We start from the raw sequence: 227,505 nt of genomic DNA, 5'->3' as shown, positions 1-227,505 counted from the left end.
CAGGGCCGCCTCGTCGAGGTCCTGGGCGGCGTACCGGGCGGCCTGTTCGGCGATGTCCATGGCGCGCTCGCGCTGCGAGATCGCCAGGCCGCCGTCCACGACGAACGCGGCGAGCCCGAGGACGACGAGCGCGAAGAACACCACGGCGATCGCTCCCGAGCCGCGGTCCGCCGCGGCCCCCCGCAGCCGGGCTCGCCAGCGGGCACGCGGCCGGGCGGTGCGCCTGGCGGTTGTCATCCCGACCTCCGGTACGGATCGATCGGCGAACTCGACTCGCCGCTCATCGTCGTTGTCAGGCCGAAGCCCATCAGGTCCAGCCCGCGCACCTGGCAGGACACCTCGACGCTGAAGAGCGTGCCCGGGGCGTGCCCGCCGCCGCTGGTGCGGCGCACGCTGACCGTGCCGTCGACGCACACGTTGCGCAGCTGGTCGTCGACGACCGCCCTGGCCTCGCGCATCGCGGCCGCGGTCGAGCGCTCCAGCGACCCGGCGCGCGCGGCGTCGCGGGCGGCGCCGTAGACCGCACTGCGGCCCGACACGTGCTGGCCGAACGACACCAGCACCAGGATGAACAGCAGGATCAGCGGCGCGATGATCACGATCTCCACCGTGGACAGGCCGCGGTCCCCGCGCCAGCGCTCCCGTCGGAACACCCCGCCGGTCACCCCCCGTCGTCGGGCACGAAACGTTCCACCGGGCCCTCGGAGGACGCCCGCACCGTCAGATCGAGCCACGGCAGGATCGACGGAACCCGGGCGGTGACCTCCACGCGCACGGTGTTGTCTCCCAGCCGCGCCGAGTCGACGTCCGGACGCGTCTCGAACAGCCCGCGCCCCAGCTGGTCGATGTAGTCGTACGCCTTCTGCTCCGCGGCGCCGCTCCAGCCCGCCGGGTCGGCGTCCGCCTGGGCCCGGGCGGTCCGCGCCCCGGCCTGGGCAGCCGCCTTGGCGACGCTCTCGCCGAAGGAGTACATCGCGAACTGCACCGCGCCGAAGATCATGAGGAACAGCAGCGGGGTGAGGAAGACGAACTCGATGGCGCTGGCGCCCCGGTCGCTCCCGCCCGCGCGCAGCACGGCCCCGCCCCGGTCAGCCCCCTGGCTGAGCCGGCGGCGCAGGAACCCGGCCACTGTCCGCGTCACGGGTTGCAGTCCGACCCGCCGTCGATGCCCGAGATGCAGTCACCGACCGAGTCCGCCCGGTCCTCCAGCGCCTGCGAGATCACGACGGCCACGGCGGCCACGATGCCGACGACGACCGCCGCGATGACGACCCACTCGATGGCCGAGGCGCCCCGGTCCGTGCCGGCGGAACGGGCCCGCTCCACGCGGGCCTTGAGGAAGGTGACCAGGAAGTCCGTCGCGGGATGGCGGAGTCTGGGCGGCGCCGCCTTCCGGAACGTGTGGAACATGTTGTTTCCTCTCCCGTTTGTGGTGCCAGCCGTCAGCCGCCTTCAAAGACACGCATGCCGGCCGGATAGATCAAGAAGATGAGGAATCCCACGCACAGCAGCAGCTGCGCGATGAGCATGGACTGGGACTTCTCCCCCGCGCTTCCCTCGATCTCCGCGAGTTCACGGTGGCGCATCGTCTCCGCCCGCGCCGAGAGCGAGGCACGCACTTTGGCTCCGTCGTCGGCGACCAGCGCCAGCGAGGTGGACAGGTCGCGGAGCTCCTCCACGCCGACCTCATCGCCGAGCCTGCCGAGCGCCTGCCACTGCGTGAGACCCGTGATCCGGGCGTCCGCCAGCGCCGTCCTGATGCGGCGCAGCGCCCAGCCGTCGCTGACCTCGGCGGCGGCCTTCAGCGCCTCGGGCAGCCCCCGGCCGCCCGCCAGGCTCATGGCCACCAGGTCCAGGTAGGCGCCCACCACGCGGCGGAAATCCCGCCGCTTCGCCTTGGCGTCCCGCCGCACCTCCACGTCCGGCAGGAAGAAGAACAGCGCCGCGCACGCCAGCGCCAGCCACACCGGGATCACCGGGCTGGTGCTGAAACCCGCGGCCCACGCGGCGGCGAACAGGAACGGGCCGAAGAACACCCCCACCCCGGCCAGCACCACCTTCGTCGCCAGGAAGCTCTCCCAGCTGCGGTCCAGCAGCGCCAGGTCGGCGCGGAGCGAGCGCTGCTCCCAGCCGCGTTGCAGGTAGATCTCCGCCAGCCGCTCGCCGATGCGGGTTTGCAGCTCGCGCAGCGCGCCGCTCTTCCCGCCGCTCTCGCTGGCGCGCAGCGGGTGGGTGCCGAACGCCGGCCCCGGGCCGCCGCCCCGCGCGCGCAGCGCGTCGATGCGGGCAACCGTGGACACAGGGCTGCGGCGGGACGGCAGCAGCGCGCGGATCAGCGCGTACACCCCGAGTCCGCAGACCGCCCCGGCGAGCACCGCCAGAGTGAGTTCGCTGTCCCTCACCGGGACCCCCTTTCCTGGCCGGGCAGCGTGCCCAGGCGCAGCGGCCGCTGCGCCCCGGCCGCCTCCTCGCGCGGGCGCAGCGCCGTCTCCGGCTCACCCCGCGTCATGAAGCGCTCGGGCACCTCGATCTTCGCCAGGCGCCGCATCCACCAGAACCCCAGGCCGAACAGGCCGCAGACGATGGCCAGCACGGCCTGCCCCAGCGGGTCGCCGAACGGCTCGACGAAACCCGGGTTGAAGATGGCCAGGCCCAGCGGGAACGCGACGCTGACGCCGACGACGATCTGCACGCTGCGGCGGGTGGAGGCGCGCTGCGCGAACACCCGCTGCCGCATGTCCACTTCCTCGCGCGCCGACTTCGCCAGCGCGCCCAGCACCTCGCGCAGCCCCGGGCCGCGCAGCCGCGCGTTCAGGATGAGCGCGGCGATGATCATGTCGGCCGAGGAGTCGTTCAGCTCGTCGGCGAACTCCTCCAGCGCGTCGGGCAGCGGCGTGCGCGCCCGGAGCCGGTCCACCAGGTTGGCGAGCGGCTCGCGCAGCGCCGGGGCGGCGGCGCGGGCCGAGGCCGGGATGGCCTGTTCCAGCCCGACGGCGCCGGCGATGGTGTCGCGCAGCGACTCCGTCCAGCTCGCGAGCGCCTCGACGCGGCGGATGCTGGCCCGCTCCTCGGCCGCCCCGCCGAACAGCTGGTTCCAGGCGAACGCCAGCAGCGCCGCCGCCAGAGCCGCCACCGGCCAGCGGGTCAGCAGCAGCACGGCCAGCGCGGCGAGCGAGGCGTAGGTGGTGCGCCGCCCGAGGAATGACGCCAGCTCCGCGGTGCGGCGCTGCGCCCTGGCCCGCTCCTCGCTGGTCCGGGACGGGAAGCCACGGACCGCGGCGATGAACAGGGCCAGGCCGCCGCCGACCGCCACGCCGCACAGCAGCGCGGCGGCGGTCGTCAGCGAGAACAGCCCGGAGCCGGTCAGGCCGGTCATCAGGTCACCTCCCAGGAGCCCCGGTAGCCGTAGGCCGCGAGCTCCCGGGCGCAGCTGATGGCGGCGCTGGGGCGGACCTGGCCGTCGGGGCCCTCGGCGAACACCTCGCTGGACAGGACGCGGCCGTCCACGCCGTTGACCTCGCGGATGGAGCTGACGAAGCGCCGCAGGCCGCCGCCCTGGGCGTAGGTGTTGCGCCGCTCGATGAAGACGACGAAGTTCAGGGCGCCCGCGATGAGCATCTGGCTGGCCTCGATGGGCAGCCGCTCGGCGGCCTGGAGCGCGTAGGTGGAGATGCGGTTGAACACCTCCTGGGAGCTGTTGGCGTGGATCGTCGACAGCGAGCCGTCGTTGCCCTGGGTCATGGCGTTGAGCATGGTGACGATCTCGTCGCCGAGCACCTCCCCGACGATGACGCGGGAGGGGTTCATGCGCAGCGAGCGGCGGACCAGTTCGGCCATGCTGATGGCGCCCTGGCCTTCGGAGTTGGGCAGCCGCTCCTCGAAGGCCACGACGTTCGGGTGGAGGTCGGGGAACTGGTCCAGACCCAGTTCGAGGGCGCGCTCGACGGTGATGAGGCGTTCCTCGGGCGGGATCTCGTTGGCCAGGGCGCGCAGCAGCGTCGTCTTCCCGGCGTTGGTGGCCCCGGCGATCATGATGTTCTTGCGGGCGCGGACGGCGGCGGCCAGGAAGCTGCCTATCTCCGGGGTGAGGGTGCCGTTGCCGACGAGGTCGGCGAGGAACACCTTGCCGAGCCGGGCGCGGCGGATCGACAGCGCGGGCCGCTTGGTGACGTCCATGACGGCCGACAGCCGGGAGCCGTCGGGCAGCCGCAGGTCCAGCTGCGGGTTGGCGGTGTCGAACGGCCGGGACGACAGGCCGGAGTAGGCGCCGAGGACCTGGATGAGCTCGATCAGCTCCTCGTCGGTGTCGGCGACTGGCTCGCCGCGCACCTCGCGGCCGTCGGCGTAGCCGATGAACACCTGGTCGCAGCCGTTGATGTCGATGTTCTCGATCTCGGGGTCGTCCAGCAGCGGCTGGAGGCGGCCGACGCCGAACAGCGCGGCGTGCACCGCCGCGGCGTACGCCTCCTCGGACTGGGCGTCCAGCGGGGCGCGGCCCTCGGTGATCTCGGCGCGGGCGTACTCCTCCAGCACCTGCGCGATGACGGCGCGGGCGTACTGCCGCTCGTCCTCGGGGGTCATCGGGCGCACGCCGCTGGCCTGGTCGATGCGGCGCTGCTCGGCGATACGGTCGCCCGCCTCCTGGCGGAAACGCTTGACGAGCTGGTGGTTGACCTCGGTCACGGCGTCGCTCCCGGGGGTCCGGCGCCCGGCTGCCAGCCCTGGGGACCGGGCGCGTGGGGCTGCGCGTGCTGCTGCGGCGATGACTGCGGTGCCGGCTGCGGTGCCGACTGGGGTGCCGGCTGGGGTGCCGGCTGTGCCTGCGGCTGCGGCGGCCCGCCCGGCTGGCCGTACCCGCCCGGCCCGTAGGCGGGCTGGTCGTACCCGCCCTGCCCGTAGCCCGGTGCGGGCGGCGGCGCGGGCGCCGGCTGGCCCGGCGCGGCCTGCGGCTGCGGGGCGGGCGGGCGTCCGCCCTCGGCGTGGCCGCCGCCGGAGCCGCTCAGCTCGCCGCGGTAGGTCTGGTGCACATCGGCGACGACCTGCCGGGCGGAGCGGATCAGCAGCGACTTGTCGAGCCTGCCGCGGCGCCGCCCGGCCAGCTGCTCGGCCCCGGCGGGATCATCGGCGATCAGACCGACGACGCGAGCACCGGTGCGGGCGGCGATGAGCATCTCGTTGATCTGCGCGGCGATCCGCGAGCCGCGCTGCGGATCGGCCACCAGCACGACCCCCAGCTGCGGCTGCGCCAGCGTGGCGGCGCCGCGCTGCTGGCCGTGCAGCCGGGCGTGCAGGGCGGCGGCACGGTCGCGGACGTGCGCGATGTTCTCGGGCTGGGTGCGGGTCACCAGCAGCAGCAGCGCGGCGTGCGGCAGCAGGGCGAGCGCCGGCGACTGGGCCTCAAGCCGGCCGAGGTCGGCGATGACGTCCGCCGCCGCCTCCTGGTGGGGCGACTGCGCCAGCTCCGCGAACGCCTTGCCCAGCGCGCCCCACTGGCCCGACAGGCCGGCCGCCTGCTCGGACGTGGCCAGGCCCACGAGGACGTCCAGGCCCCCCGACAGGCGCTGGGCGTGGTCCCACAGCTGCTCGGCGGCGATGCCGCGGCGGGCCGTCGCGGCGAGCGAGAGTATCCCGGTGGCGGGGTCCAGCGGGCGGCCGTCGGCGCCCGTGGCGCGGTAGACGAGGTCGCCGCCGGCCGGATCGGCCTCGGCGAGCAGTGCGCGGCGCGGCCACAGCGCGGCCAGGGCGACGGCGGTGGTGGTGACACCGGGCGCCCCCTTGTCCGCGGCCAGTGCGATCAGCGCCATGACAAGTCTGCCCCTTAGGGATCGTCGAGGGATCGGAAGAGATCGTCAGTCGGAAGCGGGCACGATGACGACGGCCACCTCGCCGTCGGACGCCGGGCGGGCGAGCGCCACCGCGTCGTCGGCGTCCACCCGCAGCCGCAGCGACAGGGCGCTGGTGCCGTCGGCCTCGCCGTTGATCTCGGCGACGCGGGCGTTGTCCGCGATCAGTTCCTCGGGCGTGCTCCCCTCCGGTGCGTCACCGGAGGAGGCGTTGCCGACCCAGTAGGCATCGACGGTGTCGCCGGCCTGGAGGCCGGGCGGGTACTGGCCGGGCTGGAGCGCGAGGCCGACGATGACCTGGTCCTGGCCGAGACCGTCGTCCTCGGAGAGCATCGGCCCGACGAGGACGGTGCCCTCGACGAGGTCGGTGGAGGCCACCAGTCCCTGCCGCTCCATGATGTCGCGCTGGCTCCACAGCACGTAGTCCACGCCCGGCTCCTCGGCGACCATGACCGTCCGCATGGCGTCCTCGGGGATGGGCTGTCCCGCCGGCACACGCTCGGTGAGCTGGATCGCCTCGACCCGGTCGCCCGCCCGCAACACGAGCATGGCCGCACCGAGCGCCCCCGCCAGCACGAGGAGGGCGGCGAGCGCGGCGAGCGCCGGCTTGCGCTCGCGGGGAGGGGAGGGAAGGCGGTCTCCTGCCATGGGCCCGACCGCGGCCGGCTTCTTCGCAGCCGCAGATACCCGGTCCTCTGTCCTCATGCCACCAACCCCGCTATCACCGAGTTCCCCGCTGGGACTTCGCCAGTGAGCGCGCACGCTTCGCGCAAAGAAGCGATCTGATTACTTAGCCAAGTCGCTGGAACGGTATCAGCCGCGTCAGCAGCCCTACAACGGCCAGGTCATCACGCCTGTGCAAACCTCAAAGGCCCCCGGGAACGCCTTCCTGGTCCTCGTCCTGGTCATCTTCCGCCACCCGCGCCCGGGCTTCCTTGCGCAGTTCCGCGACGCTGGCGCGGGCCGACTCGTCACTGGGCCGCCGCGGCGCCGGCACCACGGTCACGCCCGCCGCGCGGGCCGTAGCGACCAGGGACCGGGTGACGTCCGGCCGCATCGCGAGGAAGGCCGTGGTGTACATGCACGTGTGCAGGGTCTTTTCCTTGCCGAAACGGCCGCGGCAGACAATCTCCGAGGCGATCTCCAGGCCGGTGCCCGTGCCGGCGTCCGTGCCGTCCGGGGACGCCCCGGAGGTCTCCCACGGCAGCCGCTCGGCATGCTCCGCCACGTGTTCCAGGGCCGCCTTCAGCCCCGAAGCCGCTTTGCGCACCACCCATTTCCTTCCCGGAAGCGGCGGCAGCGCCTTGCGAATCCGCTCGAATTCCGCGTCGATGGACTGGCCGGCGAGCGTGGTGAGACCGTGGTGCAGCTGGACGCGCACGACCTTTTCCCAGGGCACGTCGTCGCCGTCGAAACCGGCTCCCTCAGGGCTCACGCGCACGCAGCCGAGCCCGTCGAGCGCGGCCAGCGGCCCGGCGAGCGCGGAGGGCACGCGCGGATGGGAGGCGATGAGCAGACCGAGGGAGAACTCCCAGGGCTCGGTGGCGGGCGCGTCCGGCCCCGGCATGGTGCGGAGCGTCTCCGCGACCCAGTCCCGCGAGGCGGCCGCGCCCGAGCGGCCCGCGTCGGCGCCGCGCTGCGCCAGCGCCCGGGCCGAGGTGCCGATCCCCCGCAGCCGTCTGCCGATCTCCATCCGGTCCTCCTGGTACTCGCCGCACACGCGTGGTGCGCATCCAACTTAGCCGCAGCCGCGTCCCCCCTTCCGAGTCAGGGACTATCGTCCAAGGCGAACCAAACGCGTCGATATCACTGCGGCCACACACCAGGAAGTTGAGTGCGATGCCCTCCTATGACCTCTCACGCGAACGATTCCGCCTTTCCCACGCGCACCTGAGCGTGCTCGGTGCGCTGTACGACGGCGAGCCGGTCAGCGAGGACCTCGCGCCCGCCCGCGAGGAACTCACCAGCATCGGCCTGGTGAGCGAGCAGGGCGAGATCTCACCGGTGCTCGCGGACCTCGCCAACACCCTGTCCGCGCCCGTCATCCAGATCCTCATCGAGGCGACCGGGCCGCAGGGCATCCAGACCCACGGCGTCATCGTCAGCGACAACGCGGCGTTCTCCCACGAGGAGTGGCCGGGCACCGGCGAGTCGGAGTACGCGCGGATCGAGCCGGCGACCGTCGTGTTCGAGCTGGCGCGCCTGGTGAGCCTGCGGCAGCGGGCGGTCGCCGAGGCGCGGCCCGAGGTGCTGGCGGTGACCAGCACGATGGGGGCGCTCGACGCCGTGCTCGCCGCGCTGGGCGAGCTGCCGGCCGAGGAGCAGCAGAAGCCGGACGCCGCGCGGGAGACGGCGCGCCGGGTGCTGGCCGAGTCCGCCCCGGCGATGGACCCGGCGCAGCGCGCGGTCTTCGCCGACCTGGTCGGCAACCTACGGGCCAACTGGCGGATGACGGCGGCGTGGCCCACCCAGCTCGACGGCAAGCCGGGCCGGGGGGTCAACAGCTTCGCGGTGTGGGACTGCGGCCGGCTCGGCTACTGGGAGCGCAAGTCGCCCGCGGAGCCGATCGTGGAGGGGCAGATCACACCCGAGACCAAGCTGGAGCTGGTGCAGGTCCCCGTGAAGCGGGTCTGGAAGATGATCGGCGAGCTGTTGCCGAATCGCGACGAGATCCGTGACCGGGCCGCCTGACACTATCCCGTTTGTCCGCTCTGCCCGCCGGAGTTGCACAGCACTGTCACAGCGGGGTACCGGCGGTTCCATGACGGATATGCCGTGCGGTAGCGTGCAGGAGCGGATGGCGAAAGGCCCATCTGAGCACGTCGATATGGGGAGGAAAAACCGTGGACCGCGGTGCAGATCTTCAGAGGCTACGGGACCTTGCCACCACTTTCGGTGAGAAGGCCGACAACCTCCAGGAGCAGATCATCGACGCTCTGTCGACGCTGTGCGACGAGAGCACCGACTTCTGGAAGGGTCCCAAGGCCGATCAGTTCCGCTCGGAGTTCCAGGAGGTCAAGCCGACCTTCCAGTCGTTCGTCGACGCGCTCCGCCAGGCCAAGGAAAGCGCCAACACGAACGCCGACAACATCGAGCAGGCCACCTGATTCCCGGTTCTCGGGGGATCGGGAAACATCAGGCGAAGGGCCCTGGCCGCGTTATCGCGCCAGGGCCCTTCGCCGTTGTCGTAATCGCCGTCCGGTGACGGCAATTGGCGAGCCCCGGTTCCGCCTGACTTGCCGGCGGAACCGGGGCACATGGCGCGCGGCTAATCGAGCATGGCGGACTGAATGGGCGTCAGTGTGCCGCCGGTGATAAGGACCCCGCTGCCGACCGGGCCGCTGCCGGTGTTGGCGGGCAGCCGCACGCCGAAGAGCTCACCCTCGCCCGGGGACCGCGGCCGCAGCACCAGGCCGTTGCGGGACTTGCGGGCCGTGGCCACGAACCCGCGGTACTGGGACGCCAGCGAGTCCAGCGTCCCGGCGGCGATCAGGGCGTGCTCGCCGTCCATGCCGGTCTTGATGATCTCTTCCAGCGGCTTGTCGAGCGGCCCGTCGTAGAGCAGTTCCGCGTCGTCCACGAGCACCGCGTACTGGCGGTCCTTGACCGGCTCGAGCGTCTCCAGCAGCTGGTTCTTGCTGGTGTCGGAGCCCAGCACGGCGAGCACGCCGTCCAGTTCGCCCATCTTCCGCAGCGGCGAGCGGCGCGGCGTGATCAGGACGATCGGCACGCCGGCGCGGAGCAGGCCGTGCGCCACGCCGCCGAGCGTGGTGGAGCGGCCGGACTTGGGCGGGCCGGCGATGACGAAGCCGGGGCCCATCTCCTCCAGGTCCACCCCGATCGGGTGCAGCTCGTCACCGCCGACGCCCAGCATCGCCCACAGCGGGGACGGCGGCTGGAAGCCGGGGTCGAGCGCCCACGCCTCCTGGAGCGTGATGCGGGTGGGCAGCGCGTCGACGCGCATCGGGCGCTGCGCGCCGCGCGGCTCCGGCCAGGTCTCGCGGGCGCGGCGGCCGATCTCCTGGAGCGCGGCGACCTGCGCCTGCCCGGAGCCGTCCTCGGCGAGCAGCGCGAGCTGGCTTTCGCGGACGCCCTCGTTGGCGAGCTGGAGCGCGCGCCCGGGCGGCATGTCGCTGGGCACGTCGCGCGGCCGGAAGCCGGCGGCGGAGTAGTCGTTGGGGTCGGCCAGGCGCAGGATCAGCTTGTCGGGGAACGTCGAGGACATCGAGCCGGTCATGCCCCGGCGGTCCGAGGAGACCACCGCCTTGAGCCCGACGGCCGAGCCCTCGCGGAAGATCTGCTGGATGCTGTCGAGCAGCTGCCCGTAGTTGTACTTCTCGAACGCGGAGACGTAGCCCTCCCAGGCGTCGAGCAGCAGCACCATCCACGGCAGCCGCTCCTCGGGCGGCGCGGTGGCCCGCTGCTCGGCCGCGCTGGCGGCGCCGCGCTCGGCCAGCAGCTGCTGGCGGCGGGATATCTCGGCGCGCAGCCGGTCGATGAGCCGGCGCACCCGGTCCGGCTGCTCGCGGGTGACGACGGCGCCGGTGTGGGGCAGTCCGACCAGCGGCAGCATCGCATTGGAGCCGCAGTCGATGGCGTACAGGTGCACATCGGACGGCGAGGTGCTGCTGGCGATGGCGCCCGCGAGCGTGCGCAGGGCGGTGGACCGCCCGGCGCGCGGGCCGCCGACGATCATCATGTGGTCGCCGCGCACCAGGTCGAGGGAGAGCGGCACCCGGGCCTGCTCCGACGGCATGTCGGTGACGCCGAACGCCAGCGGCGGCACGTCGCCGGCCGAGCCCGCGTCCGGCGGCGGCGGGGGCAGCTCGCTGAGCTGGACCTTGTCCGGCAGCGGCGGCAGCCACGGGCTGTGCGGCTCGCCGAAGCCCATGCGGGCGGCGCCGTCGCGGATGGCCTCGACGAGCACGGCGAGGTCGGTGACCATCGTGCCGTCGTCCTCGGCCTCCTGGCGGCGCGGCAGCGGGCGGGCGTAGGAGCTCCAGGTGAGCGGGATCAGCTCGATGGTGGGCCCGCTGTTGTCCTGCCGCGGGCGGCGGCCGCCGATGCGGGCGGACTGCACGCCCACCAGTGACTGGGCGCCGGAGCGGACGAAGCAGCGGCCGGGCGTGGACTTGGCGATGGCGCCGGAGTCGGGGGCGTCGATGACGTCCATCGACTCGCTGGCGTCGGTGACGCGCAGCGCGATGCGGAGGTTGGTGTTGGCGCGGATGTCGGCGCTGACCACGCCCGCGGGGCGCTGGGTGGCGAGGATGAGGTGCACGCCGAGGGAGCGGCCCCGGCGGGCGATGTCGACCAGTCCGGCGATGAAGTCGGGGAGTTCGGCCACGAGGGAGGCGAACTCGTCGATGACGATCATCAGCCGGGGCATGGGCTCCAGCTCGGGCCGGAGCTTGCGGGTGTCGTTGTAGTCCTCGATGTCCTTGTTGCCGGTGCGGAACAGGATCTCCTCGCGGCGGTGCAGCTCGGCGGCGAGCGAGGCGAGGGCCCGTTCCGTCAGGTGGGCGTCGAGGTCGCTGACCATGCCGACGGTGTGCGGCAGGTTGGCGCAGTCCTGGAAGGCGCTGCCGCCCTTGTAGTCGATGAGGACGAAGTTGAGGGCGTCCGGGTGGTTGGCGACCGCCAGCGAGGCGATGATCGTTTGCAGCAGCTCGGACTTGCCGGCGCCGGTGGTGCCCGCGACCAGGGCGTGCGGGCCGTCGCGCTTGATGTCCAGGACGAACGTGCCCTCGGCGGTGACGCCGATGGGGGCGGCCGTGGTCTGGCCGCCCGCGCGCCAGATCCGTTCGATGTCCGCGCCGGTGGGGTTCGGCATGGACAGCAGGTTCAGCAGCCGGGCGGAGGTGGGGATCGCCGCGTCGGCGTCGTCCCGGCTGACGTCGCGGACCGGCGCCAGGGAGCGGGCTATCCGCTCGCACCACGACTGGGCGACCTGGTCGGCGAGCACCTCGCCGATCGTCTCCAGGCCGGAGCCGCGCAGCATCACGCGGCTGTCGGAATGCGGCGACCAGGACACGACGGCCTTGCACTCCTCGGGCAGCAGCCGCTCGTCCTCATCGATGCACAGCGCCAGGATGCCGTGGGCCGGGCCTTCCTGGAGCAGCTGCGGCACGCCGGGCATGCGGCGCAGCAGCCGGGCACCGTCGAGGATGACGAGGATGAACGGCTCAGGCCGCAGCGCGGGGGCGTTGAAGCCGGGCTTGGCCAGTTCCTTGCGGCGGTTGAGCTCGTTGAGCAGCTCGTTGACGCGGCGGCCGATGGGCTCGGGCTCGGAGGCCACCAGGGAGATGCACGGCTGGCCCTGCTGCGGGGTGGTGTGCGGCAGCCAGTGCGCCCAGCCCCAGGTGGAGGGCGCGTCCTGCACGGAGGAGAGGACGACGAGCGACAGGTCGCGGGGGCTGTGGAGTGTGGCGGCCTGGACGGTGAGCCAGCGGGCGGTGGCCAGGGCGCGCTCGCGCTGGCCGGCCACGCCGACGACGCCGATCTCCGGGAATGCCAGCGGCACCGGCAGGTTGGGCGCGTGCGGCGGCTCGGGCGGCTCGTAACGGGCCTTGCCCTGTGCCGCCACGGTGACGATCTCGATGTCGGCGCGCTGCGGGGCCACGCCGACGCGCAGGTGCATCACGTCGGGGTCGGTCAGCCGCCGCTCCCACAGGCGCCGCCGGGGGCCGGTGGCGAACAGCAGGATCTCGGCCGGGTCGGGGGACGCCTCGCGGCGGATGCGCTGGTCCTCACGGACGTACGCGTTCAGCGCCTGGCCGTACTGGATCAGCTCCTCGCGGTACTGCTTCGCCGACTTCTTGTACTTCTTGCCCCGGTAGCGGGTCTCGTTGAGGTAGCTGGCCAGCATCATCAGCGGGCTCATCAGGCAGAACAGCAGCATGTAGACGCTGTCCATGACGAAGTACATCGTCAGCCCGAAGGCCATCGGGACGAGCGACGTGATGATGTTGAGCCGGGCGGAGTCGGCGCGGGTGGGCTCCGACGGCAGGAACAGCCGGGGCCGCTGGTGGACGGGCAGCAGCCGCGGCGGCCGGTTGTAGGCCAGGCCGCCCTCGCCGGTGGGTGCGAGGTGCGCGTCGGGCTCGGTGGGCCGGTCGAGCACCAGCAGGGACTCGCCGATGGCCATCATGGCGCCCAGCGGCCAGACCTGACGCTCGGTCACGGGTTCGTCGTTGAGGTACGCCGGCAGGCCCGGCGCGGGCGTGACCTTGGCGGTGCCCTGCACGTCGATGCCGATGCGCAGCGCCACGTCCGGCAGGGTGGTGTCGGCGGCCAGCGGTACGGAGCAGGTGGCGCCCGAGCCGACGGTCGCGGCGCCCACCGACAGGCGGGCCACGCGGCCGGCCGCCGGGCCGCCGACGACGCGCAGTTCGAGCTGCCCGGTCGGCTCGGCGCTGCGCAGCAGCGGGCCGAGTTCATCGTCGGTGGACACGCGCATGCCGTCACGGAGCAGCGGCGCGACGGGCGCGGCGGGGTCGGCGCGCCAGCCGTCGAGCCACAGCGAGGGCGCGGGAGCCTGGGGGGCGTAGGGGCTCTGCACGACCGCCGGCTGCCCCTGGGGCTGCCAGGCTTTGGCGAGCGCGGGAGCCAGCTGGCCCTGGGCCACGGGAGGCCCGAAGCCGCCGCCCTGGGCGGCCGGTACGTGCGGGCCGCCAAGCTCCCGGGCGAGGTCGGCGACCGTGGTGTTCTCTTCGACGGTGACCACGACATCCTGCGGTTCCTGTCCCTTGCGGACCACCGTGAGCAGGACCTGCATGGTCGATTTCCTCCCCGTGTACCAACGTGCACCAGCGAGCCTACCGGCGGGTTGTCACCACCGTCATCCAGCCTGGACGTCCCTGTTACCAGCTTGGTTTCGGGCTGGAACGCGCTGGTGGCGGGGAACGCGGCGGTCCGGGCAGAAGGCCGCGCCTCCCCGGGCCGGCCCCGGGGAGGCGCGGGCGCGCCGGCCGGCGTTACCGGACGACGGCGCAGGTCTGGCCGTTGAGGGCGAAGCGGCCCGGCGGCGCCGGGTCGCCGGAGTGCTCGGCGAGGTAGCCGAGCGTCACGCTGGCCCCGGGCGCGATCGTGGCGTTGCCGTCACTGCTGGCGGCGGTGACGATGTCGCCGACCTGGGTCAGGTCGGTGTCCCAGTCGGAGATGATCTGCTGCCCGAACGGCAGCGGGAAGACGAGCGACCAGCCGTCGATGGGCTCGGTGCCGGTGTTGGTGACCGTCAGGTCCACGGTCAAGCCGTCGCCCCAGCTCTCGGTCTGGTAGGCGACCTGGCAGACCGGCTCGGCGGGCTCGAACGTGACCCGGTGCAGGCCGCCGGGCAGGTCGTTGACGACGTAGAACTCGCCCTGGGCGGTCTCCCCGAACGCGGTGACCTGCGTGGGCATCTCGCCGATCTCGGCCGTCAGGTAGCCGCCCTCGCCGTCCTCGCGCAGCGCCCAGACGGTGGAGGAGCAGTAGTCGGTGGCGATGTAGGTGCCGCCGACCAGGCCGGCGAACACCTCGCCGCGGTAGACGCGCCCGCCGATGACGGAGCAGCCGCCGGTGTACGGGGAGTACGTGAAGTCCGGCTGGGTGTACTGCTCGCCGGACGAGCACTGGTCCTCGTTGAGGACGGCGAGCCCTTCGTAGCACGACCAGCCGAGGTTGGCGCCGGGCTGCTCGGCGGGGCTGAGGTGGTTGATCTCCTCCCAGGCGCCCTGTCCGACGTCGCCGATCCAGATCGAGCCGTCGGCCTCGTCGAAGGAGAAGCGCCAGGGGTTGCGCAGCCCGTACATCCAGATCTCGCCGCGGGCGTCCTCGGCGCCGGCGAACGGGTTGTCCTCGGGGATGCAGTACGGCAGGTCGCCGCAGCTGCGGCTGACGTCGATCCGCAGGATCTTGCCCAGCAGGGTGTCCAGGCGCTGCCCGCTGCCGAACGGGTCGCCGGAGCCGCCGCCGTCGCCGATGCTCCAGTACAGGTAGCCGTCGGGCCCGAAGGCGAGCTGGCCGCCGTTGTGGTTGCTGTACTCGGCGTGTTCCTGGTCCAGCAGGACCTCGTTGCTGCCGTCGCCGAGGTCGTAGCGGGAGAGGGTGACCGCGCCGTCGGGCAGCGCGGTGTAGGCCAGGTACAGCTCCTGGCTCTCGGCGAAGTCGGGGGCGAGCGCGAGGCCGAGGAGGCCGCGTTCGTTGCCCGACTCGTCGACGATGCCGGTGAGGTCGGCGAGCGGGTCCTCGGCGAGGCCGGTGTCGGGGTGGTAGACCCGGATCCAGCCCGGCTTCTCGGTGATGAACAGCCGGCCGGTGCCGTCGTCGGGCGCGGCGATGGCCGTGGGCCGCCGCAGCCCGGAGGCGACCTGGGTGGTGGTGGCGGTGACCTCTTCCAGCGGCACGGCGGCGGTGGCGGCGCGCGGCGCGCCGGAGGCGTCCGAAGCATGGGAGGCGCTGGGGGTGCTGGTGGCTCCCGAGGCGGCCAGGGGGGTGAGCAGGGGCAGGGACAAGGCGAGCAGCAGCGGGGCGGCCCAGCGTCGTCGTGGCATGTCGGCTCCCTAAGGGCGAGGGGGCATTCCTCGGTGCGCGGCGCGCACCGGTCACCTCGACCCACCGGATCCGGTCACAACTGCTCCACCAACGACAAGACTTCGGGACGGAATCGGTCAGGTTCCGTGCCGCTGCGCGCCGTCGGGACCGTACCGGCTCCCGGGCCCTCCCGCTAGATCGCGTTCATGACATGTTTGCTGACGCTGCATCAGATACTTCGGGCGTCACGCCGGGGAGAGCCGGGAGCCGGCACCCGCGGGGCCGCGCCCGTCAGCGGGCGCGGCCCGTGCCGCGCGGCAGCTGGTGCCGGCCGGGATCAGCCGACCGACCAGACCACCTCGGAGTCGTCCGCGGCGGTGTAGACCACCCGCCCGGGGTCGGTGTTCTCGGGGAGGAGCCAGGTACGGCAGAACGTCGCCTGGTCGCCTTCGGCGATGTCCACCGAGTCGCCCGAGCCCTCGGGGCAGCCGCCGGGCAGGCCCTCCAGCGAGCCGCCGCCGATGATGAACGTGCCCGGCAGGCCCTCCGCGTCGAAGAGGTCCGCCTCCAGTGAGGGGTCGGTGAACTCCAGCAGGTCGCCCCCGGTGTGCTCGACGGTGAGCGTGACGAACGCGGGCCGCTTGCCCTCGATGTCCTCGGCGGACAGGCCGGTGCCCTCCAGGTCGGCGTGGTTGCCGACCTCCACGCTGTCCAGCGTGACCGCCAGGTTGGCGGTGGCGTCGCCGTCCTCGTAGGGGAGGGGCTCGCTGGTCTCGCCCAGCGCCAGCTCCTGGGAACCGCCCGGCTCCGTGTCGCCGGCCGGGTCCTCGTCCTGCCCGCTGTCCTGCTCGTCCTGCTCGTCCTGCCCGGTCTGCCCCTCGGTCTGCGCGGCGCCGGTGTCCTCGTCCGAGGAGTCGTCCGAGTTGCAGCCCGTCAGCGCCATGGCCACAACCGCCGCGGGCACAACAGCGCGCAGCCAGCCGGTCTTGCGATGGAACATCTTTTCCCCCTTGCGAAAAAACCCTGTGAAGTCGTGAGGCGTGAGCCTATGCGCACGGACGCGGGCTCCCCGGCGAAAAGCTGCCGCTGCCGGGAAACCTGGCGTAAATACGCAAGCGTGTCCGGCGGTGACGCGGGCGAGATGAGCAGCCGATGAGCAGGCAACGAGCAGCCGATGAGCAGGCGATGAGCAGGCAATGAGCAGCGTCGCCCCGGCACTCCTCCGCTGCCGTGACCCGCCCCCGCTGCTGCGCTGGGGCCGTTCCGTCCGCCAAGCTGTCCATGGACGCCGGCAGCTGCCCGCGGCCGTGCGCACCGCGGGCCGCCGCTGACCGGAGCCCGCGCCTGTCACGACGAGCCCCGCACGATGAGGAGGCCGATGCGTTCCACACGCGTCTTCCACGCGGTGGAGAGCCACACCGAGGGCATGCCGACCCGCGTCATCACCGGGGGCGTCGGCACCATCCCCGGCGCGACGATGGCCGAGCGGCGGCAGTGGTTCGCGGCGCACCGCGACGACATCCGCACCCTGCTGATGTACGAGCCGCGCGGGCACTCCGCCATGAGCGGCGCCATCGGGGTCGCCACCGTCCTGGTGGAGACCGGCATGGTCGAGGTGACCGAGCCGGTCACCACCCTCCGGCTGGACGTGCCGGCCGGGCTCGTCACCGCCGAGGTGGCCGTTCAGGACGGGGCCGCCCGCTCGGTGACCATCCGCAACGTGCCGTCGTTCACCACCGCGCTGGACGAGCGGGTCGAGGTGCCGGGCTTCGGCGAGGTCACCTACGACATGGCCTTCGGCGGCAACTTCTACGCCATCGTCCCGCTGGAGCGCCTCGGCCTGCCCTTCAACCGGGCCGCGGCGAACGAGCTGCTCGCCGCCGGGCTGGCGGTGATGCGGGCCATCAACGAGCAGCGGCCGCCGCGCCATCCCGAGCGGCCGGACATCACCGGCTGCCACCACGTCTACCTGGAGGCGCCCGGCTCCACGGCCGCCCACTCGCGGCACGCCATGGTCATCCACCCCGGCTGGTTCGACCGCTCGCCGTGCGGCACCGGCACCTCCGCCCGCATGGCGCAGCTGCACGCCCGCGGCCTGCTGCCGCTCCAGCGGGAATTCGTGAACGAGTCGTTCATCGGCAGCCGCTTCACCGGCCGGCTGCTCGGCGAGACGGCCGTCGGCGGCGTGCCGGCCGTGCTGCCGGCGATCACCGGGCGGGCCTGGGTGACGGGCACCGCGCAGTACCACCTCGACCCCACCGATCCCTTCCCGGCAGGATTCCTGCTGTGACCACCACCGAGACGCCCAGCCATGGGGAGTGCGCGGGCGCGGCGGCGGGGCGCGGATGACACCGGCGGCCGGCTACCCCGATCTCGCCGTCGTCGGCGCGGGCATCGTCGGCGCGGCCGCCGCGTACTTCGCGGCGCGCGCCGGGCTGCGCGTGACCGTGCTGGACCGCGGCCCGGTCGCGGGCGGCACGTCCGGCCGCGGCGAGGGAAACCTGCTGGTCTCCGACAAAGAGCCCGGCCCCGAGCTTCAGCTGGCGCTGCTGTCCCAGCGGGTGTGGCGCGAGGACCTCGGCACGCACGCTGAGCGGTGGGAGTACGAGCCGGAGGGCGGCCTGACCGTCGCGGCCAGCGCCGCCAGCGCCGCCCGGCTCGCCGCCCTGGCGCGGCGGCAGCGCGCCTGCGGCGTCGAGGCCGTCGACGTGCCCGGTGAGGACCTGCGCAGCTGCGAGCCGCACCTGGCGCCCGGGCTGGCGGCGGGGTGTACTACCCGCAGGACGCGCAGGTGCAGCCGGTGCTGGCCACCGCCCACCTGCTGCGGCTGGCCCGCCGGGCGGGCGCGCGGGTCGAGACGGGCACCGAGGTCACCGGCGTGCTGCGCGACGGCGCCCGCGTGACGGGGGTGCGCACGACCCGCGGCCGGGTGCCGGCGGGCGCGGTGCTGAACGCCGCGGGCCCGTGGGCCGGCGAGGTGGCGGCGCGGGCCGGGGTGCGGCTGCCGGTGGCGCCGCGCCGCGGCTTCGTGCTGGTCACCGAGCCGCTGCCCGCCGGGACGGTGCGGCACAAGGTGTACGCCGCCGAGTACGTCGGGGACGTGGCCAGCGACAGCGCCGCGCTCGCGTCCTCGCCCGTGGAGTCCACCCGGGCGGGCACCGTGCTGATCGGCTCCACGCGGGAGCGGGTCGGTTTCGACGCCACGCTGTCGGTGCCCGCGCTGCGGGCGCTCACGCGGGGCGCGGTGGCGCTGTTCCCGGCGCTGGAACGTGTGCGCGCGCTGCGCGCCTACTGCGGCTTCCGTCCCTACTGCCCCGACCACCTGCCGGTGATCGGGCCCGGCCCCAGGGCGCCGGGCCTGCGGCACGCGGCCGGCCACGAGGGCGCGGGCATCGGGCTGGCGGCGGGCACGGGCCTGCTGCTCGCCCAGGCGCTCACCGGCGCCGCGCCGGAGCTGGACCTGGCGCCGTTCACCCCCGCCCGCTTCGGCGACGGCCACCCCGCCGCCGGCCCCGGACCGTTGTGACCGACCCCAGCGAGGAGCGCGTGATGACCTTCCCTGACGGCGCATACGGCGCCGGTGCGGTACCTCCCGGAGCACCGCACGGGGCGCCGCCCGGGCCGAGCTTCGAGATGAGCTTCGACGGCGCGCCCGTGCCGGCCCGCCCCGGGCAGAGCGTGGGGGCGGTGCTGGTGGCGCACGGCATCACGTCCTGGCGCACCACCCGCCGCGGCGGCCGCCCGCGCGGCCTGTTCTGCGGTATCGGTGTCTGCTACGACTGCCTGATCATGGTGGACGGCCGCCCCGGTGAGCGCGCCTGCGTGGTGCCCGCCCGCGCGGGCATGGAGCTGCGCAGCGAGCCGCCCCCGCTGTCATGAGCGCCGCCTCCGGCAGGTATGACGCCGCCGTCGTCGGGGCGGGCCCCGCCGGCCTGGCCGCCGCCGTCACCGCGGCGGACGCCGGACTGCGGGTGGCGCTGGTGGACGCGGCGGAACGGCCCGGCGGCCAGTTCTGGCGGCACGCCGCGGGAAGCGACGGCACCGGCCACCCCGGCTGGCGGACCTTCACCCGCCTCCGCGACCGGCTCCAGGCACAGGTGGCCGCCGGGCGCACCACGTACCTGCCCGGCGCGCAGGTGTGGACGGCTGGGCACGGCGGCGGCCAGGCGCCGTTCACGCTCCGGCTGACGCCCGCGCACGGCGGCGGCCCGGGGCGGGCGCTGGCGGCGCGGGCCGTGGTGCTCTGCCCCGGCGGTTACGACCGGCAGCTGCCGGTGCCCGGCTGGACCCTGCCCGGCGTGATGGCGGCCGGCGGGGCGCAGGCGCTGCTGAAGGGCCACGGCACGCTCGCCGGCCAGCGCGCGGTGGTCGCCGGCACCGGGCCGTTCCTGCTGGCGGTGGCGGCCGGGCTGGCCGCGGCCGGCGCCCGGGTCGCCGCGGTCTGCGAGGCGGGGGCCCGGCCGGGTGGCTGCGCCGGCCGCTCGGCGCCCTGGCCCTGCCCGGCAAGACCGCCGAGGCCGCCGGGTACGCCGCCGCGCTGCTGCGCCACCGCGTGCCGTATCTGACCCGCACGGTCGTGGCCCGGGTGCACGGCACGCAGGCGGCGCGGGCCGTCACGCTGGCCCGGGTCGATGGCGCGGGCCGCGTCGTGCCCGGTTCCGGCCGGCGCGTGGCGGCCGGTCTGGTCGCCCTGGGCTGGGGGTTCACGCCCTCGGTCGAGCTGGTGCTGGCGCTCGGCGCCGCCACTCGCCTCGGCGCGGACGGCTCGCTCGTGGCGGCCGTCGACCGGGTGGGCCGCGCCAGCGTGCCCGGCGTGTACGTGGCGGGGGAGGCGGCCGGCGTCGGCGGCGCGGCCAAGGCGGTCGCCGAGGGTGAGCTGGCCGGGCTCGCGGTGGCCGCCGACCAGGGGCTGCCGGTGCCGCGGCGGCGCGTCCGGCGGCTCGGCGCCCGGCTGGCCCGCGCCCGGGCGTTCGCGGCGGCCATGCACCGGGCACACCCGGTGCCGCCCGCGTGGCCGCGGTGGCTGACGCCCGGCACCGTGCTGTGCCGCTGCGAGGAGGTGACGGCCGGCGAGGTCACCGCGGCGTGTCAGGAGCTGGGCGCCGGCGACGCCGACCGTCAAGACACTGGTGCGGCCCGGCATGGGCTGGTGCCAGGGCCGGATCTGCGGCTACGCCACCGCCGCGCTGCTGGCGCGGCACGCCGGCCGGGGCGTCACCGCCGGTGACCTGCGGGATCTGGCGAAACGGCCGCTGGCCGCGCCGGTGACGCTGGGCGAGCTGGCGGCTGACGACGAGCCGGGCCAGCCAGATCAGCCGGATCGGGCGCGGGAAGAGTGACGCGGCGCACGGCCGCGGCGGCGTCCCGCGGCAGGGGCCCGGGTGGGCGTTCCGCTGCCGCGTTCCTGCCGTGAGCAGCGCGGACGGGCGCGAGCGGATCTGACGAGCGGACAGGTGAGAGGCGCGTCCGGTCGGGGTACGGTGTCAGAGCGGCGCGCAGACGTGAAGGATGCGCGCCGTGGTGCGCCGGGAAGTCTGGTCGGCAGGACAGGAGCCCCTATGGGCTCACCGCTCGCTGACGAAAGGCCGCCCGTGACGACGCCCTCCGCCGTGCCGCCCCGCGCCGACCGCGACCCGAACGCCGACGCGGCGCGCGACCGCCGGTCCGTCGCCGACTTCCTGCGCCTGGAGGTCTCCGGCGGGCTGATGCTGCTGGTCGCGGCGATGATCGCCCTGATCTGGGTGAACTCACCGCTCGGTGACGCCTACACCTCGCTGCGCGACCACCACCTGGACATCCCGGCGCTCGGCCTGGAGCTGTCGGTGGGGCACTGGGCCTCGGACGGGCTGCTCGCCGTCTTCTTCTTCATCGCGGGCATCGAACTCAAGCGTGAGCTGGTCGTCGGCGAGCTGCGCCGCCCCGCCGCCGCGCTGCTGCCGGTGGTGGCGGCGGTCGGCGGCATGGTTACCCCGGCGCTGGTGTACACGGCGGTCGCCGGCTTCAGCGGCGGCTCGCTGGACGGCTGGGCGGTGCCGATGGCCACGGACATCGCCTTCGCCCTCGGCGTCCTGGCGGTCGCCGGGCGGCACATGCCGTCGGCGCTGCGGACGTTCCTGCTGACGCTGGCCATCGTCGACGACCTGATCGCGATCATCGTCATCGCGGTCTTCTTCACCTCCACGCTCAACCTGTGGGCCCTGGCGGGCGCGCTGGCCGGGCTGCTGCTCTTCTACCTGCTGCACCGGCGGAACGTGCACGGCTGGTACCTCTACATGCCGCTGTCCGTGGCGATCTGGGTGCTGATGTACAACAGCGGCATCCACGCCACGATCGCGGGCGTCGCCATCGGCATGCTGCTGCGCTCGGTTCCCGGCCCGTACGAGAAGGAGTCGCCGGCCGAGCGGATCGAACACCTGGTGCACCCGTACTCGGCGGGGATCGCGGTGCCGGTCTTCGCGCTGTTCGCGGCCGGGGTCGAGGTCTCGGGCGGCACCTTCGCGGACATGGCCGGCGAACCGGAGGCGCTGGGCGTAGCGCTCGGCCTCTTCGCCGGGAAGCTGATCGGCGTCTTCGGCGCCACGTGGCTGGCGGCCCGCTTCACCCGGGCCGAGCTGAGCCCGTCGCTCGGCTGGCCCGACCTGGCGGCGGGCGCCATGCTGGCCGGGATCGGCTTCACCGTGTCGCTGCTGATCACGGAGCTGTCGTTCGCCGACTGGCCCGCCATGGAGGAGCACGTGAAGGTCGCCGTGCTCACCGGCTCCCTGCTGTCGGCCGTGTGCGGCAGCGCCCTGCTCGCTCTCCGGGGCCGCCACCACCGCCGCCGGAACGCCGCCCCGGCGGCCGGGGACGGCGAACGGGCCGGGGACGACGGGGCGCCGGCACCGTGACGTGAGGCCCGCGCGCCACCGCGTCACGGTCACGCCGTCCATGCCGCCGGTGCCGTCGGTGCCGTTGGTGCTGTCCAAGCCGTCAGCCACGGCGACGACGGCGACCATGGCGACCGGAACTCACTGTCAGGGGCCGCCGTCATGACGGCCGACCCAGCCGTACCTGACGACGGCAGCGACGGCACGGCGTCGTGGCGGTGGGACGACGAGCGGTACCCCGGAGCGGCCGGCTAGCGGCGGGCTACGGGCGGACGAGCAGGCGCATGTCGAAGGTGTAGCGGGAGGCGCGGTAGACGTGGGTGCCGTACTCGACGGCGGCGCCGGTGTCGTCGAAGGCGGTGCGCTCCATCGTCAGCAGCGGCGCGCCGGGCGGCTCGTCGAGCAGCCGCGCCTCCTCGTCGCTGGCGGCGCGGGCGCCGAGTGACTGGCGGGCGCTGTGCAGCGTGACGCCCGCCGCGCGCAGCAGCTGGTACAGGCCGCCCTTCTCCAGGTCCTCCCAGCCGGGGTCGAGCAGCGCGGCCGGCAGGTAGTTGCGCATGTGGGCGAGCGGCTCGCCGTGGGTGAGGCGCAGCCGTTCGAGGTAGCGGACCTCGGCGCCCTCGGGGACGCCGAGCGCGGCGGCGGCCTCGGCCGGGGCGGGCACCAGCCCGATGCCCAGCACCCGGGTGGCGGGGCGCTGCCCGGCCGCCTGGAGGTCCTCGTAGAGGCTGCTGAGGCCGAGCGGGCGCCGCACCTGGGTGTGCACGACCTGCGTGCCCACGCCCCGGCGGCGCACCAGCAGGCCCTTGTCGACCAGCGCCTGGATCGCCTGCCGGACGGTGGGCCGCGACAGGCCGAGGCGGGCGGCGAGGTCGATCTCGTTGCCCAGGAGCGTGCCGGGTTCCAGGTCGCCGCGCTCGATGGCGGCCTGGAGCTGCTGGGAGAGCTGGAAGTACAGCGGTACCGGGCTCGTCCGGTCGATGCGGAACTCGACGTCCACGGCGCGCTCCCGGGTCAGTTTCAGGCGTAGAAGGCGGGGCGGGGCATCATCGCGACCGCAGTGCGCTGGCCGGTGCGCTGCGCGGTGACGCCCGCCTGGCAGGCGACGGCCGCCGCGTATCCGTCCCAGGCGGAGGGGCCGGTGGCGCCGCCGCGCCGGGCCGCCCGCACCCAGGCCCGCAGCTCGCGGTCGTAGGCGTCGCGGAAGCGGGTGAGGTAGTCGCGGGCGATCGGGCCGCCCCAGCCGGCGGCGGTGTTGGTCATCAGGCCGTGTGCCTCGCCGATGCGCGCGGTACCGCGTTCGCACACCGCCTCGGTCTGCACCTGGTAGCCGAAGCCGGAGGTGGCGAAGATCTCGACGGTCGCCACGGCGCCGCCCGTGGTCTCCAGCAGGACGAGCTGCGGGTCGCTGAGCCCTTCGGGTGCCAGGGATGTCGGCGCCGGGCGGACGACGGTGACGGCGGCGATCTCCTGGCCGAGCAGCCAGCGGGTGGCGTCGATCTCGTGGGAGACCGAGTCCGTGATGAGCATGTCGTCCGTGAAGTACGGGTGGACGGACAGGTTGCGGTGGCGGCAGTGCAGCAGCAGCGGGCGGCCGAGCGAACCGCCGTCGAGGAGGTCCTTCAGCTCGGTGTACTCGGCGTCGAAGCGGCGCATGTAGCCGACCTGGATCAGGCGCGCGCCGGAGCGCTCCTCGGCCGCCATGACGCGGGCCGCCGACTCCGGGTCGGGGGTGAGCGGCTTCTCGCAGAAGACGGGCAGGCGGCGCTCGAGCGCGGCGAGCAGCGTGGCCTCGTGGGCGGGGCCGGGCGAGGCGATCAGCACGGCCTCGACGCCGGGGGCGTCGAGGGCTGCCTCGGCGTCGGCGTGGACGGTGCAGCCGTCGATGTGCTCGGTGAGGGCCGCCGCCCGGTCCGTGTCCGGGTCGGCGACCGCGGCGACGCGTGCCCCGCTGATGACCTCATCGAGGCGGCGGACGTGGTCGGCGCCCATGGTTCCGGTGCCGATGACGGCGACGCCGAGCGGGGACGATACCGGGGACGATACCGGGGACGATGCCGGTGACGGTGTCTGCGTCATGGTGTTCTCGCTTGACGGAGGGCTGGCCGGGCAATGTCGGGGAAGGTGCCGGTGGGGGGCGCGGCGGCGCCGGGACGCGGGCTACGCCCCCAGGGAGGCGAGGTAGCCGCGGGTTCTTCGGGCAATGGGCAGCGGTCGCTCCGGAGGACAGGGGTACATGTCCTGCTCGACGATGGCAAAGAGTTCGGTGTCCAGCCGGCGCGCCGCGTCCAGGACGGGCGGCAGGCCAGGCAGGCCGTGCGGCGGTTCGCACATCACGCCGCGCCGCACGGCCGGGCCGAACGGCAGCCCCGCGGCGGTGACCTCGGCGAGCACGGCGGGATCGACCTGCTTGAGGTGGAGGTAGCCGAGGCGCTCGCCGTAGGTCTCGATGAGACGGACGCTGTCGCCTCCGCAGTAGGCGAAGTGCCCGGTGTCCAGGCACAGGCCCACCGCGGAGGCGTCCGTGGCGTCGAGGAAGCGGGTGGTGTTCTCCTCGGTGTCGATGTGGGTGTCGGCGTGCGGGTGGATCTCGGCGCGCAGGCCGAACTCCTCGCGCACCTGGCGGCCGAGCCGTTCCATGCCGCGCGCCAGGTCGGTGAACTCCCGCGCGGTCAGCCGCGGCTCGTCGGTCCGCACGCCGGTGACCGGGTCCCGCCAGAACTCGGGGATGACGACCAGGTGCGAGGCGCCGACGTCGCGGGCGAGGGCGGCGACGCGGCTGACGTGGCGCCAGGTCTCCTCCCACACGGCGGGCCCCCGGTGCAGGGCGGTGAAGACGGTGCCGGCCGAGACCCGCAGGTCGCGGGCGGCCAGCTCGTCGGCGAGGCGGGCCGGGTCGGTCGGCAGATAGCCGTAGGGGCCCAGCTCGATCCACGCGTACCCGGCCTCGGCGACCTCGTCGAGAAACTGCCGCCAGTGCGCCTGGCCGGGGTCGTCAGGAAACCACACGCCCCAGGAGTCGGGGGCCGAGCCGATGCGGAGGGTCCCGGTCATGTCGCTCTCCTCTACGGTCCGCCGTCACCGCCGCTGCCGCTGTTCTTGCCGCTCTCCTTGCCGCCGTCCTTGCCGTTGGCTGTGCCGCCGTTCCCGTTGCCGGGCAGACGCGCGACGTCGACGCCGCTGACCTCGGCCAGCTCGTGGCGGAGCGCGGCCAGTTCCGCGCCGCCGGCCATGTGGTGGGTCAGCTCCTCCAGGCTGGTCTCGTCGCGCGCGGCGCTCAGTTCGACCGAGCCGAGCCGCAGCACGGTGAAGTGGTCGCCCACCATGGCGGCGTGGTGGGGGTTGTGCGTGATGAATACCACGCTGAGCCCGCGCTCCCGCGCCGCCGCGATGTACTTCAGGACGACGCCCGACTGCTTCACGCCCAGCGCGGCCGTCGGCTCGTCAAGGATCAGCACGCGGGCGCCGAAGTAGACGGCGCGCGCGATGGCCACGGACTGCCGCTGCCCGCCGGAGAGCGAGCCGATGGGCTGGTCGAGGTCGTTGAGCTCGATGCCCATGCTGCGCAGCTCCTCGTCGGCGAGGCGCTTCATGCGCGGGATGTCCAGGCGCTGGAACGGCCAGCGGCCCCGGGTGAGTTCGGCACCGAGGAAGAAGTTCCGCCAGACCGGCATCAGCGTGACGGTGGCCAGGTCCTGGTAGACGGTGGCGATGCCGCGCGCGAGGGCGTCGCGCGGGCCCGACAGGCGCACCGGGCGCCCGTCGACGAGGATCTCGCCCTCGCTGGGCTGGTGCAGCCCCGAAATGATCTTGATGAGCGTGGACTTGCCCGCTCCGTTGTCGCCCAGGACGCAGCTGACGCGCCCGGGGTACAGGGACAGGCTGACGCCGGACAGGGCGCGGATGGTGCCGTAGGTCTTGCCCACGTCGCGCAGTTCGACCAGCGGGGTGTCCGGGGCCGCGGGCGCCGTGGTGTCCGTGCCGGTGGTCATCGTGCCTCCCTCGGTGCGGTCGCGCGCCGCCGCACCGGTGTGCCCAGGGCTGCGCGCCTGCGGACCAGCAGGTTGAGCAGGGTGGCGAGCAGCAGCATGGCGCCGAGGAAGAAGAGGAACCAGTCGGGGTCCCAGTTGGCGTAGACGATGCCCTGCGAGACCATGCCGAACAGGTAGGCGCCGATGACGGTTCCGCCGATGGAGCCGTAGCCGCCGGTCAGCAGGCAGCCGCCGAGGACGGCGGCGGCGATGTACAGCAGCTCGTTGCCGACGCCCGCGTTGGACTGCACGGTGTCGAAGGCGAACAGCTGGTGCATGCCGGTGAACCAGGCGGCGAAGCCGACGGTCATGAACAGGCTGATCTTGACGAACGTGACGGGCACGCCCATGGCCCGCGCGCTGTCCTGGCCGCCGCCGACGGCGAAGACCCAGTTGCCGTAGCGGGTGCGCAGCAGCACCCAGCTGGCCAGGCAGGCGAAGCCCAGCCACCACAGCACGGTGACGCGCACGCTGGTCCCGGCGATGTCGATGCGGGAGGCGAACACGGCGCGGGCCTGGTCGAAGCCCTCCATGTCGCCGATGGCGTCGGTGGTGACGTTGCCGGTGATGGCCTTGGTGAGGGCGAGGTTGAGGCCCTGGAGCATCAGGAACGTGCCGAGCGTGATGAGGAAGCTCGGCAGCCGCGTCTTCACCAGCATCGCGCCGTTGAACGCGCCGATGGCCAGGGAGAGCACGAGCGCGGCCAGCACCCCGGACCACACGTTCAGCGTGAACTGGAACGCGGTCATGCTGGCGGTGAGCGCCGAGGCGGTCACGGCGACACCGGAGGACAGGTCGAACTCGCCGCCGATCATCAGCAGGGCCACGGCCAGCGCCATGATGCCCAGCGTCGACGACTGGTACAGCACGGTGGCCTGCGAGTCGAGCTGGCGGAACGGCGGCGCGACGGCGTAGAACAGCGCGAAGACGGCGGCCGCGCCCAGCAAGGCGCCGGCCTCCGGGCGGGCAAGCAGCCGCAGCGGCAGGGAACGCCGCTCCACGGTGCCGGTAGCGGTCTGGCTCACAGGCGTCACCGGGTCCCGTTCTCGGCGTACTCGGCGATCTCCTCGATGTTCTCCTGGTCGACGAACGCCGGTCCCGTCAGCACCGGTTCGGTGCCGCCGCCGCTGGTGTTGCCGTTGTTCACGTACAGCCACAGCGCGTCCACCGCCAGGTACCCCTGGAGATAGGGCTGCTGGTCGACGGCGAAGGTCACGTCGCCGCGCTCGATGGCGCGGGTCAGCTCCGCGTCGAGGTCGAACGTGGCGACCTGGGCGTCGCTGCCCGCGTCCTCGACCGATGTCACGGCGGTCAGCGCGAACGGCGCGCCCAGCGTGACGACGTAGTCGATCGAGGAGTCCTCGCGCAGCCTGGCTTCGATAGTGGAGCGGACCGAGGGCCGGTCGGCGCCGTCCACGTACAGGTTCTCTATCTCGCCCTCGAAGGTGTCGGCGACGCCCGCGCAGCGTTCCTCGAGGCCGATGTTGCCCTGTTCGTGGATGACGCAGACGGCGTTCTCGGCGCCCTCCTCGTTGAGCCGCTCGCCGAACGCCTCGCCCGCGATGCGCTCGTCCTGCCCGAAGAACGACAGCAGGCCGAGGTCCTCCCAGGCGGTCATGCCGGAGTTGAGGCCGACGACGGGGATGCCCGCGGCCTCGGCGTCGGCCAGCGCGCCGGCGAGCCCTTCCGGGTTGGCGAGGGTCACCGCGATGCCGTCGACGTCCTGGTCGATGGCGTTCTGGATCAGGTTGGCCTGCTCGCTGGTCTCCGGGTCACTGGAGTAGATCAGGTTGACGTTGTCCTTGGACGCGGCCATCTCGGCGCCCTTGCGGACGATGTCCCAGAAGGTGTCACCGGGCGCGGAGTGGGTGATCAGCGCGACGGTCATGCGGGGGGTGTCGGCCTGACCGGCCGCTATCTCGTCTGCCCGTTCCCTGGCCGCGCGGCCGCCGGTGGAACTGGAGCAGCCGGCGAGCAGCAGCACCGCGCAGGCCGCCGCGATGACGGCACGGGTGGGGGTGCGGTTCATGGTTCCGGTTACCTCGACTTCTCTGAGCCTGCCCGGAGCAAACTCCGGACAGCGCAGTGATGTCAATAGGTTGTCATGACATGCCTAGGTTACGACGGGCCGGACGTCCTTATGTCCGGACATAGCATTGACAGGCGGGACGGACGGCAGGACTCTGGACGGACAGCCGGGCAACGGAGCCGCGAGCAAGGGGCGTCGGCATGGCCGTGGAGCAACGGGCGCGCGAGGACGGCGCCTTTGACGTGGTCACGATGGGACGCATCGGCGTGGACCTGTACCCGCTCCAGACCGGAGTGGGGCTGGCCGACGTGAAGACGTTCGGCAAGTTCCTCGGCGGCTCGGCGGCGAACGTGGCGGTGGCCGCCGCGCGCCTGGGCCGCTCCGCCGCCGTCATCACCCGCACCGGCGAGGACCCCTTCGGCGCGTACTGCCGCCGCGAGCTGCGCGGTTACGGCGTGGACGACCGGTGGGCGGGGCCGGTCGCGGGACCGCCCACGCCCGTGACGTTCTGCGAGCTGTTCCCGCCCGACCGGTTCCCGCTGTACTTCTACCGGCGGCCGACCGCCCCCGATCTCCTCATCCGGCCCGGGGATCTGGACCTGGCGGCGGTCCGCGCGGCCCGCGTGTTCTGGATGACGGGCACCGGGCTGTGCCAGGAGCCCAGCCGGGCGGCGACGCTCGCCGCGCTGGCGGCGCGGTCGGCGGACGGCGGCGCGCCGGGCCAGGTCGCCACGGTCTTCGACCTGGACTGGCGGCCGGGGTTCTGGCCCGGCGGCGCGGCCGAGGCGCGCAGCCCGTACCGCGAGGCGCTGGCGCACGCCACGGTCGCGGTGGGGAACGTGGCGGAGTGCGAGGTCGCCACGGGCGCGCGCGGGGCGCACGCCTGCGCCCAGGCGCTGGTGGCGGCGGGCGTGACGCTCGCCGTGGTCAAGCGCGGCCCGGACGGGGTACTGGCCGCGCACCGCGACGGGCGCACGGCCGAGGTGGCGCCGCACCGGGTGCGGGTGGTCAACGGCCTCGGCGCGGGCGACGCGTTCGGCGGCGCGCTCTGCCACGGGCTGCTGGCGGGCTGGGACCCGTACCGGACGGCGCGGTACGCCAACGCGGCGGGCGCGCTGGTCGCCTCCCGGCTGGCGTGCTCCCCCGCCATGCCGTTCCCGCACGAGGTGGAGGCGCTGCTGCGCGGCGAACGGGCCGGCCCGGGCGGGCCGGGCGGAGCGGAGCGGGTCCCGCACGCGGCGGGGCGGAGGGAGGACGGCCCGTGAGTGTCGACGTGTCCGCCCTGGCGTCGGTGCGCGCCCGGCGGCCCGAGGCCGTCGCGGCGGCCGCGGCCCGGCGCGCGCGCCGCCCGCTGCTGGGCGAGCGCGGCCGGCTGCTGATCATCGCCGCCGACCACCCGGCGCGCGGCGCGCTCGCGGCGGGCGGCCGGGAGCTGGCGATGGCCGACCGCCGCGACCTGCTGGAGCGGCTGCTGCTGGCGCTGTCGCGGCCCGGCGTGGACGGCGTGCTCGGCACGGCGGACGTGCTGGAGGACCTGCTGCTGCTCGGCGCGCTGGAGAACCGCGTGGCTCTGGGCTCGATGAACCGCGGCGGCCTGGCGGGCTCCGTGTTCGAGCTGGACGACCGGTTCACGGGCCACCGCCCGGAGGACATCGAGCGGCTGCGGTTCGACGGCGGCAAGCTGATGCTCCGCATGGACCTGTCGGACCCCGGCTCGCTGTCGACGCTGACGGGCACCGCCCGCGTGATCGACGAGATGGCGCGGCGCCGCCTGCCGGTGTTCGTCGAGCCGTTCCTGGCGCGCCGCGAGGGCGGCCGGGTCGTCAGCGACCTGTCCCCGGCGGGCGTGGCCAGGGCGGTGGCGGTGGCGTCGGGCCTGGGCGGCACGTCGGCGTACACGTGGCTGAAGGTGCCGGTGCCGCGCGACCCGCGGCGGATCGAGGACGGGCTGGCGGCGTCGACGCTGCCGGCGGTGCTGCTCGGCGGGGACGCGCGCGGCGACAAGCGGGACCAGGAGGCGGTCTACGAGCGCTGGCGGGCGGCCCTGCGGCTGCCCACGGTGCAGGGGCTGGTGGCGGGCCGGGCGCTGCTGTACCCGGCGGACGACGACGTGGCGGCGGCCGTCGACACGGCGGCGGCGCTCGTCGCGGGGTGAGCGGGGTGCGCAGGAGCCACAGGAGACGACAGGCGAGGAGGCGGCGTTGGCGGCTGGAGGCAGGACACCAGGAGAGCGCCGCCACATTCCGGCCGGCGGCGGGGCGGCGGGACCGTACGCGCTGGACCTGTCGCCGGGTGCGGCGGGGCTGCGGCACTGCTCGCTGCGGGTGCTGCCGCTGGCCGCAGGCGGGCGGCACCGCTTCTCCGCGGGGGACAGCGAGTGGATCGTGCTGCCGCTGTCCGGCGGCTGCCAGGTGACGGCTAACGGGCGGGAGTTCACGCTGCACGGGCGGCCGGACGTCTTCACCGCCGTCAGCGACTTCGCGTACGTGCCGCGGGGCGCCAGCGTCACGGTGTCCTCCCGCGGCGGCGGGCTGTTCGCGCTGGCGGGGGCGCGCTGCGAGCGGCGGCTGCCGGCCCGGTACGGCCCGGCGTGGGGCGTGCCGGTGGAGCTGCGCGGCGCGGGCACGTGTGCGCGGCAGGTCAACAACGTCGCCGCCGCGGACGTCTTCGAGGCCGACCGGCTCATCGCCGTCGAGGTCCTCACGCCCGGCGGCAACTGGTCGTCGTACCCGCCGCACAAGCACGACCGGCACGTGCCCGGCGAGGAGTCCGAGCTGGAGGAGATCTACTACTTCTCGCTCGCCCGCGCCGCCGCCGGCGCGGAGGGCGTGGCCTACCAGCGGGTGGCGGCCTCGCGGCCCGGCGGCACGGACCTGCTCGCCGAGGTCCGCAGCGGCGACGCCGTGGTCATCCCCGACGGCTGGCACGGCCCGTCGATCGCGGCGCCCGGCCACGACATGTACTACCTGAACGTGATGGCCGGCCCGCACCCCGAGCGCCGCTGGCTGATCCGCGACCACCCGGACTTCGCCTGGCTGAGGGACACCTGGCACACCCAGGCCACCGACCCGCGGCTGCCGCTGTACGAGGCGCCCCGGGCACCCGGTGGCCCGACGGAGAGGGAGGCGCACCCGTGACGGCGGCGACGCGGCTGACCACCGCCCAGGCGTTAGTGCGGTTCCTGGCGCGGCAGTACACGGAACGGGACGGGCGGCGGCAGCGGCTGATCGACTCCTGCTGGGGCGTCTTCGGCCACGGCAACGTGGCCGGGCTGGGCCAGGCGCTCGTCGAGAGCGGCCAGGGCCCCGGCGCGCCGCTGCCGTTCCGGCAGGGGCGCAACGAGCAGGCCATGGTGCACGCGGCCGTCGGGTTCGCCCGGCACCGCGACCGGCTGTCGGCGCAGGCCGTCACCACCTCGATCGGCCCGGGCGCCACGAATCTGGTGACGGGCGCGGCGCTGGCGACGGTCAACCGCCTGCCGGTGCTGCTGCTGCCGGGCGACACGTTCGCGACGCGGCCCGCCGACCCGGTGCTGCAGCAGCTGGAGCACCCGGGCGCCGGGGACGTGTCGGTCAACGACACGCTGCGGCCCGTCAGCCGCTACTTCGACCGCGTCCACCGGCCCGAGGCGCTGGTGCCGGCCGCACTCCAGGCGATGCGGGTGCTGGCCGACCCGGTCGAGACGGGCGCGGTGACGCTGGCGCTGCCGCAGGACGTGCAGGCGGAAGCAGCCGACTGGCCCGGGGAGTTCTTCGCCGAACGCGTGTGGCACGTGCCGCGTCCCGCGCCGGAGGCCGCCGCGCTGGCGCGGGCGGTCGCCGCGGTGCGGGCCGCGCGCCGGCCGCTGCTGATCGCCGGGGGCGGGGTGCACCACAGCCGCGCGGAGGACGCGCTGCGGGCGCTGGCCGACGCCACCGGCATCCCGGTGGCCTGCACGCAGGCGGGCAAGGGCGCGCTACGCCACGGCCACCCGTGCGATGTGGGGGCGGTCGGCCACACGGGCACGGCGGTCGCTGACGGCCTGGCGCGCCGGGCCGACCTGGTCATCGGCGTCGGCACCCGGTACACGGACTTCACGACGGCCTCGGGGACGCTGTTCGCCGCGCCGGGGGTCCGGTTCGTCAACCTGACGGTCTCGCCGTTCGACGCGCACAAGATGGGCGGGCTGCCGCTGGTGGCGGACGCCCGGGCCGGTCTGGAGGCGCTGGCCGGGGCGCTGGCGGGCACGGGGTACCGGGTCGCGTCCGGCTACGAGACGGAGTACCGCGAGGCCGCGGCGCGCTGGGAACGGGCGGTGGCGGCGGCGCTGGTGCCGGCGCGGGGCAGCGCCCGGCCGACGCAGACGCAGGTGCTGGGCGCGCTGGACGCGGTCGCCGGCGACGAGGACGTCGTCATCAACGCCGCCGGATCGATGCCCGGGGACCTGCACAAGCTGTGGCGGGCGCGGTCACGGCGGCAGTACCACGTGGAGTACGGCTACTCCTGCATGGGTTACGAGATCCCGGCGGCGATCGGCGTGCTGCTGGCGGACCCCGGGCGGCCGGTGTGGGCGCTGGTGGGCGACGGCACGTACCTGATGGGGCCGACGGAGATCGTCACCGCCGTGCAGGAGCGCGTGCCGCTGCGGCTGGTGCTGGTGGACAACCACGGCTACGCCTCCATCGGCGGCCTGTCGGAGCTGACCGGCGCGGAACGGTTCGGCACGGACTTCCGGTTCCGGGCGGCGGACGGCTCGTTCACGGGCGCGCCGCTGCCCGTGGACCTGGCCGCGAACGCCGCCTCGCTCGGCATGGAGGTGCTGCGGGCCGCGACCTGGGACGGGCTGCGCGAGGCGCTGGCGGCGGCGCGGGCGGCGACGGGCCCGGTGTGCGTGTACGTGGCGACCGATCCGGCGCCGGCCGCGCCGCCGGCGCAGGCGTGGTGGGACGTGCCGGTGGCGGAGGTCTCGGGCCGCCCGGCGGCGCGGGCGGCGCGCGAGGCGTACGAGCGCGGCCGTGCCGGGCGGCGGCGCCATCTGTGAGGCGGGGCGCGAGGACGCGAGGACGCAACAGGCGTGACGGCAGCCGGGCACGGCTGGGGAAGGCAGGGGGCGGATGAGGGAGATCCCGCACCGCATCGGAGGCGAGCCGGTGGCGGGCCAGTCCGGGCGCTACGGGCCGGTGTTCGATCCGGCGACCGGCCAGCGGACGGGGCGGGTGGCGCTGGCGTCGGTGGCGGAGACGGACCGGGCGGTGGCGGCGGCGCGGCGGGCGTTCGCCGTGTGGGGCGCGAGTTCGCTGGCGCGGCGCACGGCCGCGCTGTTCCGCTTCCGCGAACTGCTGCACGCGCACCGCGAGGAGCTGGCGGACCTGGTCACCGCCGAGCACGGGAAGGTGCGCGCGGACGCGCTGGGCGAGCTGGACCGGGGCCTGGAGGTCGTCGAACTGGCCTGCGGCGTCCCGTCGTTGCTCAAGGGCGAGGTGTCGGTGGAGGCGGCCACCGGGGTGGACGTGGTGTCGCTGCGGCAGCCGCTGGGCGTGGTCGCGTGCGTCACGCCGTTCAACTTCCCGGCCATGGTGCCGCTGTGGACGGTGCCGGTGGCCCTGGCGTGCGGGAACACGGTGGTGCTCAAGCCGAGCGAGAAGGTGCCCTCGGCGGCGCTGCGGCTGGCGGAGCTGGCGGAGGCGGCCGGGTTCCCGCCCGGCGCGCTGAACGTGCTGAACGGCGACCGGCCCGCTGTGGAACGGCTGGTGGCGCATCCGGAGGTGGCGGCGGTCAGCTTCGTCGGCTCCACGCCGGTGGCGCGGGCGGTGCGGCGGGAGGCGGTGGCGCGCGGCAAGCGGGTGCAGGCGCTGGGCGGGGCGAAGAACCACATGGTGGTGCTGCCCGACGCCGACCTGGAGCTGGCGGCGGACGCGGCGGTCGGGGCGGCCTACGGCTCGGCCGGCGAGCGGTGCATGGCGGTGTCGGTCGTGGTGGCCGTGGGCGAGGCGGCGGGGGACGCGCTGGTGGAGCGGATCGCGCGCCGGGCGGCGGCGGTGCGGGTCGGTCCGGGCACCGATCCGCGGTCCCGGATGGGGCCGTTGATCTCGGCGGAGCACCGGGAGCGGGTCGCCGGGTACGTGCGGGGGGCACGCGCGCAGGGCGCCCGGGTGGTGCTGGACGGCACCGGGCTGCGCGTGCCGGGGCACGAGGGCGGCTTCTTCCTGGGGGTGTCGCTGCTGGACCGGGTGCGGCCGGGCATGGACGCCTACCGGGACGAGATCTTCGGACCGGTGCTGTGCGTGGTGCGGGCGGCGGACTACGCAGAGGCGCTGGCGCTGGTCAACGCCTCGCCGTGGGGCAACGGCAGCGCGGTGTTCACACGGGACGGCGGCGCGGCCCGCCGCTTCCAGCTGGAGGTGGAGGCGGGCATGGTGGGGGTGAACGTGCCGGTCCCGGTGCCGGTCGGGTACCACTCCTTCGGCGGCTGGAAGGACTCGCTCTTCGGCGAGCACCGCATCTACGGCCCCGACGGGGTGCGGTTCTTCACGCGCGGCAAGGTGGTGACGAGCCGCTGGCCCGGCCCGGGGCCCGGCCGCGGCTAGCGCGCCCGCGCCGGGCGTCGCGCAGCACCTCACGCGTCGTTACGTCGCCGCTTCGCAACGGTCGTCACCGTTACGCGCCCCTCCCGTCACAGGTGTTCAACGGACGCGGTCCTCGCTCCCGCGCCCTCGTTTGGCCGGACACATGGCTGATCGCACGTCGGTCGCCGTCCGTTGAGGAGGTGCGAGAGATGGCGGACCGCGGACTGTGGTCCTACAAGGAGATCGCCGCGTACATCCGGGTGCAGCCGGACACCGTGCGCTCCTACCGCAAGCACGGGCTGCTGCCGTCGCCGGACGTGGTGGAGAAGGGGCGGCCGTTCTGGCGCCCGGAGACGGTGAAGGAGTGGGTGCGCCGCCGGCCCGGCTACCGGGGGCGGCCCGGCGAGTGACCTGGCGTGTGACTGGCGCGTGACTGGCCCGTGAGGGGTCACCGCGACGGAGTGCAGCCGGCGAGCGCGAGGCACCGCGCTGGCTCGGGGTCGGCGCCGCTCTCGGGCTGCTCGGGCCGCGGCGGTGTGACCGGGCCGCCCGCCCGGCGCCGGGCGCGCGCGCTGATCAGCTGGGCCGTGGCCGCCACCAGCAGTGACACGCCGGGGCCGATGACCAGGGCGGACCAGGTGTTTTCCAGCGCCGCACCGCCCCAGTAGCCAAGGCCGATGGTGTACGACGCCCAGATCACCTCGGCGACGGTCGCGCCCAGCAGGTAGCGGCGGACGGGGTAGCGCACGAGCGCCGCGGTGAGGCCGCCGACCACCCGGCCGCTGGGCAGGAAGCGGATGGCGATGACGAACGGCACGCCGTGGCGGTGGATCCGCCCGGCGATCCAGTCCATCACCTGGGCGCGGCGCCGGGAGCGGGCCAGCCAGCGCAGGGTGCGCCGCCTGGCCAGGTGCCCGGCGCCGTAGACGATGGCGTCACCGGCGACGGCGCTGGCCGCGACCACCAGGAACAGGGCGGTCAGGCTCAGCTGCCCCTGGGCGGCGAGCGCTCCGGCGGAGGCGATGGCGGCCGAGTTGGGAACGAGCGGCGGCGCGGTGCCCAGCGCCAGCAGCGTGTAGATCCACAGTGCCCCGTCCATGTGCCTTCCGTCCGTGCGAGCGACGTGTCAGCCCAAGCTGACACATGGGCGACCAGCACGGGAACGGCTGCCAGGAGATCCCCGGGGCTTCCCCGGGAGGCGCCGCCCGCTCCCCTAGGGGGGACCTGGGGGATCCTCCCGGGAGTGATATACCCCCTGGGGGTAGGGGTATACTCGGCGGCGCAAGGAAGCCCAGCCGGCTTCACACGGGGTTCCGGGAAGTGAGGACCGTCTCATGAGCAGCACGAGCGCGACCACGACGACGTTCAAGGTGTCCGGGATGACCTGCGGCCACTGCGAGGGGGCCGTCCGCGAGGAGGTCGGGGCGATCCCCGGCGTCACCGGCGTCACGGCCAGCGCCGCCACCGGCATCGTGACGGTGACCGCCGAGGGCCCGCTGGACGACGAGGCCGTCCGCGCCGCCGTGGACGAGGCCGGGTACGAACTGGTCGGCCGCGCCTGAGAGAAGCCCGGGCCAAGCCCGGAAGCAGAACGCCTCCCCGGCCGGGCGCCCGGAACGCGCGCGCCCGGCCGCCGGCATGAGGGAAGCGCCCCGCCGCGGGTCCCCCCACAGGGCCCGTTGCGGGGCGCTTCGGCCGTCCGCTCAGAGCGTCCCCCCACGGGACCCCGGCTGGACGGCGGTTGGCGTGGATCCAGCCGAATCCGCGCCAACGTCGACCGGTTAGACCCATGACTCACCGAAAGGTTGCACGGGCTTTGATGTGACCTCGGTCACATCTGCGCGGGCACGCTCACCGCTGCTCGACCGGCACGTACTCCCGCTCGGCAACACCCGTGTAGATCTGCCGCGGACGGCCGATCCGGGTCTTCGGGTCGGTGATCATCTCCTGCCACTGGGCGATCCAGCCCGGCAGCCGGCCGAGGGCGAACAGCACGGTGAACATGCTGGTCGGGAAGCCCATCGCCCGGTAGATCAGACCGGTGTAGAAGTCCACGTTCGGGTAGAGGTTGCGCGAGATGAAGTAGTCGTCGCTCAGCGCGCGCTCCTCCAGGCGCAGGGCGATGTCCAGCAGCTCGTCGGACTTGCCCAGCGCGGACAGCACCTCGTGCGCCGCCGCCTTGATGATCTTCGCCCGCGGGTCGAAGTTCTTGTAGACGCGGTGCCCGAAGCCCATCAGCCGGACGCCTTGCTCCTTGTTCTTCACCCGGCGGATGAAGGAGTCGACGTCGCCGCCCTCGCTCTGGATGCGCTCCAGCATCTCCAGCACCGCCGCGTTGGCGCCGCCGTGCAGCGGCCCCCACAGCGCGTTGATACCCGCGGAGATGGAGACGAAGAGGTTGGCCTGCGAGGAGCCGACCAGGCGCACGGTGGAGGTCGAGCAGTTCTGCTCGTGGTCCGCGTGCAGGATCAGCAGCTTGTCCAGCGCGTTGGTGACCACGGGGTCGAGCTCGTACTCCTCGGCCGGGACCGAGAAGGTCATGCGGAGGAAGTTCTCCACGTAGCCCAGGTCGTTGCGCGGGTAGACCAGCGGGTGGCCGATCGACTTCTTGTAGGCGTAGGCCGCGATGGTCGGCAGCTTGGCCAGCAGCCGGATCGCGGACAGCCGCCGCTGCTCCTCGTCGAAGGGGTTGTGGCTGTCCTGGTAGAAGGTGGACAGCGCGCTGACGACGGACGTCAGCATGGCCATCGGGTGGGCGTCCCGGGGGAAGCCGTCGAAGAACCGTTTGACGTCCTCGTGCAGCAGAGTGTGTTTGGTGATCTCGCTGCGGAACGCGGACAGCTCATCCACCGTCGGCAGTTCGCCGTTGATCAGCAGGTAGGCCGTCTCCAGGAACGAGCCGCGCTCAGCGATCTGCTCGATCGGGTAGCCCCGGTAGCGCAGGATGCCCTGCTCACCATCGAGGTAGGTGATCGCCGAGGTACACGCCGAGGTGTTCCCGAACCCGGAATCCAGGGTCACCAGACCGGTCTGGGCGCGCAGCTTGGCAATGTCGAAGCCACGGTCACCGATCGAGCTGTCCACCACCGGGAAGCGGTACTCGTTGTCGCCGTACCGCAGGGTTACCGCATCCGCGGAGACTGCGTTGTTTTCGCTCACGTCATCCCTCACCGACGTAGTGCCTCTTCTTCGAGGTGCCCTGACTCCTTCCACTGTCCCCCATCAGGCGCAGGATTGTGCACTCGGGGTCTGCAATTGGCCCATTCTCTGGCACGCCGTGCCGCTCAAACCGGGGCATCAGCTGCTTTCCGGGCGGGTCGCGGCCCCGGCGCGGCCGGCTTCTGGCGCCGCCTGGGCCGCGCCGTCCGGCCCCGGGAACCCCACCAGGCGGGCGGCCAGGGCCGTGCACCGGCGCCCCGCCGAGACGCTGCGGACCGCCTGCCCCAGCGCCCGCCGCGAGCCGACCAGCACCACCAGCCGCTTCGCCCGCGTCACGGCCGTGTACAGCAGATTGCGCTGGAGCATCATCCAGGCGCTCGTGGTGAGCGGGATCACGACGCAGGGATACTCGCTGCCCTGCGAACGGTGGATCGTGACGGCGTAGGCGTGCGCCAGCTCGTCCAGCTCGGTGAAGTCGTAGGGGACCTCCTCGTCCTCGTCGGTGAGCACGGTCAGCCGCTGCTCGTCGAGGTCGATGCCGGTCACCACGCCGACGGTGCCGTTGAAGACGCCGTTCTTCCCCTTGTCGTAGTTGTTCCGGATCTGCGTGACCTTGTCACCGACACGGAAGACCCGGCCGCCGACGCGCTTCTCCGCCAGCCCCGGCCGGGGCGGCGTCACCGCCTGCTGGAGCAGCCCGTTCAGCGTGCCCGCGCCGGCCGGGCCCCGGTGCATCGGCGTGAGCACCTGCACGTCCCGCCGCGGGTCGAGGCCGAACTTCGCCGGCACCCGCCGCGCCGCCACGTCCACCGCCAGCCGGCCGGCCTCCTCGGTGTCCTCGGCCACGAACAGGAAGAAGTCCGGCAGCCCCTGCGTCACCGGCGGCAGCCCGGCGTTGATGCGGTGCGCGTTGGTCACCACGCCCGACTGCTGCGCCTGCCGGAAGATCCGCGTCAGCCGCACCGAGGGCACCGGGCTGCCCGGCGCCAGCAGGTCGCGCAGCACCTCCCCCGCGCCCACCGACGGCAGCTGGTCCACATCCCCCACCAGCAGCAGGTGCGCCCCGGGCGGCACGGCCTTGACCAGCTTGTTCGCCAGCAGCAGGTCCAGCATGGACGCCTCGTCCACCACCACCAGGTCCGCCTGGAGCGGCCGGTCCCGGTCGTATGCCGCGTCCCCGCCCGGCTTCAGCTCCAGCAGCCGGTGCACCGTGGACGCCTCCGCGCCCGTCAGCTCCGCCAGCCGCTTGGCGGCCCGGCCTGTCGGCGCCGCCAGCACCACCCGCGCCCGCTTCGCCCGCGCCAGCTCCACCACCGACCTGACGGTGAACGACTTCCCGCAGCCCGGCCCGCCGGTGAGCACCGACACCCGCTCCGTGAGCGCCAGCCGCACCGCGTCCCGCTGCTCGGGCGCCAGCTCCGTCCCGCTGCGCCGCGCCAGCCAGCCGAACGCCGCCTCCCAGTCCACGTCGCGGAACGCCGCCAGCCGGTCCTCCGCCGCGCCGAGCAGCCGCCGCACCTGCCCCGCCAGCGACAGCTCCGCCCGGTGGAACGGCACCAGGTACACCGCCGTGACCTCGCCGTCCTCGCCGCCGGCCCCCTCCGGAGCCGGCACCCGCTCCCGCACCACGCCCTCGGGCTCGGCCGCGAGCTCGGCGAGGCACTCGATGACAAGGCCGGTGTCCACCTGGAGCAGCTTCACCGTGTCCGCGATCAGCCGCTCCTCCGGCAGATAGCAGTGCCCCTGGTCCGTGGCCTGGGACAGCGCGTACCGCAGGCCGGCCTTGACCCGCTCCGGGCTGTCCGCCGGGATGCCCACGGCGCGCGCGATGCGGTCAGCCGTCAGGAAGCCGATGCCCCACACGTCCGCCGCCAGCCGGTACGGCTGGTTGCGCACCACGGAGATCGAGGCGTCGCCGTACTTCTTGTAGATCCGCACCGCCAGCGAGGTGGACACCTCCATGCCCTGGAGGAAGACCATGACCTCCTTGATGGCCTTCTGCTCCTCCCAGGCGGCGGCGATCAGCGCCGTGCGCTTCGGGCCGAGGCCGGGCACCTCGATCAGCCGCTCCGGGTCCTCCTCGATCACGTCCAGGGTGGCCACGCCGAAGTGGTCCACGATCCGCTCGGCTGTCTTCGGGCCGATCCCTTTGACCAGCCCTGATCCCAGGTACCGGCGGATGCCCTGCACGGTCGCGGGCAGCACGGTCGTGAAGGAGTCGACCAGGAACTGGCGGCCGTACTGCGGATGCGAGCCCCAGCGTCCCGTCATCCGCAGCGACTCGCCCACCTGCGCGCCGAGCAGCGAGCCGACGACCGTCAGCAGGTCGCCGCCGCGCCCGGTGTCGACGCGGGCCACCGTGTAGCCGTTCTCCTCGTTGGCGTACGTGATCCGCTCGAGCACGCCCTCGACCACCGCCGCCGCCCGAGGGGGCCCGTCCGCACGCCGAGACCTCTCCGCCACCATGGCTCGACGTTAGCCCGCCGCGCTGACACCGAACGGGGGTGATCCCGTCAGGGACCGCGCGCCCTCGTACGCCCCGCACGCCCTCCACGTCACGGACGCGCCCCGCTCTGCCTCTTCGCGCCCCCGTGCCGGGACTCCGGCCAGCGGTATGAGCGCTGGTGGGACCTTGTCGCCGGCCTCGCCTGGAAAGGAACTTCTTGTCAGGTACCGGCGGTTTCACCGCGTCTTTCCCTGCGACGGCCCCAGCGACGGTCTGGACAGGGCCCCGGGGATGGCGGGACGGAGAAGTCGGAGGAGCCACGTGCGGGACAACCGGCACAACCGGATACACCGGACCAACCAGCGCAACCGGGCTCACGGCGCCAGCGGGGACAGCGCCGGCAGCGGCGCACCCGCCGCGACCGTCCTGCCGCTCACCGACGGCCGGGTGCGGGACGCCCGGACCGCCGGGGGCAAGGCCGCCGCGCTGGCGCGGGCCGCGGCCGCGGGGCTGCCGGTGCTGCCCGGGTTCGTCGTGCTGCCAGCGGCCGGGCGGGCGCACGAACCCGGCCTGCGGCGCGCGTGGCGCGAGATGAGCGCGGACGGGCGGGTGCCGCTGGCCGTCCGCTCCTCCTCCGCCGCCGAGGACACGGCCCGGTCGTCGATGGCGGGCCAGTTCGCCTCCGTCCTCGGCGTGCGCGGCTGGGAGGAGTTCACGGCCGCGGTGCAGACCGTCAGGGACTCGGCGGCGGCGCGCGGCTCCCGGGCCGCCATGGCCGTCCTCGTCCAGCCGATGGTGCGCTCCCGGGCCGGCGGGGTGCTCTTCGGCGCGGACCCGGTGACCGGGCGCACCGACCGGCTGCTGCTCAGCGTGGTCCGCGGCGGCCCCGACCGCCTGGTCAGCGGCGAGCGGCAGGGCACGACGCTCCCTCTGACCCGGCACGGCAGGCGGCCGCACGACGCCCCGCCGGGTGCGGACGGCGGGCCGCTCACCCCCGCCGAGCTGCGGCGGCTGGCGGCCCTGGCCCGCCGTGCCCGGCGGGTGTTCGGCGGCCCGCAGGACATGGAGTTCGGCTTCGAGGCGGACACCGGACGGCTGTGGCTGTTCCAGAGCCGCCCCATCACCGCCATGGCACCGCGCCCGCGCCGCCGCGCCCGGCTGCTGGGACCCGGTCCGGTCGCGGAGACGATGCCCGGCGTGCTCCAGCCGCTGGAGGAGGACCTGTGGGTGACACCGATGGCGCACGGCCTGGCCGCCGCGCTGCACCTGGCCGGGGCGGCGCCGCGCCGCGTCCTGCGCGCCCGGCCGGTGGTGACCACCGTGGCCGGGCGCGCCGTGGCCGACCTGGCGCTGCTGGGCGCCGCCACGCCCTCCTCGCGCGCCCGGCGCGTGCTGGCGGCGCTCAACCCGCTGCCGGGGGCACGGCGGCTGGGGGCGGCGTGGCGCGTGGGGCGGCTGCGCGGCACGCTGCCCCGGCTCGCGGAGGCGCTCCTGACCGACGTCGACCGCCGCCTGGCCGAGGCCGGGCCGCCCGCCGGGCTGAGCGCGGCCCAGCTGGCCGCCGCACTCCGCTGGGCGCGCGCCGTGCTGGTGCCGCTGCACGCGCAGGAGGCGCTGGCGGGCGCGCTGCTGCCCGCCGCGGCGCACGGCCCGGGCAGCGGCACGGCGGCGGCCAGCGGGCTCGCCGCGCTCCGCCACGGCCGCGCCGAGGGCCTGCCGGACGAGCGGCTGGTGCGGGCGCGCCCGGAGGTGCTCGCGCTGGTGCCGCCGAGCCTGACCGAGCCGCTGCGGCTGCCGGCGCGGGGCACGGCCGGGACGGGGCCGGGGACGCCGGGGACGCCGGGGACGGGGCGGCTGGGGCCGAGGGAGGCGCTGCGGCTGCGGATCCGGTGGGTGCAGGAGTTCCAGGCCAGGCTGGTGGCGGAGCTGGCCGGGCGGCTGGGCGTGACGAGCGGGACGGCGGCGCGGCTGCGGTGGGAGGAGCTGATGGCCGCCGCCCACGGCGCGGCGCTGCCGCCGGACCTGGCCGCCCGCCCGGCGCGGGCGGCGTCGGCGCCGCTGCCGGATGCGTTCCGGCTGGCCGAGGGCGGCGTCGTCGTGGCGGACGCGGCCCCCCGCCCGGCCGGGGCGCGGGGCGGGGCCGCGGGGGTGTCCGGCGGCCGGGTCACCGGCACGGCGTGGGACGGCGCGGGAGAGCCGCCTGAGCGGCCGGTGCTCGTCGTCCGCACGCTCGACCCGGCGCTCGCACCGCTGCTGCCGTCGCTGACCGGCCTGGTCGCGCAGACCGGCAGCCCGCTGTCGCACCTGGCGGTGCTGGCGCGCGAGCTGGGGCTGGCGGCGGTGACGGGGGCGGCGGGCGCCGTGGACCGTTTCCCGCCGGGCACGCCGCTGGTGGTGGACGGCGCCAGCGGCGAGGTGGCGCGGGCCGGCGAGGACGCCCCGGGCGGCGGCCGGGAGCTGGCGGGCGCGGAGGTGCGGCGGTGAGCCCCGCCAGGCTGGCCGCCTACCTCATCGGCACGGTGGCCGCGCTGGGGGCGGCGGGGTACGTGGTGGTGTACCTGTACCGGTGGCAGTGGCAGCGGGCGATCCTGTGCGGGGTGCTGCTGCTGGTCGTGGAGGTGCTGCTGCTCGGGCTGGCGCTGTTCGACCGGATCGCGCGGCTGGAGCGTGCCCTGCTGCGGGACCGGGACCGGGGCCGGGACCGGGGCGCGGACGCCGGGCCGCCAGGGACCGCGGCGGGCACCGGGGAGGCCGGCGGGGCGCCGCGCTTCGCCTGGCTGGAGCAGGCGATGGACCGGGAGCGGCACACGTTCGTCTTCGTGCCGGTGCTGATGGCGGCTGGGGTGGCGCTGTCGGGCGTCGCCTGGGCGGTGGAACGCGTCGCGCGCGCCGCCATGGGGGCGCGGCCCGCCGCCGGGCGCCGTCTCGCGGTGCTGGCGCCGCCTCCCCCGCCGGGCGAGGCGCCGGAGCTGCCGCCGCGGCCGCCGCTGGGCCCGCCGCGGCAGCCATGGCGGCGGCTGCGGCGGCTGGCGGGCTGGGCGCTGCTCGCAGCGGTCTGCGCGGGGCTGGTGACGGGGCTGGCGCGGCTCACCCAGACCAGGCCGCCCGAGCACGGCGACGCCGGGGCGACGACGCTGCTGTTCACGGTCGAGGTGCGCGGCATCAGCGACGAGCAGGCGACGCTCGCCGCCCGCCAGCAGTGGGAGCGGTGCCGCGACGCCACGTCGCTGCCGCTGGCCAACGCCGGCATGTCGGTGCTCGGCGACGGCCTGTTCGCCGTCACCATCCACCCCTCGCTCACCGCGCACGACACCCACCGCCTGCGCGGCTGCCTGGAGGACGCGACGGTCGACCGCATCCGGCTGCGCGTGGTGGCCGCCGGTGACGCCTCGCCCTGACGCGGGCGGCGCGCGTCCCGGGCCGCGGGCTACACGCGGTGGTAGCTGCCGCCGTCCCGGGTCCTGGCGAGCAGCCGGGCCTCGATCAGGTAGCGGCGGAGCGCCGGATAGTCCTCGTGGACGGTCCGCAGCGCGTCGTTGACCTCGCGTTCGCTGTAGGAGCGGCCGGGCTCGAAGAGCGTGTGGGCGAGGTGCACGAGCAGCTGCTGGCGCCGGGCGGCCTTGCGGGGAATGGCGATCAGCCGCCCCCGCGCGTCGAACAGGGCGGACACGTCGCTGCTGGTGCGCGGCTCGTTCTCACTCACGCGGGCAGCCTGGCAGCCGTCGCCCGGCAGGGCAACGCGTTTCCGGCGGGCACGGTCGCGGGCCGTCCCGCAGGGGTCCTGGCCGACGGGGCGGCGCAGGCACGGGGCGCACACGCCCACCGCACTGGCTGGCACGACGTCACCGTGCGTCTCCCCGCAAGAAATCCAGCAGACCGCGGTCCGTTCACTCGGTTGGCGCTGTCTGGGGCATACCTGGTTGCGGCGGCATGGTCGTGAAGCGGAGCTACAGGTGCCCGGTATGGGCCGGGCAGCCCTGGGCCTCCGTGCGTACCAGCGACGGACACACCGCATGCGGGTCGGGCACGGGTCTTGCGGCAGGACGGACAAGCCCGCCCCGGCCCCCAGGGGAGAAGGGCCGGGGCGGGCGGGGCGGGAATCAGGCGTGCTGGCGGAACCGGACGAGGGTCTCGGCGAGCACGTCGAGGCCGTCACGCGCCCACAGGACGTCGTTGAACAGCTCCACCTCGATCGGCCCGTCGTACCCCGCCTCCTCGACCCGGGCACGGAACCACGGGAAGTCCACGGCGCCGTCGCCGATCTGGCCGCGGCCGTTGAGCACCCCGGCGGGCAGCGGCGTGGTCCAGTCGGCGAGCTGGTAGATGGCGATGCGGCCCCCGGCGCCCGCGCGGGCGATCTGCTCGGCGATCCGGTCGTCCCACCACAGGTGGTAGGTGTCGACGGTCACCCCGACCTGCTCGGCCGGGAAGCGCTCGGCCAGGTCGAGCGCCTGCGCCAGCGTGGAGACGACGCAGCGGTCGGCGGCGTACATCGGGTGCAGCGGCTCGATCGCCAGCCGCACGCCGCGCTCGCCGGCGTACGGCGCGAGCTCGGCCAGGGCGTCGGCGATCCGCTCCCGCGCGGCGTGCAGGTCGCGGCTGCCGGGCGGCAGCCCGCCGGAGACCAGGACCAGGGTGTCCGTGCCCAGCGTGGCGGCCTCGTCGATGGCGGCGCGGTTGTCGTCCAGCGCGCGGGCGCGCTCCGCCGGGTCCTCGGCGGTGAAGAACCCGCCCCGGCACAGCGACGTCACGGTGAGCCCCGCCTCGCGCACGAGCCGGGCCGTAGCGTCCAGGCCGTGCTCGGCCACCGGCTCGCGCCACAAGCCGACGCCCTGGATGCCCAGGTCCACGCAGCCCTTGACCAGGTCGGGCAGTGACAGCTGCTTGACGGTCATCTGGTTGATCGAGAAACGCGCGGCGAGCGCGTTCCCGCTGGTGTCTGCCATGGTGTTCAGCCCTCCACGCCGTAGACCGCGAGCAGCCGCCGCATCCGGGACTCGGCGAGGCCGGGGTCCGGGAAGAGGCCGATGCCGTCGGCGAGTTCGTAAGCGGTGGCGAGGTGCGGCAGCGAGCGGGCCGCCTGGAGGCCGCCGACCATCGCGAAGTGCTCCTGGTAGCCCGCCAGCCAGGCGAGGAAGACCACGCCCGTCTTGTAGAAGCGGGTCGGCGCCTGGAACAGGTGGCGCGACAGCGGCACGGTCGGGTCAAGCAGCTTGCGGAAGCCCTCGGTGTCGCCGGTGTCCAGCACGCGCACGGCCTGTGCGGCAAGCGGCCCCAGCGGGTCGAAGATGCCCAGCAGCGCGTGGCTGAAGCCCTTGTCGTCCCCGGCGATCAGCTCGGGGTAGTGGAAGTCGTCGCCGGTGTAGCAGCGCACGCCGTCCGGCAGGCGCCGCCGCAGGGCGATCTCGCGCCCGGCGTCCAGCAGGGAGACCTTCACGCCGTCCACCTTGTCGGGGTGGGCGGCGATGATCTCCAGGAACGTCTCCGTCGCCGCGTCCAGGTCCTCGCTGCCCCAGTAGCCGGTGAGCGCGGGGTCGAACATCGGGCCCAGCCAGTGCAGGATGACCGGCTCGGACGCCTGCCGCAGCAGGTGCCCGTACACCTCGAGGTAGTCGCCGGGACCGGCCGCGGTGGCGGCCAGGGCGCGCGAGGCCATGAGGATGGCCTGCGCCCCGGTCTCCTCGACGACGGCGAGCTGCTCCTCGTACGCGGCGCGCACCTCGGCCAGCGACGGGGCGGGCCCGGCCGGGAGCTGGTCGGTGCCGACGCCGCAGGCGATGCGGCCGCCGGACGCGCGGGCCGCGGCCCCGGAGCGGCGGATGAGTTCGGCGGCTCCGGCCCAGTCCAGTCCCATGCCGCGCTGGGCGGTGTCCATGGCTTCGGCCACGCCCAGCCCGTGGGACCACAGGTGGTGGCGGAACGCCAGCGTGGCGTCCCAGTCGACCGCGGCGGGGCCGTCGGGGGTGGTGTCGGCGAAGGGGTCGGCCACCACGTGGGCGGCGGAGAAGACGATGCGGGAGGCGGGCGGCGGGGCCCCGTCCCGCGCGGCCGTCGCGAAGGCGGCGGGCTCGCCGCGCGGGGTGTACGCGCGCAGCGTCCCCGTCGCGTCTGGCAGTCGGATCACGGTGTGTTCACTTCCTCGCGGTCGCTCGTGTCGCGGGACGGGTCACAGGGTCAGCTCGGGGACGGCCAGGCGCTTGCCCTCCGCCGCCGAGGCCAGGCCGAGTTCGGCGAGCTGCACGCCGCGCGCGCCCGCCAGCAGGTCCCAGGTGTACGGCTCGTCGAGGACGACGTGACGCAGGAAGAGCTCCCACTGGGCCTTGAAGCCGTTGTCGAACTCGCCGTTGTCCGGCACCTCCTGCCACTGCTCGCGGAAGCGCTCGGTGGCGGGCAGGTCGGGGTTCCACACCGGCTTCGGCGTGACCGAACGGTGCTGCACACGGCAGTTGCGCAGGCCCGCGACGGCGGAGCCCTCGGTGCCGTCGACCTGGAACTCGACCAGCTCGTCGCGGTTGACGCGCACCGCCCAGGAGGAGTTGATCTGGGCGACGGCGCCGCCTGCCAGCTCGAAGATGCCGTAGGCGGCGTCGTCGGCGGTGGCCTCGTACGGCTCGCCCCGCTCGTCCCAGCGCCGGGGGATGTGAGTGCGGACAAGGGCCTGCACAGACTCGACGCGGCCGAACAGCTCGTGCAGGACGTACTCCCAGTGCGGGAACATGTCCACGACGATGCCGCCGCCGTCCTCCGCGCGGTAGTTCCACGACGGCCGCTGGGCGGACTGCCAGTCGCCCTCGAAGACCCAGTAGCCGAACTCGCCGCGCACCGACAGGATCCGGCCGAAGAAGCCGCCGTCGATGAGCCGCTTCAGCTTCAGCAGGCCCGGCAGGAACAGCTTGTCCTGCACCACGCCGTGCTTGATGCCGGCCTCGCTGGCGAGCCGGGCCAGCCGCAGCGCGCCGTCGAGGCCGGTCGCGGTCGGCTTCTCGGTGTAGACGTGCTTGCCCGCCGCGATGGCCTTGGCGATGGCCTCCTCGCGGGCGAGCGTGATCTGCGCGTCGAAGTAGATGTCGACGCTGTCGTCGGCCAGCACGGCGTCCAGGTCGGTCGAGACCGCGCCGGGGTCCAGGCCGTGCCGCTCGGCGAGGTCGCGCAGCGCGTGCTCACGGCGGCCGACGAGGACGGGCTCCGGCCAGATCACCGTGCCCTCGCTGTCGCCGGTCGGGATGCCGCCCTGCTCACGGATGGCGAGGATCGAACGGACCAGGTGCTGGCGGTAACCCATCCGGCCGGTCACGCCGTTCATGGCGATCCGGACGGTCCTGCGCCTGCCGTTGTCCCCCGCTGCTGCCTGCTCGCCCATCCCCGCTCTTCCTCCTTGGTAAGCGCTTTCTATCGCAGGAGAAGCTAACCTCTCCACAGCTGCTTGGACAAGTGGGAACGGAAAAACATGGCGGTCGGAACATGTCGGTGACGCTGGCAGACGTGGCGGCGCGCGCGGGGGTGTCGGCGGCAACGGTCTCCCGCGTGCTGAACGGCAACTACCCGGTGGCAGAAGCCACGAAGACACGGGTGCTGCGCGCCGTCGAGGAACTGGAGTACGTCGTCAACGGCCCGGCCAGCGCCCTGGCCGCCGCCTCCTCCGATCTGGTCGGCGTGCTGGTCAACGACATCGCCGACCCGTTCTTCGGGATCATGGCCAGCGCCGTCCAGTCCGAGCTCGCGCCGGACACCCCCGGGCCCGGCGGCAAGCTGGCCGTGGTGTGCAACACGGTCGGCTCCCCGGAACGCGAACTCACCTACCTCACCCTGCTGCAACGGCAGCGCGCCGCCGCCGTCGTCCTCACCGGCGGCGCCCTGGAGGACGCCGGCCACACGGCCGCCCTCGCCACCCGGCTGCGCCGCCTGGCGGCCTCGGGCGCGCGGGTGGTGCTCTGCGGCAGGCCGCCGCTGCCGCCCTCGCAGGAGCACGACGGCACGCCGCCGCCGCTGGCCATCACCTTCGATAACCGCGGCGGCGCCCGGGAGCTGACCGCGCACCTCATCGGCCTCGGCCACCGCCGCCTCGCCTACCTGGCAGGCCCCGCCAACCGCACCACGACCCGCCACCGCCTGGAGGGCCACCGCCAGGCGCTGGCGGAGGCCGGGCTGGCGGGCGACGCCGAGCGGCTCACCGTCTTCGGCCGCTACGACCGCGCCTCCGGCTACGAGGGCACGCTGCGGCTGCTGGAGCGCGAGCCCGGGCTGACCGCGATCGTCGCCGCCAACGACACCGTCGCCCTCGGCGTCTGCGCCGCCCTGCGGGAACGCGGGCTGCGGATCCCCGAGGACGTGTCGGTCACCGGCTTCGACGACCTGCCGTTCGCCGCCGACGCCGCGCCGGCGCTGACGACGATGTCGCTGCCGCTGGCCGAGGCCGGCGCCCTGGCCGCCCGCCTCGCTCTGGGGCGGGAGACCCCGTCCCCGACCGGCACGCACACCATCCGCGCCACGCTCACCCGCCGCGCCTCCACGGCGCCGCCGCCCCCGGGCCGCTCCTGACGCCCGCCGCTGCTGGGCATGTCCCTCACTCACGGCCGCCACTGACAACGGCGGACATCCGGCGCTGACGACCGCGGGGAGCGCATTCTGACGGTTCGTCAGCCCGCGCCGCCAGCTCTCCGGGCCCGGCCGCCGCCCCGCCCCCCCGCTCGCCCCGGCCGGGGCACGGCGGCGGCCCCGCGTCAGCCGGCCGCGAGCAGGTCACGGCGGCGGATGAGCCGGACCTGGCAGGCGTCCTCGGGGTCTCCGTCGGCCTCGAGGAGGAGGAGCACGGTCTCGATCGGCAGGTAGCACAGGCCCAGCAGCCAGCGCTGCACCAGCCGCCAGAACCCGGCGCGTGCGAAGCCGTGCGGCGGTATCCAGTCGCCGCCGGGGTCCCGCACGACGCGCAGCCGGAGCACGAACTTGCCGATGCTCACCCGCGTCGCCCAGGTCAGCAGCACCTGGTTGGCGAACGAGACCCCGAGCAGGCAGCCGATCAGCGCGGCCCAGTACGTCCCGGTCCCCATCTCGCCGGCGCTCTGGAACGCGAGGGCCGCGCCCCCGAGTCCGGCGACGCCGAGATCGATGAGCACGGCGAGCGTCCGGCGCAGCGAGTCGACCTCCGGCAGCGGCATCGGCCGGGGCCCCGGCTGCGGCCGGGGAACGGACGGAGAGGGCTGCCTCATCCCGGGCCGGGGCGGTGAGTTGTGGTACGTCATGCGCCGCATGATCGCCAGCGGAGATGACCCGCGCGTGACGCCGCCCGCGCTGCCGTACCCTGGCGGGCATGGCCGAGCCGCTCGCGACGGGACCGCTGGGGATGAGGCTGCTGGACTTCGCCCGGCTGCCCGAGGAGACGCGGTTCGACGACCCGCCCGTGGGCTACGTGCTGGTGGCGCTCTGGCACGAAGAGCGCGTGCTGTTCGTGCACGTCAGGGACCGCGGCTGCTGGGAACTGCCCGGCGGCGGGATCGACCCCGGCGAGACACCGCGCCAGGCCGCCGCCCGCGAACTGCGGGAGGAGACCGCGGAGACCGTGCCGCCGGCCGCGCTCCGCTTCACCGGCTTCGCCACCACGGCCCTCCCCGGCCGCCCGACGATCAGGGGCGCCGTCTACACGGCCGAACAGGCGGCCCCCGGCGGGAACTTCGCGGCCGGGAACGAGATCGACGCCGTCCACTGGTGGGACCTGACCACACCCCTTCCCGCCGGCCGTCTCCAGACCGTCGACGCCTACCTGGCCCGGCTGACCCGCCCCGGCCGCTGAACCGGCCCCGCTGCGGCCCGCTCCCTCGCCGTTCCCGGGCCTTTCCCACGCCGCTGACCTGCGCGATCGGGAATGCCGATGGGGCCATCATTTTCCTTCCCTAGGCGTTTGTAGACCCGGCCGTGGCGCGGCATCTAACGTCTTAGACGTCAAAGCCCCGCACGACCACGGACGGAACGATGGACGAGATTACGCGGCCCGCGATGGGGCGCTTCATTGTCACCAGTGTTTCTTCCGACGCCCACATGTGGAATCTGGTCTTTCTCCAGCTCTTACTCGAAGAGCGCGGAGGCGAAGTGTTCAATCTCGGCGCGTGCGTGCCCGACGACGTGATCATCGAGGAGTGCCTCCGCCTCCGCCCAGACGTCCTGGTCGTGAGCACCGTCAACGGCCACGGTCACCTGGACGGCCTGCGCCTCATCCGCAAGATCAGGAATCACCCGAATCTCTCCGGCATGCGTGTCGTCATCGGAGGAAAACTCAGCACGAAGGGCGCGGACAACGCCCAGTTCGCCGCCAGCCTCGTCGAGGCTGGCTTTGATGCGGCCTTCGAATCCGACGCCGGTCTCGCCGAGTTCGATTCTTTTCTCGGCGCGCTCGAGAATTCCGCCCCTGCCCCCCGCCAGCTCACCGCGAAAGGAGGCGCGTGATGACAAGCGTGCCGAGGACTGCGGCGGCGCCTCCGGCGCACGGCATACCCCAACCGGCGCAGCCACCGCAGGGCCGCTTCTCCCGCTTCGTCCGGAAGGCGCACGCACAGGGCCAGCTCGTCGTCCAGCCCCGCATGGGGTTCGGCGATCCCGGGATCATGCGCGAGGGTCTCGCCGCCGTCCGCGCGGCGCGCGGCACGGCTGTCGGCACCGTCACGGTCGACAGCTACACCCGCGTCAACGACCACAGGTCCGCGCGCATGGCGCTGCGTGAGGGCGCCGACCTCAACGGCTTCCCGGTCGTCGCGCACGGCGAGGAGACCACGCGGCAGCTGCTCGCCGGCCTGGCCGGCGAGGACTTCCCGGTGCAGTTCCGGCACGGCTCAGCCCTGCCGCAGCAGCTGTTCGCCACGCTCGTGGCCGCGGGCGCCGACGCCACCGAGGGCGGCCCCGTCTCCTACTGCCTGCCGTACAGCCGGGTGCCGCTGCCGGACGCCACCGAGGCGTGGGAGGAGTGCTGCCGCATCCTGGCCGACGTCCCCGAGACGGTGCACCTGGAGAGCTTCGGCGGCTGCATGCTGGGCCAGCTGTGCCCGCCGGGCCTGCTGGTGGCGCTGAGCATCCTGGAGGGGATGTTCTTCCGGGAACACGGCGTGCGCAGCATCTCCCTGAGCTACGCCCAGCAGACGCACCCGGACCAGGACATGGAGGCACTGGCCGCGCTGCGGCGGCTGGCCAGCGAGTGGCTGGGCGACATGGACTGGCACGTCGTTCTCTACACGTACATGGGTGTCTACCCCCGCACCTCGGTCGGGGCCTTCCGGATGCTGGAGGACAGCGCGCGCCTGGCCGTCCGCAGCGGCACGGAGCGGCTGATCGTCAAGACGGCGGTCGAGGCCCACCGCATCCCCACCATCGCCGAGAACGTGGACGCCCTCGAGTTCGCCGCCGCCGTCGCCGAGGACGAGGCCCGCGCGGGCGGGACCGTGGCCGGCGTGCCGTCCACCGGCATCTACGAGGAGGCGGCGACGCTGATCAGGTCGACGCTGGAGTTCGGGGACGACGTGGGGTCCGCCCTGGTGGCCGCCTTCGCCCACGGCCACCTGGACGTGCCGTACTGCCTGCACCGCGACAACGCCAACCGCTCGCGCGCCAGCGTCGAACCCGGCGGCACACTGCGCTGGTCCGACCCGGGGGCGATGCCCGTCGCAGGCGGCACGGGCACGGCCGGGACCGTCACGGCGCGGTCACTGATCGACATGCTCAGCTACAACGAGCGCCGGTTCGACCGCGAGCAGCTGGCCGGCTCGGTGCTGAAGGGACTGCGATGAACGCCGCGATCACCACCAGGACCACCAGGACCGCCACACCCCTGGCCGCCGCCGGTCCGGTGCTGTCCCGGGTACGCGCAACCGGCTCCGTGCGGGCCGTCGTCAGCCGCGGGATACGCGGGCTGTCGCTGCCCGGCCCCGACGGCCGCTGGGAGGGCCTGGACGCCGACATCGCCCGGGCCGTCGCCGCGGCGGCCACCGGCGACGCGGAGGCCGTCACCTGGCTGCCGACGGACCCGGCCGACCGCCTGGCGCGGCTGCGGGCCGGGGAGGCCGACCTGGTGACGTCCAACCTGACCTGGACGTTAGGGCGCGAGGCGCATGAGCCGGTGCTGTTCGCCGGCGTGACCTGCTACGACGGCGAGGGCTTCCTCGTCCGCGAGGCCGACGGGTTCGCCAGCCCGGTGGACCTGGCGGGCCAGCGGCTGGCCGTCCAGACGGGCACGACCAGCGCGTCGAACCTCGCCGCCTGGTTCGGTGCCCGCGGGCTCAGCGTGGAGCCCGTCGCCTACGCCACGCCGGACGAGGCGCTGGCCGGCTACGCCTCCGGCGAGTGCGCCGCCTACGTCCTGGACCGGATCGCGCTGGCCGGGGCGCGCGCGGGCCTGCCGGACCCCGGGGCGCACACGCTGCTGGAGACCACGATCTCCCGGGAGCCGATGGCGATGGCCGTCAGCGACACGGACGTCTCCTGGTTCCGGATCTGCCGGTGGGTGCTGTCCCTGCTGTTCGCGGCCGAGCACGACGCGGCGGCGGTGGCGGCGGCCGGCGCCCACGGCCCGGCGCTGGGCCTGGACGAGGACTGGGCCGCGCGCGTGATCGCCGCGGTCGGCACCTACGGCGACATCTACGACCGGCACCTGGGCGCCGGATCGGCGCTCGGCGTACCGCGCGGCGCCAACGCGCTGTGGACGGACGGCGGTCTGCACTACGCGCTGCCGCTCCACTGACGCCACCCACGACCCCTGCCACCCGTACACCCGTACATCCCGAAACTCTGACCCGCTCACCCCGTTTTCCGGAGGCTATGTCATGAGCACGACCGAAGCGCCGTCCCGCGAGTCACGCGGCGCCGTCGAACTCACCACGGCCATGCTGCTGTCCGGCACCCTCGGCGTCTTCGTCGTCGAGTCCGGCGCCTCGTCCTTCAACGTCGTCTTCTTCCGCTGCGTGTTCGGCACGCTGTTCCTGGCGCTGTACTGCCTGGTCCGCGGCTTCTTCAAGAACCACGGCTTCACGCCCAAGAAGCTCGGCCTGGCGGCCCTCGGCGGCGTCTTCATCGTCTTCAACTGGGCGTTCCTGTTCGAGTCCTACGACTCGACATCGATCTCGGTCGCCACGGTCGTCTACCACACGCAGCCGTTCTTCGTGGTCCTGCTCGGCGCCCTGCTGTTCAAGGACCGGATCACCGCGCACAAGGCCGGCTGGCTCGTCGTCGCCTTCCTCGGCCTGATCCTCGTCTCAGGCGTCTCCGCGTCCGACCTGTCCGGCGGCAGCGACTACCTGATCGGCGTGGGATACGCCCTGCTGGCCGCCCTCTTCTACGGGCTGTCCACGATCATCACCAAGCGCGTCTCCGGCGTGAAGCCCCACCTCGTCGCCCTGGTGCAGGTCCTGCTGGGCATCCCCCTGCTGCTGCCCTTCACCCAGCTGGCGGAGGCGTCCGGCTTCGGCAGCGGCTGGCTGTGGCTCGTCGGTCTCGGCTTCATCCACACCGGCGTGATGTACGTGCTGATGTACTCCTCCTACCAGAAGCTGCCGACCTCGAAGATCGCCGTCCTGGCCTTCGTCTACCCGGCCGCCGCCATGGTCTGCGACTGGGCCGTCTACGGGCACAGCGTCAGCCTCGTCCAGGCCCTGGGCATCCCGCTGATCGTCGCGGCCAGCCTCGGCATCAACCTCGGCTGGCACCCCCGCTTCCTGCGCCGGGCGGCCGCCCCCGCGGTCACCACGCCGCAGCCGCCCGAGCAGCCGGCGGCCGCCGCCGCGCCGCGCGCCCGCAGCACCGTCTGACGGGCCCGGCGCCCCGGCCCCCGCACGGTCCACCGGAAAACCCCGCGGCACCGCCCACGTCACGCCCGCCCGTCACGAAGGGAACCGCCATGCCTCTCGTCACCGACCCCGCTGCCCCGCGCGTCGCCGTCGTCGGCGCCACCGGAGTCGTCGGCACCACCCTGCTCCAGCTGATACAGGACCGCGGCTTCCGCTACCGCGACCTCCACCTGGTCGCCTCCGCCCGCTCGGCCGGCCGGACGGTCACCGTCGAGGGCCGCGACTACCCGGTGCACGACCTTGACGGCTTCGACTTCAGCCGCGCCGACGTCGCCTTCTTCTCCGCCGGCGGCTCGGTCAGCAAGACCTGGGTGCCCAAGGCCACGGCGCACGGCGTCCTGGTCATCGACAACACCAGCGCGTTCCGCATGGACCCCGATACCCCGCTGGTGGTGCCGCAGGTCAACGCCCACGAACTGGACACCCGCCCCGCCAGCGGCATCATCGCCAACCCCAACTGCTCCACCATCCCGCTGGTGCGGCTGCTGAAACCCGTCGAGGAGCGGTGGGGCATACGCCAGGCCGTCGTCAGCACGTACCAGGCCGCCTCGGGCGCCGGGTACTCCGGTATCAACGAGCTGCGTGAGTCGGCCCAGGCCGTGCTCCAGGACCCTGACGGGCCAGGCGTCTCCGGCGTCTTCACCCCCTCGCTCGGCTTTGACCTCATCCCCAGCATCGACCGGCAGCTGGATGACGGCTTCACCTTCGAGGAGCGCAAGATGCTCCAGGAGTCGCGCAAGATCCTCGGCCTGCCGCACCTGGACGTCACGACCACCTGCGTGCGGGTGCCCGTGGTCAACTCCCATTCCGAGGCCGCCTGGATCGAGTGCCACACCCCCGTCGACCGCGAGGAGCTCGTCGCCGTCCTGGACGGGCTCGAGGAGGTGGTCGTCCACGACCGCGAGGTACTGGGCGCCTTCCCGACCCCCCGCACCGCCGGCGACCCCAACTCCGTGCACGTCGGGCGGGTGCGGGTCTCCCCCGACAACCCGCGCGGCTTCTGGCTGTGGATCGTCGCGGACAACGTCCGCATCGGCGCCGCCCTGAACGCCCTGCAGATCGCCGAGGCGCTGACCGTGCGAGGTGTGCTGTGAGAACGCCCGGCGTGCTGAAATTCGGCGGCTCGACCTTCCCGGACTACGACGCCTACGGGCTCATCGCCGAGGCGCTGGCCGGCCGGGTCCACGACGAGGAGCGGCACTTCGCCGTCGTCGTCAGCGCCATGCCGGGCGAGACGGAGCGCCTGCGGGAGCGCCTCACCACGGTCAACCCCCACCCGGAGGACGCCTCCATCGCCGGCCTGCTCACCCTGGCCGACACGGTCAGCGCCCACCTGCTGGCCAGCGCGCTCCACCGCCGCGGCATGACGGCGACCGTGCTGGCCGGCCACCAGCAGGGGCTGCGCACGGACGCCACGTTCGCGCGGGCCCGGCTGGCCCACCTCGACCCCGGGCCGCTGCGGCAGGCCCTGGCCGCTCACCAGATCGTGCTGGTCCCCGGCGGCCAGGCCGCCGACGAGCAGGGCCGGCCCACCTGGCTGGGCAAGAACAGCTCCGACCTCTCCGCCGTCCTGGTGGCCGCGGCGGTCGGCGCGGACACCTGCGAGATCCACTCCGACGTGGACGGCGTCTACAGCGCCGACCCGAACCAGGTCACCGGCACCCGTCTGCTGCGGGAGGTCACCTACGACACCGCGGCGCTGCTGTCGGCCCACGGGGCGAAGGTGCTGCACGCCCGCTCCGTCAAGGCCGCCAAGCAGTACGGCATCACCCTCGTCTGCCGCGTCAACCGCCCGCCCTTCCGCACCGGCACGGTCATCGGCCCGGAAGGCGCCCCGGTCGCCGGGGTCGTGCTCAACGAACGCTCCCGCGTCCTGGCCTTCGCCACCGCGGAGGAAGCGGACAAGGCGCACAGCGTCTTCCGCTCCGAGGGAGTGGAGACCGTGCGGCTGGAGGGCGGCGCCCACATCGCCGTCATCGGCGGCTACCTCGACCTCGAAGGCTTCCTGGACCAGCACGGCCTGCCCCGCCCGCAGCTGCTCGGCATCCCCGTCACGCAGATCCAAGGCAGCCAGGTGACCACGCACATCGCCGAGGACGCCGCGGCGGCCCGGCAACTCGCGCAGCGGCTCCACGACGACCAGTACTGAACCTCTTACCGGCACCCCGTCACCACTCGTCAGACAGGAGGAATCACGTCATGACCACCGCCACCGTCTCCCCCGCCAGCGAGCAGGCCCGCCCGCAGACCCTCGACCTGATCGAGCTGCCCGACGCGGTGCGTGACGACCTCGGCAGGCTGCTGGCGGCCGAGCCCGATCCGACGGCCGACATCGACCGCGCCATGGCCCGTTACCACCAGATCTTCGCCCGCCTGCCGCTCGACCTGCTCCAGCGCATACTCGACTTCGGGCGGCACACCGACACGGCCGGCGTCGGATACGTCCGGAACCTGCCGGTGGACGAGACCCTGCCGCCGACGCCCGAGAACGGCGGACCGGCCACCAGCAAGCCGTCGTTCGTCGCCGAGGGCGTGCTGCTGGGCCTGTCGGGCCTGCTGGGGGAACCCGTCGGCTTCCTCACCGAGAAGAAGGGACAGCTGATCCACGACGTCATCCCCGTCGCCAGCGGGGCCATGACGCAGACCAACCAGGGCTCCACCGTCTTCCTCAACTTCCACAACGACATCGTCCACGACTCCATCGGCCGCTACGACGTCAGCAACCCCGACTTCCTGGTGCTGAGCTGCCTGCGCGCCGACCACGAGGGCGTCGCCGCCACGCACTACGCCGACGCCCGCGACATCGTCCGCGCCCTGGACGACCGCACGGTGGAGCTGCTGCGCAGCCCGGTGTTCCGGCTGAACGCCCCCGGCAGCTACTGCCGTGACGTGGCCAAGACCGACGAGGTGCTGTCGGACCCGGTCGCCATCCTCAACGGCCCCGAGGACTCACCCGAGATCTCCTCGTCGGCCAACGGCGTGCGCGGCATGACCAGCGCCGCCGAGGCGGCGCTGGACCGGCTGCAGGCGGCCTGCCGCGAGGTGTCGCACACCGTCTACCTGCGGCCCGGTGAGGCGCTGCTGATCAACAACCGCAAGGGGCTGCACGCGCGCACCCCGTTCACCGCCCGGTACGACGGCGCGGACCGCTGGCTCCAGCGCACCTACGTGCGGCGCAACCAGTGGACGATCAGGTACCGGCGCGCCGCCGGTGAGCGCCGCGTCCACTACTGACCCGGCGCACCCGCCGCCCACACGCCAAGGGCCGGCCGCACCCGCGGCCGGCCCTTGGCGCTGCCGGTGCCGGAGACAACCGCCCGCCCCGGCGGCGCGCTACCCGCCGCCCCTCAGCCGCGGTTCCTGGGCGACCAGGCTCAGCGTGTGGTCGATGAACAGCTGCATCTCCCGGGTCAGCCGCTTGCCCTGACGCCACGCCAGCTGCGTGTGCACGGCGAACGGCACCTTCCACGGCAGCACCGCGATCTCCTTGCGCTCGACCTCCTGCCGGACGGTGATCTCCGGCAGCAGCGCGACGCCGAGCCCTGCCATGACGCCCCGCTTGATGGCTTCGATGGTGCCGAACTCCAGGAAGGAGACCGGCTCGTCGAACTGCTCCTCGAACAGGTCGCGGTAGGCGCAGCCCGTCTCGGTCGCCAGCAGTGCGGTGGAGGCCAGGTCGGCCAGCGTCACGGACGCCGCGGCGGCCAGCGGGTGGCTGGGCGCGGCGATGAGCACCAGCGGCTCCTCGAGGAGCACCACGGAACTCAGCCCGGGGTGAACGGTCTCCTGCTCCATCAGGAAGCCGATGTCGAAGGTGCCGTGGCGCAGCGCGTGCCGGGTCTCCGCGCACAGGCTGGGCCGCATCGACAGCTGGAGGCGGGGGTAGCGGTGGTGGAAGAATTCCAGGAGCGGGGGGATGCGGTAGGAGGTGATGGACTCCATGGTGCCGATGACCAGCGTGCCCGCAGGCTCGTTGCTGCCGGTGACATCGGACCGTGCCTCTTCGGTCAGCGTAAGGATCTGGTCGGCGTAGACGAGCAGCCGCTCTCCCGCCTCGGTGAGACGGATCTTCCCGCCGATCCGGTCGAATAATTCGACGCCGAGCGAGTCCTCCAGGGCGCGGATCTGGCTGGTAACGCTCGACTGCGCATAGTTCAGCTCCTGGGCGGCTCGCGTGAAGCTGAGGAGAGCAGCGGTCTTCTGAAAGGTCACCAGGTGCCGTAACTCCATGCAGCTCCCCCTTCAGTCGATTAAACGTTCGTATCGTCGCATGACTATCCGGTAACACCAAGCACTTTTGCGCCCCTGGAGCGTGTAATCTTGCCTGTTTAGGCACGTCACGCCTGCGCTGGGGCCCCGACGGGCTCGCCCGCGTAGGTGCGCCACAGCGCGGCATAGGCGCCCTGGGCCGCCAGCAGCTCCTCGTGGGTGCCGTCCTCGACGACCCGCCCGTGGTCCAGCACGACCACGCGGTCGGCGCGGGCCGCCGTGGTCAGGCGGTGGGCGACGACCAGGGTCGTACGGCGGGTCGCGATGCGGTCGGTGGCCTGGTTGACCAGGGCCTCCGTCGCCAGGTCAAGGGCGGCGGTCGCCTCGTCCAGCAGCAGGATGTCGGGGGCGACCAGCTCGGCCCGGGCCAGCGCGATCAGCTGCCGCTGGCCGGCCGAAAGGTTCCGGCCGCGCTCGGTGAGGCGGTGGAGGTAGCCGCCGGGCAGTGCCGCGATCATCTGGTGTGCGCCCACGGCGCGGGCCGCCGCCTCAACCTCGGCATCGGTGGCGCCGGGACGGCCGTAGGCGATGGCGTCGCGGACCGTTCCCGGGAAGAGGTACGCCTCCTGCGGGACGATGCCGATGCGGTGGCGGTAGGCCGTCAGATCCAGCTCGCGCAGGTCGGTGCCGTCCACGCGCACCGCGCCCGAGGTCGGGTCGTAGAACCGCGCGACGAGCTTGACCAGCGTGGACTTGCCGGCGCCGGTCTCGCCGACGAACGCCACGGTCTGCCCGGCCGGGATGGTCAGGCTGACGCCGCTGAGCGCCTTCTCGCCGGTCTCACCGCCGTCACCCGCGGGCGCGTAGGAGAAGTCGACGTTGTCGAACTCCACCTCGCCGCGCAGCGACGTCACCGGCTTCGGCCGCTCGGCCAGCGGCACCGTGACGGGCTCGCGCAGCAGCTCCTGGACGCGGCCGAGCGAGACGCTGGCCTGCTGGTACCCGTCGAAGACCTGCGAGAGCTGCTGCACCGGCGCGAAGAACAGCTCGATGTACAGCAGATACGCCACCAGCGCGCCCGCCGTCAGGCTCTCGCCGGCCACGCGCCCCGCGCCGACGATCAGCACGCCCGCCGTCGCCAGCGTCGACAGCAGCTGCACGAACGGGAAGTACACGGAGATCAGCCACTGTCCGTGGACCCGGGCCTGCCGGTAGCCGTCCGAGCGGGCAGCGAACCGTTCGTAGCCGTCGCGCTCGCGCCGGAACGCCTGCACCATCCGCAGCCCGGCGACCGACTCCTGGAGGTCGGCGTTGACGCCGCTGACGCGCTCGCGCGCCAGCTGGTACGCCCTGACGCTGTGGCGCCGGAAGATGACGGTGCCGATCACCAGCGGCACCAGCGTGGCAAGCACCACCAGCGCCAGCTGCGCGTCGATGACGACCAGCGCGACCATGATCCCGAAGAACGTCAGCACCGCGACCAGCGCCTGGACCAGGCCGGTCTGCAGGAAGCTGGTGAGCGCGTCCACGTCGGTGGTCATCCGCGTCATGACGCGGCCGGTCAGCTCCCGCTCGAAGTAGTCCAGGCCCAGCCGTTGCAGGTGCGCGAAGATCTTGATCCGCAGCGCGTACAGCGCGCGTTCACCGGTGCGGCCGACCGCCCGGATGCTGGCCCACTGCACCAGCCACTGCGCGAGCACCACGGCCAGCGCCACCCCGGCCGCCGTCCACACCGCGCCCAGCGCGACGCGCTGCACCCCCTCGTCGATGCCGTGCCGGATCAGCACGGGCAGCAGCAGCGAGGCGGCCGCGTCGGCGACGACCAGCAGCAGCGCGAACACCAGCGGCCGGCCGAGCCCGGCCAGCAGGCGGCGCACGCCATAGGACTCCTCGGGGCGGGCGGCCCGCTCCTCGTCGATGTCCGGCGTGTCGTCGGCCGGGGGCAGCGCCGCGACGCGGGCGGCCAGATCGGGCGGGAGGGCGGCGTTGCCCGTCGGCGAGAACGCGGGCCCAGCCTGGTTCTCCGCCCGGCGGCCGGCACCGTCCTTGCCGTCTTTGCCGTCCTTGCCGTCCTTGGCGCTCTCCTCACCGCTGCCGTCCCGCCCCCACAGCTCGGGCGTCACCCCGCCGGGCGGCGGCTCGTCGCCGTCCCCGGCGGCCAGCCCGGCCGGGTCGCGCTCGACGCCGCCGAGCTCGCCGGGGTCGGCCAGCAGGCGCCGGTACAGCTCGCAGCGGGCCAGCAGCTCCTCGTGGGTGCCGGTGTCCACCAGCTCGCCGGCGTCGAGCACGGCGATGCGGTCGGCGAGCTGGAGCGTGGACTGCCGGTGCGCGATGAGGAGGGTGGTGCGGCCGGCCATGACCGACCGCAGCGCGTCGTGGATCTCGTGCTCGACGCGGGCGTCCACGGCGGACGTGGCGTCGTCGAGGATCAGCAGCCGCGGGTCGGTGAGGATGGCGCGGGCCAGCGCGATCCGCTGCCGCTGGCCGCCGGAGAGCGTCAGCCCCTGCTCACCGACGACCGTGTCGTAGCCGTCGGGCAGCTCCTCGATGAACCGGTCAGCCTGGGCGGCGCGGGCGGCGGCCCGGATCTGCTCGTCGGTGGCCTCGGGATGGCCGTAGGCGAGGTTGGCCCGGATGGTGTCGGAGAACAGGAAGCTGTCCTCGGGCACCAGGCCGATGGCACTGCGCAGCGACGCGTAGGTCAGCTCCCGGATGTCCTCGCCGCCGACGCGGATGGTGCCGCTGTCCGGGTCGTAGAAGCGCGGCAGCAGCAGCGAGACCGTGGACTTGCCGCTGCCGGACGGCCCGACGATGGCGAGCGTCTCGCCCGGGTCGATGCGCAGCGACAGGTCCCGCAGCACGGGACGGGCGGTGGCCTGGCGGTTACCGCCCTCGCCGTAGCCGAAGCTGACGTGGTCGAACTCGACGGTGGCGGGCGCGTCGGCCGGCAGGTCACGGGCGCCGGGCGCCTCGCGGATCTCCGGCTCGGTGTCGATCAGCTCCAGCACGCGCTCGACGCCCGCCCTGGCCTGCTGGCCCACGATGAGGACCATCGTCAGCATCCGCACGGGGGCGACGAGCTGTGCCAGGTAGGTGGAGAACGCCACGAAGGTACCGAGGGTGATCTGCCCCCGGGTGGCCATCCAGCCGCCGAGCGCGAGCATGGCGACCTGGCCGAGCGCGGGCACGGCCTGGAGCGCGGGCGTGTACCGGGCGTTGAGCTTCACGGCCCGCATCCGGGCGGCGAACAGGCGGCGGCTGGCCTCGCGCAGCTTCCCGGCCTCCTGCTCCTCCTGCCCGAAGCCCTTGACCACGCGGACGCCCGTTACGGCGCCGTCCACGATCCCGGCGACGGCACCCGCCTGCCCCTGGGCGTACCAGGTGGCGGGGAAGAGGCGGTCGCGGCTGCGCCAGGCGATCAGTGCCAGGGCGGGCCCGACGGCCAGGGCGATGAGCGTCAGCAGCGGCGACAGCGCCACCATCACGACCAGCGAGACCACGAACAGCATCAGGTTCCCGATGGTCATCGGCAGCATGAACAGCAGGCCCTGGATCAGCTGGAGGTCGCTGGTGGCCCGGCCGACGACCTGGCCCGTCGACAGCTGGTCCTGGCGGCGGCCGTCGAGCCGGGTGATGGTGCGGAACATCTCGGTGCGCAGGTCGTGCTGCACGTCGATGCCCAGCCGCCCGCCGAAGTAGCGGCGGATGAACGTCAGGGCGTAGACGACGACGGCCGCGGCGATCAGCAGGCCGGTCCACAGCGCGAGGCCGTCACCGCCGGCGACGACCACGTCGTCGATGACGACCTTGATGATCAGGGGCATCAGGGCCATGACGCCCATGCCCGCCAGCGAGGCGCCGACGGACAGCAGGACGTTGCGCCGGTACCGCCAGCAGTACGCGCTCAGCCGCCGCACCCAGCCACCGCTGTGTTTCTCCTGCGCCGCCTCGGCTGCCACCGCGCCTCCCGTCGTGCCGCTGTCACCGTCAGACGTGAACGTCCGGGCCTGGTGATTTCATCCTCGGTCATCTGGCGCCACACGGGAAACCGTTTGCACAGCGGCCGATGACCCGCCTACGGTGTCCGGCATGTCGGTGACGCTTCTCCCGCTGCACGTGTGCGCCTGCGCGCGCCGTGACGGCGGAAGCATTCTTATGACCCGCCGCCCGCGCGGCCGGCGCCCGGCCCTGGTCCGCTAGACCGCCCGGCGTCGGGCATCCGCCGCGGCCCGCTGTCCGCCCTTCGGACGCGTCGCGGCGCGTGCCGCCTTCCCCTTTGTGAGCTTTTCCCGTTTTCCGCTCGCTCTTCCCTTTCCCGCCGCCGCTGGGCGTTCATACGCGGTGACCGCCAGGGCCGTCCGGAGTTCCGTCATGACCCGGACAGGCCGCCAGCGGGCATCCCCGTTCCCGCTTCTCCGTGGCCTGTCCTCGTTTCCGGGTTTCCGGTCCGCACGAGGGCGAGGGCATCACCCGTGGCAGTCAGCCGCCGCAAGACCTACTCCCAGAACTTCCTGTACGACCCGGCCACGCTGCGCGCGATCGTGCGCGCCTCACGCGTCGGCCCGCGCGACCTGGTGCTCGAACCCGGCGCCGGCGAGGGCACGCTCACCCGTGTCCTCGCCGCCAGCGCACGCCAGGTCGTGGCCTATGAGCTGGACCCGGTGCTGGCGGCGCGGCTGCCGCGCCGCCTGGCGCGGGCGCGGAACATCCGGGTGGTGCCCGGCGACTTCCTGCGGGCGCGCCCGCCGCGCGGCCCGTTCGCCGTCGTCGGCAGCATCCCCTACGCCCGCACGTCCGAGATCGTCCGCTGGTGCCTGGCCGCGCCCGGTCTGACGTCGGCGACGCTCGTGACGCAGCGGGAGTACGCGCGCAAGCGGACCGGCGACTACGGCCGCTGGACCCTCGTGACCGTATGTTCCTGGCCGGAGTTCGCGTGGCGGCTGGGGCCGCGCATCAGCCGCGAGCGGTTCACGCCGGTGCCGCGCACGGACTCGGCCGTGCTGCGGATCGTCCGCCGCCCGGCCCCGCTGCTGCCCGCGCGGCGGCTCGGCGCGTTCCGCGCGCTGGTGGCCGAGGGCTTCACCGGCGTGGGCGGCTCGGTGCGCGCGACGCTGTCGCGCACCCGTCCCGCCGCGCGGGTGCGCGCGGCGCTGCGTGCGGCGGGCGTGTCCGAGGACGCGCCGGTGGGCCTGGTGACGCCCCAGCAGTGGCTGACCGTCTTCCGGCGGCTGGAGCGGTGAGGTGCCGGGGCGTCAGAACAGACTGCCGATGAAGTCCGAGACCCCCTCGACGATGTTGCTGCCGATCTCCGTGACGGTATCGACCGCGTCGCTGGCGAAGTCGGCCACGGTATCCACCGCGTTGCCGACGAATTCCGTGACGTCATCCCAGTGTTCGACGACCTTCAGGCCGGCGTAAGCGATGCCGGTGCCGATGGCCAGGCCCACGGTCACGGGGTTGGGCGCGACCATCGCGGCAGTCAGGGAGGCGTTGAAGCCGACCTCGGCCCAGTCGGCGAGGTAGCCGGCCTTCCCCTGGACGCCCTCGGCCTCGTTCCAGGCGTCGATCGGGTTGCCCTGGGCGACGACGTTGGCGATCGAGAAGCCGGTGCCGAGCACGCTGCCGCCGACACCGATGAAGCGCAGGGTACCGGTGGCGCGGACGGAGTTGAAGACGGCACCCGTGGTGGCGGCCCAGCGGGTGTTGCCCAGGGCGCGCAGCCCGGAGAAGGTGTTGCGGCCGATGCGCCACATGCTGGCGTTGGCGGCGCGGGTGCCCTGGGTGGCGCGGTAGGCGATGCGCTCGTCCACGGGCATGCCGGGGTGGTAGCTGAGCAGGCGGGCCAGCCGGTCGTTGCCGACGAGGAAGTTGGCCAGGCTGTTGGCTGACAGGCCGTACAGCCCGCGGTTGGCCAGCGTGGAGCTGCGCGCCAGGTCCCAGCCGCGGCCGAAGATCGCGGACTCGATCGCGTAGGCCCGCTGGCCGGGGATCATCAGCAGCCGGTTGATGGTCGGGTTGGTGCGCAGGTACCTGGCGAGCTGGCCGGGCAGCCAGGTGCCCGGCGCGCTCAGCGCGGCGCCCGGGTAGCCGCGCCAGACCCGGTAGAGCGACATGGTCTGGCCGAGGACGACGCCGCCGGCGGCCGACACGTTCAGCCCGTCGATGCCGAACATGATGAGGCTCTGGATGGTCTCGGCGTGCCCCTCGAGGAACGGCAGCTGCTCGGCGTAGTGGGCGGCGATGCGCGCGAGGTACTCGTCGATCTCCTCACGGTGCTGGCGGGTGAAGACGTCGTCCTCGGCGTTGCCGTTGGCCGCCAGGGCGTTGAGGGTGATGAGGTCGTCCAGCGACACCTCTTCGCCGTAGTTGGCGAGTTCCTCGGGGGTGAAGCCGGCCAGCAGCAGGCCCGCCGTGGGATCACCCTCGTCGAGGCGGGCGTAGCCCGCGCGCCGCCGCAGGTCGGGCGCGGTCTCCGAGGCCCAGGTCTGGATCGGGCGAAGCGCCGACACCTCGTCGCTGGCGTTCAGCCCGGTAGCGCGCGTGAAGATGTCCGACAAGGCCCCCTCGAGGCCACCGCCGCCGGAGCCGCCGTCCAGCAGCCGCGCGAGTTCTTCAAGATCGTCCGGATTGACGCTGCGTATGTCGGTCACGTGTTCCCCCTTGCTCCCGCTCCGCCACCCCCCCGGCGCGGTATCTAGCGGTCGGCCAGCATGGCGTATGCGAAGGCCAGACGCCGGTCCAGCCAGTCCGCGCTGATCACGGTAACGCCGAACGCCCGCGTGGTCATCACGAGTTCGTCACGGGCGTGCCACATGATCGTCCGCGCCAGGTGCGCGTTCTCGCCACCGTCGAGGCCGCGCAGGCCGCTGATGAGGTCCCGCTGCATGCGGCCGCCGCGCCGGCCGACGCCCACCGTCTTCCCGGTGATGTCGGGCCGCCCCGGCTGGCTCAGCACCCAGGTGTGCCGCACGAGATGGTGTTCGGGGGGAACGCGGCGGATGACGCCGATCTCGCCGCCGTCGGCGTCCGTGATGGTGCGCAGTTCGTCTTCGCCGTCGCGCTGGCGCGGGCCGATGCGCAGCAGCACGTGCTGGGCGTCCTCGTCGGTGTACAGGCGCGAGGCGGCGACGCTGGCAGCGACGTGCGGGGCGAAGTAGGCGCAGGGCGCCAGCACCGGATCGTCGGGGTCCCCGGTGGGCACGCGCACCGCGAGCCGTCCGGTGACGGGCTTGCGCCGGCCCCGGCGTTTGCGCAGCACGGTGGTGCCCACCTCGAATGCGGTGACGCCCCGCCAGTCCACCTGCGGCACGGCCGCAGGCGCCGTGGCCCTGCCGCGCTTGAACATGTCTGTCCCCCTTCGGTGCTCCGCTGTTGCTCTCCGGCCGCTTCGCGGGGCGGTGGTCAGGCCACGGCCTGACCCGCGTCGTCCGCCGCCGCGCAGGCGGCGGCGATCTCGTCCAGCGACAGGTCAAGTACCCCCGCCAGCGCGGCGATCGTGAAGAACGCAGGGGTCGGCGCCCGCCCCGTCTCAATCTTGCGCAGCGTCTCGGCCGAGATGCCGGCCTCGGCGGCCACGTCCGTCATGCTGCGCGCGCCCCGGGCCCGCCGCAGCAGGTCGCCGAGGCGCCGGCCGCGTTCGCGTTCGAGGGCGGTGAGAGGATGACGCACCATGGCCGTGATACTAATACCGACCGGCTACCGGCCGCCGGCCTCGTCCCCGGCGGCGCCGGCGGCGGCGCTTTCGCCCGCTGGCCGCGCGAAGTGGTTTCCTGCCGCCATGGAGGAGCACCACGGCCAGGAACCCCACCACCCGCACCCCGGGCACGGCGGCGGCCCCGCCGGTACCGCCGGTCCGGCCGGGCAGCACGCCACCGGCTGGCGTATGGCCGCCCAGGCGACGCTGCACTGCCTGACCGGCTGCGCCATCGGGGAGGTGCTCGGCATGGCCGCCGGCACCGTGCTCGGCTGGCACGGCGCGGGCACGGTCGCGCTGGCCGTCGTCCTCGCGTTCGGCTTCGGCTATGCCCTGACCATGCGGGGCGTGCTGCGCACGGGCGTGCCGTTCCGCCCGGCGCTGCGGGTGGCACTGGCGGCGGACACCGTGTCCATCGCGGTCATGGAGGCCACCGACAACGCCGTGATGCTGGCCGTGCCCGGGGCGATGGACGCGGACCTGGCCACGGCCCGGTTCTGGGGCTCGCTGGCGTTCTCCCTGGCGGTCGCCTTCGTGGCGGCGCTGCCGGTGAACCGCTGGCTGATCGCCGCGGGCCGCGGGCACGCCGTGGTCCACGGCCACTGACACCTGGCCGGCTACCGCCCGGGGGCGAGCCAGACGGCCGTGTCCGGCGGCAGCGTCGCGTCCGGCAGCGGGCCGCTGGCGAGCAGCACCCGGGCGCCGGAGGGCAGCGGCAGCGGCGCGGCCGAGAGATTGACGCGGCACTCCAGGTCCCCGCGGCTGAACGCCAGCTCGTCCCCGGCCTCCGGCAGCCACCGCAGGTCGTCCGCGCCGCGCAGCGCGCGCCGCAGCGCCAGCGCCCGCCGGTACAGCTGGAGGAAGGAGTCCGGGTCGTCCTCCTGCGCCTCGGCCGACAGCTCGCCCCAGCCGGGCGGCTGCGGCAGCCAGGACGCGGCGCCGGGGCCGAAGCCGTACGAGGGGCCGGAGCGGGTCCACGGCAGCGGCACGCGGCAGCCGTCGCGGCCCTTGAGCGCATGGCCGCTGCGCTCCCACATCGGGTCGCGCAGCGCCGCGGCCGGCAGGTCGGCCACCTCCGGCAGGCCCAGCTCCTCGCCCTGGTACAGGTAGGTGGTGCCCGGCAGCGCCAGCGTCAGCAGCGCCGCCGCCCTGGCCCGCCGCCGCCCCAGCGCCAGGCCGGCGGCTGGTTCGCGGCCGTCGCCGCGCAGCCAGGCGGCGAGGTCGGTGCCGGGCGGCAGGCCGTAGCGGGTCGCGTGGCGCACCACGTCGTGGTTGGACAGCACCCACGTCGGCAGCGTGCCGACGGCGCGGGCGCCCGCCAGGGAGGAGGCGATGACCTCGCGGAACGACGCGGCGTCCCACGGGCAGCGCAGGTAGAAGAAGTTGAACGCCTGGTGCAGTTCGTCGGGCCGCGTGTACAGGGGCAGCCGGGCCGCGCTCACGCCCGCCTCCGCGACGGCGATCCGCGGCGGCTGGTACGCGTCGATGGTCTTGCGCCAGGCGCGGTAGATTTCGTGCACCTCGTCGCGGTCCCAGAACGGGTGGTTGTCTCCCTCCGGCGGGGAGTCCAGCGGCGCGGCGTCCTGGCCGCGGGTGTCGCGCAGCGGCTCGGCGAGGTCCTTGCGCAGCCCGTGCGCGACGTCGACGCGGAAGCCGTCCACGCCCAGGCCCAGCCAGAACCGCAGCGTGCGGTCGAACTCGGCGGCGACCTCGGGGTTTTCCCAGTTCAGGTCGGGCTGCTCGGCCGCGAAGAGATGCAGGTACCACTGCCCGTCCGGCACCCGGGTCCACGCCGGCCCGCCGAACTTCGACTGCCAGTCCGAGGGCGGCTCACACCCGCCGGGCCCCTTGCCGTCGCGGAAGACGAACCGCTCCCTGGCCGCCGAGCCGGGCCCGGCCGCGAGCGCCTCGGCGAACCACGGGTGCTGGTCGGAGCAGTGGTTGGGCACGATATCGACGATCACGCGCAGCCCGAGCCCGTGGGCGCGGTCCAGCAGCGCGCGGAAGTCCGCGAGCGTGCCGTGGCGCGGGTCGACGTCGCGGTAGTCGGCCACGTCGTAGCCGCCGTCGGCCCACGGCGAGGTGTAGAACGGCGTCAGCCACACGGCGTCCACGCCCAGGGCGGCGAGGTACGGCAGCCGGGCGGCGATGCCGTTCAGGTCGCCGATGCCATCGCCGTCGCTGTCGGCGAAGCTCGGCACGTAGATCTCGTAGACGACGCAGTCGCGCCACCAGTCGGAGTCGGTCACGGTGTCCTTTCGCGGCGGGATGTCCGTGGCGGGATGTCCGGAGGCTTCAGGCCGGCTGGCGCAGCCCGGCGACGAGGAGCGCGACGAGGCGGCGCGCGTCGTAGTCCGGATCGTTGTCGGCGCCCACGCAGAGGTTCCCGATGCCGCGCATCAGCTGCTTGGCCGCGATGCCGGTGCGGATCTCGCCGGCGGCCGCAGCGGCGTCGAGGAGCCGCGAGCACACCGGCACCAGGCGCTCCAGGAAGTAGGCGTGCAGCGTCTGGAAGCGGGCGTCGTCGCCGCGCAGCGCCGCCGCCAGGCCGTGCTTGGTGACCAGGAAGCCGACGAAGAGATCGATCCACCGCTCCAGGGCGGCGTACGGCGTCGCGCTGCTGTCGAGCAGGGCCGGCCCGGCCTCGGCGCAGGCGTCGACCTGGTGCCGGTAGACGGCGATGATCAGGTCCGCCCGGGTGGGAAAGTGGCGGTACACCGTGCCCATCCCGACCCGCGCCTTGGCCGCGATGTCGCGCACCGGCGCGTTCACGCCGGAGGCGACGAACACGGCGGCGGCCGCGTCCAGCAGGGCCTGGCGGTTGCGGCGGGCGTCCCTGCGCCGTGCTCCGGCGGCGGTCGCCGTCCCGCTGCCCTCGTCGCTCACGCACAGCTCCTTCCGTGACGTCGCGAAGCGGTCCGGTCCCCCGGAGCACGCAACGGAGCGCGGTTCCGCCTCTCTATTCTGGCAGGCCCCGCCGCCCCGCCGGGCGACCAGGCCGCGTCAGGCAAGGCCGGCGGCGTGCAGCAGGTAGGCGGTCAGCGGATCGTAGTAGCGGGGGCTGGCCACGTAGTCGTCGAGGGGAACGCAGACCGACAGGGTCTCCTCCGCCTCGGCCAGGAACAGGGCCGGGTCGTTGCAGTCCGCGTAGCCGATGGTGTCCAGGCCGTGCTGGGCGGCGCAGCCCGCCCAGCCGTGGTCGGCGATCACCAGGTCCGGCAGCTCCTCGCCCTCCTGCGGCAGCGCCGCCAGGATCTCCGCCATCGGCGCGGGCGAGTGGGTGTGCCACAGCGTGGAGCCGCGCTCGTACATGGCCACGCCCGCGAACTGGGCGACCACGCCCTCGTCGGCGCTCAGCCCCAGCGGCACGTCGACGATCTCGCACCCCGCCGCCCGCAGCGCGGCAGCGGTGCGGGCGTGGTGGTCCAGCAGTCCGCCCGGGTGCCCGGTCGCCACAAGTACCCGCTGCCGGTCCGCCGCCGCCTTGCGCAGCAGCTCGGCGGCCCGGTCCAGGGCGGCGACGGTGAGCTCGGGATCGATCGTGTCCTGCCCCTGCCGGTAGGCCGGGTCACCGTCCACGCCGCAGCGCTCGGCCATCACCGCCAGGACGTCCTGCTCGTCGGTCCAGCGGTCGCCGAGGTCCAGGCCGAGCCAGTAGTACCGGTTGCCGTTGGCCAGTTCGCGGTAGTGCGCCAGGTTGTTCTCCCGTGGCGTGGCGACGTCGCCCGCGATCCGGGTGCGTATGAGGTGCTCGATGAGCTCGGAGCGGGACGGGGCGGCGGTCGGCATACGGCCAGTATCGCCCGGCTACGCCGGAACCAGCACGGTCCGTCGCCCAAGCGTGATCTCCCGCCCCGGCCGGACCGGGGCGGGCGGGGTTCAGCCGCGCGGGATGCGCATCAGGCCCTCCTGCACCACCGAGACGGCCAGCCTGCCGTCCCGCGTGAAGATCCGGCCGTGCGCCAGGCCGCGGCCGCCCTGGGAGGTCGGCGACGCCGTGTCGTACAGCAGCCACTCGTCGGCACGGAACGGCCGGTGGAACCACATGGCGTGGTCGAGGCTCGCCCCAACGATGTCGCCCGTCATCCAGCCGCCCCGGCCGTGCGCCAGCAGGATGGAGTCCAGCAGCGTCATGTCCGAGACATAGGTGCCCAGGCAGGTGTGCACCAGCGGGTCGTCGAGCTCGCCCTCCAGCTTGCCGTTGAAGCGGAACCACACCTGCGAGCGCGGCTCGCGCGGCGTGCCCGCCGTGGCGAACGGCGGCTCGGCGACGTACCGCAGGTCGATCGCCTTGCGCGCCTCCAGCAGCAGCTCGACGATGCCCGGATCGACCAGCAGGTGGCGGTAGCGCGGCAGCATCTCGTCCGCGCTGGGCAGCGTTTCGGGATCCGGCGTCTGCGGCATCGGGTCCTGGTGGCTGAGCCCTTCCTCGGGCCGCTGGAACGACGCCGACAGGTGGAAGATCGCCTGGCCGTGCTGCACCGCCACGACCCGGCGGGTGGTGAAGGACCGGCCGTCGCGGATGCGGTCGACCGTGTAGACGATGGGCGCACCCGGGTCGCCGGGGCGCAGGAAGTAGGAGTGGAGGGAGTGCGGCGGCCGGTCGTCCGGGACGGTGCGGCAGGCGGCGACGAGCGCCTGGGCGGCGACCTGCCCGCCGAAGACCCGCGGCGCCACCCAGGCATGGCTCTGGCCGCGGAAGATGTCCTCCTCGATCCGCTCGAGGTCAAGCAGACCCAGGAGATACTGCACGGTAGCTTCCATGGGGGAGATTCTGCCTGACCGCGCCGGGCCGGGCCCGCCCGGGCTCCCCGCCTGCGCCGGCGGCCGCTACAGCCCCATGTCCTTGGCCGTGATCGCGCGCATGATCTCGCTGGTGCCGCCGTAGATGCGGGTGACCCGGTTGTCGGCGTACAGCCGGGAGACCGGGTACTCGCGCATGTAGCCGTAACCGCCGTGCAGCTGGAGGCACGAGTCCACGACCCGCGCGGACTGCTCGGTGACGAAGAGCTTGACGGTGGCCGCACCGGCCGGCGTCAGCTCGCCGGCGTCGCAGGCGGCGAGCGCGTCGTCGACCAGCGCCCGCATCGCCGCGACGGCGGCCTGGCAGTCAGCCAGCACGAATTTGGTGTGCTGGAACGACGCCACCGGCCGGCCGAAGACGGTGCGCTCCCTGACGTAGTCCGTGGCCAGCCGCACGGCCGCCGCCGACTGCCCGTAGGCCAGCAGCGCGATCAACAGGCGCTCGCGCGGCAGGTTGCTCGTCAGGTACGAGAACGCCTGGCCTTCCTCGCCGAGCCGGTCCGTCACCGGAACCCGCACGCCGGTGAAGGACAGCTCCACGGTGTCGGATGCCAGCAGCCCCAGCTTGTCGAGCTTCCTGCCGACGGTGAAGCCCTCGCTGCGCGCGTCCACGGCGAGGATGGTCAGCCCGGCGCGCCGGTCCCCGGCGGCGGGGGGCGCGGTGCGGGCGACGACCAGCACGCGGTCGGCCTGGGCGCCGCCGGTGATGAACGTCTTGGCGCCGTTGAGCACGTAGTGGCCGCCGTCGTCCGACAGCCGGGCGCTGGTGCGGATGCCCGCCAGGTCGGAGCCGGTGCCCGGCTCGGTCATGGCGATGGCGGTCATCATCTCGCCGGTGACGAACGGCGGCAGCCAGCGCCGCTTCTGCTCCTCCGTTGCGTACGCCAGCAGGTACGGCAGGCACAGCCCGGCGTGGACGGCCGAGCCGCCGAACGAGACGGCCGCGCGGCAGAGCTCCTCGGTGAGCACGGCCTGGTACATGAAGCTGCGCTCCCCCGCGCCGCCGTACTCTTCGGGCACCTCGATACCGAAAATGCCCAGCTCGCCCAGGCGCCGGTAGAAGTCGCGCGGCACCTGGCCCGCTTCCTCCCAGTCCCGGTAGACGGGGACCACCTCGGCCGCGATGACGTCGCGGATCATCCGGCGGAACGCCTCGTGGTCGGAGGAGAAGACGGTACGGCGCACGCTGCCTCCCGGTGCCGTCGGGCCGCTGTGCGCGTCAAGCTACCGACGGGTCACCAGGGTGTCCAGGGCTGGCGGAAACAGCACTGAGGCCCGGATCCGGAGATCCGGGCCTCAGCCTTCGTAGCGGGGACAGGATTTGAACCTGCGACCTCTGGGTTATGAGCCCAGCGAGCTACCGAGCTGCTCCACCCCGCGTCGGTGTGCCTTTACTTTACGACGGCGCCGACCGCCTGCGCAAATCAGGCGGCGGCCGCGCAGCTGGGGCACTGCCCGTAGTAGGTGACGGCCACCTCGGAGATCGTGAAGCCGTAGCGCTCGCCCTCGGGCAGAACGCTCATCGGATCCCCGTCCAGGCGGACGTCCCGGATCGTCCCGCAGCCGGAGCAGACCAGGTGCTGGTGCGGGTGGCGGGAGTTGGGGTCGTACCGCTTGGCGCGGCCGTCCGTGGTGACCTCGATGACCTCGCCGAGCGCGACGAGCTCGCCGAGCGTGTTGTAGACCGACGCCCGGGAGATCTCCGGCAGCCGCTCGGCCGCCCGCGCGTGCACCTCGTCGGCGGTGTAGTGCACGTGCTCGCCATCCAGCACCTCGGCGATGACCCGCCGCTGAGCGGTGAGCCGCCAGCCGCGGTCACGGAGTCGCTGAAGCAGGTCACTCATGCGTTCCACCCTAGCGTGGGCACGCTTCCGCGGGCCCGTGTCGTCGCCCTCTCGGGCAGCGTCTTGACTTGGACATTGTCTAATATAGGATCTCCTCAGGCGTCGGCCAAGAGCCGGGCCGCAGTCGAAACCGACCTGAAGGGCTAGTCAGGTAGATGACCGACCAGATCGCGACGGGTCCGCTGACCACGGAGGCCGGTGCCCCGGTTGCGGACAACCAGAACAGCCAGACCGCGGGCGTGGGTGGCCCCGTTCTCATCCAGGACCAGCTGCTCATCGAGAAGCTCGCGCACTTCAACCGTGAGCGCATCCCGGAGCGGGTCGTGCACGCCCGGGGCGCGGGGGCGTACGGCACGTTCACCGTGACCGCGGACGTGACCAAGTACACCCGGGCGAAGTTCCTGTCCGAGATCGGCAAGGAGACCGAGGTCTTCATCCGTTTCTCGACCGTCGCGGGCAGCCTGGGTTCCGCTGACGCCGTGCGCGACCCGCGCGGCTTCGCGGTGAAGTTCTACACCGAGGACGGTAACTACGACCTCGTCGGCAACAACACGCCGATCTTCTTCATCAAGGACGCCCTCAAGTTCCCCGACTTCATCCACACGCAGAAGCGGGACCCCTACACCGGCTCCCAGGAGCCGGACAACATGTGGGACTTCTGGAGCCTGAGCCCGGAGTCGACGCACCAGGTGACCTGGCTCTTCGGCGATCGCGGCATCCCCGCCAGCTACCGCCACATGAACGGCTACGGTTCCCACACCTTCCAGTGGAACAACGAGGCCGGCGAGGTCTTCTGGGTCAAGTACCACTTCAAGACCGACCAGGGGATCAAGAACCTGACCACCCAGGAGGCGGCCGAGCTGGCGGGCAAGGACCCCGACAGCCACCAGCGTGACCTGCGCACCGCGATCGAGAACGGGGACTACCCGAGCTGGACCGTGCAGGTGCAGATCATGCCCGCCGCCGATGCGGCCACCTACCGGTTCAACCCGTTCGACCTGACCAAGGTCTGGCCGCACGCGGACTACCCGCCGATCGAGATCGGCAAGCTGGTGCTCAACCGCAACCCGCAGAACATCTTCGCCGAGGTCGAGCAGTCGATCTTCTCCCCGCACCACTTCGTGCCGGGCATCGGCCCCTCGCCCGACAAGATGCTCCAGGGCCGCCTGTTCGCCTACGGCGACGCGCACCGCTACCGCGTCGGCGTCAACGCCGACCACCTGCCGGTCAACCGTCCGCACGCCGCCGAGGCCCGCACCCACGGCCGCGACGGCTTCCTGTACGACGGGCGGCACGGCGGCGCCAAGAACTACGAGCCGAACAGCTTCGGCGGCCCGGAGCAGACCGGCCGCCCGCTGTGGGAGCCGGTGTCCGTCTCCGGCGTCACCGGTGACATCCCGGCTCCGTCGCACGCCGAGGACGACGACTTCGTCCAGGCGGGCAACCTCTACCGCCTGATGTCGGAGGACGAGAAGGAGCGCCTGATCCAGAACCTGGCCGACTCCATCTCGCAGGTCTCGCGCGACGACATCGTCCAGCGCGCGATCGAGAACTTCCGCAAGGCGGACGCCGACTACGGCAAGCGGCTGGAGGCCGCGGTCCAGGCCCTCCGTGGCTGAGGCCGGCTTGCCGTAACGCTTGGGCGGCCCCGCTGTCCCCCGGGCGGGGCCGCCCAACGCGCTTCCGCGGCCCGGCTATCCGGCCGGGCTGAGGACGGGCGTCCAGCTGCTGATGATGTCCCGCACGGACACCACGCCCACGGGTTCGTGGCGGTCAAGGACGATCAGGTGGCGGAAGCCGCCCTGCGTCATCGCGTAGGCGGCCTCGGCCAGCGTCCACTGCGGGGCGGCGAACACCACGTCTGTCGTGGTGTGGTCACCGGCGCGCTCGGTGTCGGGATCCTGGCCCCGGCCGAGGGAGTTGAGCACGTCGCGCTCGGTCAGGATGCCGATTCCGCTGGTCTCGGGATCGAGCACGACCGCGGCGCCCACGCGCCTGGCCGCCATGAGCCTGGCGGCCTGCCGGAGAGTGTGATCGGGACCAATGGTCAGGACAATGGTGCTCATGGCGTCGCGGACGAGCATGAGGGACCAGCCCCTTTGAGAGAGTTTGAGAGAGCTTTCACAAGGTCACAAGCGGGGGGATTCTCATGCTCACACGGGGTGCTGCCGCCAACAAGGGCGCGAACGTCAGGAACCGGCCGGATCCGCCCCGCTTCCGCCGGTGAGGTAGCCGAGCACCTCGTCGTGGAGCAGCCCGTTGGAAGCCACGGCGTTCCCGCCGTGCGGCCCGTCCTGCCCGTCCAGCGACGTGAAGCGCCCGCCCGCCTCCTGCACGACCACCGACACCGCCGCCATGTCCCACAGCGACAGCTCCGGCTCCGCGCAGGCGTCCACCGCCCCCTCGGCGACCATCATGTACGACCAGAAATCGCCGTAGGCCCGCGTCCGCCAGCACGCCCGCGTCAGGTCGAGGAAGCCGTCCAGCACGCCGCGCTCCTCCCAGCCGGTGAGCGAGGAGTACGAGAACGAGGCGTCCGCCAGCCGCGGCACCCGGGACACCCGCAGCCGCGTCGCCGCGTGCAGCCCGCGCCCCGTGTACGCGCCGCCGCCCGCGACGGCCCACCACCGGCGCGCCAGCGCCGGCGCCGAGACCACGCCCACGACCGGCCGGTCGCCGCCCTGGCCGCGCTCCAGCAGCGCGATCAGCGTCGCCCACACCGGCACGCCCCGCACGTAGTTCTTCGTGCCGTCGATCGGGTCGATCACCCAGCGCCGCGGCCCCTGCCCCTCGCTGCCGAACTCCTCACCCAGCACCGCGTCACGCGGACGCGCCCGTGCCAGCGACGACCTGATCAGTTCCTCCGCCGCCTTGTCCGCCTCGCTGACCGGAGTCATGTCGGGCTTCGTCTCGACCTTCAGGTCAAGCGCCTTGAACCGCTCCATCGTCGCCGCGTCGGCGGCGTCCGCCAGCACGTGGGCCAGCCGCAGGTCATCGTGGTAGTCGGCCATGCCCGACACAGTATCCGGGCAGGCCACGGCCAGCCAGCGCCCCCGGCGGCCGGAGAACACCCCCTGGCGCGCCGGCCGTCTTGACACCCCTTCCGGCCCCGTCAATCCTGTCCGGCACCAGGCCAGAGGCGTACCTGGATGGCGAGGAGGCAACGGTGCCCACCGCGCGTGAATCCCTGCTCGACGCCGCCCGCGAGGCGGTCGAACGACATCCGTGGCCCATGGTGCGCATGGTGGAGGTGGCGGCCGCCGCCGGCGTCTCCCGGCAGACCCTCTACAACGAGTTCGGCGACAAGGCCGGGCTCGGCTCCGCGCTCGTCGAGCGGCAGATCGGCAGATTCCTCGACGGCTTCGCCAGCCGGCTGGCGGCCGGCACCACCGGCCTCGAGGAGACGCTGGCGCGCGGCACCGACTGGATCACGGCCGCCGCCCGCCGCGACCGGCTCGTCCGCGCCACTCTCACCGGCTGCCACGGCACCGACCTGCCGCCCTCCCCCGCCCGCCCCACTGACCTGGTCACCGCGCTGACCGAACGCGCCCTGGCCGAGCTGGCGAGGCGCGACCCGCCGGAGGAAGGCCTGGCCCAGCGCTGCGAGACGGCGGTGCGGCTGGCGCTCTCCTACGTCGTCGCGCCGCCCGCCGCGGCAGCGCCGGCCCCGCGCCCCGGACCGGGCAGCGGGCGGCGGGCCGTCCCCGGCGCGCGTCAGTCGCCCTCGTGGCGCTCGCGCGTGGCCAGCAGGCGGCGCAGCGAATAGAGCCGGGCCGGGTCGGCGTGGCCCTCGGCGACCCAGTCGTCGAGGGCGCAGTCCGGCTCGTCGTGGCCGCAGGCACGGGGGCAGCCGGCGGTACCGGGCTCCAGGTCAGGGAAGGCGTGGATCACGCGCGAGGGATCCACGTGGTGCAGGCCGAACGACCGCACGCCCGGGGTGTCGATGACCCAGCCGTCGTCGTCCGGCAGCGGCAGCGCCAGCGCCGAGACGGTGGTGTGGCGGCCGCGGCCCGTCACCGCGTTGACCTCGCCGGTGGCCCGCTGCCGCTGCGGCACCAGCGCGTTGACGAGCGTGGTCTTGCCGACGCCGCTGTGCCCGACGAGCGCGGTGGTCCGCCCGCTGAGCAGCTCGCGCACCCGCGCCACGGCGGCGCCCTCCTCCCCCGGCCCGCTGGCGAACTCCTCGGCGCTGGTCACCACGTGCCGCACGCCCAGCGCCGCGTACGACTCCAGCAGCGGCCCGGCGGGAGCCAGGTCCGCCTTGGTGAGGATCAGCAGCGGATCGAGCCCGGCGTCGTAGGCGGCCACCAGGCAGCGGTCGATCAGCCGCGGCCGCGGCTCGGGGTCGGCGAGCGCCGTGACGATGGCCAGCTGGTCGGCGTTGGCCACCACCACCCGCTCGTACGGGTCCGTGTCGTCTGCGGTGCGCCGCAGCACCGAGCGGCGCTCCTCCACCCGCACGATCCGGGCGAGCGTGTCCTTGCGGCCGGACAGGTCGCCGACGAGGGCGACCCGGTCGCCCACCACCACGCCCTTGCGCCCCAGCTCACGGGCCTTCATGGCCACGACGGTGCGGTCCTCGACGAGGCAGGTGATCCGCCCCCGGTCCACCGTCACCACGAAGCCCTCGGCGGCGTCCGCGTGCGCGGGGCGCCGGTGCGTGCGCGGCCTGCTGCCACGACGGCTCGGCCTGATCCGGACGTCGTCCTCGTCGGTGTGCCTGCCGTACCGTCGCATCGCGGGCCAGCCTTCAGTCCCTCACCCCGGAGCCCGCCAGCATGCCGTGCCACAGCTCGGGGAACTCGGGCATGGTCTTGCCGGTGGTCGCGATGTTCTCCACCTCGATGTCCTTCACGACCAGGCCCAGCACGGCGGCGGCGGTGGCCAGGCGGTGGTCGTCGTAGGTGTGGAACACGCCGCCGTGCAGCTGGCGCGGCCGGATCCGCAGGCCGTCCTCGGTCTCGGTGACGTCACCGCCCAGCGCGTTGATCTCCTTGGTCAGCGCGGCCAGCCGGTCCGTCTCGTGCATCCGCAGGTGGGCCACGCCGCGCAGCACCGACTCGCTCTCGGCCAGCGCGGCCACGGCGGCAATGCCCGGCGTCAGCTCGCCGACCTCGCTCAGGTCGATGTCGATGCCGCGGATCCGGCCGCTGCCGGTGAACGTCAGGCCGCGCTCGTCGAGCACGCACTCGCCGCCCATCTCCGTGAAGATCTCCCGCAGCGCGTCGCCCGGCTGGGTGGTACGGGCGGGCCAGTCCGGGATCGTCACCCGGCCGCCGGTGACCAGGGCGGCGGCGAGGAACGGCTGCGCGTTCGACAGGTCGGGCTCGATGACCAGGTCGCGGCCGAGCAGCGCGCCCGGCGCGACGCGCCAGACGTTCGGCTCGCCCCCGGACTCGGGCGTGTCCACCTGCGCGCCCGCGCTGCGGAGCATCTCCACCGTCATCCGGATGTGCGGCAGCGACGGCAGGGTCCGGCCGACGTGCCGCACCTCGATGCCCTGGTTGTAGCGCGCGCCCGACAGCAGCAGGGCGCTGACGAACTGCGAGGACGACGAGGCGTCGACCTCCACGGGGCCGCCGTCGAGCGAGCCGGTGCCGCGCACCGTCATCGGCAGGGCGCCGCGCCCGTCATCCTCGATCCTGGCGCCCAGGGAGCGCAGGGCGTCGATCAGCCCGGTCAGCGGGCGCTGGCGGGCGCGCGGGTCGCCGTCGAACGATACGGGCCCCTCGGCCAGCACGGCGAGCGGCGGCAGGAAACGCATGACCGTCCCGGCGTTCCCCACGTCCACGGTGGCGGGAGCCTGCGGGGTGGCGGGGATGACGCGCCAGGACTCGCCCCGGCTCTGCGGCAGCCCGGAGACGGCCGACGACGAGGAGGACGAGGCCGTCTCCTCGATGCCGATGCCGAGGGAGCGCAGGGCCTCGGCCATCAGCAGGGTGTCACGCGAGCGCAGCGGGCGCCGCAGCCAGCCCGGGTCGGAGGCCAGCGCGGCGAGGATGAGGGCCCGGTTGGTGACCGACTTCGATCCGGGCACCGTGACGGTCGCGTCGACACCGCCGGAGGCGAGCGGGGCCGGCCAGAGAGCGGGATGTGCGCTGTTGTCGGTCATACGTCTCACTGTAGTGGGTGACCCTGCGTGATATCCGCCCGCGCGGCGGGATTTCAGGTGCTCAGACGGTGAGCAGCCAGTGGCCTCCGCCGGTCAGGCAGACGAGGGAGACCGCGGCGAAGAACAGCACCCACACGGCCCCCGGGACGTGCGTGAGGCGCGCGAGCTGGTCGGCGTCGGACTGCGGGGCGGCTCCCCGGCGGCGCTTGCGCTGGAGTTCGAAGACCGGCCGCACGCCGCCCAGCAGCAGGAACCACACCACCAGGTAGGCGAAGGCGGCCTGCACATCGGGGCTGGTCAGCCAGGAGACGAGGAAGAACGCGGCGCCGGTGACCAGGACGGCGAGCACGCCGTAGGCGTTGCGCACCATCACCAGCAGGCCCCCCAGCAGCGCGATCGCGCCCCACAGCAGGGCCGTGATGCGCCCGGCGGACAGCAGCGCGGCCCCGCCGAGCCCCAGCAGCGACGGGGCCGTGTAGCCGGCGGCGGTGGTGAGGACCATGCCGAAACCGGTCGGCTTGCCGCGCGAGACGGTCAGGCCCGAGGTGTCGGAGTGCAGGCGTATGCCGGTCAGGGTGCGGCCGGACAGCAGCGCCACCAGGCCATGGCCGCCCTCGTGGGCGATGGTGATGGCGGTGCGTGACCAACGCCACACGCTCCAGGGCGTCACGGCGGCGAGCGCCACGAGTCCGGCGGCGATGATCAGCCACCGCTCGGGGTCCGGCTGCGTGCCGGTGACGCGGTCCCACAGCTCGGTGAGGCTCGTGACTTCCACGGGATCCTGCGCGACATCCATGCGCGGCTCTCCAGGGTCGGCGCGTGCGGCGGCCCGGCGCTCCCGGCCGCCGGCTGCGGGAACGCGCGAGGGCCCGGCCCGCGCGTGCGGACCGGGCCCTGAGCGACAGGGTGAGCGACGGGACTCGAACCCGCGGCCACCTGGACCACAACCAGGTGCTCTACCAGCTGAGCTACGCCCACCATCGGCCGTGTCGTGCGGAATGCTCCGGCCGGTACTGATGGTACATGCTCGAAGGGGGTGCCGGTGCCCGGGTTTTCACGCCACCACGTGATGGGCGGCGATCCGCTTGGCTGCCTCGGAGTCCGGGCCCGGCTGGGGGACGAAGATCGCCTCCCGGTAGTAGCGCAGCTCGGCGATGGATTCCCGGATGTCGGCCAGCGCCCGGTGGTTGCCGGTCTTCTCGGGGCTGTTGAAGTAGACCCGCGGGTACCAGCGGCGGGCGAGTTCCTTGACGGAGGAGACGTCGATCACACGGTAGTGGAGGTACGACTCCAGGCTGGGCATGTCCCGGGCGAGGAAGCCGCGGTCCGTGCCGATCGAGTTGCCGCACAGCGGCGACTTGCCGGCCTCAGGGACGTGGGTGCGCACGTAGTCCAGGACGAGGCGCTCGGCCTCCTCCAGGGTCGTGCCCCCCTCGAGTTCGTCCAGGAGCCCGGAGGCGGTGTGCATGGCGCGCACCACCTCGGGCATCGAGGCCAGGGCGGCCTCCGGCGGGCGGATCACCACGTCCACCCCCTCGCCCAGCACGTTCAGCTCTGAGTCGGTGACCAGCGCGGCCACCTCGATGAGCGCGTCGTCGGCCAGCGAGAGTCCGGTCATCTCGCAGTCGATCCACACCATGCGATCGTTCATACAAAACACCCTACGTCGGTGTTCGCGGCCGTTCGCTCAGCGTGACCGGCCGGGCGGCGGGGTGACCCCGCCGCCACGGCGGTTATGCCGACGAGCGGCCCCGCTGGCCCGGCACCCGCGGCGAGTAGTTGTCGTTGGCGGGCTTGTTCCGGCCCGCCGCGGCGTTCTCCTGCTGGCGGGCGCGGTAGGCGGCCCGGTAGGCGGCCGGCGAGGCCCCCAGCTGGCGTCTGAAGTGCCCGCGCAGCGCCACCGGGGAGCGGAAGCCGCAGCGGCCTGCGACCTCGTCCACCGAGTAGTCGGAGACCTCCAGCAGCCGCTGCGCCTGGAGAACACGCTGCGTGATGAGCCATTGCAGGGGAGCGCTCCCAGTCAAGGCCCGGAAACGCCTGTCAAACGTTCTCCTGCTCATATAGGCGCGCGCGGCCAGGGTCTCGACGTCGAACTGCTCGTGCAGGTGCTCCAGCGCCCAGGCCACGACCTCGGCGAGCGGGTCGGCCCCGATGTCCTCTGGTAAAGACTTGTCGAGGTGGCGCAGGGACCCGCTCTCCGAGCCGTTGCCCCGGCGGGGCGGCAGCACCAGGCGGCGGGCCAGGGCGGCCGCGGCCTCGGGGCCGTGGTCGAGGCGGACGATGTGGAGGCACAGGTCGATACCGGCGGCCGTGCCGGCCGAGGTGAGGATGTCGCCGTCGTCGACGAACATCTCCCTGGGGTCCACATGGACCGAGGGGTAGCGCTTGGCCAGCGTGGGCGCGTACATCCAGTGGGTGGTGGCGGGGCGGCCGTCGAGCAGCCCGGCGGCGCCCAGGGCGAAGGCTCCGGTGTTGAGCCCGATCACACGCGCGCCCTCGGCGTGTGCCCGGCGCAGCGCGGCGAGCGCGGGTGCCGGGGGCGGGCCCGTGATGGACCGCCAGGCGGGGACGATGACGGTGCCCGCCCGGGAGACGGCCCCCAGACCGTAGGGGGCGCGCAGTTCAAGTCCGCCGGTGGTGCGCAGCGGCCCTTCCTCCCCGGCACAGGCGAGCAGCCGGTAGCGGGGCACTCCGGCGTCCTGCCGGTCCACACCGAAGACGGACAGCGGGATGGAACTTTCGAACATGGGGCTGCCGCTGAACAGCAGCACCGCGACGATCTCGCGGCGACGCCGGGCGGCGAGCTTGACGGCGGGCTCGGGGCCGTGCGTTGGGTCCTGGCTCATGCTCCTCAGTTCCCTCGGTCGTCGCATCCTCTCGGTCCTGCACGTTTCCCCCGACGTGATTGCCAAGATCGAATCTACTGCGTCGGATGAGGTTGACGGGACAAGTTCATCACTCGGCGCTAAATCGACATGGCAGCGTGGCGTGAAGCATTCGATCAGGAAGCGTTACACGTACGGGCAGTTGGCGGAAGTACGCCTCCCCTTCTCGCAGGGCCGGGAGCGGCGCTGACGCCGCGAGTGACCTCAAGTACTGCGGCCGCTCTCCTGTGTTGACGGCACGTGATCGCACAGAGTGTCAACTTCTCGAAAGTTGGCCGAAAATCGCGGTTGAGGTTGCCGGAAGGAAGCGCTCGGCGAAGCGGAGCAGAGATGCCCCGGCGCAGATGATGACGGGCATAACGAGGGACGTTGCGCGGAACGGCAGGCACACCCGGGCAGAGAGGGATCAACGCGCCGTCCGGCCGATTAGTCACGCTCTGGAGCGGTACCTGCCGGAATATGCCCGACGGCATTGCGCCGTGCGACGGCGTACGGCATGCTGCACGCCCATGGTTTCAGGGACCGGCAGCGGGGTATGCGCCCGGTCTCTGGGCATACACAGGCCACGCCGTACCCTGGGAGGTGGAACAGTGGACCGAGTGGCAGCGTCCCCCGCCCCCTGTCTGCCGCATCCCTGCCACGCCTTGTCCCAAGGCCCGGCGGCCACGTGTCCCACCCCTGTCCGCGGCCCGCTCTCGAGGTTTCCTCACTGACACATCGCTGAGGCTCCGATGGCTGGACACGAGTTCCCCGAACCAGCGGATCGCCGCCGCGTGGCCGATCCCTCCGCCACTCCCGACCCGGTGGACCCGGATCCCGCGGACGCACAGCCGGCCCGCGACCCCGCGTTCCAGCACGGCGTGGTCGTGGGCTTCGACGGCTCCACATCGAGCGAGCGCGCTCTCGCCTATGCCGTCGGCATGGCCCAGCGGTCCTCCTCGGGGCTGATCATCGTGCACGTGGCGAACCGGCTGCCCACCACCGTGTGGGCCGGCTGCGAGCCGCCGGCGCTCGTTGACGTTCCCGACCACCGCACCGAGGTACTCGGCCTGGAGCTGGCCTGCTCCGACTATCTCGCCGACGTCCCCTGGGTGCTGCTGGAGCGCGGCGGCGACATCTGCCACGAACTGGAGGAGGTCGGCCGCGAGTATGAGGCCGACGCGATCGTCGTGGGCACCACGCACGGCCTGCTCGGCCGCCTCTTCGGCTCGGTCTCCGGCCGGCTGGCCCGGCGCGCGCAGCGGCCCGTGATCGTCATTCCGTAGGCGTGTGAGGACAGAGGGGAGCCGGCTCCCGCCACTGTCACCGGTCGTTCACCAAACTCATCGCCTCGAAGGGGTGGATTGTGCGCTTGTGATGGGCATAACAGGAGACGTAAGGCTTTAGCCGTCTGGCGGGAGGTGACGGACCCGCCGGATGGCTCCTCCTGCCGGCGTAATGGGCGACGCCGGCGTGATGGCGGCCCCCGGGGGTGCGTTTGGTGGCACGCACTCCGCCGGGGGCCGCCCTGCGTCCTGAGCCGGCCGCTGCCGCCGGTTCACGCCGCGGTGGCCCGCCTCACTCCACCGTGACGGACTTGGCCAGGTTCCGCGGCTTGTCGATGTCCCGGCCCAGCGCCAGGGCGGTGTGGTAGGCGAGCAGCTGGAGCGGGATGCCCATCAGCACGGGATCGAGCTCCGGCTCGTTACGCGGCACGACGATCGTTTCGTCCGCCTTCGGCTGCTCCTGGTGCGCCACGGCGAGGATGCGGCCGTTGCGCGCCTTGATCTCCTCCAGCGTCGCCCGGTTCTTCTCCATCAGTTCGTCGTCGGGCACGATCGCCACCGTCGGCACGGCGGGCTCGATCAGGGCGAGCGGGCCGTGCTTCAGCTCCGAGGCCGGGTACGCCTCGGCGTGGATGTAGGAGACCTCCTTCAGCTTCAGGGACGCCTCCTTGGCGACCGGGAAACCGCGGACCCTGCCCACGAACATCATGCTCTTGGCCTGGGCGAACTCGGCCGCCAGCGCGGCGATCCGGTCCTCCCCCGCCAGGATCTCGCTGATCTGGCCGGGCAGCCGCCGCAGGCCGTCGATGATCCGCTTGCCGTCGGCCACGGACAGGTCGCGGACCCGGCCGAGGTGGAGCGCGAGCAGCGCGAAGGCCACCGCGGTGTTGGTGAAGCACTTGGTGGACACGACGCACACCTCGGGCCCGGCGTGGACGTACACCCCGCCGTCGGTCTCGCGGGCGATCGCGGAGCCGACGACGTTGACGACGCCGAGCACCATGGCGCCCTTGCGCTTGAGCTCCTGCACGGCGGCGAGGGTGTCGTAGGTCTCGCCGGACTGGCTGACCGCGATGTAGAGGGTGTCGGGATCGACGACGGCGTTGCGGTAGCGGAACTCGCTGGCGGGCTCGGCGTCGGCGGGGATGCGGGCCAGCTCCTCGATCATCTGGGCGCCGATGAGCCCGGCGTGGTAGGCGGAGCCGCAGCCGAGGATCTTCACGCGGCGCATCGCCCGGGCGCCGCGGGCGTCGAGGTTCAGCCCGCCCAGGTGCACGGTCGCGAAGCGGTCGTCGATCCGGCCGCGGAGCACGCGGTCGACCGCCTCGGGCTGCTCGGCGATCTCCTTGTGCATGTAGGTGTCGTGGCCGCCCATGTCGTAGCTCTCCGCCTCCCACTCCACGGTGGTCGGGGAGGCGGCGGTGTGGCTGCCGTCGGTGGTGTAGGTGCGGTAGTCGTCGGCCCGGATGGTGGCCATCTCACCGTCGTCCAGGGTGATCACCTGGCGGGTGTGGCTGATGAGCGCGGCGACGTCGGAGGCGACGAACATCTCCTTCTCGCCGATGCCGAGCACGACGGGCGAGCCGTTGCGGGCCACGACGATGCGGTCGGGGAAGTCGGCGTGGAGGACGGCGATGCCGTAGGTGCCGTCGATCAGGCGCAACGCCTCGCGGACCTTCTCCTCCAGCGTCTCGGCCTCGGAGCGGGCCACCAGGTGGGCCAGCACCTCGGTGTCGGTGTCGGAGGCCAGCTCCACGCCGTCGGCGGCCAGGCGGGAGCGCAGATCGGCGGAGTTGTCGATGATGCCGTTGTGGACGACGGCGACGCGGCCCTTGGGGTCGAGGTGGGGGTGGGCGTTGACGTCGTTCGGGGCGCCGTGCGTGGCCCAGCGGGTGTGGGCGATGCCGCAGGTCCCGGCGAACCGGGCGGGGATCTTCTCCTCGAGTTCACGCACGCGGCCCTTGTTCTTGACGGCCTTCAGCCCGCCGCCCCTGCCGCTGGAGTGGATGGCGATGCCCGCGGAGTCGTAGCCGCGGTACTCGAGCCGCTGCAACCCCTCGAGGAGGAGGGGAGCGACGTCCCTTCTCCCGACATATCCCACAATGCCGCACATACAGACTCCTCTTGCCGCCGTTTTTACCGCTGGTGGTCACTGCGTGCCGACGCCGCCGGGCCGGCCGGTCAGCCGTAGACGATCCGCCGCAGCTGCCGCTGGGACAGCTCGGGAGGTGCCACGGCCCGGTGGCGCAGCTCCTCGGCGATCCGCTGGAAGATCACCTCGTTGGTGATCCCCCGCCCTCGCAGCTCCCGGTGCCGCCGCCGGACGAACTCCTCGACCGTCTCGTCGAAGTACGCCAGCACGTCGAGGATCACGCGAGCCGCCTCGCCGCGCCCGAGCGGCGTGCTGCGCACCAGGTGATCCACGAGGTCGTCGTGGGCGTTCGGCATCGAGAGCACCCCCCGATACTGTGCGGTCGGGTGCTCATTCGCAACATTCCTGCCCGATTTCGGGCACGGGCGTGTCGCACGCCTCGTCCGCGGCACCGCTCGGGGGCGTCCGGCGGCACCGGTGGGACGCCCGGCGGCCGGCCGCGGGACGCCCCAGGAGACGACCATGAAAAGACGCTTAACAAGCCGCCGCTGACCGTTTCCTGACAGGTTCTTTGCGGCGACGGGTCTACGTTTCCCGCCCGGGGGGTGTCCCGCTCCATCACCGTTCGCGACTGAGAGGACATCCATGACCCGGACCTCATCTGATCCCGCCATCCGGCTGACCAGGCGCTCACTGCTGGGAGCGGCGGGGGTCTCCCTCGCCGCGGGCCAGCTCGCCGCCGGAACGGCCCGCGCCCAGGCGGCGGACGCCGCGCCGGCACCGGGCTCCACCAGCCCCGACGCGTTCCCCGGCATGCTGCCAGGCGGCGAGCTGGACCAGTTCGTCCGCGAGCGCGCCGAGCGCGGCGAGTTCTCCGGCACCGTGATGGCCGCCTGCCAGGGCATTCCCGTGCTGCACCGCACCTACGGCATGGCCAACGAGGCCGAGGGCATCCGCAACGACGCGCACACGCGCTTCGACCTCGCCTCCGTCACCAAGTGCATCACCGCCACCGCCGTCGCCCAGCTCGTGCGGCGGGGCGCCATCCAGTTCACCGACCCCCTCGGCGCGTTCCTCGGCGGCTTCTCCCGGGAGGCGTCCGAGCGCGTCACCGTGCACCACCTGCTCACCCACAGCTCCGGCTTCGGCGACTACTCCCAGTCCCCGGCCTACCAGCGCGGCGCGGCCAGCCGCGCCAGCGCCGAGGAGGAGTGGCAGGCCACGATGGCGGCGATCCGGGCCGCGGACCTGGAGCACGCCACCGGCGGCTTCCACTACAGCAACTCCGGGTTCTTCCTGCTCGGCGCCATCATCCGCGAGGTAACGGGCCTCGATTACTACACGTACGTGCGTGACCACGTACTGCGCCCGGCCGGCATGACCGGCTCCGCCTTCCTGACCCGCCCGGAGCTCGGCTCCGACCCCACCGCCGCCCACGCGTACTACACCCAGCCCCCAGGCGAGCGTGCGGACCTGACGGCCTCGGAGCACCAGGCGTTCATCGGCGGCCCGGCCACCGGCCTGTACGCCACGGCCACGGACCTGGTGCGCTTCGCGGCGGCGCTGCGCGACGGCAGCCTGGTCGACGACGCGTATGTGCAGCTGTTCACCACCGGCAAGCTTGCCGGGACCCGCGACGAGATCCCGGTGCCGCCGTGCCAGTGCGTGCTGTACGGCTACGGGTTCATCGAGTCCATCGTCAGCCACCAGGCGGTCTGGGGGCACACCGGCAGCGGGCCCGGCAAGGCGTGCAACCTGAGCGTCTACCCGGAGACGGGCTGGACGACCGTGGTGCTGAGCAACTTCGACACCCCGGTCAAGGACATCGTCGCCCTGGAGCAGCGGCTGCTCACCCAGTCCCCCTGAGCCCCGGGGGTCTCACAGGCCCAGGTCACGGGCGATGAGCATCCGCTGCACCTCGCTCGTGCCCTCGCCGATCTCCAGGATCTTCGCGTCGCGCCACATCCGCGCCACCGGGTATTCGTTCATGAAGCCGTAGCCGCCGTGGATCTGCGTCGCCTCGCGGGCATTGACGACCGCGACGTCGGAGGCGTGGAGCTTGGCGATGGCCGCCTGCCGCTTGCACGGCTCTCCCGCCGCCAGGCGGCAGGCGGCGTCGCGCCAGGCCAGGCGCGCGGTGTGCACCCGGGCCGCCATGTCCGCCAGCTTGAACTGGATCGCCTGCCGCTCGCCGATGGGCCCGCCGAACGCCGTGCGGGTGCGGGCGTACGCCAGCGACTGGTCCAGGCAGCCCTGCGCCAGCCCCGTGGCCAGCGCCGCGAAGGCGATGCGCCCCTCGTCGAGCACCTGGAGGAACTGCGCGTAGCCGCGCCCCTCCTCCCCCAGCAGGCTGTCGGCCGGGACCCGCACCCCGGAGAAGGACAGCTCGCGGGTGTCGGAGGCGTTCCATCCCACCTTGGAGTACGGCGGGGCGATGGTCAGCCCGGCCGGCTTCTGGTCGCCGCCGGGGACGAGCAGGGTGGAGATCAGCGGCGAGCCGTCCGGCTTGCGGCCGGTGACGGCCGCGACGGTGATCAGGCTGGTGATGCCGGTGCCCGAGTTGGTGATGAAGCACTTGGTGCCGTCGATGACCCACTCGTCGCCGTCGCGCCTGGCCGTCGTGCGCAGACGGCCCGCGTCGGAGCCGCCCTCCGGCTCGGTGAGCCCGAACGCTGCCAGCTTCTCGCCCCGGGCCAGCGGCGGCAGCCAGCGGCGCTTCTGCTCCTCGGTGCCGAAGCGGTAGACGAGCATGCTGCCCAGCGACACGCCCGCCTCCAGGGTGACGGCGACGGAGGAGTCGACGCGGGCCAGCTCCTCGATGGCCAGGCACAGGGCCAGGAAGTCGCCGCCCATGCCGCCGTACTCCTCGGGGAAGGGCAGGCCGAACAGGCCCATCTTCCCCATCTCGCGGATGATCTCGTAGGGGAAGGCGTGCCGCTCGTAGTAGTCGCCGATCACGGGTGCGACGACGTCGCGGGCGAACTCTTCGACGGAGCGGCGGAACTCCTCGTGCTCGGGGCTGAGACGGTGGTCCAGGCTCATTGGTCTGCCTCCTTGTGGGAGTACGCGGGTGCCAGCGCCCTGACCGTCCGGGACGGGCTGGGGCGGCCGAGGCGGTCGGCCAGCCACACGCTGGTGGCGGTGAGCTGGCCCAGGTCGATGCCGGTCTCGATGCCGAGACCGTGCAGCATCCACAGCAGGTCTTCCGTAGCAAGGTTGCCCGTGGCGCTGCGGGCGAACGGGCAGCCGCCAAGACCGCCCGCGCTGGCGTCGATGGTGGTGACGCCATGGCGGAGCGCGGTCAGGGTGTTGGACAGCGCCTGCCCGTAGGTGTCGTGGAAGTGGACAGCCAGCTCGCGGGCGGGAATGCCCGCCTCGGCGAGAGCCGTGAGCACGGCCGCGACGTGGCCGGGAGTGGCGGTGCCGATCGTGTCGCCCAGGCTCAGCTCGCGGCAGCCGAGGTCGCGCAGGCGGCGCGCGACCGCCACCACGCGCGCCACGTCCACCGGCCCCTCCCAGGGGTCGCCGAAGCACATCGACAGGTACCCGCGCGCGGGCACGCCCTCGGCGGCGGCGCGGGCGACCACCGGCGCGAACATGGCGAGCGCCTCGTCCACCGAGCGGTTGAGATTGGCACGGGAGAACGACTCGGTGACGCTGGCGAACACGGCGATCTCCCGGGCGCCCAGGGCCAGCGCGCGCGCCAGTCCGCGCTCGTTGGGCACCAGCACCGGCAGGCGGCAGCCGGTCCCGGCGAGCGGTGCCACCAGCGGGAACAGCTCCTCGGCGTCGGCGAGCTGGGGCACCCAGCGGGGGTGGACGAAGCTGGTCGCCTCGATCGTGCGCACTCCGGCGGCGGCCAGGCGGTGGATGAACTCGGCCTTGATCCCGACGGGGATGACCGCCGGCTCGTTCTGGAGGCCGTCGCGGGGGCCGACCTCGTGGACGCGGACGCGGGCCGGCAGCCCGTCCGGCGGGCCGCCGGCCCCCGGGCCCGGTACCGGCATCGGCACCCGCATCGGCAGCCCCAGGTCCGTGACGGGGGCAGCGGACGTGCCCGGCGCGGAGGAGGGCTGCGGCGCGGTCATCGCTGCTCCTTCGGGGTGACGCGGGCGAGCACCTGGTCCATGGCGACGGTGGCGCCCGGCGCGACCTCGATGGCGGCGACGGTGCCGTCGTGCGGGGCCGCGATGACGTGCTCCATCTTCATCGCCTCGACCACCAGCAGCTGCTGGCCGGCCGTCACCTCGTCCCCGGCGGCGGCCTTGACGAGGGTGACGGTGCCGGGCATGGGCGCGGTGAGGGTGTCCTCCCCGCCCGAGGCGGCCGAGGCGGCCAGCGCCAGCGGGTCGTGCTCCCTGACGTGCCAGGCGTCGCCCTCCCGGCCCAGCCAGTGGCCGCCGGGCGCAGCGGCGTGGTCGAACACGTGCACGACGCCGTCGAGTTCGAGCGTGACCGAGGCGCCGCCCGGGGCGGCGCGCAGCAGGCGGGCGGGCCGGGCCTGGGCCTCGCCGGCCAGCCGGACCTCAGCGCGGGCGGCGAGGCCGCGCACCTCGACCGTCACCGGCTCGTGGCCCGGCACCCGCAGGGCGTGGACCGTCCAGGCGGGCTCGCCGCCGAGCCGCCAGCCGGTCGGCAGGGCGAACGGATCGCGCCAGCCGTCCGGGGGCGGTTCCAGCGCGGCCTGCCGCAGCAGGGCGGCCGCCGCGTAGACCTCGACGGGGACGGCGGGCGGCAGCAGCGCGGCGGCCTCCCGTTCGACGAGGCCGGTGTCCAGCCGTCCGGCCGCCACGTCGGGGTGGGCCAGCAGGCGGCGGAGGAAGCCGGTGTTGGTCCCGACGCCGAGCACGGCGGTGCGGGCCAGGGCCGCGCGCAGCCGCCGCAGGGCGGTGGCACGGTCGGGGCCGTGCGCGATGACCTTGCTGAGCAGCGGGTCGTAGGCGGTGCCGATCTCGTCGCCTTCGGCGAGCCCGGAGTCGACGCGGACGCCCTCGCCGCCGGGCTCGCGCAGCAGCAGAACGCTGCCGCCGGCGGGCAGGAAGTCGACCCGCTCGCCGCCGGCCGCCAGGCGGGGCGTCTCGGCGCAGAGGCGCGCCTCCACGGCGTGTCCCCGGGGCGCGGGCACGCCGTCCTGGCCGAACGGCAGCGGCTCGCCGGCCGCGACCCGCAGCTGCGCCTCGACCAGGTCCAGGCCGGTGACGGCCTCGGTCACCGGGTGCTCGACCTGGAGGCGGGTGTTCATCTCCATGAAGTAGTGCCGGACCGGCGAGCCTCCCCCGGCCCCCTCGCTCGCGGCCTCGCCGGCGACGAGGAACTCGACGGTGCCCGCGCCGACGTAGCCGCAGGCCCGCGCGGCGGCCACGGCGGCCTCGCCCATGGCGGCCCGGGACGCCTCGTCGAGCAGCGGGCTGGGCGCTTCCTCGATCACCTTCTGGTGCCGACGCTGCAACGAGCACTCCCGCTCACCCAGGTGCACCACGCCGCCGTGCGCGTCCGCCAGCACCTGGATCTCGATATGCCGGGGCCGGGCGACGTAGCGCTCGGCCAGCAGCGTGTCGTCGCCGAACGCCGCGCGGGCCTCGCGCCGGGCCGCCTCGGCCGCCTGGCCGAGCCCGGCGAGTTCCGCCGCGTCGCGCAGCAGGCGCATGCCCTTGCCGCCGCCTCCGGCCGCGGGCTTGAGCAGCAGCGGCGCTCCGAGGGCGCGGGCCGCGCTGAGCCCGCCGGGCCCGTCGAGCGGGACGCCCGGCAGCACGGGGACGCCCGCGGCCTCGACCGCCTCCCGGGCGCGGATCTTGTCGCCCATCAAGGCGATGGCGGAGGCGGGCGGGCCGATGAACACCAGGCCCGCGTCGGTGACGGCGCGCGCGAACGCGGCGTTCTCCGCGAGGAAGCCGTAGCCGGGGTGGACGGCCTTAGCGCCGGTGGCGCGGGCGGCCCCGAGCAGCTCGGCGGCGTCGAGGTAGCTGCCGACGCGCACCGCCGTGTCCGCCGTGGCGACGTGGCGCGCGGCGGCGTCGGCCTCGGTGTAGACCGCGACGGAGGCCACGCCGAGACGGCGGAGCGTGCCGATGACGCGGACGGCGATCTCGCCGCGGTTGGCGACGAGGACGGTGTCGAACATCGCTGCTCCTCCCCTTGTCCCGGTGGCTCACATGCGGAAGACGCCGAACCGCGGCTCGTGCGGATCGCGCGCGGGCAGCGGCGCCCGGGCACACGCCGTCAGCGCCAGCCCGAGGACGGTGCGGGTCTGGAGCGGGTCGATGACGCCGTCGTCCCACAGCCGCGCGGTGGCGTAGTACGCGCTGCCCTGCCGCTCGTACCGCTGGCGGATGGGCGCCTTGAACGCCTCCTCGTCCGCCTCGGACCACTCCTCGCCGCGGGCGGCCAGCTGGTCGCGCCGCACGGTCGCGAGCACGGCGGCGGCCTGCTCGCCGCCCATGACGGAAATCTTGGCGTTGGGCCACATCCACAGGAACCGGGGACCGTACGCCCGGCCGCACATCGAGTAGTTGCCCGCGCCGTAGGAGCCGCCGATGACGACGGTCAGCTTCGGCACCCGGGCACAGGCGACGGCCGTGACCATCTTGGCGCCGTGCTTGGCGATGCCGCCCGCCTCGTAGGAGCGGCCGACCATGAAGCCGGAGACGTTCTGCAGGAACAGCAGCGGAATGCCGCGCTGGTCGCACAGCTCGATGAAGTGGGCGCCCTTGAGGGCGGACTCCGAGAAGAGGATGCCGTTGTTGGCGACGATGCCCAGCGGATGGCCGTGGATCCGGGCGAAGCCGGTGACGAGCGTGGGCCCGTAGCCGGCCTTGAACTCCTGGAAGCGGGAGCCGTCCACGATGCGGGCGATCACCTCGCGCACGTCGTAGGGCGTGCGCGGGTCCGGGGGCACGACGCCATAGAGCTGCGCCGGATCGACGGCGGGCTCCTCGGCGGGCTCGACCGGCCAGGGTGGGGGCGCGTCCGGCGGCAGCGTCGCGGCCAGCGAGCGCAGGATCCGCAGCGCGTGCGCGTCGTTCTCGGCGAGGTGGTCGGTGACGCCGGAGACGCGGGTGTGGACCTCACCGCCGCCCAGTTCCTCGGCGGTGACGACCTCCCCGGTCGCGGCCTTCACCAGCGGCGGGCCGCCGAGGAAGACCGTGCCCTGCCCGCGCACGATGACGGCCTCGTCGCTCATGGCGGGCACGTACGCGCCGCCCGCCGTACACGAGCCGAGGACGGCCGCGAGCTGCGGGATGCCGGCGGCGGACATGCGGGCCTGGTGGTAGAAGATGCGGCCGAAGTGGTCGCGGTCGGGGAAGACCTCGTCCTGCATCGGGAGGAACGCGCCCCCGGAGTCCACCAGGTACAGGCAGGGCAGGCGGTTCTCCAGGGCTATCTCCTGCGCGCGCAGGTGCTTCTTGACGGTCATCGGGTAGTACGTGCCGCCCTTGACGGTCGCGTCGTTCGCCACGACGACCGCCGTGCGCCCGCTGACGCGCCCGATGCCGGCGATGATCCCGGCGGCGGGGGCCTGGCCCTCATACATGCCGTCGGCGGCCAGCGGGGCGATCTCCAGGAACGGCGAGCCCGGGTCGAGCAGCGCGTCCACCCGGTCGCGGGGCAGCAGCTTGCCCCGCGCGAGGTGCCGGGCACGGGCGCGCTCGCCACCGCCGAGGCGGGCGGCGGCCAGCTTCTCGCGGAGCTGGGCGGACAGCTCGCGGTGCACCGCCTCGTTGGCCTGGAACGCCTCGGAGGCGGGGTCAGCGACGGTGCTGAGGACGGGCGCCTGCCACATACGCACAATGTTAACGGTCGCTAACAGCCGCTGTCTACAATGGAACGCATGACCCCGCGCAGGACCGCTCCCCGCACGCCCGCCACCGCGTCTCCGGGCGACCGCCGCCAGCAGATCCTGCGGGAAGCGTCCCGGCTCTTCGCCGAGCGCGGCTTCCACGGCGTGGGCGTGGACGAGATAGGAGCCGCCGTCGGCATCAGCGGCCCGGCGCTCTACCGGCACTTCGCGGGCAAGGACGCCATGCTGGCCGAGCTGCTCGTCGGCATCAGCGGCCGGCTCCGCGACGGCGGGCACCGGCGCGTGGCCGAGGCCGAGCAGGAGGGGCGGTCCGCCGCCGGCACGCTGGACCTGCTGATCGCCGGGCACATCGACTTCGCGCTGGACGACCGCGACCTGATCACCGTGCACGACCGGGAGCTGGACCGGCTGCCCGAGGAGGACCGCAAGCGGGTGCGGCGGTTGCAGCGGCAGTACGTCGAGCTGTGGGTGACGGTGGTGCGCCGCGCCTACCCGCAGCTGCCCGAGGCGCGGGCGCGCGCCGCCGTGCACGCCGTCTTCGGCCTGCTGAACTCCACGCCCCACCTGGCGCGGCCAGGCGCCTCGGAGCCCGGCCGCGAGGAAACGGCGCGGCTGCTGCACGAGATGGCCCGCGGCGCCTTCGCGGCGGCGGCGCGATGAGGGCGGCGGTCCGCCTCACCTTCGCGCCCGCGCTGCTGCCGCTGCTCCCGTCCGAGCGCCGGCGCGGCCCCGTCAGCGTCCCGTGCGACGGCTCCTCAACGCTCGGGCACCTCATCGAGTCGGCCGGGGTGCCGCTGACCGAGGTCGGCGGGCTGGTCGTGGACGGGCGCGACGCCCCGGTCTCCCTGGTGCCCGAGGGCGGCGAGTCGGTGACGGTCGGCCCGGTACCGCGGCCGCAGCGGCTGCCCGGCAAGCCGCGCTTCCTGCTCGACGTCCACCTCGGCACGCTCGCGCGGCGGCTGCGGCTGCTCGGCGTGGACGCGGCCTACGACAGCCAGGACCCGGGGGACCCCGCGCTCGCGGCGCGCTCGGCCGCGGAGCGCCGGGTGCTGCTCTCGCGCGACCGCGGGCTGCTGCGGCGCCGGGAGCTGTGGGCGGGCGCGTACGTGTACAGCGACAAGCCCGACGAGCAGGTCCGCGACGTGCTCGAGCGGTTCCGCCCGGCGCTCACGCCGTGGACGCGCTGCACCGCCTGCAACGGGCGCCTCGCGCACGCCGAGAAGGCGGCCGTCGCCGACCGGCTGGAGGGCGGCACGCGCCGCAGCTACGACGTCTTCGCCCAGTGCCTCGACTGCGGCCGCGTCTACTGGCGCGGCGCCCACCACTCGCGGCTGGCCAGCTTCGTGAGCGCCGCGGTACAGGAGTTCGGCACGTAGACGGCCGGTCCTCCCGGTGCCGGGAGGACCGGCCGCACCGCTTCAGGCCGGCCCGTCAGGCCGTCAGCTCCTGGCGCAGCGCGTCGCGCAGCCGGGCGGCACGCTCGGCGACCTCCGCCGGGCCCAGCTCCATGGCGCGGGTGCACCACGAGCCGCCCTCGTCCAGGTCGCCGCGCCGCGAAGCGAGCAGCGCCAGGCGCAGGGCGGCACGCCCGTGCCCCGCCTCGGCCGCGCGGGTCCACCACAGCGCCGCCTCCGGCTCGCTGCCCTCGCGGGCCAGCAGCAGCCCGAGGTTGAACGCGCCGTTGCGGCTGCCCGCCTCGGCTGCCGCCCGGTACCAGCGCGCGGCCTCCACGGCGTCGCCGCGCGTGGCGGCGCACATGCCCAGCCGCACCTGGGCCCGGCGGTGGCCGCGCTCGGCGGCGTGCTCGTACCAGCGCTCGTGCTCCGGCTGGCCGCCGTCCCCGGGGACGGCCCCGGCAAGGCTCCCCGGACCGCCGGCGAGGTCCCCGGCCGGATCCGGCTCGCCGCCGCGGGCGGCAGCCGCCCGCGCCCGCCGCTCCAGCAGCACGGCCAGGCGGAACGCGCCCTCGACGCTGCCGCCCTCAGCCGCGCGGCGCAGGTGCCGCTCGGCCTGGCGCTCGTCCTCCTCGCCGTCGCCGTCGCGCAGCAGCTCGACCGCGACCTGGAGCGCGGCCTCGGCGTGGCCCTTGGCGGCGGCCCGCTCGTACCAGCGCCGGGCCTCGGCCGTCTCGCCCCGCCCCGCGTAGAGGATGCCGAGGTTGAACGCGGCGTCGATGCTCCCGGCCTCCGCGGCCTTGGAGAACCACGGCTCCGCGCCCGCCTCGTCGCCGCGCTGGAGCAGCAGCACCGCCAGCGCGTTGGCGGCCTCACGGTGACCGGCATAGGCGGCGCGCCGGTACCACTGCTCGGCCTGCGCCGTCTGGCCCTGGCCCGCGCACAGCAGCGCGAGGTTGAACGCGCCGTTGGTGTCGCCCGCCTCCAGCGCCACGCGGTACCAGCGCTGCGCCTCCTGGCGCTCGCCGCGCTCGGCGTGAAGCGCGCCCAGCGCGTTGGCGGCCGGGCCGTCCCCCTCACGGGCAGCGCGGCGCCACCAGCGCTCGGCGGCGGCCTCGTCGCCCGCGTCGCGCAGCAGGAAACCGAGGGCGCTCGCGGCACGCGGCTCGCCCGCCTCCGCGGCCTGCACGTACCACCGGCCCGCCTCCTCGACCTGCCCCGCCTCCTCCAGCAGGGCGCCGAGGCGCAGGGCGGCCCGGACGTGGCCGCGCGCGGCGGCCTGGCGCAGCCACGGCTCGGCGCCGCCGCTCTCGCTGCCGGCCTTGCCCTCGCTCACCAGGCAGCCGTACCGGTACGCGGCCTCGCGGTGGCCGAGTTCGGCGGCGGCGCGGAACCACTTGGCCGCGCCGCGGGCGCCGCGGTGGTCCAGCAGGTCGGCCAGCGCGTAGGCGCCGGAGGCGTGGCCCGCCTCGGCGGCCTGGCGCAGCCAGTACTCGGCGGCGTTCTCGTCGCCGCGCTCGCGGTGGTAACGGCCGAGCGCGTGGGCGGCGGGGGCGGAGCCGGCGACGGCGGCGACGCGCCACCACTCGGCGGCCTCCTCGGCGCGCCCCGACTGGTACAGGAGGACCCCGAGGTTGTTGGCGGCCGAGCGCTCACCGTCGGCTGCGGCGGCGCGCAGCGGCGCCTCGGCGTTGTCCAGGTCGCCCAGGCGCAGCAGCCGCGCGCCCTCGCGCGCGGCTGCACGACTGTTCTCGAACCTCGCCTTGTCCCCCATAAGGTCCATAGTCGCACCACCTGAAACCTGCGTACACCTGGTATACCGCAGCCAGTGAAGTCACTTCAGCGGTTTATCGACTTCCCGATATGGATACACCCAAACGCAGAGTGAGGGAGGGAGTTGTCCAGGTTCCGCCACGATTCCTACCCAGCATGGTGGCAGCCGCGCGTCACCGCAGGTCAGCGAGGTGGGAGCGTGCCGGGCCGAACTGATGCCCAGGGCTGACATCGTGATACGGCATGGAACGGGCCCGGAAGCCGCGTGGCTTCCGGACCCGTTCTCGCGCCTTTGCCGGCCGGCCGCTGACAGCCGGTCAGTCAGCCGAAGGAGCTAAGACTGTGATGCCTCAGGCTCCTCCTCCTGGCGTCCGGCGGGGAGTTCGCCGAGCCGCTCCAGCGCCTCCTGGAGCCGCTGCTGGGCGTCGGCGTAGGCCTCCCAGTCGCCGTCGGCGTACGCCTCCTGGGCGTCCGCGTAGGCGTCCTGAGCCTCCTGGATGGTCTCCTCCAGCGTGGCGTCGGCGTCCGGCGGCGGCTGCTCCTCCTGGCCCTCTCCGCCGTCGCCTTCCTCACCTTCGGGCGGCGTCTCCTCCGCGCCCTCGACGCCGAAGACCACGTCCAGCGCCTGGTCGAGCGTCGGCTCGAAGGCGATCTCCTCGCCGTAGGCCACCAGCACCCGCTGCATCAGCGGGTAGTTCTGCCCCGCACCGAGCACGTACACCGGCTGGACGTACAGCAGCCCGCCCTGCAACGGCACCGTCAGCAGGTTGCCGTATCTGACCTGCGAGTCACCGCGCTGCCAGATGTTGATCTGGTTCGCGACCTCGGTATCGGAGTTGAAGCGGCTCTGCACCTGCTGCGGACCCCAGACCGTCGTGTTGGACGGCAGGGTCAGCACTCTGATGGTGCCGTAGTCAGGACTTCGCGCGTCCGCCTCGACGGCCATGTACGCCGACAGCGTCTCACGGTTGAGCGGCGTGAACGTCGTGGTCAGCGAGAACACCGGCTCGTCCTGGTCCGGCATCGCCATGCTCAGGTAATACGGCGGCACCGACGTACCGTCATCGGTCGTCGGGTCGTCCGGCACCTGCCAGCGCTCCGAACCGGAGTAGAACTGCCCGGGGTTGTCCACGTGGTACCGCTGGAGCAGCTCACGCTGGACGTTGAACAGGTCCTGCGGGTACCGCAGGTGGTCCATCAGCGCGTCGCTGATCTCGCTCCGGTCCTGCACCGTGCCCGGGAACGCCTTCATCCAGGTCTGGAGCACCGGGTCGTTCTCATCCCACTCGTAGAGGATGACCTCACCGGTGTAGGCGTTGACGGTCGCCTTCACCGAGTTGCGGATGTAGTTGACCTGGTTCTGCTGGGCGATGACCTCACCCTGCTCCTCGGTCAGCGAGGTCTCGGTGGCGTCACCCAGCGTCGTCCGCGACGAGTACGGGTAGCCGTTGGTCGTGGTGTAGGCGTCGACGATCCACAGGATCTGGCCGTCCACCACCGCCGGGTACGGGTCACCGTCGATCGTCAGCCACGGCGCCACCGCCTGCACGCGCTCCTTGGGCGTGCGGTTGTAGAGGATCTGCGACCCCTCACCGATCGCCCCGGAGTACAGGATCTGGGGCTCGCCCATCGTCAGCGCGTACGCGGCGCGGTTGAAGTAGTTGTCCAGGCTGACGCCCGCGCCGTCCACCTGGTAGCTGTACTCGACCTCGCCGTCCTCGCCGGCGTAGTCGATCTCCCGCTGCGGGCCGCCCACGATGGAGTACTGCGTGGTGTACTCACCGAAGTAGATCCGCGGCTCGTACTCGCCGAGCTCGCTGATCTGGCCCTCGGGCGGGAGGTCCTGCTCGGTGAAGCGCGGCTCGCCGTTGCTCTGCAGCTCGGTGCCGGACGCCGCGACCATCCCGAAGCCGTGGGTGTAGCGGAAGTGGTCGTTGATCCAGTTGCTCTCCGGCACGGAGTTGACGTTCATCTCGCGCAGGCCGATGACGGTGTCCTGCTCCTCGCCGTCCGCGGTCGGGTAGCGGTCCACGTCCAGAGTGGACGGGAACTGGTAGTAGCCGCGCACCTGCTGGATCTGCTGGTACGCGGGCGAGACCACGTTCGGGTCGAGCAGGCGGATGCTGGCCGTCTGCGCCACCGAGTTCCGCAGCGTCTCCGGATCGGCGTCCGTCGTTCCCGGGTAGTCGTCGATCTGCGCGTCGGCGATGTCGTAGGCGTCCTTCGTCGCCTGCATGTGCCGCTCGATGTACTCGCTCTCCCGGGCCTGCTCGTTCGGCCGGACCTGGAACTGCTGCACCAGTGCCGGGTAGACGCCGCCGATCAGGACCGCGGAGAGCACCATCAGGCCCAGGCCCAGCACCGGCAGCTGCCAGCCACGGCGCCACAGGGTCGCGAAGAACAGCAGGGCGCAGATCGCGGCGATGATCGTCAGGATCGTCTTGGCCGGGAGGTACGCGTTCGCGTCGACGTACCGCAGGCCCGTCCAGCCCGCCTCGCGGAACTCACCGCTCTTCAGGGCGAGCCCGTAGCGGTCGAGCCAGTAGGCCACCGCCTTCAGCGCGACGAACAGGCCAAGCAGCACGGACAGATGCCCGGTGGCCGCCTGTGTGATGCGGCTCCCCGGGGTGGTGATCCGCAGCCCGCCGTACAGGTAGTGCGTCAGCGCCGCGCCGATGATCGACAGCACGACCACGGCGAAGCCGAACCCGAGCAGGAACCGGTAGAACGGGTAGTCGAACGCGTAGAACGACACGTCCTTGTGGAACTGCGGGTCCACCTCGCCGAAGGACGTGCCGTTGACGAACTGGAGCCACGTCCGCCACTGCGCGGAGGCCGAACCGCCCGCGATCAGACCGATCAGCAGCGAGACGCCCAGCAGAATCCACCGCTTGTACGGCGCGATACTCATCCGGTAGCGGTCGAGATTCTGCTGCTCCATGGACATGGCGCTCAGCGGCGGGCGCAGCCGGTGCGCCAGCCAGATGTTGAACCCCACGGCCAGCGCCATCACCACGCCGAAGACGGCGAACATGATGGTCCGGGTGAGCAGCTCCGTGCGGTAGACACTGGTGTAGCCGACCGAGCGGTACCACAGCCAGTCGGTCCAGAATCCGGCGAACATCGCGAAGAGAATCGCGAGTCCCGCCAGGATCGCCGCCGTGATCAGCAGGGTCTTGGCACCGCGTCCAGGTCGTCCCACACCGAAACGCGGCCGGCCAGGACCTGCGGGACCTCTGGGCCCGTTCGGACCATGGGGGCGGCCGGAGCCCCGGTCCGGCATCTGGAAAGCCAAGATGGCACCTCGAAGATTCGCTGGGTTGTCTGAGATTGTTCGCGGGCAGCACGCGGGCCGGCACGGGGACGGCCCACTCGGCTAACTTACTCAAGCTTTACTCAGTTCCCGTTACGGGGTCTCAAGACGGCACGATAGGCCCATGGACAACACCCCTCCCGACGTAACCCCGTCAACGCCGCTGGCTGCGACTCCGCTCACCCGGGCCGTGCTCGAGATCGACGAGTACGTCTCCGGGCTTGGCTGGGATCAGCCGGCGACCCTCTTCGCCCTCGTGGACACCGACCGGCTGCGCCGGGAGGAACCCGCGCTCGCCGAACGCCTCGGCATCGGCCAGGACACGCCGGCGGCCGTGCCCGGCCCCTCGCTCACGCCCGTCGAGCAGGACCAGCTGCCCACCGGCGTGCCGCTCGACGAGTTCCTGGCCACGATCGCCTGGCCGGAGGCGGTCGCGGGCTGCGCCATGACCGTCGAACGCCTCATGCTGCCGCCCGCCGCCGAGGAGTCCATGCCGCCGGAACTGCGGGAGGGCGGCGACGAGGCGGCGCTCAACCGCTGGGTCGCCGAGCACCCCGAACGGCAGGAGGTGCGGCTGACCGTCGGCGTGCTGCGCGACGGACAGCGCGAGTCCGCCGTCAGGCTGCGCGAGAAGGACGCGAGCACCGAGGTGCTGACAGGCCCCGACCTCGTCCCCGGGCTCGCCGAGGCGCTGACCGCCACGTTCGACGACACGACCGAGGAGTGACCGGCGGCCGCTGGCCGGGCCGCCCGGCGGCGCGGGAGCCCGCGGCCGCTACCCGGCCTGGCACAGCGGCAGCTCGTCCGTCGTGCCCTCGCGGATGTGCTCCAGGGCGGCGAGGGCGTCCTGGAGGGAGCCGACCTCCACCAGGGTCAGCCCGTCCGGTGCGGTGCTGGCGGCGGTGGCGCAGTTCTCCTCCGGAGTGAGGAAGAAGTCCGCCCCCGCCTCCCGCGCCGCGATCGTCTTCATCGACACCCCGCCGATGGGACCGACGACGCCCTCCTCGTCGATCGTGCCGGTGCCCGCCACGAACTCGCCGCCCGTCAGGTCCTCGGGGTCGAGGACGTCGATCAGACCGAGCGCGAACATCAGCCCGGCGCTCGGCCCGCCCACGTCCGCGAGCTGGATGTCGATCTCGAACGGGAAGGCGTGCGCCGCCCCCGCCTCGATGCCCACGATGGCCCGGCCGTCATCCGGCGCGCTGGTCGTCGTGATCGTGACGTCCTCCGTCTCGTCGGGCAGCTCCCCGCCCGCGTCGAGCGCCTCCTCCGCCTGCTCGGCCGGCACGATCGTGAAGACGACGTCCTCACCCGGCTCGTGCTCGGTGACCTGCTCGGCTACCTGCTCCGGGCTGCTGATCTCCGTCCCGTCCACGGCGACGATCGCGTCGCCCGCGTGCAGCTTGCCGTCGGCCGGCGCCTCGGCCACCACGGAGGCCACGATCGGCAGCGTCGGTATGTCGTAGCCCAGCTCCCGCAGCGCCGCGACCTTCGCGCTCTCCTGCGAGCGGCTGAACTCCTCCGCGTTCTGCTCCTCGACCTCGTCCGGGCTCAGGTCACCGGGGTAGAGCGTCTCGAACGGCACCACGGCGCTGTCGTCGGCCAGCCAGCCGTACACCGCCTCCAGCAGGTTCATCTCGTAGGTCACGCTGGTGACGCGCACGGTCGTCATGTTCAGGTGGCCGGAGGTGTCGTACGTCTTCTCGCCGCTGATGCTCAGCACCGGCTCGCCGTCGTGCTCCCCCAGGGTGTTGACCGTGGGGCCGGGCGACATCTCGCCGTAGGGCACCGAGATGAGCAGTCCGGCGCAGAGCGTCGCTATCAGCAGCAGAGTGGACGTCAGCAGCGTCGCGGTCCGGCGTGGCATGCCTTGACAGTACGTGACGGCACTGTCAGCCGTCTGCCGGGGCCCGCTCCATCGCCGCGCGGAACGCCTCGTAGCCGCGCACGCCCTCGTCGTCGCCCACCCCGCCCTGCTGGTGGTGACGACGCGTGGCCCACGCGCTCCAGGCGGCGGCAACCACCGCACCGGCGACCGGAATCAGCAGCCAGACCAGAGCCGCCATGACCGACCTCCCACCTCGGCGACGTACTCTCAACGCTCTGCTGAAGAAACGGGTTACGCAACCGCGGGAGTGCCCGGCGCAGCAGGGGGTTACCCACCCGTTATGCGGCCAGGAAACCCACGGCTACTCTTCCAGGCTACTGCGCTTCGAACAGACGCTCCTCCCAGACGACTGCTCTACGAGCAGGCACCTACCCATTCCTGTGAGCCGTCGGCGAAGGTCTGGTGTTTCCAGATGGGGACCTCGCGCTTGAGGTCGTCGATGAGGCGCCGGCAGGCCGCGAAGGCCTCAGCGCGGTGGGGGCACGCGACGGCGACGACCACGGCCAGATCTCCCACGGCCAGTTCGCCCACCCGGTGGACGGCGGCCAGCGCTCGCACCGGGAAGTCGGCCGCGACGGCCGCCGCGACCCGGCGGAGTTCGGCCTCCGCCGTTGGGTGGGCCGTGTACTCCAGGCTGGTTACCGCGGCGCCCTCCGCGTGCCCGTCGTGGTCCCTGACCGTGCCGGTGAACAGCGCGGTGCCGCCCGCCGCCGGGTCGCCGACGGCGGCGAAGACCTCGTCCACCGACAGCGGCGTGGACCGGATCGCCAGAAGCCGCAGCACTCCTCCGTCCGTGACCGTCATCTCCCGTGTCCTCTCCGCCGTTCCGCCGTCTTCCCCGCGCGGCCCCGTCACCGGCGGCGCGCCCGCCGAGCCCGGCGCACCAGGGCCGCCGTGCCGACCAGCGCCACGGTCGCGCCCGCCGCGCCCAGGGTCGTCGCCGCGTCCTTGCGGCCCAGCCGACGCCCGGCCACCGTGCGGCGCCCGTTCACCTCGCGCAGCAGCTCGGCGAGCACCTCCTCGTTGCTCCACTTGGGCCGCCACCCCGCCTCGTGGAGCTTGCTGCCGCTGACGACCCACGGGTGCATCGTGTACGCCAGGTCGCCCGCGGGGGACGGCGTCAGGCCCAGCCGGTGCAGCCGGGCCGCGGCGCCCAGGGCCACGGCCGACGGCAGCTCCATCCGCCGGATGCCCGACAGCTCCTCGACCTCCTCCTGCTCCAGCCAGCCGTCGCAGCTGACCGCGAGCTCGCCCTCGACGCGTTCGAGCGCGGCCAGCTCCAGGGCGCTGACCAGGTCCTCGACGTGACAGAACTGCCAGCGCGGCCGGGAGCCGGCGACGACCAGCAGGCGCGGCGATTCGAAGTAGCGGGTCAGCGCGGTGTCGGTGCCGCCCACGAGGATGGCCGGCCGCAGCACCGTGACCTCCAGCCCCGGGTGGGCCCGCGGTGCGCGGCGGGCCAGGTGCTCGATCTCCAGCAGGTCGCCGACGCAGCTCGCGTCCGGGGTGGCCCGCAGCTCGGCGTTCTCGGCCAGCGGCACGTCGTTGTCGGGCAGGGCGCCGTAGACCATCGCCGAGGTGTACAGCACGACCCGGCGCACCCCAGCGGCCGCGGCGGCGGTGAGGACGGTCTGCGTGCCCCGCACGTTGAGCGCGGTGCGGGCGCCCGGGTCGGAGCTGAGGTTCAGGTCGAGCGCGAGGTGCACCAGCACGTCGACCGGCTCCGCCTCCGCCGGGCCCGCCGGCGCCCGCTTGCCGCCGGCGCCGGGTCCGCGGGAGGCACCGGAGGTGCGCAGCAGATCGGCGATAGCGGGGTCGCGGATGTCCAGCGTGTGCCACTCGGCGCCGCGGGCCTCGCCGAGGCGTTCGTCGAGCGCGAGGACGCGCTTGACCCCGTCGGCGGCCAGCAGGCGCTCGGTCAGCAGCGCGCCGACCCCGCTCGCCGCTCCCGTCACCGCGATGGTCAGCGGGGCGGCAGGGCCGTTTCGCGGTGCGCGAACGGCTTGCTCGGGGGAACTCACGAGACGACTCCAGCGGTTGTTCTGGTACGACGGGCGCAGGCCCCCATCCTGCCTGAGCGGTGTCTAGGCTGGAGTCGGAGACCAGCCAGTGACACGGCACAGCCCACCAAGCGAGCCCGGCACAGTCGACACGATCCGAGGATTCTCGTGAGTAACATGCCATTCGGATTCGGCCTTCCCGAGGAACCGGAGGGAGAAGGCGAGTCCGGCAAGAAGAAGGGCGGCGGGGGCCAGGGTCCGGCCGATAATCCGCTGGCGGCGATGTTCGGGGCCCTCGGCCCGGGCGGCGCGATGAACCCGCAGGACCTGGGTGCCGCGTTCCAGCAGCTCGGGCAGATGCTGTCCTACGACGGCGGCCCCGTGAACTGGGACCTCGCCCGGAACGTCGCGCGGCAGACCGTCGCCCAGGGCGGTCCCGGCGGCTCCCGGGACGCGAGCGTCGGCTCGCAGGAGCGCGCCCAGGTCGAGGAGGCGCTGCGGCTGGCCGACCTGTGGCTGGACAGCGTGACGTCACTGCCGTCGGGCGCCGGCACGGCCGTGGCCTGGAGCCGCGCGGAGTGGGTCGAGGCGACGCTGCCGGTCTGGCGGGAACTGGTCGACCCGGTCGCCGAACGCGCCGCCGCCGCGATGGGGAACGTGCTGCCCGAGGAGATGCGCGCGATGGCCGGCCCGCTGCTCGGCATGATGCGGCAGATGGGCGGCGCGATGTTCGGCACCCAGATCGGGCAGGCCGTCGGCGTCCTGGCGGGCGAGGTGGTCGGCTCCACGGACATCGGGCTGCCGCTGGGCCCGGCCGGCAAGGCCGCGCTGCTGCCGCAGAACGTCGAGGCGTTCGGCGAGGGGCTCGGCGTGCCGCAGGACCAGGTGCGGCTGTACCTGGCGCTGCGGGAGGCGGCGCACCAGCGGCTGTTCGCGCACGTGCCGTGGCTGCGCTCGCACCTCTTCGGTGCCGTCGAGGGCTACGCCCGCGGCATCAAGGTGGACACGGCCAAGCTGGAGGATCTCGTCGGGCAGATCGATCCGGGGCGCCCCGAGGAGTTGCAGGAGAAGCTGCGCCAGGGGCTGTTCCAGCCGGAGGACACCCCGGAGCAGAAGGCCGCGCTGGCGCGTCTGGAGACGGCGCTGGCCCTGGTCGAGGGCTGGGTGGACGCGGTGGTGCACGCCGCGGCCGAGTCCCGGCTGCCGTCGGCGTCGGCGCTGCGGGAGACGCTGCGGCGGCGCCGTGCCTCGGGCGGGCCGGCGGAGCAGACCTTCGCGGCGCTGATCGGCCTGGAGCTGCGGCCGCGGCGGCTGCGGGACGCGGCCCGGCTGTGGGCCTCGCTGACCGACGCCCGCGGTGCGCAGGGCCGCGACGCGCAGTGGGCGCACCCCGACCTGCTGCCGACGGCGGAGGACCTGGACGACCCGGACGGATTCGTGCACCGGGAGCAGCCCGACTTCGCCGAGCTGGAGCGCATGCTGGAGAACGGCCCCGCTGAGCCGGACGGCGGCGGCCGGGAACGGGGGAGCGACGACGGCCAGCAGGGCGACGAGGACGGCGGTCGCGACCGGTGAGCCTGCGTGACGACGCGGCACGGGTCCTGGCCGGCTGGCCCGCGCCCGACGAGCAGCAGGAATCGCTGCGCCAGGCGTACGCCCAGCATCTGCGCGAGCACCCGGACGGCATGTGGCGCGAGTGCGCCGCGGGGCACGTCACGGCGAGCGCGCTGATCGTCGACCCGGAGCGGGAGCGGGTGCTGCTGACGCTGCACGCCCGGCTGGGGATGTGGCTCCAGATGGGAGGGCACTGCGAGCCGGACGACGCCTCGCTCGCCGGTGCCGCGCTGCGGGAGGCCACCGAGGAGTCCGGCATCAGCGGGCTGCGGCTGCTGCGGCCCGGCCCGGTCAGCCTGGACCGGCACCGCACGCCGTGCGCCGTGCACATGGACGTGCAGTACGCGGCGGTCGCGCCCGGCGGTGCCCGGCCGGAGGTGAGCGACGAGTCGCTGGACGTGCGCTGGTTCGGTTACACGGAGGTGGCCGGCGTCGCCGACGATTCGGTCGTCCGCCTCGTGGAACGCACCCGGCAGCTGCTGTGAGCGGCCTGTCTCTCCCCGCCGCTGCCGCGGGGAGAGACAGGCGGGCGCGGCGGCTCGTCAGCCCCAGGCGCCGCGCTGGTTCAGGCCGGGCGTGCCCTCCTGCTGGCGGAACTGGCCCATCAGGCCCGACTGCGGCCCGGTCTGCGGCGGCAGCAGCTCGCTCGGCTGCACGACGACGTAGCCGTCGCCCATGAAGTTGAGCTCCCAGCCCTCGCCGGTGTTCCCGCGGCGCCGCCACAGCGAGTGCGAGGCGGTCTGCGCCTGCATCTGCACCCGCAGCCCCGTCGACCACGCCACCACGGCGTCGGCGTCGGCGCTGCAGAAACGGTCCTGGGTGACCTGCATCGCCAGCGGCGGGCCGGAGGTGGTGATGGCGACCTTGCCCTGGCCGGAGATGACCAGGTTGTAGGCGCCGACGCCCGGGATGCCGTACTGGCTCTCGACGGAGATCACTTCCCAGTGCAGGTGGGCGTCGAGGGCGAGCACATAGGAGCTGTCCACGGTCAGCCCCTCGTGGTCGACCTCCATGACGTGGATGTGCTGCGCCAGGTTGGCCAGGTAGACCACGCCCTGGCCGGAGCAGCGCATCAGCGGGAGCACTTCGCCCGTGGCGAACTGCTGGCTGCGCTGTCCCTGCGACTGGTACTCGCCGTCGAAGTCGATGAGCCCTTCGTACGCCACCATGGACCCGGTCCGGGCGACGACGTCCTCGCCGTCCGAGAGGTCCACCCGCAGCATCTGCGGCGTCTGGAGCACGTACCGCTCCTGTGACTGGGTGACGGTGTTGTTGAAGATCGAACTCTGCATGGCGTTCTCCCCCGTCAGTTCTGCTGGCCGCTGAGCCGGTCGGTGCTGTCCTCGCTGGGCTGCACGATGACGTAGCCCTGGCCGGAGAAGGCCAGCTGGTACGCCTCGCCGCTGCCCCGGCCGACGAGAGAGGACGCCTTGAAGCTGCGCTTGCCCTTCATCTCCAGGCCGGTGGACCACGCGACGAGGGCGTCGGGGTCCACGTAGATCTCGCCTCCGGTCTGGCCGCAGTCCACCACCAGGGGACGGCCCCGGCTGGTGATGGCGACCCAGCCGTGTCCGGACAGGCCGATGTTGAACAGCCCCTGGCCGGCGAACTTGGCGACGCCCTTGACGCGCTGCACGCCGAACTGGAGGTGCGCGTCGAAGGCGAGCACGTTGCTGGCGTTCACCGACAGGTTGTCACCCTGGAGCGGCAGGCAGACGACGTTAGCGCCGTAGTCGGCGAGGTAGAGGACGCCGTCGCCGTGGGCCCGCATCAGCGGGACCCGCTCACCGGTCACCCAGCCGGCGGCGGCCTGGCGCAGTCCCGGAGGATTGGCCTCGTACTGGATGTAGCCCTCGTAGGCGACCATCGAGCCGGCCCGCGCGTACAGGTCCTGGCCGGTCTGCATGGCGACCTTGGCCATGGCCGAACCGTGGTTCTCCATCCTCACCGTCGGGGCGGTCGCGGCATTGCCCGCAATCATGTGCTGGTCCATCACGGGCTCCCGTCAGATCTCGTAGGGCTGGACGATGGCGAAGTTCCCCGGTGCGCCGCGGAACTGGAGCTGGGTGGTCTCCCCGGTGTGGCCGGGGTACGCGTGGCGGCGCAGCCGCACCTGGTTGGAGACCAGGACCTGGGCCCCGGCGGACCAGGCCACGACGGCGTTGGCGTCGGCGAACGTCGTGGGCGTGACCGGCAGTACGACGGGGGCGCCCCTGGTGGTGAGCACCAGAGTGCCGTGGCCGCGGAACTCCATGGTGAACAGCGAGCCGCCCGGCAGGCCGTGTCCGTCGATCCGGCGGACCTCGTGCTCCAGACTCTCGTCGAAGGCCAGGACCCGCTGCGAGGCGACGCACAGGGCGTCGCCCTGGAGCTCGACCGTGTGCAGGAGCGAGGCCTCTTCAGCGAAGTAGATCTGGCCCCGGCCGGTGCAGCGCATCAGGGAGCCGAAGCCCTGGCCGGTCATGCCCGCGGTCAGGCGGCGCTTGAGCCCCTGGCCCTTGTGGCTGAACTCGACGTCGCCCTGGTAGAGCACCATGCTTCCCAGGCGCGCCATGACCGGCTGGCCGTCCAGGGCTATGTCGGCGCGGACGAGCTGCGGATTCGGCTGGCTCCAGCGGCGCTGCTCCACCCCGGCCCGGAACTGGTTGAGGACGTCCTGGATGGTGCCGGCCGCGGGCGCGGGGGCGCCGGCCTGCGGGTACGGCTGCGGGGGCGGCGCCTGGCCGCCGGGAGCCTGCGGCTGCGGCGGGGCGGGAGGGGGCGGGGTGGGACCGAAACCCTGCGGCTGCTGCGGGTACGGCTGCTGCCCGGGCGGGGCGGCCGGAGGCGGGTAACCTCCGGGGGCCTGCGGTATCGGGGCCGGCATGGTCGGCGCCATGCTGGGGTTCTGGAACTGCCCCGGCGCAGGCGCGGGGGCCGGGGCGCCGGGGGCAGGCGCCGCGGCCGGAGGTGCGGCAGGGGCGGGAGCCGGGGCCGGCCCGGGCGCGGGAGGCGCCGCCGCCGGAGGTGCCGCGGGGGCCGGGGCCGGCGCGGGCTCAGGCGCTGGCGCGGGAGCCGGGGCCGGCGCGGGCGCGCCGCCGCCCGCCGGCGGAGCGAAGCCTGGGGCAGCGCCACCCGGCGGGGCGAAGCCCGGGGCACCGCCGGCCGGCTGCTGCTGCGGCTGGTCGTCCTCCGCGACCTCGCCGCCGAAGTGCCGCAGCAGCGCCTCGAGTCCGCCGTCGAAGCCCTGGCCCACGGCGGCGAACCGCCACACGTCCTTGCGGTAGAGGTCCGCCAGCATCACGGCCCGCTCCGACGTGAAGGCGGAGCCGTCGAACGAGTAGCGCACGACCTCCTCGCCGCCGGCGACGAGCCGGATGTATCCGGGCGCCACCTGCGACATCGTGCCCGCACCGTCGATCGTCGCGGTGAAGGCGAGCCGCGTGATGCGCGCGGGCACCCGGTCCAGCGTCACCCGGAACGACTCGGTGTCACCCGCCTGCGGACCGAGCAGCTGCAACGCTTCCTCAGGCGACTTGGTCTGGTTGTAGAAGATGAAGTAGCGGTCGTCCGAGAGGCGCTCCTCGGCGTCGAGGCCGAAGCAGCTGATGTCGAAGGTCAGTCCCGGCCCAGAGATCTGGACCCCTACGTACAGATCGGTGCCCAGCGTCAGATCGCTGAGCTTGGCCTTCTGGCCACGCTGAAACTGGGTCACCATGCGTAACGCCATCCCCCGTCGCTCATCGAACTCGAATGACTTCCCTTGTTCTGGCAGTACTCGAGGGATCAGCGTAGTCCGTACGGGTGACAACAGTCCCGAGGCGGGGTCAGTCCCCGCGCGTCGCCCGGGGGACGTACGGCAGGCGCTCGGCGGCGGCGACGCCCTCCAGGTAGCCCCGGGCACGCTCGGTGCGCGGATAGCTGTCCAGCAGCCGCCAGAAACCCGGCCCGTGCCCGGGCACGAGCAGGTGGGCCAGCTCGTGGAGCAGCACGTAGTCGATGACGTACTCCGGCATGCCCTGGAGGCGGTGCGACAGGCGGATGCTCCCCAGCGCCGGGGTGCACGACCCCCACCTGGCGTTCTGGTTGGTGACCCAGCGCACGCTGTCGGGCCGCGCACGCCCTTGGAGGTACCGGTCCGAGAGCTCGCACGCGCGGCGGGCCAGCTCCTCGTCGTCTATCATCCGGCGGTCCTCCTGGGCCGCCAGCTTCTCCAGCATCACCGACACCCAGCGCTGCTCCTCGGCGGCGCTCATGCGGGCGGGGATCATCACGATCGTGCGATCGCCCTCGCGGTAAGCGGAGACCGTGCGCTTGCGGCGGGAGCTGCGCCGCACCTCGACCGGCCCGTGGTCACGGGACGGCGTGGTGCCCAGGGCCGCCTCGCCCGCCGAGGACGTACGCTGCGGCGGGCCGATGCTGTTCAGCGGATCGGCGGGCACACTGTGACGTTACCCGCTGGCGGCCGGAAATGTCCTTCTCCGGTCAAGCGGGAGAGGGAATCACGCCAGCCCACACGCTATTTTTATGACTTTTCGGCGCCGTTGTGGATAACTCTGAGCAACAGCATGGTGACCCGTCCCATGATGTCGCCATGCACCCGATCATCAAGCCCATGCTGCGCCGGAGCTGGCGCGACAGGCACACGGTGCGGTACGGGGTGACGCCCTCGCACTCGGTGCTCTTCGGCCCGCTGGACGGCGCCACCGAGACCTTCCTGACCCTGCTCGACGGCACCCGCGGCATGCCCGCGCTGCGCGAGGCGGCCGTGCGGCTGGGCCTGGATGGGGACACGGCCGAACAGATCGCCGACCGCCTCACCGCAGCGGGCGTCCTGGAGGACGCGACGGCCGACCGCCAGGCGGCGGCCCAGGTGACCGACGGGCTGCGGCCCGACCTGGCGTCGCTGTCACTGCTGGATCCGGAGCCGGGCGGCGGCCTGCGGCGGCTGCTGGCGCGGCGCGGCGCGCGGGTGCAGGTCAGGGGCGCGGGCAGGGTCGGGGCGACGCTAGCGGCGACGCTCGCGCGGGCCGGCGTCGGCACGGTGGAGGTGGTCGACGGCGGCCGGGTCGAGCCGCCGGACACCGCGCCGGGCGGGGTGCGGCCCGAGCAGGCCGGGGAGCGGCGAAGCGAGGCAGCCCGGCGGGTGGTGCGCGAGTCGGTGCCGTGGCGGCGGGGGCCGGGCCCCGTCCGGGACCGGCGCCGGGGCGGCCCTCAGCTGGTGATCTACGCGCCGCGCGAGGGCACGTCGGCCTACGTTCTCGACCCCGGTCTGTCCGAGGGGGCGCAGCGGGCGGGTACGGCGCATCTGTTCGCGGGCGTGGTGGAGGCGACGGGCTTTTACGGCCCGCTGGTCCGCCCAGGGGTCACCGGCTGCGCCGGATGCCTGCTGCGGGCGCGGGCGCAGCGGGAGCCGGGATGGCCGCTGCTGGTCTCGCAGTGGCGGAACGGCCGCCTGCCCGGGGTGCCCGCCTGTGACACGGCGCTGGCGACGGCCGTGGCAGGGCTGGCGGCGGCGGAGGCGCTGCGGTTCCTGGACGGCGTCGCGCCGCCGGGCCCCAGCGTGCGCACGGAAGTGATCCTGCCCGAGCTGTCCGTGCGGCGGCATACGATCGAGCCGCACGCGGACTGCTCCTGCGGGGCGGCCCGCCAGGCCCCGGTCGCCGAGGCTGTCGCTGGGCCGGGCGCGAGCGGGTAAATCCCGTGGTGTGGGCTCGGGGACCTGATGGGAGTTGGAGGACGGCATGTCGGACCTACCCCGCAAGGCGGTCACCAGGACGGCCAAGCTCGCCACGCTGCCGCTGAGCTTCGCCGGCCGCGCCACCTGGGGCCTGGGCAAGCGCATAGGCGGCCGGTCCGCGGAGCGTGTGGGCAGCGAGCTCCAGCAGCGCACGGCGCAGCAGCTGTTCTCCGTGCTGGGGGAGCTCAAGGGCGGCGCGATGAAGCTGGGCCAGGCGCTGTCCGTCTTCGAATCGGCGCTGCCGGAGTCCGTCGCCGCCCCGTACCGCGCGGCGCTGACGAAGCTTCAGGACGCGGCGCCGCCCATGCCGGCGGCGAGCGTGCGGGCCGTGCTCGCGGAGCGCATGGGCGAGGACTGGCGGGAGCGGTTCGAGGAGTTCGACGAGCAGCCGGCCTCGGCGGCCTCCATCGGGCAGGTACACCGCGCGGTGTGGCACGACGGGCGCGAGGTGGCCGTCAAGATCCAGTACCCGGGTGCCGGAGAGGCGCTGCTGTCGGACCTGACGCAGCTGGGCCGGTTCGCCAGGCTGCTGGGGCCACTGGTGCCGGGCATGGATATCAAGCCGCTGATCGCGGAGCTGCGGGAGCGGCTGTCCGAGGAGCTGGACTACCGGCTCGAGGCCCAGGCACAGCGGAGGTACGCCGAGGAATTCAGCGGTGACCCGGGCATCCAGGTGCCCCGGGTGGTGTGGCACGGGGAGACGCTGCTCGTCAGCGAGTGGCTGGACGGCGTGCCGCTGTCCCGGGTGATCAGCCACGGTTCCCCGGAGGAGCGGGACCGGGCCGGGCAGCTGCTGGCGCGGTTCCTCTTCACCGGCACCGCACGCACGGGCCTGCTGCACGCCGACACCCACCCGGGCAACTTCCGGCTGGTGCCGCCGGAGCCCGGCGCGCCGGTGGATTCCTGGCGCCTGGGCGTGATGGACTTCGGCGCCGTGAACCGGCTGCCGGACGGCCTGCCGCCGGCGATCGGCAGGGCGCTGCGGATGACGCTGGACGGGAAAGCCGAGGAGGTGTACGCGGAGCTGTGCGCCGAGGGCTTCGTCAAGCCGGCCCTCGAGCTGGATCCCGAGGCGGTGCTGGACTATCTGCTGCCGATCATCGAGCCCGCGCAGGTGCCGGAGTTCACGTTCAGCCGTGAGTGGCTGCGGCGGCAGGCCGGGCGCATCGCCGACCCGCGTTCGCAGGCGCACCAGCTCGGGCGGCAGCTGAACCTCCCGCCCTCGTACCTGCTCATCCACCGGGTGACGCTGAGCACGATCGGGGTGCTCTGCCAGCTGGGGGCGCGGGTGCGGCTGCGGGAAGAACTGGTCGCTGGCCTCCCCGGATTCCGCGTCGGGGTGGACCGCAGCGGCGCCCCGGCCTGAGCGGCCGCGGTGCGGCGGGCGGCTCAGGGCCGGGGCCCCGGAGAAGCAGGCCGGTGCGCCGGGCCGGCGCTGCGTTACTACTTGCGCGTTACTGCATGAGCGCCCGGGCCATGGCCCGGCGGGCCCGGTGCGAGGCCCGCTCGGCGCGGCGGTGCAGCCGCTGCGAGCGGCGCCTGAGGCGCTGGGCGAGTGCCAGCTGCCTGGCGATCCGTTGGGATTCCGCTTCCCTGGTGAGGTCGGCCATATGGGAGCGGGCCAGAGCTTCGGGCATGAGATGCATGTGCCTGGTCCTGTTCTGGTGGGGCCCTGGCCAGACCGCCGCCTGCGCGGTGCGGGCGGCGGTACTGCGGGCGGTTTCGTCGGAAGTCATCTGAGGGTCCTGGGCAGGGCCGTGCGGAGCCGGCCGTCCGATGGTGCCGGGGATGTTCATGCCGTCACCGCGTTCTTGCGGGGGCGGCCACGGGGCCGCTTCCTGGGCACGACAACCCCCTGGACGAACAGCTCGCCACCCCAGACGCCCCAGGGCTCGCGGCGGTCCTTCGCACCGGCCAGGCAGGCGTCGCGCAGCGGGCAGGTGCGGCACAGCGACTTGGCGTACTCGACGTCCTCGGGGGACTCGGCGAAGAACACCTCGGGGTCGCCGGTGCGGCAGGGCACGTCGTCGTCGAGGCGGTCGATCGCCTCATCCAGCTCGTTCAGCGTGAACAGCGAAGTCACGGAAGTCTCCGGATCGGGTGGTGAGTTCAGGTCGGGGCGGGCGGTGTGCGGCGCGAGTGGCACGGTCAGTCCTCGGGTCATTCGGTTGTGGTCGAGGGAAAACAGAAGGGCCGCGGATCCCGGTGTGGGTTCCGCGGCCCTGGAAGGTGCCGACCTGATCTCGCCGATCAGGCTGGATCACTCCAGGGTTGAAGGCCGCGGAGGGCCCACATGGCGTGAAGCTGCGTCTTCTGCTGTCCGAGCGTCTGGGAGGTACCGGCACCGGGAGCCGCGAAGGCGGTCTCCGCGTCGATACGAGCCGCCGCTACCGCGGAGAAGGCAACCGGACGCGCGGAGGCGGCGGCCTCGCGAGCCTCTTCACGGGCGGCCGGGCGCACTGCGGCCACGGCATTGACTGCCGCCGCATTAGCCGCCACCACACGAGGCGCGGCGGTGCCGATAATGCGGACGCCACCAGGCAGGCAGGAGGCAGCGGCGGCACGACGCGGCAGTGCGTTGATGATGCTGGCCATCGTGTCTCGCTCCCTTCTGCGCATCTCGGGCGGTGGCGAACCGACCCGGCGGACGGTGCAGTTCAGTACAGCACGGCCCGGTCAGGAAGGAAACCCTTCCTGGGCCGTGTAGGGAACGCTATGCGGATGCCCGCACGGCGCGCAAACCATTTTTTGAGCTGGGGTTTTCGCGGCATCGCCCCCTGGCGGCGTCAGGCGGGCGGGCCGGCCTCCTCCCCCTCCGGCTGCTGGGCCTGGTCCGGCTCCGCGGCGGGCTCGCCGGCGCACAGCCGCAGGACCTCGGGGCCGAACTGGCGGAGCTTGTGCGGTCCGACACCGGGGATGCGGGCGAGGTCGCGCTCGCTGCCGGGGACGTCCTCGGCGATCGCCATCAGCGTGACATCCGTGAACACCGCGTAGGCGGGCCGGCCCAGCTCCCGGGCACGCTCCAGGCGCCACTCGCGCAGCCGCTCGTACAGGCCCTCGTCCATGCGGGAGGGGCAGTCCTCGCAGCGGCGCAGCTTGACCTCGGCGGCCTCCGTCAGGGTCCTGCCGCACACCCGGCAGCTGACGGGGCCGCGGGGCCTGCGCACCCGCTGCGCGCCGCGCTCCACGACGCCGCGCCCGGCGCCGCCCCTGCCGCTCGCCGGTCCCGACCCGGGCCGCAGCCCGTCGAGGAAGCGGCTGGGGCGCCTGCTGGCCCGGCCGCCAGGCGAGCGGGCCACCGCCCAGGACAGGTGCAGGTACTTCCTGGCCCGGGTGACGCCCACGTACAGCAGGCGCCGCTCCTCCTCGATCTGCTCGGCGGTCCTCGCGTGCGTGATCGGCAGCATCCCGTCGGTGAGGCCGACGAGGAACACGGCGTCCCACTCCAGGCCCTTGGCGGTGTGCAGCGACGCGAGGGTGACGCCCTCGACCGTCGGGGCGTGCTGGGCCGCCGCCCGCTCGTCCAGCTCGGCAACGAACGCGGCGAGCGTGGCGTCCGGCCGGGCCCGCTGGAAGTCCTCGGCCAGCCGCACCAGGGAGCGCAGCGACTCCCAGCGCTCCCGCGCCGCACCGGAGCCCGCCGGGGGCTCGGGCGTCCAGCCGGTGCTGCCGAGGACGGCCCCGACCTGCCCGGCCAGGCCGTCGGCGTCGGCGACCGCCGGGTCGTTCTCCCCCGCGCGGGCGGCACCGCGCAGCGCCAGCCCCGCCTGCTGGATCTCGGGACGCTCGAAGAAGCGCTCAGCGCCCTTGAGCTGGTAGGGCACGCCGGCGTCGGCCAGGGCCTGCTCGTAGATCTCCGACTGGGCGTTGACCCGGAACAGCACGGCGATCTCGCTGGCGGGAACGCCCTGGCCGCCCTCGTGCGCCGGGGCCATCAGCTCCCGGATGCGGCGGGCCGTCGCCTCCGCCTCGGCGGGCTCGTCGGCGTACTCCGCGAAGACGGGCTCAGGACCCGGCGGGCGCTGCGAGACCAGCTCCAGCCGGTGCTCGGCTGCGCGGCCCTTCGCCTGGGCGAGCAGCCCGTTCGCCAGGTGTACCACCTGCGGCGTGGAACGGTAGTCCCGCACCAGCCTGATCACCGTGGCGTGCGGGTGCCGCAGGCGGAAGTCGAGCAGGTGGTCGGAGGTGGCGCCGGTGAAGGAGTAGATCGTCTGGCTGGCGTCGCCGACGACGCACAGGCTGTCCCGGTCGCCCAGCCACAGCTGGAGCAGCCGCTGCTGGAGCGGGCTGACGTCCTGGTACTCGTCCACCACGAAGTGCTGGTACTGGCGCCGCACCGTGTCGGCGATGTCCGGGCGGTCCTGCAGGATGCCCACCGTCAGCAGCAGGACGTCCTCGAAGTCGATGACGCCGCGGTCCTGCTTCAGCTGCTCGTAGGTGGCGTACACGCGCGCCGTCTCGGCGGGGTCGCGGGGCGGCTCCTTGCCCGCCTTGACCAGGGCCGCGGGGTAGTCGTCCGGGGTCGTCTGCGTCGTCTTCGCCCACTCGATCTCGCCCGTGACGTCCCGCAGCTCCGGGCGGTCCAGGCGCAGGCGGCAGCGCGCCGCCGCCTCCGCGACCAGGGACACCTTGCGCTCCAGCAGGCGCGGCGGCTCCCCGCCCACCGCCTGCGGCCAGAAGTACTGGAGCTGCCGCAGGGCGGCGGCGTGGAACGTGCGCGCCTGCACGCCGCCCGCGCCCAGCTGCCGCAGCCTGCCGCGCATCTCCCCCGCGGCCCGCTGCGTGAACGTGACCGCCAGCACCGTCGGCGGCTTGTAGAACCCGGCTCTGACGCCGTAGGCGATCCGGTGGGTGATCGCCCTCGTCTTGCCGGTCCCGGCGCCGGCGAGCACGCACACCGGGCCGTCGAGCGTGGTCGCCACGGCCCGCTGCTCCGGGTCGAGGCCGTCGAGCACGGCCTCGGCCGGGGCGGCCGGGTCGGCCGGGTCGGCGGGGTCAGGGGCGCCTGGAGTGAAGAGCGGGGCTGTCACGTCCGCCATGCTGCCAGTTCGGCGTGAGGGGCTGGAGTGGTTGTCCACAGCCAGGCGGGATTATTCGTACCGCACGCGGCGTTGCGACAGACGCGTGCTGTAGTTGAACGCTGAAGCGACGAAGAGCGGACGAGCGAGTCGGCTGACCAGGCGGTCGTCCGCCGGGCGGCCGCCGGACGACCGCCGACAACGAGTGAAACCGAGTGAAGGAGCGCCGAGGCCATGGCCAGCGTGACGATGTACACGACGACGTGGTGCGGCTACTGCCGTCGGCTCAAGAGCCAGCTCGACCGTGAGGGCATCGCCTACACGGAGATCGACATCGAGCGCGACCCTGAGGCCGCGGCCGTGGTGGAGCGGGTCAACAACGGCAACCAGACCGTACCGACGCTGGTCGTGGTGCCGGACAGCGGCTCCGGCGAGGTCACGATGACCAACCCGTCGGTGGCCGAGGTCAAGAAGGCACTCGCCGCCTGACCGCCGCGCAGTCTTCCCCCGCCCGGCGTCACGTCAGCGGCTTTCCGTACCACATCTCGATGAGGCGGGAGGCTATGGAGACGCCGGTCGGGGGGAGAACCTCACCCGACTCCAGGGCGGCGCGGAGGTCGTCGCGCGAGAACCAGCGCGCCTCGTCGATCTCCTCCCCGTCCACGCGCACCTCGGTGGACGTCGCCTGCGCCATGAACCCCAGCATCAGGCTGGACGGGAACGGCCACGGCTGGCTGGCGACGTACTGCACCTGCCCGACCGTGACGCCCGCCTCCTCGGCGACCTCGCGTATGACCGCCTGCTCGACCGACTCCCCCGGCTCGACGAAGCCCGCGAGCGTGGAGTACCGGCCCTTGGGCCAGTGCAGCTGGCGCCCGAGCAGCGCGCGGTCCTCGTCGTCGGTGACGAGCATGATCACGGCCGGGTCCGTCCGCGGGTAGTGCTCGGCGCCGCAGGCCGGGCAGCGCCTGATGTGCCCCGACGCCGCGATGACCGTCCGCTCGCCGCAGCGGGAGCAGAAGCGGTGCATCCGCTGCCAGTTCTCCAGGGCGACGGCGTGCACCAGCAGCTCGTTGTCCCGGTCCGACAGCAGCGCGGCCGCCTCCCGCAGCCCGGCGGGGCGGGCCGCGTCGTCCATGCGCCCCGGCAGCGCGTCCTTCTGGAGCGCGAAGTAGCGCACGCCCTCCTCGTCCGTGCCGAGGAAGTACCGGTGCGCCTCGGTCAGCGGGGCGTCGAACGAGGGCATCATCACCAGCTCGGTCCGGCCGTCTTCGGACTCCTCGATCAGCGCCTGGCCGCCGGAGACCACGAAGACCCTGGTCGTCGGGTGACTCCACGCGGCGGCCAGCCACGCCTCGTCGAGGCGGTGGCTGGTGCCTCTGTCGATGCCGCCGGTGCTCGTCAGCGCGATGGGAGGCCGGACAGCGCCGTCCTGGGCCGGGGTCGTACACATGCCTACGAGCCTAACCGGGAACGTTCGGCTCCCACCCGTCGTCCCCCAGCAGCAGCCGCTCCAGCACGGCGCGGCCAGGCAGCACCGGCGGCCTGACCACCTCACCGCTGCGCACGTACAGGAACGCCGCCGACACGGCCGACAGGGGCAGGCCGTGCCGCTCGGCCCACGCCAGCCGGTAGATGGCCAGCTGCAGCGGGTCGGCGTCCTGGCGGCGGCCCGTCTTCCAGTCGATGATCTCGTAGGTGTCGCTCGACGGCCCGGCCGGCCCCGGTGTGCGGTAGACGGCGTCGATGCGGCCCCGGACGATCCGCCCCGCCAGTTCCAGCTGGAACGGCACCTCGATGCGGTACGGCGTGCGGCTGGCGTAGGGAGTGCGCGCGAACGCCTCCTTCAGGGCGGCCAGCTCCCGCTCGTCCCTGATCTCGGCATCCTCCTCCGGATCGCCGCCGGGCAGCTCGTCCGGGCCGAGCATCGGCAGCGCGAGGGCCTCGAACCGCGACTCGACCCAGGCGTGGAAGCGGGTGCCGCGCCGCGCCGCGGGCTGCGGGGGCCGGGGCATGGGGCGGGCCAGCTCGCGCGCGAACTCCTCCGGGTCCGCCGCGAGCCGCTGCACCTGGGAAGCGGTCAGGGAGGCGGGCAGCGGCACCTCGCGCACCGCCTGCCGGGAGCGCCGCAGCTCCGCCGCCAGCGCGGGCAGGTCGCGGTCCCACGAGGCGACCAGCCGCCGCTCCTCGGGCGTCAGCCCGGCGTCGTCGCCGTCGCCGCCGTCCCCGTCGCCGGAATCCCCCACGTCGTCCCCGGCGCCGTCCCCGTCCTTTGCCGTCCCGGCGCGCAGCCAGGCCAGCACCTGGTCCGCCGCCTCGCGGCGGCGGGCCAGCGCGGCGGCGTCGAGCGGCATCGGCCACTCCGCCTCGGCCACCGGGCGGCCGAGCGCCGGGTTCTCCTCGCCCTCGGCGGGCGGGCCGGCCCACGCCTCGACCTCGCCGTGGTCCGGCCCGGCCTCGCAGTGCCGCCGCATCGCCTCGAGGAAGGGCGAGGGGCCGCGCGGCTTCTTCTGGCTCGGCCCCCACCAGTGGCCGGAGCCGAGCAGCAGCGAGCGGGCCCGCGTGAACGCGACGTAGCCCAGCCGCAGCTCCTCCAGCGCCAGGTGCTCGGCCACGTCCCGCGTGTACTGCCGGTGCGCGGCCGAGGTCCACTCCCTGATCTCAGGCAGCGTGCCGGCGTCGCCGCGCAGCGGGTGCGGCAGCGCCCTGGCGTGCCGCAGCCAGGAGTCGCGCGAGGACCGGGCGGGGAAGCCGTCCGCGCACAGGCCGGGCAGCGCCACGACGTCCCACTCCAGGCCCTTGGCCTTGTGCACCGTGAGCACCTTCACGGCGTTGGAGCCGCCGGGCAGCGAGGCGTCCAGTCCCCGGTCGTACTGGTCGGCGGCCCGCAGGAAGGCGAGGAACGCGGGCAGCGTCGGCTCCCCGTCCAGCGCCGCCCCGCCGCGCCCGGTGGCGAACCCGGCCGCCACGTCCAGGAACGCCCCGAGCGTCTCCCGCCGCCGGGCGGCCAGGGCCTGCGGCGAGGCCGACAGCTCAACCTCCAGGCCGGTGACGGCGAGCACCCGGTGCAGCACGTCCATCAGCGGGTCGCCCAGCGAGCGGCGCAGCTCCCGGATCTCGGCCGCCAGGTGCGCGAACCGCACCCGGGCCTCGGCGGAGAACTCCAGCCCGTCGTCGGGCTCCTGGGCGCCGCCGAGGAACGTGTCGAGCGCGTCGGCCAGCGACGTCACCTCGGCCGGGTCGGTCCCCTCGACGGCCTCCGCCAGCCGGTCCCGCCCGGCCGCGGCGTCGTCCTCGCCGCGCGCCTGCCGCACCAGCAGCCGGGCGCGGCGGCCAAGCAGCGCCAGGTCCCGCGGCCCGATCCGCCACCGCGGCCCGGTCAGCAGCCGCACCAGCGCGGCGTTCGCCGTGGGGTCGGCGAGCACCTGGCAGACGGCGACGAGGTCGGCGACCTCCGGCATGTGCAGCAGCCCGGACAGGCCGACCACCTCCACCGGCACGTCCCGCGCGACCAGCTCCCGCTGGATCGCGGGGAAGTCGCCCGCCGTGCGGCACAGCACGGCGATCTCGCCGGGCGGGGTGCCGGTGCGCACCAGATGCGCCACCGAGTCGGCCAGCCACGCCAGCTCCTCGGCGTGGGTGCGCAGCAGGGCGCACCGGACACGGCCGTCCAGCTCGGCGCCGGGCGCCGGGCGCAGCGGCACGACGGCGGGGTGGCGCTCGCGCAGCGGCGCGGCCAGCTCGTTGGCCAGGGCCAGCAGCCGCCCGCCGCTGCGGCGGTTCTCGCTCAGGCTCAGGCGGGGCGTGCCGCCGTCCCGGGCCGGGAAGTGGGCAGGGAAGTCGTCCAGGTTGGCGACCGAGGCGCCGCGCCAGCCGTAGATCGCCTGGCAGGGGTCGCCGACGGCGGTGACCGGGTGACCCGTCCCGCCGCCGAACAGGCTCGACAGCAGGACCCGCTGGGCGACCGAGGTGTCCTGGTACTCGTCCAGCAGCACGACGCCGAACTGCTCGCGCAGCGCCCGCCCGACCTCCGGCACCTCGCGCGCCAGCCGCGCCGCCTGCGCGATCTGGTCGCCGAAGTCCAGCAGGTCGCGGGCGCGCTTGCGGGCACGGAACTCCTCGACGAGGCCGAGCAGCTGGCCGCGGCCCCGGGCCGCCTCGGGTATCTGCCGCAGCGCCTCGTTGGTCAGCTCGGCGGACTCCAGCTCGGCCAGCAGGCGGGCGTCGAAGTCCCGCAGCTGGCCGGGCTCGACCAGGTGCTCCGACATCTCGCTGTCCAGGGCGACCAGGTCGGCGACGAGGGAGCTGAAGCCGCTGGAGGGCGGGTCGAAGTCGGCGGGGGCGGCGCGCAGCACCTCGGCGGCGAGCTGGTACCGCCCGGCGTCGGCGAGCAGCCGCGACGCGGGCTCGATGCCCAGGCGCAGCCCGTGCTCGGTGAGGAGCCGCCCGGCGAACGCGTGGTACGTGGAGATCTGCGGCTCGCCGTCCTCCGGGGAGACGATCCGGGCACGCAGCAGGGCGGCGCGCACGCGCTCGGCCAGCTCGCCCGCCGCCTTGTTGGTGAACGTCAGGCCCAGCACCCGCTCGGGGGCGACCTGGCCGGTGCCCGTGAGCCACACCACGCGGGCCGCCATGACCGTCGTTTTGCCCGAGCCGGCGCCCGCCACGATGGCCTGGGGCGCCATGGGCGCGGTGATGCAGGCCAGCTGCTCGGCGGTGAACGGGATGCCGAGCAGCTCGACGAGGTCCTCGGGTTTGGTGAGGCGGGCGGACACGACAGTGACACTAACGCCCGGGGCCGACAGCCCGGCTACTCGATGACGTGCCTGCCCTCGGGCCTTGCGGAGCACGAGCTGCGGAAGACACAGGTGCCGCACTGGCGGCCGGGCGTGGGCACGAAGCGCTCGTCGAGCACCCGGCCGGCCGCCGTGGCGAGCAGCTCGCTGACCCAGTCACCGCTGTCACTGCCGTCGCTGCTGTCATGGTGGTCCCCGGGCAGCGGCGGCTGCCGCTGCACGGCGGGCAGCGCGTCGCCGCCGTCGCGCCGCGCCGCCCCCTGCCGCAGGTGCACCAGCTCCGCGCCGCCGACCCGCGCGTCGCTCTCCCGCAGCGCAAGCTGGTAGACGGCCAGCTGCGGGTGGCGCTCCACCTCGGCGCGGCTGGGCCGCGTCCGCCCGGTCTTGAAGTCCACGACGTAGTACCGGCCCTCGGCGTCCCGTTCCACCCGGTCCACCACACCGCGCACCCGCACCTGGTGCGCCCCCGCCGGCAGCGTCACGTCGAACTCCTGCTCGCTCGCGACCGGCTCGCGGCCCGACTGCCGTTGCAGCACGTGCCAGCGCAGGAAGCGTTCGAGGGCGGCGCGTGCCTCGGCCTGCTCCTTGCGGGACTGCCACGGCGCCTCGAACGCCAGCGCGTCCCAGACCGTCTCCAGCCGTTCCATCAGCACCGACAGGTCGGCGGGCGTGGTGCCGGAGGCGACCTCGTCGGCGAGCACGTGCAGGACGTTGCCGAAGCCCTGCGCCGTGCTGGCGGGTGTGTCGGCGTGCACCTCGCGGCCGAGGAACCACTCCAGCGAGCAGGCGCTGGCGAGCTGCCCCAGGGCGCTGCCGGAGAGCGCGACGGGCCGCTCAGGGTCGCGCACGGGCCGCGGCGCGCGGGTCTGCTCCCGCAGCCCCCACCAGCGCTCGGGGTGCGCGGCGGGCGCAAGCGGGTAGCCGTCGTCGTCCCGGAGCGCGGCCAGGCGCCCCAGGCGGCGGGCGGCGGCCCGGCGCAGCGCGGGTGAGGCGGCGGGATCGACGGTGGTGGCGCGCAGCTCGGCGATGAGCGCGGACAGCGCGAGCGGCCGGCGGGGCCTGCCGGTCACCTCGCGCGGGGTGACGCCCAGCTCCGACAGGAACCGGGACGGCTGCTCGCCGTCGTCCTCGCCGCTGACGGCGGTGACCACGAGCCGCTCACGGGCGCGGGTCGCGGCGACGTAGAACAGCCGCCGCTCCTCGGCCAGCAGCGCGGCGGGGCTCAGCGGCTCGGCGAGGCCGTCGCGGCCGATGCGGTCCGCCTCCAGCAGCGAGCCGCGCCGCCGCAGGTCGGGCCAGACCCCCTCCTGCACCCCGGCGATCACGACCAGCCGCCACTCCAGGCCCTTGGCACGGTGCGCGGTCATCAGGCGCACGGCGTCGGGGCGGACGGCCCGGCCGGTGAGGGTGTCGGCCGCGATGTCGTGGGCCTCCAGCTCACTCAGGAAGTTAAGCGCGCCACGCCCGCCGGTGCGCTCCTCGGCGCGGGCGGCGGTGGCGAACAGCGCGCAGACGGCGTCCAGGTCGCGGTCGGCGTTGCGCCCGGCGGGGCCGCCGCGCCGCGCGGCGCGCTCCAGGCGCGCGGGCCACGGCGTGCCGTCCCACAGCAGCCACAGCGCCTCCTCGGCGGTGCCGCCGCCCGCCAGCAGCTCGCGGGCCTTCCGCAGCAGCAGGCCGAGGCGCTGGGCGTCGCCCGCGTAGGACGGGTCGTGGGTGACCAGGCGCTCCGGCTCGGCCAGCGCCCGCGCCAGCAGTTCGCCGGAGGGACGCGGCACGGCGACGCCCGCGGCGCGTTCCTCGGTGCGCAGGGCCCGGCCCAGGCGCCGCAGGTCGGCGGCGTCCATGCCGCCGAGCGGCGAGGTGAGCAGGGATACGGCCGTCTCGGGGCTGAGGCGGTCGCCCGGCTCGGCCACGGCACGGAGCGCGGTCAGCAGCGGGGCCACGGCGGGTTCGTGGCGCAGCGGCAGGTCGTCGCCGTCCACGTCGACGGGGACCCCGGCGGAGGCCAGGGCACGGCGCACGCCGGGCAGGGAGCGGGCGCCCGCCCGCACCAGCACGGCCATGTCGCGCCAGGCGACCCCGTCCTCCAGGTGGGCGCGGCGCAGCAGGTCGGCGACGCCTTCCAGCTCGGCGCCGTGAGTGGGGAAGGTGTACACCTCGACGCCGCCCTGGCCGGGGTCGTGCTCCCCGCCGGTTGCGCCGGTCCCGTCAGGCGCGGCGGGGGTCAGGGCGCGGTGGCGGCGCACGGCGTCGGCGGGGAGCCGGGCCAGCGGCATGCGCTCGGCCAGCCGCCGGGTGGCGGCCAGCAGCGCGGGCGTGGAGCGCCGGTTGACGGTGAGCACGGCCACGGGCGCGGGCTCACCGGACGCGGTGGGGAAGGCGTGGGGGAAGCCGAGTATCCCGCCGACGTCCGAGCCCCGGAAGGCGTAGATGGACTGGTCGGGGTCGCCGAAGACCACCAGGTCGCGCCCGCCGGAGGCCAGCGCCTTCAGCAGCGCGACCTGCGAGGGATCGGTGTCCTGGTACTCGTCGACGAAGACCGCGTCGTAGCGGGCGCGCAGCGCGGCGGCGACGTCCGGGCGGTCGGCCAGGCGCACGGCGCGGCGCAGCAGCTCGGTGTAGTCGATGACCCCCTGCGCCTGCGTGACGTCGAGGTACTCGGCGAGGAACCGGGCCGCGGCCTCCCAGTCCGGCCGCCCGGTGCGGCGTGCGAACCCGGCGAGTGTGCCCGGCCCGAGCCCGATCTCGCGGGCGCGGGCGAGCACGGCGCGCAGCTCGTCGGCGAACCCGCGCGTGGTCAGGCAGGCCCGCAGCTCCGCGGGCCAGGTCATGCCGCGGCCCTCGGCGGCCAGCTCCTGGTGCCCGGCGAGGAGTTCCCGCAGGTAGAGGTCCTGCTCCGGCCCGGACAGCAGGCGCAGCGGCTCGGCGAAGGCGTCCCGGTCCTGGTGGGCGCGGACGAACGCGTAGGCGAATGAGTGGAACGTGCTGGCCTGCGGCGCGCGTCCTCCCAGGCGCGCGGTCATCCGGTCACGCAGTTCGGCCGCGGCCTTCCGGCTGAAGGTCAGCACGAGCAGACGTTCGGGGTCCGCGCCACGCTCCACCCGGCGGGCCACGGCCTCGACGAGGGTGGTCGTCTTGCCGGTGCCGGGGCCCGCGAGGACGAGCAGCGGCCCGCCGGGGTGCTCAACCACGGCGCGCTGGCTGGCGTCCACCGCAGGGACACGTGCGGCGGCGGCCGGCGTGCGGACCAGTCGGTACGCTCCCGGGGCGGGCGGCTGGCTGGTGGACGGGACAGACGGTGTGGACGGGACGGAGAGGCTCACGTGCATCGCGGATTCTGTGGCGGACCAGGCGGGTCAGGGCCTGTCGTCCGGGGCTGCGCCGGCCGGCGGCCGCACGCGCCGGCACGACGACAGGCACTGGTGGTGCAGACGCTACGCCAGCCGGCGGCTGGGCCACAGCGCCGCGGCGGAAGCCGGTGCCGGTGAGGGGCGGCGCCGCGCCGCTGGCCGGGTCACCGCGTGACGCCGTCCCAGCGGGCGCGCCGCATGTCCAGGCGCGGGGTGCCGCCGGGCGTGCCGGGGTCGCGCAGCGGGGTCCCCTCGGCGCGGTAGTGCGCCAGGGCATCGCCTTCGCGGCCGGGCAGCAGCCGTCCGTCGGCGCGGACCACGCGCCACCACGGCACGGCCCCGCCGTACAGCGCCATCACCCGGCCGACCTGCCGCGGGCCGCCCTCGCCGAGCAGCCGCGCCAGGTCACCGTAGGTGGCGACACGGCCGGGCGGGACGCGCTCGGCGGCGCTGAGTACCCGGTCGGCGTAGTCCGGCAGCCGGTGTGCGGTGGGGCGCGGCATGGGGCCCATGGTGCCGCACGTCACCCCCGTCCGGGTGGCCCCCGCCGGACGGGGGCCGGTCCCTCGTGTCACTATCGTCCCTACGGGGGCCGTCAGGCGTGCTGGTCGGCGATTCCGTACGGGGGGGCGTTCGGGGAAGAGCGAGGACGCGGCCAGTGATACGGGGCGACGAGGAACGGGCGCGGCGACCGGCCGAGTGGTCAGCGGGCGAGGAGCCCGGACCGCCGTCCGGCGCGGAGCCGCGCCATGATACGGCGCACGGTACAGCGCACGGCACGGCGCACGACCCGCTGGAGGTGGACGAGCCGCTGCTCGCCGCCCGGGTCCACCGGCCGTCGGATCTGCTGCGGGTGCTGCTCGGCCTGATGGGCATCGCCCTGGTCATCGGGCTGGCGACGTTCGCGATCGGCACGACCGAGGGCATCGAGCGGGACGTCGACAAGGGGGCCGACCAGGCGCCCTCGCTGCTGATCAACTTCGCGGGCTTCGCCTCCAGCATCGCGGTGCTCGTGGTCCCGGTCGCGTTCGCCATCGAGCGGCTGGTGAAGCGGGACGGGCTGCGCATCGCCGACGGCGTGCTGGCGGCGGTGCTGGCGCACGGGGTGTCGCTGACGTTCAGCCTGTGGGTGACGCAGATGTCACCCGATTCGGTGGAGAACGCTCTGACCCGCGAGGCCCAGGGCGGTGGCTGGACCGACCCGGTGCACGGCTACCTGGGCCCGGTGATCGCGTACGTGACGGCCGTCGGCATGGCGCACCGGCCGCGCTGGCGGCTCGCGGTCTGGTCGGTGCTGCTGCTCGACGCGACGGCCGTGCTGGTGGCCGGGTACTCCACGCCGTTCTCCCTGGTGGTGACGGCGCTCATCGGCTGGACCGTGGCGTACGCCACGCTGTACGCCGTCGGCACGCCGAACGTCCGGCCCACCGGGCAGCAGATGCTCGCCGGGCTGCGGCAGGCCGGGTTCCGGCCGGTGGCGGCGCTGCGGGCCGAGGAACGGGAGGACCCGGACCAGGACAGCGACCGAGCCGAGCCGGTGCGGCGCTACCTGGTGACGCAGGAGTCGGGGCCGCCGCTGGACGTGACGGTGGTGGACCGCGAACAGCAGGCGAAGGGCTTCTTCTACCGGGCGTGGCGGCGCCTGGCGCTGCGCGGCATCACCCAGCGCCGCAGCCTGCCGACGCTGCGGCAGGTGCTGGAGCAGGAGGCGCTGCTGGCGTTCGCCACCACGGCGGCGGGGGCGCGCACCCCGAAGCTGGTCGCGACGTGCGAGCTGGGCCCGGACGCGGTGATGCTCGCCTACGAGCACGTCGGCGGCCGGGACCTGAACACGCTGCCCGATGACGAGATCACCGACGAGCTGATGGAGTCGGCGTGGCGGCAGGTCCAGGCGCTCCAGTCGCGGCGGATCGCGCACCGGCGCCTGGACGGCGGCTCGCTGCTGGTCGACCGGGACGGCCAGGTCTACCTGACGCAGGTGCGCGGCGGCGAGATCGCCGCCGGTGACCTGCTGCTGCGCATGGACGTGGCGCAGCTGCTGACGACGTTCGGCCTGCGGGTGGGCGCGGAGCGGGCGGTGGCGGCGGCGGTGGCCGTGCTGGGGCCGGACGCGGTGGCGCACAGCCTGCCGCTGCTCCAGCCGATCACGCTCAGCCGCGACACCCGGGCCACGCTGCGGCAGCTGGCGCGCGAGCGCGCCCAGCGGGAGCGCCAGGCGGTGCTGGACGCCACCCGCGCCTACCGCGAGGCGCGCGGCAGCGTGCCGGTGACCGGCGACCGCAAGGCGGACCGGAAGGCGCTCAAAGCCGCCAAGCAGGCCGAGAAGCAGGTGATGGAGGAGGCGCTGGAGCAGGCCAAGGAGCCCGACCTGCTGTCGGAGATCCGGCAGGAGGTGCTGCGGATCCGGCCGCAGGCGCCGATAGAGCCCGCCCGGGTGGAGCGGATCAGGCCGCGCACGCTGGTCAGCATCATCGCGGCGGCGTTCGCGGCGTACTTCCTGTCGACGCAGTTCGTGGACATCCGCTTCGACCAGGTCAGCGGCGCCAACTGGTGGTGGGTCGGCGCGGCGGCCAGCTTCTCCGCCCTGACGTACTTCGCGGCGGCGCTGAGCCTGCTCGGCTTCGTGCCGGAGAAGGTGGCGTACCTGCGGACGGTCTCGGCGCAGGTCGCCGGGTCGTTCGTCAAGCTGGTCGCGCCGGCCGCGATCGGGGGCGTCGCGCTGAACGCGCGGTACCTCCAGCGGCAGGGCCTGCGCCCGGGGCACGCGGTAGCGAGCGTCGGCGCGTCCCAGCTGTTCGGGCTCGGGGCGCACGTCGCGCTGCTGCTGCTGTTCGGCTACCTGACGGGCACGGAGCACACGCCGACGCTCTCCCCGTCCCGCACGGTGATCGCCGGGGTGCTGACGGTGGCGGTGGCCGCGCTGATCGTCACGGCGGTGCCGGCGCTGCGCAAGATGCTGTCGGAGCGGGTGCGGAGCCTGTTCGCGGGCGTGGTGCCGCGGATGCTCGACGTGGTGCAGCGGCCGAGGAAGCTGCTGAGCGGCATCGGCGGGATGCTGCTGATGACGCTGGCGTTCGTGCTGTGCCTGGACTCCTCGCTGCGGGCGTTCGGCGCGGAGGTGTCCCTGCCGACCGTGGCCGTCGTCTATCTGGCGGGGAACGCACTGGGGTCGGCGGCCCCGACGCCCGGCGGCATCGGCGCGGTCGAGCTCGCGCTGAGCGGCACGCTGGCCGCGTTCGGCGTGCCCACGGAGGCGGCGCTGCCCGCCGTGCTGCTGTTCCGGCTGATGACGTTCTGGCTGCCGGTGCTGCCGGGGTGGCTGGCGTTCACGCAGCTCACCCGCCGCGAGCAGATCTGACACGGCCCGGCACGCTGCTGCCTCGCAGCTGCCAGCCCACAGCGCGGTACAGGATTGCGGCTGCGAGCCCGCGGCCCGTAGTGTGCCGCGCATGCGGTCGTACAGCATGGGCCGGGCCGCCCGGCTGCTCGGCGTCAGCGCCGACACGGTCAGGCGCTGGGCCGACGCCGGGCGCCTGCCGACGCGGCGGGACGGGACGGGCAGGCGGCTCGTGGACGGGGCGGACCTGGCGGCGTTCGCGGTGAGCCTCGCCGCCGAGGGCTCCGGCGGCGGACAGGAGACCCCGTACACCTCGGCCCGCAACGCCTTCCCCGGCATCATCACCGCCGTCCGGCTGGGCGACGTGGCCGCGCAGGTCGAGATCCAGGCCGGTCCGCACCGGCTGGTGTCGCTGCTCACGCGGGAGGCCGTCGAGGAGCTGGGCCTGGCCGTCGGCATGGAGGCCGTGGCCCGGGTGAAGGCCACCAGCGTGCACGTGGACGTGCCGTGAGGGCCCGCCGCCCGCTGGCGTGGCTGCTGCTGGCCCTGGCCGCACCGCTGGCCGCGGCCTGCGGCGGCCCGGGTGACCCCCGCGGCCCCGACGGCAGCGGCGGCGGCACCACGCTGACGGTGCTGGCGGCGTCCTCGCTCACGGACGTCTTCGAGGAGGCCGGCGCGGCCTATGAGGAGGCACGCGGAGACGTGACGGTCACCTTCTCGTTCGCGGGCTCCCAGGAGCTGGCCGCCCAGGTCCGGCAGGGCGTGCCGGCGGACGTGCTGGTGACCGCCGACACCGCGACGATGGAGAGCGTGTCCGGCTTCACCGGCGAGCCGGTGGTCATCGCCCGCAACGAGCTGGTCATCGTCACCCCGCCCGGCAATCCGGCGGGCGTCTCCTCGCTCGCCGACCTGGCCGGCCCCGGCCTGCGGCTGGTGCTGGCCGCCCCCGAGGTGCCCGCCGGGCGGTACGGGGCCCAGGCGCTGCGCCGGCAGGGCGTCGAGGCGCGGCCCGACTCGCTGGAGCCGAGCGTCCGGGCCGTGCTGAGCAAGGTCCGCCTCGGCGAGGCCGACGCCGGCCTGGTGTATGCCACGGACGCGGCGGCGGCCGGCGACGACGTGACGGCCGTGGCGGTCCCCGCGGCGGACAACGTCACGGCCGCCTATCCGGCTGCCCCGCTCGACACCGCCCAGGACCCGGCGGCGGCACGCGACTTCACCCGCTGGCTGACCGGTGACGAGGCACGGCGCCTGCTGCGCGACGCGGGATTCCTGCTGCCGTGACGCGCCCTAGCCGCACCGCCCGGCCCCCGCTGCTCCTCGGCCTGCCCGCGCTGCTGGCGGTCGCGTTCCTGCTGGTGCCGCTGCTGGGCGTGGTGACGGACACGCCGTGGTCCACGCTGCGCGCGCGGCTCGGCGACCCGGCGGTGACCGAGGCGCTGCGGCTGTCGCTGCTGGTCTCCGGCTGGGCGCTGCTGCTGTCGCTGCTGCTGGGCGTGCCGCTGGCGTGGCTGCTGGCGCGCGCGGAGTTCCGCGGCAAGGCGCTGGTGCGGTGCCTGGTGCTGCTGCCGATGGTGCTGCCGCCGACGGTCGCCGGGGTGGCGCTGCTGCGGGGGTTCGGCCGGCGCGGGCTGCTGGGCGGGCCGCTCGACGCGCTCGGCATCGGGCTGCCGTTCACCACCGGCGGCGCGGTCGCGGCGGCGGTCTTCGTGGCGATGCCGTTCCTGGTGCTGAGCCTGGAGGGGGCGCTGACCGGCCTCGACCCGCAGTACGAGGAGGCGGCGGCCACGATGGGCGCCGGGGCACTGACGACGCTGCGGCTGGTGACGCTGCCGCTGGTGCGGCCCTCGCTGGCGGCGGGCGCGGCGCTGTGCTGGGCACGGGCGCTGGGCGAGTTCGGCGCGACGATCACGTTCGCGGGGAACCTGCCCGGCGCCACGCAGACGCTGCCGCTGAAGGTCTACCTGCTGCTCCAGGAGGACCCGGCCGGCGCCACGGCCGTGTCGCTGCTGCTGCTCGCGGTGGCCGCCGCCGTGCTGCTCGCGCTGCGGGGCCGCTGGCTCCCGGCCGGGCGGCGATCTTGACGAGGTCCGGCGGGGCTGCTGTCACCGCGCCGGTGCCGATGCCGCCCCCGGAGCACCGGGGCGGGGCCGCTCGGTACCGGGCCGCCGAGGCGGCCGCCGGTGGGCGCGCCACCCCGCCTGGTACCACAAACCTGCTCGCCCACCCACAGGTCGTCCTTGGAGACGGGCGACGGCAGCGCAGCTGGGCGGAAGGGCTCCTTTGGCGCGGTGCCCCCGGCTTACAGCCAGCCGCGGGAGCGGGCGATCCGCACGGCGGAGTGACGGTTGCCGGCGCCCAGCTTCGCCATCGCCGAGGACAGGTAGTTGCGCACCGTCCCCTGGGTGAGCGACACCCGCCGGGCGATCTCGGCCACCGGCGCGCCGTCCGCCGCCTGCTCCAGGACCTCGGCCTCCCGCGCCGTCAGCGGCGAGTCCCCGGCCGCGATGGCGTCGGCGGCCAGCTCCGGGTCCACGTAGCGCCCGCCGCCGTGGACCGTGCGGATGATCTCCGCCAGCCGCTGCGCCGACACGGTCTTCGGCACGAACCCCCGCACGCCCACGGCCAGCGCCTGCTTCAGCGTGCCGGGGCGCCCGTGGCTGGTGACGATCAGGCAGGCGCACCCGGGTACCTCGGTCCGCAGCGCGTCCGCCACCGCGATGCCGTCCGGCGCGGGCATCTGGAGGTCGAGCACCGCCACGTCGGGGCGGTGCGCCCGCGCCATGGCCAGCGCCTCGTCTCCCGACCCCGCTTCGGCCACTACCCGCAGATCGTCCTCGAGGCCGAGCAGCGCGGCGAGCGCCCCCCGGATGAGGTGCTCGTCGTCGGCCAGCAGCAGCCTGATCACCGTGTCTCCTGTCTGTCGTTCCCACTGCCGCCGTCTGTGCCCAGCGGCACGTCGGCGACCAGGCGGAACCGGCCGCCGGGCCGCCGCTCGGCCGTCAGCACGCCGCCCTGCGCGGCCAGGCGCTCACGCAGCCCGGCGAGCCCGGAACCGCTTGGCTCCCGGGCCGCCCCCGGGCGCTGCGGCACGCCGTCGTTCTCCATGATCAGCGCGGCCGCGCCGTTGGTCCGCAGCTCGATGCGGCAGACCCGGGCGTCCGCGTGGCGCAGCACGTTGGTGGTGCCCTCCCGGACCACCCACGCCAGCGCCGACTGCACGGGCGCCGGCAGGTCGGCGGCGGTGGCGTCGTCCACCCGGCAGTCGACGCCCGCCGCCCGCATCACGGACCGGGCGCCGGCCAGTTCCGCCCGCAGGTCCGCCTCCCGGTAGCCGCGCACCACCGCCCGGATCTCCCGCTGCGACTCCTGGGCCACGCGCTGGACCTCGGCCATCTGGTCGGCCGCCTCGGGCCGGCCGCGGCGGGCGAGCTGGACGGCCAGCTCGCTCTTGAGCGCGATGACGGACAGGTTGCGGCCGAGCACGTCGTGCAGGTCGCGGCTGAAGCGCAGCCGCTCCTCGGCCACGGACAGCCGGGCCTGCGCCTCCCGCGCCTCCTCAAGCTGGTCGACCAGCCGCACCCCCCAGGCCGAGGCCCGGAAGCTCACCGAGATGACCGCCACCCCCACGACGGCGCCCAGGACCGTCGTCCACGTCTGCCGCCCGGGCGTGCCCGTCAGCGGCAGCGCGACGAGCACGGCGACGCACACGGCCGTGATCAGGGCCGCCGCCCGCCGCTGCGGGAGCAGGAGCGCCACCGGCCCGCTGAAGCACATCAGCACCCAGATCAGCAGCAGGCCCACCACCGCCGGCTTGGAGTAGTCCGCCGCGTTCAGCCCCAGCGCGAGCCCGGCGATCAGCACGGTCACGGCGGTGTGCACGGCGGGCAGCACCGCCGAGCCCTGCCCGCCGAGGAACGGCGCCGCGCGCACCATCGTGAAATGCAGGGTGCTGTGCCCGAGCAGCAGCAGGATCATGGCCACGCGCGCCGCGACGGGCACGGGCCCGGTGCCGCCGGTCAGCCACTGGACGACCAGCAGCAGTTCGAAGACCGCGAAGACCTGGAGGCTGACGACGGTGTACTGGCGCCACCGCTCGGGCCCGCTCCTGCCCCGCGTGCGCGGAAACGGCCTCACCCGTTCACTTCCTCTCAGCTGCTCAGCGCCCGGTTCCCGGCGGCCTCTCCGCCCGGCGGCGCCTCCATGGTGCCGCCTGTGCCGGGCGGGAGGCCGGGGGCCGCGGCCGCCACGGCCCAGCCTCCCGTCTGGCCGGACCTCGCGGTGGTGTCTGCTGTCACCGGTTCCCGTGACAGATGTCATCCCCGGTGTTCTCCGGCCCCGGCCGGGCGGTCACCCGGTTGCGTGGGTCCGGGTGCGGGGCCCGCGGCGGCCGGTGAGGGTGAGGGCATGCGAGGGCGACGTGCGTGGGGCCTGATCGCCGCCGGGACGCTGCTGGCGCCCGCGGCCGTGGCGTGTACCGGCGGTGGCCCGGCGGCGCTCGCCGCGGACAGCACCGACACCAAGGACCTGCCGTCGTCCCTGACCGGCCAGCGGCTCGACTGGGAGCCATGCGGCCCGCCGGAGCCGGAGCAGGGCAGCCAGGGCAGCGACGCCGCCGTCTCCCCGCCGCCGGGCGGCGGGCGCTGGGAATGCGCCACCATGACGGCGCCCGTGGACTACGCCGACCCCGAGGGCGACACCCTCGGCATCGCGCTGGTCCGTGCCCGCGCCAAGGGCGGCGAGCGCATCGGCTCGCTCGTGTTCAACTTCGGCGGGCCCGGCGGCTCCGGCGTCGCCACGCTCCCCGCGTTCGGCCAGGACTACGCGGCGCTGCGCGAGCGGTACGACCTGGTCAGCTTCGATCCGCGGGGAGTCGGCGCCAGCGAGGGCGTGGTCTGCCTGGACGACCAGGAGCTGGACACCTATTTCGCCGCCGACGCGGTGCCGGAGACGGCGCGCCAGCGCGAGAGCCTCACCGGGCGGCTGCGCGGCTTCGCCGACGCCTGCGAGGACGGCGCGGGCGGCCTGCTGCCGCACCTGACGACCGAGAACACCGCCCGCGACCTGGACCTGCTGCGTGAGGTGCTCGGCGACGACAAGCTGCACTACTTCGGCATCTCCTACGGCACCCAGCTCGGCGGCGTGTACGCACACCTCTTCCCCCGGCGCCTCGGTCGTGCCGTCTTCGACGCCGTCGTCGACCCGACGCTCGGCACCGAGCAGTCGGCGCTCGGGCAGGCCCGGGGCTTCCAGCGGGCGCTGGGCAACTACCTCGACGAGTGCACCTCTTCTGATGCCTGCCCGCTCGGCGATACCCCGAAGGAGGCGGAGCGGCGGCTGGGTGAGCTGCTCGACCGGCTCGACGACCGCCCGATGCCCACCCAGGATCCGGACGGCCGCCGGCTCACCCAGTCCCTGGCGTGGAACGGCATCGCCCAGGCGCTGTACTCGCGCGACTTCTGGCCGTACCTCACGCAAGGGCTCGACGACGCCCTGACCGAGGGGCATCCGGACGGCACCGTACTGCTCGGCCTCGGCGACGCCATGAACGGCCGCAACCCGGACGGCAGCTACACCACGCTCCAGTCCTCGCTCGCCGCGATCGGCTGCGCGGACTCCCGGCAGCGGTTCACGGTCGACGACGTCCGCGACCGGCTCGACCGTTTCCGCGAGGTCTCCCCCGTCTTCGGCCCGGGGCTCGCCTGGTCGCTGCTGACCTGCACGTACTGGCCCGTCCGGGGAGACGAGCGCCACCCCGAGGTCTCGGCCGAGGGCGCCCCGCCGATCCTGCTGATCGGCACCACGGGCGACCCGGCGACGCCGTACGAGGGCACCCGGCGCATGAAGGAGGCGCTCGGCGAGGACGTGGGGGTGGAGCTGACGTACGAGGGCGAGGGCCACGGCGCCTACAACGGCGGCGACGGCTGCGTGCGCGAGGCCGCCGATGCCTACCTGCTGCGCGGGGAGGTGCCCGAGGACGGGACCACCTGCCCGGCGCGGGAGTGACGAGTGACACTGGGGAGCTATGAACGACACCCCCGGCGCCGGCGTGTGGCGCGATGTCGACCGCTACTTCACCGACCACCTGCTGCCCCCCGATCCGGTCCTCGACACGGCCCTGCGCACCAGCGAGGAGGCCGGGCTGCCGCCCATCAGCGTCTCGCCCAGCCAGGGCAAGCTGCTGCACCTCCTGGTGCGCGCCCGCCGCGCCCGCTCGGTGCTGGAGATCGGCACGCTCGGCGGCTACAGCACCATCTGGCTCGCCCGCGCGCTGCCGCCGGACGGGCTTCTGGTCACCCTGGAGGCGGAGGAACGCCACGCCGAGGTCGCCCGGGCGAACCTCGCCCGGGCCGACCTGGACGAGATCGTGCAGGTCCGTACCGGCCCGGCGCTCGATACCCTGCCCGTGCTCGCCGGGGAAGGCGCGGCGGCAGGGGTGCCGTACGACGTCGTCTTCATCGACGCTGACAAGCCGAACAACCCGGAGTACCTGGGGTGGGCGCTCCGGCTCACCCGGCCGGGCTCGCTGATCGTGGTGGACAACGTCGTGCGCGGCGGCGCCGTCCTCGACCCCGGCGGCGGCCCGAGCGTCGCCGGGACCCGCCGCATGACCGAACTCATCGCCGCCGAACCGCGCCTGAGCGCCACGACGGTCCAGACCGTGGGCGTCAAGGGCTACGACGGCTTCCTCCTGGCCGAAGTCACCGGCTGAGCGGAACAGCCAGCCGCCCGTCTCCTCGGAGTCGTGACGCAGCGGGTAGCCTCCCGGTGAGGTTGACGGAGCCACAACAACAGCCATCACACGGCGGCCATCGCACAAGGGGGGGCGGATGCGCAGGGGAGCGCGCGCCGCGGCGGCGGGGCTCGCACTGGTGCTGAGCGCCGGAGCGTGCTCCGGCGGCGGCGACGAGGCAGGGCCGATCAGCGGCGTGCACCGGGAGAACGCGCCCTCCCCCGACGGCGCCCCGGGCGACGACGCGGAGCGGCTGCCCGTGCTCCCTGAGCGGTTCACTTCACAGTCGGTCGACTGGGGCCCCTGCGGGGCGCCCACCGCGGCGCAGGGCGGCGGCGAGGCACCGGCGCCACTGCCGGACGGCACGCCCTGGGAGTGCGGCACGCTGACCGTGCCGCTCGACTACGGCGACCCGGACGGCGAGACGCTCAGCATCGCCCTGATCCGGGCACGCGCGGCCTCCGGCGGCAACCGGCTCGGCTCGCTCGTGTTCAACTTCGGCGGGCCCGGCGGCTCCGGCGTCGCCACGCTGCCGCGCCTGAGCGACGCCTACGCCGCCCTGCACGACGGCTACGACCTGGTGAGCTTCGACCCGCGCGGCGTCGGCGAGAGCGCGGGCGTGGTCTGCCTGAGCGACGCCGAGATCGACGCGCTCGGCCAGCACGACGCCGGGCCGCCGCGCACCCCGGCCGAGGAGCGCGCCGTCCTGGACCGCGCCCGCGCCTACGCCGCGGCCTGCCAGCGCAACGCGGGCGACCTGCTGCCGCACCTGACGACCGAGAACACCGCCCGCGACCTGGACCTGCTGCGCGCCGCGCTGGGCGAGCGGCAGCTGAACTACGCGGGCACCTCCTACGGCACCAAGCTCGGCGCCGTCTACGCCCACCTGTTCCCCGAGCGCGTCGGCCGGACCGTGCTGGACGCGGTGGTCGACCCCACCAGCGACGTCATCGAGCGCGGGCTGCGGCAGGCCGAGGGCTTCCAGCTCGCGCTCGACAGCTTCCTGGACGACTGTGCCCGCTTCGCCTCCTGCCCCGTGCCCGGAGACGGCGCGGGGCCGGAGGCGAACCGCTGGCTTGAGGAGCTCTTCGGCGAGCTGGCGCGCAGCCCGCTGCCCACGGCCGACGGCCGTTCCCTGACCGGCGGCCTCGCGGTGACGGGCGTGCTCTCGCTGCTGTACTCCGAAGGCTCCTGGGACTACCTGCGGCGCGCGCTCGCGCAGGCCGCCGAGGAGGGCGCCGGCGACCTGCTGCTGGCGGCGGCGGACAGCTACCACGGCCGCGACGACCAGGGCCGGTACAGCACCCTGCACGCCGCCAACACCGCCATCAACTGCGCCGACTTCGCCTCCCGGCCGACGCTGGAGACGGTCCGCGCCCGCGAGGACGACTTCGCCGCCGCCTCACCCGTCTTCGGGCCGACGCTGGCGTGGTCCCTGCTGTCCTGCGCCGGCTGGCCCGTGACCGGCACCAGCGACCAGCCAGAGGTCAGCGCCGAGGGCGCGGGCGAGGGCGAGATCCTGCTGCTGGGCACGACCGGCGACCCGGCCACGCCGTTCGCCGGAGCGGAACGGATGCAGCGGGCGCTCGGCGGGGACGTCGGTGTGCTGCTGACCTACGAGGGCGAGGGCCACGGCGCCTACACGTCGGGCGACCCCTGCGTGACGCGGGCCGTCGACGCCCATCTGCTGGCGGGCACGACACCGGAGGACGGGACGGTCTGCCGCTGAGCGGCGCCGCCCCGCCCCCGGGGGATCGGTCAGTAGACCGGCTTCTCCGGCTCGATCTGGTTGACCCAGCCGATCACACCGCCGCCGACGTGCACCGCGTCGGAAAAGCCCGCGTTCTTCAGCACCGCCAGCACCTCCGCGGAGCGGACGCCCGTCTTGCAGTGCAGGACGATCCGCTTGTCCTGCGGCAGCTCGCTGAGCGCGTTGCCCATCAGGAACTCGTTCTTCGGGATCAGGCGGGCGCCCGGGATCGAGACGATCTCGTACTCGTTCGGCTCGCGGACGTCGATGATCTCGATCTTCTCGTCGGCGTCGATCCACTCCTTGAGCTGCTTCGGAGTGATCGTCGAGTCCTTCGCCGCCTCCTGCGCCTCATCGGAGACCACGCCGCAGAACGCCTCGTAGTCGATCAGCTCGGTCACCGTCGGGTTCTCGCCGCAGACCGCGCAGTTCGGGTCCTTGCGGACCTTGACCTGGCGGTAGGTCATCTCCAGGGCGTCGTAGACCAGCAGCCGCCCGACCAGCGGGTCGCCGGTGCCGGTCAGCAGCTTGATGGCTTCGGTGACCTGGACCGAGCCGACCGAGGCGCACAGCACGCCGAGCACGCCGCCCTCGGCGCAGGAGGGCACCATGCCGGGCGGCGGGGGCTCGGGGTACAGGCAGCGGTAGCACGGCCCGTGCTCGGACCAGAAGACCGACGCCTGGCCGTCGAAGCGGTAGATCGAGCCCCAGACGTACGGCTTGTTCAGCAGCACGCAGGCGTCGTTGACCAGGTAGCGCGTGGCGAAGTTGTCCGTGCCGTCGACGATCAGGTCGTACTGGGCGAAGATCTCCATCACGTTGGAGGAGTCCAGCCGCTCGGAGTGGATGTTGACCGTCACGTACGGGTTGATGCCCTGGACGGTCTCCTTGGCGGACTCCGCCTTGGGACGCCCGATGTCCGACTGGCTGTGGATGACCTGCCGCTGGAGGTTCGACTCGTCGACCTCGTCGAACTCGACGATGCCGAGGGTGCCCACGCCGGCCGCCGCCAGGTACATCAGCGTGGGCGAGCCCAGACCGCCCGCCCCCACGCAGAGCACCTTGGCGTTCTTCAGCCGCTTCTGCCCGTCCATCCCCACGTCGGGAATGATCAGGTGGCGGGAGTACCTGCGGACCTCGTCGACGGTGAGCTCGTCGGCCGGCTCGACCAGGGGTGGCAGCGACACGGGGACTCCGTTAGGTCAAGGGAACTGTGCGTCTTGTTCTACCCAACACTGCCACGACTCGTCCCATTCCGAGACGGCCGTCTTGGACTGCGGAATCACATCCGGCACGCGGCCTCCATCCAGATGTCGGCGAGCGACTCCTCCAGCCCGATCCGTGACCGCCACCCAAGCCGGTCTCGCGCCGTCCGCACGTCCGCCTGCTGCCAGGCGCCGCAGCCATCGGGGTACGGCACGACGTGGGACGGCGGCCCGGGCAGGCCGTGCGGCGGGCCGTCCAGCTCGTGCAGCGCGCCCGTGTACCCGGAGATCCGGGCCAGCGACAGCGCGGCGTCCCGCAGCCGGACCGCGTGGCCGGTGCCGATGTTGATCACGCCCTGCGCCGCCGAGAGCGTCGCCGCGTGCACCGCGCGGGCGACGTCCCTGACGTCCACGAAGTCGCGCTGCACGCCCAGGCCGCCCAGCTTCAGCTCGGCCTCCCCGTGCTGCATGGCGCGGCGCAGCGCGTCGGCCAGCCGTCCCAGCGGAGAGCCGGCCGGGGTCGCCGGCCCGGTGGGCGAGAACACCCGCAGCACGATCGCGTCGAGCCCCGAGCCCAGCACCAGCTCGGTGGCGGCCAGCTTGCTGACGCCGTAGGGGCCGCCCGGCCGGGCCAGCGCGTCCTCGGCGACGGAGGAGCCGCTCTGGGTCGGCCCGTACTCGGCGGCGCAGCCGATGTGCACCAGCCGCGCCCGGCAGCTGCTGCGGCGCAGCGACTCGCAGAGCGTGGCGGTCGCCACCGTGTTGTGGCGCACCAGCTCGCTGGCGGTGCCCCTGATGGCTCCGGCGCAGTTGATCACGACTCCCGGGTGCACGGCGTCGAGGAACCGCGCCAGCGCACCGGGGCTGCCCGTCGACAGGTCGAAGCGGACGTCGGCGTCGTCGCTGCGCCCCAGCGCGGTGAGCTGCACGGCGGGGTCGGCGAGCAGCCGGTCCGCCACGAAGCGCCCGAGGTACCCGGCGGCGCCCAGGAGCAGCACTCTCATCGGCTTCCCTCCTTCGCGGCCTCGGCCGCCGGGGGACGGGGGAAGTGTGAGCTCATCGGTTCGTGCTCCTTGCGTGTGTGAGGCGGGCTTGACCGCGACCGGCCACCGGCGAAGAAACGGTCCGCCTAGCCGTCCGGAAGTCCGGGCACGGCATGCCGTCCGCACCCGCGCGCCCCGAACAGGCGCACGACGGTGCCCGTGCGACGCACTCCGGCACACCCCCGAGCTCCCGAGACGGGCTCAGGACGTCGCCGCGTACAGACGGTATGTCGCCTTGCTCCGCACCTGAGGGGCGTATATGCGAGGTACCACCAGAAGGGGTGAATTTTCGTGACGCAGCACCTGTAGGTTCGTTAACGTCAGTTCTCTGGATGCGGCCACGGATTGGCGCGGCAGGTGACGCCGTCGATGGTGAGGAACTTCGTCTGCTGCATCATCACCGGGGCGAGCGCGCCCTCCTCCGGGCAGACCTGGTGGTCGTAGCCGAGCCGGTGGCCCACCTCGTGGTTGATAAGCATCTGGCGGTAGGCGTGGATGTCATCGCCGTACGTCTCCGAACCGCGCGCCCAGCGCCAGGCGTTGATCATGACCCGCTCGGTGGCCGAGGAGTTGCACGAGACGTTGTCCACGGTCACATCCAGCCCGGACCTGGCGCACCAGTCGGCCGTGGTGCCCGGGCTGGCCAGCGTCACGACGAAGTCGTACTCGCCCCGCGACACCCGCGCGAAGCTGCGCTCGCCGTCATTGGTCCAGCTCCGGTCGTCGTTCAGCGTCCGGTGCACCGCCTCGGCGAAGAACTCCGGCTCCATCTCCATGCCGAGCCCCGTCTCGACGTCCACCCGGTAGCGCACGATCGTCTGCGCGTCCGGGTCGGGCGCCGGGTCCGAGCCCGGGACCGGCGCCAGCTCGCCGGAGCCGGTGAAGTCGGGGTCCATCTCGAACGGCGTGCCCATCAGCTCCTCGAAAGCTGGCGGCCGCTCCGGCGGCTCCGAGGTTTCGGCGGGCGCCTCGGGCCCTCGCGCCTGCGGCTCACGCGTCTGCGGCGCCGGGACCGGCGGCGCGGTCTGCTCACCGCCGTCGCCGCCGCCGGCGATGCGCGCCGCCGCCACGACGACCAGCACGGTCACCACGGCCGCCGAGGCGAGCCCCGCCAGCGTGCGCCCCCAGCTCTCGCGTCGCCTCAGCCGCGAGCCCGCCCGGCGGCCGCCCCCGCTATCCCCGGCCCCCGCCTCGCGTTCCGCCTGGCCGTCCCGGCCCCCGGGGCTCGAGTGCCCCTGCGGGCTCTCCCGCTGCACCGGAATCCGGCCGAAGTGCGCGTCGTCGAAAGCATCGACATACTCCTGCCGTGGTCCTGGCCGCGGCGACGCCTGCCGCGGTGACTGCTGAGCCGCGAAGACGTCACGCTGCTCCATCGCGCGCGCCCTCAGTCCTCAGGAACGGCCGCCGCGGACACAGGCGCGTCCTGGCCGCCTGTCTCGGCGAGCAGCCCGCGGAACGCGGTGGCCACCTCCTGAGGAAACTCCATCATCGCCACATGTCCCGCCTGCGGCAGCATCAGCAGCCGCGACCGGCGGAACGCGGCGCTCGCGCGCCGGGCCATGCGCGGCGCGACCAGCTTGTCACGCCCGCCGTAGATCAGCTGCACCGGCGCCAGCACGCGCTCCGCCTGGCGCCACAGCCCGTGCTGCCCGCCGAGGGTGTACGCGTTGACCAGGCCACGGGCCGAGCGGCACAGCGAGTCCCAGAAGTACGGCAGCGCCTGGCGCCGCTCCAGCTCCGCGACGGCGGAGGAGAACTCCTCCGGCGTGATCCGGGACGGGTCGCCGTAGCACAGCCGCAGCACGTCCCGCGCCCGCTGCTCGGGCGCCAGCTCGCCCATCGCCCGCCGCAGCAGCCGCGGCATCCCGGGCAGGCCGAGCAGCCCGGTCGGCAGCGCGGTGCGCTGCGGCCGCAGCTCGGGCAGCGCGGGCGAGATCAGGGTCAGGGTGCGCACCAGGTCGGGGCGGAGCGCCGCGACGCGGGTGGCGACCGCGCCGCCCAGCGAGTTGCCCAGCAGGTGCACGGGCCCGCGCCCGCTGGACTCCAGGCAGCGGATGACGGCCCTGGCGTGCCCGTACACCGAGTAGTCCGGGGGATCGGCGGGCGGCGAGGCACCGAAGCCGGGCAGGTCGATCGCCTCGCACTCGACGTCCGAGGACAGCAGCTCCATCAGCGACGACCAGTTGCGGGACGAGCCGCCCAGGCCGTGCACCATCAGCGCGGGTTCCAGGCCGTCCCGGCCGGCCGCACGGCGCCGCACGGCGAGGGTCATCCCCCGCAGCTCCACGATCCGCAGCGTCTCGCCGTCGCGTACCCCGGGCCAGCCCTCCGCCGCGGCCAGCGCGGCCTGGACGCGCTTCTCGCTGGCGGTCGGGTCGGTCGTCGGCATGCGCGCCATATTAGGGGGCGCGGGACGGCTTGCCGCTCCAGGCGGGCGGTGCCGCACTGTGTCCGCCGTCACACCGGTGGCTCGCCTCCGCCGCGACGTGCTCCTACGCTGGATGTCCCCCCACCCACCGGTCACGGAGGTGAGTAACGTGCAGGACCCGATCGAGAGGCCGGAGCCCGAGACGTTCGACGAGTTCCCCGAGGACGAGCCGGCGGCCCGGACGGCGACGGCCGCCGAAGAGTGGCACGAGACCCCCGAGGCCGACGCGGCGGAGCAGCGCGCCGAGCTGCTCGAGCTGCGGGATGATCCGCTCAGCGAGGCGGTGCACCAGTCCGCGGACCCGGCGGACGCGGTCGACCAGGCGCGCGTCGTGGACTTCGGGGACGACGACGAGTACCGGTAAGGGCCGCTGGCGCGGGAACCGACGCGCGGCTGTCCGCACTGTGAAATCTTGCGGTGCTGGACACGCCGCGCGATTACTCGAACGTACGATGGCTCGACGCAGTGGATGAGCAGGCGCACCGAGCCACAACACGGGAGGCGGCGTGACAGCCACCGAGCAGACCGAGGCACGCCCGCGCGGCACGCGCCTGCCGCGCCGGGCCCGGCGCAACCAGCTTCTGGGAGCGGCCCAGGAGGTCTTCGTCGCCCAGGGCTACCACGCGGCGGCCATGGACGACATCGCCGACCGGGCCGGGGTCAGCAAGCCCGTGCTCTACCAGCACTTCCCCGGCAAGCTCGAGCTGTACCTGGCCCTGCTGGACCAGCAGTGCGCCGCCCTGGTGCAGGCCGTGCGGGAGGCCCTGGCCTCGACCAGCGACAACAAGCAGCGCATCGCGGCGACGATGGACGCGTACTTCGCGTACGTCGAGGACCCGGGCGGCGCGTTCCGGCTGGTCTTCGAGTCGGACCTGACCAACGAGCAGGCCGTGCGGGAGCGGGTCGACCAGGTGGCGCTGGACTGCGCCAAGCTGGTCAGCCCGCTCATCGCCGAGGACACCGACCTGCCGGAGGAGCAGGCGATGCTGCTGGCCGTCAGCCTGTGCGGCATGGCCCAGATCACCGCGCGCCACTGGCTCAGCTCGGGGCGCCAGATCCCGCGCCACGTCGCCAAGGACCTGACGGCCTCGCTGGCCTGGCGCGGCATCGCGGGCTTCCCCAAGCAGCACTGAACCCGGCGCCGGCGCGGACGGCCCGTGCGGCACGGGCTGTTCGCTCAGGGCGTGGCCTCGCCCCGGCTGCCCGCCGGGGCGCACGGATAGCCTGAAGCCTGCACGCACGACCCAGCAATGACCAGGGACAAGCGGAGGAACCAGCCGTGGAGATCAAGATCGGCGTTCAGCACACGCCGCGGGAGATCGTTCTCGAGAGCGATCAGTCGGCCGAGGAGGTGGAGAACGCCGTCTCCCAGGCGCTGTCCAGCGGGGAGAAGCTCCTGACCCTGGTCGACCAGCGGGGCCGCAAGGTCCTGGTCCCGTCCGACCGGGTGGCGTACGTGGAGATCGGGGCGCAGGTCCAGCGAAGGGTCGGCTTCGGGGCGGTCTGAGGCGCTGATGAGCACACCGGCCGGCGACGGCGGCGCGGTGGCCGGGCCGCTGACCGCCGCCGAGCGCGCGCTGCGCGCGGCGTACGGCGAGCCCGGGGCCCGGGCGTCCGTCATGTTCGTCGGCGCGGAGCGCATCGAGGTGCTGCGCTTCGCCGGCGACGGCGGCCTGGTGCGCTACGCGACGCTCGGCATGGCGGCGGAGCCCTCGGCGCGGGGCCCGGCGGAACTGGTGCTGACACTGCGGGCGGGGCGCGCCGCCACCGACGGCGTGCTGCGGCCGCTGGCGGTGCTGGCGGCCTCCCCGCAGGTGGAGGGCGCGGTGGTGGCCCCCGGCGCCTCGTTCGACCTGGGCGAGCCGCTGTGGCCCGAGGCGCCGTTCACCTCGGTCCTCATCGGCGAGCCCGACGCTGCCGCCGCCCCGGTCGGGGCGGACGGCGGTGTCCTGCTGCTGCCGGTGCTGCCGATGACCGCGGCGGAGGCGGCGTGGAAACGGGCGCGCGGCGCGCAGGCGCTGCGCGAGCGCTGGCGGCGGCACGGCACGGACCTCACCGACCCGCTGCGGAGGGCCGTCCCGCTCGCCGAGTGACTCGGCATGGCACGAGAGTTGACGTGAGAGCGTCACCCGGCGACTGTTGGTGCATATGAGGGGCGAACCCAGTTGCCCGAAGTGCGGCGGGCGGGTGCGGCCACCCGGGCTGTTCGCCGATTCCTGGCAGTGCGACGCGCACGGGGCGGTGCACCCGCTGCAACCGGTCGTGCCGCCGAGCGTCGACGCGCTCACTGTGGTGGTCAACCGCACGCGGGTGCCGCTGTGGATGCCCTGGCCGCTGCCGGTGGGCTGGCTCTTCACCGGCGTCGCCTGCGCCGGTGACGACACCAGCGGCGGGCGGGCCACCGCCGTGGCCTGTTCGGGACCGAGCCCGCTTGGCGGCCCCGGCGAACTGGTCCTGGTCGCGGAGGAGCTCGGCGTGGGCCTCGGCGCCCGGTACGCGGGCGTGCCCGGCCCCGACCCCGGGCCCCGGCTGGACACCCGCGAGCCCGCCCCGGCGAAGGTCCTCGCCGCCGGGCGGCCGACGCCGCTGTGGCAGGTCGAGCAGACCCCGGCCGACCGCGCCGTGTTCGCGGGCGAGGCGATGGGGCTGTGGCTGTGGGCGGTGGTGTGGCCCGAGGACTGCGGGCTGCTGCTCTACGACGAGCTGGTCCTCGCGGACCTGCGCGACGCCGGCTCCGAGATCCACCTGGTGCCGTGCGGGGCGCTCTCCCCGCGGCTGATTCCCTGACCGGCCGCCGGCCGGGGACGCTGCGGACACGGCCCGGGACCACGGCTAAGGTGGAGACTCCCCCCAGGCAGGCAGCCTTTCAACGGCGTTGATGACGGCAGGAGACCGTGCCCGTGCGCATCGATCTGCACACCCACTCCGACGCTTCCGACGGGTCCGAATCGCCCACCGAGCTGATCCGCAACGCGAAGACCGCCGGTCTCGACGTCATCGGGCTCACCGACCACGACACCGTCGCCGGGCACGCCGAGGCCGCCGCCGCGCTGCCCCCCGGCATGACGCTGGTCACGGGCGCGGAGCTGTCCTGCCGCCTCGACGGCGTGAGCATCCACATGCTGGGCTACCTCTTCGACCCGGACGAGCCCGAGCTGGCCGCCCAGCGCGACCTGCTGCGCGACGACCGGATCCCGCGCGCCAAGGCCATCGTGGCCAAGCTGCGGGACCTGGGCGCGGACGTGACCTGGGAGCAGGTGCAGCGGCACGCGGGCGACGGCGCGGTGGGCCGGCCGCACATCGCGGCGGCGATGGTGGAGTCCGGCGTCGTGGACAGCGTCTCCGCGGCCTTCACGCAGGAGTGGATCGCCGACGGCGGGCGGGCGCACGTCGACAAGCACGAGCTGGACGCCTTCGAGGCGGTGCGCATGATCAGGAACGCGGGCGGCGTCGCCGTCTTCGCGCACCCCTTCGCCGTGCTGCGCGGGCGGGTAGTGCCGGAATCGGCCATCGTGCGGCTCGCCGAGGCCGGCCTCGCGGGCCTGGAGGTGGACCACTACGACCACGACGCCGCTGCCCGGAAGCGGCTGCGTGAGATGGCCGCCGACCTGGGGCTGTTCGTGACGGGGTCGAGCGACTACCACGGCGACCGCAAGGACGTCGGCCTGGGCAACGACCTGACGTCCCCCGAGGCGCTGGAAGAGCTGGTGTCGAAGGCGACGGGCGCCAGGCCCCTTACCGCCTGACGGGGACCGCCGCGGCGCCGCGTGCGGCACCCAGCCCGGCCCAGAACGCCGTCAGCGCGGCGGCGGTGGCCCCGGGCGCCTCGCAGTTCGGGGAGTGCTCCGCGCCCCTGATCACCGTGCGGTGCGCCCCCAGCCGCAGCGCCATCCGGTCCAGCAGCGGCACCGGCCACGCGCCGTCGCGCTCCCCGGACACCACGTGCACGGGCACGGCGGCGGCGGCCAGTGCGGCGACCCGGTCGGGCTCGTGGCGCAGAATCCTGCCGGTGGCACGCAGCTGCGCGGGCTCGTTAGCCAGCCAGCGGCGGCGCAGGAACGCGCCGACCTCGCCGGGCTCCGCGACCGGGTGCAGCAGCCGCCATACGGCCTCCGCGCCGAGCAGCGGCAGGGCGACGCTGAGGGCCCGTACCCGCCAGCGCGGCCATCGGGCGACCTTGCCGGGGCCCGAGCCGATCAGCGTGAGCGAGGCGAACGGCTCCGGCTTGCCCTGCCACGCCGCCGCCCGCAGCACGGCGCCGCGCGCGATCAGGCCGCCGAGCGAGTGCCCCACCAGGTGCAGGGCCCCGGGCGGGGAGCCGGAGGCGGGCGGCTGGGACCGCAGCGCCTCGGCCTGCGCCCGCACGTCCTCGGCCAGGGCGCCGAGGGTGTAGGCGCGGCGTCCGGCGCCGCCTGGTGTCTCGTACTGGCCGCGGCCGTCGACGGCGACAGCCCGGTAGCCCGCCTCGGCCAGGGGCATCAGGAGCGCGATGAAGTCTTCCTTGCTGCCGGTGTAGCCGGGGACCAGCAGCACGGTGCCCGCGGGCGGTGTGCCGGCGGGGGCGGCGTCCAGCACCGCGAACGTGCCACGGCGGGTGGCGAGCCGGCCAGCGCGCACCGCCGGAGGCGCCACCACGAACGGGGGTCTGCTCACGAAGGGTGAGCCTACGACCGTCCCGTTCCCGTCAGCGCCCCGGCCCCGCCGGTGCGACCGGTGTCACTCGCTGGCGGCCGACTGCCCGGCGTGGGTGCGGCGGCGCCGGCGACGGCGGCGCGGGGTACGCGGCGCGCCCTCCTCGGCGCCGGCCGCCGGGGCCGGCGTGCCCGCCGCGCCGGACGGAGCCGGCGCGGCCGCGGACTGGCTGGCGCCGTCACCGGCGGCACCCTCCCGGTGCCGGGTGACCTCGACACCGCCGCGGGTGCGGCGACGGCGGCGGGGCTTCCTGGCCCCGGACCGCGCGGCCCCGCCCGAGGCGGCACGGCGGCGCTTGCTGTCGCGCCCGCCGAGGTCCTCGACCTCCTCCGCGTCGAGCCCGGCGCGGGTCCGCTCGGCACGCGGCAGGACGCCCTTCGTGCCCTCGGGGATGTCCAGGTCCTCGTACAGGTGCGGGGAGGTGGAGTACGTCTCGCGCGGCTCGTGAAAGTCGAGCCCGAGCGCCTTGTTGATCAGCTGCCAGCGCGGGATCTCGTCCCAGTCGACGAGGGTGACGGCCGTGCCCCGCGCCCCGGCGCGGCCGGTGCGGCCGATGCGGTGCAGGTAGGTCTTCTCGTCCTCGGGCGCCTGGTAGTTGATCACGTGCGTCACGCCGTCCACGTCGATGCCGCGGGCGGCCACGTCCGTGCAGACCAGGACGTCCACCTTGCCCTTGCGGAACGCCCGCAGCGCCTGCTCGCGCGCGCCCTGGCCGAGATCGCCGTGCACGGCCGCCGCGGCGAAGCCCCGGCGGGTCAGCTGGTCGGCGACGTCGGCGGCGGTCCGCTTGGTGCGGCAGAAGATCATGGCCAGGCCGCGGCCCCGGGCCTGGAGCACGCGGGCGATGACCTCCTGCTTGTCCAGCGAGTGCGCCCGGTAGACGTGCTGGGTGATGCTCGCCACAGTCGCACCCTCGTCATCCGGCTCGGTGGCGCGGATGTGCGTGGGGTGGTTCATGTAGCGGCGGGCCAGCGAGATCACCTGGCCGGGCATGGTGGCCGAGAACAGCATGGTCTGCCGCTTGGCGGGCAGCAGCTCGATGATCTTCTCGACGTCGGGCAGGAAGCCCAGGTCGAGCATCTCGTCGGCCTCGTCGAGCACCAGGCAGCGCACGTGCGACAGGCGCAGCTTGCCCTGGCCCGCCAGGTCCAGCAGCCGCCCGGGGGTGCCGACGACGACGTCCACGCCCTTGGCCAGGGCCTCGACCTGCGGTTCGTAGGCCCGGCCGCCGTAGATGGACACGACGCGGACGTTGCGCACCTTGCCGGCGGTGAGCAGGTCGTTCGACACCTGCTGGCACAGCTCGCGGGTGGGCACGACAACGAGCGCCTGGGGCGCGTCGGTGAGGTCCTCCGGCTGGGCGCGCCCGGCCTCGACGTCGGCGGGGACAGTGACAGCTTCCAGCAGCGGGAGGCCGAAACCGAGGGTCTTGCCGGTGCCGGTCTTGGCCTGGCCGATCACATCGGTGCCGGCGAGGGCGACCGGAAGGGTCATCTCCTGGATGGGGAACGGCGTGGTGATTCCGACGGCCTCAAGGGCCTCTGCGGTCTCGGCCAGGATCCCGAGATCTCGGAATGTGGTGGTAGCGGACAGGGTCATTGCCTCCTGTGTGACGCGGCGCGGCGCGGCGAGGCGGGTCTTGGCTTACCGCCCGGCGGAAGGACCCGTAGCGGGCCGGTCCGGGGGACGGGACCCGGTCGTCTCGCGGTGCCGCACGCACCGCGCGAGCGGTTCCCTCTTGCGACGCTCGTGCGGGGCGCACGCGCCGCACGGAGGGCTGGTCAGGTCGGAGCCGATCGGGCCACCGACCGGGCATCCGCGGTTTTCTGCGGCTGGGCTCCGTGCTACGCACGGGCGGCCCCGTCCAAGGGCCGGCCCGCCGTCTTCGGCCGAGCCTCTATAGCACTGTACCCCGGAACCGCGCACATGTGTCAGGCCCAGGCAAAGGCCGGGTACCGGCAGGGGCCGCACCGGGCGGGTCCGCTCCCGGGGCCGCGAGGTGCCCCGGGGTTGCCGTCCGAGGGCTATTGTGCAGGCCATGGAGACGCCGGAGACGCCCGAGAACCCAGCCGCGACGACCTCCCCCGCGCCGCCCCAGGCCACCGGGGCGGATGCCACGGACGCCACGGACGCCACGGACCCGACGGCCAGGACTCCGCGCGTCGCCGAGCAGGACTGGGCCGGGGCCTCCGCCGACCCCCGCTACCGGGCGGCCGTGGTCGATCTGCTGGGGGCGCTGGCCTACGGCGAGCTCGCGGCGTTCGAGCGGCTGGCCGAGGACGCGAAGCTCGCGCCGTCGCTGTCCGACAAGGCGGCGCTGGCGCGGATGGCCTCGGCGGAGTTCCACCACTTCGAGCAGCTCACCGAGCGGCTGCGGGACATCGAGGAGGACCCGACGGCGGCGATGGAGCCGTTCGCGGCGCCGCTGGACGAGTTCCACCGGATGACGGCGCCGTCCGACTGGCTCGAAGGGCTGGTCAAGGCGTACGTCGGCGACGCGATCGCCGCCGACTTCTACCGGGAGGTGGCCAGCCGCCTCGACACCGACACCAGCTCGCTGGTGCTGCGGGTGCTCGACGACACCGGCTACGCCTCGTTCGCGGTCGAGAAGGTCCGCGCCGCGATCGAGGAGGACCCGCGCACCGCGGGCCGGCTGGCGCTGTGGGCGCGGCGGCTGATGGGCGAGGCGCTGGCCCAGGCGCAGCGCGTGGTGGCCGACCGGGACGCTTTGTCCACGATGCTCGTGGGCGGGGTCGCGGACGGCTTCGACCTGGCGGAGATCGGCCGGATGTTCTCCCGCATCACGGAGGCGCACACCCGGCGCATGGCCGCCCTCGGCCTGTCCGCCTGAACGGCCCCGGGCAGCCGGGGCACCGGATGCCTCCGCCGTGCGCACGAACGGGCCACGGCGGCGCGGCAGGGCCTAAGCTCGTGCCATGACCACTCCGGGGAGCGGCCGGCCGCTGGACAGGGCGCTGATCGAGGAGTCCGCCAAGAAGAGCGCGCTGGTGTGGGTACGGGGGCAGCGGGGGACGGGAGAACCGCGCGGGACCGCCTCGCGAGCGCTGTGGCATGTGTGGCACGAGGGGGCCGTATGCCTGGTGGGCGGCCCGGGTGAGCAGCCGCTCGACGGCCTGGGCCTGGCCGACGGGGGCACCGCCACGGTCACCTGCCGCAGCAAGGACAAGGGCGGACGGCTGATCGTCTGGCCCGCGCGCGTGATCGAACTCACCCCTGACAGCGATGCCTGGCAGTCGGCCGTGGCCGAGCTGAAGGGGAAGCGGCTGAACGCGCCGGACGCCGACGGCCTGCCCGAGAGGTGGGCCCGCACCTGCCGCGTGCTGCGCCTGGAGCCCGCCGGCGCCCCGGTGGAGCGGCCGGGCGCCATGCCGTCCGGCCCGTTTGCCGCGCCGCCGGTGGGCTCACCCGCGAGCACCCGCGTGCCGGAGCCCTCGGGGCTGCCGGTCCGGCGCTCGCTCAGCCGTCCCCGCCGTCGTCCCCGCCCGTGATCACGTCGTCGCCGTAGTCGACGATGTCGTCCTCGGGCGGGGGGTTGAGGGTGAACTCCTCGTTCCAGTCCGTCATGATCAGCTCGCCCGCTCCCCCGGCGCGCTCCAGGCGCAGCGGATAGGGACGGCCGGTGAGGGAAACGTCCATGGCGCCGCCGCGCCCGCCGTCCGCCTGGACCCGTATCGTCCGGTGGCCCTCGACCTCGTCCTCGCCGCCGGTCTCCCGCTCGCCCACGCCGAGGCTGAGCAGCAGGTCGAGCACGGCGTTCTTCTCGGTGAAGCCGCTCAGCTCGCCGTACGCGGGGTCCTCCGGCGGCACCCGCACGTACTTGCCGTCCAGCTTCTCGGTCGGGTCGGACTCCAGCTCTGCCGGGATGCCCTCGCTCTCCCAGAACTCCGCGCTGGCGCGCAGGTACAGGTCCTCGCCGATGCGCAGCAGCTCGAAGGTCGTGCCCTCGGTGGCCACCTCGCCGACGGCGCCCTCGGCGGTCAGGCGCACGTCCAGGCGGTAGGAGCGGCCGTCGGTGAGCACCGTGCCGGACAGCTGCACGGACCGGGCCTCGTGGGCGGCCTCGGCGGCGCGGCGCTCGATCTGCTCGGCGGGCAGCTCGTCGAGCCCGTTGGTCGGCTCCCCGCCGTCGCCGCCGGAGCCGCAGGCGGCGAGTGCCGCCGCAAGGGTCCCGACGACAACCGCCCGTCCCACACGGCCCGTTGGTGTCACGTCGGCTGCCTCTCGTCATCGGGAATGGCCTGTCACGCGCCTGGTCAGGCGCAGCGTACAGCCCCGGCCCGCCAGGTCAGAACGGGCCGGTCCCGTCCGCTGCGGCGGGGGCCGTACCATCGGGGCATGGCTACCCAGACGCCCACGGTTCCCGACGCGGCAGGTCCCACCGACGAGGCGGTGCGGGCGGCGCTGGCGCGGGTGAACGACCCGGAGATCCGCCGGCCGATCACGGACCTCGGCATGGTCAAGTCCGTGCAGATCGCCGACGACGGCTCCGTCGATGTCGGCATCTACCTGACGATCCAGGGCTGTCCGATGCGGGACACGCTCTCCCAGCAGGTCGCTGAGGCCGTGCGGGCCGTGCCGGGCGTGACCGGGGTGCGGGTCGAGCTTGACGTCATGAGCGACGAGCAGCGCAAGCGGCTCGCGGAGACGCTGCGCGGCGGGCAGGCGGAGCGGGAGATCCCGTTCGCCAAGCCGGGATCGCTGACCCGGGTCTACTGCGTCGCCTCGGGCAAGGGCGGCGTGGGCAAGTCCTCGGTGACGGTCAACCTGGCCGCGGCGATGGCGGCGGACGGGCTGAAGGTCGGCGTCGTGGACGCTGACATCTACGGGCACTCGATCCCGCGCATGCTGGGCACGGACGGCCGCCCGACCCAGGTCGAGAACATGATCATGCCGCCCTCGGCGCACGGCGTCAGCGTCATCTCGATCGGCATGTTCACGCCGGGGAACGCGCCGGTCGTCTGGCGCGGCCCCATGCTGCACCGGGCGCTCCAGCAGTTCCTCGCGGACGTCTACTGGGGCGACCTGGACGTACTGCTGCTCGACCTGCCGCCGGGGACGGGCGACATCGCGATCTCCGTGGCCCAGCTGGTGCCCGGCGCGGAGATCCTGGTGGTGACGACGCCGCAGCAGGCGGCGGCCGAGGTCGCCGAGCGGGCGGGCGCGATCGCCGTGCAGACGCACCAGAAGATCACGGGCGTCGTGGAGAACATGTCGGGGCTGCCCTGCCCGCACTGCGGCGAGCTGGTGGACGTCTTCGGCAGCGGCGGCGGCCAGCGGGTCGCCGAGGGGCTGACCCGGGCGGTCGGCGCCGAGGTGCCGGTGCTGGGAACAATCCCGATCGACGTCCGGCTGCGCGAGGGCGGCGACGAGGGCAAGCCGGTGGTGCTGTCCGACCCGGACTCCCCCGCCGGGTCTGCGCTGCGCTCCATCGCGTCGGCGCTCTCCAGCCGCAAGCGGGGCCTGGCGGGCATGTCCCTGGGTATCACGCCGCGCCGCAACTTCTGAGCGGGTCCGAGCGGGTGCCGCCCGGACGAGGCCGCACGCCGGGCGCGTGCGGGGGGCCGGTCAGGGGCGTTCGGCGTAGTCCTGGATGTCCTTGACGACGGCGAAGCCGAGGCCGTAGGCGCTCATACCGCGGCCGTAGGCGCCCAAGTGCACGCCGTGGGGGGCGGCGCCCGCGAGCACCCAGCCGTACTCGGCCTCGCGGTAGTAGAAGTCGGTCGGCTGCCCGTCGACCGGCAGCGAGAGCCGGGTCCAGCCGCCGCCGTCGAGGTCGTCGGCCAGTTCCCAGGCGAGGGCGGTCTGCTGCTCCAGCCAGTCCTGGCGCAGCGCCCGCTCCAGCTGAGCGGGCCAGGTGCATGACAGCAGGCCGGAGCCCGCGAGCCAGGCGGCCGAGGAGACGGTCGTGGGCTCCAGCAGGCCGGTGCCGTCGGGGCTGCGCCGCCCGGGGCGGTCGGCGACGGTGACCACGACGGTGAAGCGCTGTTCGTCCTGGGCCACGTCACCCCGCAGCGTCGGATCGTCACCGTGCCCGGTCGAGCCGTGCTCCACGGCGCCGTCGGCGGTCGCTCCCACCTGCATCAGCCAGCGCGGGCCGGTGAACGCCTCGTCCAGCCCGTACCAGGGGAAGCTGGCCATCAGATAGCCGTCGAGGGCCCGGCGCGAGCCGGGGACGCCCTGGGATCCTGGCCGCCCTGATCGCCCCCCGTCCGCCTGTGGCTCCGCCCGGCTCGTCGTCTCCATCTGCGCGACGCCTCCTCATTGCCCTCGTCCTGGGCACACCTCGGACATAGGGAGGATAGCTAGCCCCTTGCAGGGACATGGGCAGCCCCGGAGATTGCCGGACGGCATATGCCCTCGAACAGGTCAGATCGCCCGTCAGGTGGCATCGGCGTCGAACGGCGGGATGTCGTCACGGGGAGCCGCCGCTGGACCGTCGTTCTTGGCGAGGCTGACCTGCCCGCCGGAGGCGGACGCCGCGGCCTGGTCTCCGGGCTTGCGCAGCCGGTCGCCGCGGCCGTTCGCCGAGCCGTTGGTGCCGGACCGGCGGGAGGGGCGGCCGTTGACCGCGTCGGCGACCTCGGTCAGCTCCTTGCGGACGTCGAGCTCCCGGCCGAGCTCCTTCAGCCCCAGGTCATCGCCGTCGAGCAGGTGCTTCTTGGCGAACCGCTTCGGGTTGAGGTCCTCGAACTCGAAGTCCTTGAACTCGGGCCCCAGCTCGGCGCGGATGTCACGCTTGGCGCTGTCCGAGAACTCGCGGATCCGGCGCAGGAACTGGGCCGCGTCCTGGATCATCTTCGGCAGCTTCTCAGGCCCGAAGACCAGGATGGCGAGGACGAGCAGGAGCAGAAACTCCAGGGACCCTATGTCGAAGAACACCTGTCAGCTCCTTCACGTCCCTTACAGCCTGGCGCATCCGGTGACAGCCACGGTACTCGCCAAACGGCTCCGGGGGGAGAGCACGGTGGTCCACCACACGGTGGACAGCCGGTGATTCCGCCCGGTACGCCCCGCTCCGCGCGCCCGCGCGCCTCCGCGCTCACTGACCCCGCTCCTCGCCGAGGACGACCGGCACGGTCATCTCCTCGCCGTCGCGCTCCAGCGTCAGCACCAGCTCGTCGCCCGGCCGGTGGCTGCGGATCCGGACGATCAGTTCGTCGGCGCTGCGCACCCGCTCGCCGTCGACCTCGGTGATGACGTCGCCCTCCTCGATCCCGGCCTCGTCGGCGGGGCCGCCGGGAGAGACGGCCGGCTCGCCGGTGGTGCTGCCGACGAGGGCGCCCTCGCCGGGGAAGCTGGTGTCAAGCGTCACACCGATGACCGGGTGGGTGGCGTAGCCGTCGTTGATGAGCTGCTCGGCGACCTCCCTGGCCTGGTTGATGGGGATGGCGAAGCCGAGGCCCACGCTGCCGGCCTGGCCGGTGTCCAGGCCGGCGCCGTCCGCGGTGCGGATGGCGCTGTTGACGCCGATGACCCGGCCGTTGACGTCCACCAGCGGGCCGCCGGAGTTGCCGGGGTTGATGGGCGCGTCGGTCTGCAGGGCGTTGACGTAGCTGATGTCGGAACCGTCGGGCTCGGAGCCGCCCGCCGTGATGGGGCGCTCGGTGGCGCTGATGATGCCCGAGGTGACCGTGCCCTGGAGGTCGAAGGGCGCGCCGATGGCGACCACCGGGTCACCGACGTGGACCGCGTCCGAGTCGCCCAGTTCGAGCGGGGTGAGGCCCGAGACGCCGGAGACCTTGACCACGGCCAGGTCGTACCCCGAGTCCAGGCCGATGACCTCCGCCTGCGCCGTGTCGCCGCTGCTGAACGTGACGTCTATCACACCGGCTCGCTCGGCGGGCGCCACGACGTGCGCGTTGGTCAGGATGTGGCCCTGCTCGTCGAGGACAAAGCCGGTGCCGGTCGTCGCGGCCTCGGCCCCCGAGACGTGCAGGGTCACCACGCCGGGCAGCACCTGGCTGGCGATGCCCGCGATGCTGCCCTCGGGCGGGGGAGACTCCTCGGCGGTGGTCTGCGGCAGGGTGACGTCGCTGAAGGCGCCGTTCCGCTCCAGGTAGACGCCGATCACGCCGCCGAGAATGCCCGCGGCGAGCGCGACGAGCGCGGCCCCGGCGAGCAGCCGCAGGCGGGTGCGGCGCCCTCCCGGGACCGGGTCGGCCGGGGCGCCCGGGGCGGGGAACGCACCCGTGGTCCCGGGCGCGGCCCAGGGGTCGTACCGCGGTGAGGGCTGGCCAGGCAGCGTGGTGGTGCCGCCGGGCGGCACGGCCGTCCCGCCCGGCGGCGTGACGCCGTGGGCGGCGGGTCCGGGGGGCAGGTGCGTGCCCGCCGGCGGTGTCGGGTCCGGGCGCTGCACCGGCGGCGCGGGCGCCCACGGTCCCGGCTGCCCGTACGGAGGCGTGCCGTACGGCTCCTCACCGTGCAGCGGATCCGTGCTCTTCTCCTTGTCCATCGCCGTCCCCATCGTCTACGCGCCGCCCCGTCGCCGGACCCACAGAAACTCTGGAAGGGGATTCAACCAGGTCGGGGCGGGCGCGGTCAGCAACACCGGCGCAATGGAGGTCAGCGCTCCCAGGCCGCGGCCTCAGAGGCGCTCGGCGAGCCGCTGGGCGACGCGGTGGCGTGCCCGGAACCCTGCCCCGGGGACGCCGCCGGGAACGCGCCCTGCGACGGCGCGGCGCCGGGGACCAGCTGCGGCGCGAGCAGCGGGAAGAGCTGGGCGGCCCTGCTGTCCCAGGCGAACGGCGGAACCGGGGCGGCCGCCCCGGTCGGCGCGGTCATCGTGCGCGAGACCAGGGAGACCGGCAGCACCGGGGCGGAACGGTCCTGGCCCTCGCCGGCCTCCGCACCGCGGCTCCGCGCGGGCAGGGTGGGCGACGCGCTCCCGCCCTGCCCCGCCGTGCTCGCCGTGCTGCCGGAAGCGGAGACCGTCGCCGGCTGGGAACCGGCGCCGCTCACGGCGCCGCCGATAGCGAAGGCGGCCAGGGAGACCGCCCCGGCCGCGGCGAAGGCAAGCCGGTGACCGCGGGGCAGCCGCGCCACGGCCCCCGGCTCGTGTATCCGGAAGCCGCGCCCCAGGCCGGTGTCACGCTCCTCGGGCCGCCCCGGGGGCAGCTTCGGCCCGGAGCCGGGCGGCGGGGGCGGCGGCTCCTCAGCCAGCGCCGGCAGCCCCTGGAGCCGGGCGAGCAGGTCCTGTGGTGGTGTCGGCAGCGGGCTCTGCGCGAAGACGCTCTTCAGCCTGCGCTGGGCGTCGGCCTCGGCCTTGCAGCTGGGGCAGGTGGCCAGATGGGCGAGCACGCGGTCGCGCCGGTCATGCGAGAGCTCGCCGTCCACGAGGGCGGCGAGGCTCTCTCCGAGGTGGTGGTCGGCCGGGCCCGGCTCCGGCGAGCTGCTCACGCCGTCCCGCCTTTCTCCTCCTGCCGGGCGGCCGGAACGGTCGCAACCAGCGGCTCGGACTCACCCGCGCCGCGCGGCGACCGGTGGCTCAGCGCCTTGCGGAGGTGGGAGCGGCCGCGGTGGATGCGGCTGCGGACCGTGCCGAGCTTGACCCCCAGCGTCGTGGCGATCTCCTCGTAGCTCAGGCCCTCGATGTCGCAGAGCACCACGGCGGCACGGAAGTCGGGGGCCAGGGTGTCGAGCGCCTGCTGCACGTCCGCGTCGAAGTGCGTGTCGTTGAAGTGCTGCTGCGGCGTGGGCTCGCGGCTGGGCAGCCGGTCGGCGGCGTCCTCGGCGAGGGCGTCGAACCTGATGCGCTGCTTGCGCCGCACCGAGTCCAGGAACAGGTTGGTCGTGATGCGGTGCAGCCAGCCCTCGAACGTGCCCGGAGTGTAGGTGGACAGCGACCGGAAGACACGGACGAAGACCTCTTGGGTAAGATCCTCGGCGTCGTGCTGATTGCCCGTGAGCCGGTACGCGAGACGGTACACGCGCGCGCTGTGCGTGCTGACGATCTCCTCCCAGCTCGGGGGCGTCCAGGACGCGCCCTCCGAACCGGAACTGAACGTGGCCGTTACCGTCGTGCTGCTCTCGCCGCTGTCGGCAGAGGTGGCGGCGGCTCGGTCAGCGTCAGCGTTCTCGGTCACGGAATTCGGCCTGTCGGAGGACCACAGGAGACGCTTGAGCACTCCCCGGCCCGTGGACCCGGCCGCACCTCCCCTGTCGGCTCCGGTGGTGTCCAATGGAGCCCCTACCATAACCACCTCGCCCGTTAGCTCCGGATAAGGAAGTAGGGCACGGCTTTTGTCGAGCGTTCGTCCGTACCCGCTCCCCGGTCCAACGTACGGTCCGGCAGCTGCGTTCCCCTCCGGAGTCGATACAGTCAAAGCGCGTGACAGACGGGGACGGGAGAGGGCCATTAGCGGCAACCGGCTGACGAGCTGGGCGTTCGCCGAGGCGTACGGTGAACCGGACGCCGGCACCGCCGAGGGGGCGGCGCTGCGGTGGGCGCGCGAGCGGGCCGAGGCAGCCGGGGTCCGCGCCGTCTCCCCCGGGACAGGCGACGCGCTGCGGCTGCTGGCCGCGGCCACGGGCGCCAGGGCGGTCGTCGAGATCGGCACCGGCACCGGCGTCTCGGGCATCTACCTGCTCCAGGGCCTGTCGCCCGACGGCGTGCTCACCACGGTGGACGTCGAGCCGGAGCGGCAGCAGTTCGCGCGGCAGGCGTTCCGCATGGCCGGGTTCGCCAGCAACCGCGCCCGGCTGATCCCCGGCCCGGCGCTGGACGTGCTGCCGCGGCTGACCGACGGCGGCTACGACCTGGTGTTCTACGACGGCGACCGGCTCGAATGCCTGGAATGCCTCGGAGAATCGTTGCGGCTGCTGCGGCCCGGCGGACTGGTCTGCTACACGGGGGTGTTCGCGGGCGGCAGGACCGTGGACTCCGGCCCGCAGCCCACCGAGGTGCTGCGGCTGCGGGAGTTGCTGCGCGCCGTCAGGGAGCGCAAGGACCTCGTGCCGGCGCTGCTCCCGGTCGGAGACGGCCTGCTGTGCGCGGCGCGGGCCTGACGGCCCCGTGCCGCGGCGGCCAGCCCGGCACCCCCGAGTCAACCCAGCCAACCCCACCCCAGCCAGCCCAGAGCAAACCCAGAACAAACCCAGCCAACGCGCACCGGCGCCGCCCGGTGGGACCGGGACGGCGCCGGTGAGAGTACTACCGTGATGCGGGCCGGAGATCTGCTCGGGGCAGGAGGATCAGCTCGTCACCTTCTTCAGCTCCTCGTCGAGGGCGACCGCCTCGTCAGGGGTCAGCTCAACGACGAGTCGTCCGCCGCCTTCGAGCGGAACGCGCATGATGATGCCCCGCCCCTCCTTGGTCACCTCGAGCGGGCCATCGCCCGTCCGCGGCTTCATGGCCGCCATGCTCGTTCCCCTTCCTGAACCAGCTCATCGCAGCCGACAACCCAAGCGTCACCGGCATCGAACACATTGCTTCATCGCCATTATCCCGCATCGCACGACCTGATGACCAACATTGCGCGGTATCCCTTCAGCAACGCGCCCGTGCAAATCCACTCAATTCGGGGATTCAGCCGCGTTACCCCGCGCGAACCCGCGCCCGGACGGTATCCCCGGACTATCAGCGGGAACGGTGATGAGCCATGCTGACGGGCATGGCTGAGACGGTGCTCTACGAGGTGACCGACGGTCTCGCGACTGTCACGCTGAATCGCCCGGAAGCGATGAATGCGTTGGATGTCACAACCAAGGAAGCCTTGCGCGACTCCCTCCAGCGCGCGGCCGCGGATTCCTCGGTGCGGGCCGTTCTGCTGTCCGGGAAGGGGCGTTCGTTCTGCGTGGGGCAGGATCTCAAGGAACACCTCGGGACGCTGCGCGCGCTCTCGGCGGACGGCGGGGAAACCGGGGAATCCGGGGGAACGGACCCGGCAGCGGCACAGCCGCAGAGAGCCGGCACACGCGGCTCCCTGCGCACCGTCGAGCTGCACTACAACCCGATCACCGAGGCCCTCGCGGGCATGCCGAAACCGGTCGTGGCGGCCGTCAACGGCCCTGCCGCCGGAGCAGGTTTCGGCTTCGCGCTGGCGGCCGACTACCGGATCGCCGCCGCGTCCGCGACCTTCACCACCGCCTTCGCGGGCGTCGGCCTGTCGGCTGACTCCGGGCTGTCCTGGACGCTGCCGCGCGCCGTCGGCCCCGGCCGCGCAGCGGAGCTGCTGCTCTTCCCCCGGCGCATCGGGGCGCAGGAAGCCGAACGTCTCGGCATCGTGCAGCGCGTCGTGCCCGACGAGGAGCTGGCCGACGCGGCGCTGGCGGCCGCCCGCGAGCTCGCGGCCGGCCCCACGGTGGCCTACGCGGCGATCAAGGAGGCGCTGGCCTACGCCGCGGACCACTCGCTGACCGAGGCGCTCCAGCGCGAGGCCGCGCTCCAGGCCAGGGCCGGAGCGACGGCGGACCACCGGGAAGCCGTCGCGGCCTTCGTCAGCAAGAAGCGGCCCGTCTTCCGGGGACGTTGACCGCGCGCTCAGCGGTCCCCGCCGCCGGCCTCGCCGGGCCCCTCCTCGCGCATCCCCATCGCCGGCGGGCCGCTCAGCGCGGACGACACCGCGGCCTCCAGGTCGGCGATCCGCGCGTCACGCTCGGCGAGCTCGGCCGCCAGCCGGTCAAGGACGTCGTCCACCTCGGCCATGCGGTAACCGCGCGGGGCCACCGGGAAACGGACCGCGACCACGTCGGCCGGCGTGAGCGGGCGGTCGGTGGGCAGCGCGTCGTCGACGCGGTCCGGCTCGGCGTCCGCCAGGCCGCCCGTCGCCGGGCCTCCCGAGCCGTCCCCGCTGCCGAGCACCGCGAGCGTGACCGCGCCGATTACCACGACCATCGCCGCCATCAGGAACCAGAACACCGGTCGGCCTCCCCTTGCACCCGTCCTCCGCGGTCCCGCGCGCCAGCGCGCGCTGCCTTCCGATCCTCGCATGCCCGGCTGACAGCCCGGGCCGGGTAGCGTCAGGAACGTGACGAACGGGCCGAGGCGTCAGCAGACGCATGAGCAGCGAGAGCGGCAGCAGGGTGTGCTCCGCCTGGGTACGCGCGAGTTCCCGCCGGACGAGCCGGTGATCATGGCGATCGTCAACCGCACCCCCGACTCGTTCTACGACCGCGGGGCGACGTTCGCCGACGACGCCGCGATGGCACGCGTCGAGGCGGCAGTGGCCGAGGGCGCGGCGATCATCGACATCGGCGGGGTCAAGGCCGGTCCCGGCGCGGAGGTGGACGTCGCGGAGGAGATCCGTCGCACCGCGGGGTTCGTGGCCGAGGTGCGGGCGGCGTTCCCCTCCGTGGTGATCAGCGTGGACACCTGGCGGCACGAGGTCGGCGAGGCGGTCTGCCGAGCCGGGGCCGACCTGCTGAACGACGCCTGGGGCGGCGTGGATCCGGAGCTGGCTAAGGTGGCGGCGCGCCACGGCGCCGGGCTGGTGTGCACGCACACCGGGGGCGCGCGCCCGCGCACGCGGCCGCACCGGGTCGCCTACGAGGACGTGATGGCGGACATCCTCGCGACCACGACCCGCCTGGCCGAGCGCGCGGTGCGGCTGGGCGTGCGGCGCGACGGCGTGCTGATCGACCCGGGCCACGACTTCGGCAAGTCCACCCGGCACTCCCTGGAGGCGACGCGGCGGCTGCCGGAGATGGTCGAGACGGGCTGGCCCGTGCTGGTCTCGCTGTCGAACAAGGACTTCGTGGGCGAGACCCTCGACGTGCCGGTCAAGGAGCGGCTGACGGGCACGCTGGCGACGACCGCCGTCTCGGCCTGGCTCGGGGCCCGCGTCTACCGGGTGCACGAGGTGGCCGAGACGCGGCAGACCCTGGAGATGGTCGCCTCGATCGCCGGGAAGCGTCCGCCCGCGGTGGCCCGCCGGGGGCTGGTCTGAACCGGCCCCCGGCACCGCCGGTCAGGGCGTGGTGACCAGGGAGATCGCCTCGTCGGGGTCGTCGGTGATCTGGAAAAGCTTCTCGTCCTTGGGCGAGGCCTTGCCCTGGCCGATGACCGTCTCCCGCAGCCAGTCGGCCATCCCCTGCCAGTAGGAGGAGCCGAGCAGGACGATCGGGAAGCGGGTGACCTTGCGCGTCTGGACGAGCGTCATCGCCTCGAACAGCTCGTCCAGCGTGCCGAGTCCGCCCGGCAGCACCAGGAACCCCCGCGCGTACTTGACGAACATCGTCTTGCGGACGAAGAAGTACCGGAAGTTGAGACCGAGGTTGACGTAGGGGTTGAGCCCCTGCTCGAAGGGCAGCTCGATGCCCAGGCCCACGGACACGCCGCCGGCCTCGCTGGCGCCCCGGTTGGCCGCCTCCATGGCGCCGGGCCCGCCGCCGGTGATGACGGCGTACCCCGCCTCGACCAGGCCCTTGCCGATGCGCACCCCCAGCTCGTACTCGGGGGAGCCGGGCTTGGTGCGTGCCGAGCCGAAGACGCTGATGGCGGGGCCGAGTTCGGCCAGGGTGCCGAAGCCCTCGACGAACTCCGACTGGATCCGCAGCACCCGCCAGGGGTCGTCGTGGACCCAGCCCGAGGGCCCCCTGGTGTCCAGCAGCCGCTGGTCGGCCGTGCCGGGCACCGCCTGGCCGCGCCGCACGACGGGACCCACCTGCGGTGCGTCCCGGCTTACCTGGCCGCGGCCGCCCTGGCCCTCCCGGTCGCCCCGGTCTTCCTGGCTGGCCACCGCGTCGTTCATCCCCGCTCCCTCGTCGCGCTTGTGAGGTCCGTCTCGTGCAGCCTACGACGTCAGCCAGCGGCGCAAACGCTCCTCACAGCGGATGATCAGCGCGGTGTCCACCCGCTCGTCCTGCCGGTGGGCGAGGCTGGGGTCGCCGGGCCCGTAGTTGACGGCCGGGATGCCCAGGGCACTGAACCGGGCGACGTCGGTCCAGCCGAACTTGGGCCGGGGCCGCCCGCCGACCGCCTCGGCGAACGCCCGGGCGGCCGGGTGGGACAGGCCCGGCAGGGCCCCCGGCGCGTGGTCCTCGACGGTGCATTCGGCCACGCCGCAGCCGGCGAAGACCTCGCGGACGTGGGCGACCGCCTCCTCGGGCGTGCGGTCGGGCGCGTAGCGGTAGTTCACCGTCAGCACACACTCGTCGGGGATGACGTTGCCGGCGACGCCGCCCTCGATGCCCACGGCGTTCAGGCCCTCGCGGTACTCCAGCCCGTCGATCACGGGGCGGCGCGGCTCGTAGGCGGCCAGGCGGGCCAGGGCGGGCCCGGCGGCGTGAATGGCGTTCTCGCCCATCCAGCTCCGCGCCGAGTGGGCACGGCGCCCGGCCAGCCGCAGCCGCACCCGCAGCGTGCCCTGGCAGCCGCCCTCCACCTCGCCCTCGCTCGGCTCCAGCAGCACGGCGAAGTCGGCGGCGAGCCAGTCGGGGTGCTCGGCGGCGAGGTGGCCGAGCCCGTTGTGCTCGGAGGCGACCTCCTCGTTGTCGTAGAAGACGTACGTGACGTCGCGGGTGGGACGCGGCACCGTGGCGGCGATGCGCAGCTGCACGGCGACGCCGGACTTCATGTCGCAGGTGCCGCAGCCCCACAGCACACCGTCGTCGTCGAGGCGCGAGGGGAGGTTGCCGGCCAGGGGGACGGTGTCGATGTGGCCGGCGAGGACGACGCGCTCGGCGCGGCCGGCCGAGGTGCGGGCCACGACGTTGTTGCCGTGGCGGTCCACGCGCAGCCACGGCAGCTCGCGCAGGGCGGCTTCGAGGGCGTCGGCGAGCGGGCGTTCGGTGCCGCTGACCGAGGGGATGTCCACGAGCCGCGCCGTCAGGGCGGGGCCGTCGAGCCCGAGGTCGAGGGTGGCCTGGCGGGATTCCGCTGCGGACTGCTGCATGGGCCGCACCCTACCCGTGGCCCGGCGGGCCGGTCGCGTGGGTTCCGGGAACGGAACGACGGCGCGGGCGGCGGGAAACAGGCACGCGGGCGGCGGAATGCCCGGTGTCACCCGGCCACGCTTTCCTGCCGTTCGCCGCCCGCAGCCGGAGGAAATTCTCTCCTCCCATTCAGCGGCCCACACCGCACGAATGATGTGACGTTATGTCAAAACATGTCGTCCGCCCGGCATGTGCACCCTTCCCCAGCGCCTTCGATTATGCGACGCATTACCAATCCTTTACCCCGCCGAGCCGCAACCTTGACGGCTTCCGCACCGATAGGCACAGCGTCCGTTCCGTACCGCATCCTTCGGCAAAGGAGCACCATGTCGAACCCCCTGAAGCGCCGCATGGCCAAGGCCGCGCTCGTGGTCGCCGCCGGCGCCGCTCCCGTCTTCGCGGCAGGCGGCCAGGCCAGCGCGCTCTCCCTCCCCGAGGCCACCCCGGACCTCGACAGCCTGACCCAGCTGGACGAGGCCGTCGTCGAGCACACCCTCGACAACGCCAGCCGCGCGGCCACCGACCTCGGCAACGGGCTGGGCGGCGAAGTGGTCAAGCAGACCGCGCCGATCGTCGCGCCCGCGCTGGAGCGGACCGCCACCGAGACCGCCTACACCACCGGCACGCTGCTCCACGGCGCCGCCACCCGGCTCGCCGAGAACGGCCTCTCGCCGGACGAGATCGCCGCGATCTTCCCCACCCTGGACAACCCCGACCTGCACGGACTCACGCTCTGAAGCCGACCGGAATGAGCGGCCGCGCGCGCCGCGGGCCCCGCAACGCGGGCCCGCGGCGCGCGGTCACGCCAGCCGCCGCACGGCCTCGTCGATCCGCTCGTCGGTGGCCGTGAACGCCACCCGCACGAAACGCTCCCCCGCCGCGCCGTAGAACTCGCCCGGCGCCACGAGGATGCCCCGCTTGCTGAGGTCCCCGACGGTGTCCCAGCACGGCTCGTCACGCGTCGCCCACAGGTACAGCGACGCCTCGCTGTGCTCGATCCGGAAGCCCTGGGCCGTCAGACTCCGCCGCAGCGCCTCGCGCCGCTTGGCGTACCGCTCCCGCTGCTCGGCCACGTGCGCGTCGTCGCCGAGCGCCGCCGCCATCGCCGCCTGCACCGGAGCGGGCATCATCATCCCGCCGTGCTTGCGCAGCAGCCGCAGCTCCGCCAGCACCGCCGCGTCCCCCGCGAGGAACGCGGCACGGTAGCCCGCCAGGTTGGAACGCTTGGACAGCGAGTGCACGGCGACGATGCCCTCGGCGCTGCCGCCGCAGACGTCGGGGTGGAGCACGGACACCGGGTCGGCCTCCCAGCCCAGCTCCAGGTAGCACTCGTCGCTGACGACCAGGACGCCGTGCTCCCGGGCCCACGCCACGACCCGCCGCAGCGTGTCCGCGCCGAGGACCTGACCGGTCGGGTTGGCCGGCGAGTTCAGCCACAGCAGCCGCAGCCCCGCGGGCGCCACGGCGAGCGGGTCCTCGTAGGTCACCGGCTCGGCGCCCGCCAGCCGCGCCCCCACCTCGTACGTCGGGTAGGCGAGCGCGGGGAACGCCACCCGGTCCCCGGCGCCCAGCCCCAGCTGGCCGGGCAGCGAGGCCACCAGCTCCTTGGAGCCGACGACCGGCAGCACGTGCTCGTGGCCCAAGCCGCGCGCGCCGGTGCGGCGCTCCAGCCAGCCGAGCACCGCCTCACGCAGCTGCCCGGTACCCCAGACTGCTGGATAGCCGGGGCTGTCGGCCGCCTCGGCGAGCGCCCGGCGGACCGCCGGGGGCACGGGGTCGACCGGGGTGCCGACGGACAGGTCGACGATGCCGTCACGGTGCGCCGCGGCGGCGGCCTTGTACGGTTCGAGCCGGTCCCAGGGGAAGGCCGGGAGCCGGGTGGAGACGGGCGGCACTGCCTTGCTCACTTCCTCACGAAGCGACACTGGTCCCGCACGGCGCGCGCCGCGGGGACCAGTGAACGCGGGGTGGTACGTACAGAGAAGTCTGCGGTGGTGCTGCTGGGGACAGCGGGATCCGCCGAGCGCGCCAGCGCCGGGCACTCAGCGCGTCACTCGTCGTGCTGCTGCGGGGGCAGGGCGGCGATGAGGGGGTGGTCCCGCTCAATCAGACCCAGCTTGCTGGCGCCGCCCGGCGAGCCGAGCTCATCGAAGAACTCGACGTTCGCCTTGTAGTAGTCCTTCCACTCCTCAGGAGTGTCATCCTCATAGAAGATGGCCTCGACCGGGCACACCGGCTCGCAGGCGCCGCAGTCCACGCACTCGTCGGGGTGGATGTACAAGGAGCGCTTGCCCTCATAGATGCAGTCGACGGGGCACTCCTCGATGCATGCCTTGTCCTTCAGGTCCACACAAGGCTGCGCGATGACATAGGTCACGCTGTCAGTCCTCCTCATTAGGGCGGCGCTCAGCCGCGCGGCGCTCGGGAGCGCGGTGTCGTCGATGCTCAGCCCTAGTATCACCGGTCATGACCGGCCCACGCACGTGAGGGGCCGTTCGGAGGGGCCAAGCTGGGAGGAAGCGTTATGAAACACACCGCACGCGGCCTGCTGGCGGTCCGCCTCACGCCCGCGGACGTCGGCAAACGCGTTTCCGTGCGCACCGATACGGGCATGGCTCCGCCCGCGCCGCGCTTCACGGACACCGTCGGGGTTCTCACCTCCTGGAGCAACGGTGTGCTCAGCGTCACACGCCGGGACGGCACGCGCGTCCAGCTCGCCGAATCCTCCGTAGTGGCGGCCAAGACGGTGCCCGCCGCACCCGCCCGCCCGCGCGGCACACCCGCCGCCAGCGTCACGGAGCTGACGGCCGTGGCCGCCCGGGGCTGGCCCGGCACCGAGACGGAACGGCTCGGTGACTGGACGCTGCGCGCGGCCGAGGGCTGGACGTTCCGCGCCAACTCGGCCACGCGTGCCGCCCGCTCGGCGCCCGGCACGCCGGACACGCCGGAACTGGAGCGCCTGGTGGACTGGTACACGGCGCGCGGCCTGCCGCCCGCGATCCAGGTGACCACGGGGGCGGAGGACGCCGACGAGCTGCTCGACGCCCGCCTCGCCGCGCTCGGCTGGCGTGCGCGGCGGCCCGCCGTCGTCCAGGTCGGGGCGCTGGCGCCACTGGCCGACCGGCCCGAGGACCCGCGCGTGACCGTCGGACGCGAGCTGAGCGAGGAGTGGCTGCGCGGCCTGGCCGCGGCGCGGCGCGCGCCCCGGGTGGCGCGCCAGGTCCTGGCAGGCGGGCCCTCGGTGTGGTTCGCCCTCGCGCCGGGCGGCCCCGACGGCCCGGCGGCGGTGGGCCGTTGCGTGGTGGACGGCCGCTGGGCCGGCTTCGCCGCGGTCGAGGTCGCCGAGGGACACCGCCGGCGCGGGCTGGCCACGGCGGTCATGGCGGCGCTCGCGCGCGCGGCGCTCGCCGAGGGGGCGAGCGCCGCGTACCTTCAGGTCGAGCCGGGGAACCACGCCGCCCGCGCGCTGTACGCGCGGCTCGGGTTCACCGACCACCACCACTACCACTACCGGGTGGCGCCGTAGCCGGCCGCCGGTCAGTCCGGTGCCAGGTCGATGTAGCCGACCCGCTGCTCCGGGTCGGTCTCGCGCAGGATCTGGCTGAGCACGCCCGCGACGTCCTCGGGCTGGACCGGCGTCCGGCTGCCGTCGCCGCGCTCGATCAGCACGCCGTCAAACGTCGAACCGTACAGCTCTTCCAGTACCTCGAGGTCGTAGGTGTCGACGAGCCGTCCGTCGACCGGCTCCATGCCCAGGAACTGGTAGAGGCTGTACTCCGGGGAGAAGCTGATGGAAGCGTCTCCGGCGTAGACCGTGACCAGCCCCGACATGGCGGGCTCGGCGAACTCCTCCATCGCGCGCTCGACCTCGGCCTCGGTGATCTCGGGCTCCTGCTCCGTCATGGGCAGTTCCACGGTGGGGTTGCGCCCGGTCTCGGCGCGCTCGCGGAAGGCCGACTCGACGGCGTCGGCCGCCGCCTCCACGTCCACGGTCGTGCCGGGCTGGCCGACCTGGGCGATGGGCCCCTCGGGGGTGAACGTGATGCCGCCCTCGACCGGGCCCGTGCCCGCCTCCGCGGCGATGTCCTCCAGCGCGACGGTCAGCTTCTCGCGGTCCACCTCGAAGACGGCCTCCTCGGTGCGTTCGGCGCCGAAGAGGGAGCCGTAGACCGACAGCGGACTGTAATCCTGCCCCGAGACGGCCTGCACGGTGGCCTCGGTGTCGACGGCCAGCCCCGCCACGCTCGGCTTCAGCTCGACCTCGCGGTCGCCGAGCAGCAGCGTCAGCGGATCCTGGTTCGCCGACTCCAGGCTGCTGTCGAGGCGGCTGCGCGCCTCGTCCGAGCTGAGGCCGCCGATGTCGACGCCGAGCACCGTCGTGCCCTTGGGCACGTCCTGCGGGCTGAGGTAGAGCCCGGCGCCGTAGCCGACGACCAGGATCCCGGCCACGCCCAGCAGCACCAGCTTCAGCCGGGACCGGCCGGCCCGGCCGCCGCCGGAGGCGGGGGCGCTGGACCCGGCGGTCGCGGAGCCGGAGCCGGCCTCCGGCTCGGGGCCGTCGTCCGGCTCGGGCTCCTCACCGGCCTCGGAGGGCTGCGGGCCGGGCGGGGGCACCGGCAGCGGTCCGGTACTGGCCGCGTCGCGCTGCGCGTGGCCGGGCGGGGGCGCGGGCGGGAACGGGCCGCCGAGGTCCATCGTGGTGGCGGCGGGCTCCTCGGGCGGCTGGCCCGGCAGCGTCATCTCCCCGGTGGCAGGCCCGGTGGTCGGGCCGCTGGGGGCGTCGGGGCCCGGCGTCGCGCCCGGGGAGGCGGTGGGCTCGGGCAGCGGGCTGGTGAGGCCGGGCAGGCCCACCGCCGGGGTGCCGTCCGGCGGCGTGGCCTCGGGGCCGGAGGCGGGGTGCGGCGGCGCCGCGGCGGGGGGGCCGTCCGGCGGCGTGGCGTCACTGCCGGAGGCGAACCACTCGGATACGTCCGGGGTACCGTCCGGCGGCGTGTCAGCGGGCGGCCGCGGCGGCTTGCCGCCGGAGCCGGATTCGGCCGGTGCGGGCGGCGGGGCCTGCGTGTCCGTGCCCGCCTGCGACGGGCGGGGCGGCTTGCGCGGCTCAAACCACGAGCTGGTCTTCTTCGGCGTCTTAACCTGCGTGCCCTGCGTGCTGCGCGTCGGCTGCGGCCGGGACGGGTCATCCGCGCCGGCCTCCCGGACGCCACCGGTTGCCCCCGTGCCGTTCCCGTCCGGCGTCTTCTCCGCCGGCGGGGCGGGGTGCGCGGACCCCCGCGCCGAGCTGTCCACGGGCTCGCGCACCACAATCGGCGGAATCGGCCGGGATCCGGGGATGCTGATCCGCGCGCGGGTCACCGTCGTCTCGACGACCGACTCCGGCTGCCTCTCCTCCGGCTGCGGAGCGCCTGGACGTGCCGCTGCTGCCGGCCGGGCAGCGTTCCCTTCCGTGTCCCTTCCCGCGTCCTCCCCCGTGCTGCGCTGGGGGTCCGCCCATCCCCGCGGCGTGGGGGACGGGTTGTCAGTTTCACGACTCACAGCTGGATCTCCCGGTTGGCTACACCGGCCGTCCCGGAGTACCGGGGCGGGCGGCGAGGCCAACGATACTGGGGCCCGGGAGGCGCCACGCCGCCGCTACAGAATCCGCACGTGCGTGCGGCCGCGACGCCGGAGCGCGCCCGGACTGCGGCAGCGCGCGCGGGCGAGGGCGCGTGCGGACCGTGACGTACGCACCGGGCCGCGCGCCTACCTGGCCCTCGGCGTCTGCTCAGGGACGGCGAACATCGGCCGCGCGGCCGGCCCCAGAGTCGCCGCGAGGGCCGCGAGCAGCATCCCGCCGAGCAGGAAGAGATAGCTCCCCAGACCGGCGGCGAAGACGTAGTCCCCCTGCGGCCGCGTGGTCGTCAGCGGCAGCACGGCGAGCGCCCAGCCGGCCGCCGGGCAGGCCGCGCCCGTCCGTGTGCGGGTGAGCAGGCCGCCGCCCCAGAACACGCCGGCCGCGCCGCCGAGCGCCAGCAGCAGGCCGAACGGCTGCCATCCGGCCTGCACCAGTGAGCCCGCCAGCCCGGTGAGGAGCCCGAGCACGGCGAGCACCGCGTACAGCACGCCCCTGCCGAACCGTCCGCCGCCGGTCACCGCGCCTCCCCGCTGCCGTTACCGTCGCCGCTGTCGTTACCCCTGCCGTCACTGCCGGGCAGCGCGTCCGGCAGCCCGTCAAAGACACCGCGGGCGCCGGGCGGCAGCGGCTCGCCGGCGCCGCACACGTAGTACTCGGTGCCCCACAGCGGCTGGGCGATGCCGTTGGACAGGGCGAACGTGCCGCCGTCCGGGCCCGGTTCGACGTCGATCTGGGTCGCGTGGGCGGCCATGGCGCGGGCCTTGGCCGCTACCTGCTGCGGCGTGCCCTCGACCGCGAGCACCCGGCCGCCGGCGCCCTCGGGGAGGACGCCCTGGAGGTCGCCGAGCCCGGCGACGGTGGCGAAGCGTCCGGGCCCGGCCGCGCGCAGCCGGGCGAGGCGGGCGGTGGCGACGGGCTCGGGCAGGCAGTTCCACAGCACGCGCGGCACCCCGCGGTCACGGGCGGCATGCATGGCGACCTGGTGGGCCTTGACGTGGTCGGGGTGGCCATAGCCGCCGTCCGGCCCGTAGGTGATCACCACCCGCGGCCGTACCTCGTCGATGACGGCGCCGAGCGCCGCCGCTGCCTCGTCAAGGTCCGCCCGGCAGAAGGCAGCGGGATGGTCGTTCTGCGGCACGCCCGCCATGCCGGAGTCGCGCCAGCGCCCCTGGCCGCCGAGGAAGCGGTGGTCGGTGACGCCGAGCTCCCGCATGGCGGCGTCCAGCTCGCCCGCCCGGTAGGGGCCGAGGGCGTCGTCGCGGCCAGCGGCGAGGTGGGCGAGATCAGGCGGGATGATTTCGCCTTCCTCACCGAGCGTGCAGGTGACAAGGGTCACGGGTGTGCCGCTCGCGACGCACGCGGCCATGGTGACCCCGTTGCAGATCGACTCGTCATCGGGGTGCGCGTGCACGAGCAGCACACCGCCCTGGCCGGAACTCATGCCAGTGAGCTTACGTCCCGGCCGGGCGGCCGCCGTGGCCGGTCAGAAGCTGATCTGGCTGATGACCTCCGCCATGCTGTCGCCGAGATCGTTGATGGCGGGGGCCATGCTGGAGCTGGCGAGGTAGAAGCCCAGCAGCACGCAGGCAGCGGCGTGCAGCACCTTCAGTCCCTGCTTGCGCACCAGCAGGATCACGATGACCGCGAGCAGCAGCACCGCGGAGACGGAAAGCCCCACCCAAGACACCTCCGTGAGGTCGCGCCGGTTCCGGGCAGGCCAGCAGCCCTTCCCGCCCTTGGGAAGGACCTACCCACCATGCGCTACGGATCTTAACTGTCCGTGAGTCGGCACGGATCGGTGCACGGAAGCAGACAAGGGGCGCACGCGCCGGTCGCATGGTGAACGTCTGTGAGCTGACCGTCACGTGGCACGCACGATGATGTCCTCACCGCGCGCCTCGGTGGTGCCCTCTTCCGGGAAATGGCAGGCGGTCAGGTGCCCCTCGGCGTTGCCGTCGAGCCGCACCAGCGGCGGCTCCTCGGTGGCGCAGCGCTCCTGCGCCTTCCAGCAGCGGGTGCGGAACCTGCACCCGGACGGGGGATCCGTCGGCGAGGGCACGTCGCCGAGCAGCCGGATCCGCTCCCGCCGGCCGTGGCGCTCCGCCTCCCCGTCGCCGGCCGCCAGGTCGTCCATGGCCTCGTCGAGCACGTCCTCGGGCACGGCCGACAGCAGCGCGTGCGTGTACGGGTGACGCGGCCGCTCGTAGATGGACTCCCGGTCGCCGATCTCCACGATCTTGCCGAGGTACATCACGGCGACGCGCTGCGAGAAGTGCCGCACCACAGCCAGGTCGTGCGCGATGAACAGGAACGCGATACCGAGGTCGCGCTGCACCTGGCGCAGCAGGTTGACGACCTGCGCCTGGATGGAGACGTCGAGGGCCGAGACCGGCTCGTCGGCGATGATCAGCTTCGGCTCCAGCGCCAGCGCCCGGGCGACGCCGATGCGCTGCCGCTGGCCGCCGGAGAACTCGTGCGGGAAGCGGTTGTAGTGCTCGGGGTTGAGGCCGACGATCTCCAGCAGCTCCCGGACCCGCTTCTCCCGGCCGCCGGGCGGGTTGATGCCGTTGATCTCCATCGGCCCGCCGATGATGGTGCCGACCGTCTGGCGCGGGTTCAGCGAGGAGTAGGGATCCTGGAAGATCATCTGAATTTCGGACCGCACGGGCGCCAGCTGCTTGCGGGTGGCGCGCGTGATGTCCCTGCCCCGGTAGGAGATGGTGCCCCCGGTGGGCTCCAGCAGCCGGGCCAGCAGCCGTCCGGTGGTGGACTTGCCGCAGCCCGACTCGCCGACCAGGCCAAGGCTTTCGCCCGCGTAGATGGTGAAGTCCAGGCCGTCGACGGCCTTGACCGCGCCGACGGTCCGCTTGATGGGGAAGCCGCCCTTGATGGGGAAGTGCTTGGTCAGCCCTTCCACCATCATGAGGGGTTCGCTGTCCTTGCGGATGCTGACGGTCGTCATGGTGGGTCCTGTCCTTGAGCCTGTGCTGTCCTTCACGCGCTAGCCGAGCCGGGGCCTGATCTCCTCGTCGAAGATGGCGTTCCTCCGTTCCTCGGCGAGGTGGCAGGCCGCGCCCCTGCCAGCCGGCAGGACCGGGCGGTCGGTGGCGCAGGAGGCGCCGGTGACCTGGGACGGGTGGGCGCAGCGCGGCTCGAACGGGCAGCCGGGCGGCGGCGCGAGGAGGCTGGGCGGGGTTCCCTTGATCGGGATCAGTTCCTGGTTGACGTCGCCGCGCAGCCGCGGCACGGACGACAGCAGGCCCCAGGTGTAGGGGTGGTGCGGGCGGCGCAGCACCTCGTGGACGCTGCCGCGCTCCACCGCGCGCCCGGCGTACATCACCAGGACGTCGTCGGAGACCTGCGAGACCACGCCGAGGTCGTGCGTGATCAGGATGATGGCGGAGCCGAACTCCTCCTGGAGCTCCCGCAGCAGGTCCAGGATCTGCGCCTGGACGGTGACGTCGAGCGCGGTGGTCGGCTCGTCGGCGATGAGGAGGTCGGGGTTGCAGACCAGCGCCATGGCGATGATGGCGCGCTGCCGCATGCCGCCGGAGAACTGGTGCGGATAGTCGTCCACGCGGCGCTGCGGGTTGGGGATGCCGACCTTCGCGAGCATGTCGATGGCCCGTTCCCTGGCCTCGCGGCGGGAGGCGCCGCGGTGCTTGCGGAACGGCTCGCTGATCTGGCGGCCCACGGTGTAGTACGGCGAGAGCGCGGTGAGCGGGTCCTGGAAGATCATCGCGATCCTGTTGCCGCGCAGCCGCTCCATCTCCCGCTCGGACGCGGTCGTCAGCTCCTGGCCGTCGAACCGTATCCCGCCCGATATCCGGGTGTTGCCGCGGTTGTGCAGCGCGAGCACGGCCTGGCTGGTGACGGACTTGCCGGAGCCCGACTCGCCGACGATGCCGAGGGTCTTGCCGCGCGGGACGTCGAAGGACAGCCCGTCCACGGCCTTGACGATGCCGTCCTCGGTCGAGAAGTGCACCTTCAGGTCGCGGACGGACAGGATGGGTTCCGTCGCGTGACCGGCGCCGCCCGCGTTCGTGCCGTTCGTGTCCTTGGCCGGCTTGCTGGTGGTGATCGACACGTCCATCCGCTCCTAGGCGAGCCGCACGCGCGGGTCGATCAGCGCGTAGCAGGCGTCGATGATGATGTTGAAGAGCACGATCATGAGCGCGGAGAAGAGCATCACGCCCATGAGCATCGGCAGGTCGGACTCGTGCACGGACTCCACGGCGAGCCTGCCGAGGCCGTGGAGCGTGAAGGTGTACTCGGTGATCATCGCCCCGCCGAAGAGCGAGCCGAGGTCCACGCCGAGGATGGTGACGATGGGGATCAGCGAGCCGCGCCAGGCGTAGCGGAAGAAGACCGTGCCACGCGACATGCCCTTGGCCTTCGCGGTGCGGACGTGGTCCTCCTGGAGCTGCTCGATGAGCGTGGCGCGGGACATACGCGTGTAGTTGGCGGTGAAGATCGTCGCCAGCACCAGCCAGGGCAGCAGCATGCCGGAGAACCAGCCGGCGGGATTCTCGGTGATCGGCTCGTATCCGGGCTGCTTGAGGATGCCGGTGTTGTGGACGAGCACCGCCAGCGCGAGCGGGCCGAGGAAGTAGATCTGGAGGGCGCTGATCACCAGCGAGGCGGAGCTCACGCTCTTGTCCAGCAGGGTGCCGCGGCGCCAGGCGGCGAGCATGCCGAAGGTGAGGCCCAGGATCAGGAAGACGACGACGCCGCCGGCGGCCAGCGAGAGGGTGACCGGCAGCCGGTCCAGGATGGTCTCCAGGACGGGTTCGTTGTTGCGGAACGAGAAGCCGAGGCACGGCGCCGGGCAGTTCCCCGCGGGGAAGTCACGCCCCATGACGATGCCCACCAGGTAGTCCCAGTACTGCTGGGGTATAGGGCTGTCGATGCCGAGATTGCGCTCGACGACGGCGAGCTCCTCGGGCGAGCAGTTGCCCTTGCCGCAGGCCAGGATCGCCGGGTTGCGCGGGATCGCCCAGAAGAGGAAGAACGTGACGGCGCTGATCAGCAGGAGGATGACGACGGCGCCCAGCGTTCGCCTGAGGATGAATCGGAGCATCGGGTGCAGCCTTTGGGGTCCATGGGTCGTGAGCCGGAGCCTGGGCCGGTTCCGGGATCGTGAGGGGGGTGCCCGCCGCGGGGACGGGCACCCCCTGGCACGCGCGAGGCGTCACGCGTCGGTGACGAACACCTTGTTCGGGTCGATGCTGCTGTAGTCGTCGTTGAAGACGGCGCCACCGATCTTGGAGCCGTGGAGCATGACCAGGCGGTAGTAGAACACCGGCACCGCCGGGAGGATCTCCTCCAGGATGTAGGTGTTCAGCTCCCACCAGGCGGCGGCCTGCTCCTGCGGGTCCGCGATCTGCGTGATCCGGTCGATCTCCGCGTTCACGTGGTCGTCGCGCAGGTGCGCGTACGTGGCCGCGCCGTCCTCGATCTGCCGCCCGTCGAAGAGCGGCGGGATGACGCTGGACGCCGACAGCCAGTCGTGGCCCCAGGAGGAACGGTAGATGTCCAGGCCGTTGTCGATCGTGCCGATCTCGTCGTAGTACGTCTCGGCCGGGCCGTGGGTGCGGTTGACGCGGAAGCCGGCGGCCTCCAGCGCGGCCTCGATCGCCGGGCCCGCCTCCAGCTCCTCGGCGATGTTGGAGTGGTAGAGGTTCAGCGTGTAGCCGACGGCGTCCGCCTCCTCCAGCAGCTCCCGGGCCCGGTCCGGGTCACCCTCGGGCTTGGCCAGCTTGCCGTAGGGGTCGTAGCCCTCCTGGTAGCCCGGGAGCAGCGGGCTGATCAGGCCGCCCGCGTACTCGCCGCCGAGGGCACCGCCGTAGCTGTTGAGAACGCCGTTGAGCGGTATCGCGTGGCAGATCGCCTCGCGGATGCGCTTGTCGGTGACCCGGTCCATGTTGATGGCCAGCTGGTAGACGTACACCTGGTAGCCGTCCAGCAGCCGGTCGTCGTACTGCGGGTCCTGCATGACCTGGGGGCCGTTGCCCGGGTCGAGGTTGTTGCTGAAGGTGATGGCGTACTGGTCGTCGCCCCGGTCGGCCATGAAGCGGGAGGTGGTGTCCTCGGGCGTGTGGCCGAACGACATCTCCCAGCGGTCGGGGTAGGCGTTGCGGATCGGGTCGCTCTCCGGCTGCCAGTGCTCGTTGCGGACGAGGGTCAGCGACCGGCCGCTGCGGTAGTTCTCGATGCGGTAGGGGCCGGAGGCCACCGGGGCGCGGTCGTAATCCTGGCGGGTGTCGCCGGACTCGGGGACGACCGCGTAGCCGGGCATCGCCAGCGCGTAGGGCAGGTCGAGCTGCGGCTCCTCGAAGTGGAAGATGATGGTCCGCTCGTCCGGCGTCTCCAGCACGGAGTCGGGCAGGTGGTCCCCCTCGTAGGGGCCGCCGGGCAGCAGGTCGCGGTAGTTGGCCGGGTCGTTGGCCAGCCAGCCCTGGAGGTACTTGGGACCCTGGACGATGAAGTCGGCGAAGAGCCGCTCGACGCTGTGGCGCACGTCGGACGCGGTGATCGGGTCGCCGGTCTCCCAGAAGATGTTCTCCTTGAGGGTGTACGTCCAGGTGCGGCCGTCGTCGGAGGTGCGGCCGGAGTCGGTGGCGAGGTCGCCGACGATGGTGTAGTTGCCCTCGTTGTCCAGCTGCACGCCGGTCAGGCCGCGGTGGATCAGGCGGGCCGTCAGCATCTCATGCGAGACGTATATCTGCCCCGGGTCCAGGTGCTCGGGGGCGGGCTCGTTGAGCATGTAGACGGTGCCGCCGCGGCGGGCTCCCTCCACCTCGGGGGCCGGGCCGGCCGACTGCTGCTCGTCGCCGAAGACGACGCCCTCCAGCTCCTGCGGCCCCTCAGACCTGTCGCCGCCGGTGCCGCCGCCACCGCCGCCACCGCCGCTGCTGCACGCGGCGAGGACGAGTCCTCCGCCCATGGCCAGGGCCGACCGCCGCGTCAGGTAGGGCGGCACCCTCAGGACGGGCCCGCTGGGTCGTGCTCTCTCGCTCATCTCTTCTCGTGCTCCTGCCCGTTCGTTGTGGGAAAGCCGGTGGTTTCGGGTCCGCGCCGGGTCACCGCACCGTCTTGGGGTCGAAGGCGTCCCGGACCGAGTCCCCGAGGAGGTTGAAGGCGACGACGAAGACGACCATCGCCACTCCGGGGAAGAACATGTAGGTGATGTCGCTGCGGTACACCTGCGCCGCCGTCGCGAACATCGCGCCCCAGTCCGGGGTGGGCTCGCTGACGCCGACGCCGAGGAAGGACAGGCCCGCCACCGTCGTCACGAAGCTCGGCAGCATGTAGGTGGACTGCACGAGCATCGGGGAGACCACGTTCGGCAGCAGCTCCTTGCGGACGATGCGCCACGGGCTGGCCCCGCTGACCTTCGCCGCCTCGATGAACTCGCGTTCCCGCAGGGCCAGGGTGGCGCCGCGCAGGATGCGGCCGAGCGTCATCCAGCCCAGCGCCCAGAGCACGACGATGACGGAGACCACCTGGACCCAGACCGGGACCTCTTCGCGCGGGTCGACGAAGAAGGTGGCCACGATCGGCAGGAAGGCGACGAAGAACAGCTGCTGCGGGAAGGCCATCAGCAGGTCGCTGAAGCGGCTGATGAGGTAGTCCCACTTGCCGCCCAGGTAGCCGGCGGTGATGCCGAGGACGATCGCCGTGAGGGTGGCGAGGATGGTGACCGCCAGCGCGATGAACAGCGAGGTGCGGATGCCGTAGACCAGGAGCGTCAGCACGTCGCGGCCGGTGCCGGGCTCCAGGCCGAACCAGAACTCGCCGTCGATGCCGCCGTTGGGCTTGATCGGGTACCCGTACTCGTTCAGCAGGCCGGGCTCAATCTGGCCGTACCGGGTGTACGGGTCCTTTCCGTACAGCGCGGAGATAAGCGGGGCCAGCGCTCCCACGAGGAAGAAGAAGAGCACGACGCAGCCTGAGATCACCCCCACCCGGTCACGGCGGAAGCGGCGCCACATCAGCTGCCCAGGTGATCTCCCGACCAGTTCGGCACCGGGCTCAGTAGTCTCCTCGCCGCCCTTCTCTCCGGACTCTCCGGATTCTTTTCCGATGCGTCCGGACTGGGTGGCCTCGACTGGGTGTGACATCTCTCCGGCCCCCGAGGTCTGAACCTAAGCTTCGCGTGTAGACCGGGACTGTGGCAAGGCTCGTACTGGGTAGTCAAGAGAAAGCATTGGCTTAGACCTGTGACAGCCGATTAGAAAGCCAAGGGTGCACAACTTGTGCCCCGGGCGTGCTTGACAAGCGTCGCACACACCGGAGATGCGAGGACATTCCGCGAAATAGCCGCAATCATCGCACCGTCTCCGCGGATATGCGCATCCGAGCCGTTAACACGCATGCAACACCACGGATGCTGCACCGATATGCGGACGATCCAGACTGAGCCCACGGCCGTGCGGGTGCCGTAGCCCGGGGTGACGTGGACCAGGCGTCCACGTCGCCCCGGAACCCCCCGCCGTTTTCGAAAACAGCGGGCGCGGGAGCTAGAGCCATTTACTCGAACATGTGCTGTTTTTCCTCCGCGAAGTGACACGCCGACGGGTGCGCGACGGGCCCCGTGGCTCCCGCGAACGCCACAGGTACGTCCAGCGGCGGGTCAACCTCCGCGCACAGCTGCTGCGCCTTCCAGCAGCGCGTCCGGAACCGGCAGCCGGAGGGCGGGTCCGCCGGCGAGGGCACCTCGCCGGAGAGGATGATCCGCTCGCGGCGGCGGCTGGCCTCGGGGTCGGGCACGGGCACCGCCGACAGCAGGGCCTGCGTGTACGGGTGCGTCGGGTGTTCGTAGATCTCCGTATCCGTGCCGGTCTCCACGACGCGCCCGAGGTACATCACCGCGATCCGGTCGGAGATGTGCCGCACCACCGACAGGTCGTGCGCGATGAACGCGTACGCCAGCCCGAACTCGTCCTGCAGCCGCTCCATCAGGTTGATGACCTGGGCCTGCACCGAGACGTCGAGGGCCGAGACCGGCTCGTCCGCGACGATGACCTCGGGGTTGAGCGCCAGCCCCCGCGCGATGCCGATGCGCTGCCGCTGGCCGCCGGAGAACTGGTGCGGATAGCGGTTGATGTACTCCGGGTTCAGCCCGACGACGTCCAGCAGCTCCCGCACCCGGCGCCGCCGGTCGCCCTTGGGCGCCGCCTCCGGGTGGATCTCGAAGGGCTCGCCGATGATGTCGCCCACGGTCATGCGCGGGTTGAGCGAGGTGTACGGGTCCTGGAAGACCATCTGCACGTTCCGCCGCACCGCGCGCAGCGCCCGCCCCGACAGGCGGGAGATGTCCTCGCCCTTGTAGAAGATGTGGCCGGCGGTGGGGCGTTCCAGGCTCAGCAGCAGCTTGGCGACCGTCGACTTGCCGCAGCCCGACTCGCCGACCAGGCCGAGGGTCTGGCCCGGGTACAGGTCGAAGTCCACGCCGTCGACCGCCTGCACGGCGCCGATCTGGCGGCGGAAAAGGATGCCCTGGGTGAGCGGGAAGTGCTTGACCAGTCCCCGCACCGACAGCACGGGCTCCGCCGGCGGTGCCGGCCGGCTCGCTGGTGTCACCTGGGTCACCGGGCACCTCCGTCGTCCGGCCGCGCCGGGGACGACAGGGCGAGCGTCTCCTTCCAGAAGTGGCAGGCGCTCGCCCGGCCCGGGGCCACCTGGTACAGCGGCGGCGGCGGATCGTCCCGGCACGCCCGCTGCGCCAGCGGGCAGCGGGGGTGGAACGGGCAGCCGGGCGGCACATGCAGCAGGTTCGGCGGCAGCCCCTTGATGGCGGCCAGCTCACCCCCGGCACGGTCCAGCCGCGGCACCGAGTCCAGCAGCGCCTTGGTGTACGGGTGCGCGGGGGCGGCGTAGGCCTCCTTCACGGGGGCCTCCTCCACGACGCGTCCCGCGTACATCACGGCGATGCGGTCGGCGGCGTCAGCGACGACGCCGAGGTCGTGCGTGATGAGGATCAGGCCCATGCGGTACTCGCGCTTCAGCTCGCCGAGCAGGTCCATCACCTGGGCCTGGACGGTGACGTCGAGCGCGGTCGTGGGCTCGTCGGCGATGATCAGGTCGGGCTCCAGCGCCAGCGCCATGGCGATCATCACACGCTGCCGCTGGCCCCCGGAGAACTGGTGCGGGTAGTCGGCGACGCGGGTGCGGGCGGCGGGGATGCGGACGCGTTCCAGCAGCTCGATGGCCTTGGCGCGGGCCTGTTTGCGCGGGGTGCCGCGGTGGACGCGGAACATCTCGCCGAGCTGGTAGCCCACGGGCAGCACGGGGTTGAGCGCCGACAGGGCGTCCTGGAAGATCATCGCCATCTTCTCGCCCCGGATCCGGCGCCGCTGCTCGCGGCCCAGCGTCAGCAGGTCCTGCCCCTGGAAGAAGATCTGCCCGCCCGCGACGCGGCCGGGCGGCTCCTCCAGGATGCCCATGATGGCCTGCGCGGTGACCGACTTGCCCGAGCCCGACTCGCCGAGCACGGCCAGCGTCTCACCCGCGTCGACGGCGTAGCTGACGCCGTTGACCGCCTTGACCACGCCGTCGCGGGTGCGGAAGTCCACCCGCAGGTCGCGTACGTCCAGCAGCATGGCTGTGTCCTCCACGGTGGGGCTCGGCGGCTCAGCGCAGCCGGGGGTCGAGTGCGTCGCGGACGGCGTCGCCGAGCATGATGAACGCGAGCACCGTCAGGCTCAGCGCGGCCGCCGGATAGAGCAGGATGTGCGGGGCGTTGCGGAACTGCATGCCGTCGGAGGCGGCCGAGATGTCCACGCCCCAGGAGACGGTGGGCGGGCGCAGGCCGACGCCGAGGTAGCTGAGGGTCGCCTCGAGGGCGATGAACGTGCCGAGCATGATCGTCGCCATCACGATGACGGGGGCGACGGCGTTGGGCAGGATGTGGCGCAGCAGGATCCTGGTGTTGCTGGCGCCGAGCGCGCGGGCGGCCATCACGTAGTCGTTCTGCTTGGTCGTCAGCACGGCGCCGCGCGCGATGCGGGCGATCTGCGGCCAGCCGAGCGCGGCGATGACGAGGACGACGGGCCAGACGCCGGTGAGCGTGATGACGCTGAGGAAGACGATGGCGCCCAGGATCACGGGGATGGCGAAGAAGATGTCGGTGACGCGCGAGAGCAGCGCGTCGAAGACGCCGCCGAAGAAGCCCGCCAGGCCCCCGACGATGCCGCCGAGGAGCGCCACGCCGCCGGTGGCGGCCAGGCCCACGGCGATGGAGGCGCGGGCGCCGTGGACGGTGCGGGTGTAGACGTCGCAGCCCTGGGTGTCGAAGCCGAACCAGTGGCCGGAGGAGGGGCCCTCGAGCGAGCGGCTCAGCTCGCACCGGGTGGGGTTGCCGGGGGCGATCAGGCCCGGCCACACGGCGATCACCAGCAGGAACAGGATGAGCAGCGCGGAGACGAGGAAGACGGGGTTGCGGCGCAGGTCGTGCCAGGCGTCGGACCACAGGCTGCGGGCCGCGCCGGGCTCCGGCGTGGCGCCGGGGGTCACGCCCGCGGCGGCGGCGTTGGCGTCCTCCTGGGCCGACAGCGGCGCCTGGGACAGCTTGCGGTCAGGCATAGCGGATCCTCGGGTCCAGGACGGCGTAGAGGAGATCGACGAGCAGGTTGGCGAGGAGGAAGATCAGCACCAGGACGGTGACGAAGCCGACGACGGTGGGCGAGTTCTGCCGGAGAATGCCCTGGTAGAGGTGGTAGCCGACGCCCTGGATGTTGAAGATCCGCTCGGTGACGATCGCGCCCGCGATGAGGGTGCCGATGTCGGCGCCGAGATAGGTGACGACGGGGATGAGGGAGTTGCGCAGCAGGTGGCGGACGGTCACCCGGCGGCGCGGCAGGCCCTTGGCGACGGCGGTGCGGATGTAGTCGGCGCGGGTGTTCTCAGCGATGGAGGTACGGGTCAGGCGCGTGACGTAGGCGAGGGAGACCAGCGCGAGGATGAGGCCGGGTGTGATCAGCTCGCGGAAGCGGGCGTCGGGGCTGACGGCCGGGTCGATCCAGCCGAGTTCGACGCCGAAGAAGTACTGCGCGGTGGTGCCCAGGACGAACGTCGGGATGGCGATGACGACGAGCGTGAGCACGAGCACGGTGGTGTCGAGCGGCCGGCCCCGGCGCAGCCCGGTGATGACGCCGAGCGCGATGCCGATGAGCATCTCGAAGACCAGCGCGACGATCATCAGCCGGATGCTGACGGGGAAGGCGTTCTCCATCAGCTCGGTGACCGGCCGCCCGTCGAAGGCGGTGCCGAAGTCGCCGGTGAAGATGTCACGCATGTAGAGCAGGTACTGCTGCCACACCGGCTTGTCGAGATTGAACTCCTCCCGCAGCGCCCGGGCGGTGGCCGGGTCGGGCCCCCGGTCGCCGAACAGGCCGGTGACCGGGTCGCCGAGGGCGAACACCATGAGGAAGATCAGGAACGTGGCGCCGATGAACACGGGGATCATCTGGAGCAGGCGCCGGATGACGTAGCGCCCCACGAGGGCTCCTTCCGCCGGGGCTGAGCGGTGTGACGACGGGGTTCCGCCGGACGGGACGCGTCAGCTCACCTTGATGTCGGTGAAGACGGGGACGGAGAAGGCGTTGAGCTTGACGTCGCTCAGGCGCTCCGAGTAGCCGGCGGTGCCGTTCTGGTACCACAGGGGGATGGCGGGCATGTCGCGGATCAGCAGCTCCTCGGCCTCCTGGAACAGCTCGATGGCCTCCTCCTCGTCGTCGGCGGCGTTGGCCTGGTCGATGAGGTCGTCGAAGCGCTCGTCGCTGTAGCCGGAGTCGTTGGAGGAGGCGTCGGTGTAGAAGATCGGCTGGAGGAAGTTCTGGATGAGCGGGTAGTCCATCTGCCAGCCGGTGCGGAACATGCCGGTCATCTCGTCGCTGGTGATCCGGTTGCGGAAGTCGGCGAACGTGGGCACGGGGTTGACGGTGCAGGCGTTGTCGTCGTCGAGGACGTTGTTGATGTTGTTGCAGACCGCGTCCATCCACTGGCGGTGGGAGCCGGTGTCCACATTCGAGGTGAGCGTGACCGATCCCCCCGGCAGCCCCCCGGCCTCGCGGATCATGCGGCGCGCCTCCTCGGGGCGGTACTCGCACAGCTCCCCGCACAGGTCGTCCTCGTAGCCGCCCTCGTCGCCGAGCACGGGCGAGGTGAAGTCCGTCGCGGGGGTGCGGGTGCCGTGGTAGATCCGCTCGGTGATCTCCTCGCGGTTGATCGCCATGGACAGCGCCTGCCGGATGATCCGGGCGTCGTCGCCCTGCCAGTCGGGGTCGTAGAGCGGGAAGGAGACGGTCTGGACGATGCCGGCGGGCTGGTTGATGTAGCGGTCGCCCAGGTCGCGTTCGGCGTTGGCCAGCTGGGAGGCGGGGACGTCGTCGATGAGATCGAGGTTGCCCGCCTGGAGGTCGGTGTAGGCGGTGTTGTTGTCGGTGTAGACCCGCAGCTCGACGCCGTCGTTCTGCGCCTTGTCGTCACCCGCGTAGTCCTCGTACCTGACCAGCTTCATGCTCTGGGAGCGGGTGTAGGACTCGATCTTGTAGGGCCCGTTGCCGACGGGTTTGGCCAGCCAGGCGTCGTGGTCCTCGAAGAACAGCCGGGGCAGCGGCGAGTAGGCGGCGTAGCCGAGCGTCTCGGGCCACAGCGAGAAGGGTTCGGTGAGGGTGACGGTGAAGCTGTACTCGCCGGTGACCTCCAGGCCGCTCATGGTGTCGGCCGTGGGCTCGGCGTTCTCGTCGCTGGGGTGGACGTCCTCGTAGCCCTCGATGAACTGGAAGAAGTAGCTGCCGATCTGGGCGTTGTCGATGTGCGCGCCGTAGTTCCACGCGTCCACGTACGACTGGGCGGTGACCTTGCTGCCGTCGCTGAACGTCCAGCCCTTCTCCAGGGTGATGCGGAAGGTGCGCTGGTCGTCGGTCTCGATGGACTCGGCCATCATGTTCTCGGCCTCGCCGGTCTCCGGGTCGTAGCGCTTGAGGCCCCGGAAGATCATGTCGAGGACCTTGCCGGCCTGCACCTCGTTGGTGTTGGCCGGCTCGATGGGCCGGGGCGGGTCGCCCCAGGAGGCGCGGACGATGTTCCCGCCGCCGGTGCCGCCGTCGTCACCACCGCCGCACGCGGCGATCGTCAGAGCGATGGCCGTCATACCGGCGGTCCATGTCAGGCGCGTGACTGCGCGCATCGGTGCCTCCTCGGACTGGCCTCACGTGAAATCAGGTCACCATGAGATCGCATTTGCGGCTTATTTCCCATCAGATGGGCGCAGCAGTCGCGGAGTGTTGCCGGAAACCGCCCATATGCCGGACGCCACGCGTGAGATATCGTTGAGATATCGGTTGCATAACGTCATAGGCGGTCTTCCAGGCCGGTCCCCGCTCTCCTTGCTCGAGGGCCGAAGGGCGCGCCGCGGAGGTGGGCATGCGCGTGCGGTCAGCTGTCCCCCGATCGGCCCCCGGGCGGCTGCCCGCGTTACTCGTGCTGCTGGTGATGACCGCGGTGACCGGGCTCCTCGCCTCGTGCTCGCGCGGCCAGCCGCCGCCCGGCGAGGCGCCGCCCTCGCTGCACCCGGTGCCGTCCCCGTCCCAGGAGCCGCCGCCCATCCCCTCCGCCAGCGGCCTGCCGGGGCGGGTGATCGGCCTCGACCTCGCCGACACAAGCAGCGGCTTCGCCCTGCTGGCGGACTGCCCGCCCTCGCCGGCCGGCGAGGGCGGCTGCGCCTACCACGTGGCCGTGCTCGTCAGCGCGGCCGCATGGGAGATCAGGGACGCCCCGCTGCCCGCGGGCGATCCGCGGGGCCTGGGCGCGGTCATCGAAGCGGCTTCGCCCGGACACGCCCGGCTGACGGTCCCCGGCGGCTTCGCGGAGGAGGACCGGGTGTGGGTGACGGCCGACGGCGGGCGGACGTGGCAGCCCGCCCCGCCCGGCCCGTCGGGCACGGTCGGCCGCGTGCCGCCGGGCGCGGCGCTGACGAAGACGGACGACGGCGCAGTGGCCGCGCTGATGCCCGCCACCGCGGAGCTGCGCACGCTGGCCCAGCAGCCGCCGCTCACCGGCACGGGCGAGCCGGGGCTGCTGCCGGACGGCAGGCACTGGATCGCGGGCACGGACCCGGCCTCCGGGCTGCCGGCCGTGGCCGTCACGGCACCGGACGGCGGCGGCTGGCAGCCGCTGGCACCGCTGCCGGTGCCGGAGGGGTACGGCCAGCGGGTCACGCCCCGCGGCACCGAACTGGCCGCCGGACCCGGCGGCCTGTACGCCTTCCTGACCGGCCCGATGCCCGGCCTGACGACGGGCCGGCACGGCGCCGGGCTGCTCGCCATCGACGTCAGCGACGACGGCGGGCGCAGCTGGGAGCGGGTGTGGACGCGCGCGCAGGACGCGCGGCCGGGCTCCCTGTCGGGCGTCCCCATCCCCGCCGCGGACGGCAGCCTGCTGGTGTACGCCCAGGACGCCATCTACGTCAGCCGGGACGGCGGGCGGACGTTCGGCGTGGACCGGCCCGGCACGCCGCCCGAGGAGCCCTCGCTGACGCGGGCCGGGTACCTGCTGCGCGATCTCGGCCAGCCCGGGTACTACCGGGTGTCCGCCGACGGCTTCAGCTGGCGCACCGTCGTCCTGGCCGGCGGGTGACGCCCCGCCGGCTCACTTCCGGTGCTTGGCGCGCGCGGCGGCCCGCGCCCGCTCGCGGGCGTCCAGCACGACCTTGCGGATGCGCACCTCCTCCGGGGTGACCTCCACGCACTCGTCCTCGCGGCAGAACTCCAGCGACTGCTCCAGCGACAGCTTCCGCGGCGGCACCAAGTTCTCGGTGGTCTCCGCCGTGGAGGCCCGCATGTTGGTGAGCTTCTTCTCCTTGGTGATGTTCACGTCCATGTCGTCGGAGCGGGAGTTCTCCCCGACGATCATGCCCTCGTACACCTCGGTGCCCGGCTCCACGAAGATCGTGCCGCGCTCCTGGAGGTTGAGCATGGCGTACGCCGTCGCCTTGCCCGCGCGGTCGGCGACCAGCGAGCCGCTCTTGCGCGTGCGCAGCTCCCCGGCCCACGGCTCATGGCGCTCGAAGATGCTGTGGGCGATGCCGGTGCCGCGCGTCTCGGTCAGGAACTCGGTGCGGAAGCCGATCAGCCCGCGCGACGGCACGAGAAACTCCATCCGCACCCAGCCGGAGCCGTGGTTCGTCATGGTCTCCATCCGGCCCTTGCGGCTGGCCATCAGCTGCGTGATGGCGCCCAGGTACTCCTCCGGCGCGTCGATCGTCATGCGCTCCACCGGCTCGTGGACGACGCCGTCGATCTCGCGGGTGACGACCTCCGGCTTGCCGACCGTCAGCTCGAAGCCCTCCCGCCGCATCGTCTCGACGAGGATGGCCAGCGCCAGCTCGCCCCGGCCCTGCACCTCCCAGGCGTCGGGCCGGTCGGTGGGCAGCACCCGCAGCGAGACGTTGCCGACCAGCTCGCGGTCCAGGCGCTCCTTGACCAGCCGGGCGGTGACCTTGTGGCCCTTGCCGCCCCGGCCGACGAGCGGCGAGGTGTTCGTGCCGATCGTCATGGAGATCGCGGGCTCGTCGACCGTGATCAGCGGCAGCGGCACGGGGTGCTCGGGGTCGGCGAGCGTCTCGCCGATCATGATGTCGGGGATGCCCGCGACGGCACAGATGTCGCCCGGGCCGGCCACCTCGGCGGGCTTGCGGGTGAGCGCCTCGGTCATCAGCAGCTCGGTGATCCGCACGTTCTGCGCGCTGCCGTCGCGCCGCAGCCAGGCGACGGTCTGGCCCTTGCGCAGGGTGCCCTGGCGCACGCGGCACAGCGCGATGCGGCCGAGGAAGTTGTCGGCGTCGAGGTTGGTCACATGGGCCTGGAGCGGCGCGTCCTCCTCGTAGACCGGGGCGGGCACGGTCTCCAGCAGGGTGGTGAAGAACGGCTCCAGGCTGTCGCTGTCGGCCGGGACGGTGCCGTCGGCGGGCTGGGTGAGCGAGGCGATGCCGTCCCGCGCGCAGGCGTAGACGATGGGGAACTCGATCTGCTCCTCGTCGGCGTCCAGGTCGAGGAAGAGGTCGTAGGTCTCGTCGAGCACCTGGCTGATGCGGGCGTCGGCGCGGTCGGTCTTGTTCACGCACAGGATCACCGGCAGCCGCGCCTGGAGCGCCTTGCGGAGCACGAACCGGGTCTGCGGAAGCGGGCCCTCGGAGGCGTCGACCAGCAGCACCACCCCGTCCACCATGGACAGGCCGCGCTCGACCTCGCCGCCGAAGTCGGCGTGGCCGGGGGTGTCGATGATGTTGATCACTACCGGCTCGCCGCCGCCCTTGGGGTGGTACCGGACGGCGGTGTTCTTGGCGAGGATCGTGATGCCCTTCTCGCGCTCCAGGTCGCCGGTGTCCATGACCCGCTCGTCGACCTGCTGGTGGGGCGCGAACGCCCCGGCCTGCTTGAGCATGGCGTCGACCAGCGTGGTCTTGCCGTGGTCGACGTGCGCGACGATGGCGACGTTCCGGATGTCCTGGCGCGTAGGCATGGCGAGCGGAGCCTCTCCCGTTCACTGGTGTGGCGGCACGGCGGCGGCCATGTGCCCCGGCCTCCCCCCGTCACGACGGCGGGCGAGTCCACATACGCTCACCGGCCCCGCCCATGCTACGGGGGCGGCGGAGCCGGTGAGCGCGCGGCGGGAGTGCGTCAGCGCCGGTAGCCGATGTCCTGGAAGCGCGGGGTCGCCAGGCCGTAGGCGCCGACGCCGGCCAGGTCGTCCCTGGCAGCGACGAGCTGGGGGCGCTGGTAGAGGGGCAGCGACGCGCCCAGCGCCCAGATCCGGGCGTCAGCCTGGTTGAGCAGCCGCTCGCGCTCGCCGTCGTCGAGTTCGGCCGCCGCCTGGGCCAGGAGCTGGTCCAGGTAGTCGGTCCCGACACGGGTGTGGTTCTGGCTGGGCAGCTGGCCGCCGGGCACGGCCTGCGGCTTGGTGTACAGCGGGGCGGCGTCGGTGGCGGGGAAGGCGGTGGCGGGCAGCGCGTAGAGGACGAGGTCGAAGTCGCCGCCGGGGACGCGCTCGGTGAACAGCTCCCCGGGCGGCAGCTCGGTGACCTCGGCCCCGATGCCGGCCTCGGCCAGCATGGCGGAGATCTGGCGGGCCGTGTCGCGCAGCTGGCCGGAGCCGCTGGGGACGAGAAAGCGCAGGGTGAGCGGCTCGCCGTCCCTGGCCCTGACCGTGCCCGCGGCGTGCCGGGCGAGTTCGGCGGCGCGGCCGTCGGCCTCCTCGGCGGCGTGTTCGGCGCGGCGGGCCTCGGCCAGCGCGTCGTCGTCGCCGCCGGACGCGGCGGCCTGGGCGCGGCGGGCCTGGGCGGCCTGGTGGAGCAGGGCGGCGCGCTGCTGGGTGGTCTGCTGGGCGGCGGTCAGCGGGGCGGGGAGCGCCATGGCGGGCGGGGCCGCCTTGGCGTCGCCGGTGTTCCCGTCCCCGCTGCCCTCGTCGCTGTCATCGGCACTGTCATCGGCACTGTCATCGGCACTGTCATCGTCGCTGTCATCGGCGCTGCTGTCGGCGCTGCTGCCGGGGCGGGCCAGCCGCCAGCCCGCCTCGTCGAGCAGCTCGCTGGCGGCGCGGGTGCCGGTCTCGCCGAGTGCCTCGCTGTTGTCGCGGTAGCCGTCCTGGCCAAGGACGTGCAGGTGGGAGCCGAGCGGCTGGGTCGGCAGCCCGGCGGGAGCGTGCGCGTCGCGGGCCAGGCGCTGCCGGTCGAGGGCGCGGGCGACGGCCCAGCGCACACGCTCGTCGGCCAGCGGACCGGCGGTGCCGTTGAGGATGAGATGGACGCTCTCCGGGCCGTAGGCGCGGTAGATCTCCAGGCCGCGCAGGCCCGCGCGGGGGGCGTCGGCCAGCGCGGCCCCGTCCTGGGGGACGCTGGGCGGGGCGTGCGCGGCGGTGACGCTGCGGGCGTCAGCGGGGGGAACGGCGGCGACGTCGAGGTCGCCCGCCAGGAGGGCGTCGCGCCGCTCGCCGGGCGGGACGGCGGCGAAGACCAGTTCGTCCAGCAGCGCGGGGCTGCCCCACCAGTCGGGGTTGCGCTCGAGGGTGACCGTGCCGTCCTCACGGTCGACGCCGCGGACGCGGAACGGCCCGGCGGCGGGCGGCCGCTCGGCGGCTGCGGCGGCGCCGTCGTTGAACCGCTCGGCATCGCCTGTCACGGCACGGGGGTACAGCGGGCTGAACAGGGCGCGCCACTCCGCGCAGGGGGTGGCGAAGGTGACGGTGACCTGGTGGGCGCCCGGGCCCTCGGTGACGCTGGCGACGCGCTCATAACCCGCCGCGGTGGCGGCCTCGAAGGCGGGGTCGCCGCCGGAGAGGGCGCGCCACTGGGCGCGGAAGTCGGCGGCGGACAGCGGGGTGCCGTCGCTCCAGCGCGCCTGGGGATTGAGCGTGTAGACCACCTGCTGCCGCGGCTCGGTGGCGGTGACCTCGGCGGAGCGCAGGTAGTCGGGGTTGAGCCGGGGGCTGCCCTGCTCGTCGAGGGTGAAGAGCATCGGCATGACGGCGGCGGCGACCTGGTCGGTGACCGGGGTGGCGTCGCGGTGGTGGGCGTTGAGCGTGGCGGGCACGGCGTCGACGCCCCAGGTGACGGCCGAGCCGCTGACCAGTTCGGAGCGGGGAGCGGCGGCGACGGCGTGCGTGGCGGGGGAGGTCCGCTCCTCGTCGTCCCGTCCCCCGCCGCACCCCGCCAGCAGGGGCGGCAGCAGGGCGGTGACGGCGAGCGCCACGGCGAGGCGGGGGGCGGACGGCGTGCGCGGCATCTGGGTACCTCCGCTGCTCCGCTCCGGTGGAACGGAACGGCCTGATGATCACATCGGTGACGGTTCGTTGAGCCACTGAAGGCGACGGCCAGCGGCGCGGAGGGGCGACACGGCGGCGTGCGGGCGGCAGGCCACCCGTTCGGGCCACGGCGCGCGGGCGTCCGCCCCCTTCCCAAGGGGGTGTGTCAGGCGTCACACTCGCTACGTCCGGTGAGACACCACCAACGGAGGTGGTACGCGATGTCGCTGCACGACGAGCTGCGGGCGGCACAGCGCTGCGTGGACGACCTGGCGCGCTGCGTCACCCGGCTCGAGCAGAGACTCGGCCGCTGCCTGGACGTGCGACGGGTGCGGGGCGACGCCGAGCGCCTGCGGGAGAGCCTGGCCATGCTGCGCGAGGCGCGGGCGGGCGGGTCCGCCGCGCAGGAGAGACCGGACAGCGAGCCGATACGGGTGCCGGACACCCCCTATGACGCCCGCCTGTGGGCGGGTGCCGACGACGAGGGACTCGGGAGCCCTCGCTGACACCGCCGCGCCAGCGGCACGTGACAACCCCGCCGTCGAAGCGCCCTCGGAGGGTTCGCCTTGGCCACGGATACCGCCCCCAGCGCCCCGTCCCCGTCCCCCGCTGACTCCGGCGCGCGCGCCGGGCGCGCCGCCATCGGCGCGCGCCACCTGCGCGGCGACCGGTGGTGGCTCGCCCCGGCCGTCACCGTGCTGGCGCTGAGCGCGTTCGTCGTCTACGCGACCTGGCGGGCCTTCGCCAACGCGGACTACTACGCGGCGCCCTACGTCTCGCCGTTCTACTCGCCCTGCCTCGCGGAGAACTGCGCGGACATGCGCGGCGGGCCGAACTGGGCGCTGTTCGGTGACTGGTGGACCCTCTCCCCCGCCCTGATCTTCCTGGTGCTGCCGCTCGGCTTCCGCCTGACCTGCTACTACTACCGCAAGGCGTACTTCCGGAGCTTCTGGGCCTCGCCGCCGGCCTGCGCCGTGGCCGAGCCGCATCGCCGCTACACGGGCGAGACGCGCTTCCCTCTGATCCTCAACAACAGCCACCGGTACTTCTTCTACGCCTCCTCGCTCATCGCGGGGATCCTCACCTACGACGCGGTGCTCGGCTTCCGGGACGAGGACTACGACTGGGGCCACATGGGGCTCGGCTCGCTGCTCTTCACCGTCAACATCGTGCTGGTCTGGGGGTACACCCTTTCGTGCCATTCCTGCCGCCACATCATGGGCGGCCGGCTGAAGCACTTCTCCCGGCATCCGGTGCGCTACCGGGCCTGGACGTGGATCAGCCGCCTGAACACCCGGCACGCCACGTTCGCCTGGGCCTCGCTGACCAGCCTGGCGCTGTCGGACCTGTATGTGTACCTGCTCGCCACCGGCGTCTTCGACGACCCCCGGTTCTTCTGAGCCCGGTTCTTCCGGCAGACGGCGGCCGCCCGCAGCACCGACCAGCGGCAGAAAGGACGTAAGACGTGGAACGGCAGTCGTGGGACGTGGTCGTCGTCGGCGCGGGAGGCGCCGGGCTCCGCGCGGCCATCGAGGCGCGCGAGCGGGGCATGCGCACGGCGGTGATCTGTAAGTCGCTGTTCGGCAAGGCCCATACGGTGATGGCGGAGGGCGGCATCGCCGCCAGCATGGGCAACGTCAACGCCGGCGACAACTGGCAGGTCCACTTCCGCGACACCATGCGCGGCGGGAAGTTCCTCAACCACTGGCGGATGGCCGAGCTGCACGCCAAAGAGGCACCCGACCGGGTGTGGGAGCTCGAGACGTGGGGCGCGCTGTTCGACCGCACCGAGGACGGCCGCATCTCGCAGCGCAACTTCGGCGGCCACGAGTACCCGCGGCTGGCGCACGTCGGCGACCGCACCGGCCTGGAGCTGATCCGCACGCTGCAGCAGAAGGTGGTCTCGCTCCAGCAGCGGGACTTCGCCGAGACCGGTGACTACGAGTCGGGCCTGAAGATCTTCCAGGAGTGCACGGTCACCCGCGTGCTGAAGGACGCGGACGGCGAGCGGGTGGCCGGGGTGTTCTGCTACGAGCGCGAGAGCGGGGCGTTCTTCGTCATCGACGCCCCGGCCGTGGTGCTGGCGACCGGCGGGATCGGCAAGTCGTTCAAGGTGACCTCCAACTCCTGGGAGTACACCGGCGACGGGCACGCGCTGGCGCTGCTGGCGGGCGCGCCGCTGGTGAACATGGAGTTTGTGCAGTTCCACCCGACGGGCATGGTCTGGCCGCCCTCGGTCAAGGGAATCCTGGTCACCGAGTCGGTCCGCGGCGACGGCGGGGTGCTCCGCAACAGCCAGGGACGGCGGTTCATGTTCGACTACATCCCCGAGGTGTTCAAGGACAAGTACGCCGAGGACGAGGCCGAGGCGGACCGCTGGTACACCGACCCCGACCACAACCGCCGCCCGCCCGAGCTGCTGCCGCGGGACGAGGTGGCGCGGGCGATCAACGCCGAGGTCAAGGCGGGGCGCGGCTCACCGCACGGCGGCGTGTACCTGGACGTCTCGACGCGGATGCCGGCCGAGGAGATCAGGCGCCGGCTGCCGTCGATGCACCACCAGTTCAAGCAGCTCGCGGACGTGGACATCACGCGCGAGCCGATGGAGGTGGGCCCCACCTGCCACTACGTGATGGGCGGCGTGGACGTCGACCCGGACACGGCGGCGGCGACCGGCGTGCCCGGCCTGTTCGCGGCGGGCGAGGTCGCCGGCGGCATGCACGGCTCGAACCGCCTGGGCGGCAACTCCCTGTCCGACCTGCTGGTCTTCGGCCGCCGGGCCGGACTGTACGCGGCCGAGTACGCGGCCGGCCTGAGCGGCACCGCCCGGCCCGCCGCCCCCACGGCGCGGATCGAGGAGGCGGCGGCGGACGCGCTGCGCCCGTTCGGCGACGCGGAGGCGGCGCCCGGCGCGGAGTCCGCGCCGCCGGAGAACCCGTACGCGCTGCACCAGGAGTTGCAGCAGACGATGAACGACCTGGTGGGCATCATCCGGCGCGCACCGGAGATGGAAGAGGCGCTCACCCGGCTCGCCGCGCTCCGGGAGCGCGCCGGGCGGGTGCGGGTGGAGGGCCACCGGCAGTACAACCCCGGCTGGCACCTCGCCCTCGACCTGCGGAACATGCTGCTGGTCAGCGAGTGCGTGGCCCGCGCGGCCCTGGAACGGAAGGAGTCCCGCGGCGGGCACACCCGGGACGACTATCCGCGCATGGAACGCTCCTGGCGGCGCGTCAACCTGCTGTGCGAACTTCCGGAGCCCGGGGCAGGCGTGCGGCTGCGCTCGCGCGACCTGCCGCCGATGCGCCCCGACCTGCGGGACCTGTTCGAGAAGGAAGAACTGGCCAAGTACCTGACGGACGAGGAGCTGACGGAACCGTGACGACGGCGGCGGACTCACGCTACGAGGCGCGCTTCCGGGTGTGGCGGGGCGACGCCGCCTCCGGCGCGCTCGAGGACTACCGGGTGGAGGTCAACGACGGTGAGGTGGTGCTGGACATCATCCACCGGCTCCAGGCGACCCAGGCGCCCGACCTGGCGGTGCGCTGGAACTGCAAGGCGGGCAAGTGCGGTTCGTGCAGCGCGGAGATCAACGGCCGGCCCCGGCTGATGTGCATGACGCGGATGTCGCTGTTCTCGCGCGAGGAGACGGTCACCGTCACGCCGCTGCGGACCTTCCCCGTGGTGCGCGACCTGGTGACGGATGTCGGCTTCAACTACGAGAAGGCGCGCGAGATTCCGTCGTTCGTGCCGCCCGAGGACCTGGGCCCGGGTGAGTACCGGATGCGCCAGGAGGACGTGGCGCGCTCGCAGGAGTTCCGCAAGTGCATCGAGTGCTTCCTGTGCCAGAACGTCTGCCACGTGGTGCGTGACCACGAGGAGAACAAGCGGGCGTTCGCCGGGCCGCGCTTTCTGATGCGCATGGCCGAGCTGGACATGCACCCCCTCGACGACGCCGCCCGGGACGGCATCGACCGGCAGCGGTCGGTGCAGGAGGAGCACGGCCTCGGCTACTGCAACATCACCAAGTGCTGCACCGAGGTGTGCCCGGAGTCCATCAAGATCACGGACAACGCCCTGATCCCGATGAAGGAGCGCGCCGCCGACCGCAAGTACGATCCCCTGGTCTGGCTCGGCAGCCGGATCAGGCGGCGCCGCTCCTGACGCCGGCGGGGCCGTTTCCGGCGCCGTTCCCTCCGTTCCCTTTCCGTCTTCCCGTGGTTCCGTCTCTCCATGGCCTGATCCGTGTGCGCAGGGTGAATGACTGGCGTAGGGTCGTGGCATATGCGAGCGAGGCGAGAACAGGGGGTGAGGTATGAACGGCAGCAATCTGCGGCCCTGGCAGGTGATCCGCCAGGATGAGAACGGCAGCCGGTACCGCATAGGGCACTGCGCGACGCGTGCGGAGGCGCAGCGGCTCATACAGCGCCTGACGGCGGACGCCGGCGCACGCCCCGCAGGTACTACCGCTCAGTATCTCGTCGAACGCGTGGAAACCGACGGGCGCGTCGTCACCCGCTGACCGGAGCCCCGCCAGAGCTGCGGCTGTCCGCCGCGGGAAGCCAGCGCGGGCCCACCGGGGCACAATCGGGTATAAGGGACATCCATCCCTCTCGCCGCCGCCTGTCCCGGCGGTGAGTCCTTGACCCGGGGCCTGACGCGTGAGCACTTCGCCTGACGACGCTTCCGACACCGCCTCCACCGTCGCCGGGGGGTCGCGCTCCCTGCTCGACGTGCTGCGGGTCGGCATCGTCATGCTCGACCCCCGCGGTCAGATCATCCTGTGGAGCCCGACGTCCGAGGACATCCTGGGCTGGCAGGGATCCGAGGCCATCGGCAGCCACCTGCGGGAACTGCTGGACGAGGGCCGCCCGGACCCGAGCACCGGCATCTACCGGACGCTGCTGCGCGAGGGCAACTGGCGCGGGCGCCTGCCGCTGCGCCACAAGGACGGCCGGCGGGTGGAGCTGGAGGCGCGCGCCTCACTGCTCCGCGACAGCGAGGGCACCCCGTTCATTCTGGCCAATCTCGTGGAAATCAGCATGCTGCGCGGCATCGAGCAGGACCTCGCCGCGCTGGACGCGCTGTTCACGGCCTCCCCGCTGGGCATCGCGATCTTCGATACCGAGCGGCGCTTCATCCGGGTCAACGACGCGCTCTCCCGCCTGCACGGCAGCGCCCCCGAGGACCTGCTCGGCCGGACCGTGCTCGACGCGCTGCCGCCTCCCGTCTCCCAGGAGATCCACGAGCTCGAAAGCGAGGTGCTGCGCTCGGGACGCTCGGTGATCGACCTGGTCACCGACTCACCGGACGGCCTCGGCGCCTGGTCACTGTCGTTCGGCCGGCTCACCGACCGGATGGGGCGCACGCTGGGCGTGAGCTGCACCGTCATGGACGTCACCGAACGCCGGGTGGCGCTGGGCAAGATCGAGCGCGCCCAGGAGCGGCTCACTCTCCTGAACGACGTCGGCACCGCGCTGGGCAACCTCTTGGACGTCAACCGCATCGCCGAGTCCCTGGCGCAGATGCTCGTACCGCGCTTCGCGGACTACGCGGTCGTGGGGCTGCTGCGGCCGGTCGCCGACGGCGACGAGCTGCCGCCGCCCGCCGCCCTGCCCACCACGCCGCTGGTCCGGCTCGGCGTCGCCGCCAAGCAGCGCACGGCGGCCGCGGAGGCGATGATGGGCGGCGGCCAGGACGTCACCATCGACCCCGGCACGGTCGTGGGCACCGCGCTGACCAGCGGCGAGCCATCCCTGCTGGTGACCCGCGAGGAGATCCTGGCCGCCGCCCCGGACGTCCCCAGCGCCGAGGCCGCCCGCGCCCTGGATATCCACTCGCTGATCAACGCCCCGCTGCGGGCGCGCGGCACCGTCCTGGGACTGCTGACGCTGGCGCGCGCCGGGCAGCGCGCCCCCTATGACCGCGAGGACACCGCCCTGGCCCGGGAGCTGGCGGGCCGGGCCGCCGTCTTCATGGACAACGCCCGCCTCTACGCCCGCGAGCGCGAGGCCGCGCTGATGCTGCAACGCAGCCTGCTGCCGCGCTCGGTGCCGCAGCCCCCGGGCGTGAGCGTCGGCTACCGGTACGTGCCCTCAGGCTCCGGGGCGGAGGCGGGCGGCGACTGGTTCGACGTAATCCCGCTGGCCGGTGGCCGGGTGGCCTTCGTCGTCGGCGACGTCACCGGGCACGGGCTGCGGGCGGCCGCCACCATGGGACGGCTGCGCACCGCCGTGCGGACACTCACCGGGCTCGACCTGCCCCCGGCCGAGCTGCTGCGGCGGCTCAACGAGCTGAGCGAGGACATCGCCCAGCACCCGGACGACCCGCTGATGGCCACCCTGCTGTACGCGGTGTACGACCCGGCCACCCACGGCTGCACCATCGCGCGCGCCGGCCACCTGCCTCCGGTGCTGGTCAGCCAGGATCCGGTCACCGGCCTGTGGGCGGCCCGGCTGGTCGAGCTGCCGGCGGGCACGCCGCTGGGCATCGAGGGCACCGGCTTCGACGAGACACGCGTGGACGTGCCGCAGGACGCCGTCCTGGTGCTGTACACCGACGGCCTCATCGAGCGGCGCGACGCCACGCTGGATGAGGGCATGGAGCGGCTGTGCGACCTGCTGACCCGCACCGCGCGGCCGGGCACGCCGCTGGAGTCGCTGTGCGACGAGCTGATCTCCGGCCTGCCGCCCCGTGACTCGGACGCCGGCCCCGACGACGACATCGCGCTGGTGGTCGCCCGGCTCGGCGGGCTGCCGGAGGGCAGCGTCGCGTTCTGGACGTTCCCGGCCGAGCCGCACGCCGTGCCCGCCGCGCGCCGGGCGGTGCGCCGGACACTGGCCGGCTGGGGCCTGGCTACGGCCACCGACGCGGCGGAGCTGCTGGTCAGCGAGCTGGTCACCAACGCGGTGCGCCACGCGGCGGGGCCGGTGGGGGTGCGGATGGTGCGCGGGACCTCACTGCTGGTGGAGGTCACCGATCCGGTGCCCGACCCGCCGCGCGAGCGGGACCCCGGGCCCGAGGACGAAGGCGGGCGCGGCCTGCCGCTGGTCGGGCAGGAGTCGCGGCGGTGGGGCACCCGCCAGGGCCCGGCGGGCAAGACCGTGTGGTTCGAGCTGCCTCTGGGCGCCGGCCAGGAGCCGCCCTGACCGGCGGTGCCGCCTGCGCCCGGGGGACGGCCTACCGCACGGGCAGGTGGTAGGAGACGCGGAACCGGTCAGCCGGGATGACGATGTCGGCGGTCTCCACCGGCAGACAGCCCGCCCGGAAGGTGCGCGCGACCACCAGCACGGGATGGCCGGCCACTCCGCCCAGCACCCGGGCCTCGGCCGCCAGCGCCGGGCGCGCGCCCACGTCCTCCGTGACGTTGTCCACGATCAGGTCGATCGCCGCCATCCGCTCCACCACCCCCCGCCCGGCCAGCGGCCCCTCCTCCGGCAGCATCACCGGCGACCTCCCGGTCAGCCGCAGCGGCTCCCAGGAGGTCGAGAGCATCACCGGCTCGCCGCCGGTACGGAAGACGTAGCGCGTGCACATCACCGGCTCGCCGGACTCCAGCCGCAGCCGCTTGGCCACCTCCCGGGTCGCCTCGCCGCGCTCGCTCTGCGCCTCGTAGGTGCCGTGGACCCGCTCGTCGGCCTGCTCCTGGCGGAACGGCGAGGAGCGCCCCAGCGTGCGGTAGCCGCTGCGGGAGATGCGCCGGGGCCGCGGCCGCTCGCGGACGTACGTGCCGGACCCGGAGCGGCCCTCGACGAGCCCTTCGGCCATCAGCACCTTGCGGGCCTCCAGCGCGACCGTGTCGGACACGCCGTAGGTGGCGCGGATGCTGGCCTGCGAGGGCAGCCGGGCGTGCGGCGGCAGGGTGCCGTCCGCGATCTGCTGACGAAGATCGTCCGCGACTCGGAGATACGCGGGCTGCTCACCGAACGGCACCGGCCCCTCCAGAAGCTCTCCGGGAAAAGTAGCAAGCAGCAACAGCTTGACGACACAGGGTCGCCGATCGCAATACGCGGCCAGCTATTCACCCGAAGTGATGACTGGCGCTACTGACAGGGGTTTTCTCCAGATTTATCCGCATCATTACCCTTTTGCGAGGGCGGCTGAGCGGGCTTCTCGGCCAGCTCTCCCAGCGGCCGGTCCTCGCGGAGCGCGTCGAAGATCCGGTCCGCCTCCGGCACGTCCCACAGCACCGTCTCGCCGAGGCCCGGCACCTCGCGCCCGCTGTCGGCGACCGGCACGGCGGCGAACTCGGTGCCGGACGGTGAGAGATCGCGCAGCGCGCCGGCCAGCGCCAGGATCTCCTGCGGACCGAGGCCCTCGTCCGCGCGCACCGACCCGAGCAGCGCCCGCGCCGTGCCGGCCAGGCGCTCGGGGCTCAGCAGCACATCGCCGCTGGCGAGGCGGTCCAGGAAGGCGGCGAGGAACTCCCGCTGCCGCTTCATGCGGCCGAAGTCCGAGGAGCCGTCCACGTGCCGGGCCCGGACGTAGGCCAGCGCCGTCGCCCCGTCCAGGACGGACGTGCCCGCCGGCAGGTCGAGGCCGGAGTAGGCGTCGTGCAGCGGCTGGGGCGTGCAGACCGCCACGCCGCCGACCTCGTCCACGGCCCGCACGAAGCTGGCGAAGTCGACCTCGATGTAGTGGTCGATCCGCAGGCCCGTCATGTCCTCCACCGTGCGCACCATCAGCGTGGGGCCGCCGTGGGTCAGGGCGGCGTTGAGCTTGTCCGGGTGGGCGTCGTGGTGCTCGCCGGTCCCGGCGAAGGTGTGCTCGGGCAGCCGCGTGTAGGAGTCGCGCGGGAGGCTGACCACGCTGGCGCGCCCGCTCTCCCCGGACAGGTGGAGCAGCACGACGGCGTCGGCGCAGTAGCAGGAGGAGTCGCCGAGGTGGTACGCGCGGCGCTGCTCGGCGCTGAGCCCGTCGCGGGAGTCGGTGCCGATGAGCAGGATGTTCGTGCCCCGCCCGTCCTCTGGCCGGCCGCTTTCCGCGAGCCCGCCGAACGGGTCGACGCGCTCGACCTGCTCGTCCACCCGCTGCACGACGGCGTGGCCCGCCCCGCTGGCGGCGAGCACCAGCGCCGCGACGACGGTGGCGAGCCGCAGGCCGATGCGGCGCCGCGGCCTGGACCGGAAGCGGAACGGAAGCCGGACACGTCGCCGGCGCCGGGACGGACGGGACAGAGGGGGAGGGCATCGGTCGGGCACGTCGGGCACGTCGGGCACCTCCGCGAGGCCGGGGGGCACGGGCTCTCACGGTATGTCCATACGATCTTTGGACCCGGGGCGACGCGCGTCCGAGTCCCCCGTTCGCGGTAACGTGAGCCGGTGACCAGCAATCCCCCGAACACGGCCGCCGCCCCTCCCGTCTCCGTCATCATGCCGGTGCTCAACGAGGAGCGACACCTGCGGGAAGCGGTGCGGCACATTCTTGAGCAGGACTACCCGGGCGAGCTGGAGGTCGTGATCGCCCTCGGCCCGTCCACGGACCGGACCGACGAGATCGCGGCCGCGCTGGTGGCCGAGGACCCGCGGGTGCGGACGGTGCCGAACCCCACCGGCAAGACCCCGGCCGGGCTCAACGCCGCGATCGCGGCGTCCCGCCATCCGGTGGTGGTCCGCGTGGACGGCCACGGCATGCTCTCCCCCGGCTACATCGCCACGGCGGTGCGGCTGCTGGAGGAGACCGGTGCGGCCAACGTCGGCGGCATCATGCACGCCGAGGGAGAGAACAACTGGGAGCGCGCCGTCGCCGCCGCCATGACCTCCCGCATCGGCGTCGGCAACGCGGCGTTCCACACGGGCGGCGAGGCCGGCGAGGCCGAGACCGTCTACCTGGGCGTCTTCCGCCGCGAAGTGCTTGAGCAGCACGGCGGCTACAACGAGGAGTTCATCCGCGCCCAGGACTGGGAGCTGAACTACCGCATCCGCCAGGCGGGCGGGCGGATCTGGTTCTCCCCCGAGCTGCTCGTCTCCTACCGGCCCCGGCCCACGGTGCGGGCGCTGGCGCGGCAGTACCTCCAGTACGGGCGGTGGCGGCGGGTGGTCGCCCGCTACCACGCAGGGTCGATCAACCCGCGCTACCTGGCGCCGCCCGCCGCGGTGGTGGCCATCGCCGCCGGTCTCGTGGCCGGGGCCCTGGTCAGCCCGTGGTTCCTGGTGGTCCCGGGCGGCTACGTGGCGGCGATCTGCCTCGGCTCGCTGCCCGCCGGCAAGGGGCTGCCGGCGGGCGCCCGCGCGCGCATCCCGCTGGCCCTGGCGACGATGCACATGTCGTGGGGCTGGGGCTTTCTGACCAGCCCGCGGAAGCTGGCCCGGAAGGTCATCGCGTCACGGCGCGAACCCGCCGGTCACCAGGTGTAGTTCGGGTTGACGGGCATGCAGGCGTCGTCATCCCGGCCGGAGATGATGTCGTCGCTGCTGAACGACGGGTGGTCCTCCTCGTCACCGGTGTCCCCGGCGTCACCGCCGTCACCGCCGTCCCCGGTGCTCCCGCCGTCCGGCGGCTCCGCGCCGCCGGACGGGTAGGTCGTGCCCTCCCGCCAGTCGGCGCCCACGATGAGCGTGATCCCGGTGCTGCCCGGCGACTGCTGCACGGCCTCGTCCGGCAGGCCCAGCGACTCGGCGACGGCCGCGGCGGCGGCGCGGTCGGCCTCGCTGGGATAGAGGATGACGGTGCTGGCCTCGGCGGCCGGGGTGGCGTCGGTCCAGGCCGAGGTGTAGCCGAGCCGGTAGAGCTCCTCGGTGATGACCGTGGCGCGGCCGTTGACCGGCGGCATGGTGGCCGAGCCGGTGCCGTTGCGCACCCCGACCGGGATCTCCGCGGCCGGGGGCGCCGCCTCCTCGGGAGCTGACTCCTCGTCACCGCCCGGGCGCGGTTCGGCGGCCGGCTCCTCCTCCCGCTCCGGCCGGGCGTCCGGGTCGTCCAGCGGGATGTCCTGGCGCACCAGGGAGAACAGCTCCTCGGCGCGCTCGGGGTCGGGGATGACCGTAGTGTCGGGGTTCTCCGGGTCGGGCAGCCACGGCATCGTCAGCATGTTGATGCGCTCGCTCGGCACGCGCCGCAGGTCCTGCCCGAGCTCGTACAGCGCCTCCACGGAACCGAGTCCGGGGTCAACGGTCAGCGCGCTGGTGGCCGCCTCGGCCAGATCCATCAGCTCGCCGGGGTCGGTCAGGGAGGTGCCGGACTGCAACTCCTCGACCATGTTGGTGAGGTACATCTGCTGCGCCCGGGTACGGCTGATGTCGCTGCCGCCCTCGAAGCCGTGGCGGGTGCGCAGCCACTGCAGCGCCTGCTCGCCCTGGATGATGGTCTCCCCGGCCTCCAGGCGGAGCCCCGAGTCCGGGTCGTAGACGTTCTGTTCAACGCAGACGGGCACGCCGCCGACGGCGTCCGCCATGTCCACCACGCCGGCGAAGTCGACCATCATCATGTGGTCGATAGGGATGCGGGTCAGCTGTTCCCAGGTCGCGACGGTGCAGCCCGGACCGCCGTGTGAGAGTGAGGTGTTGATGGAGGCAGACGTCTCCTCCGGGTAGACCTCGCCGGTTTCGGGGTCCGTGCACTCGGGAATGGTGACCTGCGTGTCGCGGGGGATGCTGATGAGCGTGATGTTGCTGCGGTCGGCCGAGACGTGCAGCAGCATCTGGACGTCGGCACGGACGGGGCCGCCCGCCAGGTCCCTGGCGCCGCCGAGCTCCTGGTTCTCCTCGCTGTCACGCGAATCGGAGCCCAGCAGCAGGATGTTGAGCGGGGTCTGGCCCTCGGCGTTCGGCGCCGCGCGCTCCAGCGGGTCGTTGCCGAGGTGGAGTTCCGCCTCGGTGATGTTGTTGTTCAGGTGACGGATGTAGAGGTACGCGGCGACCGCCACGCCGGCGACGATGACCGCGACCGAGCCCGCCGTCCACACCAGGATCCGGCGCCACAGCGGCCGTTTGGGCTTCGCCGCACGGCGGGCCGCGGCCCGTCCCGCCGCTTTGCCGGCCCCGCCGGGTGCCGTGGTCGTGGCTGGTGCGGGCACCGGCCCCGCGCTGGCCGCGCCGGCGCCGTCGCCGGCTATGACATCTGATACGCCGTCAGCTCCGCCCTCGGGCGCGGAACCATCCTCCCCGCCGCCGTGTATGCCACTTCTCCCCACGGTATCTCCCCTTTGTCGCTGATGCCCCGAGGCGACGGCAGGTTATGAGGCGCAGACGTTCTCGTCGTCCGCCGTGATGCTGTCGACCCCCTCGGGCCGCTGAGGCGGACCGCCTATCGGCGTGCCCGGCGCCTCGAAGTCGTCTCCCAGTACAAGGACCATCGGGGCGTCCCCTGCGTTGTCTGGCTGCTCCTTGAGCGCGGACTGCGGCAGGCCCATCATGTCGGCGAGCCGGGCGGCCTGGGCCGCCTGGTCGGCACCGTACTCCAGGGTCGTCTCCTCCTGCGGCTCGGCGGCGTTGCCGGCGTTGGTCGACAGCGGGACCCCCTGCTCGGTCTGGAGCCAGGTCACGGTCTGCTGGGCGGCGCCCAGCACGTTGCCGCCGTTGTACACGTCGACACGGACCTCCTCCGGCGGGGCCATCTCCTGGCCGCCGTCGCCGTTCTTGCCGTCCCCGTCACCGCCGTTACCGCCGCCGTCGCCGTCGCCGCCGCGGTCGTCGTCCTCGGTCCACGAGATGTCCTGCTGCAGCATCTCGAAGATCGGGTTGGCGCGCGTCTCGTCGATCAGCACCGTCGCGCCGTCGGTGTTGTCCACCACGGGAAGCGTCACGAAGGCGATGTCCTTCATCGGGACCTGGCCCAGATCGTTGGCGAGGTCGTACAGCTTCCTGACCGTGTTCAGGCCGGTGTCGACGGTGAGCGCGGAGGTGGCGGTGTCGGCCAAATCCCACATCTTCGAGACGCTGACCGAGGTGATCTCACGGGCCATGGAGGCCAGGAACTGCTGCTGAAGCTCGATCCGGCTCAGGTCGCTGCCGGTGCCCACCGAGTAACGGGTCCGCACGAAGGCCAGGGCGTCCTCGCCCTCCAGCCGGTGGCGGCCCGGTTCCAGGTACAGATGGGACTTGGGATCGTCGATGGTCTCCTCCACGCAGACCTCGACGCCGCCGACCGCGGTGGACATGTCCTTCACCGCGTTGAAGTCGGCCATGATGAAGTGGTTGATCTCGACGCCTGTCAGCTGCTCGACCGTCCGCCAGGTGCAGCCCGGGTCGCGGCCCCCGCCCAGGCTCTCGTTGAAGCGGACGCCCTCGCTCGGGGGTATGACGGTGGTGGTGCCGTCCTCGTTCCGCGTCTCGCACTCGGGGATGTCGACGATGAGGTCGCGCGGAATGCTCAGCGCGGTGGCGTGGCTGCGGTCCGCCGAGAAGTGCATGAGCACCGTGGTGTCGGCGCGGCCGGTGTCGCCTTCGTTGCCGTAGCCGCTGTTGCCCTCGCCGGTGCGGTCGTCGGTGCCGATGAACAGCACGTTGACCGGCTCGCCGTCCCCGTATCCGGTCTCCTCGCCGACGTCGACGGTCGTGAGATTGCCGTTGAGCCGCTGGTACAGGTACCAGGCGCCCGCGCAGCCGACGACCAGCAGCATCGCCAGCGAGCCGCCGGTCCACATCAGGACCTTCTTCTTGCGGCTCCGTTTCTTGGCCTTGCGCCTGCTGTGCGGTGCCCGCCGGTCGCGCTGGCCGGGGACCTTCTTCTTGTCCTCAGGGGCAGCCCGGCGGCGCTCCGGGGCCTGGGCGGGCAGCGCCGCGGTTTCCTCGGCGGGCGCGCTGCGCTGCCGGGGCGGGGCCGGCCGCGGTTCGTCCACACCGGAGGCAGCTTGCGGCTGCGGGCCCTGCTGGCCGGGCATCCGAAGCTCGTATTCGCCGGTGTGGGGGTTGAACACCCACTGATCCGCGGGGTCGATGCCCCCCGTGCCGCCGCGTCCCTGCGCGTCCACCGAACCGTGCTTCCCTCCGTGTCTGCTCTGAGGATTCAGACGGCTCACCCTAGCCCGGGGGTTCCACCGGGCGCGATGGCGGTGACGTAATACACGAGGGGACGACGGGACCAAACCTCCGAGTAGTTCCCTATTTCAGGGTGTTTATCTCGGCGGGGTTTACTCTTCCCTTACTTATGTCCCGCTTACACGGCTCCCTCTTGCCCGCCCCGGGCGGACCGCCTCGCCCCGGGGGCGCCGGGCGAGGGCGGCCCCGTCGCAGCCGGATACCCGCTGCGGTACGTGGCGGCCCGCTGACATGGGCCGTTTTCTCCGGGGGCAGTGAGGAATTGCAGCCGCCGGCCGGAATACCGCGGACCTGCCTGCGCAGGTCATACGGCTTTACACGTGTGCCGGTCCCGCGCCGGGTGTGACAGATGAGGCGGCGGCGTGGGGGAACTGGGGGAACGCGAAAGAGTCGCCGAGGGGAATAGCCGGCTGCCCCGCCGCCGGCCGTCCTGGCTGCCGGTGCCCTGCCCAGGCGGCGGGGGCCGGTGTCAGAGGGCGACGTGGGTCACGTGCTCGCTCTGGGCCCGCGCGGCACGGGCCGCGTCGTCGAGCAGGTCCGCGCGCGGGCACAGCACGACGGAGGCGCCGGCGGCCAGCGGGGCGAACAGACCGGCCGACAGGCCGTCCCAGTCGCCGTAGCCGAGGCCCGACATGATCCGGTCGCCCGCGCCGAGACCGCGCGCCTGGGCGTCGGCGCGGGCGCGCGCCAGAACTTCCGCGCCGGTCAGCTCCTCGGAGCCGGTGACGAGCGCGGGGTCGCCGGGGCTGGGCGGGTCGAGGGCGGTGAACGCGTCCGGCTGGGCAGGAGCAACGCGCGCGTAGTCCGTGAAGCCGGCGGGCGGCTGCGGGAAGGGCGCGCCCAGGGGGCGCAGGCTCAGGGCCAGCCGCTCGCCGGAGCAGGCGCGCGCTTCGTCGAGCCGCTCGGGCCCGGCGACCACGGCATCGGCGGCAGCGGGATCACCGCCGGGCTCGGCCACGACGCCGGTGGCGGCGCAGGCCAGCAGCCAGACGGCGGTCTGCCAGTGGGCGGGCAGCAGCAGGGCGATGCGGTCGCCGCGCTCGGCCGACAGGTCGTCCTGGAGCAGGTTGGCCGTCTTGGACACCCAGTTCGCCAGGGTCGCGGCGGAGAGTTCGACGCGTTCGCCCGTGGCGTCGTCGTAGTACGTGATCAGCGGACGCGCCGCGTCCCTGGCGAGCGCGGAGCGCAGCAGGTCGGCGGGAGTGTCGGCGGTGTTCATCCGCCTCAGCGTACGCCCGGGTGGGCAGCGGGTACTCCGGCGGCTGTCAGTGGGGGCCGTTACTGTCCTGGCATGACGCTGCCCCAGCCGAGACGGCCCGCGGCCGGTGCCCCGGAGCGCGTGCGTACGTGGATGCCGCCCGAGCCGTACGACCTCCGCCTCAGCCTGGAGGTGCTGCGGCGCGGGCCGTGGGACCCGGCGTTCCGCGACGGGCCGGACGGCGCGGTCTGGCGGGCCACGCGCACCCCGCTCGGCCCGGCGACGCTGCGGCTCATGCCGGGGGCGCCCGTACGCGCCAGCGCCTGGGGACCTGGGGCCGAGTGGGTGCTCGACCGGCTGCCCGAGCTGCTGGGGGCCCAGGACTCGCCTGAGGAGTTCGTGCCGCACCACCGGCTGGTGGCGCAGGCCCACCGGCGCCACGCCGGGCTGCGGCTGATCCGCACCGGCCTGGTGCTGGAGTCGCTGATCCCGTCGGTCCTGGAGCAGCGGGTGACGACGGGCGAGGCGTACCGCGCCTGGCGGCTGCTGCTGCGGCGCCACGGTGAGCCGGCGCCGGGGCCGGGGGCCGGCCTCGGGATGTACGTGATGCCTGAGCCCCGGCGCCTCGCCCGGGTGCCGTCGTGGGAGTGGCACCGGGCGGGCGTCGACGGGCAGCGCTCCGCGGCGGTGCTGCGGGCGGTGGCGGTGGCACGGCGGCTCGAGGAAGCGGCGGCCATGGACCTGCCGCAGGCCATGGCGCGGCTGCGGGCGGTGCCGGGCATCGGCCCGTGGACCGCGGCCGAGACGCTCCAGCGCAGCAACGGCCACCCCGACGCCCTCACCGTCGGCGACCTGCATCTGCCGCGCACGGTGGGATACACCCTCGCCGCGGAACGCGACGCGGACGACGCCCGGATGCTGGAGCTCCTGGCGCCGTACGAGGGGCAGCGGCACCGCGCCGCCCGGCTGATCGTGCTGGCCGGCCGGCGGCCACCGCGCCGGAAGCCGCGCATGCCGCACATGGACATCGCGCGGCTGTGAGGCACGGGCGCCTGGCCGCCGCCGCGAGGAAAGGAGAAGAGAGACGTGATCAGCATGCAGGACGTGCGGGAGGCGGCCGAGCGGCTGGCGGGGGTCGCCCACCGCACGCCGGTGGTGACCTCCCGGACGCTGAACGACCGGGCGGGCTGCGAGGCGTACCTGAAGTGCGAGAACCTCCAGCGCGTCGGGGCGTTCAAGATCCGCGGCGCCTACAACGCCATTTCCCGGCTGGACCAGGACAGCCTGGCGCGGGGGGTGCTGGCCTACTCCTCGGGGAACCACGCGCAGGCGGTCGCGCTGTCCTGCCGCCTGCTGGGCAGCCGGGCGGTGATCGTGATGCCGGACGACGCGCCCGCCGCCAAGCGCGCTGCCACCGAGGGATACGGCGCGGAGATCGTCACCTACAGCCGGGCGGGCGAGAACCGCGAGGAGCTGGGCAGGCGGCTGGCCGAGGAGCGGGGGCTGACGGTCATCCCGCCCTACGACCACCCGCTGGTCATGGCGGGCCAGGGCACGGCGGCCCTGGAGCTGGTCGAGGAGACGGACAGCCGGGACGCGCCGCTGGACGCCCTGCTGGTGCCGGTCGGCGGCGGCGGGCTGCTGGCGGGGAGCGCCACGGCGGCGACCGCGCTGCGGCCCGGGATACGTGTCATCGGCGTGGAGCCGGAGGCCGCCGACGACACCCGCCGCTCGCTGGCGGCGGGCCGGCGGGTGTCGATCGCGCCGCCGCAGTCGATCGCGGACGGGCAGACGGCGATGACGACGCCGGGTGAGCTGACGTTCCCGGTGGTGCAGCGGCTGGCCGAGGGGGTGGTCACGGTCACCGATGACGAGATCCGGGCGGCGATGGTCTTCGCGCTGGAGCGGCTGAAGCTGGTGCTGGAGCCGAGCGGGGCGACGGCGCTGGCCGCGCTGCTCTCCGGGCGCGTGACGCCGCTGCCGCGGCGCGCCGGCGTGATCCTCACCGGCGGCAATGTCGGCACGGACCGCCTGCTGTCGCTGCTGGGCTGAGATGCCGGCGGCCCCGCGCGGCACGCGGGGCCGCCGGTCCGCCCGGTGGTGCGCCGGTCAGTCGCCGGCCGGGGTGGCGGCGCGCAATTCGAGGATCTCGCGGCGCCGCGCCAGCCGGTGGGTGCGGCGGATCTGCGCCTCCTGGAAGCGCCGCCGGTCCCGGTCCGTGACCGGCAGCACCGGCGGCACCGGCCGCGGCTTGCCGTTCTCGTCCACGGCCGTGAAGACCAGGTAGGCGGTGCCGACCCGTACCGGGGGCGTCGCCTCGTTCCACCGCTCGGCCAGGACCTTGACGCCGATCTCCATGGAGGTGCGGCCGGTCCAGTTCACCTGGGCATGCACGTGGACGAGATCCCCGACTTTCACCGGCTCCAGGAACGCCATCTCGTCCATCGCGGCCGTCACGGCGGGCCCGCCCGAGTGGCGGCCCGCGACGGCGCCCGCCGCGTCGTCCACGAGTTTCATGATCACGCCGCCGTGTACCGTGCCGAGGAGGTTCACGTCGTTCGGCGTGGTGATGTGGCTGAGGGTGACGCGCGAGGCGTCGGTCGGCTTGCCCGGCAGGTCGGTCATGTGCCCAGCGTATGCGGGGCGGCGCACGACGGCGCATTGCATCAGCTGTGCCACAGTCCGGTCCCCTCTTGCTCCCTGCCCCCGTGGTGCGTGCAGACTGGCCTGTCATGAGTGACTGGCCCGACGGATGGACCGACGACGACCGGAACCGCAGCGGGCACCGGTACGGCAGAGGCAGCGGTAACGCCGAGCCGGAGCAGGCCCGGGTGATGCGGCACGTCCGGCCCGGCCGCCCGGCGGGCCAGAGAAGCCCTCAGCCGCCTCCGCCGCCGCGTTCGGGCGATCATGACTCCTTCGGCGATGCCCCGTACGACTCGGGGTACAACGAGGGCCGCGTCTACCGGGGCGCGCGGCGCCCGCAGGCCCCCCGGCCACCGCAGCCGCCGTCCCCGTATGACGACGGGCCGCGCGAGCGGCGCTGGCCGCGCCGGGTGGCGTTCTCCGCGCTGGCGCTCCTGATCGTGATGGTGATCGTCGCCACCGGCACCTACTTCTGGGCGGACAGCAAGCTGCGGCGCGAGGTCGACCTGTCCGTGGTCGAGGACCGGCCGGAAGGAGGCGGCGGCACGAACTACCTGATCGTCGGCTCCGACAGCCGTGAGGGGCTGAGCGAGGAAGAGCAGGAGGAGCTGCACACCGGCAGCGTGGGCGGGCAGCGCACGGACACGATGATCCTGCTGCACGTCGGCGAGAACGGGAACACGATGGTCAGCCTCCCGCGTGACTCGTGGGTGACCATCCCCGAGTTCACCGGCTCCGAGAGCGGCAACCGCATCCCGGCCAGCGAGACCAAGCTGAACGAGGCCTACGCCGACGAGGGGCCCTGGCTGCTGGTCCGCACCATCGAGTACAACCTCGGCATCCGCATCGACCACTACATGGAGATCGGCTTCGGCGGCTTCGCCAGCGTCGTGGACGCGCTGGGCGGCGTGGAGATGTGCTTCGACGAGCCGATACGCGACCGGAACTCGGGCGCCGACTTCGACGAGGGCTGCCACACTCTCAACGGCGCCGAGGCCCTCGCCTACAACCGCCAGCGCTACCAGGAGGCGATGGGCGACCTGGGCCGGACGAAGAACCAGCAGGAGTTCCTCGGCACGATCTCCGACCAGGCCGCATCCCCCGGCACGCTGCTGAACCCGTTCCGCCTGTACCCGACGCTCGGCGCGACGCTGGACGCGCTCATCGTGGACGAGGACATGTCGCTGTGGAACCTGCGGGAGGCGTTCTTCGCGATGCGCAACGCGGAGCGCATGAACATGCCGATCGCAGACCCCGGTTACCCCACGTCCAAGGGTGAAGCGGTGCTGTGGGACATGGAGCGCACCGAGCGGCTGATGCAGCAGCTCATCAACGACGAGGAAGTCACCGTGCAGGGCGACTGAGCGCCGGGCGGCGGCGCACCGCCGTCAGACGGCACACAGACAGAACGGATGGCCAGCGGGGTCGGCGTACACACGCCAGCCCCGCTTTCCGTTGCCGTCCCCCTGGAGCAGCCGCGCGCCGAGCGCGAGCACCTGCCGCTCGGCCTCGTCGAGCCGGTCGCGCGGCACGTCGAAATCCAGGTGGAACTGCTGGCCGTGCTCGGTGCCCGGCCAGCGCGGGGGCTGGTACCCCTCGGACTTCTGGAAGGCCAGCCGGCGCCCGTCGGGCCCGTGCAGTTCGACCCAGCTCTCTCCGTCGCCGAACTCCCCGTCGCTGACGCGCCAGTCGAGCACGGCCCCGTAGAACTCCGCGAGCGCGCGGGGGTTAGGGCAGTCCAGGACGGTGACCCCCAGGGCGGCGATGGCCATGACCACACTCCTTCGTGGTTACCTGTTGAAGCCGTGCACTGGTAACTAATGGCGTTACCTATGCTTTCACTCTTGGGGTAACGTGGCAAGGATGCGAGACGTACCAGCGGGGCTCGTGCCGGTCCTCGCCCTGCTCAACACCCGTGACGCCGAAGCGGGAACCGACGCGCTGGACTCCGCCGAGGGCGTCACCGCGTTCACCCGGGAGCACGGCCTGCCCCGCCTCGCCCCCGGCGACGTGCCCTCGCTGCTGCGCCTGCGCGAGGCGCTGCGCGCCGCCCGGCTCCGCCCGGACGGCGACCCGGCGGACCTCAACGCGCTGCTGGCTCAGGCCCCGCTGACCGTGCGGCTGACCGCCTCGGGCACGCCACGGCTCGTTCCGGCACCGGGACTGGCGCCGTTCGCCGAGCTGACCGCCCGCCTGGCCGCCGGCATCGCAGCGGCACAGGCGGAAGGAACGTGGGAGCGGCTGAAGGTGTGCCCGGCCGAGAACTGCGCGTGGGCGTTCTACGACCAGAGCCCGGCGGGACGCCGGCGCTGGTGCTCCATGCGCGTCTGCGGGGCGCGCGCGAAGATGCGCAGCTACCGGGCCAGGCGGCGCGGCACGGGCGGCACGGGCGCGCCCGCCCGGCCCGCGTGACGGACGGCTCGCGGTTTTCCGTCCGTCCCGGCGGCTCAGCCGCCGGGACGCCGGGCCACGAGCAGCAGGCTGTCCCGCAGCAGCGGCCGCGTATGCGTGCGGAAGCCGGTGCGGGCCAGGTCCGCCAGGACGTCCGGCAGGCGGAAGGTCCGGTAGTACATCACGAACGGAGGGCGCCACACCGCGTTGCGGATCCGCATGGCCAGATCAAAGCCCCACAGCGCCCAGTACAGGCCCGAACCGACGCGCGGCGGACGCACCAGGGGGAACGCGAAGCAGCCGCCGGGCCGCAGCGCGCGGTACACCCCGGCGAACAGCGGGGCCCGCTCGCGGGGCAGGAAGTGACCGAACGCGCCGAAGCTGACGGCGAGATCGAAGGCGCCGGCGAACGGGAGCGCCCGCGCGTCGGCGCGCACGAAGCGGGCGCAGGGGTGGGCACGGCGCGCCTGGGCGAGCATGCCCGCGCTGAAGTCGACCCCGGTGACCGGGCCGCGGCACACCCGGCGCAGCACGCCCAGGCCGGCGCCCGTGCCGCAGCACAGGTCGAGCCCTTCACCGAACGGCCCGAGCGGGCGCAGCGCCCCGGCCACGGCGTCCAGCAGGACACCGGGCGTGCGGAACGGCGTGGCGTCGAACTTCGGCGCGAGCAGGTCATACCCGCGCTCGACGGACGACAGCGCCTGGACGGCGAGTTCACGCAGACTGGGGCCTTCGGGAGAGAACACGCCCCTACGATTCCAGACCCGGTTCCAGACCCAGCAGCGGCAGGCACGGCCCGAGCCCGCTGACCGTCACCGGCACGCCGCGGTGCTCCTCCCAGCGCTCGCGCGTCAGCCGCAGCCGGTACTCGGTGACGCGTTCGCCGCGCACCGCGAGGCGGTTGATGCCGTCCCGCTCGTAGCCCAGCTTCACAGAGACCGCCAGCGAGGCGGGATTGTCCTCGAAGGCGCCCGAGACCGCGTCCCGCGCGCCGAGGCAGGCGAAGGCCAGGTGCAGCACGGCCGCCCGCATCTCCGTGCCGAGACCGCGGCCCTGGTAGGCCTGACCGAGCCAGGAGCCGGTGGCGGCCTGCCGCGTCGTCGCGAAATCACGGGCGCTGATCTCCTGCTGACCGATGACCGTCCCGTCGTGGAAGACGCTGAAGGGAAGGGACCAGTCCGCCGGCTGGCAGGCGCCGAGGCGGCTCCAGTAGTACTGGATCACGGAGCGGGCCCGCTCGGCCGGCGGCAGGTCGGTCCACGGCACGGCGAACGGCATGCGCACCGGATCGTGGATGCCTCCGGCCGCCAGGTCCGCCAGCGCGGCCAGCTCGGCCTCGCGCGGCAGCCTCAGCTCGAGACGGGGAGTCACAAGACGCAGCCCCAGCAGGGGCCAGTGATCGACGAGGGTGGCCATGCGCCATTGTGGGGAGCCCGGCGGCCCGGCCGCACGCGGTTTTCGCCCGTCCGGGCCGCCACCGCCGCACGGCGGCGGCCCGGACCGCGCGGTGGCACGCTGCGGCCACGAAGCCGGCGGAGCAATGACGGTTAGTCAGTTCACCGACGCCGAGAAGGAGTTGACCGCGAGGCCGGCGCCGTTCTCCCAAGGCTCGAAGCCCGCCTGGATGCTGGTGAGGTACCAGTCCTGGGTCGCCATGCCCCTGGCTATCGCCTCGTCGACGAAGTTCATGACGTCGAAGCTGTAGCTGCTCAGAGCGGAGGGGGCGACGAAGGAGATCACCTCGTTCGACCCGTTGTTGCCGGTCCAGACCTCCCACTGCTGGCCGCCGACGTCCGCGGTGCCGGTCTGGGAGCCGATCGGCTGGATCGGGCCGACGCGGTTGAGCCAGATCATGATCTCCAGCTGGTTGACGCCGTCGGTCTTGGGCGTCGGGTCGAGCCAGATGTCGTACGACGCGTTGTACACCGCGTTGTCGACGTAGGTGTAGGAGATGTCGGTGGGCGCGCTGCCGATCGCGCTGACCTGCTGCGGCAGGTTGGTGCCGGGCGAGCAGTTGGTGTAGTGGCAGCCCAGGAACACCGACGGGTAGGACTTGGGCGCACCGCTGGTCGGGACGCTGCCCTCGGCCTGGGTCACGGTGAAGCCGCTGCCGGTGACGCTGATGCACTGCGGCTGGTCGGTGCCCCAGGCGTTGTTCTGCGCGATGTAGTTGCCGACGGTGGTGGTGCCGAACTTCTCGCAGATCTCGGTCTGCGCCTGGGCGCCGGGAGAGGTGAGGACGAGAGCGGCCACCGACCCGATGGCGACCACGATCGCCGTCACCGCCGCGCGCAGTCCGGTGCGCGGCCGGTGGAGTGGACGAGAACTCATGGTGCTCCTTCAGTGGGGGGACAAGGCGTCATGGGAGCGCTCCCGCACGCATGCGCTGCGGACTCTAGGGACATGACGGGACCCTGACAACCCCACCGGAGGCGCGGAAGCTCAGGCCGTGGGCCGCCCCAGGGCCCGGTACGTCCATCCGGCCTTGCGCCACTTGGCCGGGTCCAGCGTGTTCCGGCCGTCGAGTATCCGCGGGGAGGTGACGACCTCGCCCAGCTCCGCCGGGTCCAGCTCACGGAACTCACGCCACTCCGTCAGGTGGAGCACGGCGTCAGCCCCGCTCGCGGCCTCGCGGGCCGAGGAGGCGTACCGCAGCGTGGGGAAGACAGCCTTGGCGTTGTCCATGGCCTTGGGGTCGTAGACCGTGACCTGTGCGCCCTGGAGGTGGAGCTGCCCCGCGATGTTCAGCGCGGGCGAGTCGCGCACGTCGTCGGAGTCCGGCTTGAAGGCGGCGCCGAGCACGGCCACGCGGGTGCCCAGCAGCGTGCCGCCGAGCGTCTCGCGCGTCAGCTCCACCATGGCGGCGCGGCGCCGCATGTTGATCGAGTCGATCTCGCGCAGGAAGGACAGCGCCTCAGCGGCGCCCAGCTCGCCCGCGCGGGCCATGAACGCACGGATGTCCTTCGGCAGGCAGCCGCCGCCGAAGCCGATGCCCGCGCGCAGGAAGCGGTGGCCAATGCGGTCGTCGTACCCCAGCGCCTCGGCGAGGCGCACCACGTCCCCGCCGGCCGTCTCGCAGATCTCGGCCATGGCGTTGATGAACGAGATCTTCGTGGACAGGAAGGCGTTGGCCGCCGTCTTGACCAGCTCGGCGGTGGGCAGGTCGGTCACCAGGAACGGCGAGCCCTCCGCGACCGGCTGCGCGTACAGCTCGCGCAGCGTCGCCTCGGCGCGTTCGCTCGCGACGCCCGCCACGATGCGGTCGGGGTGGAGCGTGTCGCGCACGGCGAAGCCCTCGCGCAGGAATTCGGGGTTCCACGCCAGCTCGGCCTCCTCGCCCACGGGCGCCAGCTCGGCGATCCGGGCCGCCAGCCGCGCGGCGCTGCCGACCGGCACGGTGGACTTGCCGACGACGAGGGCCGGCCGGGTCAGCAGCGGTGCCAGCTGCTCGACCGCCGCGTCGACGTAGGTCATGTCGCAGGCGTACTCCCCCGGCTTCTGCGGGGTGTTCACGCAGATGAAGTGGACGTCGCCGAAGGCCGCCGCGTCGGCGTAGGAAGTGGTGAAGGACAGCCGCCCGGTGGAACCCTCGTGTCCCGCGACGTGCCGCCGCAGCAGCTCCTGGAGCCCCGGCTCGTACATCGGGGGCTCGCCCCGGCCGAGCGCCTCGATCTTCTCCGCCGAGACGTCCAGGCCCAGCACCTCAAAGCCCAGCTCCGCCATGGCGGCGGCATGGGTGGCGCCGAGGTACCCGGTTCCGATAACGGTGATCTTCGGGCGCGTAGGCATCGGGACTCCCGGGGTAGAGGAGAGGTGCGTGCGGGTCCCGAGCATAGAACGCCTCGCCTTCCCGCCCGCCTCACTGTCCACAGGCGGCGGGGGGTCATAGGATTAAGTTACTTAACGGTTATTAGCGTGCCTCCGGAGCGCCAGCAGACCAGCGAGGAGTGAACCACCGTGGCTTCAGCCGCAGACTTCGACCTCTACCGCCCGGCCGAGGAGCACGACATGCTCCGGGAGACCGTCCGTGCCCTGGCCGAGGCGAAGATCGCACCGCACGCCGCCGACGTGGACGAGCAGGGGCGTTTCCCGCAGGAGGCGCACGACGCGCTGGTCGCCAGCGACCTGCACGCCGTCCACGTTCCCGAGGAGTTCGGCGGCGCGGGTGCCGACGCGCTGGCCACCGTCATCGTGATCGAGGAGGTGGCCCGCGTGTGCGCCTCCTCCTCGCTGATCCCCGCCGTGAACAAGCTGGGTTCGCTGCCGCTGATGCTGGCCGGCTCCCCCGAGCTGAAGCGGCGTTACCTCACGCCGCTGGCCCGGGGCGAGGCGATGTTCTCCTACTGCCTGTCCGAGCCGGACGCGGGCTCCGACGCCGGCGGCATGAAGACGCGTGCGGTCCGCGACGGCGACCACTACGTGCTCAACGGCGTCAAGCGCTGGATCACCAACGCCGGCGTCTCCGAGTACTACACCGTGATGGCCGTCACCGACCCGGACAAGCGGACGCGGGGCGGCATCTCGGCGTTCGTCGTGGAGAAGAGCGACGAGGGCGTGTCGTTCGGCGCCCCGGAGAAGAAGCTGGGCATCAAGGGCTCCCCGACCCGCGAGGTCTATCTCGACAACGTCCGGATCCCGGCCGACCGGATGATCGGCGAGGAGGGCACCGGCTTCGCCACCGCCATGCGGACGCTGGACCACACCCGCATCACCATCGCCGCGCAGGCGCTGGGCATCGCGCAGGGCGCCCTGGACTACGCCAAGGGGTACGTCAGGGAGCGCAAGCAGTTCGGCAGGCCGGTCGGGGACTTCCAGGGCGTGCAGTTCATGCTCGCCGACATGGCGATGAAGCTGGAGGCGGCCCGTCAGCTGACGTACGCCGCCGCCGCCAAGTCGGAGCGCGACGAGGACGACCTGACCTTCTTCGGGGCCGCCGCCAAGTGCTACGCCTCGGACGTGGCCATGGAGGTGACCACGGACGCGGTGCAGCTGCTGGGCGGCTACGGCTACACGCGCGACTACCCGGTGGAGCGGATGATGCGCGACGCCAAGATCACCCAGATCTACGAGGGCACCAACCAGGTGCAGCGCCTGGTGATGGCGCGGAAGCTGCCCTGACGGCGGGCCCTTACCCATCCGCTCAGGGGCGCGCGCGCCCCTGAGCTGACTGCGGGGCCGGCGGGGCAGGCGGGGCAGGACGGCCCCCCGCCCCGCCCGGGCCGTCGAGCGCGTTGGCGCGCATCAGGGCCGCGATGCCGTCCAGCAGGATGGCCAGGCCGTACTCGAAGTCCTCCACCGGCCCCTCGCTCTCCTCCGCGAAGGCCCCGTCCGCCAGCACCCTGGCGAGCGAGGGGAAACGGCCGCTGCGCACGACGTCGCGCAGCAGCCGCTCGTAGACGCGCCCCCACTCCTCGTACGTCACGCCGGTGTGCGAGGCCGAGCGCTCCAGCGAGACGGACATCCTCGCCTCGCTCAGGCAGAAGCCGGTCACCAGCATCAGCACGCCGATCTTCTGGTCCGGCCGCAGGTGGGTGCCCTCAAGGACCGCCAGCGCCGACTCCATCCAGGCCAGGTTGTTCGGCCCCAGCGGCGGCCCCTGGAGCGGGATGTCGAGCAGCCACGGGTGCGCCAGCAGCTTCTCGTAGGTGGCGCGCGCGTACGCGGACAGGCCCTCGCGCCACCCTTCCGGCCAGTCCTCGGCGGGCGGCGGTCCCGTGCCCATGTCGAACATCAGGTCCAGCAGGTCTTCCTTGCCCGGCACGTACCGGTAGAGCGTCATCGTCGTCACGCCGAGCCGCTCGGCGATCTTCCGCATCGACACCCCGGCGAGGCCCTCGTCCTCGGCGATCGCGATCGCCGTGCCCACGATCTCGTCGAGCGTGAGGCTGCCGCGCGGCCCCCGGCTGCCCGGCCGCTTCCCGCGCCAGAGCAGCTGGACCGTCAGCTCCAGGTCCCGGCGCTGTTCCGCCATGCCTCCCCGTCCCGTCCGTCGTTGACGCCATCCTAAAACTGTGTATGGTGTAGACTACGGCGTATACGGTTTTGGGGGTGCGAGATGAGCGGCCACGCCATCGAAGCCCGCGGGCTTCGCAAGCGGTACGGGGGGAGACGGCGCGCCACGACGGCACTGGACGGGCTGGAGCTGACCGTGCCCGCCGGCACGGTCCACGGCCTGCTGGGGCCCAACGGCGCCGGCAAGACGACGGCGGTGCGCGTGCTGTCGACGCTGCTGCGCTGCGACGAGGGGCGGGCCACGGTGTGCGGCTTCGACGTGGCCGAGCAGCCCGACGAGGTGCGGGCGCGGATCGGGCTGACCGGCCAGTACGCGAGCGTCGACGAGCAGCTCTCCGGCCGGCAGAACCTGGTGATGTTCGGACGGCTCGCGAAGCTGCGCCCGCGCGCCGCCCGGCGGCGCGCCGACGAGCTGCTGGAGCGGTTCGGCCTGACCGGCGCGGCGGGGAGGAGCGCCGGCCAGTACTCGGGCGGCATGCGGCGCCGGCTGGACCTCGCGGCCAGCATGGTGACCAGGCCGCAGCTGCTGTTCCTGGATGAGCCGACGACCGGCCTCGACCCGCGCAGCCGCAACCAGGTCTGGGACGCGGTCCGCGCCCTGGTCGCCGAGGGGACGACGGTGCTGCTGACCACGCAGTACCTGGAGGAGGCCGACCAGCTGGCCGGGCGGATCAGCGTCATCGATACGGGACGGGTCGTCGCCGAGGGCACGGCCGACGAGCTGAAGACGATGACGGGCGGGGACCGGCTGGAGGTGGTCGTGCGCGACACGGCCTGGCTGCCCGGCACGGCCGCCCTGGCGGCACGGATCGGTGACGGCGCGCCCGAGACCGACCCCGAGACGCGGCGCGTCAGCGTGCCGGTCGCGGACCGGGTGACGGCGCTGACGGACATGGTCCGGGCGCTGCACGACCAGGGCGTGGACGTCGAGGACATCGGCACCCGGCGCCCGACCCTCGACGAGGCGTTCCTGCACCTGACCCGCGCCGGCGGGCACACCCGAGCGGAGGCGGAGGCGGCATGGAAGGCGGCATGACCCTGGCGACGCGGCTGCGCTGGACCGTGGCCGACAGCTGGATCATGACGAGGCGCAACATGGCGCACGTGGCGCGCTCGCCCGAGGAGATAGGCCTCTACTTCTCGCTGCCCGTGATGTTCGTGCTCGTCTTCGGCTACGTCTTCGGCAGCGGCATGTCCGTGCCGGGCGGCGGCGGGTACCGGGAGTTCCTGCTGCCCGGCGTCTTCGCGATGACGATGCTCTACGGCATGGGCGCGACCGGCACGGCCATCGCGACGGACACGGGGCGGGGCGTGGTGGACCGGTTCCGCGCGATGCCGGTGGCGCGGTCGGCGCTGCTGGCGGGGCGCGGCACCGCTGATCTGCTGCGGGCGCTGCTGGAGACCGCGGTGCTGGTCGGCTGCGGCCTGCTGGTGGGCTGGGAGTGGCACCGCGGGGCGGGGCGCGCGCTGCTCGCGCTCGCGCTGGTGCTGCTGCTCCGGGTGGCGGTGACGTGGATCGGGATCTACCTGGGCCTGCTCGTGCGCGACCCGGACCGGGTCAGCCTGCTCGTCTTCCCGCTGGCGTTTCCGCTGACGGCTGCGTCGAACGTCTTCGTGGCACCGGAGCTGATGCCGGGCTGGCTGGGGACGGTGGCGGAGTGGAACCCGCTGTCGGCGACGGTCACGGCCGCGCGCGACCTGTTCGGGAACCCGGGCGTCTCGGGCGGCGGCTGGGCCACGGCGCACGCGACGGAGCTGGCGCTGTTCTGGCCGGCCGCGCTGACGGCCGTCTTCGCGCCCATGGCGGTGCGCCGGTACCAGCGGCTGGGCCGCTGATACCGGCGCACATCAGGGGGCGAGCGCCGGGGGTGTCAGAGCGCGACCCCGTGGGACCGCAGGTACGCCAGCGGGTCGACGTCGGAGCCGTAGGACGGGCCGGTCCGCACCTCGAAGTGCAGGTGCGGGCCGGTCACGTTGCCGGTGGCGCCGGACAGGCCGATCTGCTGGCCGGTGGTCACGCGCTCACCCGCGCTCACGGCGAGCGAGGACAGGTGGGCGTACTGGCTGTAGTGGCCGTCGTCGTGACGGATGACGACCTCGTTGCCGTAGGCGCCGCCGTTGCCGGCCGAGACGACCTCGCCGGAGGTGATGGCGACGACGGGGGTGCCGGTGGCGACCGGGAAGTCGATGCCGGTGTGGTAGCCGGAGGACCACATCGCGCCGGCGACGCCGTACCCGGTGGTCACGGCGCCGGCGACCGGGGCGGTGTAACCCGCGGCCGCTTCCTCGGCGGGAGCCTCCTCAGCCGGGGCTTCCTCAGCCGGAGCCTCCTCAGCCGGAGCCTCCTCAGCGGCGCCGGAGGCCGGCGCACCGTCCAGGCGCAGCTCCTGGCCCGGGAAGATGACGTCCGGGTCGTCGCCGATCACGTCGCGGTTGGCGTCGTACAGGCTCCGCCAGCCGCCGTCCACGTCGTTGCTGGTGGCGATCTTGAACAGGGTGTCGCCGCTCACGACGGTGTACACGCCGGAGCCCTCGTCCTCAGCGGCCCCCTGGGGCGCCTGGTGCGGGGCCGTGACCGGCTGGGCGGCGGGCGCGGCGGCGCTGGCGCCACCGGCGGCGAGCAGCGGGAGGGCCACGCCGGCCCCGCCCGCGGTAAGCATCAGGGAGACGCGGGTAACGCGGCGGGCGCGCTCCCGGCGGTGACGTCCGCGTGCGGACATAGGTGTGCTCCTCTCCAACGCCTGCGAGGTGAGCTGTCGGGTTCGGGCCGGAGTCGCCCGGCCGCGGCTGGACGCGGGCGCGGTGCGCCCCGCGTCGGCGGCGGCTTCACCCCAAGCCGGCGTGCGTGCGGCACGCCCGGCGGTCGTGGGTCCCCCGCTCCTGTCGCGCGGATGGTTCTGCCGTTCCGCTGCCGTCGACAGGATTCGGCGTCCGGCAGCGGGGCGCCGCGGATGCGACGCGGCCAGAACCGTAGACCGTCCAATTCGGACGACACAAGAAAACGGGGACCACTCACCCAAGATCGGCATCTACCGCACGGCCGATTCCGTTACCGACCGCACCAGGCCATAATCACAGGGCAAAGCGGGACGCAATGGCTCTGTGAGCGAAATGGCGGTCAAGTACCAGCATTCAGGGACCACTTGGCGGGGACGGGGTTACTTACGGGCGCCATACCGCCCGGCCGGCCAGCGGCCTCCTCGTGAATTCGGTCACGGCGGCGTCCCAGCGAAAACAAATGGAGGGGAAATTCTCATATGTCCGGATTACGGCGCGTGCGGCGCCCCGTCATCATCGACGCCTGCCCCGCCTGGGCCACCCGCGGCGCCGAACTGTGCGAGGACCTTCGCAGCGCGCTGCGCCCGTTAGCCGTGCGCGTCGACCACGTCGGCGGCACGGCCGTGCCCGGCATGGCGTCCCAGGACGTCATCGACCTCCAGGTCAGCGTGCGGAACCTGGACCGCGCGGCCGAGAGCTTCGACGCGCCGCTGGCCGGGCTCGGCTTCACCCGCTGCCCCGCCGAGCCGGAGCACGCCCCCGCCGGCTGGGACGGCGCGCCCGCGGCGGGCCGGGCCCGCGTGTGGTGCCGGCGCGGCCACCCGGACGGCGACGCCCGCGTGTCCGCCCACCTGAGCGGCTCGCCGGAGGAGCGGCGCGCCCTCCTGCTGCGCGACTGGTTCCGCGCGCACCCCGAGGCGGTCCCCGGCTACAGCGGCTACCAGCGCGCCCTGGCGGCCGCCGTCGCCGGCCACAGCGGCTACGCCGAGGTGATGGCCCCGGTCACGGACCTGCTCACCGAGCTCGCCGAGTCCTGGGCGGCCCGCACCGGCTGGCGGCCGTAGCCCGGCGCCTCGCCGCGCCCGGCGTTCAGAAGAACTGCCAGGTGCCGCCGAGACCGCGCTGGCCCACGCCCGGCCGCGACCAGTCGCACACCCCCTCGGCGAAGACGCGGAGCAGCCGCTCCCGCTGCGCCGTGGTCATCGGCACGCCGTAGGAGTCCGGGTCCGCCGGCCGCCGCTCGCAGACGATCACGTCGTTGGCCATGCCCGCCCCGGCGACCATCCGGGGCGAGGACCACACCGGGAAGGCGGTATTGCACCGCGTCGTGCCGACGCCGGGCACCTGCGGCTCGGCGATGCGTTCGCCGGTCACCGGGTCGAAGCAGGAATCGGTCAGGCCCGGCGGCCTGGTGCGGGCCACGCGCTCGGCCGGCGTGCCGGGCCCGTCGTCGGCCTGCAGCGCGGTGAGCCAGGCGTCGAGCTGCGACAGCGCCCAGGCCAGCACCGGGTTGTCCGAGGTGAAGCCGCGCTCTCCGTCGCGGTCGTCCTCCACGAGCATCACGTGATTGGCGCTGGTGCCGTTGGCCTTCTCCAGCCGCGCGCGGGTGGCGAACGACTGGAACCGCATGTGCAGGTCGCCTCCGGCGTTGTCGTCGGCGTAGGCGCGGTAGTCGATCACCGGCATCCCGGCCAGACCGGCCCCGCCGTTGAGCATCCGGCCGGTGCGGTACGCCGCCGCCACAGCCTCGGGATCGGCGGCCGTCCGCTCGGGCACGATGTTCGCGTCGGCGTCGAAGCCGCCGATCCGCTCGTTCAGGTCGAGGAACTGGTCGACGCTGATGACGCCGTCCGTCAGCGCCTGCCGCCCGTACTCGATGCCGCGGTTGTCCAGCGGCCGGTAGGCCAGGCCCGTCTCCGGGTCGCGGCCGTAGGAGGTCACGGCGTGGCTGTAGACGTCGCAGCGCGCCCCGTCCGGGTTGCGGACCGGGTCGTACCGCAGGTCCTGCGGCAGCTGGCTGGGGCAGTAGACCCGCGGGTCGATCCGGCGCGCGGCCGAGGCGAGCCTGCCGATGCTCTCCCAGGTGCCGAAGCCGGCGACGGCACGCTGCTGCTCGCTGGTGAACGTGCCGGGCGCGGTCTCGCGGAAGTAGTGGTCGAGCAGCCAGGCGTCGGTGAGGGTGTGCACGGTGCCGAAGCTGACGTCCGGGAAGCTGGCGCCGACCAGGGCGCCGTCGAGGAGCCCGGGATAGTTGTCGCCGATCTGGTGCGCCTGGTAGGAGCCGCCCGAGGAGCCCCAGCCGATGGTGAACTCGGGCGGGCCGTACGCCTCGATGAAGCGCTCCTTGACCATCGCCAGGGACTCGGCGGCGAGCAGGTCGTCGCAGTTGTTGCCGAAGACGTTCAGGGACGAGGAGGCCACGGCGTAGCCCTGGCGCAGCAGCCCGTCATGCGTCACGCCCCCGGTCGCGTCGCCCTGCACGTACCAGCCGCGCGGGCAGCCGCCGCCCAGCGTGTAGACGAGCCTGCCGTTCCAGCCGGACGAGCGGTGCCAGGCGTCGGGGGGCGGCAGCTCCGGGTCGGCGAGCACGGCGGTCTCATAGATGGCGCGGTTGAGGGTGCCGGTCTCGACGCGGACGATGTACGGCACCCGCGCGCCGGTGCTGGTCGTCGTCCAGGCCAGGTCGGCGGGTCTGGTGACCCCGTCGGGGAGCGGCAGCAGCTCGCCGTCCGTGGTCCGGTAGACGTAGTCGACGCGGGTTTCCGCCGAGCAGTCCTCGTCCAGCGGCGGGCCCAGGACGCCGCCCGCGACCAGGGCGAACCGCTCGGTGTCGCAGATGAACGGCGTCTGGTGCGGCCCCGAGAACACCGGCCCGGTCCGCGGATGGCTGGTGACGGTCAGGCGGGCGGGGCCCACGTGGCGCCCGGACGGGCCGCGCGCCGCCGCCGTCAGCGTCGTCGTGCCCAGCGGCAGGCCGGTGACCAGGCCGCGCAGCGCGCCGGGGCGGCCCGGCACGGGACGGAAGGCTCCGGTCACGTCGCGCCCGCCCGCCCGCACCTCGACGGCGCCTGGCGGCAGGCCCGGCGGCAGCGCGACCTCGACGAGCGCGTCGCCGCCCGTGACGGTGTCCGGGCGGGAGGAGAGGACCGTCAGCTCCAGCGTCTGGCCCGGACCACGGGCCCAGGACAGCGGGGTACCCAGGCCGCCCGCGACCAGCCCGGCGGCGGCCACGAGCGTGAGGAGCGTCTGCCACGCAGTGCGGCGCATCTTCTCACCGTACGGCTGCGTCGCCGGACGAGCACCGTCCGTGACGGGTGTCTGGCCGAAAACCCCGTCATGGCGGGCTCGTCCCAGCCAGTCACCCCGCCTCAGCGGGGCCGGCGCCCGGCCCGCCGGGCCGCTCGATGGTCGCCAGCGAGGGCGGGCGGCTGGCGGCGAGCGACCGGGCGACGGCCTCGGCGTCGCGCAGCACGCGCACCGCGTTGTGCCACGTCAGCTTCGCCAGGTCGGCCTCGGACCAGCCGCGGTCGAGCAGTTCGGCGATCAGGCGGGGGTAGCCCGCCACGCTCTCGAGGCCGTCGGGCACGAACGCCGTGCCGTCGTAGTCGCCGCCGAGGCCGATGTGGTCGATGCCCGCGACCTCACGCATGTGGTCCAGGTGGTCGGCGACGGTCGCGGCGGTGGCGCGGGGCCGGGGATTCGCCGCCTCGAACTCCGCGCGCAGCCGCTGGGCCCGCTCCCCCATGTCGAGCGGGTCCACCCCGTGCGCCTGCAGGTGCGCATCCGCGCGCGCCATCCACTCGGCGGCCTCCGGCAGCACGAACTTCGGCACGAAGGTCGCCATCGCCACCCCGCCGTTCGCGGGCAGCGCCGCCAGCACGTCATCCGGCACGTTCCTGGGGTGCGGGCAGACGGCGCGCGCCGAGGAGTGCGAGAAGATCACCGGCGCCTCGGTGACCCGCAGCGCGGCGCGCATGGTGTCCGCCGACACGTGCGAGAGGTCCACGAGCATGCCCAGGCGGTTCATCTCGCGCACGACCTCCTCGCCGAAGGCCGTGAGCCCGCCGTGCCGCGGCTCGTCGGTCGCCGAGTCGGCCCAGTCGTTGTTCTGGTTGTGCGTCAGGGTCAGGTACCGCACGCCGAGCCGGTGGAACGCCCGCAGCGTGGCGAGCGAGTTGTTCAGGCAGTGGCCGCCCTCGGCGCCCATCAGCGAGGCGATGCGCCCCTCGGCACGCGCCTCGGCGACGTCGTCGGCGGTCAGCGCCAGCCGCAGCTGCTCCGGGTAGCGGGCCACGAGGGCGAGGACCGCGTCGATCTGCTCCAGGCAGGCGCTCACGGCGGCGTCACCCGCGTACTCCCCCGGCACGTACACCGACCAGAACTGCGCGCCCACGCCGCCGGCCCGCAGCCGCGGCAGGTCGGTGTGGAGGTGCGCCGACTGGTCCTCGGCCAGGTCGCGCTGGCCGAGGTCGTAGCCGACCTGCATGCGCAGTGCCCAGGGCAGGTCGTTGTGCCCGTCGACGACGGGGTGCACCGTCAGCAGCTCCCGCGCCCGCGCCAGCGCGTCGGCCCCGGCGGTCACTTCCCGCTCCCCACGGGGCTGTCCGTGCTGGCCGTGCTGGCCGTGCCGTCCGTGCCGCCGGCCAGCGAGGCGCGCAGCCGCTCGCCCTTGCGCGCCGCCAGCTGCCGCAGCTCCTCCTGGAAGCCGCGCATCCGCGCGCGCAGCTCCGCATCGTGGGCGGCCAGCATGCGGACGGCGAGGAGCCCGGCGTTCCGCGCGCCGCCGACGGAGACCGTGGCGACGGGGACCCCGGCGGGCATCTGCACGATCGACAGCAGCGAGTCCATGCCGTCCAGGTGCTTCAGCGGCACGGGCACGCCGATCACGGGCAGCGGTGTGACGGCGGCGAGCATGCCCGGCAGGTGGGCGGCGCCGCCCGCGCCCGCGATGACTGCCCGCAGGCCGCGGCCGTCCGCCTGCTCCCCGTAGGCGAGCATCTCCTGCGGCATGCGGTGCGCCGAGACGACGTCCACCTCGTACGGCACGGAGAACTCCGCCAGCGCCTCAGCGGCGGCACGCATCACCGGCCAGTCCGAATCCGATCCCATCACGATGCCGACCAGCGGCCGCGCCGGGCTGCTCATAGGTCTCCCCTCAGTTCGTGTCTGCGGCAGGTGGTTCCCGCGGCCCGGGCGCGCCGGGCGGTCTCACTCGTCGATGACGCCGCGCAGGTAGTCGGCGGCGTGCCGCGCGCGTGCGCGGACGTCGGCCAGGTCCTCGCCGCAGACGGTGACGTGCCCCACCTTGCGGCCGGGCTTCACGTCCTTGCCGTACATGTGGATCTTCAGGCCCGGGTCGCGGGCCATGCAGTGCAGGAACGCCGGGTACATGTCGGGATAATCACCGCCCAGGACGTTCGTCATCACCGTCCAGGGCGCGCGGGGCCGCGGATCGCCCAGCGGCAGGTCGAGCACGGCCCGCAGGTGGTTGGCGAACTGCGAGGTGACGGCGCCGTCCTGCGTCCAGTGACCCGAGTTGTGCGGGCGCATCGCCAGCTCGTTCACCAGCACCCGCCCGTCGCGCGTCTCGAACAACTCGACCGCCAGGTGCCCGACGACGTCCAGCTCGCGGGCGAGGCGGAGCGCCAGCTCCTGGGCCGCCACGGCCAGCGACGCGTCGAGCCCGGGCGCGGGGGCGATCACCGTGTCGCACACGCCGCCGGTCTGGACCGACTCCACGACCGGGTAGGCGACGGCCTGCCCATGCGGGGAACGCACCACGCTGGCCGCGAGTTCCCGGGCGAAGTCCACCTTCTCCTCGGCCAGCACGGGCACCCCGGCCCGGAACGGGCCGCCGGGCCCGGCAGCCGCCTCGGCCTCGGCGGCGGAGCCGACGACCCACACCCCCTTGCCGTCGTACCCGCCGTGCACCGTCTTCAGCACCACCGGGAAACCGCCCGCCTCGCCGGCGAACCGGCACACGTCGGCGGGGTCCGTGACGATCCGGTGGCGGGGGCAGGGGACGCCCAGCTCCGTCAGGCGCGCGCGCATGGCGCCCTTGTCCTGCGCGTACCGCAGCGCGCCGGGGCCGGGACGGACGGTCACGCCGTCGGCCACCAGAGCTTGCAGGTGCTCGTTGGGCACGTGCTCGTGGTCGAACGTGATCACGTCGCAGCCCCGGGCGAAGGAGCGCAGCGTGTCCAGATCGCGGTAGTCGCCGACAACGACGTCCCGCACCACCTGGGCAGCGGAGTCCTGCGGGCCGTCGCTGAGAAGCCTGAACCTGATGCCGAGCGGAATGCCCGCCTCGTGCGTCATGCGGGCCAGCTGCCCGCCTCCGATCATGCCGACTACCGGGAATGTCACGCCCCCAGCGTATCGACCGGCTCCCACAGCCTGGCCGGAGCGCGGCAGGCGGGCGAGGAACCCGGGCGCGGCGCCCCTCGTTGTCTCCTAGCATGACCGGCATGAGGGGCCCGCACTCCGCACGCGCCAGGCTCCCGGGGATCGCGCGGGAAGCCGCCCGGTTCGGCGCCGTGGGCGCCTTCGGTTTCCTGGTCAACGTGCTGGTGTTCAACCTGTGCGCGCACGCGGCGGGCCTGGCTCCGGTCCGCTCCGGGGTGATCGCGACCACCGCCGCGGTGTGCACAAACTACGCCGGGAACCGCTACTGGACCTACCGTCACTGCGACAAGACCCGGCGGCGGCGGGAGGCAAGCCTGTTCCTGCTGTTCTCGGGCGCCGGCATGGTCCTGGAGAACGGCGTGCTCGCGCTCTCCCACTACGGCCTGGGCTTCACCTCGCCGCTCGCCGACAACCTCGCGAAGAACGTGATCGGGCTCGGCATCGGCTCGCTGTTCCGCTTCTGGTCCTACCGCACCTGGGTCTTCCGCGCCGTGCCGCCCGCGCCCGCCGCCCCGGCGGCCGGGGACCGCGACCGCGCGCCGCTGGCGGTCTAGCCGGCGGCCCCGGGGCGCGGGCCCCGCGGAGCCGTGGCGTCAGTCCTTGTCCGCCTCGCGGCTGAGGAAGAGCGCGAACACGGGGGGCCGCGACTGGAGCAGCTCCAGGCGCCCGCCGTCCGCCTCGGCCAGGTCGCGGGCGACCGCCAGGCCCAGTCCGGTGGAGTTCCGGCCGCTGACGGTGCGCTCGAAGACGCGGGCGCCCAGCTCGGTCGGCACCCCGGGGCCGTTGTCGGTGACCTCCACGACCACCTGGTTGCCCGTGGTGCGGGTGCGCAGGGCGACCGTTCCCGCGCCGTGCATCAGGGCGTTCTCCACGAGCGTGGCCAGCACCTGCGCGACCGCGCCCGGCGTGCCGACCGCGCGCAGCCCCTCCTTGCCGGAGTGGACCAGGGCCCGCCCGGCGCTGCGGAAGGCCGGTTTCCACTCCTCGATCTGCTGCTTGACGATCTCGTCCACGTCGAAGGCGATGGCCGAGCCGGTGCGGGGGTCGCGCGAGTTGGTCAGCAGCCGCTGCACGACGTCCGTCAGCCGCTCCACCTGCGCCAGCGCGATCGCCGCCTCCTCCTTGACGGTGTCGGCGTCGTCGGTGGCGATGATCTCCTCCAGGCGCATCGACAGCGCCGTCAGCGGCGTGCGCAGCTGGTGGGAGGCGTCGGCGGCGAGCCGCCGCTCCGCGGTGAGCATGCGGGCGATGCGTTCGGCGCTGGCGTCGAGCACGTCGGCGACGCGGTCCAGCTCCTCGACGCCGTACCGGCGGTGGCGGGGGCGGGGGTCGCCCGAGCCGAGGCGCTCGGCGGTCTCGGCCAGGTCGGTCAGCGGCGCGGCGACGCGGCGGGCCTGGCGCACGGCCAGCAGCGCCGCGGCGGCCACGGCCAGCAGCGAGACGACCAGGATGATGGTGAACATCCTGCCGATCTCGTCCGTGACGACGCTGCGGGGCTGCTGCACGGTGACCGTCTCGCCGTGGACGCCGGTCTGGGACGCCTGGGTGACCCCGGCGTCCCCGGGGTCCTCGCCGAGCGTCACCGGCGGCTGCCCGGCGAGCTCGATCACGACGTATCTGTCCGCGGGCGCCGAGGCGCTCATCTCCCCGGCGGTCACCGGCTCGCCCGCCGCGATGCGGCTCTCGACGTGGGCCACCAGGCGGGCGGCCTCGGCCTGGAGCGATTCCTCGGCGCTCTTCTCGATGGTGCGGACCTCGACGAAGAAGAGGGTCAGGCCGAAGACGGCGATGACGACGAGCACCACGGCGAGCGTGGAGACGATCAGGCGGCGGCGCACGGACCGCTCAGCTCTTCTCGAAGCGGAAGCCCACTCCCCGGACGGTCGCGATGTAGCGGGGGTTGGCCGCGTCGTCGCCGAGCTTCTTGCGCAGCCAGGAGATGTGCATGTCGAGCGTCTTGGTCGAGGACCACCAGGTGGTGTCCCACACCTCGCGCATGAGCTGCTCGCGCGTGACGACCCGGCCGGCGTCGCGGACCAGCACCCGCAGCAGGTCGAACTCCTTGGCCGTCAGGTGGAGCTCCTCGTCCCCCATCCACGCCCGGTGGGACTCGACGTCGATGCGGATGCCGTGGACGGCGGGCGCAGGGGCCGGGTCGGCCGTGCCGCGGCGCAGCAGGGCGCGCACCCGGGCCAGCAGCTCGGCGAGGCGGAATGGTTTCGTCACGTAGTCGTCCGCTCCGGCGTCGAGGCCGACGACGGTGTCCACTTCGTCCGCGCGCGCGGTGAGCACGAGTACCGGCAGCCCGAGGCCCTCGGTCCGCAGCCTGCGGCAGACCTCCAGGCCGTCCATGCCCGGCAGGCCCAGGTCGAGCACCACCAGGTCTACGTCCCCCTGGAGTCCGGCCCGCAGCGCGGCGGGGCCGTCCTCCCGTACCTCCACCTCATATCCCTCGCGTCGCAGCGCTCGTGCCAGCGGCTCCGAGATGGAGGCGTCATCCTCGGCGAGCAGAACTCGGGTCATGGCCCGATGGTAGACGCCCGCCGTTCCGGCCGTCCGGGACAGAACGAGGCGGGACGGGCGCGGGGGCGGACGTCTGCGGCGCGCGCCGCGGGGCGCAAGGCCGCTGGGGCGGTGGTCAGGAGGCTTCGGGAGAGGCGAGCTCCGCCCAGACGGTCTTCTGGCCGCTGTCCGCGTCGCGGATGGTGCCCCAGTCCAGGCACAGCCGCTGCACGATGAACATGCCGTGGCCGCCCGGGCGGCCGGCGCGGCGCGAGGTCTGCAGCTCGGGCCCGCCCTCGCCCCGGTCGGCGACCTCCACGCGCAGCAGCTTGGCGGCGTGGGCTATGCGCAGTTCCTCCGGGCCGCCGGCGTGGAGGCAGGCGTTGGTGACCAGTTCGGAGACGACGAGCAGGGCGTCCTCGGCGGCGGCACGGCCCTCGGGGGTCTCGGCGGGCAGCCAGCCCCAGTCGTGCAGGGCCCTGCGGGTGAACTCCCTGGCGCGCGAGACGGAGCCGGGCACGCCGGTCAGCATGAGCCGCCGCACCTGCCGTGGCGGGGCGGCGGGCGCCAGGGAGGACGGCTCGGCGCCCCAGTCGCCAGCCGGGTACGGACGGGTCGCACTCATGCCGCCTCCCCTCACCGTCCTGTTCGCCCACGTCGGGCAGGAAGTGACCGTGATCCCGCCGGTGGCTGTCGTGCTGTCCGGCGTGACTGGGCTCCTGCCCTGGCCGGCGCGGTGCACACCCGTCCGAGCCGCCCAATAGTGTGACCCGCGCAACGGTTTCCGTACAGCGGGCACCAGGCGCGAGCGGGGTGGCGCCGGACACACCAGGCCAGGCGGCCTCCCCCCATAAGCCCACAAGCCGGGCCGCGGCTGGGGACAGCTAGTCGGCGGGGAGCGAGGCGAGGGCGTCGTTGAGGCTGCTGTGCACGGTGAACACGGCACCGGCACCGGTGATCTCGAGCACCCGGGCGACGATCGGGCGCATCCCGGCGAGGTGCACCTCACCGCCCTTGGCCTGCGCGGCGAGCCGGGCGCCCAGCAGGACGTTGAGCCCGGTGGAATCGCAGAACTCCAGCCCCGAGCAGTCGACGACGATGCGGGAATGGCCGCCGGAGACGCAGGTGTCGAGCGCCTCGCGCAGCGTGGCGGCGGAGTGGTGATCAAGCTCACCCGCGGGAGCGATCACCGCGCTCGCACCCACGTGCCGCACGGTGACCGTCAACTGCTGCCGGTTCTTGTCCCCCGGCATGCCGCGGTCCATGCAGCCCCCTTCAAATCGGAGCCCGTTCCTGGCTAGGTTCGAAACCCTAGCCCTAAGCGCCCCCTCCTGACACCCTAACAGGACTGACATTCCTCCGAATTCGGGCGTAGCAGACTTGCCATGTCCGGCGGGGGACCGGTAGGCGTAGTGAAGACACCCGATATTTCCGAGCCGGCTTTGGAGGCGCCGCAACTACACCGCACGTCATGGCCTCGGCAGCCATATGCCGAAACATTACGGAGGACACACATGTCACCCGCCCCCCAGACCGGCGATCCGCAGACGACGGACGGCGGCACTGACGCCGCCACCACAGCGGCGTCGCCCGACTCCCTGCCCACGCGGCCGGAGGTGCCCCGGCAGCTCGGTTCCGCCGAGCCGCCGCACGACGCGGGCGCCGGCACCGGCGACTTCCTGGCATCGCTGCCGGAGATCCCACCGTTCGACGAGGTGGAGCCGCTCGACGCGCGGGCGCTGTCCAAAAGCCTGTTCTCGCGGCTGAAGGTTCTCGAAGAGGGCACGCACGAGTACGCCTACGTGCGGAACACCCTGGTCGAGCTGAACCTCGCCCTCGTCAAGTTCGCCGCCTCCCGCTTCCGCTCGCGCAGCGAGCCGATGGAGGACATCGTCCAGGTCGGCACCATAGGACTGATCAAGGCGATCGACCGGTTCGAGGCCGACCGCGGTGTGGAGTTCCCCACGTTCGCGATGCCGACGATCGTGGGCGAGATCAAGCGCTTCTTCCGCGACACCTCCTGGTCGGTCCGGGTCCCGCGCCGGCTCCAGGAGCTGCGGCTCGACCTGGCCAAGGCCGGGGACGAACTGGCGCAGAAGCTGGACCGCGCGCCGACCGTGGCCGAGCTCGCGGAGCGGCTGAACCTCAGCGAGGACGAGGTCGTCGAAGGGATGGCCGCGTCCAACGCGTACACCGCCAGCTCGCTGGACGCCCAGCCCGAAGAGGACGACGCCGAGGGCGCGCTCGCCGACCGCATCGGGTATGAGGATCACGGCCTCGAAGGCATCGAGTACATCGAGTCCCTCAAGCCGCTGATCGCCGAGATGTCGCCGCGCGACCGGAAGATACTCTCGCTGCGCTTCGTGGCGAACATGACCCAGTCGGAGATCGGTGAGGAGCTGGGCATCTCGCAGATGCACGTCTCCCGCCTGCTCGCCAGAACCCTCGGCCGGCTGCGGCGCGGCCTGATGATCGAGGAATGACCCCGGCAGGACGGCCGGCACCTCCGGCGCGTCCGGCACGGCACCGTGGCTGACGGCTGTTCCGTGCGTTCCGCCAGGCCAGCGCGACGGGCGCGCCGGGCGGAACGCACGGGGCAGCCGTTTTCCCGTGCCTGCCCCCGCTGCACCGCCGCGCTTCGTCCCCGCCCCGCCGCCCGGCGGGGCGCCCTTATGGTGGCGGGCATGCCGCACGATCCCCGCGCGCAGGGCGCGACCCCCCAGGTGCTGTCCGTCAACGTCGGCAAGGCCTCGGCCGCCGCCGCCACCGCCGCGCCGAGCGGGCTGACCGGCATCGACAAGCGGCCCGTCGCGGGCCCCGTCGCCGTCGCCGAGCCGGGGCCGCGCGGCCACGGGGGCAGCGGACTCGCGGGGGACGCCGTGTGCGACCTGCGGCACCACGGCGGCACCGACCAGGCCGTCTACGCCTATGCCCGGGAGGACCTCGACCGCTGGGAACGCACCCTGGGACGCGAGCTGCCCAGCGGCGTCTTCGGCGAGAACCTGACGATCACGGGCGTCGACGTCTCCGGCGTCCTCGTCGGCGAACGCTGGCGCGTCGGCCGCGACCTGGTGCTGGAGGCGACCCGGCCCCGCCTGCCCTGCCGCACCTTCGCCGACTGGCTGCAGGAAGCGGGCTGGATCAGGCGCTTCACGGACGAGGCGGCCCCCGGCGCCTACTTCCGCGTCATCGAGCCGGGCGAGGTACGCGCCGGTGACCGCATCGAGGTGCTGCGCCGCCCCGGCACGAGGTGTCGGTGTCCTTCCTGTTCCGGGCCCAGACCACGGCG

At 73.6% G+C, this 227,505-nt stretch carries 202 protein-coding genes, 2 tRNA genes, 4 pseudogenes and 1 riboswitch (2 of these 209 running past the window's edge); of the genes and pseudogenes, 80 read left to right on the top strand and 128 right to left on the bottom strand.

From position 1 onward, the window contains the following. The 10 genes from JK356_RS06995 to JK356_RS06950 all read right to left on the bottom strand — a co-directional run. Positions 1-237 carry the start of a TadE/TadG family type IV pilus assembly protein gene (locus JK356_RS06995; RefSeq protein ID WP_201866666.1) on the bottom strand. Its footprint begins 246 nt before the window's first position, so 237 of the gene's 483 nt are visible here — the first part of the coding sequence; it begins with the start codon at positions 235-237; its stop codon lies beyond the left edge, outside the window. Then, complete coding sequence (locus JK356_RS06990) at positions 234-653, bottom strand: TadE/TadG family type IV pilus assembly protein (protein WP_307815439.1); 420 nt, start codon at positions 651-653, stop codon at positions 234-236. Before JK356_RS06990 ends, JK356_RS06995 begins: the two co-directional genes overlap by 4 nt. Before the next feature lie 8 nt (positions 654-661). Further along, a complete protein-coding gene (locus JK356_RS06985; RefSeq protein WP_201866664.1) occupies positions 662-1,141 on the bottom strand; it encodes a TadE family protein in 480 nt (159 codons plus the stop codon). Next, complete coding sequence (locus JK356_RS06980; protein ID WP_201866663.1) at positions 1,138-1,410, bottom strand: hypothetical protein; 273 nt, start codon at positions 1,408-1,410, stop codon at positions 1,138-1,140. The genes JK356_RS06985 and JK356_RS06980 overlap by 4 nt, the downstream gene beginning before the upstream one ends. Before the next feature lie 32 nt (positions 1,411-1,442). Then, positions 1,443-2,402 carry a type II secretion system F family protein gene (locus JK356_RS06975; protein WP_307815438.1) on the bottom strand — a complete coding sequence of 320 codons (960 nt, stop codon included), beginning with the start codon at positions 2,400-2,402 and terminating at the stop codon, positions 1,443-1,445. Continuing rightward, a complete protein-coding gene (locus JK356_RS06970; protein ID WP_201866662.1) occupies positions 2,399-3,376 on the bottom strand; it encodes a type II secretion system F family protein in 978 nt (325 codons plus the stop codon). The genes JK356_RS06975 and JK356_RS06970 overlap by 4 nt, the downstream gene beginning before the upstream one ends. Beyond that, positions 3,376-4,683: a CpaF family protein gene (locus JK356_RS06965; RefSeq protein WP_201866661.1), complete on the bottom strand. Its 1,308-nt coding sequence runs from the start codon at positions 4,681-4,683 to the stop codon at positions 3,376-3,378. The genes JK356_RS06970 and JK356_RS06965 overlap by 1 nt, the downstream gene beginning before the upstream one ends. Continuing rightward, positions 4,680-5,804: a hypothetical protein gene (locus JK356_RS06960; protein ID WP_236670857.1), complete on the bottom strand. Its 1,125-nt coding sequence runs from the start codon at positions 5,802-5,804 to the stop codon at positions 4,680-4,682. Before JK356_RS06960 ends, JK356_RS06965 begins: the two co-directional genes overlap by 4 nt. 45 nt (positions 5,805-5,849) lie before the next feature. Beyond that, complete coding sequence (locus JK356_RS06955; RefSeq protein WP_201866660.1) at positions 5,850-6,491, bottom strand: hypothetical protein; 642 nt, start codon at positions 6,489-6,491, stop codon at positions 5,850-5,852. Positions 6,492-6,708: 217 nt separating this feature from the next. Next, positions 6,709-7,536, bottom strand: coding sequence for a hypothetical protein (locus tag JK356_RS06950; RefSeq protein WP_201866659.1), 828 nt, complete (start codon positions 7,534-7,536; stop codon positions 6,709-6,711). 146 nt (positions 7,537-7,682) lie between these two features. On the opposite strand from JK356_RS06950, the gene JK356_RS06945 reads away from it, so the two are divergent. Continuing rightward, entirely contained in the window at positions 7,683-8,534 is an 852-nt protein-coding gene (locus JK356_RS06945) for a hypothetical protein (RefSeq protein ID WP_201866658.1), read from the top strand. A 152-nt stretch (positions 8,535-8,686) separates the two neighbouring features. Further along, positions 8,687-8,950: a WXG100 family type VII secretion target gene (locus JK356_RS06940; protein ID WP_201866657.1), complete on the top strand. Its 264-nt coding sequence runs from the start codon at positions 8,687-8,689 to the stop codon at positions 8,948-8,950. 161 nt (positions 8,951-9,111) lie between these two features. Here the strand turns inward: JK356_RS06940 and JK356_RS06935 are convergent, their stop codons facing one another. The 3 genes from JK356_RS06935 to JK356_RS06925 all read right to left on the bottom strand — a co-directional run bounded on the left by JK356_RS06935 (position 9,112) and on the right by JK356_RS06925 (position 16,356). Next, positions 9,112-13,620 carry an FtsK/SpoIIIE domain-containing protein gene (locus JK356_RS06935; RefSeq protein WP_201866656.1) on the bottom strand — a complete coding sequence of 1,503 codons (4,509 nt, stop codon included), beginning with the start codon at positions 13,618-13,620 and terminating at the stop codon, positions 9,112-9,114. A gap of 199 nt (positions 13,621-13,819) precedes the next feature. Then, positions 13,820-15,376: a PQQ-dependent sugar dehydrogenase gene (locus tag JK356_RS06930; protein ID WP_201866655.1), complete on the bottom strand. Its 1,557-nt coding sequence runs from the start codon at positions 15,374-15,376 to the stop codon at positions 13,820-13,822. A 317-nt stretch (positions 15,377-15,693) separates the two neighbouring features. Further along, positions 15,694-16,356 (bottom strand): hypothetical protein, encoded by a 663-nt coding sequence (locus tag JK356_RS06925; RefSeq protein WP_201866654.1) that lies wholly within the window; start codon positions 16,354-16,356, stop codon positions 15,694-15,696. Positions 16,357-16,734: 378 nt separating this feature from the next. Here JK356_RS06925 and JK356_RS06920 point away from each other — a divergent pair, with 378 nt between their 5' ends. The 6 genes and pseudogenes from JK356_RS06920 (at position 16,735) to nhaA (ending at position 22,243) form a co-directional block, all read left to right on the top strand. Continuing rightward, positions 16,735-17,646: a proline racemase family protein gene (locus JK356_RS06920; protein WP_201866653.1), complete on the top strand. Its 912-nt coding sequence runs from the start codon at positions 16,735-16,737 to the stop codon at positions 17,644-17,646. 55 nt (positions 17,647-17,701) lie between these two features. Beyond that, a pseudogene (locus JK356_RS06915) lies at positions 17,702-18,882 on the top strand (NAD(P)/FAD-dependent oxidoreductase). 23 nt (positions 18,883-18,905) lie between these two features. Then, on the top strand, positions 18,906-19,235 hold the full coding sequence (locus JK356_RS06910) for a (2Fe-2S)-binding protein (protein ID WP_201866652.1): 330 nt from the start codon (positions 18,906-18,908) through the stop codon (positions 19,233-19,235). Continuing rightward, positions 19,232-19,921 carry an FAD-dependent oxidoreductase gene (locus JK356_RS22320; protein WP_307815437.1) on the top strand — a complete coding sequence of 230 codons (690 nt, stop codon included), beginning with the start codon at positions 19,232-19,234 and terminating at the stop codon, positions 19,919-19,921. The genes JK356_RS06910 and JK356_RS22320 overlap by 4 nt, the downstream gene beginning before the upstream one ends. Further along, positions 19,909-20,583 (top strand): hypothetical protein, encoded by a 675-nt coding sequence (locus tag JK356_RS22315; RefSeq protein WP_307815436.1) that lies wholly within the window; start codon positions 19,909-19,911, stop codon positions 20,581-20,583. Before JK356_RS22320 ends, JK356_RS22315 begins: the two co-directional genes overlap by 13 nt. Positions 20,584-20,914: 331 nt before the next feature. Further along, the gene (nhaA, locus tag JK356_RS06900) at positions 20,915-22,243 is read left to right on the top strand and encodes a Na+/H+ antiporter NhaA (RefSeq protein WP_201866651.1); all 1,329 of its coding nucleotides are present in this window, start codon (positions 20,915-20,917) and stop codon (positions 22,241-22,243) included. A 241-nt stretch (positions 22,244-22,484) separates the two neighbouring features. Here nhaA and JK356_RS06895 read toward each other — a convergent pair whose 3' ends face one another. The 6 genes and pseudogenes from JK356_RS06895 to JK356_RS06870 all read right to left on the bottom strand — a co-directional run bounded on the left by JK356_RS06895 (position 22,485) and on the right by JK356_RS06870 (position 28,282). Then, positions 22,485-23,222 carry a GntR family transcriptional regulator gene (locus tag JK356_RS06895; RefSeq protein WP_201866650.1) on the bottom strand — a complete coding sequence of 246 codons (738 nt, stop codon included), beginning with the start codon at positions 23,220-23,222 and terminating at the stop codon, positions 22,485-22,487. Between the two features lie 20 nt (positions 23,223-23,242). Continuing rightward, positions 23,243-24,301: a Gfo/Idh/MocA family protein gene (locus JK356_RS06890; RefSeq protein WP_201866649.1), complete on the bottom strand. Its 1,059-nt coding sequence runs from the start codon at positions 24,299-24,301 to the stop codon at positions 23,243-23,245. Positions 24,302-24,382: 81 nt separating this feature from the next. Beyond that, positions 24,383-25,276: a sugar phosphate isomerase/epimerase gene (locus JK356_RS06885; protein WP_201866648.1), complete on the bottom strand. Its 894-nt coding sequence runs from the start codon at positions 25,274-25,276 to the stop codon at positions 24,383-24,385. Between the two features lie 11 nt (positions 25,277-25,287). After that, positions 25,288-26,073, bottom strand: a pseudogene (locus JK356_RS06880) (ATP-binding cassette domain-containing protein); the annotation flags it as partial. Positions 26,074-26,210: 137 nt separating this feature from the next. Next, positions 26,211-27,287: an ABC transporter permease gene (locus JK356_RS06875; RefSeq protein ID WP_201866646.1), complete on the bottom strand. Its 1,077-nt coding sequence runs from the start codon at positions 27,285-27,287 to the stop codon at positions 26,211-26,213. After that, positions 27,284-28,282 (bottom strand): sugar ABC transporter substrate-binding protein, encoded by a 999-nt coding sequence (locus JK356_RS06870; protein ID WP_201866645.1) that lies wholly within the window; start codon positions 28,280-28,282, stop codon positions 27,284-27,286. Before JK356_RS06870 ends, JK356_RS06875 begins: the two co-directional genes overlap by 4 nt. A gap of 200 nt (positions 28,283-28,482) precedes the next feature. On the opposite strand from JK356_RS06870, the gene iolC reads away from it, so the two are divergent. The 6 genes from iolC (at position 28,483) to JK356_RS06840 (ending at position 35,237) form a co-directional block, all read left to right on the top strand. Next, the gene (gene iolC, locus JK356_RS06865) at positions 28,483-29,547 is read left to right on the top strand and encodes a 5-dehydro-2-deoxygluconokinase (RefSeq protein ID WP_201866644.1); all 1,065 of its coding nucleotides are present in this window, start codon (positions 28,483-28,485) and stop codon (positions 29,545-29,547) included. Further along, a complete protein-coding gene (locus JK356_RS06860; protein ID WP_201866643.1) occupies positions 29,544-30,437 on the top strand; it encodes a deoxyribose-phosphate aldolase in 894 nt (297 codons plus the stop codon). The genes iolC and JK356_RS06860 overlap by 4 nt, the downstream gene beginning before the upstream one ends. Before the next feature lie 46 nt (positions 30,438-30,483). After that, positions 30,484-31,419, top strand: coding sequence for a 5-deoxy-glucuronate isomerase (gene iolB / locus JK356_RS06855; protein ID WP_201866642.1), 936 nt, complete (start codon positions 30,484-30,486; stop codon positions 31,417-31,419). After that, positions 31,416-33,302: a 3D-(3,5/4)-trihydroxycyclohexane-1,2-dione acylhydrolase (decyclizing) gene (iolD, locus tag JK356_RS06850; protein WP_201866641.1), complete on the top strand. Its 1,887-nt coding sequence runs from the start codon at positions 31,416-31,418 to the stop codon at positions 33,300-33,302. Before iolB ends, iolD begins: the two co-directional genes overlap by 4 nt. Positions 33,303-33,375: 73 nt before the next feature. Continuing rightward, positions 33,376-34,848: a CoA-acylating methylmalonate-semialdehyde dehydrogenase gene (gene mmsA / locus JK356_RS06845; protein ID WP_201866640.1), complete on the top strand. Its 1,473-nt coding sequence runs from the start codon at positions 33,376-33,378 to the stop codon at positions 34,846-34,848. A gap of 188 nt (positions 34,849-35,036) precedes the next feature. Next, positions 35,037-35,237, top strand: coding sequence for a MerR family transcriptional regulator (locus JK356_RS06840; RefSeq protein ID WP_201866639.1), 201 nt, complete (start codon positions 35,037-35,039; stop codon positions 35,235-35,237). Positions 35,238-35,275: 38 nt separating this feature from the next. On the opposite strand, the gene JK356_RS06835 is transcribed toward JK356_RS06840, so the two are convergent. Next, a complete protein-coding gene (locus JK356_RS06835) occupies positions 35,276-35,926 on the bottom strand; it encodes a DedA family protein (protein WP_201866638.1) in 651 nt (216 codons plus the stop codon). 235 nt (positions 35,927-36,161) lie between these two features. Between JK356_RS06835 and JK356_RS06830 the strand changes: the two genes are divergently transcribed. After that, on the top strand, positions 36,162-36,389 hold the full coding sequence (locus JK356_RS06830) for a heavy-metal-associated domain-containing protein (protein WP_201866637.1): 228 nt from the start codon (positions 36,162-36,164) through the stop codon (positions 36,387-36,389). 289 nt (positions 36,390-36,678) lie between these two features. On the opposite strand, the gene JK356_RS06825 is transcribed toward JK356_RS06830, so the two are convergent. Together JK356_RS06825 and JK356_RS06820 are read right to left on the bottom strand one after the other, a co-directional pair. Continuing rightward, positions 36,679-37,998: a citrate synthase gene (locus JK356_RS06825; protein ID WP_374100619.1), complete on the bottom strand. Its 1,320-nt coding sequence runs from the start codon at positions 37,996-37,998 to the stop codon at positions 36,679-36,681. Between the two features lie 126 nt (positions 37,999-38,124). Beyond that, positions 38,125-40,452 (bottom strand): ATP-dependent RecD-like DNA helicase, encoded by a 2,328-nt coding sequence (locus JK356_RS06820; RefSeq protein WP_201866635.1) that lies wholly within the window; start codon positions 40,450-40,452, stop codon positions 38,125-38,127. Positions 40,453-40,753: 301 nt separating this feature from the next. Between JK356_RS06820 and JK356_RS06815 the strand changes: the two genes are divergently transcribed. Further along, positions 40,754-42,916 carry a PEP/pyruvate-binding domain-containing protein gene (locus JK356_RS06815; protein WP_307815434.1) on the top strand — a complete coding sequence of 721 codons (2,163 nt, stop codon included), beginning with the start codon at positions 40,754-40,756 and terminating at the stop codon, positions 42,914-42,916. Then, complete coding sequence (locus tag JK356_RS06810) at positions 42,913-43,830, top strand: hypothetical protein (RefSeq protein ID WP_307815433.1); 918 nt, start codon at positions 42,913-42,915, stop codon at positions 43,828-43,830. Before JK356_RS06815 ends, JK356_RS06810 begins: the two co-directional genes overlap by 4 nt. 29 nt (positions 43,831-43,859) lie before the next feature. On the opposite strand, the gene JK356_RS21730 is transcribed toward JK356_RS06810, so the two are convergent. From JK356_RS21730 to JK356_RS06790, 4 genes are all read right to left on the bottom strand, one after another. Further along, on the bottom strand, positions 43,860-44,135 hold the full coding sequence (locus tag JK356_RS21730; protein WP_307815432.1) for a DUF2087 domain-containing protein: 276 nt from the start codon (positions 44,133-44,135) through the stop codon (positions 43,860-43,862). A 397-nt stretch (positions 44,136-44,532) separates the two neighbouring features. Next, positions 44,533-45,378 (bottom strand): sugar phosphate isomerase/epimerase, encoded by an 846-nt coding sequence (locus JK356_RS06800; RefSeq protein ID WP_201866632.1) that lies wholly within the window; start codon positions 45,376-45,378, stop codon positions 44,533-44,535. 5 nt (positions 45,379-45,383) lie between these two features. Further along, on the bottom strand, positions 45,384-46,556 hold the full coding sequence (locus JK356_RS06795) for a dihydrodipicolinate synthase family protein (RefSeq protein ID WP_201866631.1): 1,173 nt from the start codon (positions 46,554-46,556) through the stop codon (positions 45,384-45,386). Positions 46,557-46,598: 42 nt separating this feature from the next. After that, entirely contained in the window at positions 46,599-47,792 is a 1,194-nt protein-coding gene (locus JK356_RS06790; protein WP_201866630.1) for a Gfo/Idh/MocA family protein, read from the bottom strand. A gap of 101 nt (positions 47,793-47,893) precedes the next feature. On the opposite strand from JK356_RS06790, the gene JK356_RS06785 reads away from it, so the two are divergent. Next, positions 47,894-48,970, top strand: coding sequence for a LacI family DNA-binding transcriptional regulator (locus tag JK356_RS06785; protein ID WP_201866629.1), 1,077 nt, complete (start codon positions 47,894-47,896; stop codon positions 48,968-48,970). 182 nt (positions 48,971-49,152) lie between these two features. On the opposite strand, the gene JK356_RS06780 is transcribed toward JK356_RS06785, so the two are convergent. Then, a complete protein-coding gene (locus JK356_RS06780; protein WP_201866628.1) occupies positions 49,153-49,671 on the bottom strand; it encodes an RDD family protein in 519 nt (172 codons plus the stop codon). Positions 49,672-49,739: 68 nt separating this feature from the next. On the opposite strand from JK356_RS06780, the gene JK356_RS06775 reads away from it, so the two are divergent. The 8 genes from JK356_RS06775 (at position 49,740) to JK356_RS06740 (ending at position 57,486) form a co-directional block, all read left to right on the top strand. Beyond that, positions 49,740-50,219 carry an NUDIX hydrolase gene (locus tag JK356_RS06775; RefSeq protein WP_201866627.1) on the top strand — a complete coding sequence of 160 codons (480 nt, stop codon included), beginning with the start codon at positions 49,740-49,742 and terminating at the stop codon, positions 50,217-50,219. A 179-nt stretch (positions 50,220-50,398) separates the two neighbouring features. Then, positions 50,399-50,869: a cobalamin B12-binding domain-containing protein gene (locus JK356_RS06770; RefSeq protein ID WP_236670856.1), complete on the top strand. Its 471-nt coding sequence runs from the start codon at positions 50,399-50,401 to the stop codon at positions 50,867-50,869. Further along, entirely contained in the window at positions 50,869-52,200 is a 1,332-nt protein-coding gene (locus JK356_RS06765) for a methylaspartate mutase (RefSeq protein WP_201866626.1), read from the top strand. The genes JK356_RS06770 and JK356_RS06765 overlap by 1 nt, the downstream gene beginning before the upstream one ends. After that, positions 52,197-53,150, top strand: coding sequence for a transporter substrate-binding domain-containing protein (locus JK356_RS06760; RefSeq protein ID WP_201866625.1), 954 nt, complete (start codon positions 52,197-52,199; stop codon positions 53,148-53,150). The genes JK356_RS06765 and JK356_RS06760 overlap by 4 nt, the downstream gene beginning before the upstream one ends. A gap of 82 nt (positions 53,151-53,232) precedes the next feature. Beyond that, positions 53,233-54,213, top strand: a complete 981-nt coding sequence (locus JK356_RS06755) for a DMT family transporter (protein WP_201866624.1) — start codon at positions 53,233-53,235, stop codon at positions 54,211-54,213. 89 nt (positions 54,214-54,302) lie between these two features. Then, on the top strand, positions 54,303-55,346 hold the full coding sequence (locus JK356_RS06750; RefSeq protein ID WP_201866623.1) for an aspartate-semialdehyde dehydrogenase: 1,044 nt from the start codon (positions 54,303-54,305) through the stop codon (positions 55,344-55,346). Next, positions 55,343-56,401 (top strand): aspartate kinase, encoded by a 1,059-nt coding sequence (locus JK356_RS06745; RefSeq protein WP_201866622.1) that lies wholly within the window; start codon positions 55,343-55,345, stop codon positions 56,399-56,401. Before JK356_RS06750 ends, JK356_RS06745 begins: the two co-directional genes overlap by 4 nt. A gap of 50 nt (positions 56,402-56,451) precedes the next feature. Then, on the top strand, positions 56,452-57,486 hold the full coding sequence (locus JK356_RS06740; protein WP_201866621.1) for a TauD/TfdA family dioxygenase: 1,035 nt from the start codon (positions 56,452-56,454) through the stop codon (positions 57,484-57,486). A 99-nt stretch (positions 57,487-57,585) separates the two neighbouring features. Here JK356_RS06740 and JK356_RS06735 read toward each other — a convergent pair whose 3' ends face one another. Both JK356_RS06735 and JK356_RS06730 read right to left on the bottom strand, forming a co-directional pair. Further along, positions 57,586-58,464, bottom strand: a complete 879-nt coding sequence (locus tag JK356_RS06735; protein WP_307815431.1) for a LysR family transcriptional regulator — start codon at positions 58,462-58,464, stop codon at positions 57,586-57,588. A gap of 125 nt (positions 58,465-58,589) precedes the next feature. Continuing rightward, the gene (locus JK356_RS06730) at positions 58,590-62,420 is read right to left on the bottom strand and encodes an ABC transporter ATP-binding protein (RefSeq protein ID WP_201866619.1); all 3,831 of its coding nucleotides are present in this window, start codon (positions 62,418-62,420) and stop codon (positions 58,590-58,592) included. Positions 62,421-62,933: 513 nt separating this feature from the next. On the opposite strand from JK356_RS06730, the gene erm reads away from it, so the two are divergent. After that, entirely contained in the window at positions 62,934-63,701 is a 768-nt protein-coding gene (gene erm / locus JK356_RS06725) for an ErmE/ErmH/ErmO/ErmR family 23S rRNA (adenine(2058)-N(6))-methyltransferase (protein WP_201866618.1), read from the top strand. 12 nt (positions 63,702-63,713) lie between these two features. Here the strand turns inward: erm and JK356_RS06720 are convergent, their stop codons facing one another. From JK356_RS06720 to JK356_RS06710, 3 genes are read right to left on the bottom strand one after another with little or no spacing between them, the layout of a single operon-like run. Further along, entirely contained in the window at positions 63,714-65,111 is a 1,398-nt protein-coding gene (locus JK356_RS06720) for a hypothetical protein (protein WP_201866617.1), read from the bottom strand. A gap of 44 nt (positions 65,112-65,155) precedes the next feature. Beyond that, on the bottom strand, positions 65,156-65,806 hold the full coding sequence (locus JK356_RS06715; RefSeq protein WP_201866616.1) for a hypothetical protein: 651 nt from the start codon (positions 65,804-65,806) through the stop codon (positions 65,156-65,158). 56 nt (positions 65,807-65,862) lie between these two features. After that, positions 65,863-66,132, bottom strand: coding sequence for a helix-turn-helix domain-containing protein (locus JK356_RS06710; protein WP_201866615.1), 270 nt, complete (start codon positions 66,130-66,132; stop codon positions 65,863-65,865). 106 nt (positions 66,133-66,238) lie between these two features. Between JK356_RS06710 and JK356_RS06705 the strand changes: the two genes are divergently transcribed. Next, entirely contained in the window at positions 66,239-66,760 is a 522-nt protein-coding gene (locus JK356_RS06705; RefSeq protein ID WP_201866614.1) for a DUF4396 domain-containing protein, read from the top strand. An 11-nt stretch (positions 66,761-66,771) separates the two neighbouring features. Here the strand turns inward: JK356_RS06705 and JK356_RS06700 are convergent, their stop codons facing one another. The 7 genes from JK356_RS06700 to JK356_RS06670 form a co-directional block, all read right to left on the bottom strand. Further along, positions 66,772-68,403 carry an alpha-amylase family glycosyl hydrolase gene (locus JK356_RS06700; RefSeq protein WP_307815430.1) on the bottom strand — a complete coding sequence of 544 codons (1,632 nt, stop codon included), beginning with the start codon at positions 68,401-68,403 and terminating at the stop codon, positions 66,772-66,774. Between the two features lie 46 nt (positions 68,404-68,449). Then, a complete protein-coding gene (locus JK356_RS06695) occupies positions 68,450-69,040 on the bottom strand; it encodes a TetR/AcrR family transcriptional regulator (protein ID WP_201866613.1) in 591 nt (196 codons plus the stop codon). Between the two features lie 117 nt (positions 69,041-69,157). Next, positions 69,158-69,943, bottom strand: coding sequence for a phosphatase (locus JK356_RS06690; RefSeq protein WP_201866612.1), 786 nt, complete (start codon positions 69,941-69,943; stop codon positions 69,158-69,160). A gap of 90 nt (positions 69,944-70,033) precedes the next feature. Further along, a complete protein-coding gene (tesB, locus tag JK356_RS06685; protein WP_201866611.1) occupies positions 70,034-70,918 on the bottom strand; it encodes an acyl-CoA thioesterase II in 885 nt (294 codons plus the stop codon). Between the two features lie 66 nt (positions 70,919-70,984). Next, positions 70,985-72,142 (bottom strand): acyl-CoA dehydrogenase family protein, encoded by a 1,158-nt coding sequence (locus JK356_RS06680; protein WP_201866610.1) that lies wholly within the window; start codon positions 72,140-72,142, stop codon positions 70,985-70,987. A gap of 121 nt (positions 72,143-72,263) precedes the next feature. Further along, positions 72,264-72,337: transfer RNA gene (locus JK356_RS06675), tRNA-Met, on the bottom strand. 44 nt (positions 72,338-72,381) lie between these two features. Next, positions 72,382-72,801, bottom strand: coding sequence for a Fur family transcriptional regulator (locus tag JK356_RS06670; RefSeq protein ID WP_201866609.1), 420 nt, complete (start codon positions 72,799-72,801; stop codon positions 72,382-72,384). Positions 72,802-72,968: 167 nt separating this feature from the next. Here JK356_RS06670 and JK356_RS06665 point away from each other — a divergent pair, with 167 nt between their 5' ends. Continuing rightward, positions 72,969-74,420: a catalase gene (locus JK356_RS06665; protein WP_201866787.1), complete on the top strand. Its 1,452-nt coding sequence runs from the start codon at positions 72,969-72,971 to the stop codon at positions 74,418-74,420. 75 nt (positions 74,421-74,495) lie between these two features. Here the strand turns inward: JK356_RS06665 and JK356_RS06660 are convergent, their stop codons facing one another. Both JK356_RS06660 and hisN read right to left on the bottom strand, forming a co-directional pair. After that, a complete protein-coding gene (locus JK356_RS06660) occupies positions 74,496-74,885 on the bottom strand; it encodes a cyclic nucleotide-binding/CBS domain-containing protein (RefSeq protein ID WP_201866608.1) in 390 nt (129 codons plus the stop codon). A gap of 105 nt (positions 74,886-74,990) precedes the next feature. Continuing rightward, positions 74,991-75,812: a histidinol-phosphatase gene (hisN, locus tag JK356_RS06655; RefSeq protein WP_201866607.1), complete on the bottom strand. Its 822-nt coding sequence runs from the start codon at positions 75,810-75,812 to the stop codon at positions 74,991-74,993. A 155-nt stretch (positions 75,813-75,967) separates the two neighbouring features. Between hisN and JK356_RS06650 the strand changes: the two genes are divergently transcribed. Continuing rightward, positions 75,968-76,567 carry a TetR/AcrR family transcriptional regulator gene (locus JK356_RS06650; protein WP_307815429.1) on the top strand — a complete coding sequence of 200 codons (600 nt, stop codon included), beginning with the start codon at positions 75,968-75,970 and terminating at the stop codon, positions 76,565-76,567. On the opposite strand, the gene rsgA is transcribed toward JK356_RS06650, so the two are convergent. The 6 genes from rsgA to JK356_RS06620 all read right to left on the bottom strand — a co-directional run bounded on the left by rsgA (position 76,516) and on the right by JK356_RS06620 (position 81,759). Continuing rightward, the gene (rsgA, locus tag JK356_RS06645; RefSeq protein WP_201866606.1) at positions 76,516-77,538 is read right to left on the bottom strand and encodes a ribosome small subunit-dependent GTPase A; all 1,023 of its coding nucleotides are present in this window, start codon (positions 77,536-77,538) and stop codon (positions 76,516-76,518) included. The genes JK356_RS06650 and rsgA overlap by 52 nt on opposite strands. A gap of 13 nt (positions 77,539-77,551) precedes the next feature. After that, positions 77,552-78,913, bottom strand: a complete 1,362-nt coding sequence (gene aroA, locus JK356_RS06640; protein WP_201866605.1) for a 3-phosphoshikimate 1-carboxyvinyltransferase — start codon at positions 78,911-78,913, stop codon at positions 77,552-77,554. Between the two features lie 61 nt (positions 78,914-78,974). After that, positions 78,975-79,688, bottom strand: a complete 714-nt coding sequence (locus JK356_RS06635; RefSeq protein WP_201866604.1) for a M50 family metallopeptidase — start codon at positions 79,686-79,688, stop codon at positions 78,975-78,977. Between the two features lie 130 nt (positions 79,689-79,818). Beyond that, positions 79,819-79,891: transfer RNA gene (locus tag JK356_RS06630), tRNA-His, on the bottom strand. A gap of 76 nt (positions 79,892-79,967) precedes the next feature. After that, positions 79,968-80,564 carry an oligoribonuclease gene (orn, locus tag JK356_RS06625; protein ID WP_201866603.1) on the bottom strand — a complete coding sequence of 199 codons (597 nt, stop codon included), beginning with the start codon at positions 80,562-80,564 and terminating at the stop codon, positions 79,968-79,970. An 82-nt stretch (positions 80,565-80,646) separates the two neighbouring features. Further along, positions 80,647-81,759 carry a GlxA family transcriptional regulator gene (locus JK356_RS06620; protein WP_201866602.1) on the bottom strand — a complete coding sequence of 371 codons (1,113 nt, stop codon included), beginning with the start codon at positions 81,757-81,759 and terminating at the stop codon, positions 80,647-80,649. 770 nt (positions 81,760-82,529) lie between these two features. On the opposite strand from JK356_RS06620, the gene JK356_RS06615 reads away from it, so the two are divergent. After that, entirely contained in the window at positions 82,530-83,063 is a 534-nt protein-coding gene (locus JK356_RS06615; protein ID WP_201866601.1) for a universal stress protein, read from the top strand. 292 nt (positions 83,064-83,355) lie between these two features. On the opposite strand, the gene glmS is transcribed toward JK356_RS06615, so the two are convergent. Both glmS and JK356_RS06605 read right to left on the bottom strand, forming a co-directional pair. Then, positions 83,356-85,176: a glutamine--fructose-6-phosphate transaminase (isomerizing) gene (glmS, locus tag JK356_RS06610; protein WP_201866600.1), complete on the bottom strand. Its 1,821-nt coding sequence runs from the start codon at positions 85,174-85,176 to the stop codon at positions 83,356-83,358. Between the two features lie 68 nt (positions 85,177-85,244). After that, the gene (locus JK356_RS06605; RefSeq protein ID WP_201866599.1) at positions 85,245-85,511 is read right to left on the bottom strand and encodes a hypothetical protein; all 267 of its coding nucleotides are present in this window, start codon (positions 85,509-85,511) and stop codon (positions 85,245-85,247) included. 289 nt (positions 85,512-85,800) lie between these two features. On the opposite strand from JK356_RS06605, the gene JK356_RS06600 reads away from it, so the two are divergent. Then, positions 85,801-87,021, top strand: a complete 1,221-nt coding sequence (locus JK356_RS06600; protein WP_201866598.1) for a serine hydrolase — start codon at positions 85,801-85,803, stop codon at positions 87,019-87,021. 12 nt (positions 87,022-87,033) lie between these two features. On the opposite strand, the gene JK356_RS06595 is transcribed toward JK356_RS06600, so the two are convergent. The 4 genes from JK356_RS06595 to JK356_RS06580 are packed head-to-tail and all read right to left on the bottom strand — an operon-like array spanning position 87,034 to position 92,935. Continuing rightward, positions 87,034-88,197, bottom strand: coding sequence for an acyl-CoA dehydrogenase family protein (locus tag JK356_RS06595; RefSeq protein WP_201866597.1), 1,164 nt, complete (start codon positions 88,195-88,197; stop codon positions 87,034-87,036). Next, a complete protein-coding gene (locus tag JK356_RS06590) occupies positions 88,194-89,243 on the bottom strand; it encodes a hydroxymethylglutaryl-CoA lyase (RefSeq protein ID WP_374100618.1) in 1,050 nt (349 codons plus the stop codon). The genes JK356_RS06595 and JK356_RS06590 overlap by 4 nt, the downstream gene beginning before the upstream one ends. Continuing rightward, a complete protein-coding gene (locus JK356_RS06585; RefSeq protein ID WP_201866596.1) occupies positions 89,240-91,276 on the bottom strand; it encodes a biotin carboxylase N-terminal domain-containing protein in 2,037 nt (678 codons plus the stop codon). Before JK356_RS06585 ends, JK356_RS06590 begins: the two co-directional genes overlap by 4 nt. A gap of 27 nt (positions 91,277-91,303) precedes the next feature. Continuing rightward, positions 91,304-92,935 carry a carboxyl transferase domain-containing protein gene (locus JK356_RS06580; RefSeq protein WP_201866595.1) on the bottom strand — a complete coding sequence of 544 codons (1,632 nt, stop codon included), beginning with the start codon at positions 92,933-92,935 and terminating at the stop codon, positions 91,304-91,306. A 48-nt stretch (positions 92,936-92,983) separates the two neighbouring features. Here JK356_RS06580 and JK356_RS06575 point away from each other — a divergent pair, with 48 nt between their 5' ends. Beyond that, entirely contained in the window at positions 92,984-93,613 is a 630-nt protein-coding gene (locus JK356_RS06575) for a TetR/AcrR family transcriptional regulator (protein ID WP_201866594.1), read from the top strand. Continuing rightward, entirely contained in the window at positions 93,610-94,329 is a 720-nt protein-coding gene (locus JK356_RS06570; RefSeq protein WP_201866593.1) for a Mut7-C ubiquitin/RNAse domain-containing protein, read from the top strand. The genes JK356_RS06575 and JK356_RS06570 overlap by 4 nt, the downstream gene beginning before the upstream one ends. A gap of 55 nt (positions 94,330-94,384) precedes the next feature. On the opposite strand, the gene JK356_RS06565 is transcribed toward JK356_RS06570, so the two are convergent. Continuing rightward, on the bottom strand, positions 94,385-96,121 hold the full coding sequence (locus tag JK356_RS06565; RefSeq protein ID WP_201866592.1) for a tetratricopeptide repeat protein: 1,737 nt from the start codon (positions 96,119-96,121) through the stop codon (positions 94,385-94,387). A 333-nt stretch (positions 96,122-96,454) separates the two neighbouring features. Next, positions 96,455-99,403, bottom strand: coding sequence for a UPF0182 family protein (locus JK356_RS06560; RefSeq protein WP_201866784.1), 2,949 nt, complete (start codon positions 99,401-99,403; stop codon positions 96,455-96,457). Positions 99,404-99,557: 154 nt separating this feature from the next. On the opposite strand from JK356_RS06560, the gene JK356_RS06555 reads away from it, so the two are divergent. After that, positions 99,558-100,160, top strand: coding sequence for a PPA1309 family protein (locus tag JK356_RS06555; RefSeq protein WP_201866591.1), 603 nt, complete (start codon positions 99,558-99,560; stop codon positions 100,158-100,160). A gap of 48 nt (positions 100,161-100,208) precedes the next feature. Here the strand turns inward: JK356_RS06555 and JK356_RS06550 are convergent, their stop codons facing one another. The 4 genes from JK356_RS06550 to JK356_RS06535 all read right to left on the bottom strand — a co-directional run bounded on the left by JK356_RS06550 (position 100,209) and on the right by JK356_RS06535 (position 103,342). After that, on the bottom strand, positions 100,209-101,300 hold the full coding sequence (locus JK356_RS06550; RefSeq protein WP_201866590.1) for a PDZ domain-containing protein: 1,092 nt from the start codon (positions 101,298-101,300) through the stop codon (positions 100,209-100,211). 25 nt (positions 101,301-101,325) lie between these two features. After that, complete coding sequence (locus JK356_RS06545; protein ID WP_201866589.1) at positions 101,326-101,499, bottom strand: hypothetical protein; 174 nt, start codon at positions 101,497-101,499, stop codon at positions 101,326-101,328. A gap of 176 nt (positions 101,500-101,675) precedes the next feature. Beyond that, the gene (locus JK356_RS06540) at positions 101,676-102,125 is read right to left on the bottom strand and encodes a molybdenum cofactor biosynthesis protein MoaE (protein ID WP_201866588.1); all 450 of its coding nucleotides are present in this window, start codon (positions 102,123-102,125) and stop codon (positions 101,676-101,678) included. A 47-nt stretch (positions 102,126-102,172) separates the two neighbouring features. Further along, complete coding sequence (locus JK356_RS06535) at positions 102,173-103,342, bottom strand: SDR family oxidoreductase (protein ID WP_201866587.1); 1,170 nt, start codon at positions 103,340-103,342, stop codon at positions 102,173-102,175. A gap of 147 nt (positions 103,343-103,489) precedes the next feature. Here JK356_RS06535 and JK356_RS06530 point away from each other — a divergent pair, with 147 nt between their 5' ends. Next, positions 103,490-104,896 carry a zinc-dependent metalloprotease gene (locus JK356_RS06530; RefSeq protein ID WP_201866586.1) on the top strand — a complete coding sequence of 469 codons (1,407 nt, stop codon included), beginning with the start codon at positions 103,490-103,492 and terminating at the stop codon, positions 104,894-104,896. Continuing rightward, complete coding sequence (locus tag JK356_RS06525; RefSeq protein WP_201866585.1) at positions 104,893-105,420, top strand: NUDIX hydrolase; 528 nt, start codon at positions 104,893-104,895, stop codon at positions 105,418-105,420. The genes JK356_RS06530 and JK356_RS06525 overlap by 4 nt, the downstream gene beginning before the upstream one ends. A 57-nt stretch (positions 105,421-105,477) precedes the next feature. Here the strand turns inward: JK356_RS06525 and JK356_RS06520 are convergent, their stop codons facing one another. From JK356_RS06520 to JK356_RS06505, 4 genes are all read right to left on the bottom strand, one after another. Continuing rightward, positions 105,478-106,227 (bottom strand): AIM24 family protein, encoded by a 750-nt coding sequence (locus JK356_RS06520; RefSeq protein ID WP_201866584.1) that lies wholly within the window; start codon positions 106,225-106,227, stop codon positions 105,478-105,480. Positions 106,228-106,241: 14 nt separating this feature from the next. After that, positions 106,242-106,928, bottom strand: coding sequence for an AIM24 family protein (locus JK356_RS06515; RefSeq protein ID WP_201866583.1), 687 nt, complete (start codon positions 106,926-106,928; stop codon positions 106,242-106,244). A 12-nt stretch (positions 106,929-106,940) separates the two neighbouring features. After that, on the bottom strand, positions 106,941-108,632 hold the full coding sequence (locus JK356_RS06510; protein WP_201866582.1) for a TerD family protein: 1,692 nt from the start codon (positions 108,630-108,632) through the stop codon (positions 106,941-106,943). Positions 108,633-108,741: 109 nt separating this feature from the next. Then, positions 108,742-109,356: a M48 family metallopeptidase gene (locus JK356_RS06505; protein WP_201866581.1), complete on the bottom strand. Its 615-nt coding sequence runs from the start codon at positions 109,354-109,356 to the stop codon at positions 108,742-108,744. Between the two features lie 152 nt (positions 109,357-109,508). Between JK356_RS06505 and JK356_RS06500 the strand changes: the two genes are divergently transcribed. Both JK356_RS06500 and JK356_RS06495 read left to right on the top strand, forming a co-directional pair. Beyond that, positions 109,509-110,612, top strand: a complete 1,104-nt coding sequence (locus JK356_RS06500) for a TOMM precursor leader peptide-binding protein (RefSeq protein ID WP_201866580.1) — start codon at positions 109,509-109,511, stop codon at positions 110,610-110,612. Between the two features lie 46 nt (positions 110,613-110,658). Further along, positions 110,659-112,020 (top strand): AarF/ABC1/UbiB kinase family protein, encoded by a 1,362-nt coding sequence (locus JK356_RS06495; protein ID WP_201866579.1) that lies wholly within the window; start codon positions 110,659-110,661, stop codon positions 112,018-112,020. A gap of 88 nt (positions 112,021-112,108) precedes the next feature. Here the strand turns inward: JK356_RS06495 and JK356_RS22515 are convergent, their stop codons facing one another. The 4 genes from JK356_RS22515 to JK356_RS06475 all read right to left on the bottom strand — a co-directional run bounded on the left by JK356_RS22515 (position 112,109) and on the right by JK356_RS06475 (position 115,693). Next, positions 112,109-112,300 (bottom strand): hypothetical protein, encoded by a 192-nt coding sequence (locus JK356_RS22515; RefSeq protein WP_374100617.1) that lies wholly within the window; start codon positions 112,298-112,300, stop codon positions 112,109-112,111. Between the two features lie 146 nt (positions 112,301-112,446). Next, positions 112,447-112,818: a WhiB family transcriptional regulator gene (locus JK356_RS06485; RefSeq protein WP_201866577.1), complete on the bottom strand. Its 372-nt coding sequence runs from the start codon at positions 112,816-112,818 to the stop codon at positions 112,447-112,449. Between the two features lie 86 nt (positions 112,819-112,904). Continuing rightward, entirely contained in the window at positions 112,905-113,249 is a 345-nt protein-coding gene (locus JK356_RS06480; protein WP_201866576.1) for a hypothetical protein, read from the bottom strand. A gap of 191 nt (positions 113,250-113,440) precedes the next feature. Next, entirely contained in the window at positions 113,441-115,693 is a 2,253-nt protein-coding gene (locus tag JK356_RS06475; RefSeq protein ID WP_201866575.1) for an ATP-dependent DNA helicase UvrD2, read from the bottom strand. A 213-nt stretch (positions 115,694-115,906) separates the two neighbouring features. On the opposite strand from JK356_RS06475, the gene JK356_RS06470 reads away from it, so the two are divergent. Continuing rightward, positions 115,907-116,161: a mycoredoxin gene (locus JK356_RS06470; RefSeq protein WP_236670853.1), complete on the top strand. Its 255-nt coding sequence runs from the start codon at positions 115,907-115,909 to the stop codon at positions 116,159-116,161. 28 nt (positions 116,162-116,189) lie between these two features. Here JK356_RS06470 and nudC read toward each other — a convergent pair whose 3' ends face one another. From nudC to JK356_RS06450, 4 genes are all read right to left on the bottom strand, one after another. Continuing rightward, entirely contained in the window at positions 116,190-117,125 is a 936-nt protein-coding gene (nudC, locus tag JK356_RS06465) for an NAD(+) diphosphatase (protein ID WP_201866574.1), read from the bottom strand. A 10-nt stretch (positions 117,126-117,135) separates the two neighbouring features. Next, positions 117,136-120,447 carry an ATP-dependent DNA helicase gene (locus JK356_RS06460; protein WP_201866573.1) on the bottom strand — a complete coding sequence of 1,104 codons (3,312 nt, stop codon included), beginning with the start codon at positions 120,445-120,447 and terminating at the stop codon, positions 117,136-117,138. 35 nt (positions 120,448-120,482) lie between these two features. Beyond that, the gene (locus JK356_RS06455; protein ID WP_201866572.1) at positions 120,483-123,797 is read right to left on the bottom strand and encodes an ATP-dependent DNA helicase; all 3,315 of its coding nucleotides are present in this window, start codon (positions 123,795-123,797) and stop codon (positions 120,483-120,485) included. A gap of 185 nt (positions 123,798-123,982) precedes the next feature. Continuing rightward, entirely contained in the window at positions 123,983-124,330 is a 348-nt protein-coding gene (locus tag JK356_RS06450; RefSeq protein ID WP_201866571.1) for an MGMT family protein, read from the bottom strand. 146 nt (positions 124,331-124,476) lie between these two features. Between JK356_RS06450 and JK356_RS06445 the strand changes: the two genes are divergently transcribed. The 4 genes from JK356_RS06445 to JK356_RS06430 all read left to right on the top strand — a co-directional run bounded on the left by JK356_RS06445 (position 124,477) and on the right by JK356_RS06430 (position 129,236). Continuing rightward, a complete protein-coding gene (locus tag JK356_RS06445; protein ID WP_374100616.1) occupies positions 124,477-127,176 on the top strand; it encodes a flippase-like domain-containing protein in 2,700 nt (899 codons plus the stop codon). Positions 127,177-127,267: 91 nt separating this feature from the next. Further along, positions 127,268-127,666, top strand: a complete 399-nt coding sequence (locus JK356_RS06440) for a molybdopterin-binding protein (RefSeq protein WP_201866570.1) — start codon at positions 127,268-127,270, stop codon at positions 127,664-127,666. Next, entirely contained in the window at positions 127,663-128,436 is a 774-nt protein-coding gene (modA, locus tag JK356_RS06435; RefSeq protein WP_201866569.1) for a molybdate ABC transporter substrate-binding protein, read from the top strand. The genes JK356_RS06440 and modA overlap by 4 nt, the downstream gene beginning before the upstream one ends. Further along, positions 128,433-129,236 (top strand): ABC transporter permease, encoded by an 804-nt coding sequence (locus tag JK356_RS06430; protein ID WP_374100615.1) that lies wholly within the window; start codon positions 128,433-128,435, stop codon positions 129,234-129,236. Before modA ends, JK356_RS06430 begins: the two co-directional genes overlap by 4 nt. A gap of 218 nt (positions 129,237-129,454) precedes the next feature. Here JK356_RS06430 and JK356_RS06425 read toward each other — a convergent pair whose 3' ends face one another. Then, complete coding sequence (locus JK356_RS06425; RefSeq protein WP_201866568.1) at positions 129,455-130,060, bottom strand: response regulator transcription factor; 606 nt, start codon at positions 130,058-130,060, stop codon at positions 129,455-129,457. After that, a complete protein-coding gene (locus tag JK356_RS21725; RefSeq protein ID WP_307815428.1) occupies positions 130,057-131,289 on the bottom strand; it encodes a histidine kinase in 1,233 nt (410 codons plus the stop codon). The genes JK356_RS06425 and JK356_RS21725 overlap by 4 nt, the downstream gene beginning before the upstream one ends. Before the next feature lie 270 nt (positions 131,290-131,559). On the opposite strand from JK356_RS21725, the gene JK356_RS06415 reads away from it, so the two are divergent. The 3 genes from JK356_RS06415 to JK356_RS06405 all read left to right on the top strand — a co-directional run bounded on the left by JK356_RS06415 (position 131,560) and on the right by JK356_RS06405 (position 135,614). After that, positions 131,560-133,158, top strand: a complete 1,599-nt coding sequence (locus JK356_RS06415) for an alpha/beta hydrolase (protein WP_201866566.1) — start codon at positions 131,560-131,562, stop codon at positions 133,156-133,158. Between the two features lie 19 nt (positions 133,159-133,177). Then, positions 133,178-133,864: an O-methyltransferase gene (locus JK356_RS06410; protein ID WP_201866565.1), complete on the top strand. Its 687-nt coding sequence runs from the start codon at positions 133,178-133,180 to the stop codon at positions 133,862-133,864. Positions 133,865-133,982: 118 nt separating this feature from the next. Beyond that, positions 133,983-135,614: an alpha/beta hydrolase gene (locus tag JK356_RS06405; protein WP_201866564.1), complete on the top strand. Its 1,632-nt coding sequence runs from the start codon at positions 133,983-133,985 to the stop codon at positions 135,612-135,614. A 29-nt stretch (positions 135,615-135,643) separates the two neighbouring features. On the opposite strand, the gene moeZ is transcribed toward JK356_RS06405, so the two are convergent. The 4 genes from moeZ to JK356_RS06385 all read right to left on the bottom strand — a co-directional run bounded on the left by moeZ (position 135,644) and on the right by JK356_RS06385 (position 140,272). After that, on the bottom strand, positions 135,644-136,822 hold the full coding sequence (moeZ, locus tag JK356_RS06400; RefSeq protein ID WP_201866563.1) for an adenylyltransferase/sulfurtransferase MoeZ: 1,179 nt from the start codon (positions 136,820-136,822) through the stop codon (positions 135,644-135,646). Between the two features lie 95 nt (positions 136,823-136,917). After that, complete coding sequence (locus JK356_RS06395; protein ID WP_201866562.1) at positions 136,918-137,844, bottom strand: NAD(P)-dependent oxidoreductase; 927 nt, start codon at positions 137,842-137,844, stop codon at positions 136,918-136,920. 359 nt (positions 137,845-138,203) lie between these two features. After that, complete coding sequence (locus JK356_RS06390) at positions 138,204-139,256, bottom strand: DUF3152 domain-containing protein (RefSeq protein ID WP_201866561.1); 1,053 nt, start codon at positions 139,254-139,256, stop codon at positions 138,204-138,206. 11 nt (positions 139,257-139,267) lie between these two features. After that, entirely contained in the window at positions 139,268-140,272 is a 1,005-nt protein-coding gene (locus JK356_RS06385) for an alpha/beta hydrolase (RefSeq protein WP_201866560.1), read from the bottom strand. A gap of 148 nt (positions 140,273-140,420) precedes the next feature. Here JK356_RS06385 and JK356_RS06380 point away from each other — a divergent pair, with 148 nt between their 5' ends. The 6 genes from JK356_RS06380 to JK356_RS06355 all read left to right on the top strand — a co-directional run bounded on the left by JK356_RS06380 (position 140,421) and on the right by JK356_RS06355 (position 144,057). Continuing rightward, positions 140,421-140,675: a hypothetical protein gene (locus tag JK356_RS06380; RefSeq protein WP_236670852.1), complete on the top strand. Its 255-nt coding sequence runs from the start codon at positions 140,421-140,423 to the stop codon at positions 140,673-140,675. 142 nt (positions 140,676-140,817) lie between these two features. After that, positions 140,818-141,444, top strand: a complete 627-nt coding sequence (locus JK356_RS06375; protein WP_201866558.1) for a TetR/AcrR family transcriptional regulator — start codon at positions 140,818-140,820, stop codon at positions 141,442-141,444. 146 nt (positions 141,445-141,590) lie between these two features. Beyond that, positions 141,591-141,818 carry a DUF3107 domain-containing protein gene (locus tag JK356_RS06370; RefSeq protein ID WP_201866557.1) on the top strand — a complete coding sequence of 76 codons (228 nt, stop codon included), beginning with the start codon at positions 141,591-141,593 and terminating at the stop codon, positions 141,816-141,818. Between the two features lie 7 nt (positions 141,819-141,825). Beyond that, the gene (locus JK356_RS06365) at positions 141,826-142,404 is read left to right on the top strand and encodes a suppressor of fused domain protein (RefSeq protein WP_201866556.1); all 579 of its coding nucleotides are present in this window, start codon (positions 141,826-141,828) and stop codon (positions 142,402-142,404) included. A 55-nt stretch (positions 142,405-142,459) separates the two neighbouring features. Beyond that, the gene (locus tag JK356_RS06360; protein WP_201866555.1) at positions 142,460-143,098 is read left to right on the top strand and encodes a DUF6758 family protein; all 639 of its coding nucleotides are present in this window, start codon (positions 142,460-142,462) and stop codon (positions 143,096-143,098) included. 113 nt (positions 143,099-143,211) lie between these two features. Next, positions 143,212-144,057: a PHP domain-containing protein gene (locus tag JK356_RS06355; RefSeq protein ID WP_201866554.1), complete on the top strand. Its 846-nt coding sequence runs from the start codon at positions 143,212-143,214 to the stop codon at positions 144,055-144,057. Here JK356_RS06355 and JK356_RS06350 read toward each other — a convergent pair. Beyond that, positions 144,047-144,964, bottom strand: a complete 918-nt coding sequence (locus JK356_RS06350; protein WP_201866553.1) for an alpha/beta fold hydrolase — start codon at positions 144,962-144,964, stop codon at positions 144,047-144,049. The two genes, JK356_RS06355 and JK356_RS06350, sit on opposite strands and share 11 nt — an antisense overlap. Positions 144,965-145,027: 63 nt before the next feature. Continuing rightward, positions 145,028-146,602, bottom strand: a complete 1,575-nt coding sequence (locus JK356_RS06345) for a DEAD/DEAH box helicase (RefSeq protein ID WP_236670851.1) — start codon at positions 146,600-146,602, stop codon at positions 145,028-145,030. A gap of 439 nt (positions 146,603-147,041) precedes the next feature. Here JK356_RS06345 and JK356_RS06340 point away from each other — a divergent pair, with 439 nt between their 5' ends. Both JK356_RS06340 and JK356_RS06335 read left to right on the top strand, forming a co-directional pair. After that, a complete protein-coding gene (locus JK356_RS06340) occupies positions 147,042-147,854 on the top strand; it encodes a ferritin-like fold-containing protein (protein WP_201866552.1) in 813 nt (270 codons plus the stop codon). 85 nt (positions 147,855-147,939) lie between these two features. Further along, positions 147,940-148,512, top strand: coding sequence for a hypothetical protein (locus JK356_RS06335; protein WP_201866551.1), 573 nt, complete (start codon positions 147,940-147,942; stop codon positions 148,510-148,512). Here JK356_RS06335 and JK356_RS06330 read toward each other — a convergent pair. Further along, positions 148,481-149,215 carry a hypothetical protein gene (locus JK356_RS06330; RefSeq protein ID WP_307815427.1) on the bottom strand — a complete coding sequence of 245 codons (735 nt, stop codon included), beginning with the start codon at positions 149,213-149,215 and terminating at the stop codon, positions 148,481-148,483. The two genes, JK356_RS06335 and JK356_RS06330, sit on opposite strands and share 32 nt — an antisense overlap. Positions 149,216-149,359: 144 nt before the next feature. Between JK356_RS06330 and JK356_RS06325 the strand changes: the two genes are divergently transcribed. Continuing rightward, entirely contained in the window at positions 149,360-150,529 is a 1,170-nt protein-coding gene (locus JK356_RS06325; RefSeq protein WP_201866549.1) for an Mrp/NBP35 family ATP-binding protein, read from the top strand. A gap of 60 nt (positions 150,530-150,589) precedes the next feature. Here JK356_RS06325 and JK356_RS06320 read toward each other — a convergent pair whose 3' ends face one another. From JK356_RS06320 to sigE, 5 genes are all read right to left on the bottom strand, one after another. Next, positions 150,590-151,267, bottom strand: coding sequence for a hypothetical protein (locus JK356_RS06320; protein WP_201866548.1), 678 nt, complete (start codon positions 151,265-151,267; stop codon positions 150,590-150,592). 135 nt (positions 151,268-151,402) lie between these two features. Then, positions 151,403-151,903 (bottom strand): sec-independent translocase, encoded by a 501-nt coding sequence (locus tag JK356_RS06315; RefSeq protein ID WP_201866547.1) that lies wholly within the window; start codon positions 151,901-151,903, stop codon positions 151,403-151,405. 160 nt (positions 151,904-152,063) lie between these two features. Then, the gene (locus JK356_RS06310) at positions 152,064-153,476 is read right to left on the bottom strand and encodes a S1C family serine protease (RefSeq protein ID WP_236670850.1); all 1,413 of its coding nucleotides are present in this window, start codon (positions 153,474-153,476) and stop codon (positions 152,064-152,066) included. A gap of 110 nt (positions 153,477-153,586) precedes the next feature. After that, the gene (locus tag JK356_RS06305; protein WP_201866545.1) at positions 153,587-154,420 is read right to left on the bottom strand and encodes an anti-sigma factor; all 834 of its coding nucleotides are present in this window, start codon (positions 154,418-154,420) and stop codon (positions 153,587-153,589) included. Continuing rightward, entirely contained in the window at positions 154,417-155,217 is an 801-nt protein-coding gene (sigE, locus tag JK356_RS06300; protein WP_236670849.1) for an RNA polymerase sigma factor SigE, read from the bottom strand. The genes JK356_RS06305 and sigE overlap by 4 nt, the downstream gene beginning before the upstream one ends. A 160-nt stretch (positions 155,218-155,377) precedes the next feature. On the opposite strand from sigE, the gene JK356_RS06295 reads away from it, so the two are divergent. Beyond that, on the top strand, positions 155,378-156,028 hold the full coding sequence (locus JK356_RS06295) for an O-methyltransferase (protein ID WP_307815452.1): 651 nt from the start codon (positions 155,378-155,380) through the stop codon (positions 156,026-156,028). A 186-nt stretch (positions 156,029-156,214) separates the two neighbouring features. Here JK356_RS06295 and JK356_RS06290 read toward each other — a convergent pair whose 3' ends face one another. Continuing rightward, positions 156,215-156,382 (bottom strand): DUF3117 domain-containing protein, encoded by a 168-nt coding sequence (locus JK356_RS06290; protein WP_201866543.1) that lies wholly within the window; start codon positions 156,380-156,382, stop codon positions 156,215-156,217. A gap of 251 nt (positions 156,383-156,633) precedes the next feature. On the opposite strand from JK356_RS06290, the gene JK356_RS06285 reads away from it, so the two are divergent. Continuing rightward, a complete protein-coding gene (locus JK356_RS06285) occupies positions 156,634-157,494 on the top strand; it encodes an enoyl-CoA hydratase/isomerase family protein (RefSeq protein ID WP_201866542.1) in 861 nt (286 codons plus the stop codon). 8 nt (positions 157,495-157,502) lie between these two features. Here JK356_RS06285 and JK356_RS06280 read toward each other — a convergent pair whose 3' ends face one another. Beyond that, a complete protein-coding gene (locus JK356_RS06280) occupies positions 157,503-157,880 on the bottom strand; it encodes a DivIVA domain-containing protein (protein WP_201866541.1) in 378 nt (125 codons plus the stop codon). Positions 157,881-158,046: 166 nt separating this feature from the next. Between JK356_RS06280 and folP the strand changes: the two genes are divergently transcribed. Next, a complete protein-coding gene (folP, locus tag JK356_RS06275) occupies positions 158,047-158,907 on the top strand; it encodes a dihydropteroate synthase (protein WP_201866780.1) in 861 nt (286 codons plus the stop codon). Positions 158,908-158,928: 21 nt separating this feature from the next. Here folP and JK356_RS06270 read toward each other — a convergent pair whose 3' ends face one another. Both JK356_RS06270 and dapE read right to left on the bottom strand, forming a co-directional pair. Further along, on the bottom strand, positions 158,929-159,711 hold the full coding sequence (locus JK356_RS06270) for a TIGR00730 family Rossman fold protein (protein ID WP_201866540.1): 783 nt from the start codon (positions 159,709-159,711) through the stop codon (positions 158,929-158,931). 42 nt (positions 159,712-159,753) lie between these two features. Then, positions 159,754-160,854, bottom strand: a complete 1,101-nt coding sequence (gene dapE / locus JK356_RS06265; protein ID WP_201866539.1) for a succinyl-diaminopimelate desuccinylase — start codon at positions 160,852-160,854, stop codon at positions 159,754-159,756. A gap of 366 nt (positions 160,855-161,220) precedes the next feature. Here dapE and JK356_RS06260 point away from each other — a divergent pair, with 366 nt between their 5' ends. Further along, entirely contained in the window at positions 161,221-161,631 is a 411-nt protein-coding gene (locus JK356_RS06260) for an ATP-binding protein (RefSeq protein ID WP_201866538.1), read from the top strand. A gap of 63 nt (positions 161,632-161,694) precedes the next feature. Here JK356_RS06260 and dapC read toward each other — a convergent pair whose 3' ends face one another. Both dapC and fdxA read right to left on the bottom strand, forming a co-directional pair. Continuing rightward, positions 161,695-162,789: a succinyldiaminopimelate transaminase gene (gene dapC / locus JK356_RS06255; protein WP_201866779.1), complete on the bottom strand. Its 1,095-nt coding sequence runs from the start codon at positions 162,787-162,789 to the stop codon at positions 161,695-161,697. Positions 162,790-162,944: 155 nt separating this feature from the next. Then, the gene (gene fdxA, locus JK356_RS06250; RefSeq protein ID WP_201866537.1) at positions 162,945-163,271 is read right to left on the bottom strand and encodes a ferredoxin; all 327 of its coding nucleotides are present in this window, start codon (positions 163,269-163,271) and stop codon (positions 162,945-162,947) included. A 147-nt stretch (positions 163,272-163,418) separates the two neighbouring features. Between fdxA and JK356_RS06245 the strand changes: the two genes are divergently transcribed. Continuing rightward, on the top strand, positions 163,419-164,420 hold the full coding sequence (locus JK356_RS06245; protein WP_201866536.1) for a GNAT family N-acetyltransferase: 1,002 nt from the start codon (positions 163,419-163,421) through the stop codon (positions 164,418-164,420). A gap of 11 nt (positions 164,421-164,431) precedes the next feature. Here JK356_RS06245 and JK356_RS06240 read toward each other — a convergent pair whose 3' ends face one another. The 14 genes from JK356_RS06240 to JK356_RS06175 form a co-directional block, all read right to left on the bottom strand. Then, positions 164,432-166,183, bottom strand: a complete 1,752-nt coding sequence (locus JK356_RS06240; protein WP_201866535.1) for a peptidoglycan binding domain-containing protein — start codon at positions 166,181-166,183, stop codon at positions 164,432-164,434. A gap of 453 nt (positions 166,184-166,636) precedes the next feature. Then, a complete protein-coding gene (locus JK356_RS06235) occupies positions 166,637-167,026 on the bottom strand; it encodes a DUF6113 family protein (protein WP_201866534.1) in 390 nt (129 codons plus the stop codon). Further along, positions 167,023-167,949 carry an N-acetyl-1-D-myo-inositol-2-amino-2-deoxy-alpha-D-glucopyranoside deacetylase gene (gene mshB, locus JK356_RS06230; RefSeq protein ID WP_201866533.1) on the bottom strand — a complete coding sequence of 309 codons (927 nt, stop codon included), beginning with the start codon at positions 167,947-167,949 and terminating at the stop codon, positions 167,023-167,025. Before mshB ends, JK356_RS06235 begins: the two co-directional genes overlap by 4 nt. A 42-nt stretch (positions 167,950-167,991) precedes the next feature. After that, on the bottom strand, positions 167,992-168,186 hold the full coding sequence (locus tag JK356_RS06225) for a hypothetical protein (protein ID WP_201866532.1): 195 nt from the start codon (positions 168,184-168,186) through the stop codon (positions 167,992-167,994). 183 nt (positions 168,187-168,369) lie between these two features. Further along, the gene (locus JK356_RS06220) at positions 168,370-169,470 is read right to left on the bottom strand and encodes an ABC transporter ATP-binding protein (protein ID WP_201866531.1); all 1,101 of its coding nucleotides are present in this window, start codon (positions 169,468-169,470) and stop codon (positions 168,370-168,372) included. Between the two features lie 39 nt (positions 169,471-169,509). After that, positions 169,510-170,601, bottom strand: a complete 1,092-nt coding sequence (locus JK356_RS06215) for an ABC transporter ATP-binding protein (protein WP_201866530.1) — start codon at positions 170,599-170,601, stop codon at positions 169,510-169,512. 6 nt (positions 170,602-170,607) lie between these two features. Then, on the bottom strand, positions 170,608-171,588 hold the full coding sequence (locus JK356_RS06210) for an ABC transporter permease (RefSeq protein WP_201866529.1): 981 nt from the start codon (positions 171,586-171,588) through the stop codon (positions 170,608-170,610). Positions 171,589-171,699: 111 nt separating this feature from the next. Then, entirely contained in the window at positions 171,700-173,529 is a 1,830-nt protein-coding gene (locus JK356_RS06205) for an ABC transporter substrate-binding protein (protein ID WP_236670847.1), read from the bottom strand. A gap of 61 nt (positions 173,530-173,590) precedes the next feature. Continuing rightward, positions 173,591-174,631, bottom strand: coding sequence for an ABC transporter permease (locus JK356_RS06200; RefSeq protein ID WP_201866528.1), 1,041 nt, complete (start codon positions 174,629-174,631; stop codon positions 173,591-173,593). Positions 174,632-175,040: 409 nt separating this feature from the next. Continuing rightward, the gene (locus JK356_RS06195) at positions 175,041-176,102 is read right to left on the bottom strand and encodes a dipeptide ABC transporter ATP-binding protein (RefSeq protein ID WP_307815426.1); all 1,062 of its coding nucleotides are present in this window, start codon (positions 176,100-176,102) and stop codon (positions 175,041-175,043) included. Next, positions 176,099-177,112 (bottom strand): ABC transporter ATP-binding protein, encoded by a 1,014-nt coding sequence (locus JK356_RS06190; protein WP_201866527.1) that lies wholly within the window; start codon positions 177,110-177,112, stop codon positions 176,099-176,101. The genes JK356_RS06195 and JK356_RS06190 overlap by 4 nt, the downstream gene beginning before the upstream one ends. Positions 177,113-177,143: 31 nt before the next feature. After that, the gene (locus JK356_RS06185) at positions 177,144-178,094 is read right to left on the bottom strand and encodes an ABC transporter permease (RefSeq protein WP_201866526.1); all 951 of its coding nucleotides are present in this window, start codon (positions 178,092-178,094) and stop codon (positions 177,144-177,146) included. Then, entirely contained in the window at positions 178,087-179,010 is a 924-nt protein-coding gene (locus tag JK356_RS06180; protein WP_201866525.1) for an ABC transporter permease, read from the bottom strand. The genes JK356_RS06185 and JK356_RS06180 overlap by 8 nt, the downstream gene beginning before the upstream one ends. Positions 179,011-179,070: 60 nt before the next feature. Further along, entirely contained in the window at positions 179,071-180,702 is a 1,632-nt protein-coding gene (locus JK356_RS06175) for an ABC transporter substrate-binding protein (RefSeq protein ID WP_201866524.1), read from the bottom strand. A gap of 242 nt (positions 180,703-180,944) precedes the next feature. On the opposite strand from JK356_RS06175, the gene JK356_RS06170 reads away from it, so the two are divergent. After that, on the top strand, positions 180,945-182,150 hold the full coding sequence (locus JK356_RS06170) for a sialidase family protein (protein WP_201866523.1): 1,206 nt from the start codon (positions 180,945-180,947) through the stop codon (positions 182,148-182,150). 12 nt (positions 182,151-182,162) lie between these two features. On the opposite strand, the gene typA is transcribed toward JK356_RS06170, so the two are convergent. Together typA and JK356_RS06160 are read right to left on the bottom strand one after the other, a co-directional pair. After that, complete coding sequence (gene typA / locus JK356_RS06165; protein ID WP_201866522.1) at positions 182,163-184,034, bottom strand: translational GTPase TypA; 1,872 nt, start codon at positions 184,032-184,034, stop codon at positions 182,163-182,165. Between the two features lie 158 nt (positions 184,035-184,192). Then, positions 184,193-186,292 (bottom strand): ABC transporter family substrate-binding protein, encoded by a 2,100-nt coding sequence (locus JK356_RS06160; RefSeq protein WP_201866521.1) that lies wholly within the window; start codon positions 186,290-186,292, stop codon positions 184,193-184,195. A gap of 240 nt (positions 186,293-186,532) precedes the next feature. On the opposite strand from JK356_RS06160, the gene JK356_RS06155 reads away from it, so the two are divergent. The 6 genes from JK356_RS06155 (at position 186,533) to JK356_RS06130 (ending at position 193,456) form a co-directional block, all read left to right on the top strand. Next, entirely contained in the window at positions 186,533-186,817 is a 285-nt protein-coding gene (locus JK356_RS06155) for a hypothetical protein (RefSeq protein ID WP_201866520.1), read from the top strand. A gap of 60 nt (positions 186,818-186,877) precedes the next feature. Next, positions 186,878-187,711: a hypothetical protein gene (locus tag JK356_RS06150; protein ID WP_201866519.1), complete on the top strand. Its 834-nt coding sequence runs from the start codon at positions 186,878-186,880 to the stop codon at positions 187,709-187,711. A 65-nt stretch (positions 187,712-187,776) separates the two neighbouring features. Next, positions 187,777-189,690 carry a fumarate reductase/succinate dehydrogenase flavoprotein subunit gene (locus JK356_RS06145; RefSeq protein WP_201866518.1) on the top strand — a complete coding sequence of 638 codons (1,914 nt, stop codon included), beginning with the start codon at positions 187,777-187,779 and terminating at the stop codon, positions 189,688-189,690. Then, positions 189,687-190,472 (top strand): succinate dehydrogenase/fumarate reductase iron-sulfur subunit, encoded by a 786-nt coding sequence (locus tag JK356_RS06140; RefSeq protein ID WP_201866517.1) that lies wholly within the window; start codon positions 189,687-189,689, stop codon positions 190,470-190,472. Before JK356_RS06145 ends, JK356_RS06140 begins: the two co-directional genes overlap by 4 nt. 151 nt (positions 190,473-190,623) lie before the next feature. Beyond that, complete coding sequence (locus JK356_RS21720) at positions 190,624-190,830, top strand: SPOR domain-containing protein (RefSeq protein ID WP_236670845.1); 207 nt, start codon at positions 190,624-190,626, stop codon at positions 190,828-190,830. 139 nt (positions 190,831-190,969) lie between these two features. Next, positions 190,970-193,456, top strand: coding sequence for a SpoIIE family protein phosphatase (locus JK356_RS06130; RefSeq protein WP_307815425.1), 2,487 nt, complete (start codon positions 190,970-190,972; stop codon positions 193,454-193,456). 31 nt (positions 193,457-193,487) lie between these two features. Here the strand turns inward: JK356_RS06130 and JK356_RS06125 are convergent, their stop codons facing one another. After that, positions 193,488-194,240: a GntR family transcriptional regulator gene (locus JK356_RS06125; protein WP_201866516.1), complete on the bottom strand. Its 753-nt coding sequence runs from the start codon at positions 194,238-194,240 to the stop codon at positions 193,488-193,490. Positions 194,241-194,350: 110 nt separating this feature from the next. Further along, complete coding sequence (locus JK356_RS06120) at positions 194,351-195,547, bottom strand: LCP family protein (protein WP_201866515.1); 1,197 nt, start codon at positions 195,545-195,547, stop codon at positions 194,351-194,353. An 81-nt stretch (positions 195,548-195,628) separates the two neighbouring features. On the opposite strand from JK356_RS06120, the gene JK356_RS06115 reads away from it, so the two are divergent. Beyond that, positions 195,629-196,663 carry a glycosyltransferase family 2 protein gene (locus JK356_RS06115; RefSeq protein ID WP_307815424.1) on the top strand — a complete coding sequence of 345 codons (1,035 nt, stop codon included), beginning with the start codon at positions 195,629-195,631 and terminating at the stop codon, positions 196,661-196,663. Here the strand turns inward: JK356_RS06115 and JK356_RS06110 are convergent. From JK356_RS06110 to JK356_RS06100, 3 genes are all read right to left on the bottom strand, one after another. Next, positions 196,651-198,321 carry an LCP family protein gene (locus tag JK356_RS06110; RefSeq protein ID WP_307815423.1) on the bottom strand — a complete coding sequence of 557 codons (1,671 nt, stop codon included), beginning with the start codon at positions 198,319-198,321 and terminating at the stop codon, positions 196,651-196,653. The two genes, JK356_RS06115 and JK356_RS06110, sit on opposite strands and share 13 nt — an antisense overlap. 159 nt (positions 198,322-198,480) lie before the next feature. After that, positions 198,481-200,217 carry an LCP family protein gene (locus tag JK356_RS06105; protein ID WP_201866513.1) on the bottom strand — a complete coding sequence of 579 codons (1,737 nt, stop codon included), beginning with the start codon at positions 200,215-200,217 and terminating at the stop codon, positions 198,481-198,483. A 536-nt stretch (positions 200,218-200,753) separates the two neighbouring features. Then, positions 200,754-201,503 (bottom strand): TIGR03089 family protein, encoded by a 750-nt coding sequence (locus JK356_RS06100; protein ID WP_201866512.1) that lies wholly within the window; start codon positions 201,501-201,503, stop codon positions 200,754-200,756. Between the two features lie 72 nt (positions 201,504-201,575). Here JK356_RS06100 and JK356_RS06095 point away from each other — a divergent pair, with 72 nt between their 5' ends. Together JK356_RS06095 and JK356_RS06090 are read left to right on the top strand one after the other, a co-directional pair. Further along, complete coding sequence (locus JK356_RS06095; RefSeq protein ID WP_201866511.1) at positions 201,576-202,523, top strand: DNA-3-methyladenine glycosylase; 948 nt, start codon at positions 201,576-201,578, stop codon at positions 202,521-202,523. Between the two features lie 54 nt (positions 202,524-202,577). Continuing rightward, the gene (locus JK356_RS06090; RefSeq protein WP_201866774.1) at positions 202,578-203,534 is read left to right on the top strand and encodes a pyridoxal-phosphate dependent enzyme; all 957 of its coding nucleotides are present in this window, start codon (positions 202,578-202,580) and stop codon (positions 203,532-203,534) included. Between the two features lie 57 nt (positions 203,535-203,591). Here JK356_RS06090 and JK356_RS06085 read toward each other — a convergent pair whose 3' ends face one another. After that, the gene (locus JK356_RS06085) at positions 203,592-204,107 is read right to left on the bottom strand and encodes an acyl-CoA thioesterase (RefSeq protein ID WP_201866510.1); all 516 of its coding nucleotides are present in this window, start codon (positions 204,105-204,107) and stop codon (positions 203,592-203,594) included. 107 nt (positions 204,108-204,214) lie between these two features. Here JK356_RS06085 and JK356_RS06080 point away from each other — a divergent pair, with 107 nt between their 5' ends. Continuing rightward, on the top strand, positions 204,215-205,492 hold the full coding sequence (locus tag JK356_RS06080) for an LCP family protein (RefSeq protein ID WP_201866509.1): 1,278 nt from the start codon (positions 204,215-204,217) through the stop codon (positions 205,490-205,492). Between the two features lie 24 nt (positions 205,493-205,516). On the opposite strand, the gene JK356_RS06075 is transcribed toward JK356_RS06080, so the two are convergent. Next, a complete protein-coding gene (locus tag JK356_RS06075) occupies positions 205,517-205,900 on the bottom strand; it encodes a VOC family protein (RefSeq protein ID WP_201866508.1) in 384 nt (127 codons plus the stop codon). 91 nt (positions 205,901-205,991) lie between these two features. On the opposite strand from JK356_RS06075, the gene JK356_RS06070 reads away from it, so the two are divergent. Beyond that, a complete protein-coding gene (locus JK356_RS06070; RefSeq protein ID WP_201866507.1) occupies positions 205,992-206,540 on the top strand; it encodes a CGNR zinc finger domain-containing protein in 549 nt (182 codons plus the stop codon). A gap of 35 nt (positions 206,541-206,575) precedes the next feature. On the opposite strand, the gene JK356_RS06065 is transcribed toward JK356_RS06070, so the two are convergent. From JK356_RS06065 to JK356_RS06050, 4 genes and pseudogenes are all read right to left on the bottom strand, one after another. After that, positions 206,576-207,265 (bottom strand): class I SAM-dependent methyltransferase, encoded by a 690-nt coding sequence (locus tag JK356_RS06065; protein ID WP_201866506.1) that lies wholly within the window; start codon positions 207,263-207,265, stop codon positions 206,576-206,578. A 4-nt stretch (positions 207,266-207,269) separates the two neighbouring features. Further along, the gene (locus tag JK356_RS06060) at positions 207,270-207,935 is read right to left on the bottom strand and encodes a GNAT family N-acetyltransferase (RefSeq protein WP_201866505.1); all 666 of its coding nucleotides are present in this window, start codon (positions 207,933-207,935) and stop codon (positions 207,270-207,272) included. A gap of 138 nt (positions 207,936-208,073) precedes the next feature. Further along, positions 208,074-208,850: pseudogene (locus JK356_RS06055) on the bottom strand (glycosyl hydrolase family 5); the annotation flags it as partial. Positions 208,851-208,961: 111 nt separating this feature from the next. After that, on the bottom strand, positions 208,962-210,308 hold the full coding sequence (locus JK356_RS06050) for a UDP-glucose/GDP-mannose dehydrogenase family protein (protein ID WP_201866503.1): 1,347 nt from the start codon (positions 210,306-210,308) through the stop codon (positions 208,962-208,964). 168 nt (positions 210,309-210,476) lie between these two features. On the opposite strand from JK356_RS06050, the gene JK356_RS06045 reads away from it, so the two are divergent. Further along, the gene (locus JK356_RS06045; protein WP_201866502.1) at positions 210,477-211,637 is read left to right on the top strand and encodes an acyl-CoA dehydrogenase family protein; all 1,161 of its coding nucleotides are present in this window, start codon (positions 210,477-210,479) and stop codon (positions 211,635-211,637) included. Positions 211,638-211,659: 22 nt separating this feature from the next. Here the strand turns inward: JK356_RS06045 and JK356_RS06040 are convergent, their stop codons facing one another. Continuing rightward, positions 211,660-212,490, bottom strand: a complete 831-nt coding sequence (locus tag JK356_RS06040; RefSeq protein ID WP_201866501.1) for a TetR/AcrR family transcriptional regulator — start codon at positions 212,488-212,490, stop codon at positions 211,660-211,662. Positions 212,491-212,574: 84 nt separating this feature from the next. On the opposite strand from JK356_RS06040, the gene JK356_RS06035 reads away from it, so the two are divergent. Then, on the top strand, positions 212,575-213,567 hold the full coding sequence (locus JK356_RS06035) for an ATP-binding cassette domain-containing protein (protein ID WP_201866500.1): 993 nt from the start codon (positions 212,575-212,577) through the stop codon (positions 213,565-213,567). Further along, the gene (locus JK356_RS06030) at positions 213,564-214,367 is read left to right on the top strand and encodes an ABC transporter permease (RefSeq protein WP_201866499.1); all 804 of its coding nucleotides are present in this window, start codon (positions 213,564-213,566) and stop codon (positions 214,365-214,367) included. The genes JK356_RS06035 and JK356_RS06030 overlap by 4 nt, the downstream gene beginning before the upstream one ends. A 35-nt stretch (positions 214,368-214,402) precedes the next feature. Here JK356_RS06030 and JK356_RS06025 read toward each other — a convergent pair whose 3' ends face one another. After that, positions 214,403-215,251, bottom strand: coding sequence for a LysM peptidoglycan-binding domain-containing M23 family metallopeptidase (locus JK356_RS06025; protein WP_201866498.1), 849 nt, complete (start codon positions 215,249-215,251; stop codon positions 214,403-214,405). 3 nt (positions 215,252-215,254) lie between these two features. Continuing rightward, positions 215,255-215,471, bottom strand: a riboswitch (cyclic di-AMP (ydaO/yuaA leader). 317 nt (positions 215,472-215,788) lie between these two features. Between JK356_RS06025 and JK356_RS06020 the strand changes: the two genes are divergently transcribed. Then, complete coding sequence (locus tag JK356_RS06020) at positions 215,789-216,373, top strand: GrpB family protein (protein ID WP_201866497.1); 585 nt, start codon at positions 215,789-215,791, stop codon at positions 216,371-216,373. Between the two features lie 25 nt (positions 216,374-216,398). Here JK356_RS06020 and JK356_RS06015 read toward each other — a convergent pair whose 3' ends face one another. From JK356_RS06015 to JK356_RS06000, 4 genes are all read right to left on the bottom strand, one after another. After that, entirely contained in the window at positions 216,399-218,576 is a 2,178-nt protein-coding gene (locus JK356_RS06015) for a DUF6351 family protein (protein ID WP_236670844.1), read from the bottom strand. A 91-nt stretch (positions 218,577-218,667) separates the two neighbouring features. Further along, positions 218,668-219,891 (bottom strand): dipeptidase, encoded by a 1,224-nt coding sequence (locus tag JK356_RS06010; RefSeq protein WP_201866496.1) that lies wholly within the window; start codon positions 219,889-219,891, stop codon positions 218,668-218,670. Beyond that, the gene (purE, locus tag JK356_RS06005) at positions 219,888-220,454 is read right to left on the bottom strand and encodes a 5-(carboxyamino)imidazole ribonucleotide mutase (RefSeq protein ID WP_201866495.1); all 567 of its coding nucleotides are present in this window, start codon (positions 220,452-220,454) and stop codon (positions 219,888-219,890) included. The genes JK356_RS06010 and purE overlap by 4 nt, the downstream gene beginning before the upstream one ends. Before the next feature lie 63 nt (positions 220,455-220,517). Then, positions 220,518-221,675, bottom strand: coding sequence for a 5-(carboxyamino)imidazole ribonucleotide synthase (locus tag JK356_RS06000; RefSeq protein ID WP_201866494.1), 1,158 nt, complete (start codon positions 221,673-221,675; stop codon positions 220,518-220,520). Between the two features lie 101 nt (positions 221,676-221,776). Between JK356_RS06000 and JK356_RS05995 the strand changes: the two genes are divergently transcribed. Continuing rightward, positions 221,777-222,268: a GtrA family protein gene (locus JK356_RS05995; RefSeq protein WP_201866493.1), complete on the top strand. Its 492-nt coding sequence runs from the start codon at positions 221,777-221,779 to the stop codon at positions 222,266-222,268. A gap of 39 nt (positions 222,269-222,307) precedes the next feature. On the opposite strand, the gene JK356_RS05990 is transcribed toward JK356_RS05995, so the two are convergent. The 4 genes from JK356_RS05990 to JK356_RS05975 all read right to left on the bottom strand — a co-directional run bounded on the left by JK356_RS05990 (position 222,308) and on the right by JK356_RS05975 (position 225,481). Further along, complete coding sequence (locus JK356_RS05990) at positions 222,308-223,552, bottom strand: ATP-binding protein (protein ID WP_201866492.1); 1,245 nt, start codon at positions 223,550-223,552, stop codon at positions 222,308-222,310. Positions 223,553-223,559: 7 nt separating this feature from the next. Beyond that, positions 223,560-224,237, bottom strand: a complete 678-nt coding sequence (locus JK356_RS05985) for a response regulator transcription factor (protein WP_201866491.1) — start codon at positions 224,235-224,237, stop codon at positions 223,560-223,562. A gap of 115 nt (positions 224,238-224,352) precedes the next feature. Continuing rightward, positions 224,353-224,841 (bottom strand): ATP-binding protein, encoded by a 489-nt coding sequence (locus JK356_RS05980; protein WP_201866490.1) that lies wholly within the window; start codon positions 224,839-224,841, stop codon positions 224,353-224,355. Between the two features lie 259 nt (positions 224,842-225,100). After that, complete coding sequence (locus JK356_RS05975; RefSeq protein WP_201866489.1) at positions 225,101-225,481, bottom strand: STAS domain-containing protein; 381 nt, start codon at positions 225,479-225,481, stop codon at positions 225,101-225,103. Positions 225,482-225,730: 249 nt separating this feature from the next. Between JK356_RS05975 and JK356_RS05970 the strand changes: the two genes are divergently transcribed. Further along, a complete protein-coding gene (locus JK356_RS05970) occupies positions 225,731-226,699 on the top strand; it encodes an RNA polymerase sigma factor SigF (protein ID WP_236670843.1) in 969 nt (322 codons plus the stop codon). A gap of 201 nt (positions 226,700-226,900) precedes the next feature. Beyond that, positions 226,901-227,505: pseudogene (locus tag JK356_RS05965) on the top strand (MOSC domain-containing protein); it runs 96 nt beyond the window's last position.

The organism is Streptomyces sp. 7-21 (genome assembly GCF_016741785.1).
GTDB lineage: Bacteria > Actinomycetota > Actinomycetes > Streptomycetales > Streptomycetaceae > Streptomyces.
This window is presented reverse-complemented; position numbering and strand designations above follow the sequence as displayed.

Excerpts from the sequence above, each read along its gene's own strand:
- JK356_RS05975 (WP_201866489.1), bottom strand. The coding sequence starts at position 225,481 with ATGGACCGCGGCATGCCGGGGGACAAGAACCGGCAGCAGTTGACGGTC.
- JK356_RS06040 (WP_201866501.1), bottom strand. The coding sequence starts at position 212,490 with ATGGCGGAACAGCGCCGGGACCTGGAGCTGACGGTCCAGCTGCTCTGG.
- JK356_RS05985 (WP_201866491.1), bottom strand. The coding sequence starts at position 224,237 with ATGACCCGAGTTCTGCTCGCCGAGGATGACGCCTCCATCTCGGAGCCG.
- JK356_RS06290 (WP_201866543.1), bottom strand. The coding sequence starts at position 156,382 with ATGGCGGCCATGAAGCCGCGGACGGGCGATGGCCCGCTCGAGGTGACC.
- hisN (WP_201866607.1), bottom strand. The coding sequence starts at position 75,812 with ATGGCCGACTACCACGATGACCTGCGGCTGGCCCACGTGCTGGCGGAC.
- JK356_RS22320 (WP_307815437.1), top strand. The coding sequence starts at position 19,232 with ATGAGCGCCGCCTCCGGCAGGTATGACGCCGCCGTCGTCGGGGCGGGC.
- JK356_RS06185 (WP_201866526.1), bottom strand. The coding sequence starts at position 178,094 with ATGCCTGACCGCAAGCTGTCCCAGGCGCCGCTGTCGGCCCAGGAGGAC.
- glmS (WP_201866600.1), bottom strand. The coding sequence starts at position 85,176 with ATGTGCGGCATTGTGGGATATGTCGGGAGAAGGGACGTCGCTCCCCTC.
- JK356_RS06285 (WP_201866542.1), top strand. The coding sequence starts at position 156,634 with ATGGCTGAGACGGTGCTCTACGAGGTGACCGACGGTCTCGCGACTGTC.
- JK356_RS06475 (WP_201866575.1), bottom strand. The coding sequence starts at position 115,693 with ATGGCGGACGTGACAGCCCCGCTCTTCACTCCAGGCGCCCCTGACCCC.
- typA (WP_201866522.1), bottom strand. The coding sequence starts at position 184,034 with ATGCCTACGCGCCAGGACATCCGGAACGTCGCCATCGTCGCGCACGTC.
- JK356_RS06830 (WP_201866637.1), top strand. The coding sequence starts at position 36,162 with ATGAGCAGCACGAGCGCGACCACGACGACGTTCAAGGTGTCCGGGATG.
- JK356_RS06365 (WP_201866556.1), top strand. The coding sequence starts at position 141,826 with ATGAGCACACCGGCCGGCGACGGCGGCGCGGTGGCCGGGCCGCTGACC.
- JK356_RS06705 (WP_201866614.1), top strand. The coding sequence starts at position 66,239 with ATGGAGGAGCACCACGGCCAGGAACCCCACCACCCGCACCCCGGGCAC.
- JK356_RS06710 (WP_201866615.1), bottom strand. The coding sequence starts at position 66,132 with ATGGTGCGTCATCCTCTCACCGCCCTCGAACGCGAACGCGGCCGGCGC.
- JK356_RS06935 (WP_201866656.1), bottom strand. The coding sequence starts at position 13,620 with ATGCAGGTCCTGCTCACGGTGGTCCGCAAGGGACAGGAACCGCAGGAT.
- JK356_RS06780 (WP_201866628.1), bottom strand. The coding sequence starts at position 49,671 with ATGACGTACCACAACTCACCGCCCCGGCCCGGGATGAGGCAGCCCTCT.
- JK356_RS06035 (WP_201866500.1), top strand. The coding sequence starts at position 212,575 with ATGAGCGGCCACGCCATCGAAGCCCGCGGGCTTCGCAAGCGGTACGGG.
- JK356_RS06205 (WP_236670847.1), bottom strand. The coding sequence starts at position 173,529 with ATGAGCGAGAGAGCACGACCCAGCGGGCCCGTCCTGAGGGTGCCGCCC.
- JK356_RS06415 (WP_201866566.1), top strand. The coding sequence starts at position 131,560 with ATGCGAGGGCGACGTGCGTGGGGCCTGATCGCCGCCGGGACGCTGCTG.
- JK356_RS06950 (WP_201866659.1), bottom strand. The coding sequence starts at position 7,536 with ATGGAGATCGGCAGACGGCTGCGGGGGATCGGCACCTCGGCCCGGGCG.
- JK356_RS06520 (WP_201866584.1), bottom strand. The coding sequence starts at position 106,227 with ATGCAGAGTTCGATCTTCAACAACACCGTCACCCAGTCACAGGAGCGG.
- JK356_RS06920 (WP_201866653.1), top strand. The coding sequence starts at position 16,735 with ATGCGTTCCACACGCGTCTTCCACGCGGTGGAGAGCCACACCGAGGGC.
- JK356_RS06500 (WP_201866580.1), top strand. The coding sequence starts at position 109,509 with ATGCACCCGATCATCAAGCCCATGCTGCGCCGGAGCTGGCGCGACAGG.
- JK356_RS06760 (WP_201866625.1), top strand. The coding sequence starts at position 52,197 with ATGAACGCCGCGATCACCACCAGGACCACCAGGACCGCCACACCCCTG.
- JK356_RS06550 (WP_201866590.1), bottom strand. The coding sequence starts at position 101,300 with ATGCCACGCCGGACCGCGACGCTGCTGACGTCCACTCTGCTGCTGATA.
- purE (WP_201866495.1), bottom strand. The coding sequence starts at position 220,454 with ATGAGCAGCCCGGCGCGGCCGCTGGTCGGCATCGTGATGGGATCGGAT.
- JK356_RS06050 (WP_201866503.1), bottom strand. The coding sequence starts at position 210,308 with ATGCCTACGCGCCCGAAGATCACCGTTATCGGAACCGGGTACCTCGGC.
- JK356_RS06565 (WP_201866592.1), bottom strand. The coding sequence starts at position 96,121 with ATGGGGGACAAGGCGAGGTTCGAGAACAGTCGTGCAGCCGCGCGCGAG.
- JK356_RS06480 (WP_201866576.1), bottom strand. The coding sequence starts at position 113,249 with ATGGCCAGCATCATCAACGCACTGCCGCGTCGTGCCGCCGCTGCCTCC.
- JK356_RS06570 (WP_201866593.1), top strand. The coding sequence starts at position 93,610 with ATGAGGGCGGCGGTCCGCCTCACCTTCGCGCCCGCGCTGCTGCCGCTG.
- JK356_RS21720 (WP_236670845.1), top strand. The coding sequence starts at position 190,624 with ATGAACGGCAGCAATCTGCGGCCCTGGCAGGTGATCCGCCAGGATGAG.
- JK356_RS06555 (WP_201866591.1), top strand. The coding sequence starts at position 99,558 with ATGGACAACACCCCTCCCGACGTAACCCCGTCAACGCCGCTGGCTGCG.
- JK356_RS06095 (WP_201866511.1), top strand. The coding sequence starts at position 201,576 with ATGACGCTGCCCCAGCCGAGACGGCCCGCGGCCGGTGCCCCGGAGCGC.
- JK356_RS06970 (WP_201866662.1), bottom strand. The coding sequence starts at position 3,376 with ATGACCGGCCTGACCGGCTCCGGGCTGTTCTCGCTGACGACCGCCGCC.
- JK356_RS06200 (WP_201866528.1), bottom strand. The coding sequence starts at position 174,631 with ATGTCACACCCAGTCGAGGCCACCCAGTCCGGACGCATCGGAAAAGAA.
- JK356_RS06025 (WP_201866498.1), bottom strand. The coding sequence starts at position 215,251 with ATGTCCGCACGCGGACGTCACCGCCGGGAGCGCGCCCGCCGCGTTACC.
- JK356_RS06360 (WP_201866555.1), top strand. The coding sequence starts at position 142,460 with ATGAGGGGCGAACCCAGTTGCCCGAAGTGCGGCGGGCGGGTGCGGCCA.
- nudC (WP_201866574.1), bottom strand. The coding sequence starts at position 117,125 with ATGTGTACGACCCCGGCCCAGGACGGCGCTGTCCGGCCTCCCATCGCG.
- JK356_RS06580 (WP_201866595.1), bottom strand. The coding sequence starts at position 92,935 with ATGTGGCAGGCGCCCGTCCTCAGCACCGTCGCTGACCCCGCCTCCGAG.
- JK356_RS06545 (WP_201866589.1), bottom strand. The coding sequence starts at position 101,499 with ATGGCGGCTCTGGTCTGGCTGCTGATTCCGGTCGCCGGTGCGGTGGTT.
- JK356_RS06390 (WP_201866561.1), bottom strand. The coding sequence starts at position 139,256 with ATGGAGCAGCGTGACGTCTTCGCGGCTCAGCAGTCACCGCGGCAGGCG.
- JK356_RS06450 (WP_201866571.1), bottom strand. The coding sequence starts at position 124,330 with ATGGGCCCCATGCCGCGCCCCACCGCACACCGGCTGCCGGACTACGCC.
- JK356_RS06575 (WP_201866594.1), top strand. The coding sequence starts at position 92,984 with ATGACCCCGCGCAGGACCGCTCCCCGCACGCCCGCCACCGCGTCTCCG.
- JK356_RS06335 (WP_201866551.1), top strand. The coding sequence starts at position 147,940 with ATGACCACTCCGGGGAGCGGCCGGCCGCTGGACAGGGCGCTGATCGAG.
- JK356_RS06395 (WP_201866562.1), bottom strand. The coding sequence starts at position 137,844 with ATGAGAGTGCTGCTCCTGGGCGCCGCCGGGTACCTCGGGCGCTTCGTG.
- JK356_RS06515 (WP_201866583.1), bottom strand. The coding sequence starts at position 106,928 with ATGGACCAGCACATGATTGCGGGCAATGCCGCGACCGCCCCGACGGTG.
- JK356_RS06910 (WP_201866652.1), top strand. The coding sequence starts at position 18,906 with ATGACCTTCCCTGACGGCGCATACGGCGCCGGTGCGGTACCTCCCGGA.
- rsgA (WP_201866606.1), bottom strand. The coding sequence starts at position 77,538 with ATGCGACGGTACGGCAGGCACACCGACGAGGACGACGTCCGGATCAGG.
- JK356_RS06385 (WP_201866560.1), bottom strand. The coding sequence starts at position 140,272 with ATGCCGACGACCGACCCGACCGCCAGCGAGAAGCGCGTCCAGGCCGCG.
- JK356_RS06270 (WP_201866540.1), bottom strand. The coding sequence starts at position 159,711 with ATGAACGACGCGGTGGCCAGCCAGGAAGACCGGGGCGACCGGGAGGGC.
- nhaA (WP_201866651.1), top strand. The coding sequence starts at position 20,915 with ATGGGCTCACCGCTCGCTGACGAAAGGCCGCCCGTGACGACGCCCTCC.
- JK356_RS06510 (WP_201866582.1), bottom strand. The coding sequence starts at position 108,632 with ATGGTGACCCAGTTTCAGCGTGGCCAGAAGGCCAAGCTCAGCGATCTG.
- JK356_RS06260 (WP_201866538.1), top strand. The coding sequence starts at position 161,221 with ATGTCGAACCCCCTGAAGCGCCGCATGGCCAAGGCCGCGCTCGTGGTC.
- JK356_RS06325 (WP_201866549.1), top strand. The coding sequence starts at position 149,360 with ATGGCTACCCAGACGCCCACGGTTCCCGACGCGGCAGGTCCCACCGAC.
- JK356_RS06190 (WP_201866527.1), bottom strand. The coding sequence starts at position 177,112 with ATGCTGCTGGACGTACGCGACCTGCGGGTGGACTTCCGCACCCGCGAC.
- JK356_RS06770 (WP_236670856.1), top strand. The coding sequence starts at position 50,399 with ATGGACGAGATTACGCGGCCCGCGATGGGGCGCTTCATTGTCACCAGT.
- JK356_RS06660 (WP_201866608.1), bottom strand. The coding sequence starts at position 74,885 with ATGCTCGTCCGCGACGCCATGAGCACCATTGTCCTGACCATTGGTCCC.
- dapE (WP_201866539.1), bottom strand. The coding sequence starts at position 160,854 with ATGCAGCAGTCCGCAGCGGAATCCCGCCAGGCCACCCTCGACCTCGGG.
- JK356_RS06215 (WP_201866530.1), bottom strand. The coding sequence starts at position 170,601 with ATGGACGTGTCGATCACCACCAGCAAGCCGGCCAAGGACACGAACGGC.
- JK356_RS06820 (WP_201866635.1), bottom strand. The coding sequence starts at position 40,452 with ATGGTGGCGGAGAGGTCTCGGCGTGCGGACGGGCCCCCTCGGGCGGCG.
- JK356_RS06605 (WP_201866599.1), bottom strand. The coding sequence starts at position 85,511 with ATGCCGAACGCCCACGACGACCTCGTGGATCACCTGGTGCGCAGCACG.
- JK356_RS06405 (WP_201866564.1), top strand. The coding sequence starts at position 133,983 with ATGCGCAGGGGAGCGCGCGCCGCGGCGGCGGGGCTCGCACTGGTGCTG.
- JK356_RS06885 (WP_201866648.1), bottom strand. The coding sequence starts at position 25,276 with ATGACCGGGACCCTCCGCATCGGCTCGGCCCCCGACTCCTGGGGCGTG.
- JK356_RS06785 (WP_201866629.1), top strand. The coding sequence starts at position 47,894 with ATGTCGGTGACGCTGGCAGACGTGGCGGCGCGCGCGGGGGTGTCGGCG.
- JK356_RS06540 (WP_201866588.1), bottom strand. The coding sequence starts at position 102,125 with ATGACGGTCACGGACGGAGGAGTGCTGCGGCTTCTGGCGATCCGGTCC.
- JK356_RS06980 (WP_201866663.1), bottom strand. The coding sequence starts at position 1,410 with ATGTTCCACACGTTCCGGAAGGCGGCGCCGCCCAGACTCCGCCATCCC.
- JK356_RS06175 (WP_201866524.1), bottom strand. The coding sequence starts at position 180,702 with ATGCGCGCAGTCACGCGCCTGACATGGACCGCCGGTATGACGGCCATC.
- JK356_RS06340 (WP_201866552.1), top strand. The coding sequence starts at position 147,042 with ATGGAGACGCCGGAGACGCCCGAGAACCCAGCCGCGACGACCTCCCCC.
- JK356_RS06310 (WP_236670850.1), bottom strand. The coding sequence starts at position 153,476 with ATGGACAAGGAGAAGAGCACGGATCCGCTGCACGGTGAGGAGCCGTAC.
- tesB (WP_201866611.1), bottom strand. The coding sequence starts at position 70,918 with ATGGAAGCTACCGTGCAGTATCTCCTGGGTCTGCTTGACCTCGAGCGG.
- JK356_RS06595 (WP_201866597.1), bottom strand. The coding sequence starts at position 88,197 with ATGAGCCTGGACCACCGTCTCAGCCCCGAGCACGAGGAGTTCCGCCGC.
- JK356_RS06890 (WP_201866649.1), bottom strand. The coding sequence starts at position 24,301 with ATGACGCAGACACCGTCACCGGCATCGTCCCCGGTATCGTCCCCGGTA.
- JK356_RS06100 (WP_201866512.1), bottom strand. The coding sequence starts at position 201,503 with ATGAACACCGCCGACACTCCCGCCGACCTGCTGCGCTCCGCGCTCGCC.
- JK356_RS06070 (WP_201866507.1), top strand. The coding sequence starts at position 205,992 with ATGCGAGACGTACCAGCGGGGCTCGTGCCGGTCCTCGCCCTGCTCAAC.
- JK356_RS06755 (WP_201866624.1), top strand. The coding sequence starts at position 53,233 with ATGAGCACGACCGAAGCGCCGTCCCGCGAGTCACGCGGCGCCGTCGAA.
- JK356_RS06925 (WP_201866654.1), bottom strand. The coding sequence starts at position 16,356 with ATGTTCCATCGCAAGACCGGCTGGCTGCGCGCTGTTGTGCCCGCGGCG.
- JK356_RS06840 (WP_201866639.1), top strand. The coding sequence starts at position 35,037 with ATGGCGGACCGCGGACTGTGGTCCTACAAGGAGATCGCCGCGTACATC.
- orn (WP_201866603.1), bottom strand. The coding sequence starts at position 80,564 with ATGAACGATCGCATGGTGTGGATCGACTGCGAGATGACCGGACTCTCG.
- JK356_RS06210 (WP_201866529.1), bottom strand. The coding sequence starts at position 171,588 with ATGCTCCGATTCATCCTCAGGCGAACGCTGGGCGCCGTCGTCATCCTC.
- sigE (WP_236670849.1), bottom strand. The coding sequence starts at position 155,217 with ATGGTAGGGGCTCCATTGGACACCACCGGAGCCGACAGGGGAGGTGCG.
- JK356_RS06245 (WP_201866536.1), top strand. The coding sequence starts at position 163,419 with ATGAAACACACCGCACGCGGCCTGCTGGCGGTCCGCCTCACGCCCGCG.
- JK356_RS06320 (WP_201866548.1), bottom strand. The coding sequence starts at position 151,267 with ATGGAGACGACGAGCCGGGCGGAGCCACAGGCGGACGGGGGGCGATCA.
- JK356_RS06715 (WP_201866616.1), bottom strand. The coding sequence starts at position 65,806 with ATGTTCAAGCGCGGCAGGGCCACGGCGCCTGCGGCCGTGCCGCAGGTG.
- JK356_RS06930 (WP_201866655.1), bottom strand. The coding sequence starts at position 15,376 with ATGCCACGACGACGCTGGGCCGCCCCGCTGCTGCTCGCCTTGTCCCTG.
- JK356_RS06440 (WP_201866570.1), top strand. The coding sequence starts at position 127,268 with ATGCGGTCGTACAGCATGGGCCGGGCCGCCCGGCTGCTCGGCGTCAGC.
- JK356_RS06495 (WP_201866579.1), top strand. The coding sequence starts at position 110,659 with ATGTCGGACCTACCCCGCAAGGCGGTCACCAGGACGGCCAAGCTCGCC.
- JK356_RS06155 (WP_201866520.1), top strand. The coding sequence starts at position 186,533 with ATGTCGCTGCACGACGAGCTGCGGGCGGCACAGCGCTGCGTGGACGAC.
- JK356_RS06030 (WP_201866499.1), top strand. The coding sequence starts at position 213,564 with ATGACCCTGGCGACGCGGCTGCGCTGGACCGTGGCCGACAGCTGGATC.
- JK356_RS06160 (WP_201866521.1), bottom strand. The coding sequence starts at position 186,292 with ATGCCGCGCACGCCGTCCGCCCCCCGCCTCGCCGTGGCGCTCGCCGTC.
- JK356_RS06060 (WP_201866505.1), bottom strand. The coding sequence starts at position 207,935 with ATGGCCACCCTCGTCGATCACTGGCCCCTGCTGGGGCTGCGTCTTGTG.
- JK356_RS06790 (WP_201866630.1), bottom strand. The coding sequence starts at position 47,792 with ATGGGCGAGCAGGCAGCAGCGGGGGACAACGGCAGGCGCAGGACCGTC.
- JK356_RS06470 (WP_236670853.1), top strand. The coding sequence starts at position 115,907 with ATGGCCAGCGTGACGATGTACACGACGACGTGGTGCGGCTACTGCCGT.
- JK356_RS06945 (WP_201866658.1), top strand. The coding sequence starts at position 7,683 with ATGCCCTCCTATGACCTCTCACGCGAACGATTCCGCCTTTCCCACGCG.
- JK356_RS06560 (WP_201866784.1), bottom strand. The coding sequence starts at position 99,403 with ATGCCGGACCGGGGCTCCGGCCGCCCCCATGGTCCGAACGGGCCCAGA.
- aroA (WP_201866605.1), bottom strand. The coding sequence starts at position 78,913 with ATGACCGACAACAGCGCACATCCCGCTCTCTGGCCGGCCCCGCTCGCC.
- JK356_RS06085 (WP_201866510.1), bottom strand. The coding sequence starts at position 204,107 with ATGACCGACCTGCCGGGCAAGCCGACCGACGCCTCGCGCGTCACCCTC.
- JK356_RS06080 (WP_201866509.1), top strand. The coding sequence starts at position 204,215 with ATGAGTGACTGGCCCGACGGATGGACCGACGACGACCGGAACCGCAGC.
- JK356_RS05980 (WP_201866490.1), bottom strand. The coding sequence starts at position 224,841 with ATGAGTGCGACCCGTCCGTACCCGGCTGGCGACTGGGGCGCCGAGCCG.
- JK356_RS06670 (WP_201866609.1), bottom strand. The coding sequence starts at position 72,801 with ATGAGTGACCTGCTTCAGCGACTCCGTGACCGCGGCTGGCGGCTCACC.
- JK356_RS06075 (WP_201866508.1), bottom strand. The coding sequence starts at position 205,900 with ATGGCCATCGCCGCCCTGGGGGTCACCGTCCTGGACTGCCCTAACCCC.
- mmsA (WP_201866640.1), top strand. The coding sequence starts at position 33,376 with ATGAGGGAGATCCCGCACCGCATCGGAGGCGAGCCGGTGGCGGGCCAG.
- JK356_RS06620 (WP_201866602.1), bottom strand. The coding sequence starts at position 81,759 with ATGAGCCAGGACCCAACGCACGGCCCCGAGCCCGCCGTCAAGCTCGCC.
- JK356_RS06600 (WP_201866598.1), top strand. The coding sequence starts at position 85,801 with ATGACCCGGACCTCATCTGATCCCGCCATCCGGCTGACCAGGCGCTCA.
- JK356_RS06740 (WP_201866621.1), top strand. The coding sequence starts at position 56,452 with ATGACCACCGCCACCGTCTCCCCCGCCAGCGAGCAGGCCCGCCCGCAG.
- JK356_RS06020 (WP_201866497.1), top strand. The coding sequence starts at position 215,789 with ATGTCCGGATTACGGCGCGTGCGGCGCCCCGTCATCATCGACGCCTGC.
- JK356_RS05995 (WP_201866493.1), top strand. The coding sequence starts at position 221,777 with ATGAGGGGCCCGCACTCCGCACGCGCCAGGCTCCCGGGGATCGCGCGG.
- JK356_RS06015 (WP_236670844.1), bottom strand. The coding sequence starts at position 218,576 with ATGCGCCGCACTGCGTGGCAGACGCTCCTCACGCTCGTGGCCGCCGCC.
- JK356_RS06765 (WP_201866626.1), top strand. The coding sequence starts at position 50,869 with ATGACAAGCGTGCCGAGGACTGCGGCGGCGCCTCCGGCGCACGGCATA.
- JK356_RS06345 (WP_236670851.1), bottom strand. The coding sequence starts at position 146,602 with ATGACCCTGTCCGCTACCACCACATTCCGAGATCTCGGGATCCTGGCC.
- JK356_RS06615 (WP_201866601.1), top strand. The coding sequence starts at position 82,530 with ATGGCTGGACACGAGTTCCCCGAACCAGCGGATCGCCGCCGCGTGGCC.
- JK356_RS06410 (WP_201866565.1), top strand. The coding sequence starts at position 133,178 with ATGAACGACACCCCCGGCGCCGGCGTGTGGCGCGATGTCGACCGCTAC.
- JK356_RS06585 (WP_201866596.1), bottom strand. The coding sequence starts at position 91,276 with ATGTTCGACACCGTCCTCGTCGCCAACCGCGGCGAGATCGCCGTCCGC.
- JK356_RS06750 (WP_201866623.1), top strand. The coding sequence starts at position 54,303 with ATGCCTCTCGTCACCGACCCCGCTGCCCCGCGCGTCGCCGTCGTCGGC.
- JK356_RS06485 (WP_201866577.1), bottom strand. The coding sequence starts at position 112,818 with ATGACCCGAGGACTGACCGTGCCACTCGCGCCGCACACCGCCCGCCCC.
- JK356_RS05970 (WP_236670843.1), top strand. The coding sequence starts at position 225,731 with ATGTCACCCGCCCCCCAGACCGGCGATCCGCAGACGACGGACGGCGGC.
- JK356_RS06955 (WP_201866660.1), bottom strand. The coding sequence starts at position 6,491 with ATGGCAGGAGACCGCCTTCCCTCCCCTCCCCGCGAGCGCAAGCCGGCG.
- JK356_RS06090 (WP_201866774.1), top strand. The coding sequence starts at position 202,578 with ATGCAGGACGTGCGGGAGGCGGCCGAGCGGCTGGCGGGGGTCGCCCAC.
- iolC (WP_201866644.1), top strand. The coding sequence starts at position 28,483 with ATGGCCGTGGAGCAACGGGCGCGCGAGGACGGCGCCTTTGACGTGGTC.
- JK356_RS06960 (WP_236670857.1), bottom strand. The coding sequence starts at position 5,804 with ATGGCGCTGATCGCACTGGCCGCGGACAAGGGGGCGCCCGGTGTCACC.
- JK356_RS06590 (WP_374100618.1), bottom strand. The coding sequence starts at position 89,243 with ATGACCGCGCCGCAGCCCTCCTCCGCGCCGGGCACGTCCGCTGCCCCC.
- JK356_RS22515 (WP_374100617.1), bottom strand. The coding sequence starts at position 112,300 with ATGCATCTCATGCCCGAAGCTCTGGCCCGCTCCCATATGGCCGACCTC.
- mshB (WP_201866533.1), bottom strand. The coding sequence starts at position 167,949 with ATGAGTTCCGGCCAGGGCGGTGTGCTGCTCGTGCACGCGCACCCCGAT.
- JK356_RS06870 (WP_201866645.1), bottom strand. The coding sequence starts at position 28,282 with ATGAACCGCACCCCCACCCGTGCCGTCATCGCGGCGGCCTGCGCGGTG.
- JK356_RS06220 (WP_201866531.1), bottom strand. The coding sequence starts at position 169,470 with ATGACGACCGTCAGCATCCGCAAGGACAGCGAACCCCTCATGATGGTG.
- JK356_RS06455 (WP_201866572.1), bottom strand. The coding sequence starts at position 123,797 with ATGCACGTGAGCCTCTCCGTCCCGTCCACACCGTCTGTCCCGTCCACC.
- JK356_RS06835 (WP_201866638.1), bottom strand. The coding sequence starts at position 35,926 with ATGGACGGGGCACTGTGGATCTACACGCTGCTGGCGCTGGGCACCGCG.
- JK356_RS06800 (WP_201866632.1), bottom strand. The coding sequence starts at position 45,378 with ATGGCAGACACCAGCGGGAACGCGCTCGCCGCGCGTTTCTCGATCAAC.
- JK356_RS06690 (WP_201866612.1), bottom strand. The coding sequence starts at position 69,943 with ATGCCGACCGCCGCCCCGTCCCGCTCCGAGCTCATCGAGCACCTCATA.
- JK356_RS06775 (WP_201866627.1), top strand. The coding sequence starts at position 49,740 with ATGGCCGAGCCGCTCGCGACGGGACCGCTGGGGATGAGGCTGCTGGAC.